Origin of the sequence: Rubripirellula reticaptiva (assembly GCF_007860175.1) — a bacterium.
GTDB lineage: Bacteria > Planctomycetota > Planctomycetia > Pirellulales > Pirellulaceae > Rubripirellula > Rubripirellula reticaptiva.
The window spans coordinates 1,499,457-1,730,142 of record NZ_SJPX01000001.1; the positions used below are offsets into that span (position 1 = coordinate 1,499,457).

Below are 230,686 nucleotides of genomic sequence, written 5' to 3' on the forward strand. Positions count from 1 at the left end.
GGGGCTGGCGAGCCACATCGTCAGGAAGGCTGCCGCGAACACGTGAACTGCGACGCTTTTTCGATTGAACTTCATCTTTATTTCCGCCTGGTTGCATGACTGAAAAAACACTCCGAGCAACCTATCGTATTCTGGACGCGTCGTCGAATCGAGCCTTAGAAGGTTTGCGGACGATGGAAGAGTGGGCTCGGTTCGCCAATGACGACCACGAGATGTCGGCCGAGCTAAAGTCGATTCGCCACTGCGTTGCCAATGCGGTCGGTCGGTTACCACGTTCAACGATGTTGGCCGCTCGTGATACGCCGGGTGACGTAGGAACCGAAATCACTGTACCGACCGAAATGATGAGGTCATCGGTGGCATCAGTCGTTGCCGCCGCGGCCGCTCGAACGGCACAGTCACTGCGAGTGATCGAAGAGTACGGCAAAACCATTGATGGGCAGTTGGCGTCCGAGATCGAACGAGCGAGGTACCGGACCTACACCGTCGCGGCGCTGTTAGAGTTGTCGTTGCCTGCTGACGATCGGCAACGACGGTTGGCAGCGTCGTCGCTGTATGTGTTGGTAGATGCGGGTGTCGACGAGGCCGCGTTTTCAGAGTCGGTACGAGGCCTGTACCAGAGCGGCGTGGACGTGTTGCAACTCAGAGATCGCAGCGCCAGCGATCGAACGTTGTTGCAACGCTCGGCAGTCGCAGCTTTAATCGCTCGCCAGTGCGGTGGCTTGTTCATTGTCAACGATCGGGCGGATTTGGCGTTTGCGTCGGATGCTGATGGCGTGCACGTCGGGCAAGAAGAGTTGCCGGTGGCGGACGCAAGGCGAATCTTGGGGCCGGACAAGCTAATTGGCCTATCGACTCATTCGATCGATCAGGCTCGCGACGCGGTCGCCGACGGAGCCGACTACATCGGTTGCGGTCCGGTGTTTGCGGGACGGACGAAGACGTTTGATCGTTACGTTGGGCCAGCGTTTCTGCAGCAAGTTTCGGCGGAAATCGAGTTGCCCGCGTTTGCAATTGGAGGCATCGATTTGACGAACTTGGACCAGGTCACTGGCGCGGGCATTCACCGTGTGGCGGTGACCGGGGCGGTGAGGGACGCGGATGATCCGGCCGAAGCGGTGGCAGAGTTGAAACGCCGGCTGGGGAAACCGGTGACGAAATGACTGCGGCTTTTCGTCGGTCTCTGCGAATCTTAAGGTAGTGCAGGTCTTAAAGCAGGCCAGGTTTGTCGGGGTTGTGATCTGATACTTTGTTGGGACGATTCCTAGCTGGCAAAACTTTGGCTTCCAAAACTCTGAACGACGACCCATGCATCCAAACTCTGATGACAATTGGCCTCGCCGAGTCGCAATTCTTGGCGTCGGGTTATTGGGTGGCAGCGTTGCCATGTCGATTCGGCGTTCGCGTCCCGAGACTGTCTTTGTCGGATACTCGCGCAGCACGGATCGTTTAGCAGACGCCATTCGTCGCGGCATCATTGACGAAGCCACCGACTCGATTGGTGATGCCTGTCGCGATTGTGATGCCGTCGTCGTGGCGACGCCCGTCGACCGCATCGCTGCGATGGTGATCGAAGCGGCTGGGCATTGCCCGGATGATTGTTTGATCACGGACGTGGGCAGCACGAAAAGCGGGATCGTAGCCGCGGTTGAGAAAGACGCCTGCGCCGCCGCGAAATTTGTCGCTGCTCACCCGATCGCCGGTAGCGAGAAATCGGGCAGCCAGTATGCGGTCGCAAACTTGTTCGATCACAAAGTCGTGGTGGTGACGCCCGGCAAGGCCGCCGATTCGGCAATGGTCCAGCGGACGGATCGGTTTTGGAAAATGACGGGCGGCAAAACGGTCACAATGTCGGTTGCCGATCATGATGATTACTTGGCCGCCATCAGCCACGTGCCACATTTGATGTCGGCGCTGGTCGCTCGGATGACGCCACCGGTTGCCCGGTCGCTGGTCGGTACGGGCTGGAAAGATATCACGCGGGTCGCGTCGGGCGATCCGGAAATGTGGACAGCGATCTGCCGCGAGAACAGGCCGGCCATCGTCACCGAATTGGCCCGGTTGGCTGAGGAGCTGAACCAATTGCGATCAATCGTCGAGGATGGTCGCGACGACGAAATGGCAAGTTGGCTGGCCGAGGCTAAGCGGATCAAGGATCAGGGCTGAGCCGATTTGGTCAGGGCTTCGCTTTTTCTGGACTCGGAAAACGCGAAAATCCGCAAAAACAGGCGTCTCGACTTCGGAGGTCGGCTCTCGGCGATTCAGGTCTTGTCAGGTACCATTTGTGGCTAACGCGGCTAACACGCGTGGCCTGCCGGTGCCTGCGGCAGGGCGTTAAATGATCGAACATCCTTGAAGGTCCTTCCCATGCCGCTTTGGCAAATCGATATTTATCCGGCCGAAAACCAAGTCGACCGCGAAGCCATCCGTACCACCGAAGAAATCGCAGAGCTTGGTCTCGGAAAGAACGTTTCGGTGGCTTTCGCTCGCGGCTTTCTGGTCCAAGGCAACTTTGGCGCCGAAGAAGCGGCCCGGTTGGCGGGCACCTTATTGTCCGATTCGATCACCGAGCATTCGGTGGTGGCGATCGCTGGGCAAGACATTTTGAACGAGCCGCCGGGGACGCAAACGGTTCAGGTCAACGTTTTGCCAAAGCCAGGCGTGATGGATCCGGTGGCATACAGCACGCTGGGTGCCGCTCGCGATGCCGGGTTTGCGGTCGACGCGGTTCGCACGATGCGTAAGTACTGGATCGGTGGCGTCGATGACGCTTCGCTGGACAGCATTTGTCGTCGCGCACTTTCGAACGACGCAATCGAACAAGTCGTTGTTGGTCCGTTAGAGATGGATCAGTTGGACGTTGGTTCGCCGAGCGATTTTAAGTTGGTGACGATTCCAATTCGCGAGTTGGATGACGAGGGACTGACCAAGTTATCCAAAGACGGCCAGTTGTATTTGACACTGGTCGAGATGCAGACGATCCGCGCGCACTTCGCCAAAATCGGCCGTGACCCCACTGACATCGAACTCGAATCGGTCGCACAAACTTGGTCAGAACACTGCAGCCACAAGACACTAGCCGGACGGATTGCTTATCAGGGGCCCGGTTACGAAGGACACGGCGCCGACGGTGCGCCGATGGCGGACAAACGTCAGTATGAAAACATGCTGAAGGAAACCATCTTTGCGGCTACCCAGCAGATTCGTAAAACGCTTGGTGACGATGACTGGTGCGTCAGCGTATTCAAAGATAACGCGGGCATCGTCACGTTTGATGACGAGTACCACGTGTGCTTCAAAGTCGAAACGCACAATCACCCGTCAGCGCTGGAACCTTACGGCGGTGCCAATACGGGCATCGGCGGTGTGATCCGTGACCCGATGGGAACCGGCATGGGGGCCAAACCGATTTGCAATACTGATGTGTTTTGCTTTGCGCCGCCCGATACGGCGGTCGATTCATTGCCGCCCGGCATCTTGCATCCTCGTCGCGTGATGAAGGGAGTCGTTTCCGGTGTCCGTGATTACGGCAACCGCATGGGTATCCCCACGGTCAACGGCGCGGTTTATTTTGACAAGCGTTATCTGGGCAACCCGTTGGTGTATTGCGGAAACGCTGGGCTGATTCCGGTCGGGATGGAAGAGAAGGAAGTCAAGGCGGACGACTTGATCGTCGCCATCGGCGGACGTACAGGGCGCGATGGGATTCATGGTGCAACGTTCAGTTCAGCCGAACTGACCAGCGAATCGGAATCGTTGTCCGGTGGTGCAGTTCAGATTGGCAACGCGATCACTGAAAAGATGGTCTTGGACGTTTTGATTCAAGCTCGTGACCGTGGATTGTTCAACGCCGTCACGGACTGTGGTGCCGGTGGGTTCAGCAGTGCGGTCGGTGAGATGGGCGAGCACTTGGGTGCCGAGGTTTGGCTGGACAAGGCGCCGCTGAAGTACGACGGTTTAACGTACACCGAAATCTGGATCTCGGAAGCTCAAGAACGCATGGTGTTTGCGGTTCCGCAAGACAAGTGGGACGAACTGCGCCAGCTTTGCGAGAGCGAAGGCGTCGAGGCGGCTGCGATCGGACGTTTCGTGCCGACCGGACGGTTGTTGTTGACCTATCAAGGTCACACCGTTGGCGATGTCGCGATGCAATTTTTGCACGATGGTCGTCCGCCAATCATTCGCGATGCCGTCTACACGCCGCCCGAAACTCAGCCGCTGGATCTGCCTGCGATGAGCGCCGACGACCACCGTACTGCGTTGCTTGCGATCATGGGCAGCTTGAACGTGGCCAGCAAGCAATGGGTGATTCGCCAATACGATCACGAGGTCCAAGGTGGCAGCGTCGTGAAACCGCTGGTCGGTCCGCTTTGCGACGGACCTGGCGATGCGGCAGTGGTGCGGCCGCGAATGCAGTCGCGTCGCGGTTTGGTTTTATCGTGCGGAATGAATCCTCACTACGGCGACTTTGACACGTATCACATGGCTACTTCGGCGATCGACGAAGCGATGCGAAATGCGGTCGCTGTGGGTGCTGATCCGTCGAAGATTGCGATCTTAGACAACTTTTGCTGGGGCTACACTGACCGCGCCGAAACGCTCGGTTCGTTGGTCCGTGCGGCGATCGCGTGCCAGGACATGGCGGTGACGTTGGGGACTCCGTTCATCAGCGGCAAGGACTCGCTCAACAACGAGTTCAGTTACTTTGAAAGCGATGGCACCAAGCAAACGATTTCGATTCCACCGAGTCTGTTGATCAGCGCGATGGGCCAAATCGATGACATCGGCAAGGCTGTCACGATGGACGCCAAAGAAGTCGGTAATGTCGTGTACTTGGTTGGCGAAACGAAGTCGGAACTAGGCGGTTCGCACCTTTCGTTGGTGCAAGATTTGGCCGGCGGCCAAGTGCCAACGGTTGACGCAAACGTGGCCAAGGCAACGTTCGCGGCGATGCACGCGGCGATCATGTCGGGCCAAGTCCGTGCGTGTCACGACCTCAGTGAAGGTGGTCTGGCGGTTTCCGCAACCGAGATGGCGATGGCGGGAACGTTGGGCATGCAGATCGACATTGCCGCCGTTTGTGACAGTGGTTTGTCGTCGTCGGAAGTTCTGTTTAGCGAGTCAAATACGCGTTTCTTGGTCGAAGTTTCGGCTGATGCGGCAGACGAATTTGAAAAGTCGTTGAGCAATCATTCGGTTCCGGTTGCTCGGCTAGGTACAATCGAGGCCGACGAGCGGATGATCGTCATGCAGGGCGACGATGTCGTTTTGGATGTGACCACCGCCGATGCCAAGGAAGCCTGGCAAAAACCACTGGCTTGGTAGCCGATTGTTTGTGCAAGCCGGAGGAAGTGGTAGCCGAGTGTTCAACGAAAAGACAGCTTTATGATTTCCGCCATCCCGACTACCACGTTTACTGTCGTCATTTCGCGAGGCCAATCGCGGAACCCGGAAAAGCGTGGAATCGAACAAGCAATCGCCGACACCATCGGTGCGATCGATGGCGTTGATGTGTTGGTGATCCCCCACCTGTATGACTTGCCCAAATCGAGCGAGTCGTACAAGAAGTTGTCGGCGGTCGAAGGCGACATTGTGGTGGCTTCGTGGATTTACGGTCGTGCGGCGCACTGGGTGCTCGATCGCAACGGCATCGGTGGCCAGTTTGGCGAAGTTCAATTGGGGCAATCGGCGGACGAAGACGAGCCATCGGATGTACCTGAATCGATCAGCGAAGAGGCGGCGCCGGTCGACCGAGTGACGGATCTGAATCCTCGACCAGATCGCAACATCCACTGCATTGACTTGAAGATCTCGACGGACGTCAGTGCTTTTATCGCTGAGATTCGTCGGATCGTCGGTGCAGAAACCAACCCGCGTGAAACATCGCTGCCGATTATTGGTGGCAAGATCGTGCAGGTCGACGAAACAACGTCGCGGCGCTGGTATCCGGTCATCGACTTCAGCCGTTGTACGAATTGCATGGAGTGCGTCGATTTCTGTTTGTTTGGTGTCTATGGCGTCGACTACGGCGAGAACATTCTTGTCGAACAGCCCGACAATTGTCGCAAGGGATGCCCGGCGTGCAGTCGGGTGTGTCCCGAAAACGCCATCATCTTTCCTCAGCACAAAGCACCTGCGATTGCCGGCGCCGAAGTCGAAGGCGACGAGGGTTTCAAGATCGACCTATCCGTTTTGTTTGGGGCTCCCGCTAGCGGTGACGATCCGATCGCGACAGCAGCCCGCGAACGCGACGAACAGTTGTTGTTGGCTGGCCGCGATGTGGTCGGGATCGATGATCAATTGGCCAAGCGTCAGATGGACGCGAAATCACAACCCAAAGACGGGCTAGATCGATTAATCGATTCGCTTGATGATTTCGATCTTTAGTCTTTCTTGATCGAATCACCAAGAAACGATTCGGCGAATGCTGGGGAATCGAATTGAAGTGATTTTCTAGGTCAACTTCTCCGTGCAATCGGACCGATACAACGGCTAGGTATCGCCCGAACTCGGAGCACATTGTGCAGCAACGAAGTCAAACATTATCAGCTAAACGTCGCTACCTTAGCGCCATTCTTGCCACCGGACTTTCGTTGGGGGGGGCTGCGTCATGTGGCTTTGCACAAGATGGGCGCCTGTTGGTGCCGTCGTCTGTTTCGTTGTTGACCGAGGCGACAGCAAAGGCAAACGCAGAACCGATTCGCCAGCCAGAAGCTCGGATTGCTGCCTTGCCAACTTCGCCCAGCGACATTACACCGGTTCCTGCGGCACAAGTTCCTGCTGCAGACGGCGAGATGGTTTTGCAAGCGCCGGGCAATTCGACGCTTGAACTGCGAGTCGCACGCCGGCCTTGGTTGTTGGACAAGTTGATGAACCCGGGTGGTTCGGATGCCGAGAAGATGGATCCGCCGTCACCACCGGCCGAATTGCCCGACCCGCCATCACTAGGCCGGTTGCCAGCGAGGCCCAGCTATTCCAACGAATCAATCGACGTCGGTGTTGACCCCAACGATGGGTGGCGAACGAGAGGTCAGATCAGTGTGCCGCGGTTGAACGCCGTTGATCAACAACCGACGCTTCGCGCGGTCGAGCCAACGCAAGAAGCGTCGATGCGTGCGGCGACGAACGGCGTACCGCTACTGGCTGCTCCGCAAACAACTTCACCGCAAGCAACTTCACCGCGAGTTGCGCCCTCGCAGGCACCGCTGCGGTCCGTTGCGCCGAGTCCAGCGGATGGGCCGATTCCTTTGACGGATCCGCCAGCGATGAAGACGCGAAACTCACGTCCGGCCTCACCGAAGGTTGTTGAGCCAACGACGCCCGCGGAATCGCCTGCCCAATCGGCGGAGCCTAAGGCATCCCAGCGTGTCAGCGATTTGCCGTCAAAGAAAGGGATCTATATCGGCGATGATTCCGACAACGAGCCGCCCCGCCAGTCGCCTAACGAGTCGTCAGGTGTGGTTGTTCGCAAACTGCGAATCGGTCGCGATGGCATGCCGCTGGGTAATTCCGATTCGCTGGCTCCGTTTGACCACGAAATGGAGGACGCTTTACCGATCGGTGCCGCTAACGACGCGAAGATAGATCCACCGTCGTATGTAAAACCGATCGAGAAGCCAACCGAGAAACCCGTCGCCTCGCCGCCAACGAAACAGAAGCCGTTGCAAACGGTTGAGCCGGAGATTCTTGGTGCGGATTCAGATCGCGGGAAACGCGATCTGGATCGTGACGAAAATCGCGAAGCCGATGTCGGTCGGTCTGATACGACGGCTCGCGTTCAACCATCGATTCCGCTGGATTATGCCGGCTATCCACTTGCCGATGTTCCGGTCGGCAGTACCGTGGCTCGTATGCAAAACCTGATGCGGGCGTGCTTGAGCCATTACTACGCTGATGCTGAGGTTGCTAACGAGCGAAGCAATTGGGGCATGATGCATGCGATCATGGTTTATGGAATCGACACCAAGGTGATTGTCGACCGAAAATCGTATAGCACGATTGCTTGGATTGCCGGGAACAATGCTTGTCGTGGACAACGATTGTTGGCATCCGAGAACGGTCGCATCGTGGTCAAGAGCGGCGTGGGGCTGCAAGGTCACCAGGCTCAGATGTTGGCGGTATTCTCGTTGTGCGACGTGCCGGAGGACTATCCGCTCTATGCCGGCGGTGAAAAGTACTCGATGCGGGATGTGATCCGTGAGGAGCAGTTGGCGTGCAAGACTGGGGAAGAATTGACATTCACGTTGATTGGTTTGTCGCACTACATGGACACAGATTCGTCGTGGAAAAGTGAGGACGGCGAAACTTGGGACTTCGAACGACTGATTCGCGAGGAACTGTCGCAGCCAATCGTGGGCGCGGCTTGTGGCGGAACGCACCGATTGATGGGGTTTGCTCATGCTCTGCGTAAACGCCGAGCCGAAGGCAAGCCGATCGATGGACAGTGGAAGCGGGCCGAAAAATTCACCGAGGACTTTGTTGACTACAGCTATCGGTTGCAAAACCGAGATGGGTCGATGAGCACGGATTGGTTTGAAGGCCGCGAAGACAATGACGACACTGATCGCAAGGTCCAGACCACCGGCCACATGGTCGAATGGCTATTGACTCTAACACCGGATTCTCAGTTGCAGAATCCTCGATTGGTGGCGGCGGTTCGGTACCTGTTAACCACGATGTACAAGGATCGAGATCACGACTGGAGCATCGGCCCCAAGGGGCACGCGCTGCGTTCGCTGGCGATGTACTACGAACGAGTCTACCGTGCTGATGCCCCGCCTTGGCGAACCCCGATGACAGCCCGGTCGCCGTCGCGATCGACCGGAAACTCGCGGCGATAGGGCTGCGAAAGGCTGTTTTGCGGCGTCACGACCTGTGCGAAGCTGGGCCGGTCGGCTAAAACAGAGGGTCTACGAGATTGATGATACTCTTGCATTGAAATGGCTCCGCACGTGGCGACGCAACGACTGACCAAACATAACGCAGCCATGGTCGAGGCGGCGATCGCACTTCTAAAAGCGAGAAACGCCGACGCGTTGCTTGTGTTGTTGGATGGTTCGACGGACTGGAAGCGGATCGCCGACATGGCCGCCGGAACCGACAAGCCGGTGATCGTAGCAGTCGACAGTGCTGATGATTTGGAAGGCGCAGCCGAAGCAGGACTGAAGCCGCTCGCTCTCAATAAAGAAAAAGCACCACTGCTAGAACGGCTGCAGCACGCGATCTTGGAATCGGCTGCGGACGAGTTCATTCGCACCAATGGCGAAGTTGTTGCTGTCTACAGCGGGTTTCACCAGGGCCGTCTCGATTCGATCAGTCATCTGCAACTGGACGAGCGGATGCGACGGTTGACGACGCGTGACTTGCAGATGCTAGAGAGTCGCGTTCCCTTGCCGACGATCAAAGCGGTCATCGACTTGGCCGCACAGATCGGCCGCGAGGGACGCGAAGGCAAGCCGGTGGGGACCTTGTTTGTCGTTGGCGATACTCGCAAGGTCTTGGAACATTCCAATGATTCAGGCGTCGATCCGTTTCGTGGTTACAACCGGTCGTTTCGCAACCTTTTGGATGCAAAAGTTCAAGACGACGCGAAAGAAATCGCTCAGCTTGACGGGGCATTCGTCGTAGGTAGCGATGGCGTGATTGAACGAAGTCGTCAAATGCTTGAGGTTTCGCATGAAGACCTGACGATGACCAAGGGGCTTGGTGCTCGGCACTGGGCCGCCGCTGCGGTGACTCGAAAAACGAAAGCGATTTCAGTGGTCGTAAGCCAGTCGACTGGCACGGTGCGTTTGTATCAAGACGGCAATCTTGTGATGCGGATCGAGCCGATGGAAAAGGCTGTGACGTGGCAAGAGTTCGCTTTTGAGCCGCCGTCATCATCCAACCAATCTGATACGTAAACGGCGCCACGTGAAAAACGAAACGGGACACATCGGAGTCCTATCGGCAACCACGCTGGTCGCGGCCAGCATGATTGGCGTTGGCGTTTACACGACAAGTGGCTTCACACTGGCTGCACTGCAGACGCCCGAGCGGGTGATCATGGCCTGGGTGGTCGGAGGCATCATTGCGATCTGCGGGGCGATTGGTTACGCCAGCCTCGCGTCTCGTTTCACCGAATCGGGTGGCGAGTATTTGTTTCTGTCACGGACATTGCATCCTGTTGCCGGTGTGATGGCAGGATGGGTTTCAATGCTAGCCGGATTCACCGGGGCGATCGCCGTGGCGGCGCTCGGACTGGAAGAATATTTGGTGCCGATGCTAGGTGAGGGAGTCGCTTCGTTACCCGGTGGAACGATCGCCATCGCGTCGGTCGTCCTAGCTGCCATCATGCACGCGATCGGTGTTCGCGGTGCGTCGCAAATTCAAGACGCGGTAGTGATCGTCAAGTTGATTCTGATCGCGGTGTTTGTGGTCTTTGCGGCCCGTTTGATTCTGCCCAATTCCGATGGTTTAAGCGCCGATGGTTTAAGTGCCGGTCCGCTTTCGGACACCGCGGCTCCGATGCATTGGCTTGATTTCGCCGGCCAGTTGGTTTGGATCTCGTTCAGCTATGCTGGTTTCAATGCGGCGGTTTACATCGCCGGTGAAGTGCGGTCTCCGAACCGTAATGTGCCGCGTGCCCTGGTCGGCGGAACTGTTTTGGTGACGGTTGTGTATGTGCTGCTAAATGCAATTTTTGTGCACTCGGCACCAATTGGAGTGATCACCGCGGGTGAAAATATTTCTCAGGTTGCTGCCACGGCCGCCACGTCACTTGGCGGTCAGCGTTTCGCTTTGCTGGTTCGCGGAGTGATCGTGATTTCGCTGCTAACCAGCGTATCCGCGATGGTGATGACGGGGCCTCGGGTTTACGCCAAGATGGCGGACGATGGTTTCTTGCCCAGCTTTCTTCGGTTCACCGGGCGCGTGCCTGTCGCTGCGATCGCGTTTCAAGCAGTGCTGGCGATCATTGTGATTTCGGTTTCTACGCTGACCCAATTGCTTGGCTATCTCGGTTTGACGTTGTCGGTTTCGTCGGCACTGACGGTCGCGATGTTGTTGGTGTTGCGATTTCGCGGTGAGATTGAGCGGTTGCCGCTGTATGGGATTCCACCAGTGATTTATGTGATAGCAACCCTGGGCATTGCCGTGATGTACGCGATTAGCAAACCCGAACAAGCGATCGCTGCCGCAGCCACATTAGTGATCGGCGGGATGTTTTTTGTCACGAAGCGCAAAGCGAAAAAAGTGACCACGAACTCGTAAAACCATCACCGGTTTGGCGATGGCGGCAGGATTGTGAAGATTTCGTGATGAAGAATTGCGAAAATCTAGGGCCAGATATAATTCGCCCATTCTTCATTCCGTAGCCCCCACGAGTCAAAGCGTCGATGACACAACCCAAGTCCACACGGCGTCAGTTTTTGAGTGACAATTTCGCAGCGGCAACGTCGTTCGCCGCCGGTGCGGCGATCGGATCGCTGGGCCAACGTCTGGCGATGGGCGAATCGATTTCACGTCGCCGATTGATTGACGTCAACGATGAAGTCACAGGGTTGCCCTTGTTGCGGTTGCCAGAGGGGTTCCGGTATCGAACGTTCGGTTGGACGGGCGACTTGATGGATGACGGGTTTGTGACGCCCGGTTTCCATGATGGCATGGGTGTCGTCTCGGCTGATGGAACTCTCTTGACCTTGTGCCGCAATCACGAAGTCAGTGACGACGGCGTCTGTATGCCGATCAGCGGCGGTGTTCCGTACGACGTGCGTGCGATGGGGGGATGCACGTCGCTCGTATTTGATTGCGAAGTCGGCGACTGGGTTGCTAGTCGGACGGTCATGTCTGGCACCAGCCGAAACTGTGCGGGCGGAGTCACGCCTTGGAATACATGGCTGACCGCCGAAGAAACCGTATTAGGGGCAGGCGATCGGGACCCCTACAAGGGCGACGCGGTGCGATCGTTCAAGAAAGATCACGGTTGGATTTTCGAAGTCGCGATGGACGGTAAGTCAAATCCACAGCCGATCAAAGCGATGGGGCGATTTGTCCACGAAGCCGTCGCGGTCGATCGCAGGACCGGCATCGTTTACGAAACCGAAGATCGTGGAACGTCGGGATTTTATCGGTTTATTCCCAATCGGCCTGGGAATCTGCATGCCGGCGGAGTTCTCGAGATGGCCGAGGTTGTCGGTGCACCCGATCTGCGCGGCGGTGTGGCAAACGGCGCCGAGTTCGACGTTCGTTGGCATCGAATCGACAACCCGACTTTGGACGATGCTCCGGCCGACCAGCCGTGTGACGACTTGGGCGTCTTCAAACAAGGCAAGGCCAAGGGAGGATCGACATTCTCGCGTTTGGAAGGATGTTGGTTCGGCAACGGAAAGGTTGTGTTTGATGCGACCGATGGTGGTGCAGCCGCAGCCGGCCAGATTTGGGAATTTGATCCGGAAACGCAGCGACTCAAACTGCTGTTCGAATCGCCTAGCAAGCCGACCCTGAACATGCCCGACAATCTGTGCGTCAGTCCTCGCGGCGGCATCGTGCTTTGTGAAGATAACGACTATGGCGCGAACGAGTATCCGCAGCGGATGTTTGGTCTGTCTCAGGACGGAAATTTGGCGTTGCTTGCCGAGAATAACATCCGGTTGCATGGCGAAAAGAACGGGATCATAGGCGATTTTCGTACCAAAGAATGGGCCGGCGCGACGTTCAGTCCGGACGGAAAGTGGTTGTTCGTCAACGCTCAAACGCCGGGAATCACATTCGCGATCACGGGACCGTGGGAATCAACGCTGGTTTAGTTTGCACCAGCTTGGTTGGTGCGGCCTGGCTGCCGCACACTTGCGCCAGAGCAGGCATTGCGCTAACATTGGCACGTCTCAAACGTACCAATTCGCAAGAACTTCAGCCATGCTTTCGACCAATCAGATTCACCAGGGCAGCTGCATCGACGGGATGTCCCAGATCGAAGACGGCAAAGTCGATTTGGTTTTTGCGGATCCCCCTTTCAACATCGGTTACACGTACGACGTCTACGATGACCAACGCGAAGCCGACGAGTACCTGCAGTTTTGTGAGTCCTGGATTGGACAGGCTCACCGGATCTTAAAACCGGACGGCTCGTTCTGGTTGGCGATCGGCGATGAATATGCGGCGGAACTCAAGCTGTTGTCTCAGCGGCTTGGTTTTCATTGTCGCAGTTGGGTGATCTGGTACTACACGTTTGGTGTTAATTGCGTTCGCGGATTTAGTCGTTCGCACACCCACCTGTTTCACTTTGTCAAAGACCGTGAACACTTTACGTTCAATGGTGACAATCCTCTGGTGCGAGTCGCGTCGGCGCGACAGTTGGTGTACGCCGATAAGCGAGCCAACAGCAAAGGCCGGCTACCCGACAACACTTGGATTCTGCGTCCCCAGGATTCGCCACCGGGTGGTTTCTCGATGTCGCACGACACGTGGTTTTATTCGCGAGTCGCAGGCACATTCAAAGAACGCGAAGGGTTTCACGGTTGCCAAATGCCCGAGCAAATCTTGGGACGGATTCTGCGGATCAGTAGCAATCCGGGCGACGTGGTGGTGGATCCGTTTGGCGGCAGTGGGACGACGCTGGCAGTCGCCAAGAAGCTTGGGCGACAGTGGATGGGATTCGAATTGTCACCCGAGTACGCCCAGCACATCGCCACTCGATTGGCGGACTGTCAGCCCGGTGATCCGCTTGATGGTGTCGAAGATCCGCTGACCAGCGCGCCCAAGACTTCACAGGGCAAGAAACGCACGGAGTTCAAGAATGGTCGCCCCGTGTTGCCGCTTGATGAAGACACGAAAGCCGCAATCATTGATGCGTTCCAGCAGACCAGCCAAGGATACTCGTCGGACTATCTGCTGTGCGATCCCGAATTGTCGGCGGCATTCTTGAAAGCTTGCCGCGCGGCAAAGATCGGCGGCGATGCCAGGGTCTGGAATTCGTTTTTGCTTCGGCTGCGCAAAGCGGGCCGGTTGCCGGCCGCAACTCAGAAATCCAAGCAAGCGTCCTGGGCTCAGATGGAACCTTACCGCGAAGCTGCCGAAGTCGCGGTCAGGCTGGTCGAGTTGGATTATTCGATGACGCTCGACGAGATGCTTTGCTGTCCGGCGGCGGTGGCCGAGTTTGATCGGCTGGCAGCTTCTTTTTCGCCCGGTTATTCGCCGTTTCAGTATCGGTGGTCGGCGATGGGGTTGCGGAAACGGGCTCGGACGAAGCGTTTTCAGTCCGTAGCCAGCGATCAGGCGGAAAAGTGGAAAAAGACGCGTCTGCCAGCGTCGAAGGCGATCGAGGGTTGTATGGCGAAGTCGTTCGTCTGTCCCGGAGTGTTGGAGATTTCGAACGAAAATGAGCTGATTTTCGTCAGCGAGACGACCAATATTCGTGACCGGATCGCACAGATTCTCGACAGCGACGCGTGGCAGAGGTTCTCGCCATCGCAGGTTCGGGTATGGAAGGTGGACGGCGAATTGGACCAGTTTGCTCTACGGGCGCATCGGTCAGAGGCCGGGAATTCGCTTTTGAACTGCGGCTTTGTTCGGTTGGGGGGACGCGAGGATCATTAGACGGGCTTTTTTGGGCTTCAAGCGTACAATAAGCACCCGCTTGCGTTTACAATCTCATCCATTGCAACGTGAAACGGCCTAGCCGATCAATTTAAACTCTCCTGCCCCTCCCAAGGAATTTCCATCCATGCAAACTCCACCCGATCGTCGTTCATTCTTGAAAACAACGACTGCGGCTGCTGCCGGTGCAGCACTGACCAGCACGATCGCCCGCTCGGCCAATGCGGCTGGTAGCGACGAAATCCGCTTCGTTTTAGTCGGCTGTGGTGGTCGTGGTACCGGTGCGGCGGCTCAGATTTTTAATACCAAAGGCAACGTCAAATTGGTGGCTGTTGCGGACGCATTCGCGGCCAACGCAGAACGCGCGCTCAAGTCACTGAGCCGTGGCGAGAACGAGTCGAAAGTTGACGTTCCGCCGGAACAAGTCTTCGCCGGTTTGGACGCTTACAAGGCTGCGATCGACGTCGATGCTGACTTGGTCATCATCGCCACACCGCCTGGTTACAAGCCACAGCAGTTCGAATATGCGGTCAACAAAGGCCGGCACATCTTCATGGAAAAGCCGGTTGCCACCGACGCAGCCGGCGTTCGCCGCGTCTTGGCAAGCGTCGAAGAATCCAAGAAGAAGGAATTGATGGTTGCAATCGGTTTGCAACGCCGTCACGAGCCTACCTACATGGAAACGATCGCACGAATCCATGACGGTGCGATCGGCGACGTGATCTCGCAACAAGTTTATTGGAACGGTGGCGGCATTTGGTACCGAAACCGTACTGCCGACCAAACGGAAATGGCATTCCAAACCAACAACTGGTACCACTTCAATTGGGTCTGCGGCGATCAAATTTGTGAACAGCACATTCACAACCTTGACGTCGGTTGCTGGGTCAAGGGAATGTACCCGGTTGAGTGCAACGGGATGGGTGGTCGAGAACAACGGATGGGCGGTGATGCGTCGAAGTCTCAGATTTTTGACCACACGTTCTGTGAGTACACGTTCCCCGACGGCACCAAGATGTTCAGCCAAGGACGTCACCTGGCCGGCGGTTGGAATCATGTTGGCGAACATGTCCAAGGCACCAAGGGCACCGCGAATCCAGGCGGCTGGATCAAGGGTGAAAAGGACTGGGAGTTCAGCGGCAAGAAGGTCAATGGTCACCAACAAGAGCAGCACGACTTGATCGAAGCTCTGATGCGTGGCGAGATTTATAATGAAGGTGAGTACGGTGCTCACTCGACATTTACGGCGATCTTGGGTCGCGAAGCCTGTTACAGCGGTAAGGTTGTTAAGTGGGATGAGTTGCTGGAAACCGGTACCGAATTGGCACCTGGCATCGACGACTTTACGATCGATAGCGAAGTTCCAGTTTCAGCTCGCCCAGATGAAAACGGTCTGTATCCGGTTCCTGTGCCGGGCAAGCACAACCCGTTTGCTTAATCTCAAATCGTAAGCACTAAAAACAGAAAGCCTCGTTAGGATCAATCCCGGCGAGGCTTTTTTTGTTTTTGGGTAAGACGTGGATCACGGATGTTTTCGCTAACTGAAAACTCTGTCGCGGCCGGCCGCTAGCGTCGTTTGGCGGGGGGATGGTCGGTGGGTAGATGGGCTTTCAAGGGCGTCTTTCGTTTGGTGGCATCTTGGCGATCAATCCTAGAGTGTCCGTCGAGAGTGTTGGTTGAAAAATTGGCTTTGGGATCTTGTCCCATTTCGTCGGTATCACGGATCGGTTCGGATGGTTCCGAGCGCACGGGTTGGCCATTGGCATCAAGGCGTGGCTTAAAGAACTTGCCAAGCGGCCCCGCCAAAAGTGCTGGCAGCATCACGAGGTCACCAATCAACGCCGCGCCTAGCATCACCAGCATCAGGGTTCCGAAACGCTGAGTCGGCGTGAAAGTTGAAAGCGCGAACACGAACAACCCGAGTCCACCGACGAACGTGGTTTGCGTCATCGCAGGTCCAACGCGTCGGTAGGTTTCGATGATCGCTTCGACTCGCGACATGCCGCGGTCTAAGTTGTCCCGGAACCATGACAGGAAGTGAATGGTGTCGTCGACGGCGACACCCATCGCAACGGAGGCGGTCATCATCGTGCCGATATCAATTTCGATGTCGAAGTGGCACATCAGTCCAAACACCGTCAACACCGGAAACACGTTCGGGATCATCGCAACGATTGCCGCCATCATTCCGTTGCCTAGATTGCGGCCTTTGAACCATCCGTACGGCGGTCGTCCGGGATTTAGCAGCATGGCCATCACGATCCAGATCAACACGAACGCCATCGCGATCGAGTCGGCAAGGCTGACCAGCAACGTTCGCTGGGCCTTGTAGACCACCGGAATAACACCGGTGTAAATCACTTGGATCGGTCCCGATCCATCGATGTCCGGAATTTGGCCGGGGCCAAGGGTGGCGAATACGTTCTTCTGTTCGATCTCTGCTGCATTGATGAAATTCTTGGCACCCGCGAAATCTTCGGCGGTAAAGCCAGCACCGCCTAGCCAAACGATGGTGTCGTATTTGGCCAGCGTCTTCGCCCAGCGATCACTCGCGAGTAATTCTTGGGCGCTTGCAGGCGTGAAGTCATACCACTTGGGCGATTTGATTTTTTCACCGCCCAGCAGTTCGCCAAGCGTGGCCACGAACGTGTTGTGCGTCAGGATTTGAGACCCGTCTTCGGTAACAAGCTCGGTGGCTTCCAGCGATTTCGGCTGGGTTGCTCCGATGATCAAGACCGGCGAACTGTTCTTGGAATCATTGCCGCTGGATTGCGCCAGCTTTCGCATCAACTCGTCGCGAGTGTCGTAGGCTCGCAGCACCGGTTCTACTGCCGTGCGAAGCGTTGAAACAAAGTCGCCATAGTCGACATCCGAAAGCGCAGCGACTCGCAAACTAATCCGCCATAGCTCGCTGCCGGCGTAATTGCCTTTCTTTTCGATCTTTAAATAGTCATTGTCGCGAAGTTCGTCGCCGGCGGCGAGCAATCGCTTTTTCATCAGGCTACGTTGGCTGCCGTAGCCATTGCCCGGTTCGGGCAGAGGCGGCAGGAGCGTGTCCGAACTGGTGGCTTGCCCGACAATGCCTCGGCCCGGTTCCCCGAGCGTTCGGTGAACCACGTGACGAATGCGCGAGACGGCTTCGACTCGTTGCAGCAGATCGAGTGGTTCGGTGGTTTGACCCGTTTTGACTGATGTCGAGGTTGGGTTTTCAGCTTGCACCGACGGCGGCATGCGAACCACCAACTCCATCGGCACGAGTTTGCCAAAGTTTTCTTCTAGCCAGGCATAGTCATGAATGATTCGCGAGTCGGGATCGAACAGCTTTAGCAATTGAACCGACGTCTTGATGTGCCGCATTCCGGCTGCGCAGCCAATTAGCAAGAACAAGCAACCGAACGCAACGATGGCGTGATGGCCTGTGATCCAGCGTCCAAAGCTAGCCCACCACTCGCTCAGTTGGCTTTCGGCAGCCAAGTCGTCGGAATCGTTCTGCTTGGCGTCCGACACCTCGGGTGCAAACGTTTGCAGTGCGGCGGGAAGGTACGAAAACAAAATCCCAATCGTCGCCATGACACCGATGGCGGCGTACAGACCAAAGTTACTGATCGGCGCCAGATTGCTGGTCACGAGCGACACCAACCCGATCGCGGTCGTTAATGACGCGAGCGTGCACGGGATGATAGCGTGGCGAAGCGCGCGACCGGCCGCTCCCTTGGCGCCGCGTGATCGGACTTCGTCGCGATAGTAATTGACGACGTGGATCGCGCCGGAAAGCCCGAGCACATAGACCAGCGAGGGCATGCTAAGCAGGATTGCGTCGACCTTGCCGCCGGTCCACCACACCATCGCCATGCTTAGCATCGCCGCACTGCCGCCAACGATGAAGATCATCACTGTGATCTTGATGCTGCGGAAACAGAAGTACGACAGCAGGATGCCGACGAGGACACTGTATCCGACTAATCGAACCAGCGTCACGCTGCCCTCTTCGTCGATCGCCATGTTGTCGACTGGTGGGCCACCCATCCGCAGTGCCGGAGCGCCGCCAACCGACTCGGGCGGCGCCCGGTTAAAAGGCGGCGGCGCCAATGATGGTGGCAACGCCGGAGTTAGCCCTGAATCGGCGGCCAACTGCAATAGTCGCCCACGCGGTTGACCCAAGACGCCTCGTCCAATTGCATAAACGAGGTTGTCTTTCGCCAAGTCTGTTAGTGTCACCAGCACGCAGGTCAGTCGGTGCGGTGGTTCGACGTCGGCTGCGTCCCAAACCGCGTACCAAGCTTTGGTTTGGTCGTCTTCGGGTGCCTGGGTCAGTTCGCCGATCGAGCCATCATGAAAACTGTCCAGATGAGCCTGCAGCGTTGCAGCGACGATCACGTCAAATTCATCGGTCAGTTCATCTCGACGTTTTTCCGGCAACGCATCGCGGAACGCTTGCGGTGTCCAGTCAAATTGCGGTGGGACGGCGGGCGCAAACAGCGTGCCGGTCAACCGCTGGGTCGCTAGCCGCTTGGCAACTTTGCTGCGGTTTTCTTTGTCGGTCAGGTCGATCGGCCACAGCGGACCGCCTTCGCTTGCCAGTTCGGCGACAATCGAATCGCCGGTCTGAACGGAATGAAATAGCGACGCCGTCAACAGCGACATGTCGCTGTAGAAAGGGTTGGCAATGCGTTGCCCCGGAGCATCCCCGGGTTCTTTGCCGAATGCGGTCACGAAGGTTCCATCAAGCTCGTATACGCCCCGCGCGCGTCGAATCGATCGTACCAGCGAGGCTGGCCCGTTCATCGATTCTTCCCATCGGTAAAGGCTGCCGTCGGGCGTGACGTAGTACCATTCGCCGGCTGGTGTGGTGAGCCATTTTTCGTTTTGGCCGCCCCAGTTCAAATGGTCGCTTCCGGCTTGCAAAAGGCCTAATTCGTTGCCGACCTTTTTGGCTCGGCGATAGGTTTCGGCCAGTTCGGCGGGGTAGTCAGCCGACGGGTCGTAATTGTCGGCTTCATGCTTCAGTTTGCTGGCAAGCAAGGTCAGTCGCTGGTCGTCAACATTGCAGCCTTCCCAAGTCGCCAAGACAAAGCTCTCGCCAGCAAAGTGGTCGGCGAACCATTCCAGTTCGGCAGTCTCGGTGAAATCGCTCGGCAACCAATCTTTGACGTTGTTTTCTTTTTCGTTCAGACTCAATCTGGCCGCGCGAAACGATGCTGGCAGACAGAAAAAGAACGCCAATAGAATCAGCAGCGCATAAGGAATCCCCAGCGGTCCACGTCGCTCTAGTAGGGAAGGCTTGTTCATAGGGGGATCTATCAAGTCGGCTTGTGATACACGTCGGCCAAGCGAATGGGGCCAGTGGTTGGGTGGACGGCGATGGTCGATTCAATTGCCGGTCGCCTAAATTACCGGTCGCTACGTCAGTGGTCTACTTCAATCGGGCTTAATCCGGTCATTGGTGACGATCCGATCGCGTCCGATGTACCAATTGTTCCGGTAGCGTTCAGTTTGAGTGTTGCGTCAGGTGCGGTGTCGGTAAAAACGATTGCTCAGGATCTGTTCCAGCAAAAAAACGATCAATGCCAGCAGCATCGCTGGGGATTGCAGCGATACCCGAGCATTTGCCGCATTGCCGGATAATTCGATTCTCTTCGGTTGGGTGGTGATCTTGTAGCCCTGTGGGCCGAAAATGGTGTCGAGGCGGGATTCGTCGATTCGCCCATCGGTGATCGCCTCGGCCGGCAAATTGGCCGAGAATCCTAGTCCTATTTCCGCTCCACGCAGCCAATACGTTCCCGCGCGGGGCGTTTCGCTGACGACGACCTGCGATGCGAGCGGCGAGACTTCGATTGGAATCGGCGAGGCTCCGCTGGGCGGAAATAGCTGTAACCGAGTTGAATCGTCTGCTGCGACTGTTGCTGACCGCGACGCATCGCTCGCCGCATTATCGGTGGTTCTCGTTTCGTGCCATCGAATCGTTGTTGGGCGGCCGACCAAGCTGGTTGCGTTCCAGTCGCTGCGGTCGGACAAATACTCGACGCACTGCCGAACCAGCAACCAGGCTGGCCACGGGTCGGACGCAAACAGATCGTTCCAGGACCGAGTCGTTTTGACCAGTGCTGGAATTGGCGTCGTCATCACCAGGACTCGGCCCTTGGATTTCGTTGCGGCCGCATCGTCAGGTTGAATCGTTCGTTCAAATAACGCCGGGTGGTCGGTATTGGAATACTGGATCAAGGTTTGATCGTTCGGCAATAAATCGACCTGCCAGTATTGTCGTATTCGAAAATCGCTCCACGGCGTGTCGGTGGCAACCACGTCGGTGACGGTGCTGGACGCCGAGGTCACTTGCATGAACGCGCCTGGATCTGGTACCCGCCAGCGACGGACCAAGTTGCCAGCGATGGCTGATGCTGTTGCGTCGTTGCCAGCGCCTGGACCGAGTGCCACTAGCACTCCGCCACCACCACGGGCATAGTCGATGATCACATTGCTGGTCAGCACGTTGGCAACCGGATCGAGCACGACGACCACGTCGTATTCGCTTAGATCAGCGGCTTCCAAATCGGGTGATCCGATCCGTTCGATTTGAAACTTGTCACTGTTCTCGCTCGCGATCACACGTCCAATCGCTTCGGCTTCGTCGACGTCATCGCTAATGATCAAGACTCGTGATGGCGGCAAGACCGACAATGAAAAGTAGCGGACGTCATCCAGCGGCATCGCATCGTCGCCAGACAAGCGAATTCGCCCGTGATGCGTGCCGATGGGCAGGCTGGGAATCGTCATTAGCAAATCGCTGGAACCACCCGGCTCAATCGTCGCGCTGGTGCGGTCGACGCTGCGCACCGCCGGATAGACAACGACGCCGTCGCGAATGACCGGCAACGACGGATCGGATTCGAACATTTCTAGGTCGACAGCAACTGATCGCGGCGTGCTTGCCGATTTCGAATCGTCGGTTCTGTTGTTGGCTTCTGTTTCGACTCCGTAAATCGAATAGCTCAAAGTCGTTGAGATCGGCGTCGGCACGCCGCTCGCAGGCGTCGCGTCGGCCAAGCGGGGAATCGACAGCGAGCGATTGGATCCTTTCATTGGCCCCAAGTCAAAGATCGACAATCCGATGGGTGAGTCTTGCCCAAGCACGTCGATCAGCCCCGATTCGGACAGCGATTCATCCCAAGTCGCGTCGGAAAGATCGGTGATCAACAGGATTTGGCGGCTCTCGAGATCGCTCGTTCGCAGCAGCCGAGCCGCCGCATCGATTCGCGACGCCAACGGTCCGACGACTTGCCGCGGTTCAACTTGTTCGATTTGTGAAATCGCACCACCGATGTCCATCGAGAACGCTGCGGGGGCCATCGATCGATCGATCACCGCGATTCGGCTGGTTGGCGGCAACCGCGACGCGATCTCTACCGCGATCCCCCGCATCCGCTCGATCCGCGGGCCTTCGGCGTCACGCCACGCGGACGTCGGCGAGTTGTCCATCACGATGGCAAAGGCAAGTGGCTCGTTCGATTCAACTGAAACCGCGGGGCCAGACGCGTACGTGTACGCACCCCAGATTCCGGCCACGACGATTGCTGCCAACGCTCCGCCGGCCAATCCCATCGACACATTTTTGGATTGGCCATTTACGATCGCGACTGATGCCATCGCTAATAACGCCACGCCCAACGCAACGACCAAGGCGATGGTTAGCCAAGTCAATGACATCGATTGGTGGATTGCCGGCCGAGCCAACGCGACCGCGAGCGCGGCGATCGCTGCGATTCGCATGGCCAGTAACCACCACCGCCTGACTTTCAACTTGCTGCGGTTGGTTTCCAGTCGCTTGGTCAGAAACGCGATCGATGGAAAAACGACCTTGCGAGGTTCACGACGCGCGATCAGGTGCAGCACGATCGGAATGATCGCGGCCAGCGTGCCGAAAACTAAGGTGGCGTTGAGGAACGTCAAGACGGATTCGCGGGAAACGGTGAATAGGCGGAAGCACGGATGGCCCGCGTCGAGCCATATTCTACCCGATGTCGGTATTTGCCGAATCGGCGGTTAAGCAAATCGCCCGAGGTCAGGTTCGTTCTGGCGACGTCCTTCTCGACAATCAAAGGATGTTAAGATGGACAGTTCACGCCTCCAAACCATTTCACCGGAGTTCTCTGATGTCACGTCCGATCAGCAAAGTGGCACCTGGGTGGTGGGACTACACGACCCTCGACGAATCGTTGCTTGCCGATGCCGCCAAGTTGACCGCCGAAGACGTGGCCCAACTTTCGCGGCCTGGGTTCTCGGTTCGCGTCATCGACACGGCCGAAGAGTTCTATCTTGCCGAGGCGCTCGAATACATAAACGCTTGGCGACGTTCAACCGCCGATCGGCCGACCGGAATTTGCGGCCCGATCGGTCCCACCGAGCAGTTGCCGTTGGTGGCTCGTTTGGTCAACGAACTTGAAATCGACATTCGCGACGCTCATTTTTGGGGCATGGATGAATGGGTCGACGAGATTGGCAAACCGGTCCCGGCGGAACACCCGCTTAGCTTTGCAAAAGCGGATATGCAAATGTGTTTCGACAAAATTCATCCTCGCCTGTGTATGCCAAAATCGCACCTGCATTTTCCGACGGGTGATTTGGACGCCTATTCAAAAAGCTTTGACCAGATTGATTGTTTGGTGATGCAGGGCGGTCAAGGCGAAGTCAAACACTGGGCGTTCAACGATCCGCCGAAACGTGAAGGCGATTTCGTCGATGCGCCTCCATCCGCCGCTGAGTATCGTGAACTTGCCGCTCGCGTCACCGACCTGCACCCGATGACGATCATTCAGAATGCAAGAACCAGTGGCGGTGGCCAGGTCGCGCTGGTGCCGACCCAGGCGGCGACGGTGGGACCTGTCGAAACGTGGAAATCAAAACGCGTTTCAATCTGGCACGGTGGTCAGCACGACAACCCGTTTGGCATCCGTTTAACGTCGCTGATGATTTCCAAAGGGATCGCCGATTCATCCGTGCCGATGTCGTTGCTGGCCGATCATGGGGATGTCCAGTTCACGTTTTTGCGATCCGGTATCGGTGTTTGCGAAACCGAGATGCATTGATCCGGCGCCCGCAATGTGGGCGGTTTGGATTTGGCTGGACCCGTTCCGCGTGATTTCGTTACGCGTGTCGTCCGGTGTAGCGAAGTGCCCGTTTGATCGCCGCCTGGGCTTCATCGGCGTCGACTTCGATCGCGACTTCCATGTTCATCGGCCACTCGGGGCGAAGTCGTTGGTCAAAGACGGTTACGCCTCGAGTCAATTCGCCCTTCGTTTCGACTCGGCCGGCCATGCCTTCCCATTGGAATAAGTCCGGTTCGACGATGCTCAATAGAGTCGTCGCGTCATAGAGCGGGATCAGTTCGCGGCCGAGTTTTTGGTGGGCCGTGCGGAACGCGAATGGCAGCAGTTTGTGCAGTAACTGGCCCGCTTTGGTCGACTTGTCGGGCAAATGTTCCAGCAGGTCGACACCAAACAAGACTTCTTCGGTCACGTCGAGCGGCACTAAACTTTTCGTGGTCGCCGATGCAAAGACTTCCTCGGCACTGCCTGGATCGAAAAACATATTTCGTTCGGCCACCGGTGTCGCGTTGCCCGGATAGCCCACCGATCCGCCGCTGATGACGACGTTATTGATCATGGGGATGACCGACGGATCGCGGCGGCACAGACGAGCCAAGTTGGTCAGCGGCCCCAGGCAGACCAGCGTCACTTCGTCGGGATATTGGTTTACCAGTTCGCAGATGATCTTCTCGCTCGGCGTCGGGTTTTGGCGGCTCGGGACGTCGAATCGACAATCCCCCAGCCCGTCCGGCCCGTTCAGGTGGCTATCGTCCGAGACCGGAGCATCCGACGGCGGCGTCGCCATCCCAATCCTAGGGTAGCGAGCGGGGTCGAGTTGGTTGACGATGGAAGTGACGTTGCGGGTGGCCTGTTCGGCGTCGACCGTGCCGGCGGTCGCCGTGATCGCCAAGACGTCCAAACGCGGGTCAAATAGGGCGATGGCGATCGCAATGGCGTCGTCAATTCCTGGGTCACAATCGATGATAATCTTGCGGTTCATTTGCAAAGTTTAGAATTATCGAGTTGTTTGAGCGACCCCGAATCTTTTTGACGCAAAAAACTAATTCGAAAAGCCTGCTGCGGTCTTTTGTCTTCCCTTCCTTTCGCCCCAGTGTTCGCCGATGCCTTCTCGTTCAATTCCTGCATTTCAGGCCGCCATCCGACAAGCCACCAGCGGTCAGGATTTGTCCATTGACCAGACCAGCGAGTTGATTGACGCGATGTTGCGGGGCGAAGCCAGTGAAGATGTCGTTGGCGAGTTGCTGTTGGCGCTGCGGGCAAAGGGGGAATCGGTTACCGAATTGGTCGGTGCCGCCCAAGCAATGCGGCGTCACATGACCAGGATTCCTCACCATCACGAGCTCCTGCTGGATACCTGCGGTACCGGCGGCAGCGGCAGCGGAACGTTCAATATCAGCACGGCGGTCGCGATCGTCGCATCGGCCTGTGGCGTAGCGGTCGCCAAGCACGGCAATCGCAAAGCAACCAGTCTGAGCGGTTCGGCGGATGTGCTGGAACAGCTAGGCGTTCGCATCGAATCCGATGCCCAAGGCGTTGCCGAGCGACTCGATTCGATCGGCATCTGTTTTTGCTTCGCCGCCAAATTGCATCCGGCGATGAAGCATGTCGTTGGTGTGCGCCGAAAGCTGGGCGTCAAAACGCTGTTCAACTTGTTGGGACCGCTTTGCAATCCCGCCGGTGCAACGCACCAATTGCTGGGCACTTCATCGACCGACGCGCAAGCGAAGGTCGCCGCTGCGATTGAACAGCTGGGAACGACACGCTCGTTCGTGATCCATGCGTCGGACGGTCAGGACGAAGTTTCCCTCGACGGAAATACGACCGCGATTGAAGTGACGCCCGCGGGACAGTCCACATTACAGTGGTCACCTGCCGATTTTGGGCTATCGCCGGCGACCGCAGCTTCGCTCTCTGCCGCTGATCCTGTCGAAAGCGCGGCAATCATCCAACACATCTTCGCTGGAAAGCCTGGTGCGCCTCGCGACACGGTGCTGGCCGGAACAGCGGCGGCGCTGTTGTTGGTCGGCAAGGTTTCAAACATCGGCCAAGGAGTCACGCAAGCGGCCGAAGCGATCGACGCCGGCTTGGCAAAAACGAAGCTAGCGGAACTTCGTGGCTAAAGGTTTAGCAATCACGGATTGTTCCCGCCCTTTGATTCCGGCCCTTTGATTGCGGCACTCTAAAAAAGTGGCGTCGCGATTCCGTTGCTATCGACTTGCCATGGCGTCCACAGGATCCATGGATCGGTAATCTTCAGGTCGCTCTTTCTTGGCGGAATCACCAGTGTTTCCAGTTCCCAATCTTCGACGCGATATTGTTTGCCAAGTGCTTCGAGTTCTTCATTGAGTTCGGCATCGAGGTCGTGCATGTCCATCGCCAGTTGCTTCAACGTTTCTTCGGCGCGGACGACATCGCTGCGTTGTTGAGCCGCTCGGCTGGCACCTCGAGCGGCCGTCGACACCTTCGACACATTCGTGCGGCTGGCCACTTTGTTGCCCAAGAACGCACCCAGGATCGAGGCGCCGACCGAGATGATCGACGACATCTTTGCCTGGTTGTATTGTTCGGATTCGCGGTCCACACGTTCTTGTGCTGATTGGATTTTCGTGTCGATCGACTTCATCTTTGCCGCGTACTTGTCACGCAGTTTTTCCGTTGCCAAATCCAGGGCTTCGCGAGCCGCCTGTTTGAAGTGGTTGCGAGCTTCCACCTCATTTGATCCAGCCGGCGCATACTCCTTGATTAGCGGGCCCTTGTACAACGTCATCGTGTGGTGACGGTACAGGTAATCTTTGAATTGCTTTTCCAACGATTTGAAGTTCGATGCGCTGAGCAGTTCCGTTGGCAGGTCGCTGAACTTGTAGTCCGATTCCGGTTCATCTGCGAAGTCCGCATCGGCGGGCAATGGCTTGCTTGCTTCCCAGAAATCATCTGGCACGCCGGCGGCGCAGGACACCATTCGTTTCTCGTCGATCCACGTGTCCACGTCGGCGCTGCTGCGGACGAAGTGCAGTGATCCTTCGGCGACCACAGCGGGGCGATAGACGATCACTGAATCCGACGCGGAAACCATGTTCGGGTTTAGAAATTGTTCCGAAACGCCTTGGGGAGCGACCGGGCGAGTTGGTTTGGCGGCTTGGCCGGCGACCGATTCGCCACTGGATGTTTTGGCCGCCGCCATCGTCGCTTTTCGGTCAGCCATTAATCGGCTGATTTGGTCCCGCGCTAGCGGGCCGGCTAGGAACGACATTGCCCAGCGAGTTTGAAAGACGCTCGGTCCGTCGTCGTGAACGTTGTTCATCAAAAACACTCGGTTGCCAAGCGACGCCAGCATTTGTTCCATCTTGTTGCGGTCGAACGGTTGACCTGATTGAACGGACGCCCCTTCGAGCCCCTCAAGCACCCGAGCTTTGTCGCGTTCGGTTTGCAGTCGGCCCAGGAACCAGGTGCCGATGTTAGACAGTCCCTTGTAGTCCAAGTCGACCGGGTTTTGCGTCGCTAGCGTGATGCCCAGCCCGAACGCGCGTGCCTGTTTCAGAAGCGTCAGCATCGGTGGTTTGGTCGGCGGGTTTTTGACCGGCGGAAAATAGCCCGCGACTTCGTCCATGTAGAACATCGCGCGCAGTGAACTGGTGCCGCTTTGCGTTCGCATCCACGCCAGCAACTCGTTCAGCAGGATCGTCACAAAGAACATCCGCTCGGTATCGCTGAGGTGAGCGATCGACAGGATTGACAGTCGCGGTTTACCTTCCGCCGTGTACAATAGTCGCTGGATCGAAAGTCGTTCGCCTTCGAGCCATGTCGAAAAGGCTGGCGACGCCAACAAGTTGTTCAGCGTCATCGCTAGTTTCGATCGATCAGTCGACGACATGAACGAATCCAGATCTAACACACCGACACGAGTGATCGGAGGCGACTGGATCAATCCGATCAAATCACCGATCGAAACGTCGCGTCCTTCTCGCCAGCAGTGATCGAAGATCGATGAAATCAAAATGTGTTCGCGAGACAAAAGCGGGTCGGCTTCGATCCCCAATAGCGTCAACAGACCGGATGCCGCACCGGTGACGCGTTCACGCATCGCATCGCTGTCGCCCAACACTTCTTTGGGCGGCGCATCAAAACTCTTCAGCACCGTCAGCGGCAAACCCGTGTTGCTGCCCGGTGTGTAGACGGCGATGTCAACCGAGTCTTTGAACCGCTGGACTCGCTCAGGCGTTTGTCCCCAGGCCGCAAGTCCCTTTTTCCACATGGCGGCAGTGTCAGTCGCCAATTCGTCCAGCGTTTTTCCTTTGCGGACGGCGTCGGATGGTTCCAGCCACGGCCGGAAATCTTCCGGCCGCATTTCAGGAAACGCAAGCAGCAGGTTCGCCAAGTCCCCTTTCGGATCGACGCAGATCGCTGGAATGCCATCGAGGGCGGCTTCTTCGAGCAACGACAAGCAAAGACCGGTCTTGCCGCTGCCCGTCATGCCGACGCACATCGCGTGAGTGCAAAGATCCTTGGCGTCGTACATCAGCAAATCGTCTTGCAATTTGCCGCCGCTGAGGTCGTAGTGTTTGCCAAGGTAGAACGAGGCAAGTTTTTCGAAGACTTCGGGTGATGGTGCAGCCATGTCAGACAGATCAGTGAAGAAGAAAAGCGAAAGTCGGCGAACTTACAGCTCGATCGTATCGAGCACGTGATACGTTGGGCCGGTCTTGTCCAAGAAGCTGCCGATCATCAGGACTTGCTCGACACCCATGGTGCCTAATTCAAACGCGTCGGCTGCTTGAACTCGCTCGACGACTTCGGCGCTCGCCTTGCGGCTGCCGCCACGGGTTCGTCCCAGCGTCAGCCGAGGAACATAGTCGCGGGGTTCTCGTTTGAACCCCAGTTCGGCCAGATCCAGTTCCAGGTTCTCGACCATTTTGACCAGCGATCCGCTGGGGTCATCGATGCCGGCGGATAATTCGCGAGCCTTGTCGGGCGACGGCAAAGCACGGGTTCCCCCAAAGTGCAAATCAAAGCTCTCGAATTCCTCGACGACACCACGGACCACGCTGCTGATCTTGGGGATATCGTTGGTCTCGATATCGCCCAGAAACTTTAGCGTTAGGTGTAAGTTGTCGGTCGGAACCCATTTGATTCCATCGCCGGATTCCTTCAAGCGATTGATCAAGTGAACCGCGCCTTTGGTGATCTCGCGGCTCAGCGGTATGGCGATAAATGAACGTGTGGTAGACATGACCGAGATGTTACACCGAAACCCTGATTCTTTTCAGCCGCCACCGTTCGTTCCGCACCCGATTTTCCGCGGCGGTCATCTGCAAACGATCACCCCCGTCGGAGGCCGGTCGCAGGAATCATTGCTGAAGTCGCTGGCGCCGACGGCAATTCCCGTGAAAGTCTCCGACGGCGACTCGATCGTGCTGCACGAAGATCTTCCCTGTGTTTCAGATGCCATTGTTTCAGATAACCGAAACTTGGCGGATCCCGAAATGGCCGGCGCCAGCGTTTTGCTAGTTCACGGTCTGACCGGATGCCACGCTGCCGACTACATGGTTCGGTTGGCCGACCGCTTTACTCGTCGCGGTTTGCGGGTTTTCCGGATGGACATGCGAGGATTTGGTGCGGCGACTGATTTGACGCGCAATCTTTCGCACGCCGGACGCAGCGACGATTGTTTGGCGGCCTTGAGGGCGATTGCGGAACGTTGCCCAAGTGGGCCAATTTTCGCCATCGGCATTTCGCTCGGCGCTGGCCAATTGCTGCGAGCGATGGGGCGAGTCGGCGCGGGTCTGGACGCCACGCCAACATGGATCGATCGATTTTCCGGTTTGGCAGCCGTTTGCCCGCCGCTGGATTTGACCCGTTGCAGCGACAACATGCAGCGACTGCGATTGCGGCCGTACAACCGATACTTCATTCGGTCGCTATTGTCGCGAATTCCGCCGGGCGTGCGAGACCGCCACGATTTCGCCGCCTGCGTGGCGGGATCGCGTCCCCGGACGCTTCGCGAACTGGATGATCGGTTCACGGCGCCGCTGAGCGGTTTTGCCAGCGCCGCCGACTACTACGATGCTTCGTCATCCTGTCATGTGGTCGGCTCGATCAGTGTGCCCACGTTGGTTTTGACCGCGGTGGACGACCCGATTGTTCCTGTTGACTGTTTTCGTGGCGATCAGCCGTGGTCCGATTCGACCCGGTTGATGGTTTTGCCCACCGGTGGTCATGTCGGTTTCATTGACCGACGCCGGCGGTCGTGGATGGACGACGTGCTTGAAAAGTGGGTCATGGGTTAGACGGATGTTTTGATGTTGCGTGTCTCCTTTACCCTCCCATTTTTTGGGAGGGTCGGACGCCGTAGCGGCCGGGGAGGGCAATGTTTGAAAACCAATGGAAACATGAGATCCGAGGAAGGCGGTTTGGCCCTCTCCGGCCGCTACCGCGTCCGACTCTCCCGAAGAGAGAGTGAACTACGAATCAAGACTTTTCTCTCGTTCATTACGGATCGAAACGCGAACCACAAACGGTTTCGCGCAACATCGAAAGGCGTATGCACACCTTGGTTCGCACGACACATTCTTTCCCCGTGCGCCGGTCTACTTTTTCATCCAAACCGGTTCGGGTTCGATGCTGTCCGCACAGGCGGACCCTTGGTCTTTGCGGCCGCTGCCTTCGAGGCGGCTGATGATTTCGACGGTCATGTCCGTCTCGCAGACGATCTGGCAACTCAATCGAACGCCAGCTTCGGTGATTTCTCGGACCTTCAAGACTTCTTTTTCGGACTCCGTCATCTTGTTCGGTTCACCTTCGACGAACTTGACTCGGCACGATGTGCAGCGAGACTGGCCTCCACATGCGTGCAGTTGATCCGTGCCAGCGTCTTCGGTCAGGGCTTTGACGAGTCGTTTTCCGGCCGGAATTTCGAAAGTTCCGACACCTTGTACCGTTAATTTTGGCATGAATGGTTTCCTGTGGATTGGGATTAAGGGCAAGATACGCCGTTTCTAATCCTAGCGAAGAATTGAAAACGACAAAGTGCCATCGAGAGAAGTCCCGGGCGGTGGTAGACTTGCGGATTGGCCTCGAGACGCTGTTGCCAAAAAGTGGGCCCGATTGGGTGAATCAGCGTCCTTGAAACGGTGAATCGCGGCCAAACATGACAATACGCAACTTGAATTCTCTCTCGCGGTGGAACTTGACGGTATGGATTTGATGTCCGACGACGCAATCAGTGCCTTCGGTCTGTTGGTGTCCGAAGCGATCGAGACTTTGGTCGACTCGCACGATGGTGGCCTTGATAAACGTGCGGCGATGCTTTCGATCGATTCGCCGACGTTTAGCAAAGAAGGCGGACAAATGGTGTTCGCATTCAAGGTCAGCGGTAATCGCCAAACGGCAGTCGCGGCGTCGATCGAAATTTCGCGTCAGGGTGCCGAGCCCGATGATGAGGACTACGATTTCTCGCCGCTTGGCACGGCACTCGATGCGATCCCGAAATGCCAGTGCGATCCGTTCGCGGCCGACAAGCGGTGCCCGCACACGTTAGCGATGGCGTGGTGGTTACAAGAACAAATGGCGCGGCGTAGTGTCGCAGAAGTCTTTGAGTTCTTGGGCGAATTGGAAGTCGACAACGAAGCGGCCGGTCGCGAATTGGTCGGCGAGTTGATGAAGATCGCTCGTGAGTCGGCAATCGTCGAAACACCGGCCGAAACAACGCGAATTCAGTGGCGGATCGGGCTGCCGCAGTCCCGATATTACTGTCCCATCTCGATCACGCCCTACGAACAACGGCCGCGGAAAAACGGCAAGGGTTGGACTAAGGGCAAAGAGACTCGCAGCTACGACTTGCTGCGCCGCGATTTCAGTAGCGACCCAATCGATGGACGAGTCGCCGCACTGGTCGCCAAACCTAGCTATTCATTCGAAGAAGACCATTTCGGCGAATTTCGCGCCCTGCAAACATTGGTCGGTCACAACAGCGTCGCCTGGGACGATGTCGATGCGGCCACCGTTACCGTGTTGCCCGCCGAGTTGACGCTAACGCTCGAGCCGGTCGAGATCGAAGAGGGCGGCGAAGACGATGAAGTCCACGAAAAGACGACCAAGTTTCGGCCAAAATTGGTTGTTTCGGGCATCAAAGTCAACACCGACGATTGCCAAATCGTGCTTGGTCATGCCAGCCCCGTCGATCCGATCGTCGTGCTGGCAGACCAGAAACACAATCGCTTGGTGATTTGCTCGCTTCGTGACCCGCGGGCCACCCGGTTGATCCAGTTTTTGTTGCGAGCCGATTTTACGGAAACACTTTTGGATGCGGCCGAAGCTGCCAAATTTTCGGTCGGATCAACGGTGGTTGATTCGCTGATCCGAGTCGATTTGCCGCCGCAATTGGCCGGTCCAATCGTTCCGGTGACGGCCGAATTGGTGATGGAATTGCGCCCCCGTCCGGGCGCTGGCGTGTGCTTGGCGCTCGCCATGCACGAACCCCGCTTTCGCGAACTGGCGATTCCTGGCAACCCGCCGGGAATCCTGTCGTGCCTGACCGAAGAAGGTCCGGTGCGATTGGAACGCGATTTGGCTGCTGAAAAACTTTCGGCCGATGCGGTGGTGGCACAGTTTGAACTCAATTCGTTGTCCAGCGATGGGAATTACCGCTGGGTCGCGACGTCGGACGAAGCGGCGCTCGATTTGTTGGCGTCGTTGTATCAGGGCGGCGAATTGACGCCGCGATTGATTTGGCCCGAAGGCGAGTCAATCCGCGTGCGCGGCGAGATCACTCCGTCGGCACTGCGAGTCCAAATCGACGACCGACGCGATTGGTTCGGTTTCTCAGGATCCGTTACCGTCGATGGTCGCGATGTTCCGCTGGCTGATTTGTTGGCGGCGGTTCGCGATAATCGCTCGCTGGTCCAAGTCGGTGACCGCGAGTTTGCCAAGATCAGTGATGCGTTTCGAAAACGACTGCAACAGCTTGGCGATACCGTCGTCGCCGAGCGTGGTGTGATGAAAGTTGCCGATGCCGCTGTGCCAATCATCCAGGAATTGATCGGGCACGATGTGCCGATCGAAGCCACGGCCCGCTGGCATGATTCGATCCGTCGTCTCGAAGCTCTTTCGGATTGGACACCTGAAAAACCGGCCGGCCTCGACGCAACGCTGCGTGATTACCAACTCGAAGGTTACCAGTGGCTTGCTCGATTGGCGTCGTGGGGCGTCGGTGGCGTGCTAGCCGACGACATGGGTTTGGGAAAAACCGTTCAAACGTTGGGCGTCTTGCTCGATCGCGGCCCGGGCGGACCAGCACTGGTCGTCGCGCCGACCAGCGTCGGTGATAACTGGGTTCGTGAAACCGAACGTTTCTCGCCTGCGCTAACCGCGCATCTGTATCGCGATAGTGACCGAGACAAGTTGATCGCCGCAGCGACTCAAAACGATCTGATCGTGGTCAGTTACCAACTGTTGCAACGCGACGCGAAACGATTTGCGACTCGCCAGTGGCACACGTTGGTGCTGGACGAAGCTCAGTTCATCAAGAACTCGCAAACCAAGACATCGCAAGCGGTCCGCATGATCGAAGCAGATTGGCGAATCGGGCTATCGGGTACTCCGCTCGAAAATCACCTGGGCGAATTGTGGAGTCTGTTCAGGACGCTCAGCCCTGGGTTGCTTGGGTCCTGGGATCGATTCCGAAACCGCTTCGCAGATCCAATCGAACGACACAAAGACGATGAACGACGCTTGTCGTTGTCGCGTTTGGTGCGTCCGTTCATTTTGCGCCGGACCAAGAACACGGTGCTAACCGAGTTGCCGCCGCGAACCGAAATCACGCTGCAAGCTGAGCTCAGCAAAGCCGAGCGGCGACTCTATGAAGACGCTCGAGTGGCCGCGCTGGCGGAACTCAGTAGCACTCGCGAAGACGGACAAGCGGGGCAACAACGCATCCGAACGCTTGCCTGGTTGACACGACTGCGCCAGTTGTCGTGTCACCCGCGATTGGTCGAAAAGTCTTGGACAAAGACGTCTGCCAAGTTGGATCTATTCACGGGCTTGGTCGACGAACTGCGCGAAGGCGACCACCGCGCGCTCGTGTTCAGCCAATTCGTCAAGCACCTGGGACTGGTCCGCGAAGCACTCGATGAACGAGGCATCACGTACCAGTATCTTGACGGTGCAACGCCAGCGAAAGAACGACAACGCCGCGTCGATGCGTTCCAAGCTGGTGAAGGTGACTTGTTCTTGATCTCGCTAAAAGCCGGTGGTACCGGTTTGAATCTGACCGCGGCCGACTATGTGATTCACTTGGATCCATGGTGGAATCCCGCTGTCGAGGATCAAGCAACCGACCGCGCCCACCGCATCGGTCAAGAGCGACCTGTCACCGTTTATCGCTTGGTCGCCGAAGGCACGATCGAAGAACAAATCTTGGAACTGCACGCCGACAAACGTGAACTGGTCGCCGGAGTCTTGGATGGCACCGACCACGCAGCCCGCATGGACACCAAGGAATTGATCGAACTGATCCGCGAAGGCGTCACAAGTTAGTTTCGCAGCGAAGATGTTCATTGAGAAATTGATGGATTTTTCTACTTCATTTTTTTCCAATCGCACCCACCTCGGTAACCAGATGGGCTACTCTATCGGGTTCCCATACACTTCCCATTTCGGAGACTCCTGATGAAAAAAGCGTCATTTGCACTTTTGCTGATCTTTGTTGCATTGCCACTGTCGATGACCACCGGTTGCACGAGCGACGAACCTGTTGTGATCGAAGCTCCGGAAATGACCCCAGATGAAGATGCCGCCTATGAAAAAGCGAGCATGTCGTCCGTCGATGACGAAAGCCAAAACTAAGAATCTCTCAACGAAATTCGATTGTGAACGACGACACCTCGCACGAAAGTGCGGGGTTTTTTTGTGTTTGTTGGCTGTACTGCTCGGATGTGGATTCACGGGCGCCGCCTAATCGCCTCAATTCGCCAAAAAAACACAGTCATATTGAGTTGCTTTTGCGTTGCATTTTTTTTGTTGTCTTTTCCGAGTTTGTGTGAAATTTTCCTTGATTATGAGATTCTCGTCCCTTACGTAACGCTAACCGTCCTTGCGCTGGCCCGAGTGCCCGTTTCTTTTGCGCAATGAGTTGCGTCAACTTGTGACAAACTCCGGTGTTTCTTTTGGTGTTTTTCTACCGGGTGAAAATATCACCCCACTTTCCTCGGAGTTTGAAATGAAGAGATTGAGTCTGCGTAGGTCAGGGTTCACGCTCGTTGAACTATTGGTCGTGATCGCAATCATTGGAGTTCTGGTGGGCCTTCTGTTGCCCGCCGTCCAAGCTGCTCGCGAAGCAGCTCGACGAATGAGTTGCAGCAACAACTTCAAGCAAATTGGCTTGGCGCTGCACAATTACCATTCCGCTTTCAAGGCGCTGCCTACGCAGTCCGGCGGAACGTACCTTCTGTCCTCGAATGGGGGACTCAACAACGACGCTGGCGATAACAACCGGTTTCGTCAAAGTTGGTTGATCGGGATTACCCCGTTCATCGAACAGCAAGCGTTGTGGGAACAGATTTCGAACCCACGAGACTATCAAGGCAGTTTTGTTTTCCAGGCGATGGGACCACGTCCTTGGGATGGTCGCTACACGCCTTGGGTGACCGAAGTTCCTGCACTTCGTTGTCCGAGTGATCCCGGTGTTGGTTTGCCCGCAATGGCACGGACCAACTATGCCGCCAACATTGGTGATTCAACCGACTGGGTGAACTGGGGATATTGGCGATGGGAAAGCAATACCTGGAACCAAGGTCACATCACCCAAGCCAATGCTTCCAACCGTGGTTTCTTTTACAACCGCAAGCAAATGAAGTTCCGCGACATCCTGGATGGATTGTCAAATACGATCGCGTGCGGCGAAATCGCGACGGATCTAGGCGATGGCGACAAGCGGACTCAGCCCTACTTCGGCATTGGTTGGGGCACAATCCACGCCAATCCGAGCGCTTGTGCTGACGATGCCACTCCGTTGGTTGACCCACTGCGTCCGACGTTTTGGAACAACCCGCCTGTGACTGGCACCAGTAATCCAGGTGGTGTAAGCACAGGCTGGCGTCGTGGTTTCCGTTGGTCCGATTCGGTGCCAACGTACACCAGCATCACAACGATGTTGCCGCCGAACCGTGAAGTCTGCATCGGTGGTGGGGGTGACTTTGACACCGGCGTTCTGCCACCAAGTAGCCGCCACCAAGGTGGTTGCCACGTGTTGATGGGTGACGGAGCGATCAAGTTCATCACCGACTCAATCGAAGCAGGTAATTCTCGTCAGGCTGTTGTGAAAACGGGTACACCGGGTACACCACCTGGTTCGAAGAGCCCTTACGGTTTGTGGGGGGCGCTTGGAACACGTGCTAGCAAAGAAACGATCAGCGAAGAGTTCTAGTCTTTAAGGCGTTCTTTGTAACTAAATCGCCTCGCCGTCCCTTGATTGGGGCGGCGAGGTTTTTTTTGCCCAGCGAAGCTGGCAAACCCCGTCGGAGCTTGTCACCGGCCAAACCCCGTTCATGGGGAATTGAATCCGTTTCGCAAAGGTTCCGCAGGTGACCGCACGACGCCTCGCACGAAAGTGCGGGGTTTTTTTGTGTATTTCGCGTGCTTCCTTAGCTCGAACTAGGGTGCACGTGAACACCCCGCAAGTTTCAATGCGTAAGATTAAACACAGCTGAATTGAGTTTTTTAGGTGTTGTAATTTATAAGTTTGTGTACTTTTGCCTTGATTTAGCGTTCGCCATCCCTTAGGCTGGCTTTTCTTCCTTATGAGGGTCTTACGGCCCGTTTTGTAGGTGTAGAGGAAGACGTTAAGTTTCGGCGTTTTCCGATGTTTTTCTGTAAGGGTGAAGATAGCGCCCTCTTTTCTAGGAGTTTGAAATGAAGAGACTGAGACAGAGTAAGCCAGGGTTCACACTCGTTGAACTACTGGTCGTGATCGCAATCATTGGAGTTCTGGTGGGCCTATTGTTGCCCGCTGTTCAAGCTGCTCGCGAAGCAGCACGACGAATGAGTTGCAGCAACAACTTCAAGCAAATCGGCTTGGCGCTGCACAACTACCATTCCGCTTTCAAAGCGCTGCCCAAGCAGTCCGGCGGAACGTATCTTCTGTCCTCGAATGGGGGACTCAACAACGACGCTGGCGATAACAACCGGTTTCGTCAAAGTTGGTTGATCGGGATTACCCCGTTCATCGAACAGCAAGCCTTGTGGGAACAGATTTCGAACCCACGAGACTATCAAGGCAGTTTTGTTTTCCAGGCGATGGGACCACGCCCTTGGGATGGTCGCTACACGCCTTGGGTGACCGAAGTTCCTGCACTTCGTTGTCCGAGTGATCCCGGTGTTGGTTTGCCCGCAATGGCACGTACCAACTATGCTGCCAACATTGGTGACTCATCGGACTGGGTGAACTGGGGTTATTGGCGTTGGCAGAACAACACCTGGAACCAAGGCCATATCGCCGCCGCCAATGCAGCCAATCGTGGTTTCTTTTACAACCGCAAGCAAACCAAGTTCCGCGACATTCTTGATGGACTATCAAACACGATCGCATGCGGTGAAATCGCAACGGATCTCGGCGATGGCGACAAGCGAACTCAGCCGTACTACGGCATTGGTTGGGGCACGATCCATGCCAATCCGAGCGCTTGTGCTGACGACACGACTCCGTTGATTGATCCACTGCGTCCGCAGTTTTGGAACAACCCGCCTGTGACCGCCACCAGCAATCCAGGTGGTCGCAGCAATGGTTGGCGTCGTGGTTTCCGTTGGTCCGATTCGGTGCCAACGTACACCAGCATCACAACGATGTTGCCGCCAAACCGCGAGGTCTGCATCGGTGGCGGTGGTGACTTTGACACCGGCGTTCTTCCACCAAGTAGCCGTCACCAAGGCGGTTGTCACGTGCTAATGGGTGACGGAGCTATCAAGTTCATCACCGATTCGATCGAAGCTGGTAACCTGCGTCAGGCCGTTGTGAAAACGGGGTCACCGGGAACACCACCTGGATCGAAGAGCCCTTACGGTTTGTGGGGTGCGCTCGGTACGCGTGCGAGCAGTGAAACGATCAGCGAAGAGTTCTAGTCTCAGAGTTCTATTCTCTAGGACACTCTTTTGCGACTAAATCGCCTCGCCGTCTCTTAATTGGGGCGGCGAGGTTTTTTTATGGCCGTTGATGATCGGAGACGAAATCGAGTCGCGTGTTCCGGTCGTGTTCCACGATGAAAAATGCGGTCAAATGATGGTCTGTGTTGATTCCACTCGTCGTTGGTCTTTTCTATCCTTGAGCTTTTGACATTGTCTATTTTCTGTCGTCGTCAGGTTGTCTCGCTTCTCGTCGCACTGCTAGTTTCCGTCATGGTGACCGGCTGTTCTCGCGAAGTTGAAACAGCGGTTGTTGAGATCAGCAACAGTGAACTGCCCGAGTCGCCGCTCGAGGAAGCGTCCATAGCACTCCAAACAAATCAGTTGGATCGTGCCGAGTCGATTCTGCAGGCTCAATTGATTCGGCAGCCCGATGATTTGTCTGCCGGGGTCTTGATGTCGCATCTGTTGGTGCGTCGCCAGCAGTTCTCGGCTGCGATCGAGCTATTGGATCGCTTGGCGGCGACGAACCCTGATCAAAGTGACGCTTGCGAAGCCGAGGCAGCGGAGGTCGCCGTTTTAGCCGGTGATTCGAAAGACGCAATCAATCGCTTCAAGGCGATCGTCCGGCGGAAGCCAGGGTTTGTTTCGGCGCGGCGGCGTCTTGCCGAGATCTTCAATTCACAGGGGTTTCGGTTCGATGCCAACGAGGTGATGCGTGGTGTCGCCGCAGAACAACCGCTGAGCATGCGCGACTTGATTTCGCTGATCAATCCGATGCGTCCGTTTTCTACTTTTACTGAAAAACCAGACATCGATAATGCCGACCATCTGAGTCGTTACGGAGTCTTAGGTGTGGTCAGCGCGCTGCGCTCCCGCAGCGATTTCGGCGAAGCGATTGAGTGCTTGTCGGAAAGTGAACTGTTGGCGTCTGGCGATCCAGCGGCGACGGCCATGATGGGGTTGCTGTGGGCCGAAACGAACCAGTTCGATTCGCTGCGCCGCTGGGCCAGCGGAACTTCAATCAGGTCCGACGAACTTCGTCGCTATCCCGCTTACTGGTTGGCAATGGGAGCACTGGCGATGCACGATCGAGATGACTCCGCAGCGGCTTGTTTCGTCGAAGCATGTCGGCGTGAACCAGGCTGTGTCGAGGCATGGACTGGTTTGATCGCGGCTCTTCAGCTGAAAGGCAATCAGTCCGCGGCCGATAAGGCTCGCAAGACATCCAGGTTGGTTGAAGAGTCGGCGTGGTTGTCGCAGCACTTAGCGACCGATCAAGCAGGCAACGTGGAAATGCTGCAGCGGCTTGTCGAGGTGCTCAATGAACTGGGGCGATGGGTCGAGTCGGTCGCATGGCAAGAAATGTGGGTCGCGAATTCTGCGCCCGGTTCGATTCAGTTGAAGACGTTGTCCGAATACAAACAAAAACTTCTTCAGCAATATCCGAGTGGACGAAACGACTCTGCGGTCATCGGCGGATTGGTTCCACAGGACTTTGGTTCGGCGGAACCCTGGTTCGTCAAAGTTGCATCGTGGGATCGCAAAGAACTGGATTCACTGCAAGGCTCGGCGTCGGATCATGAATCGTCAGCGCCGTCCGGATTTGAGCATCCCGTATTCGTTGGCGTAGCCCAGTCGTTAGGGCTCGATTTTCTTCACCGCAATGCCACGGTGCCGGTGCAACGCGAGTTTCGGTTGTTTCAGCCGCTTGGCGGAGGTGTGGCCTGTTTGGACTTTGACTTGGACGGGCAAGTGGACTTTTACTTTTGCCAGGCCGCAACTGATCCGCCTGGTGGGGTCAGTCAGCACTCGAATCGAATCTTTCGACAAGTCGATGGTCGTTTTCTCGATCAAACAATTGCATCGGAGACAACCGACAACCACTACTCAATGGGCGTGACCGCGGGCGATGTCAACCAGGACGGGTTTGCTGATTTGGTGGTTGGAAATATCGGGGTCAATGTGTGTCTGGTCAATCAAGGCGATGGGACGTTTCGACCTGTTCCGGTGCAAGACGACACTTGGCAGCATCCCATGTTGTCGATGTCCGTCGCGATCGCTGATTTGACAGGCGATGGTTTGCCTGAAATTGCGGAAGTCAATTACGTCGACGATCCACGTGTCTTTGATCCGATCCAGCGTGATGCGCAAGGCAAGGCAATGAGGCTGCCAGGACCACTTCATTTTGATCCCGCGCCTCAGCGTGTCTTTGTCTCGCAGGGCAACGGCCAATACCGTGGGCATTCGATGCCGTCCGATGAAAATGCCCAGCTGAGCACTGGGATGGGCGTGTTGGTTGCGGATCTTGATTCGGATGGACGAAACGAGCTGTTCATCGGTTGCGACCAGAAAGCGAACCAGGTTTGGAAGTTCGATTCCTCGGCACCCGACGATCGGGCGGCATGGTCGGATGCGGCCGTCGCGATGGGTTTGGCTTACGGTCCCGGTGGGAAGCCCAAGGCATGCATGGGAATCGCGGCCGCGGATTTCGATCACAACGGACGTCTCGATTTGCACATCACAAACTTTTACGACGAATGGTCCAACCAGTACATGCAAAATGCGTCAGGCGTATTCGTCGATGCGGCTGTTGCGATGGGAATCGACGACGTTTCGGCTAGGATGCTTGGATTCGGAGTCCAGGCATTCGATTTCGACAACAACAGCACTTGGGATCTCGCGATCGGAAACGGACATATCGAAGATTTCCGGAACAAGCGTCAGAAATTCAAGATGCGGACACAGGTCTTGACGATGGTCAATCAGAAGTACGTCGCGATTGTCCCCAAGGGTGACGACGACTACTGGAATACCGACCGTCTTGGACGAGCCGTTGCGAAGTGCGATTGGAATCGAGATGGACGAACCGACTTGGTCACCACCGAGGTCAACGGACCGGCCGAGTTGTTGGAAAATCGTACGACAACTCAAAACCACTTTTTGCAAATCGAGTTGGTCGGAACACACGCCGAACGCGATGCGATTGGCGCGATCGTCACCGTCGTTGCGGGCGATCGGACTTGGACGCAATTTTGCCAAGCCGGAGACGGTTATCTGTGCAAGAATGAGCCGCTGATGAGCTTTGGGGTCGGATCAATCAACCGACTCGATCGGATTGATGTTTCGTGGCCCAGCGGAAAAAGTCAGACATTCCCTGATCCGCCCGTCGACACACGCGTCCTCTTGATCGAGGGCAGTGGCCAAATCTGGAATCACGAGTCCAGTGCTGCCAGACAACCCAAAATTCAAGATCAATAGAAATAGGGTTCGAAGGAATTGGGGTTCCGGCTGAACGCACAGTGTTTTCTAGTGTCAGTCGTGATGAGGGTGCACTGCTGGTTCCCGTTTGCCCAATTCCGGCGGATCTCACCTACACATCCCGAAGCGGTGATTGGGCTGTGGAATAGGTCCTCTTTAAGCCGTCAACGAGCACTGTTTTCCGACCGTGCCATGAACCTAGTTTCGCTTTTCCAAGAACTTACCCTTCCGTCGTGATGCAACGGCTGGCTCGGCGCCTTCTGGATGTGTACGCGATCGCGCCCGTCGCAATGGTCATCAAAGCAAGGCAAGATGGTTCGGGGACTGCCACAACATCGATGTGGCCAAAGTTCCCTCCGGTCGGGACAAAGGCCCCCAATGCATCTTTGACGGAACCCGACACACTAATGAAGTAGCTCAGCTCCTCGCCATCGGGATTGTTGTGGCTTAATTCAAGCTGCGCAAGTAATCGGCTTTCGCCGCTATTGAGCGTGATATTCATTTCATCGGCGGTTGAGTCGACAAAGAACAAACGATCGATTCCGTATCCATTTTCATTCGATTCGGTGATCGGAGATCCGGTCCCCGTCGCATCACTGTTCAAATAGAACACATACGATGGATCATTCGCGAACGATTCAGAATCCGTCATTGCGAAACCCGCTTCGACATAGGGGTTGGCCGGGAATTCGGGACCGATATAGAACTCAACGTCAATCGATTGAAACGAGACAGAGCCAACGTCAGAACTAACAAACACGTCGATGGTGGCGTTGCCCGCCGGCGCAATCGTCGTCGATCCAATGCTGAAAACCAGGGCGGCGTTGGCGGCGGGGCCAACGGCGGCAACCGACAATAGCAATAAGAGGAATCGAAAAAACATTGCGGAGCTCCGAAAGGACTCGTGATTGCGAGAGGCCTATCGTAGTGACAACCGCTACCCGGTTCAAGAAAAGGTGACTCTCTGCAGTTCGTTCCGACGCACTCGCCCGATAGCTGAACGTGGGTATTGGATCCCGTTCCTCGTTCACGCCGCCGCCTCCGATTAGGTGAGACGCAAACACTGCGATCTAAGAATCGGTGTGAGTTTTCCTGTGAACGGGGTGGCATCGTTGCGGGGGGCACTATCCGATGACGCTTCACTGACACGATTGTTTCGTCGCAGCGCCACGACCAACACATCGATGGTGCTCGGCTAGCGGGGCCTTACTGTTGGCTAAGTCCAAGGTGTGATTGGTCTGGGCATGCACAAACATTGCTGCCGGGGTTGGACACTGCGGTGCCCGTGGCGATGAAGCAATATGCGATGGCAATCCACGAGTCGTTTTGCTGGCGTCGGACCCTACCTTCGAAACGGCGACCCGAATAAGCAAACCTCGCCAGCCTGATGATGGAGGTTCCCGTGGTGTTTCCATTCAGGGTATATCTGGCGTTATCTGTGGAACCACCGGGGCAGTTTCACCCCGTGAATCACGGGAATACCTCGTAAAAGACGGGGTGGGAAACTACTATCTAATAGGGCTGGAAGGACTTGAACCTTCGGCCAAACGATTATGAGTCGTGTGCTCTAACCAACTGAGCTACAGCCCCCTAGGATGTGGCATTTTAGACGGAAGTCGGCTGCTTTCCCACTCCCTTGAATCCAGTCGCATCGGTCGGATCCGCACTTGTTGCTGATCGGTGGGGGGCGAGGTGTGGGCGGAATAGTGGAGTTGGTGGTTGACCGCTGCGGATGCTCGGATTTCTTAACCTACGATCGGTTTGATTTTGAATATTCTGTTGACCAATGACGACGGTATCGACGCAGAAGGTCTGGCTGCGCTCTACAAATCGGTGACTGCTGTATTGCCGAATACGGCAACGGTTTCGGTGGTCGCGCCCGATCGTGGCCGCAGTGAATGCGGGCATAGTGTCACCACGGGGCGCCCGCTGGTCATTCGCCAGCATCAACCGGGTTGGTACTCGGTCGATGGAACGCCAGTTGATTGCGTTCGTGCAGCCATTTCGACGTTGGTACCTAAAGTTGATGCGGTTATCTCTGGCATCAACGCAGGTGCGAACTTGGGAATCGATCTTCTGATCAGTGGAACCTTCGCCGCGGCACGCGAAGCGGCCCTGCAGCGGATTCCGGCGCTGGCAGCATCGCACTATCGACATCCGGATGTTCCGAAAACATGGGATCACGCACCCGACTGGCTGGGCGAGACACTTGCCGAATTCTTCCACTCCGTTTGCGAGGATGCGTTCAAAGATGACGCCCTACTTTGGAATGTAAACCTTCCCGCCGTTGATCCACGGGGGACAAAGCCCAGTCGAATTGAATGCGGAGTCGATTCACATCCGATGGTTCGAACTGGGCAATTGTCACCGAGTGAACGGGAGTTGACGCAAAAGCTGGCGATGACGTCAGAATTTCATGGACGCCCGCGGAACGCCGGTTCTGACGTTGACCGATGCTTTGCCGGTCAGATCACGCTGTCGCGGATGAAGCCTCAGGTGGCTTAGTCAAGGCTGCGAGCTCTTCGAACCTGTGACGAGAGTTCAGTGATGAGGCTTGCTTGCAACGGCAACGTTCGCGTCGTCCATGGACATCGCAACCGGTGCCGAACCTGGCGCGGCGACATCGTGGCGTTCCAGTTCACCGCGAACGATTCGAACTTCGCGAGGAGCTTCGATGCCAATCGCAACTCGATTGCCCGACAATCGGTTGATTGTCAAAACAATGTTGTCGCCAATTAGTAGTTGTTCACCTTCTTTGCGGCTGAGTACCAACATGATTTACTTCCCTGAAAACGATTTGTGATGTGATTTTCCTAACGATTGGTACAAACGTTGTGCCAATCTGTGGTCACCAGAGCTTTCGCAACGAACTTTTTTGGTTTCTTGAGCAAAAATCAGCGTTTGAGCAGATTTTTGGTCACTTTTTTTCAACGTCGCTAATTGCTGTCATTTTTTTGGTGATCCCCCGCAATGGCTCTTTAACCACCACTGGAGCGCGATTTGAACCAGTCGTCTCGATTTGAGATCGACTGGGTTCCTCCTCGCGACAAAAGAACTATCGCATCGACCGGTGACACGTCTGGTCACGGCCGCAAAATTGCTTTCGATCTTGTCTGGCACTCTGCCTCTGAGGTTTACCTCAGGTGCTCGGTGAGCTTTGCCGGGTTGGGGGCGGTGACCACGCCTCGCTCGGTAATGATGGCCGTGATCAGTTCGGCCGGCGTGACATCAAACGCCGGGTTCATGACGTTTGCCGCGTCGGGGACCACGCAGGTTCCATGCGGGTTGCTGACTTCGGTCCGGGACCGCTGTTCGATTGGAATCAGGTCGCCGGTCGGCAAAGCCATGTCAAAGGTGCTTGACGGGGCCGCAACGTAGAACGGCACGTTATGGTATCTGGCCAGCACTGCCAGCGGATACGTGCCGATTTTGTTTGCTGCGTCACCATTGGCAGCGATGCGATCGGCGCCGACGATGACAGCATCGATCTTGCCGGATTTCAACAGGCTGCCGGCCATCGAATCGGTCAACACGGTGACCGGCACGCCGGCCTGGCTCAGTTCCCAAGCGGTCAATCTTGCACCCTGTAGCAGCGGCCGGGTTTCATCGGCGAAAACTTCGATCGGGTGGCCGGCTTGGTGCAGGTGATAGATCGGCGCCAGCGCGGTTCCCCACATCGAGGTCGCTAATCCGCCGGCGTTGCAATGCGTCAGCACGGCCCGACAGTCGCCCAGCAGGCTCGCTCCGTGACGTCCGATGTCTCGACACATTTGGCGATCTTGGTCGTGGATCGTGATCGCCTCACTAAGCAGTAACTCGGCAAGATCGTCGTCCGCGGTGGTTCGCTGGATCACATCCTTCATGCGATCGAGCGCCCAAAACAAGTTCACCGCCGTTGGGCGACTGGTGGCCAGTCGCTCGATCGCGGCGAGATAGCCTTCGTGATTGGCCGGGCTCGCTAAACAAACGCCATAGGCGGCCGCGATTCCGATGGCCGGAGCTCCGCGGACAACGAGGCGACTGATCGCGTCGTGCGTCTGTTCCACGTTTTCACATACCAGCGTTACCAACTCGCCAGGCAATCGTGTTTGATCGATCAGCACCAATTTCCCATCGGTAAAGGCGAGAGTCTCGGGAGTCGTGTTGGCGTTCATGGAGGCACTTCCAAGCCATAAAGACGAGTTAAGAATCAGTTCAACGGTCTTCACCAAGACGATGCGAAGCCGAAGGACTAAACTAACCGCTGACATTCATCCTGCCGAGACAGCCATGACGCCTTCTTCACATTCACGCTATCGAACCAAACGCCGCCGTTTCGAGTCTTTGGAAACTCGTCGACTGTTGACCACCGTGTTGACGACATGGGGTTCGGGGATCTCTGCCGAGGGCGAATCGACAGCGAATGCCCAGCCTAGCTTTGTGATTGCCAATCCGGTGACAGTGGATGAAGACCTGCCGTTGCAGACGATTGCAGATTTTGCGACCGACTTCGATCCAGGACCGGGCGAGGGAGATGAGTCAACGGCGTCACAAGTGATCCACGATGAAGGCGCAGGTGGTACCGTCAATCCGATGTCGGCCGACAACACCACGCCAACCAATCTGGGAACGCTCGCGATCGGTTCCAACATTGTTCGCGGAACGGTCGAGTCGGCAAAGTCGGTTGGCAACGTTGATGTGTTCACGTTTCAAATCGAACCTGGTTTCCAGCTCGATGGGTTATTCGTGCTGGAGTATTCGTACGACGAACCGCCTGCGAATTCGAACGAGCGGAATGCTTTCTTGGCAATCAATGATACCGATTCGTTTCCCTACGACGCATTCGATTTGGATTTCAACATCAATCCATTCTTGGATGAAACAGCGTTCATTGGCGGAACGGTGTTCGGTCTGGATGATTTACCCGACGTCGGCGGTGCCAGCATTCTGCGCCGAGCGGGCGTCGTGACTGGCAGTCGTTTCACGCCTCCGTTGGCCGCCGGAACCTACACGTTCTATATCCAGCAGACTGGCCCGCTGAATCACTACGCACTCGACCTTCGTGTTACCGAAATCACGAAGCAATCGGTATTGGCCTATCACGTGACCAATGTCAGTGATCCGTCGCTGTTTACGACCCAGCCAACAATCGACGTTGACGGAACGCTGCGCTTTCGATCGGCAGCCAATGCAAACGGTGTTGCGACGTTTGATGTCTCGGTCCAGGACAACGGTGGCACCGAAAATGGTGGCGACGACACATCAATGATTAGCGTTGGCACGATCACCATCAACGCGGTCAATGATCCACCGACGTTCAACGCCGTGAATCCGCCATCAGTTTTGCAAAATGCAGGGCCGCAAACCGTAGCGAATTTCGCGACCGACTTTGTGCCCGGTCCCGATAACGAATCGGATCAGACCATTGTTCGCTATTCGATTTCAAACTTTGACGACCCAACGTTTTTCGATGCTGATCCGGCAATCGATGCCAGTGGTACGCTGACATACGCCGCTCGTACTGATCTGGTCGGCAGCGTGTCGTTTGATGTGACGGTGACTGATTCCGGGGGCGGTAACGACACGTCGGCGCCAAAACGCATCACAATCACCGTCGATTCACCGCCGATCCTGTACGATCGGGGTGACGCACCGGAGACGTATCCTGTCATGATTACCGATGACGGCGCGCGCCACGAGATCGGCGACTTGTTCCTAGGTGCAGGTGTTTCGGCGGATGCCGACGGTCAACCCAGCCAGGCAGCCGACACAGACGATTTAGATGATGGAATTCGCTTTATCACGGATATTGTTGCGTTTGGCGACGGCACCTACACCGGCGGGGTGCTGGTGACGGCGTCGGCCGCTGGCGTCCTGGATGCTTGGATCGACTTCAATCGCGATGGTGACTGGGATGACCTGGGCGAAAAATTTGCCACGTCAGTCAGCGTTCTCGCTGGATCAACGACAGTCCCCGTTCCCGTGCCGTCGATTGCCGAAGTCGGTGAAACTTTTGCTCGGTTCCGGCTCAGCAGCGCTGGCGGTTTGGCAGTGACCGGATCCGCGACGGATGGCGAGGTCGAAGATTACCGGATCACTATTTTGGATGGTGCCTCGGCACCCGAAATCCACGTGAATCTGAACGCCTCGGACGACGTGGTCCAAGTCCGTGATGGTGTGGTTGTGGTGGAGTCGGGTTCGGCGACGATCTTGTCGTCGCTAGTCGCATCGGTTGGCTCCGTTGTTATCAATGACATCGACGGTAACGCAGTGCTTTTGGTCGACGCTCAAGCACCGGTCGTGATTTCATCGACGAGTCCGTCGGCTGTGAAGATGGGGGCGGGGCAGCAAATCGATGGTCGGTTCGTGCGAACAATCGTAGACAAAAATGGCACGTCGCTTGTGTCTGTCGAAACGCAACAGCCATGGCAAAACCTGGTTCTTGTCAGTGACGTCAACAACAGCGGTGACGTCTCGGCCAGTGACGCACTGCGGATCATCAACGAACTTGGACGGCGTGAGTTTTCAGATGGCGTGACCCAAGATCTGGATGATCCAAGCACCGTATTGGTTTGGCCGGATACCTATTTCGATCAGAACGGTGACGGACGAGTGACGGCGCTCGATGCCCTGCGCGTGATCAATGAACTTGCCCGTATCCGGATCAGTTCCGAGCCTGAGATTCTGTGGATCGATCACCTGATGGCAACGTCGAACTGGGCGTTTGATGATGACCTGGGCGACGACGATGTCGTTTTAAGCAGCATCTTTTAAACTTCTCGCCGCTGCCACAGGGGCAGTTGTCGTTGCGACCAATTCTTCGTTTTCGTTGGCCAATGGGATGGCTGACGTTGGCGAGTAACTTTTTCGGATCTTGGCGATAGATCTTTTCGAGCATTTCGTACAGATGCGGATCTTTTTTTGCCAACATCGCAGGCGTGTCAAAGAAGTACTCGGACAAGACCGCCAAGTACTCGGCCTCGTTCGTGTAAGCATAGTCATCGATGTGTTCGTCGTGACCAGGTTGACGACGCAGTTCTTCGGCGACCCATCGAATCCACGGCACGGTGACATCGGTGGCAGCGACGTCGACCGCAGCATCCCCAGTACTAGTCGCAATCACGCCGTCGATCGATCCGTCTTGTTTGTCGACGAGGTGCGAGAACTCATGGATACCGACGTTGCGTTTGTCCGTTTGGTTGGTGAAGCCGGCGATCAAATCCGGTTTCGAAAGGATCATCACTCCGCTCAGATGATAGGCGCCAATCATTCCCAAAGTGCGCCGGTCGCTGCCGGCATCGGTTTTGTATCCTTCGCCGTAGGCATTGGGGTAAATCAAGACTTCGCCAAGCCCCGAGTATTCCCAATCATCGAATCCAAAGATCGGGATCACCGCGCTGGCAGCCACCAATGCGACGGTCCGTTCATCAACGTCGGTTCGTATGCCCGTGATCGCGACTTCGTCGACGAAGACTTGCATCAGTTTGCGAAAACGGTCTCGTTGGTCGGTGTCGAGCGCGACAAAATAAGCCACGTCCGCTAACAACGTTTGTTCCCACGCCACTGGAAACGGAGCATTCATAACCTCCAAACGTCGCTTCGTTTTGTGACGTGACCACCCAAAAACAAGGGGTGCTCCCAACGCCGCCAACAACCACCAAGGCGACGCGAACGCAAGCGTGATGCCGATTGACGTCACGGCGATGGCAAGCCCAAGCGAAACGTTGAAGTTGTGGCGATTCGATTGTGGCGTTACGAGCATTTTGATGTGGTAGGCGTTTCAAACGGCGGCAAATCGGTGCGCAGCTTACCGTGCTGAAAGCGGGGCGCGGAAGCGGTGTTTGCCCTGTTTCGCCGCCTTATGAGTCTCACGAGTGTCTTGCTCGACGCCCGGGTCGGCTTGCGATTTCAACCAACGATCAAGCTCGCTAGAAAGTTCATCGTGAATCTCAGCCGTGCCTGCCGAGTCTGTCGCCAGTAAGTCTTGCATCTCGTAAGGATCGGATGCGGTGTGGTAAAGCGTCTCGGCGGGACGTCGCTGGTAACGTTCGACCAGCCGATAGGTTTCATCGGATGCTGCCGAGTCCCAGACCCAGGTCTGCCAATACGTTCGCGAAACTTGAGTGCTGTTTTGGTGGGCCATGACGTGTTTTTCGATGTACAGATCGTCGGGACTAAGGTTGCGGATGTATCGGTACTTGCCGTTGCTGACTGTGCGAACCGGATACGGTGGCCCTTCGGGCACGTTGTTGTGAACGCCGTAGACATATTTGCGATGGGTATCTGAGTCGCCTTTTAACACTGATGCGAAACTAGTTCCATCAAACGCGGTGTCGTCTACCTTTCCGCCGACTGCATCGATGATCGTTGGCAAAACGTCGGCGTATTGAACAAGCGCATCAGTGCGAGCGCCAGCCTCAATCACGCCCGGCCATCGTGCGACCAGTGCCGTGTGGACTCCGGTGTCCCAGTTTGTCCATTTGTTACCTGGGAACTGCGAGCCCTGTTCGGACGTGAACAAAACCAGCGTATCGTCGGTGTGCCCTGTCTCGCTGAGCATCGCAAGGATTTCGCCAACTTGTCCGTCCATGTAAGTGATCTCGGCGAGGTAACGCGAGAAAGCTTCGCGTGTGATTTTGGTGTCGGCAATGTTGGGCGGCAGGACGACGTTCTTGGGCGGATAGGCTGACGCGTCACCCATCACCCACGGCACGTGGGGATCGACCAATGCGATGACCAAGCAAAATGGTTCTTTCTCCGAGCCGGAATCCGATTCACGCGTGACAAACGAGCGAACGCCCGATAGGTCATGAGTCTGCGTCGGTTCGCGAACACACGACTTGTCAAAGCCCGGTACGTTTTCGAACGGAAACGCTTTTTGAGGCAGCACGTGAACCTTGCCTGCAATTCCGACGCGATAACCAAGTTTTCCCATGTGTTGCGGCATGCTGATCGTTTCGGGCAGGCTGGACGAATGGTTCCATGCACAACCGTTTCGCATCGGATACTGGCCCGTGTAGAGTTCAGCTCGACAGGGTTGGCACATCGCTTCGGCAAGGTAGGCGTGATTGAAAACCAGTCCCTCGGCTGCCAGCTTGTCCAAGTTGGGCGTGTTGGCGTTCAAACCGCCGTACAACGGCAAATCGTTGTACGTGCAATCGTCGGCCATGATGACCAAAACGTTCGGGCGATCGGCCGCATTCATCGGGCCGATCATCAGCAGATAGGCAACCGCGGCAAACGTAATTCGTAGCATGGGAGGGAGAATCCACAATCAGGGGAAGGAAACAAGGTGGCGGGGAGGCAATCAAGCAGCATTCTAGCTGAAACTTTCGCGTGAACCCGGCCTTGTGGCGGTGATTGGATGACGACGCGATTGCGAAGTTTCGCGAGGGAAAAATACTTGACCATGCTATAACTGTACCGCCGGTCTCTGGCTGTTTCGAATTTCCTGTCGTTTCCCAAATCGGCTCTGCCGCTGTCATAATGCCGACGATGCACACACCACTGATTCCTGCCGATCCCGCTTACGTCCGAAAAGCCCCTGAACTACTGGCTCCGGCCGGCGACTGGCAGTGTGTGAAGGCCGCGATTGAAAACGGCGCCGATGCGATCTATTTCGGGCTCGACTGCGGATTCAACGCCCGTTACCGAGCACAGAACTTCGGAATCTCGGATCTGCCGGAACTCAGCAAGACGCTTCGCGGACGCGGAGTCAAAGGCTACGTGACACTGAACACTCTCGTGTTTCCGTCGGAGATGTTGGCGCTGGCGAAAGTGGTCGAGAGCATCGCATTGGCCGGCATTGATGCGGTCCTGGTCCAGGATTTTGGTGTCGCACGTTTGGTTCGCCAAATCTGTCCCGAGCTCGAAATTCACGCTTCGACTCAGATGAGTTTGACCAGTGCCGAAACGATCGCGGTCGCGGCAGATCTTGGACTGTCCCGAGTTGTCGTAGCGCGTGAGTTGTCGATCGAAGAAATTCGCAAGATCACATCTGCGACGGAAATGCCGATCGAAATTTTCATTCACGGTGCGCTGTGCGTTGCCTATTCAGGACAGTGTTTGACCAGCGAGTCTTTGGGCGGCCGAAGTGCTAACCGTGGTCAGTGTGCCCAGGCTTGTCGATTGCCGTACGAGTTGGTCGTTGACGGCGATGATCACCACTTGGGCGACGTGAAGTATTTGCTTAGCCCGCAAGATTTGGCCGGCTACGCTGCGATCCCGGATGTCATCGACGCAGGTGTCGCTTCGATCAAAATCGAAGGCCGTTTGAAGACGCCCGAGTACGTCGCCAACATCGCTGGCCACTACCGGCGGGCGATTGACGAAGCAATGGTAAGCGGTCGGGTTAGCGTCGACGAAGAAGCGCAGCGAGAAATGGAGTTGTCGTTCTCGCGTGGCTTTTCGCCAGGTTGGTTGTCGGGCAACGATCATAAGCGGCTCGTGCCTGGATTGACGTCGTCAAAGAAGGGCGTGCGAATCGGCGAAGTGCTAAGCACCTCGCAAGGCGAACTAGAAGTTCGTCTTGAAGCCCCCGTCTCTCTTGGCGACGGACTGGCGATCGCGGGCTCGGGCGGACAAGACCAGCAAGGCAGCCGAATTTACTCGATCGCCGATCAGTCGGGCGAATCGTTGAAGTCAGCAGACTCCGGTTCGTTGGTTCGTATTGGACTTGGTCATGGCGAAATTGACTGGTCCGAAATCCAGCTCGACGCGGTCGTTTACAAAAACGATGATCCGAAATTAAACCGCCGGTTGCGCATGACTTTTTCCGGCGAAGATCCCAACGGTCGCCAGACACTAGATATGAAGGTTGTCGCGGTGGCTGGTCAGCCGTTGGCTGTTGAAGCTCGTTTGGCGGGTGGGCGAACGTTTTCGGCGGTCGGTGACACACCGCTGGACGTTGCCCACAATCGCCCGGCCGATAAAACGGTACTGCGAGAAAAGCTGGGGCGACTAGGCGGAACCCCGTTTGTGCTGGGCGACCTTGCCGTCAAAATCGAAGGCCAACCGATGGTCCCGATGGCGATGTTAAACCAAATACGGCGAAGCTTGGTCGAGACGATCCAAGCGGGGCTAGCAATACCACCGATTCGAATCACGTCGGTCGATTCCGCTCGCACTTGGGTGGCGCCGATCGTTTGCGATGTTGATGCACCCGCTTCGCCAAAGTTGTCGGTGCTGTGTCGCACGATGGAACAGTTGGAATCAGCGTGTCGCGTGGGCGTGGACATGGTTTACGCCGACTTCCATGATGTGCGAATTTATCGCAGCGCGGTCGATTTGGCCAAAGACCTTGGTACACCAATCGGTATCGCCACGGTACGAATGCAGAAGCCGGCCGAGATGGGACTGCTTCGAGTATTGACTCGGCTTGCGCCCGATGTGATCTTGGCTCGCAATTTAGCAGCCATTGATTTCGCCCGCCAAAACTTTGAACACGTCATTGCAGACTTCTCGTTGAATGTCACCAATCATCGCTCCGCTGAATGGCTTCGCGATCAAGGGGCGGCACGTGTCACGGCATCGTACGATTTGAATCGCGAACAACTGATCGATTTGGTCGATTCGCTTCCATCCAATTGGCTAGAAGTGGTGATGCACCAACACATGCCGATGTTTCATATGGAGCACTGTGTGTTTTGCGCTGTGATTTCGCCAGGGACCAATAAAACGAATTGTGGGCGTCCCTGTGACCGTCATATCGTTCAACTTCGTGATCGTGTCGGTGCCGAGCATCCGCTGCAAGCCGACGTTGCCTGTCGGAACACGCTTTACAACGCGACGCCGCAAAGCGGTGCCGAGGTTGTCGGTGACCTGATACACCGCGGCGTCGAGTGGTTCCGAGTCGAGATGCTCGAAGAAGACGCTGCGACGACCAAAACAACGCTGGGGGTCTACAAGAAATTGTTGTCGGGCCAAGTTACCGGCCGAGAGGTCTGGCAAACGTTGAACGCGTCAAACCGATTGGGTGTGACCCGGGGAACCCTTGAAACTCAACGCAATCCGTTGGCGATCTTGTAGCTGTCGATGGTTATACTGACGTTTCGTTGGTCAGCATCCGATTGAATGGTTGGCTGAAAATCACGGGAGCCGCAAGCTGCTGTCGCAGTGAACGAATTCCTTCGCATTGCATCGGGTTTGCGAGCAGTTCGAACAGTTGAGTTTCAGTTAGCGGCGCTGAGAAATAGTAGCCTTGTACCGCGTCACATCCCCATTCTCGCAGCGCATCGAGTTGCTGTTTCGATTCGACACCTTCGGCAACAATTTTGGCGCCCAGGTTGTGCGACAGTTGGACAATCGCCTGAGTGATTGCGGCATGACCACGATCGGTGGCAATCGATGCAGTGAAGCTGCGGTCAATCTTGACCGTTTCAATCGGGTAACTTTGGAAGCATGTCAGCGACGACTGCCCCTTGCCAAAGTCGTCGATATGGATACCGACACCGGACTGATGAAGGTTCAACAGTGTCTGCAACGCTAGTTCGCGGTGTCGCGGATCGTAGGACTCGTTGACCTCTAGTTTTAGGCGTTGGCGACAGAATTGCGTTCGTGCCAAAATCTGATTGAGTCGTTCAAGGAAGAATGGATCGTTGAGCTGTCGCCGTGACGTATTGACGCTCATGTAAAGGTCGTCATGGGATCCAGCGGGAAGCTGCGAAATCACTTTGGTGAATGCGATCATCGAGTGTTCAAGGACCCACTCGCCAACCTTGCCGATCAATCCGATTTCTTCGGTCATCGGAATGAAATCGCATGGCGAAATGTAGACGCCTTGTTCATTTTTCCACCGCATCAACACTTCGATACCTTGGATCCGCGCATCACTCAAGCGAACAATCGGTTGGTAGTTCAGTTCGAATGCTTCTAAGTCGACGGCGCGGCGAAGCTGGTTTTCGAGCTCCATTCGAGCGACCACATCGGCGTGCATGGAACGATCGAAGACCGCGATTCGTCCCTTTCCCGAATTCTTGGCCCGATACATCGCGGTGTCTGCGTTGCGAAGGACAATGTGCGCATCGGTGGTTTGACCGCAGGTGTAGGCAATTCCGACGCTCGTTCCCACAGTAACTAGGCGGCCGCAGAGGTGAAACGGTTCTGAGATCTTTTCGACGATCCGATTGGCGATCATGATCGCATCCCGATCATCGGCAAGCTTTTCAAGCAGCACCACAAATTCGTCACCACCAAGTCGAATCGTTTCCTCGTCAGAATATCGGCCGGTTGTATCGCAGTCTCGAACGCACTCCTTCAGACGCGTTGCGACTTGGTTGAGTAGGTCGTCGCCCGCGTTGTGGCCGAGGCTATCGTTGATGATCTTGAAGTTATCGAGATCCAAGAACAGCACTGCGTTGTCAACGCAATCACCAACCGATCTCTGTTGGATGATTTCGTCAAGCTTTTTCAAAAGGTACGGACGGTTGGGAAGCTGCGTTAACGCATCGCGATGCGCCATTGCCCGCATTTCTCGTTCTGCACTGCGGCGTTTGACCACTTCGTGTTCAAGTTTTTCGAGTTCGCGTCGCTGAATTTTTTCTAGCCGACTCTTCTCGCTCAGTGCCAACGCAAGCTGTCTCGCCTCGTCCGTTTCAAATGGTTTTCGAAGCAGCAAAAGTCGATCGTTTCGCCCCAATCGATCGAGTACGTGGTCCCACGAATGATCGCTGTAGGCAGTGCATACAACGACTTGCAAATTGGCATCAATCTCCCAGATTGCTTCGATTGTTTGTAGTCCATCCATGCCCGCCGGCATGCGCATATCGACAAACGCAACGCTGAACCGATTGTCTTGCGCTATTGATGCGGTGACCAAGGCGATGCCCTCATCGCCACTATGAGCGTGTGTCAGTTGGTAGCCGACTGGATTTGGACTCTCGGCACAGTTGGGCTTGGCATCGCTGGAATCAATGCTCGGCTTTAGAAATCTTGATTCAAAATCCGACAGCGCGTCATCCACCTGCTCCTTTGGGGAAAAGAGTCGTTTGAAGGTGTCGTGAATTTGCTGTTGATCATCGACGATCAGAATGCGACGAGTTTCGTTGTAGGTCATGATGGCACTCTGTGGTGTGTTGTTGCGGCCGTATCGCTTGGATGGGGCGAGTTGGTCTTTGGCCGAGCCAGTTGGATGACGAATTTCGAACCTTGATTCATTCCGTCGCTAGTCGCATGGATCGAACCGCCCAATTGCTTGATCGTGTTCGCACAGAAGTGCAGTCCAAGGCCCGTTCCACCTTCACGCAGGGTGAAGTGTGCATCGAAGACGCGGGCGAGAGTCTCGGGTGTCATGCCGCAACCGGAATCGCTAATCGCGATGTGAAGATCGTCTGAATTTTGAGTCAACTTGATCGTCAGTGTTCGCGAATCGGGCTGCGAATGGGTCATTGCCTGCGTCGCATTGCTGATAATGTTAATGATCGTTTGCAGCAAAAGTGACGCGTCGCCGATAGCGGTCATATTGGGGTCGCCGATGATTGCGACGCGTACTAAGTTTTCGTTTAGTCTTGCTTCGCAGCACGCGATTGCGTCACTAAGAACCGAGGCGATGTCGACCGTCCGATATTCGATCTTGTGATCGGCGTATTTTTGCTGATCACGAATGACGTCATGAATGTGTTTGACGTTGTCATTCAGCGTCGCCAGTATTTCAGCCAACGAGTCTTTGTCGGACTTCCATTTTATCGCGAGCCCTTCAAGGTACTTTGGGGTCGCTTGCATCAGTTCAGGCGATCCGTCTGGTTCCTGCAATTGGCACGCGAGCATTTGCAATGGTTCGACACGCAGCGTTCCAACTCGATTGGTTGCCGTGTCAATCAGGCTGTTCACATTGGTCAGCACGTTGCCGACGTTGTGGATCACGGTTGCGGCAACTTCACTGCGGCCGGACGCTTGGGAGGCATCGGAAAGCTGTTGCTGAGTCTCATTAAGCCGCTTGATCATCGCATCGAACGCTCGCGAAAGATCGCCGATTTCATCGTCGCAGTCGAGTGCCAATGGTGATGGAGTGGCCCCGTCGACGCCCACGCTGTTAAAGTGATCGCGAACGCAATTCAGTGGACTGACCACGAGGAATTGTAGGATCAGCAACAACGATAGAATTGCCGAGACGCTACCAAGGATGAACAAGTTTCGTGCCAGAGAAAAAGTATGATCGGCACGAGAAACAATTTGGTGAGGCAGACGAATGAAGATGTTTGCCGAACTTGGCTGTGGTGCCGCTTCTGACGCATCGGATGTGCTAGAAGCAGCCGTCGATATGTCGGCTATTGGCACGCAAGGCAAGGGGAACTCTACCATCAATGCGTCTGCTGTTTCCCAAAGGACCATCGAGTCGGAAGAGTTTGGTTGTTTGGGTGGTTGTATTGAAAAGTTGACTTGGGTTTGTTCGCGAATCCGGGCCAGGAAGTTAGCTGTGAACTTACGTCCGACCATCAATTGACGCGAGGCTGGTGAAGTGGATAGCGAGTCTGGATTTGCGATGGGGATCGGTGATGCGGAAAAGAATGCCAAGCAACTGTTTTCAGTCCTTAGAATGCCACTTGGATCGTTGCTGTTGTCGTTGCTCTGCTTGTTCGAAGTCGACGTTGCGACGAGTTGCAAAAGCTTGGCAATGGTGGGGTCTGAATCAAATTCTTGACCGTGCAACCACAGAGTTGTTCCGTCACTGTCCACGATGCAGGCCCAAAGCAGATTGGTGTTATTCCAATCTGCCGAATTCGCGCTTGCCAGACTCGTCGCCCAGTGTTGGTTGAGATCCTTGAAGTGTTCGAGTTCGCCTTCGATTGCGGCCCGGACTCGGTGGGCATCGCGAATCGCAGACGACCTTTCGAGCACCATGAATTCGGGACTGATCACAACGTGCCCAACGATTTCGTTCACCGTTAGTATCGCCAAAAACATGGCAGCCAATGCAAGGACCAACTTGCTTCGTAGCGAGCCTCGGTTGGTTCGCAGCATTCGAGCCTTCGGTTGGGCCGCGCTGGTACTCAATTCGCGAACCGCGGCTGCGTTGAAGAGCGACGTCAGTCGTGGAAGGCTCGGAAACATTGCGGCAGGAACGTGTTGAGAGTCAAGAGGGTCGGCTCCCAAACCTAGGTTCGTGCTAGCGAATGTCGCTCGCGATCTTGAAGTTGACCGGCATCATCTCATCGTGTCATGACGATTAAATCGGACTGTGACGATTGCAACGATCATGTTGGGCAATGGCTATTGTGAAAGGTTGGGAACCGCTTCTCGATAGTACTTTCGCGCGGCCGGGTGGAAAGCGAGTCCCTGCCATTCGGCTGCCCGGCGGCGGGGTATCAGGCCGATGCAAGGCGCGGGATTTTCATACAAGGCTTCCAGCATCGCGGTAACCAGTTCACCGGGCGTGTCATCGCGAGCGGCCAGGAACGCGGTTGTTCCGACCGTCGGAATTCCACCAGGTGGCAATTCAATCCCCGGATGATCGGCGGCGTCGATCGACATCGGTCGTAACGTCGGGTGTTGGAGCGCGATTTGGACACCCTCGGTCACGGGCACCAATCGCCACTTTCCGCCGGCCAGCAAGCCCGTCACGATTGGACTGCCACGACCGATACAGATCATTGCGACATCGGCGCTCGCGTCGGTGTTTTTCTCAGTCGTGGCAAGGTCATTCCAAGCGAGGACTTCACGTCGAACGGCTTGATCGTCAAGTTCAAGTGAGTCGAAAACCAAGTCTGCGGTTGTTCGGGATCCACTGCCTTCGGGTCCCACCGCGATGCGGTGTCCGGCCAAATCGGCCATTGTGGCAACATTCGAGTCTCGCCTCGCCAGCACATAAAGCACTTCGTAAAAAAGCGGCGCTACCACGCAAAGGTCGTCGCCATTGATGACTGACGCTTGCATCGGAGCGAGGTCGATTTGGTAATTCATCAGCCGGCGCCGATTGTCCAAAGATCCGTTGCTTGTCACCACTTCGGTGAAAGTGCCGTATTGGCGATCAATACGGGCACCCAGTGCCGATGATAGGGTGCTGTAGATACCGCCTTCGAGACCGCCGGCGATGCGTACGTTCTTGGGAATCTTGTCCTTGTGCTGGTACCACATCGTGGCGAATCCCGCAGCCGTAATTGGTGCCAACAAGAGCACCAATAACATCGCTGCTTGAAAACGTCGGTGTTGATCGGAGGAATGCAGCACTCGGCGTCCGGTCAGAGCACCAACCAGCGGGACACCTTCGAGCCAATGCCAAGCCTTGATTGCCGCAGAACGCGGGCGTGCCTGGATGGGACGTCCGTCCAGGTGCGCGTCGAGTTCGTCGGCCAATTCACCAGCGGTTGCGTAGCGTTTTGCTTGCTGTTTTTCCAAGCATTTGGCGACGATCGTTTCCAAGTCGACCGGCGCATCGGGGCGCAGCGATCGCACCGGCGGAGCGGGGTCGTGGATCACTTTTACCAGTGCTTGCATGACTGTGTCGGCGACAATTGGCGGACGTCCGGTCAGGGCTGCAAACAGAATCGCACCAAGCGCATAAACGTCGCTCTGGGGACCAGCCGTATCGCTTTGCCCGCCGGCCTGTTCGGGCGACATGTAGTGAGGAGTCCCGATCGCGTCGCCACTGCCCGTAATACTGCTTTCGTTATCGATGTGTTTAGCCAGCCCAAAGTCGGTGACTAGCACTTCGTCGTTTTCGTTGATTAGAACGTTGGCAGGTTTCAGGTCGCGGTGTAGGACGCCTTTTTCATGCGCGTGTTGGATGGCGCGGGCAACATCGCGAACGTATCGGGCTGCCTCGCGGACGGACAGGGTTTCACCGTTGATCTTTTTTTGCAAGTCGGTGCCGCGGACAAATTCCATCGAAAAGAAATGGTGACCGGCGCGGCGGCCAAACTGGTGGACTGAGACAATGCCGGGGTGATGCAGTCGCGCCGCGGCTTGAGCTTCGGTATAGAAACGTTTTACTTCTGCTTCACCCGCCAACATCCCACTGCGAATCATCTTTACCGCGACCAAACGATCCAGTTCGGTTTGCTTGGCCAAGTAGACGACGCCCATGCCGCCTCGGCCGATCACTTCCAACAGCAAATAGTCGCCCAGATCAAAAGGCAGGGTTGGGCCGGGGTCGCCTTCGGCACGATAGGCCATCGGCAACGTGGCTGCCGGATCTTCGCCGGATTCGCCAGCATTGGGGGCGTGCAACGCAATTGTTTCGGCGCCGCCATCGGTGATGGCGGGCGTTGAATCCGACGGGCCGAGTTTCGGTGGTCCGGCCGACGTCATGCTTCCGATCATGTCTGCGGCATCGATCAGTTCTTGTAACTGGCTCGAAAGTTCCGGGTACTTTGCTAAGAATTCTTCACGGCTCTCGATACCGCCCTCGTCGCAACTTCGCAGGTAAGCGGCGAAAGCTTGATCGAGCGGATCGGCGGGTTGCGGTTCAGTCTTTTCCGAATCGTCCGGCATTCAAAAGCTTCGCTACAAAGGTGGGGCAGTTCAAATACAGAGGCTGGAAAAATGGTTGGCCGAGGCGCGCGGGTTCTGCAAACTAATTTTTGCAAACCCAGGTTCTGCAATGACTAAAACCATGGGCAATCGTCCGCGGATAGGATCGTTCTTAACTTTTGCAGTCCTCTCTTTAGCAGTCCGGCCACGGCGGTGTCTGACTTTCCCATACGTTCGACAATTTCAGCAAGCGCCAGTCCCTCCATATAACGCAATCGGATGGCTTCGGCTTGCGATTCGGGAAGTTGGTGAAGGGCCTCGACAAGGGCTAACACGGATTCGCTGCGAATCGCAACGCCGCTCGGGCTAGTGGTGCTGCCGGGAAGTTGCCCCAACCATCCGGCGCCCGAGTCTTGATTGGGCGAAGCCGGCGCAAGATTGACTTCGCGTTTGACTGACCGTTTCTTGGTCGTGATGTGACGCGTCACAGCAGTCGCGACGTTGTTTTTTAGCATCCCTCGAAGCCACCCGGCGAATTCTGCCGGAGTTTCGCCGCGGAATGCATGCAGATCCCGTTTGGCTTCCAAAAAAGTTAGCTGAACAATGTCGGCCGGATCGACGCGGCGACGCAGTTGTTCGGACAAGTAACGGTGTGACAGCATCAACAGGTAACCGCGATACTGTTCCAGCAGGCGACCAAAGGCTTCGTTGTCACCCTGTTTGGATGCGACGACGAGCTGAGTCGTTGACATGTCGAGTTCCAGGATGCGAGGAAATTGGCTGACGAAGAGCGTTTTTGGGAGATTGTGGCTGGCCGTTCGAGTGGAAACTTCTATACGCGACCGCCAGACCTCCTACAATCTAATCGATCCTGCTGCCCACGCTCACCCAAAAGGAAACTCGATGCTGCCCCGCCGATCGAAAAGATCTGAACCCACTCCACTGACAAGTTGGATTTTCGCCGCAAACGCAGCCTGTGTGTTGGGGCTGGCCGCTGTGTCTGGTTGCGGCAGTTCGGATTCGGCCACTTCGTCCACCGTTCCACCGGAATCAGAATTAGCTTTGGAAACGGCAGGTGCAGGCCAGGCCAATTCAGCCGCTGCGGCGGCGGTAGATGCCAGCGTTGACGCACCTGGCGTTATGGAATTGCCAGCGGACTTGGTGCCATCCACGTCTGAACCGGCACCGAAATCGAGCGGCGGTTTCGAAATGCCCGACAACGCTACGGTGCCTCAAGCGAAAACGAAGTCATCAGATGCTTTTGATGCGGCGGTAAACTACGCCAGTTGGGACGAGATCCGAAGCCAGGCCTCATCGACTGGAAAAATTACCGTCGTCGACCTCTGGTCGTTGTCGTGCGAACCGTGCCTGAAAGAGTTTCCAGAACTGGTCAAGCTGGCCAAATCCAGTGGCGGTTCGGTTCAGTGCATTGCTGTGAATCTGGACTTTGACGGTCGCAAGAGCCGCCCGCCAGAGCACTATGCAGACCAAGTGTCCACATTCTTGTCGTCCGTCGGCGCCGACGGTTTTCCGACGTACATCTGCACTACCCCAAGCGACGATGTTTATGCTGCAGCCGATATCGATTCGATCCCCACGGTCATGATCTTCGGCGCCGATGGCAATCCGGTCAAGGTTTTCGTTGATGCCGGAGAAACAATCGGTTTCACGTATGAAAAAGATGTGCTGCCACTGCTGGCGAAATTAGCTGGCTAAACGTCCTTCGTGGATGGCACCGCTAGCCATTTCAATTTGCTTGCACGGCTTGCTGCAACAACGCTTCGATCCGCTGGGCGGTCGTTGCCATGTTGTGACGCGTTTGAATCATCCGTGATGCCGCGACGACACGCTGCTTGGCTGATGATGGATCCGCCGCAAATTCGAGGATGGCATCTGCCAGCGAGTCTGGCGAATGAGGGTCGGCCCACAGAATTGTCGGTTCGTCGTGTTCCAATTCGATGGTGCCGCCGGCGCGAGTCGCAATCACTGGTGTGCCCAATGACATCGCTTCCAAAACGACGTTGGGCATGCCCTCAAAGAGTGACGGCAGTACCAGTGCATCGGCGGCGGCGATCCACTTGGCTGGTTGATCAATCCGGCCCATGAATTCGATGACGTTGGTTCGAGGCGACGCATTCCAGCGCATTTCCAAGTCGTGTCGGAGCGGCCCGTCGCCGATCAGCCGCAGCCAGATCTTGGGAAGTTGGCGGGTTGTTTTATCCAGCATGATCATCGCGTCGATTAAATCACGGTGACCTTTTTCTGCGGTCATTCGTCCGACGCAAACGAGTGACAAGTTGTCGTTGTGGTCGTCGATCGCAGGCTCCGCGGAGATCGATTCCTGAAGCGAATAGGGATCGACCGGATTTGGAATCACTTCGATGATTTGCTTGGTAAGTCCATAGTACCGGTGCGCCGATTCGGCGGCTTGTCGGCTAACCGCGACGACGCGGAACGAGTCTCGGTAGGCTTTGGCGAGTCTACGGCGTTTGAGTTCAACAAAACGTGATTCGACCAATGGCAAGGCGTGTTCGGGTGGGCTGACAATTGTCGAAACGCGTGGCACCCCGATCGCTTTTGCCGCCGGTCCCGCGATCATGGTCATGTGGAAAGTGCGATCATAGATCACGTCGATCGACTGTGATTTCAGTATCGATCGAAGATGCCGAACTTGGCGACGAAGTTCGCGGCCGGGGAAGTACATTCCGGTCCGCGGCGGCGCATCTTCAAAAGAATGGACGTTCACGTCCGCGGGAATTCGCGACATCAGATCACCGTCTCGGTGCAGGACATACAGATGCGGAGTGAATCGTTTTCGATCCAGGTGACGCAGCAGCAAGAGGGTTTGTTGTTCACTGCCGCCGCCCCGCATCGAGCTGATCATCAACAGCACATGTATCGGTGCACCCTTGGCGTCATTCACTGGGCAGCTCGACTTCCGCCCAAACCAATCGGTGATCGCTGGCCGAAATCCATTTCGATTCCGGGTTGCCCTTAGCTGGCCAGAAGACTTCGGCTTGCTTCACGGCTAGCCCAATGCTGGGAAGGACATAGTCGATACGCATGTTTCCACTGCGACCAAATTCAGCCGTGTCGAGTAACGGATCGCCTTTGAGTTTTTCGCCTTGATAGCCACCACCCGCTTCGGCTCCACCGCGGCTGCTGGGTTTAGGATCGGACAACAATGGATTTCTAAGCAACGTTTCGATGGCGTCGAAACGACTGTCGCCGTCTTGAGGGTCACTGTTCAAGTCGCCCGCAATGAAGAATAACGCATCGGTTGCAAGTCCACCTGGACGCGATTGATCGTCGATCAAAAAGGCCGCGGTTGGGTTCTGCGTGTACTCATTCCAGAAACGTATCTCGTCGTGGTTGCGGCAGCCATTGCGATCTTCGGGGCCATCAAAAACTGGTGGCGTAGGATGACTTGCCAGCACATGGATCACATGGTCGCCAACGCGGACCGAAACGTCGATGTGGTTTTTGCTGGACAGTCGTAGTGAGTTCCAGGTCGCCTCGTCGTAATAAGATTCGTTCGATTTCGGATCGGTCGGCCGCAACGCGCCCGGCATACTTTTCCAAAGCAGTTTTTGAAAGGTTCGAATATCATCGGTGTCGATTGGAAAACGGCTCAGCACAGCCATCGAATATTGGCCTGGATAGATACCGAATCCGAAAGCATCGGCGGGGCCGCCGGTTGATCCATCACTATCCAAGTCCATCCCCGTTGGAATGCCTGTGTTGCTGGGTGCGGAATAGATAAACGGGTAGTCGATCGGCTGCAGATTGCCCTGTCCAACTGCCAGATATTTTTCCGCCAGCAGAGTTACTGTTTCGCCGCCCGCATCGTGATCAATCTCGTTTAGCAACAAAATGTCGGGACGAACCGTTTGAATGATCGATGCGATTTTTTCGGCTTGGCGAAAAGTGCCGGTGGCTAGTCGGTCGCGAACTTCGCCAGCTTTCTTTCCGTACAGCGAAGTGTTGTAAGTTGCGATGCGAATTGTCTTGGGAAACTCTTCGGCGGTTGCGCCCAGGGATCCGGCGCCGGACATGATCGTCATGGCTGTAAGTGCGAGAGTCGCGATTGATCGAGTGAGGTTCATCGTGGATGTTATGACGTGAGTCGGCGAAATGACGGCTTGCCGAAGTGGGCTCGCCGGTCAAAGTTAGGTGCTTAGCTTAACCCTTTTTCTCCGGCAACGGATCTGCACCTGATGAATGCTGTCGACATGGATCCCGCTTCAATCGCGCCAACGGAACTTCACCGAATCTTGGGCGGACGCCCACTGTCCGGCGATCGGGCGAGCTTTTGTGTTTGGTCGCCGACTTCCGATCGGGTCGACGTTCACTTGGTGGGTTCCAAGCGAACTGTGCCCCTGGCGAAAACCGATGGTGGTTATCACGCCTGTGTGATCGACGGTGTCAAAGCCGGCGATGGCTATTTTTACCGGTTTGACGGCGGCCCCGATCGGCCCGATCCGGCTTCGCGTTATCAACCCAATGGAGTCCATCAGGCCAGTGTTGTCGTTTGCGACTCGTTCGATTGGACAGACAAAGAATGGCGAATCCCGCCTCGTGAAGATTGGGTGATTTACGAACTGCACGTCGGGGCGTTCACCGGCGCTGGTACATTTGTCAGTGCGATCGATCGATTGGACGAATTGGTCCAGTTGGGTGTGAACGTGATCGAGCTGATGCCGGTGGCGGATTCAGCCGGTCGATGGAATTGGGGGTACGACGGAGTCTGCCTATTTGCGCCCAATCGCAACTACGGTTCGCCCGACGATTTTCGCCGGCTAGTGGACGCTGCGCACATGAAAGGCTTGGCTGTTGTTTTGGATGTGGTTTACAACCACTTGGGGCCCGAAGGAAACTACTTGGGCGAATCGGGACCGTATCTTTCGGCAAAGCATCACACCGTTTGGGGATCGGCGCCTAACTTTGATGATCCGGTCCATGGCGAGCAATTGCGTCGGTTCTTCATCGCCAACGTAATTTATTGGTTCGATGAGTTTCATTTAGACGGGCTTCGCGTCGATGCGATTCACTGTATGACCGATACCAGCGATCGTCACATTGTTCGCGACATGTCCGACGCGGTCGCCGAGTGGTCATCGCAGACGGGACGCGCGGGCGTGTTGATCGCTGAATCGAACGTTCATGATGACCAGATGTTAGTGCCAACGGCCGATGGCGGATGCGGATTCGACGCGCAGTGGAGCGACGATTTTTTGCACAGCCTGTTTGCCGTCGTTCGTCCTGGCGAGCAACTTTCGTCGCGATCTTACGAACCGGGTATGGACCTGGATCAAGTGTTACGTATGGGATACGTGTACGCCGGAACGCTGGTCGATCAACGTGGTCGCCGACCGCTTGGTGATCGAGTCGACACGTCGGGTTTAATCTACAACATTCAAAACCACGACTTCATCGGCAACCATCCGCTGGGCCAACGGCTGCATCAATTAACGTCATTGGAAACGCAAGCGGCCGCGGCAACGTTGCTCATGCTTTCGCCCGGTATTCCTATGATTTTCATGGGCGAGGAATTCGCATGTGAACAGCCATTCGGTTTCTTTGTCGATTTTGGTGACGAAGCGACTCGTCAAGCTGTGGTTGAAGGTCGCAAACGCGAGTATCCACAGCATGATTGGTCGGGTGGAGCATCGCCGATCGACGCCGCCGCTTTCTTTCAATCCAAGATTGGGCCTGCCGCAGCGGGAACGGCAACGATGCGACAGTGGTATCAAACGCTAATCGCAACTCGACGAGATTGGTGTGGCCGAGGTTTGATCAGTGGTGACAACGTCGAAATTCAAACCAATGTCGACGCAGGTCTATTCTTAATGCGTTACCGTTACCAAGGAAACGTCGGAACCGTCGCGGTTCGATTGTCAGACGAGCGATCCAAAAGCGACAAGATCGAATTTGAATGGGAGGGAAAACTGATTTTGGATTCGCGAGAAGAGTCCGGTGTTAACGAAAACGAACTGTTGCGAAATCACGCGAAAGTCTTCTGGACTTGATCGAGTCCTCCAGCCGTTCGTAATTGACACAGCGCGCGGCGGTGCTGGTCGCCAATCGAATGTTGGTTGTTCAAATAGGCTTTTGCGAGTCAAATTTCTAGCGGCCGTCGAAATCGAGCCAGGTTTGGGTTTCTCTAAGAATTTCTGTTTATGCAAATTGTTGTGATCGGCGCTGGTGCCGCTGGGTTGTTGGCGGCTGCGGAAGCGGCTCGTCGTGGCGCCCAGGTCATCCTGTTAGAAAAGAATACAAAAACGGGTGTCAAAATTTTGATGTCCGGTGGAACTCGCTGCAATTTGACTCACAACACCGACGCTCGAGGAATCTGCGAAGCGTTCGGACACGCCAAGCGATTTTTGCAGCCCAGCGTCGGCGCGTTTCCGCCCGTTGACGTGGTCGCAATGTTTGCCGAGGCCGGTGTGGCTACCAAAGTCGAGTCGACGGGGAAGATTTTTCCGGAAAGTAATCGGGCGATCCAGGTTCGTGATGCGCTGCACCAAATGGCAGTCGACGCCGGTGTCCAGATCCGGCTGCAATCGGGTGTCCAGGATGTACATCGGACCGAAACAGGCTGGAGCGTAAAGACCGAAGCAGAATCGATTGCGGCCGACCGGGTCATTGTCACTGCTGGCGGAAGAAGTTGGCCTGGATGCGGGACAACGGGCGATGCTTACCGATGGCTTAGTGAACTTGGGCACACGATTGTGACTCCTCGGCCGGCTCTGGTTCCCTTGGTTGGTGGCAACCAGTGGATGCATGATTTATCGGGCGTCACGCTTGAGGACTGTGTCGCCACCGTTCGGAATCGCGAAGCGAAACGGAAGCAGGCTGCGATGGTGCGGCGTTCGTCGTGGTTGTTTACACACTTTGGCTTTTCGGGGCCTGCCGCAATGGATGTCAGCGGCGTGATGACGGCGGCTTCGTCGATGAAAGAAGTTCGTTTGGAGTTAGATCTTGTGCCGGAATGGGATGACGCCAAACTTGAATCTACCTTGTCGGATCGGAAAACGGATGGCGGCCGTCGCCGCGTCGCCGCCGTGATGAGTCAGTGGATGCCGAACCGCTTGGCTGATGCGGTGACCCAGTTTGCTGATGCCGATCACACGATCGCCGAACTTCCAGCGGCAAATCGTCGTCGCTTGATTGACGCGATCAAGCGGCTGCCCATTCCCGTTTCAGGCACGCGGGGGTTCGACAAGGCGGAAGTCACCGCGGGTGGCGTCACACTCAAGGAAGTCGACTCGCGAACGATGGAAAGCCGTATCTGCAAAGGCTTGTACATTGCCGGCGAAGTCCTGGACGTCGACGGTTGGATCGGCGGTTATAACTTTCAAGCAGCCTTCGCGACTGGACGAGCCGCAGCGATTGCGGCAGCAACTTGAACCAAGTCTGTTTACCTTCCCTGATATCCGCAGCCCATTATCCCATTCGCCATGCCTGATTTGATTGCTCAAGGGCCAAACGCCAAGGACCGTTGGCGGCGTGAACTGCCGGCGCCGACATCGCGGGTTGATATCGTTGTCGGACGCGCAGAATCCGATTGGAACGTGCCTTGGGACGGTGCGATTTCACGTAGCCATGTGCGAATTCGGTCACTGGCCGGTGATCGTATCGAAGTCCACAAGATCAAGGGTTCTCGTAACCCCGTCTATCATCAGGGCCAGCAAAGTGAATCCTTCACCGTTGTTGCGGGGGACCATTTTGTGATCGGTCAAACGACGTTCACGTTGGTCAATCGCCCCGGCACGGCCGGCGCATCGGCCGCGTCAGGTTCGTCAGGGAAGCCTGGTGATGTGACCGAGCACGCGTTCGATCATCAAATGCTAAGCCGTCGACACTTTCGCGATTCAGCTTCGCGGATCGAGATGCTAAGCCGATTGCCCGATCTGATTTTGGGCAGCCACAGTGACGAGGAATTGTTGGTGCGTGTCACCGGCGTCTTGTTGCAGGCGACGCCGTCCGCGTCGGCCGTTGCGATCGTGGCAGTCGACGCAGACTCTGACAACGTCAATATTCTGCACTACGACAATCGTTCGCTCGGTCGCGTCGAAACGCCGGTGAGCGAGCGGTTGGTGCATTCGGCGACCCACAAACGTGAAAGCGTTTTGCATTTGTGGTCCGCGGGCGCCGCCGAGATGGCTGCATTCACGGCTGCCGACGAAGTCGATTGGGCGTTCTGTGTTCCCCTGCGTAGTGAAGCGTGTCCAGGTTGGGCGATTTATGTGACCGGCCAATTGGTGTCTGAATCAGGATTGGACATTGGTCAATCCATGCAAGAGGCGCCGGATGACTTGGAAGACGACGTCAAGTTTGCTGAGCTCGTCGGTACCACGATTGCAAACCTGCGACAAAGTCGACGACTGCAACGTCGCCAAACCGAACTGCGTCACTTCTTTGCACCGGTCGTCATGGAAGCGATGGCGGGACGCGATCCGGACGAGGTGCTGAAGCCTCGCGAGGCCGATTTGTCGGTGATGTTTTGCGACTTGCGAGGTTTCTCGCGAGCGAGTGAACGCGACTCGAGTGATCTGTTGGATTTGTTGGCGAGAGTCAGCGATGCGTTGGGCGTGATGACTCGGCGGATCCTGGATTCTGGTGGAGTCATTGGTGACTTTCACGGTGATGCGGCGATGGGGTTTTGGGGTTGGCCTCTAAACCAAGATGACAGCGCCATTCGCGCGGCCACGGCGGCATCGTTGATTCGATCAGACTATCGACGCCAAGCGGACGCCGGTGGATTCCGCTGTGGAATCGGCATCGCGACAGGCCGCGCCGTCGCTGGACGTATCGGCACCGTAGATCAAGTCAAAGTCACTGCATTCGGACCGGTCGTGAATTTGTCTTCAAGATTAGAAGGTATCACCAAAGCATTCGGCGCCGAAATTGTGATCGACCAAGCGACCGCAGACGCTATCGCTGCCTCGAGTGAAAAACGATTTCGCGTTCGCAGGTTGGCAACCGTACGTCCGGCTGGATTTCAAAACTCAGTCCAAGTTTGCGAACTCTTGAACGTGGACGAAGCCAACTCGCCATTGTTGTCGGACGAACAAATCGCAATTTACGAGTCAAGCTTGGATGCACTGATTGAAGGCAACTGGGATCAGGCGTACGAGATGCTGCATGGTTTGCCGGTTTGGGATCGTCCCAAAGATGCGTTATTGTCGACGATTTTGAAACATAACCGTACGGCGCCACAGGGTTGGGACGGTATCATCGACATGCCCAAGCTTTGAATGGAACGATGAACCGACCACCTGTAAGCGAACCGATGCCCGATGAACCTGCGATTGCTGGACGTGATCGATTGGATCTGTCGCCCGCTGTTTGGGTCGCAATCGCAGTGGTGGCTTTCTTGGGATTGCGTTCGGCGTTGGTGAACTCTTCGTCCAACGCGGTTTTGAATTATCGAGGTCGCGGCGAGTGGATCCCGATTCGTAGTAGTGATTCACCGCAGGTGTTTACGTCGCTGGGTGTTCAAGTCAATTTGCCGATCGGGTGGACGTATTTGGCTCAAACAGATAACGACCGGGCCGTCCGACCTACGTTCGTCAACGAATCACGCCGCTGCATCGTGAAGCTGTTTCCGGCTCCCGGGCGTGACCTGTTTGAATCGGTCGCGGTAGTCCCGGACTTGCGAGCAGACCAGGCGAACGCTGAAAAAATGTTGGAGTCGAAGAATAAAGGAGCGAACCAATCGGCCACGATCTCCGATCCGCGATTTGCCGTATCAAGTGCTCGAGTTCGTTGGGCACAAGTTCGGCAAACGATTCGGATCGAAGTCTCCGACGGCAACGGTGGTAAATTGCCGTTGGCCTGGAATCAGATTGATCCGCGAAAGATCGGCCAATGGAGTGACGGGATCAGCCAAATCGGTTTGGTCGCGATCGCCGACCCCACGGATAATCGGTCATCTCAAGCGATCGATGAATTTTGTGCCAGAATCGAGGTTTTATTGCAAAATAGCGGTTCGAATATTCCGCTGGCGCCCACTCTGCGAATTCAGCAAGAAGACTAGAATGGCGTCGAGCTTGCCTATTCGCTCTGACCCGGTTCTTTTGTCCTGTTTACGCATTTCTTGGATCTCCATGTATCGCGTTCGCCCGCTTTTCGCCCGATTGCTGTTCGCATCAATGGCGTTTATCACAGTTTTCTCAAGCACCACTCGGGCCCAGTGGTCCAGTGGTGACCGCCAGCGGCTGGCGTCTGAGTTGGAATTGGCGGCTAAAAATCTGGATCCGAGCCAATTTCCGGCTGTCGCTGAATCGTCAGCCGCGGTGGTTTCGTCGATCAACGCGGCGGAGCTGTTTTTTGCTCAGCAAACCGACCCGGCGAACGGTGCAGCGTGGTTGGAGTATTTGGATTTGAACCCGTTGCGCGAGTTGATTGCGTCAGAGGCTTCGGCAACGGACATCGCTCGCGAAGCGATCAGTTTGCGTTTTCGACTCGTCGGCACGACGCCAGGATTGGAACTGTCAAAGTTGATGTTGCTTCGCCGCGACCTAGAACGACTGATTGAAGCAGTTCGTTTGCGCGACGCCGACCGAGCCGAAAAAGCGGTCGCCAAGCAAATGGAATCGCTCGCCGAAAAAATCCGCGAAATGGATGACAGCCCTTCCGCAGACGATGTCTCTACGATTGGCGCGGTGATCGGATTGTTGCATTCGTCGGGTCAAGCGTCTGGTTTAGTTGAGTCGTTTCGAAATCAATTCAGTCGTCCCAACATGGCCATCTTGATCGATGAATCGATGGTTCAGTCGGCGATCAATCGCGGCGTCAACCAATCGCGTCCGGTACGCGACTGCATTTTGGGAACTCGCATTGTTGGCAATGCTTCGCTCAATGGTGTGATCACCGCCGACCTGTTGCCGTCGATCGGCGAAGTCCGTGTCCAAGTGGCGCTAGCGGGATGTGTGTCGAGTCAGAACACGGGCTACAACGGGCCGGTACGGTTGCAAACTTCGGGAACTGGGACGGTCAACGTGTCTCGTTTGTTGCACATCAGTGAAGCAGGAATTTCGGCAGACAACGCGTTTGTTCAAGCAACGCTGAACACAAACATCGACGCGATCGAGCATCGTTTGCGATTGGTCCGCCGGATCGCTCGCAAGAAAGCCGCCGAACAGAAACCGAACGCCGATCGAATCGCGGTCGAGAAATTGCGCAGCCAAGTTGGTGCCCAGTTTGTCGAGCAGACCGATTCTGCAACCGCAGTTTCGCCACCGGATGTGCTGGGCAACGTTCGCCCTGTCTTGAAGCGTTTGTCGCTTGACGAACCGGCCCGTTTGTGGGGATCAACCGACCAAGAAATCTTCATCGACTCGACTTTCCGCCGGCATGACCAACTCGGATCCGTCGTCACCCGTCCGGCAATCTTCGCTGCCTACGACGCCGCGGTTCAGCTTCACGAGTCAGTGGTTGATAACGCCATGACACCGCTGTTGGCTGGCCGAACGATGCGAGAAGGCGACTTCGAAGGATTGATCGCCGAAACCGGTCTGCCAATCGAGACGCAGGCAGGTGTAGCCGAGAGTGGTTCGTCGGTTCTGGCCGACGAGAACACGGATAGCGAAGATGGCGACGAAGACCAGGATCCATTCGAGATTGACTTCGCAAATCTGCGGCCGATCATCTTCGAAGCCCGCGATCAAACGGTTCGTGTCGGCGTACGGGGAACTCGTTTCGCGCAAGGCAAACGCGAGCTCAAACAAGCGATGGAAATCACCGCGGTTTACGAGTCAGCGCGTGCCGAAGACGGACGCGTGTTGTTGCTGAGAAAGGGTGACGTGGACGTGTCGTTCCCCGGACCGGGAAAACGGCTGAGCGTGAGCCAAGCCGGTTTGAAACGCACGATCCAAAAGAAGTTTGACGACGTCTTTCCAGCGGTCCTGTTGGACAAGTCGATGACTGTTCCGATGACGTCAAAGTTGGAATCGCTTCGCGGCCGTGTCTTCCGTCCCGAGCTGGTTGAGGCCAATGACGGTTGGTTGACCGTCGGCGTCGGCCAAATCGACTAAAGCTCTGTTGGATAGGACGCCGTCGATCTGCTTCGATCGGTATCCGATTTCGCCACAAACTCTCGCCCTCGCCCACGTTTTGTGGCCTAGGTTTTGATCAGGCGGTCGCTGCGCGGCCACTTTGGTAACCCAGAGTTTGTTTGTATCGATAATCCGGATTGCGTCGGCGTCTGATGAGTTCAACTTCCACTTTGCCCGATTACTTGATGCGTTGGGATCATCACCAAACGCCGGAATTGATGCGCGATGTGGTTCAAACTTCGCACCGCCTGACCGAAATTTCGCTATTTACAGATGAAGGTTTGGCGGCGCTGATCGATTGCTATCCGCATTCGATGGTCGAAGTCACGACGATGGGAAACAATCCCGTCTACCCCAGCCAACTGCGTCGCGGTGAATTAGGACCCATCGGTGGGCAATCACTGCTGGACTTGGTCCGTGGTGGACGCTTTCGTATCGTCCTGAAGAACACAAATCAAATGAGTTCGTTTTTGCAGTTGATTACAGATCGATTGATTGGCGAATTGGCCGAGAGTCAGAACATCGATCAGACCCATTCGCATCAAAGCGACCTCGTGATCGAGTCACCCGGCGCGATGACCTATTTGGATTGCGACGGAATCCCAACGGTCCGTTGGCAGATCCGCGGTTCTCATCGCATTCTGAAATATCCTGTGTCGCCGTCGGACACGCCAGGATCCGGCGCTCCGTTATCTGGCGTGTCGGCCGCCGCGATCGAGGATCGCGTGTGTGGCAGTTTTCGGCATCGCACGTCGCTCTACTACGAACCATTGTTGGAAGATCAAGCGACCGAAATCGAAGTCGTCGCCGGAACCATGGTTTGCATGCCTGCTTTCGCACCGCATCGCGGAATCGCTAATGGTGCCGAAGGAATGGGCCCGTTAAGCGTCTCGTTGCTGACTCGGTTTTTTGACGACCGATCACGCGGCCGATATGAAACGGTCGTCGGCAATCAAACTTTCCGCAGACTCGGTGGTTCTTCGTTGGTGTTTGACGCCAACGGATTGCTGGCAGGATTCGACGCTTTGGGATCATTGAAACGATTCGTAGCTCGCCGATTTCACCAATCAACACTTGGCAGATCCGCTTTGCCAACCGCTGCCGATCTGCTTGATCCGACGTTTCAAGTGAATCCCGCCGCTGATCCGTTCGACCGAGAACTCACGCAATCCTCATCCGACATGCCGGCGAGTTCTGTCGCGCAGGCAAACACTTCGACGGCTCTTTTTCCGAGCTTGTCCTTTCCAAACGCTACCTCCCTGTTCACTTAATACGAGACATAAGCGATGTCGAACCGAAATATCACAACTGTTTCCGCCGTCACCTTTACATTGGCGTCATTGGTTCTCAATTGCCCAGTGACGCTGGCGGTAACGACGCTTGATTCATCGCATCCTGTGTCGAGTGCTGCTGCGCCACTTGATCCCATCACCGTGATGGGCAACGAAAGTTGTGTGAAGTGCCACGCGGCCGAGATTCAGGTTTGGAAAACCACGCCACACAATCGGACGTTCGAAGAATTGCATCGCCGACCCGAAGCGAAAGCGATTGCCACAAAACTGGGACTGCAATCGATCAAGAACGAAGGACGCTGCGTCGCATGTCACTATACCGAGCAATCCCAAGCCGGCGGTGATCCTCATGTGATCGCTGGCGTGTCGTGCGAGTCATGCCACGGCGGCGCAAAGAATTGGCTTGACCTGCACCAGGACTATGGCGGCGAAGGGATCACTCGACTGAGCGAATCACCGGAACACCGCCAAGCTCGAATCTTGAAAAGCGTTGCTGCTGGAATGCGAAATCCTGCCAACGTGTACTCGGTCGCACAAAGTTGCTTGCGTTGTCATACGACGGCCGACGAGCAACTGGTCAATGTCGGCGGGCATTCTGCGGGCAGCTTGGAATTCGAATTCGTCTCGTGGAGTCAGGGAACGATTCGTCACAACTTCGTCCGCTCGGATGGAAAAACGAATGACGTTAGCGATACCGATCGCCTCCGCGTGATGTTTGTTGCTGGCATGATCGCGGAACTCGAATCAAGTCTGCGGGCAACGGCGGTTGCCACTGAAAAGGCGACGTACGGAGTCACGGTTGCCAAGCGAGGTGCTCGGGCTGGCGCTCGACTGAAGAGCGTCGCCGCGAAGGTCGAATCGCCGAAGCTCGATGAAATTCTCGCCGTGTTTGGTTCGGTCACATTGAAACTGAACAATCGTGACGATCTGATCCAGGCAGCCGACAAGATTTCCGTTCTTGGTTATCAGTTTGCTGAGACCGTCGATGGATCCACGTTTGGATCGCTCGATTCATTCATCCCATCAAGTGACCGCTACAAGTAACCGCGGTACGCGAAGGGGCGTTCAAAATCACCCAAAGGGCGGGAACTTGGTCTGCCCAAGTTCTCCAAGGGTACTTTGGCTGCCGAAACACGTGAAAATCGCGTAGTTTGTGTTTGGGGCCGCGGCAATTCATACTTAGTGTCTGATTTGTCTCGCCGCCCCTCTGCAGCCGAGTGTTTCCATTGATCTTGCCCATTCCAATTCGCATTCTTTTCCCGGTCGTCGCGATCTTTGTCGCGGTCTCGGGATCGACCTTTTCGCGATTGTTCGGCGACGAAGTCACCGTGACCGGACCGGACGGAACGACAAGAACGATCCAGGTTCCTGCTGGCGTGAAGGTGCCGGGTGGGCGGCCTAGTAGCAAGCCAAGCAAACCCAGCGAATCGGGTGATGAAGGCGACGACAAATCAGGCGATGACAAGTCAGACGACGAAAAGAAGAAAGACGATAAGGACGCCGGTCCCAAAGTCATTCGCCGTGACGCCACGCTCGACGAGAAGGCCGACGCCAGCGAATTTGGTGTGATGGTCGGCGACGATGGCAAAGTCGCCTTTGAGTTTCGCAATCAACCGTGGGTCGACTTGGTCGAATGGTTGGCCGACATTTCTGAATTGCCATTGGATTGGTTGGAACTGCCAGGCGATCGAGTCAACATGCGGTCGCCAGGACGTTATACCGTGATCGAGACACGGGATCTGTTCAATCGGTATCTGCTGGCGCGAGGTTACACACTGCTTGAAATCGACGGAGGGCTAACCGTCGCCAAAACGGAAAGCATCAATCCAGCGATCGTGCCACGCGTTGAACCCGATTCGCTGGGCACGCTTCCGATGCATTCATTTGTTCGCACGTCTTTGGACGTCGGTTGGTTGTCCGCCGAGAAGTTGACCGAAGAACTGAAGCCGATGATCAGCAGCAACGGTCGATTGACGGCGCTGACAACAACCAATCGCATCGAAGCGATGGACGCGGCGGTGAACTTGCGTCAAGTCGCCGAACTGCTTGCTCGCGAACTCAACAGTGATTCACGCGAGTCGCTTGCGCCTGAGTTCAAGCTGCGGTACCTGCCGGCCGAAGAGGCCAAGGAAATGCTGGAGCAGTTCTTGGGGGTTGAAAAGAAGAAGGCAACACCGCTGACGCCACAGCAAATCCAAATGATGCAGCAGCAACGCGGCCAAAACCAGGGAGCGCCGCCAGCAGAGAAGAAAGAGGAAATCTCGATCGTCGCCAATACGCGACAGAACTCGGTCATCATCCGTGCGCCGGCCGACCGCATCGCGATCGCGACGGAGTTCCTGCGGCGAATCGACGTGCAACGCGAGGACATGATGTCGCTAGCCGATGTGCAGACGCGGGTTCAGGTGTTTCGGTTGTCGTCGCTTGACCCCGAAAAATTGATCGAGATCGTTAGCGAGATGAATGTCTTGGAACCAACCACGCGAGTTCGTGTGGACGATGACAACAATGCGTTGATCGTATCCGGTTCGGCGGCTGATCGATTCATCATCTCGTCGCTATTAGAGCGACTGGACGGAACCGGACGTAAATTCGAAGTCTTGCCTTTGCGGCGTCTTGATCCCGCCGAAGTCGCCGAGTCGATCGCGTTCTTGATGGGCCAAAAAGACGAGGACGAAAAACAGAGTAGCCGTCGCTCGTCGTACTACTACGGTTACTATGGCGGCGGCAACGATGAGGAAAAAAAGGAGAAAGACGAGTTCCGCGTGTCGGCAAACATCCGTTACCGCCAGATTTTGCTTTGGGCCAACGAACGCGAAATGGAAGAAGTGCGATCGCTGTTGGTCAAGCTTGGCGAGTTGCCGCCGCCGGGCGGAAATTCGCAGACTGTACGGATCATGGAAGCGTCGGCCACGCCGGAAACGTATGAGTACTTGCAGCGTTTGCGGCAACAGTGGAGTCGCATTTCATCGAACCCGCTTGAACTACCCGATGAAGACAGTTTCGTTGATCCGAATGAACGAGCCGATGTTCAGGACGACGAAGAAAGTGAATTGGAATCCGGCGTGTCGGATTCTGAAGACGACGACGAGATGGATGCCGATAAAACGGATAACAAAAAACAGTTTGACGAAGATGATTCGGTCGCGTGGGATGACGTAGAGGCTCGACAGGGTTTGTCTGGGCAACAACAGTTGGCTGTTTTTCATCAAGAAGGTGACGATGAAGCAACTGCCGAGCCGACGGAACAACAGTCGGATGTGATTCGATCATCGAAGGACTTTGATCGTTTGTTTGGTGAAAAGAAGTCGGCACCGACTGCGGCCAAAAAGAAGCCGGCATCGGAACTGGCAGCCATTCGTATCGAGCTGGACGCAAACGGAAATTTGGTGTTGGTCAGCCCCGATACCGAAGCGCTCGACAAGCTCGAAAACTTGATGTTGCAGGTCGCGCCACCGAAACGCCCGTACCGCGTCTTCCATATCGTTCACGCTTCGGCGTACTGGATGCGGTTGAATCTGGAAGACTATTTCAAGGACCTGGAAGAGGAAGATGATTCGGACGCCGACCAGTTCTATCGATACTTTTGGGGCAGCAATGACGATAAGAAAGACAAAGGTCCGTCTGGTTTAGGGAAAGGCAACAAGCTTCGTTTTATCGACGACATTGATACCAACACGCTCGTTGTCAGTAGCGCCAGCAGCGAGCAACTGCAAACGATCACCGAACTGATTGAATTGTGGGACATTGCCGAGCCGGTCAGTAAAAAGAAGGCTCGCTTCACAAGTTTGGTTCAGATCCAGTTTGGCAAAGCGGACAAGATCGCTGAAACCGTCAAAGAGGCGTACCGCGATTTGCTTAGCAGTAATGACAAGACGTTCGCGGGTGGCAAGGGCGGAAACGCGGGTGGTGGTGGCGGTGGCGGAAAAGAAGAAGTCACGAAAAGCCGCGAAGGTTCCGGCAGCGAACTGCAGAACTCCGAGAGCGGCCGTGATGGCGGCGGTGCTGATTTTTCGTTCAAGGGAAAGTTGTCGCTGGGTGTCGACACGATCGGAAATACGATCTTGGTTAGCGCCGAAGGTGAGCCGTTGTTAGAGTTGGTGACCGAAATGATTGATCAGCTTGATGAAGCCGCGAAACCGCAGGGGGAGGTCCAAATCGTCGAACTCTCGGGTGGTATCAACGGTGAACGATTGCAGGCTGCGTTGAAAGCGCTTGGTGCCGAAACTACCCAAACTGCGGGACAAGGCCGGAATCGCAATCGTGAGTCAGCGAAAGGCGATGGCGAACCGTCTCGATGATCAATCGCCGTTGCCGAACACACTCGCTAGTGTGCTAAACTGGAGACTCACCTGCCTTTCCTTTCCAACCCTTCGTGACACCCACCTTCGATGCATCGCTCACTTTCGCATCGTTGGGCCGACAGCGTTACCAAACACTGGTGGTTAATTTTGATCGTGTGGGTGGTGGTAGCAGTCTCGCTGCGGATGGTTGCGCCACGTTGGAACGACGTTGCCTACGACGGCGACTTTGAATACTTGCCGCCCACGATGAGCAGCGTTGCGGGTGGCCGGTTGCTGGACCGTGCATTCCCTGGCGAACGGGCGCGAAGCGAGGTCGTATTGGTGATGGGACGCCGTGATCAACCGCTGATCAAAAGTGACGAGATCGTCGGTCTGGATCTACTGCGGCGGCTCTATCACCGGCTTGGCGAAGTCAGTTGGCAACGTGCGGTCCAGTATGGATACACCGGCGGGATGCCATCAGAAGACGATCCGGCAGCGGTCTGGATTCAATTGGCCGAAGAGGCCTTTGGTAAATCGATCGATGCCGACAAAAAATTCTACGAGCTGATCGCCGACTCGGTCCCCGACGATGCTCCGACGCTGACTCAGCCCCGGATGGCCATCTCTTATTGGGATCGCGGCAAACTTCTAGAACTGATCGGTGGATCCGAAGAAGCGGTTGGCAAGGATTTCGAAGCTGCGTTGATCTTGATGCCCGACCTGCCAACGGTCGCGGTTGCGATTGGTGATCGGGACTTGGTGGGTTGGAAGCCGATGTTGGACATTCTGTCATGGGATGACCGCGTTTTGGGATCGCGTTTGCGAAAAGAAAGTGCGCGGCTAGTCGTACTGCATCTTTCTAGCGAACTTGCGGCGACGGGAAACATCGCCACGGTCGAAGCGATCGAGACGTTGATCGGCAACGTGCTGCGGTACAGCCGAGGTTACACCGATCCAGGGCTCGAACTGTTGATGACGGGATCGGCGGCGATTGGTGGCGAAACTTTGATGGCAGCGCGGGACGCGATTCGCTATACCGAATGGATCACCGTTGTGATGATTTTGGTGATCTTGGCGTTGGTGTATCGAGCTCCCTTGTTGGTCGCCATTCCGATGGTGTCGATCGGTTTTGCGGTGCTGGTGTCGACGTCGCTTGTGGCGTTGCTGACGGGATTATCGATTGATCGAGTCATTCCGCGATTGGACATGCGGATATTTACAACCAGCCGAATCTTTGTTGTTGTCATTTTGTTTGGCGCGGGAACGGACTACTGCCTGTTTTTGATTTCGCGCCTGCGCGAAGAAGCGTCCAAGGCGCCATGGCCAGTTGCCTGTCGAAATGCATTGTCCGGCGTGATGGGAGCCTTGTTTGGCAGCGCGATGACGACTGTGGTTGGGCTGGGGATGTTGTGGATCGCAAGCTTTGGCAAGTTCCATTACACCGGTCCGATTATCGCGATCTGTCTGTTGGTCGGCTTGTTGGTGTGTACGACATTGACTCCGTCGTTGTTGCGCGCGATTGGCCCCGTCGCGTTTTGGCCTTCTCGCGTCACAACGGAAACGCCTAAAAACTTGTCATTATTTGGTGATCCCAGAGGTGAGGCATCGTCGGGCGGAATCTGGAGTCTGATTGCGTTGTGGTTGACGCGTCGTCCGATGACCACCTTGATCGTCGGTTTGGTCGTGTTGATGATTCCGGCGGTCTACGGTTTTAAGCACGAAGACGCAGTAACGTACGACTACAGCAGCCAACTGAACCATTCGGCTAACAGTCGCCAAGGATTGCGACTGTTATCCGAGTCCTTTGATATCGGCGAGATCAATCCGGTCACGGTCTTGATCGTTAACAAAGAAGACACGCCGCGGAAAGAATTCGAAAAGCAAATTCGTGCGATCGCAAAGGATTTGTACTCGCTAGACGGTGTTCTCGCAGTCCGGACTGCGGATGATCCGTTGGGTGACTTTCCGCCCGATCGCGACATGGGGTTATTGACCAGTGCAGCCTGGAAGCGTCGTGCGCTTCGCAATCACCAAGTTGCTAAGCGGCATTTTTTCTCATCGCTTCCCGAGCTTGAAAACCGCCTGGCGCGGTTCGATATCGTTGTGGATGGCGACCCATTTTCAATCGAGACCGCTAAACGCGTCAGTGGTCTCGGCAAGTCGCTGCAGGCACTGTCAAAGCAGCCTGATTCGGTCATCAAGGACTCGCACATCCTATTGGCCGGAACCACACCATCGATCATCGACTTGCGAAGCGTGACGTTAAAAGACAATCGGCGAATCAAGATCGCCGTCGTCATCGCTGTATTTTTAGTTTTGGTGTTGGTGATCCGGAGATTGGGTTTGTGTGTGTACTTGATCGCAACGGTATTGATCAGTTACTACGCGACGCTCGGGCTGACGCTGGTGTTCTTTAAGATCGCGTACGGCAACGACTTTGTTGGGCTCGATTGGAAGTTGCCGTTGTTTCTGTTTGTCATTTTGGTTGCCGTGGGGCAGGACTACAACGTTTACTTGGTTACCCGGATTGTCGAAGAACAGCGAAAGCTCGGTTGGCTTGCTGCACTACGCCGAGCGGTGTCACGCACCGGTGGCATCATTACCGCGTGCGGGTTAGTAATGGCGGCGACATTCTTCAGCATGACAGCATCGGCATGGTTTCCGGCCGTCGTCAATGCACTTGGATTTCAAACGTCGACTAGCGGTACGTCGCTGCGAGGGATCGTCGAACTTGGCTTTGCGTTGGGACTAGGCGTATTGATCGATACGTTTTACGTCCGCACGATCTTAGTACCAAGTTTCGTTGCCGCGATTGGTAAACGCGGTAACACCTAGCAGTTGTTGAATTGGAACATGCCGTTTTTCGGCCGAAGCGACGATTGGACACATCAATGAACCGATGGTTGATCAGATTTGCCGTGGCGATCAATCACCGTTGCCAAGGTCGTCGCCAAACGATTCTAGGATCAGATTGACCTCCGCTTCTTCGTGCTGTTCCAAGGTGTGACGAAACTGCTTGAGTCTGGTTAGAAACGTCGAGACTTTTTCAATTTGGTCCGGCGAGATTTCTGACGCTTTGTCGGCCAGTTCGCGAATGCTCTCGAAAAGGCCTGTGTGTTCGCCACGCAGTTGCTCGGCCGTAATACTCATCTGCGGTGCAACCTCGATAGCCTCTTCGAAATATCCGAATGCTTCTTCGAGCGAAAAATGGAGCGCCAGTTGGTCGCGAAAGTCACCCAACAGAGCAGTGATCTCGGGCCAATGATTGGCCGCTGTTTGAGCGTGTTCTGCGAGCGGATCAAGTTTGTCGATTAAACATTTCAACTCTCGGTTGTCGTCTTTGATGTCCTTCAAAAACGCTGCGTTAACAGATAGCCGTCGCTTCGTATCCGAAATCGTTCGGCCAACGATCGGGCTGATGGAACGTTCCATAATTCGGTCCTTGATAAGAGTAGATGCCGCATTGTATCCAATCCGGCGGACCAAAGCCAAACCCACCTCGAATCAGGCTCGATCGATCGGTAATGGAATCACAGGGTCTAAGGAGGAAACGCCTGAACGAATCATCAGCAGTCGGTCAACCCCCATGGCCACACCTGCGCAGGCGGGCAGGCCCGATCGCATGGCCTCGACCAGGGAGGATTCGACAGTCAATGGACGGCGGCCACTTGAAACGCGAATTTGGTTGCTCTGTTGGGCGCGATTGACCAAAACATTTGCGTCAAGCAATTCGTCATATCCATTGGCTAGTTCAACGCCACGCACGATCAATTCGAACCTCGCAGCACACTTCGGATCGTCCGCCGCCGGCCGAGCTAGCGCAGCTTGGGTGATCGGATAGTTCTTGATGATCACAGGGTGTTCCATGCCCAGGGTTGGCTGGATGTGATGCGACAAAATCACATCCAGCATCAAGTCGCGATCGTCGGCGATCGATTGGGCAAGCTGCACGTCCACTTTCTGGGCCATCGACACGAGCGTCTCGATCGGTTCGTCGATCGGATCGAATCCAAGTGTCGAGCGAAAGACGTCGCGATAGTTGACGACTTCGTAGCTGTCGAAGTTCAGAATCGTGGTTGCGAGATCACCCAGCAGCGAGATTTCGGAGTTGATATCAGCATCGACTTCGTACCATTCTAACATCGTAAATTCAATGTTGTGATGGTCGCCCGACTCGCCGCTGCGAAATACAGGGCCGATGCTATAGATCGACGGCGCGCCCGCCGCCAACATTCGTTTCATCGCCAATTCGGGGGAAGTTTGTAGGTATAGAAACTCGGGCAGGTCACTGGCAATTTTTAATTGTCTTGATTCGACGCAAATCGGGTCGATGTATGCGTCGATGACGCAGTCTCGCGATAAACAGGGTGGCTGGACCTCAAGGAAGTTTCGCTGATCAAAGAACGAACGCAATTCTCGCAGCAACTCTGCTCGCTGGCGGATCAGTTCGATGTTGGGAAGCTGTGAGAATTTATTCATCGATGTGGGAAAATCATTGGTTGTAAACTACAGTTGGCTCGTTCAATGAGCATCGCTAGGCGCGTTTGTTGACTTGGGTATTCTTGCCCATGACAACATGGGCTTCATTTCGCGTTTTGCCCATCCCCTTTGCCATCTCGATTGATTGTCGCCTGGAATGTCGGATTCTGCTGAAGATCGCTACGCCCGTCAAATACAGTTTGCCCCGATTGGCAGCGATGGAAATCGTCTGATCGCAGCGTCATCCGTTGCTGTGCTGGGCTGTGGCGCATTGGGCACCGTCGCAGCGGAAGTTCTGGCGCGAGCCGGCGTTGGCAAGTTGACGTTGATCGATCGCGACGTGGTTGAATGGACCAACTTGCAGCGACAATCTCTGTTCGACGAAGCAGATGCTCGCGAAGGTCGTTCGAAGGCCGCCGCCGCTTGCGAGCGAATTTCACAAATCAACAGTAGCATCAGGGTCGTGCCAATTGTCGCTGATGTCGGTGCCGGGAACATTCGCGACTTACTGGGCGAGGTCGATTTGGTGATCGACGCTGCAGATAATTTCTCGTTGCGTTTCTTGTTGAACGACTGGTCTTTGGCAACCAAGACCGCTTGGGTCCATGGTGGATGCGTCGGTGCGTCGGGGCAGGTTCGATTGTTCACCGGCCAAGGTCGACCATGTTTTCGATGTGTCGTTCCCGAACCACCGCCGGCGTCGGCGGTCCAGACTTGCGATACGGCGGGCGTTGTTGGCTCGGTCACTCATGTGATCGCCAGCCTGCAGGCGACCGAAGCGATCAAGTGGTTGTCGGGCAATCAAGCGGCCGTTCATCAAACCATGTTGTCGATTGATCTGTGGAATAATCGCTTTCGCGAAATCGAGATTCCTTCGACACTATCGGCGGGCTGCGTCGCCTGTGACAACGGCGAACTGCAGTTCTTGGACGGGGCCCGCGGAATCGTGGATCAGTCGGCCGCCGTGCTGTGTGGTCGAAACGCAGTTCAAATCAATCGCAGTCAAAACGGCGCGGTCGATTTAACGATGATGGCCGATCGGTGGAAAGGGATTGGGCGAGTGCAAGCTAACGCGTTCTTTATTCGACTGCATCCCAGTGATACTCACACGGTCACCCTGTTTCGGGATGGCCGCGTGGTGGTTACCGGTACCGATCAAGTTAGCGAGGCTCGCAGTTTGTTTGATCGGTACGTGGGCGGCTGAGGTCACTTTTTCTTTACAGGGCTATCCAGTGGAATCAACGGAAATTCGGTGGACGGCGCTCGAACATCGGCCATCATTTTTTCCAGTTCTTTGACGATCATTGGGTGATCGCTAGCGACATTCTTCGTTTCGCCAATGTCAGTCGCGATGTTGTACAGTTCGGTTTCAAGCTTGCCTTTCTGCATGTTTTGGCGGACGGCTTTCCAGTCACCCACGCGGATGGTTTGCTGGCCTCCATAACCTGTAAATTCGCGGTACAAGTAAGGTCGTTCGGGCTGCGCGTTGCCAAGCAGTGTCGGCAGTAGTGAAATGCCGTCGATATTCTTGGGCACATTTTCCGCTTGCCCAATCGCATCTAGTAGCGTTGGCATCCAATCTTCGAATCCGCTGATACGGTCGCTCGTCGAACCGGGCGCTACATGCCCTGGCCAACGAACAATCGTTGGCACGCGGACACCGCCCTCGTAGAGAGAACCTTTCAAGCCTCGCAGTTCGCCGACACTTGAAAAGAAAGTGTAGTCAACTTCCTCGCCCAGGTGAGTCGTCCCGTTGTCGCTGGTGAAGACGACGATGGTGTTTTCGGCCAAGCCGAGTTCATCGAGCAACGACAACAGATTGCCGACGTAACGATCCAGTCGTGAAATCATCGCTGCATAAGCGGCACGCGGTGTGAAGTGGGGCGTGTACCCATTGCGCTCGCGAGTGAAGGGTGGGTCGTTCCAACCAAGATCGGTGTACGGTTTTAGTTCCTCGTCGGGTACATGCAGAGCAACGTGCGGGATCATGCTGGGATAGTACAGAAAGAATGGCTGCTGGCGGTTTGTCTTAACGAACTCCATCGCTGCCGCATTGATTCGATCCGGTGCATAGTCTTGTCCTTTAAAGACGTCATAGCTGTGTGGATCGGCGGGATCCGCACCGTCGGCAAGTCCAGCGTGTCCAGGTACAGCGGGCGAATTGTTTAAGTCGATACGTTTCCCATCATTCCACAGATAGGGCGGGTAATAGCTGTGCGCGTGCGCTTGACACAAGTAGCCCGTGAAATGATCCAGTCCTTGGCGAAGTGGTTCACCGGTTGAGTCCGGTCCTCCCAGCCCCCACTTTCCGAAAGCTCCAGTCGCATATCCGTGACGCTTCATCAACTCGGGCAATGTTACCTCGTCATCGGGAATCGGTAGCTGTCCTTCCGGCGGAGTCGAGCGATTGTCACGGACGAAGGCGTGCCCTGGATGCTTGCCCGTCAGCAGTACGCAACGCGACGGTGCGCAGACCGCGTTGCCGCTGTAATGCTGGGTCAGACGCATTCCTTCAGCAGCCAATTTGTCCAAGTTTGGCGTCTTGATCTTGGTTTGCCCGAATGACCCGAGTTCTCGAAAGCCTAAGTCATCCGCCAGGATGAAGACAACGTTGGGAGGTCCGTTCGAATCGGCGCTGACCGGCGTTGTGAGTAGGGTCAGTACAAAAAGTGCTGCAGATGTCGCGACGATAAACGTAGCTGTTTTGCGTCGGAATTGATGTGGGAATGACCGGTGGAAAGCGGCCCGGATCTTGGCACGAATTTGACTCATATTGATTCCCATTCGAAGGACTGAGGGTGTGATGCGTTCGTTTTGGTCGGGTATCGGGCCGCTTGGTCACTTGAATCTACGATCAAGAAACAAGGGTGAACAACTAGGAACCACGGACGATGATTCCTGAGTTGATCACCCGGGCAGCGAGAAACCGACCTCGGCAGCATGCACAGCATCTTCGTTCCCGCATCACAAGTCAAATCTTTGGCTCGTGGCTGCCTGGCGATTCAAGAAATGGAACGTTTGCCGCTTCATTTCTCTCGAAAACATGAAATTTGCCTGTGATCGTTAAGAACCTTTTGGACGACGAATCGACGATAGGACTGTCGGTCGATCTTGCTCTCGCAATTATACTGCTGGCGATCATCGTGACGCTGGTAAGCGAGTTTGTGCCACGCACTCTTCATTACTGCAACTATAGTTGGCTCATGGCTTCATCCGACGAGATAACGACGTTTAATCCGCTGGGCAACTACGAGTGGCCGGTACGTCCGGCCGAAGAGAGTCTGCGGCGGATGGCAGGGGATTTGTGGCGAACGTTCAGACGCAAGAATGAGCCCGATCCGTTCATTTCGGATGAGTCGTTGCGGTGGACGAATCGTTCCCGGCTGAATGAAATTGCTGCTCCGCCAGCGTGCGGGCCGGTGCTGTCAGAGTTGCAAGCGACGTTCGCCGAATGGATCGCAGATCAAGAACCGTCGCACTGGTTGCAATTGGTGGTTCTTCCGCCTTGCGACCAGAATGACATCGTGCGGTCATGGGCCTTGGTCAACGACCATGTGATCCTCGAGCCACCCGCAAGGGATTCGATTTTAGATCCCGAATCGGAATTTGAGTTGCCAGAAATTCGTGGCGATGGCGTGATCGTCGTACCTCGTCTCGAGCACTGGTTCTTGCGGCATCACAACGGTTTGCGGGAAGTTCGGACTTTGTTGCATCAGTTGTCACGGCTGCAGAGGCACTGCGTGATCGGTTGCAATAGTTGGGCGTGGGGATTTCTCTCGAAGGTCGCAAACGCTGATTCGGTCTTTCCGTGCGGACTGACATTCGAAGCATTTCATGCGGCGCGTTTGCGTCGTTGGTTTAGCGAACTCGCGTCGGAGGGCGAAGACCGTGGGAGGACCTTTCGTTCGTCAATCGATGGCAAGGATGTGTTCGCCGCGTCGGATCAAAAGGAAACGCCGAGCGACTTCTTTTTTCAATTGGCGGCGCGCAGTTTCGGGATTCCATGGGTCGCTTGGCATTTGTGGCGGCGAAGTATTCGCTTGGGGCCTGATCAAGACCAAGGTGCCGAGCCAATGTTCGCCGATGAGGAAACTCTTTGGATTGCCGCACTAGAAGATTTCAAAATGCCTAAGCAGGACGTTGATTCGGCGTTGTTGCTTCTGCAGGCGTTGCTGATTCACGATACGCTCACCGCTGAACAGATTGATTTGGTCGTGCCGCTCGGTGGCGTCGGCGTGCTAGCGTCGCTTGTGCGTGCGGGCTTTGTATTGCGTCAGGATCAGCAATACGCCTGCGCTCCGGCCGCCTATCACGTCATCCGCACTCAGTTAGATGCCGCCGGTTTCCCTATGGACCAACTCTGATGCCGCAAGAAATCAATGTCAAACCGACGGAAGCAGCCGAGTCTGTGCAGGGTTCAGTCGCAGCAAAAGACAATGCAGTCCAGTTGATCAACGATCTGCAAGACATCAGCTTTGGTGAAATTGCGGTGGTGATTGTAGCAACGTGGGTTGCAATCGTTTTGGCAAGACGTGTGCTACCGTTCCTGGCTGAACGCGGTCCAAATCAAGTGAGACTGTATCTCTTGGGTGCGGTGCCGATTATTCGGTTGCTGTTGATGACAGTAGCAATCTTGTGGATATTTCCGATCATCTTCAACGTCACGTTTCAGAACTTCTTGGTGATTGCTGGTGGTGCCAGCGTCGCAATCGGCTTTGCATTTAAGGATTATGTCAGCAGTTTGATTGCTGGCATCGTTGCGATTTTCGAGCGACCATATCGGCCAGGCGATTGGGTCGAAATTGATGACGACTACGGAGAAGTACAAACGGTGGGGCTGAGAGCAATTCGTTTGCGGACCGCTTCGGATGACATTGTCACGGTTCCCCACGTGCGAATGTGGGACAGTAATATCAGCAATTCCAATGACGGAGCGCGAACGTTGATGTGCGTCGCGGACTTCTACGTTGCGCCGGACCATGACGCGGCAAACCTGCGAGAAAAACTGCGTGACGTGGCACTAACGAGCGCTTACTTAGAGTTTGACAAGCCGGTGCTGGTCATGTTGTCAGAGAAGCCGTGGGGAACGCATTACAAAGTAAAAGCCTATCCGTTTGACATGCGGGATCAGTTCGCGTTCGTCAGTGACCTAACCATTCGAGGCAAGCAAGCGATCAACGAGTGCAGTGCCAGAGAAGTCACAGCACACTACGCAGTCTCAAGCGATGATTCGGGGTAAGCAACGGTTTTGTGGCTAGAAATCCGCCAGAGACATGGCCGTAGCTAGCCGATTCTCTTCAATGCCTCATCAAAACGTCGATCGAATTCTGCGAACAGATCCAGTGTTTCGGGACGGTCGAGCACTTGCTGGATGTTGGCAGCCCCCGCGTCAATTTTCGGTTCTGGTTCGATCGCTTCGTCGGCGCCTGTGCCCGAGTCGGCGAGTCCTCGTGCCGTCGCGATGGCGGCAGATTTCCAACCTTTGACACTTGTAAGTGCGTCGGTCATTGCAGCACGTACGACGCGAAAATCGATCCTTGCAAACGACTCTTCGAAAGCTAGTCGCATTCGAGCAGACTGGGTTGGATCGATCGTTGCTGACTCATCACGAAGGTGCCGATCGAGAGTCCGCCCGAGCAGCACCATTCGCATGATCTCAAGGGGAACCCCTCGGATCGAAGTCACGATTGCGACGAATTTGCGAACCGGGAACAGCAATAACTTCAGCGGTGCCTTCACGGCGGTCGCGACGCAGCCGTTTAGGCAACCGCCGCTCGAATCGAAAAACGGTTTCAAATCGTCCAGAAGGTCAGTGCGTTGATGAGCCGCAAGTGTCCTTGAGACAACGAACTGTCGGCATCGACTGCGGATGACGTCATCGACGAACGGAATCGGGATGAACCGTGCAGCCGAGGATACAATTCCCGCAACGACCCATTGATGAGTCAGCCAGGTTGATCCGTCTGGATTCAATTTGTCTGGAGTCGTTTCAGGCATCGCGATTGCTTCTATCCACGCTTCGTCGGTTTTCTATGGTTGATCGGCATCACGACAGTGAAACCAAATTAATTCGCCTTGTCGAATCGGCTCCACCAGAGCGCCGTAGAAATTGACGTCTCGGCGATGGCTCATTGGCTAGCTCAGTCAGCGGCAATCGCGGCGACCAACTCGTCGAGTTCTGCTCTGTGTTGATTGAACTTCCTCTCTGCCTCGGCGACGTCTGGATGCCGAGCCATGCTGAGAATGTCTTGCAGTTCGACTGTTGCTCCATCGGTTTGGAACGTACTGAGCAAGCTTTTCAGTTTCATGCTGCGCCGAGTCAGCAGCAGCGCCGTTGCCGTCCTCGAGAGCATGTAGCGATTTTTGGTTGGCGCCGGGGAGGTCGGTTGAGGTGATGGCTGCCACCTCACGCAGAAGAATCTCGTCTCCTCCAAGTCGTCGGATTGCTTCTGCGAAGTGATACGCGTGTTCGACTGAAACGGTCACTGGCCTCTCTCTATAGGGCATCTACGTTTCGATCAACAACGCGCTGGGCGGTTACCAAGGTTTGATTTTCCAACCTACGATCAAGCCCAGACCGAATGCCCAAACCGCCGCGACTTCCGGTTTGTCTTTTGCATAAGCTTTCGCGAGACTCAGCAAATCTTTCGCTGGCTCCGCCATATAATGATCTTTAAACTCGCGTGCGCCGACCGCGAGACTGTCGGTCGCGTCATTAACAAATTCACGGGCAACACCTTTGACGTGTTCGGTGGATCGGGTTGTTTCTGACATTAGAGATTCCTAAGTTAGTGATGGAGTTAGTTGTGTCGACCTTAAATTGACGACATGCCTTGGTCGCTTTATCGCTGCATCGTCTCTATCGCGGAGTTGGTGGAAACGTCTCGCGTCGAAATTGGTTGCGGGCTGATTGACGGGGCTTCACAACCACTGCTTTGATCCAACGCATGTTTTCGGCAAACTCCCGTTTCACCTCGATCAGTGAATCGTTCGCTTTTCCGATCATTTTGGCTCCCGTTAACGCTGCAATCATGGCGACAAACATGGCGATACTGCTGACGATCAGCAACGCTTCGCCCGCGGTAAGATCAAACTGTTCGTGTAGAACGAATCCGAGCCCGATCATCGCGGTCATCGCCGCAGTCAGCGTGATGATCGCCGCTAAAGCTAAAAAAATGACCGCCTTGATGCCGCGGCGCTTGGCTTCCCGAGAATCTACCGATAGCAATTGGAATTGCAATTCGCAGAGGTCAACGATGTCGCCGATCACGCGCCCGAATCCGCCCTGGTTTCGTTCTTCGCTCATGAGCGGACTCCACGCTTGATAATCCAAGCAGCGGCAGCACCTACTGCTGTCGCTATCGCTAACGCAGCAACCGGGTGGTTGCCAATTGTATCACGGACGATTTGTAGGGTTTGATCGCCAACGCCGTTGCCTTGCTCTTCATCTGCGGATTGTCGCCTCGCTGTTCGGTCTCGATCGTAGTATCGACCGACTCGGTTCTGCTCAATTGGTGCAATCATGATGTGATGTCCTCATTGTGGTTGCGGCGCGGCGCACCGACCCCGTGCGAGTCCAAAAAGACACTACTTGCTTTGCGAATTGCAATGTTGGTGCCGGTGCGGAAAGCCATGGATGCAATTGCGCCGACGACACCACCTAACAAGCTCGACTTCGCGGCGATCGTCTCGCCTTCCGTGTCCAGACGTGTTTGCCTAACCGATGGTTTTGGCGACGGAACGGCCAGAAAACCAACGGCGGCAGCACACGCTACCGAAGCGATCGGCATTCTGCGGACATAGAATTTCCAGTCCGATAACTGCTGAATCTGCTCGCGTGCATCTTCCATGTCGTAGGGAAGTTCGCTTCGGATGGATCGCATCCGCGCACGAATTTCTTCGGAACGCATTTCTGCAGCAGTGCTCATCAGTGTTTCTCGGCTTTTGGGTTGCGTTGATTGTTGTCGTCTACGCTGTTCTTAGCGACGACGTCCGAGGAAAAGCAACGCTCCGGCCGCGACACCGACGCCGAACGCAATCGCAAGCGATTCCATCGGCCGTGAACGCACCGAGTGAACTACCTGACGCGACATTTGCTCTGATGCCGCACTTGCCCGTGCATACTGTTCGCGTGCCATCGCGGTGGCTTCGTCGACATACCGCGACGCCGACTCAGTCGCTTGATTCAAGGTCGAACGTCCATTTGCCATAGCTTGGTCCAGGAACTCTTCGACTTCGCGTTTCGTCGCACCCGTCTTTTGTTGCACGACCCCGACCAGTCGGTCGGCCGAGCCCTCGACCCGAAGCAAGTCATCGTCGGTCAATTGGCCCCAGTGTTCTTGCAGGCGTCCCTTTACTTCATTCCACTGCCCACGCAGTTCTTCTCGCGTAATCATTGAATCTCTCCTCATTATCAAGTGGGTGGTAGTCGATGTTTTGGTCAGACTCAACAAGGTGCAAAGTCCATGCCAAATCCTGAAATGCGACTTGTCGCACGGATTTCGCGGCAGCAAGTTCAACTGGCTGGTTGGTTTCCAGTCATCGTGATCGGGCAGCGTTCGGTTCGTTGTCGTAATGACGAAGTTTGACGGCGTGAATGTGGTCATTTGCAAGCTAGAAGACAACGCGGTGTTAGCTTTCGATGTGGAAGTAGATTCGCTGGTACGATCTTTGCGTAACTGCATCCGCGACGAACATTTCGCAACACGAAAGGATCTGAAAATGGTTACGAAGCAAGAGCTGAGCGGTAAATGGGAATCGATCGTTGGATCGGTCAAGAAGAAGTACGGTCAAATTTCAGATAACGAACTGAAGCAGGTCGAAGGTGACTTGAACAAGTTGTCTGGATTGATTCAGCAGAAGGCGGGTCAGAGTCGTGAGCAGGTTGAAGCATTCTTGGATGAGTGCTGTGGTGGCTCGTTCTTGGATCAAGTGAACAGCATGGCTGAGAACGCAGGCGAAACGCTGCGCGAGGGTTATGAGCATGTCGCAGACGCCGCCCGAGAGGGTTACGACTACTCCGTCAAAACGGTGTCTCGGCGCCCGCTCGAGTCCCTCGTGGCCGCGGCCGGCGTTGGGATGATGCTGGGCGTCATGATTGGCGTTTCAATCGGAGCCCGCCGCGAACGCGAGCTTTCATGGCGTGATCGCTGGAGCCGCTAGAGAGAATCCACCGGACGTGACGCGAGATTTTAGATCCCCGCACGTTGCCACCATCACTTCCGCTACCGCGTTCCCGTTGTCTATCGTGAAAAGCCCCATTCTTTTTCGTCTGCTGGTTCTGCTGCTGTTATTTGCATCAGTCTCGAGTCTTGCCTATTCGCAAGACACTCCTCCAGCTGAAGTTGAGATCGCCAATGAACCGGCGGCGACGGTGGCGGTGGATGACGTGGCTGACGATTCGGCGATCGCGGGCCGGTTGCGGCGAATTTTTGAGTCGTCCGGTTGGTATGGCGATCTGAACGTTTCGTCCGACAACGGCATCGTGACCTTGGAAGGCATCGCCACTTCAGCTGACCACCGCGAATGGGCAGGCAACACGGCGCGAAAAACGAAGGACGTAATCGCCGTCATCAACAAACTCGATGTTGACGCGATTGTCGATCTGACTTCCAGCAAGGAAGTGGTCACCCAAAGTCTCGATACGCTTTGGCAGGATTTTCTTGTTAGGTCACCTCTGCTGTTTGCTGCACTAGTTGCCTTGATGCTCACAGCGGTTTTGGCAAGGTTGGCCAGTTGGTTGCTGTTCAAGATTCTCGGCAACCGTGGAATGCGCTCGAGCCTAAAAGATTTGATCTATCAACTCGGGTCGTTGACCGTCTGGATCGCAGGTTTTTTGACAGCAACGATCGTCGCATTTCCTGGCATGACACCAGCGAAAGCACTAACGGTTCTGGGGCTCGGGTCTGTCGCAATCGGCTTTGCGTTCAAGGACATTTTCGAGAACTTTTTTGCCGGCGTTTTGATTCTTTGGGGTTATCCGTTCGATCGAGGGGACTTCATCACTTGTGATGGAATCACTGGAAAGGTTGAACAGATTACGATTCGCAACACGTTGATTCGGCAGCTTGACGGTGAACTTACTGTGATGCCTAACGCAACTCTGTTTAAAAATAATGTCGATGTGTTGACCAGTCAGCCACAACGCCGAGTCAGACTGATCTGCGGCGTCGCCTATGATGAAGATGTCGATCAATCCCGCGATGTCATTCGCCAGGCCGTCCAGAGCTGTGATTCGATTGAGGGAATTCGTACGGTTGAGGTTTTTGCGCAGGAGTTTGCAAGTTCAAGTGTTAATTTTGAAGTCGCCTGGTGGACTGGGTCGAAGCCAACCGAAATTCGACGCAGTCGAGATCAAGTCGTCGGTGCGATCAAACGGGCCCTTGACGAGGCGGGAATCGAAATTCCATTTCCCTACCGAACGCTGACGTTCAAAGATTCTGCTGTCGAGTCAGCAATGAAGAACTTAGTCGATGGTGATGTTCCGGCGTAAGCAATGCACGTACGCAAGCTTTTCTAGAACGGCTGTGTGCAGCTTTTCGGGTAGTAATGGAGCTAGACCAAGGTCAAAGTTGTATTCACTCACTTCGACCACGATCTCCAGGACGCCTGCAACCAGTTGGCTCGGATCGGCAGTGGGCGACAAGTCGAGAGAACGCCCGCCGATTTCATTCGCGGTGGTGGCGATTGCCATGATGTCAAGATACACATTGACGGTCTCTGCAAAGTCTTCCCACGGATGCATGGTCGCGTAAGCACTGACGTGGCGGGTGGACCAGTCTGCCGGCGGGCCTTGTTCGTAGTGGCGGCACATCGCTTGACCATAGTCAACTGAATTTGGCTCGCCGAACAACCGTTGGTATTCATCCCTAGCAATCCGACTGGCCCAAGCCCAGTCGATGTAATGGCCCACTTCGTGCCGCATGTGACCGATCAGCGTTCGCTGTGGTTCACCCAATTGGACTCGCAAACGCTCGCGATGCACGCTGTCGGCTTCGGCCAGATTAATTGTGACGAGACCGCTTTCGTGACCGGTAGTGACCTTCTGTTGTTGACCGTTCATGTCCACCGAATCCTCGCGAAACTCGAACGCCAGCGGATGCGTTTCGATCAACTTGTCGATAAACGGAGGTAAACCGAGTTGGTCCAGCTGGACGAGAAGTCGGCGTTTCGCGGACTCCATTGCTGCCCATCGAGCGACACTGTTCGGTCGGTTTAGTGACGGAATGACCTTGGTGAACTTGCACCACCGGCAAAGTTCATTGGGCGCTGTAATGAATGAATGGCAAACACGATAACGTTGGTTTCGACAGGGGAACGCGGCGGTGCCGCATGCATCGCAAGCCGAGGAATCGTTTCGGGCAGTAAAACTTGTCAACGCTCCGCAGGGAACGCATCGGCCGACCGTTGCTCTGCACGAAAGGCAGAGGGTGTTGTTGAAGAAGATGCGATTGCCACAACGGCAGCTTCCGGTTTTCATTCTGGCGACCTACGCAGAGCTAACGGCGGTTTGAACGTTCTCGGGGTCGAGCAAGTGGTCACCACTTTGCTGCTCATTCGCCCAAACTTTCATCCCCGTGCATTCCGCGTCGCCTCGCATGGTTGCAAATGCAACATCCGCGGCATCGCGGCCCGTTCCGATACGAACGAATCCGCCAACCGGCGCCAATCGTGTGGCGTCAAACAAAAACCATCGGCCATCAAAGTACGCTTCAAAGAAACCGTGAAAGTCTGGTGGCTGAAGATTAACGGCGTAGCCTGAAACATATCTTGCTGGGATCCCCATCGCTCGACAAAGGCTGATTGAGACGTGAGCATAGTCTCGGCAGACACCGGTTCGCTGCAGCAGGACGTCGCAGGCCGTTGTTGTCGGTCCCGTACTGCCTGGTGTGTAGGTCAACTGGTCGAAGGTCCAATTGCAAATTGCCGTCGCTCTTGAATAGCCCGGCACAAGATGACCAAATTCTTCGCTCGCGAACCGAAACAACTTATCTGATTCGCAGTATCGGCTCGGGTTCAAGTAGGTCAGTACGTCTGCGGGAAGTTTTTCGTAGCTTACTTCGCCTAAGTTTGTTGAATCGACTTCCTCAGCATGAAGCTCAACTGTCGCTTGGTAAGCGATCGTCAGTTCACCTGGCAGGGCATTGAGACGCAACAAGCGGTTACCTGATTGCCCGACGGCACATTCATCGACGGTCTGGAACGGTGATATTTCGATCGACTCGTTGCTAGTCGCTTGATGCTCGTTCTGTGCGACAGATAAGTTCAGCAGGAAGACAGTGGGTTCTTTGACAAGATAGTGCAGTCGGCTACCGACGAGAATTTGGTTCATTTGATTTGTTCGTTTTGTGTGAAGAACTAAGAGGAAATTTGCACATCGCCGCTATCACCAATTAGGTCGTTGATCTGTCGAAATAGCTTTTCAAAATCAACGGGCTTCGGGTGAAGTGCGTCACAGCCGGCGGCGATTGCGCGGGTCTCGTCATCAGGTAAAGCGTAAGCGGTCAATGCGATCACCGGAATGCGTTTCTCGGCATCGGCGGCTCGGATTTGCATGGTTGCTTCTAAACCATCCAGTTCCGGCATGTTAATGTCCATCAGAATTAGCGAAGGCACGGACTGCGCGGTGGCTAAGACGGCCTCGAGTCCGTTGACCGCCGTGACCACTGCGAAGCCGCGCTGCTGCAGTTTTAGCGTCATCATTTCGCGAATGTCTTCGTGATCGTCAACAATAAGTATGGTGGTCATGGTTCGTGCCTTTACAAAACGGTCGGGACGCAGGCTTGCAGACGCTTCGGCGAGATTAGCCGAAGGCTGGAAGTCTACGCTGCGGCAACAGGATCGCGTCGTTTAAGGATGGATTCGATTTTGGACCGTGTTTGCGAGTGAGACGTTGTCATGCTTGTTGCTCCCACTTTGCGAAACTTAACAAATAGTTTGTCAAAGTTCTTAAACTTGCCGAGACATGAAATGATGACCGGTCCCGTATAGCCTTCCCCACGAATAGATCTGCACAGGTACCGAGCTTGAGCAAATCCGCCTCTCGGCAATACGACAATCACGACAGCTGCCGGGTTGCGTCGCAGTATCTCTCGGCCGACTTCTTCCGGCAGGGTGTCGTCGTCAACCGTGTCAAGCTGAAAGTGGTCCGCACCGCTCAGCCGCAACAGGTTCAGAACGAGCGACTCGCTAAAGTGGTGCGATACACAGCCAATGACGGTCGCAGTGTCTTTGCTCTCGCATAGTAGTTCCGATTCTGCGCCGGCTTGCTCGTTGGTTGGATCGGTGTGTTCCTTGAGCTTCGAAATCAAACCACCAACCAACGCGAATAGGCGATTTGTGTCGGCGTCCGTTAAATGTTCTTCGTCATGATCGAGCCGAATTCGCTTGAGTGACGGGATCAAGATTTCGTCGCAAGCAGAGTCCAGGTCGTTTTCGTCAACGTGTTCCAACAGCATCTCCCTGGCACGATGCTCGTCATTGGCAAGCAGGCGTTGATAAAATCGCATCGATGCCTTGATCTCGACCTGTTCGCCAAGCAGCGTCGACAGTACTTTGAACCGAGGCACGTAGCGACCCAGCACGACCAAGCAAACGGTAAGTGGTGTCGAGAGCAACAAACCGACTGGGCCCCATAGCCAACCCCAGAAAACTGCTGCCAAAATTACCGCGACGGCCGAAATTCCTGTGCTTGCGCCATACAACCACGGTTCAAGCACGTTGTTGCTGACAAGTTCCATCGTGATGATGAGGGCGAAAACAGCGACCGCGATGCTGTAGCCGGGAAAGACCGACAAGGCGATTGCTAATGGGAATATTGCTGCAGCGGTTGGTCCAATGTAGGGAACAAAACGCAAACACGTCGCCAGCACTCCCCAAAGAATTGCGTTAGGAAAACTGCCACTTTCGGTCATGGTACCACCGATGACGGTTAGCCCGACGGTAAGTACGAATCCGTACGATGTGTTGACGATTGTTTGGGCGATTAGGTAACGACTGATCCGGCCTGCCGCTTCGTCGAGTGCCTCGGTCGTCGTGACGTAGTTGCCATTGCTCACCACCGCGATAATTCGGTCTCGCAGATCTTCGCGGTGAATCAGCATGAACAACGCAAACACGCTGACCAAACCGGCCGTTGCTAGCGGACTCAGAACTGTACCAGCGGTGGTGGCCCACGATGCGAGCGGAAGATCGTCCTGCACCTGTTGTACGTACAGCGGTGATTTGGCCGAAGTGCCATCGTGTGGGACCTCTTTCCCTTCGCTTCCCATTTTGGGCAGCATCTTATTCCAAAACGTAGGCTCGACGGTTGCCTCTTTCTGCGGCTCCGCGCTCTCCTCGATTGCTTCAGAAACTTCGTCAGCGAGTTCCCCAAGCGAACCGCCCACGCCCGTCGTCATCCCACCAAGGCTTCGCGCCTTGGCAACCAGTTCGCCTTTGTGTTTTGGCAGATCTCCAACCAAGGTAGTTAGCTCACGACCGATCAGCGTGAAGCCGCCCGCAAGCAGTACGAACGCTAATGCCGCAGTGGCAACAACCGCCATCACGTTCGGCACGCCGAGGCGTTGCAGGCGATTGACAATCGGGCTGAGTAAAAACGACAACAACAGCCCTAACGACAGCGGAATGAACACATCGCGCGCGAAATACATTGCCGTGACGGCCAAAATAACGGCCAGCAATTGCGCGACCGCTGCGATGGTCGCCAGATCAGATTTGGGCTGTTTCATTCAACGGTAGGGTTTGCTTGTGACAGGGATCGGGAAGTCGTGCCAGCACACTGTTCACTCTTGCAGTTTTGTGCGATGCAAGCATTGCAGTGATGCAAACGTTGTACCGTCATGCTATTCACCCACGGTGACGGTAACCTCACCTGTCTCAGTTGACCGTTCGACCTCTACGCCGCCGTTGGGCGTGTTGACATCGACGATTTTTTCTTTCCGGTCACAACCGGTCAGTAGCAAGGAAGCCACCAACAGGGTTGCGAGCAATAAAAGTTGCGTGGTGCGCTGAACTGATTTCATGGTTTGCCGGATTGTTGGGCACACAACCCCCAGCCTGCGATCAATTAAGGACAGGCTGATGGTGGGCGATAAGTTGAAAGACGCCATTCCTTAGTTGTTTTTGTACGCGTCGCGCAGATCACGAACCTTGTCGTGGCCGGCTTTTACTTTAACGTACTGCGCGGTTAACACATCGTTCATAGCACTGCCCGCGGTTTCCTTCAGGACCTCCTCATAAGCTTCCTTGATGTGATCCTCACCACGTTCGGCTTCGATCAAGATCACATAGGGATCGCCTCCGTTAATTTTCGCGCGAATGTTGATCCAAATTCGATGCGTTTTCGCCGCAACACTTCCGTCATCCTCGGCCTCTTTGCCGTTGAACTCGACGAATTTCTGCAGTTCCGAGGCCATCGCTGAACGCTCGTCTCCGAGTTGCTTGAATAAAGCGGTCAGCTTTGAATCGTCAATTTCTTCGGCCGACTCATGGAAGCCATTGTATGAATCAATATTGGCTCGAATTAGCTCTTGCAGTTTATTGACGGTAGTTTCGTTGAGATTGGTTTTGGTTTCCAAAGACATGGCTATTTCCTACTTTCTAATTTTCGTTTACTGCACACGCGACGTCGCAGTGCTGCAAAGCTGAAGACGCAAACACCATGCCGTATGCCAGTTCCAGATCTGGAGTTCGCGAAACGCCGGTCTTTCGAGCAAGTGCTGGTCGTTCGTCGACCACCCTGGTCTTGCCGCGATCACTTTCGGGTGGGCTGATCTGCATTCCGTTGGTGACTGAAATACCTTCGCGATTACGGCCTCTTCGCTTAGAATCCCTAGGAGACTCACTCATCGTTCACCGTGAACGCGGCACAGCAAGTCATTGCGGCGACCCTGGTCGTTTGTTTCAACCGAAAAGACATCTATGAGCAAAGAATTTCCTTCGTCGTCGCCACTGATTGTCGGCGTGGGAGCTTCCGCTGGTGGGTTGGAACCATTTACGGATCTCATAAGCTGTTTGGGGGATACGCCTGGCATGGCGGTGGTTTTTGTTCAGCATCTCGACGCAAGGACGACATCGTCGCTTTCCGAATTGCTGTTAGGCAGTACGGCAATGGCTGTTGTCGAAGTTACTGGGCGAACGAGAGTCGAAGCAAACACCGTTTACTTCTGCCCACCAAAGAAGTTGCTGGCCCTTCGCAACGGATCGCTGATCGCAACGGATGATCCCAGCACGCAACTGCAACCAACGTCGATTGATCACTTCTTTCATTCAGTAGCCGAAGATCAGGGCGAACACGGGTTGGGCGTGGTGCTGTCTGGTGCCGGCAGTGATGGAACATTGGGTTTGAAGGCGATCAGCGACTGCGGTGGTATGACGTTCGCGCAAGAAGCCAATTCGGCGAAATATGATTCGATGCCCCGCAATGCGGCAACCACGGGCGTTGCCGATCATGTGCTGCCCCCGGCCGAAATCGCAGCTGAGCTGTTGAAGTATCGAGACTACTTGTCAAAAAACGCTGTGGCTCTAAAGGGTGAATCACTCGTCGAAAACATCGAAAAAGTGATCCCCGATATTGCCGAGCAATTGTTGCAGGCGACCGGACATAATTTTCGACATTATAAAACCAGTACGCTGGGGCGTCGAATTCAACGCCGCATGCAAGTCTTGAAAGTCCTTCACGTCGCTGACTACTTAGCAGTACTTCAGAAAGAGAAGGATGAAACTCAGAACCTGTTTCGTGAGTTGTTGATCGGAGTCACGGCCTACTTTCGTGATCTGGAATCATTTGAGCGATTAGCTAAGGTCGTCATCCCGAAACTGTTTCATAATCGACAATCCGATGATCCGGTACGCATTTGGATACCGGGCTGTGCTACGGGCGAAGAGGCCTACACGATTGCGATTCTATGTCGCGAGCACATGGAATCTCTCGACAGGCCGACGAGTGTTCAGATCTTTGCCAGCGATATTGACGAACGAGCGCTCTCGATTGCTCGTCAAGGTGCGTATCCCGTTGGAATTACCGAGAACGTCAGCGAGGAGCGACTGCAAAAGTTCTTCGTCAAGAAAGGCAAACGCTATCACGTCCGAAAAGACATTCGCGAGACCGTGCTGTTTTCGCCGCACAACTTGATTAGCGATCCGCCATTTTCTCGCCAGGACTTGATTTCGTGCCGTAACTTGTTGATCTATCTCGGTCCGCACTTGCAAAAGAAACTCATTCCGCTGTTTCACTACGCGCTTCGGCCCAATGGATTCCTCTTTCTTGGACCAAGCGAAACCATTTCGTCACACGGCGAACTGTTTCGCAGTGTTGATGGAAAGCACCGCATCAGTCAACGCAAGGGCACCGCGATCGGCCGCAGCGCGCCCTTAGCGATGCGAACCGATAACGGTGGTCTGGTACGTCCACCGGGAAGTTCGCCGCTGGACGATGACAAAACAGACGTCGTTCAAATCATGCAGCGAATCATTCTTGATGAGTTCGCACCGAAGTCAGTAGTGGTCGACGAAAACGGCCAAGTGATTTGTTCATCCGGCGAAACCAACAAGTACTTGTCGACGGGTGAAGGGGCTTACCAAAACAACATTGTCAAAATGGCTCGGCGTGGATTGCGAATTGGTCTGCGCGCCGCGCTGATGGAAGCAAAATCGAAACGCCGACGAGTGACCCATGAAAACGTGTCGGTTCAAACCGAAGATGGGAAGCAACGAGTCATGTTGACGGTTCAGCCCATGATGCGACTGGGCGAAGAAACGGGCCTGTTCATTGTTGTGTTTCATGACGTGGGATTGCCATTGGGCCTAAGTGTCAATGCGCCTGGTGTGGAAGATGAATTGATTGCTCGCGGCACGATCGACCGTCAAGCGGACGTGATGATCGAGCAACTCGAACGTGAGCTGACAACGACGCGGGACGATCTTGACCAGACTTTGCAGGAGATGGAAACGGCAAACGAGGAGTTGAAATCGTCCAACGAAGAACTGCTGTCGATGAACGAGGAACTGCAATCCGCCAACGAAGAGTTGGAAACATCGAAGGAAGAAATTCGTGCCGGCAGCGATGCGATTTCGCGAGCCAATAACGATCTCAAGAATCTCTTGCGCAGCACACGCATTGCGACGATTTTTCTTGATGATGATTTGACCATTCGTAGCTACACACCTGCTGCAACAGAAATTTATGGTCTGATCTCAACCGATGTGGGACGACCGTTGACCCAGATTGTGCCTGACGTCAAAGAAATGCCGCCGCTACCAAAGCCAGAGTCGCTTAGCCGTGACGCGCCGATGGAACACACTATCGCCGCCAATAACGGCAAATCGTACATCCGACGCGTGTTGCCTTACCAGTCGCGGCGGGGCGTTCAGGAAGGAATGGTTGTCACGTTCAGCGACGTCACGGAACTGAAGCGATCCGAAGAAGAACTCTTTGATGCAAAGACTCGTCTTGATCTTTCGCTTAGCGTTGCTGATGTGGCCCCGTGGAACTGGGATATGCAAGAGAACGGACCGATTTCAAGCCCGATGCTCAATCGTGTCTTTGGTTTTCCTGAGGACGCGACGCCGACATTGTCGGAATTCATCGAACGAATGGACGAGCCGGATCGCGATCGGGTGGCGGCGGCAATCGAGCATTCCATCGAAACGGGTGAGACCTATGACATGGAATATCCCATTCGCCGGCCCAACGGCGAGCAACGGTACGTTCGTGCTCGTGGTGATGTTCGGATGTCGGAATCCGGTCAAGCGAAAGACTTCTTCGGTGTTGTGGCAGATGTAACGGATCGAAAACTTCGTGAACTCGAGCTTGTCGAACGAGAAGCCGACTTGCGCCGGGTGATTGACCATCAGCTTGGACTTGTCAGCGTACTCGATTTAGATGGAACGCTGTTGGAAGCCAACGCAACTGCGCTTGATGCCGCAGGAGTTGGTCGTGATGACGTGATAGGAAAGAAGTTCTGGGAGTGTTATTGGTGGAGCTATGACGAAGTTGTCGCCGCGAATTTGAAAGAGGCTTTTCAACGAACGATGGCAGGCGAAGACGTTCGGTACGACGCTGTCATTCGCGTCGCCAACGACGAACGAATCACGGTCGACTTTATGATTCGTCCGGTCCGGGATCGCAACGGCAACATCACTCACGTGATTCCGTCGGCTGTTGACATTAGCGAACGAAAACGAGCCGAGGAAGCCGTTTATCAGCGTGAACAGCGTCTGCAACTTGCGCTAGATTCCGGCGGAATGGGGTTGTGGGAATGGGACATTCCGTCGGATCGCATCACTTGGTCCGATCAAATGTACGCGATGTTTGGGTACATGCCTGATGAATTTCGTCCGAGTAAGGCGGGCTTTCTGGAGGTCGTTCATCCCGACGATCGACCCATGTTACAGAAAATGATCAAATCCGCTTTTGCAGGAAACTGTCAATCACATGAGGTCGAGTTTCGTGTCATCCGCGGCTCCGACAAGTCGACGGTGTGGACGCTCAGTCGCGGTACCATCCATCGTGATTCCGACGGCAACCCGTTGTCCATTGTTAGCGTCGCAGTCGACGTGACGGATCGGAAGATGCGGGAAACAGAATTGGCGGATCGCGAGGCGCATCTTCGCCGAGTCATCAACAACCAACTGGGACTTGTCGGTGTCATCGACCTCAACGGTAACCTGTTGGAGGTTGATGAACGTTCGCTCGCGATTGCACAAACCCGCCGCGATGAAGTCATCGGTAAGCACTTTGCCGATGCGCCATGGTGGAATTATGACTCAGCGGTGTCGCAGCAGATGCGAGACGCAATGCAACGTGCGTTTGAGGGGGAAGTGATGCGATTCGATGTGTCACTGTTTGCTCATGGAAGTCGTGGTGTGATGATCGATTTCATGATGGCACCGGTCTTTGATGCAGACGGGAAAGTCGAATACCTGATCCCCTCAGGCGTCGACATTCGCGAGCGGGTTAGGATCGAGAAAGAACAACGGTCGGTGACCCGCCGCATGCGAATGGCATTACGAGCTGGTGGGATGGCTGCTTGGGAATGGATGCCGACCAAGAGTATCTGGACACCGGAACTGTATGCGTTGCTAGGTATTGATGCAGGTCGAGAGGCGAGTCCGGACCTGTTCTTTTCGTTAGTTCATCCTGACGATCTCGAGTCGATGAAAAAATCATGGCAAAAAGCGGTCGACGGTTCTGATTCTTACGACAGTGAATTCCGAATCATTCGGCCCGATGGCCAAGTTCGCTGGTTGAATGGGCTCGGTGAAGTGGTCCGTGACAAAGCCGGCCATGTGGTTCGCATGTACGGCGTCAATTGGGATTCGACTTTCGACCACTTGCAGTCCGAGGCGCTGAAAGAAAGTGAACGCCGTGCGCACGAAGCAAGTGCCTCGAAAAGCGAATTCCTGGCAAACATGTCTCACGAGATTCGCACGCCAATGACTGCGATTCTTGGATACACGGATTTGGTTGCCGACATGATTGATCATCCCGAGGCCGCATCGCACCTGCATACGATCCGTCGTAACGGTGACTTTCTTCTCGACATCATCAATGACATCTTGGACCTGTCGAAAATTGAAGCTGGCAAGTTAGATGTCAGTGAAGAGCGTTTTTCACCGCAGCGATTGGTCGAAGATGTGCGCAGCATCATGGAGGTCCGTGCGTCGGAAGAGAATTTGAACCTCAGTGTCGAGTACCACGGTGCAATTCCAACAGTCATTCAAAGCGACGCGAAAAGATTAAAACAAATCCTGATCAACTTGGTGGGCAATGCAATCAAGTTTACCAAACAGGGCAGCGTTAAAATCATCGTTCAGTGTAAAACTGCGCAGCGAAAGATGCGATTCTCGATCGTTGATACCGGAATTGGCATCAGTGACGAGCAGCAAGCAAAGTTGTTTTTACCCTTTGCCCAGGGCGATGGGAACGTCAACCGCGAGTTCGGCGGAACGGGGCTTGGGCTGGCAATCAGTAAGCGATTGACTGAGATGCTTGGCGGTGAAATTGAACTCGATAGCAAGCTTGGCGTTGGTAGCACATTCGTGGTTACGGTTGCAACTGGCGATCTGGCTCACGTCGACATGATCGAACCATTAGCGGTCGCCGGTAACGAAACCATTGGTGTAGCGACAGAAGAGATTCGCTTAGACTGCCACGTTCTGATTGTTGACGATCGACGCGATATTCGTTTTCTCAGTAAGCGATTTCTGACGAAAGCTGGCGCGACCGTTCACGAAGCCGAAGACGGTGAGGTTGCAGTTGCAACTGTAACTCAAGCGATCGACTCTGGCGTTGTCTACGACCTGATCTTGCTCGACATGCAAATGCCGAAGCTTGATGGCTACGCCACCGCACAGGCGCTTAGGCGTCTTGGTTTCGCCGGTCCAATCATCGCACTGACCGCCGATGCGATGCAGGGCGACATGAACCGATGCATTGAATCTGGTTGCAACGACTATCTCAGCAAGCCAATTGACAAAGCAATCTTGCTGAGGAAAGTTAAGAGCTACGTGAAGTGAGCGTTGAGAAGCCGCAGCGTACACGCCTCGCCGCTGAATTACGAAAGACCGGCGAAGTCCGGCGGCATTCCTTCGAGCGGCCACCGGCTTCGTGCCCAACACACGCTGTCACGGATCGCAGTTATGCAATGGGGCCGCGACGGCCCATTACCAACCCGATGATGAACAACACAATGAAGACAACGAACAGCACTTTTGCGATCCAGGCTGCGGTGCCAGCGACGACGCCGAAGCCGAGCACACCAGCGATCAAAGCAAAAATTAAGAAAGTCATAGCCCAGCCTAACATGGCATTCTCCAAAAGTTGAGTAGTTTTTATCGCTGCGGTGAACATCACCGCTAAGCGATTGCAACCTAAACAATGCGATTGCTGTGCCAAAGCCTGTGATCGCACTGTGCAGGCGAAGACGTTTATTGCTTAGCGAGGATTCAGGCCTTTCGTTCGCCACGGTTCTTGGGCGATCATCTAAACGTTGGCTTGTTTTGGGTCACCTTGGTTTCGGACCGCTCATGCCGCCGGTGCATCTAGCCAAGCTGATCACGTTTTCGATTGTTTAGCAGGAATGAAACGCATTCATTGCCAAGAACTGGACCTTGAAGTATCAAGTCCGTGGTGAGTTGTTTAGCGAACTCGCGGCCGGTCAATCCGAGATCACCGTAGCCAGCTTCCTTCACAACCGCTTGCGTCGCACCGAACGCAATGAAGCGGATTCCCGCAAGTGCCGCAGTCGAAAGGCACATCGGACATGGTTCGGCGGTTGCAAGTAGCCAGCAGTCTGAGAGCTTCGTTTTACCCAAAGACTGGCATGCCTGTGTGATCGCATTCACCTCTGCGTGCGCCGCCGGATTGTTGGTCGAGAAAACTGTATTGCAAGTCACCGCGACTTCTTCTCCGGTCAATCGGTAGATTGCTGCTCCGAACGGACGTTCGCCGCGTTGCACACCTTGCTTGCCCTTCTGCAAAGCCACCTTCATCCAGTGCGATAAAGTGGAACTGCGGACCGAGGCAAGATTGGTAGAAGTGTGCATGTTGCTCTACAGTTTTTCGTTTTGGTCGAAATTGCGTCGAGGTAGATCAGATCGACTATTGATTGTCGACTTCTTCCAACGCGTCGGCTTTTGCCTCGCCAGCGTCCTCGATTGCGTCCGCCTTTTTCTCGCCGACCACTTCCTTTTTGTCTGCTTTCATTTCGCCAATGTCTTCGATGGAATCAGCTTTTGCTTCAGCAGCGTCCTGAACAGCGTCGGATGCGTCGTCCGTTCGTTCACGTAGATTCTCAGCAGCGTTCTGTGATGCATCGCGAGTTGCTTCGGCAGACGACTGAGAAGCATCGCGGACGTCGTCTGCTTGTTGTTGGGTGGTGTCGCGAATGGCGTCCGCTTCTTGATCGAGTGCTGACTCATCACAGCCAACCATCGCGAACGTACAAAGGGTCAATACACAGGTAGCTAGCATCTTCATCGTCTTATTCCTTGAATGGGAGAAGTTTGCCCGCTTGAAACCACGAGCGTCGCGGTCCAAGTGGATGCAATCGATGTGCCAATATCCATTCCGTTGCTGAGTCCAGCACGGCGTCGGCATAGTTGCGGAGTACTAGAAGCCGGCCTGGGACGGCAGAAAACTGTTGGTGGGAGGCTGTGATGGTGAACATCAGGTCAGGTCAAAGGCGTCGCGAAATCAACGCCGGGTCGGGTGGCACGGCAGTTGCGACACCAGGCTGATCGACAATCGACCTTGCTTGCCCGTAAACTTGACTTGCTCAAATAACCTCATGAATTCCAACGCTGCAGCCGACGCCACTTCCGCCGTCCCTCATGCCACACCAAAATCGAAATGGTCTAAGCCAATGCCGAGTGTCCTGGTTATCGACGACGACCGATCCATCCTTGCCCTTGCCCAAAAAACGCTATCTGCGATTGCCGATGTAGAGACCGCTGCGACAGCCGCGGAAGGACTTGACAAGCTTCGTGGTGGCGATTTTGACACGGTTCTATTGGACATTCAGCTTCCTGACCAAAATGGGCTGGCTGTCTACTGTGAGATCCGTGAGTTTGATCGACGCATCCCAGTTGTTTTTATGACCATCGAAGCAGCCAGCAGCACGGCGATCGAAGCGATGCAGCTTGGCGCGTTCGACTACATCGGAAAACCGCTTTCGGTCGAGCCGCTACGCGACTTGATCGAGAAGGCGATCGAACAGAGGCAAATCAGCAGCGTTCCGGTCGCGATTAGCGCCGACGACCAGTCTGCGGATACGGCGGGTGAGCTGTTCATTGGTCGCGCACCTGCCATGCTGGACGTTTTTAAGGCAATTGGAAAAGTCAGCAAACAGGACGTTCCGATTTTGATCCGTGGCGAAAGCGGCACAGGCAAAGAACTTGTTGCTCGCGCACTTTATCAGTACAGCCATCGCGGTGACGAAACCTTCCTGGCCGTCAACTGTGCTGCGTTGCCGGACAGCTTGTTGGAAAGTGAACTGTTTGGCCATGAGAAGGGATCATTTACAGGAGCCGAGTCTCGACGCATCGGTAAGTTCGAGCAGTGCAACGGAGGGACATTGTTCTTGGATGAAATCGGCGATATGGCCGCGACGGTTCAAGCCAAGGTACTGCGGGTCTTGCAAGAGCAGCGATTCGAGCGAGTCGGTGGCAACAAGGAACTGACGACAGATTGCCGAATCATCGCGGCAACGAATCGGCCGCTCGAACAAATGGTCGAGGACGGTGAATATCGAGAAGACCTTTTGTATCGGCTCAACGGAGTCACAATCGAATTGCCGCCGTTGCGCGAACGGCTCAGCGATGTGCCAGCGCTAATTCAGTTTTTTATGTCGCAAGCCAAAAAGGAATTCAACAAGCCAGACTTAGAAGGATTGTCGCCCGAGGCAGTCGAACTATTCAAAGCATATGACTGGCCCGGTAACGTACGACAACTTCGAGCCGTCATTCGGCGATGTGTTCTCGATACGGTGATGCCCGTCATCACGCCCGATGGTCTGCCAGTCGAAGTAACCAAGGGCAGGTCTAGTGCCGTCCCGGTGGTCCGAGAAAATTCCGCAGGCGCTGGACTACCCGAACTCGTCAAACGTTTGCTCGAAGAAAACTCAACCGACGTCTACGCACAAGCGAACGAGTATATGGAGAAGTACGTGATCACCGAGGTGTTGAAGTCTACCGATGGTAACCAGAGTCAAGCCGCCGAAATCTTGGGCATCACCCGAGGGAAGCTGCGCGATCGTATCTCGACGTACAGCATTTCGCTGACCAGCAACGTGCAAGTCGGTTAACCCAGTCGAAGACCACGGCGTTGAAATTGTGAACGCCGATACGACCTCGCTAGGCGGCAACGAGTTCTTTTGTGCAAGCCTTGGACCCGGTTGACAGTATTTTCTACGACCAGGGACATCAACAGTGTTGGTGTGATCACTGCGTCCGACGCTCTGCGGTCGACCAAGGGCCGGCGGACGACTCGTTCTTGTCCGGCATTCTGTGAGCGAGCGTGCGGACGGGTTGGCGTTTTTATCTTCACTGGCCCAACAAACGACTACGATCCAGCCTGGACCACAGGCTGGGTGTGTCGATCGCTGCAAAGGACGACTAGCAGATTCGAAACCAGCGTTGCCCGTTGGTCGTCGGTGAGTTCGACAATGTTGTCGCGTTTGAGGTGGGCAAGGGCCATATCAACCATGCCGACCGCACCATCAACGATCTTTGTCCGAGCTGCAACGACGGCACCGGCTTGTTGGCGCTGCAACATCGCGGATGCGATTTCGGCAGCGTAGGCAAGGTGGCTGATTCGGGCTTCGATGACCTGGACACCAGCCGTTTCAAGCCGTTCTTGGATGTCGTCACGGAGCATCGTGCAGATCGCGTCGGTGCTGCCGCGAAGCGACTCTTCGTGGTCTTCGCTGTCGTAGGGGTAGCGAGTTGCCAAGTTCCGCAGTGCTGCTTCGCTTTGAACTTCGACGAAGTGAACGTAGTCGTCAACTTCGAACAGAGCTTCGGCTGTGTCGGTGACTCGCCACACGACGACCGCCGAAATTTCAATAGGATTGCCGTCTTTGTCATTCACTTTTGACGGCCGGCTGGCTGATCGTGACTTCGCTTGCACGACGGTTCCTGCAGCGTCTTTTGTTTCAGGCGTCGAGGTCGTTCCCGTTTCAAAATTGCGAATCCGCAGGCTGACACGTTTTTTAGAAAGGAATGGGTTGACCCAGAAGAAACCGGACTCTTTTACAGTGCCGCGGTACTCGCCGAACAGCAGTAGGACGCGAGAATCATTCGGAGCGATCGCCATCAACCCGAATAGGCTGACGAAACCGATTGGGATCATCGCGATGCCCAAGACCGCAATGAATCCGTTTTCCAAAACGACTCCAGAAATCAACAACAACAAGCCTAGCAACATCAGACCGAGAGCAACCACCAGTCCAGGCCAACCCGAACTCGGAACGACCAAACGTTCCGGGTGAACCAAGGCGGCGTTTTTTGTGTTCGACGGAGAAGATTGAGGAGAGGATTGATTGGACATCGCAGGAGACCTTGAGAGAGAGAGTTCTGGAGCAGGCGGTCGGTGTTCGACCGCATAGCAGTTAGCTGGGCTCAATAGGGGTGCGTTCGGGGCGCAGATGATTTTCCAATAAAGACGTTTTAGCGAAAGCCTTCGTCGCTAGAGGGTCCGTCGGTGCACAACTCAAACCTAGGATGGCAAGAGGTTCCTGCGCCAATGCGTCAAGCGATCGAATTCGACAACGAATCCAAATTTTTTTCGGATGAATTCGTTCTTCACGCGGAAAGCCTGCTCGTAAATCAAGGTTGCCGTTTTGTGCGTCGCCAGGTGACCAAGTGTGGTCATCGGAAGTTCGTGGCAACTTTGCAAAGTACGGTGGTTGAGGGGCCATTTCTCCAGCAGCGAATGTTGTCTTGGCGACGACACATGCGGTCGGATTGACTCGGTGCTCGTCCGAGTAGCGGGTGCGCTCGTTTCGGCTGGTAAAAATTCATCAGCGAATCGCGCAAACGATCGGTCTGAACGCTTTAGTATCGGAAAACTCGTGTCCGAAGACTTTGAACGGATTCGCACGACTGAACGGTTGTTTCGTTTTTCGGTTTCACGTGTTGAAATTCGCTGCTTGCGATCATCAATTGAATGAACGTCCGATCACTGATTCGAACGGGATAGAGTTCCCAACATCCTTTTAGGTCGGCGGGTTGAATCACTTTGGTGATCAGTATGATTCGCTGGTCTCGGCGGACTTCTGCGTTTGCGAAGCCTTGTCGTTTGCACGGTGTTGATGTGTTGACGATGGGGATGTTGGCGACGACCAATCGCGTCACTGTGGCGCTCGATCCTGGTTGCGATAGAAGGATTGGATCACGACGGACGCCAGTAAATTTGATTGACTTGCTGTTTAGGAGTCGATAGCTTCAAAGCAACATGTGGATTCAGTGGCAGCGAGTAATCCAACAAGTTTTTACGACTAGCGAATGTCGTTGGGCAAGAGGCGGGGTAATTCATGCGTTGCATCTTTTCTTTCATTTTGGTTCTCTCGTTGTTCGCCGTGACATCGGCGAAATTTGTCGTCGGGCAAGACCCGGACGCTCCCAGCCCTGATGCTGAAAATGTTGAATCCGGGGAGTGGCGAGATCCGTTCCAGCCGATTTCAGTTGTCGAAGCTGACAATGTGTTGGTTCTGTTGTTGGTCACCAATGATGAACCACGTGCGTCGAGTGACGCAGGCAATCACGACGCCAATAATGACGCCGGCCACAAAACGAAACGTGACCAACGCGGTCAAGTCGCGGGGATTGGCGGTTGGTGCACGGACGTCTTCGCCGATGCGTACCGTGATGTTCGCCGCAATCGTCCCGATTTGAAAAATCAAATCTTGTTGCAATGGTTGCCGGCGGGACTACCGCGCGAGCTGACCGGCGGACAGCCCGCCAATGTGCCCGCACGCGCAATGTTGTTGGTCTGTGATGGCAACTATCGACTGCTCAGTTTTTTAGTAGGCGTACCTGATGCCGCCGACCTGCAGACGCTGATCGAAGACGCGCAAGAGTTTCAGTTGTTGAGCGGATTAGAAAACGAATCGTCTGGATCCTTGGTGATCAAGCTTGCCCAGCGATCGAGTCAGCGTGTGCCGCGGACGTGGCGTGCTGTTTTGGAAGAGACCGTTCTGATGATGGACGAAGAACTTACCAAGGATCCTGTCGATCAAATCCGCTGGCTGAGTGATCGGTTCACTGATTTTTACTTGGCTGACGTTCGATTGAGGTTTGGTTTGAGCGATGCAGCAGACAAGGATCGATTGACTGTACTGGAACAGCACATTCAGACTCGTAAGCCGTGGAGTGAAACGCTGATCCCGTTTCTAGCGGGAATTGACGTAGAAAAAACGTGGCCAGCCTTGGTCGAATCCGTCTGGGGACACCAACCGGTCCGAGCAGACATTGCCGTCAGCGATTTGGCCGACGAGATCAAAACAAATCCGAACGAGGAAACGTTTGTGCTGTCCATTCAGCCACCACTGTCGATCAGTCGCGTGCCATGGCCACCGGAATCCGATTCAACGGTGCCTTCGATCGAAGTTTGGCAAGAGGTCCACGCGATGGCTAAGCAGTTGAGCTTTCACGATGCCGATTTGCAGCAACTTTCATCTGTCATGAGGTCGGCCGAGATGATGCCGATTGATATCCGCGGTACGTCTTTGGTTCGCTACGTTGTCTTTCCACCCAACAAAAAAAAGCCGTTGCTTGTTTTCCAAGGTGACCCGCCCGGTCGTGTGCTCGGATTGATGAAACGTTTTACGAACAAGTTGTCTAGGTAGCTTCTCTTCTCTCTACAGGTCGTATCATGAAATCGTCTTATTGTCGCTCCTTTCAAAGTAGAACCTTGCAACGTCGCTATTCGATACTAGCGGGGACGGTCTGGACGCTCTCGATGGCGTTATTACCCGTCTGCGATGCGGCTTCGCCGATCAGTATCGAGCAAGGACGCCAGTTGTTTCAGAAGAGTTGGTCGCCGGGCAATCCCGCGATCAGCAGTGATGGACTGGGCCCCTTGTTCAATGGGCAATCATGCGTGGCCTGTCACAATCAAGGCGGTGTGGGTGGCGGTGGCGAGGCTGAATTCAACGCTCACACAATCGGTATCGAAGAATTGAGCATTGTTGGTGGGCCGGTTGATGATGATGTTGTCAAAAGGATGGTCAGCACGTTTCATCCTGGATTCGTGCTTGGTGACGGCACAGTCATCAATACTCTAGCGATGTCGCACCACGGTGGTTCGTCAGCATTTTCTCAAGGTCGTGCTGATTTTCTGAAACAGTTGCCAGCGGAGTTTAGTAGTCACGGTGGTCCGGTCAGTGCATCCGAAACTCGTTTTGCAACGGCGACGCCTGTGTTGTTCCACAAGGAAGTCGGCAACTATCAGATGTCCCTTCGCGCTCGCCTTTATCAACGCAACACGACGGCGCTGTATGGAGCCGGTTTGATCAATCAGGTTCCCGAATCGGCGATCCGACTGGCCGCAAAGAAACAGGAGGGCCATCCAGAAATCAGTGGTCGGCCGGCGACGCTTCGCAGTGGAAAGATCGGGCGTTTTGGTTGGCGTGCCAATGTGGCGTCGCTGGTCGAGTTCACGGATCAAGCATGTGCAAACGAAGTTGGACTTGAAACCAAACGCAAGCCACAACCGGCTGACCCGATGATGCCGGGTTATCGAAACTCGGGAATCGATATTTCTGACGAACAGATCGAGGCAATGAGAGATTTTATGGCAGCGCTGCCGGCGCCGACGCGAGCCATCCCGAGCGAATCGAAAAAGCGGATCGAAGCTGAGCGAGGCGAGCAACTATTTGCATCGGTGGGCTGTGCGGTGTGTCACTTGCCATCGATTGGGCCGGCCAACCAGATCTACAGCGACTTGTTGCTGCATGACATGGGCTATGAACTGATCGACTTGAATCACGCCGAACCCTATATCGTTCGAACGACTCCCCAATCACGTATCTCGCTTTCTAGCAATGAGCGAGTTACTGGCACACAAATGGTGGGTGGCTATTATGGACCGGCAAGCCAGATCAGTGTCGACGATGTCTTTTCGACTTCGAAAACCGGAGATTTCTCGAGAAGCAATCGAATCCGAATCGGGCGGCCCTTAAAGAGGGGATTTAATTTTGTCGCGCCGAACGTGCCCGAAGCTCGAATGCAGTTGGTTGATCTCGATTCTAAGGACACTCTTACTAGCAATACGTTCAAGCAGGAAGCTTATGACTCGAATCGAGGGCGCGTGGACAACGCCACGGTCACGCGAGAGCAATTGATCCGTGAAACGCTGTACGTGCGAGTCCATTTCGAGCCGACGAATTTTAACCAAGAATGGCGTACCCCACCGCTTTGGGGTGTTCGCGATTCGGCGCCTTACATGCACGATGGTCGGGCCGAAACGTTGCTCGAGTCGATCTCCATGCACGGTGGCGAATCGGCTGGCACTCGAGACCGTTTCTTGCAGCTTTCTCTGTCCGATCGGCATGCGATCATTGCGTTTCTCAACACGCTGGTTGCTCCGCCGAACGCGCCTCAGATGGCGATGTAGTTCCCCGGTCTCAGCCAAGGATGGGGCCACCGCAAGGTTGGATCGACGGTAAGTCCCGTTGCCCCAGCCTTGTGGGGAAGCGCATGATGAGTTGCCATGGCTATTGCCGGATGTCTTCGGGACTGGTTCGGCAGGCCGTTGTTTCTCGCCAAGCGTTGCTGAAAACTTATGCCGGATTTGGAAACTTTGCCGCCACTTCGCAGTGTTCATACGTCGAATGTGCCGGAGATCCTTGATCATTTTGGGATCTCGGTAATGGTCACGACCTATCAGGCTGGTCGGCTTGTGATGTTGAGATCTCAAAACGGTTTGTTGAACACGCACTTTCGATCGTTTGATAAGCCGATGGGGCTGGCGGTCGGCGAACACCGACTGGCAGTTGGTGCGGCAACCAGTATTTGGGAATTCCATGACCTGCCGGCCGTCAGTGAAAAGCTGGATGCAAAGGCAAACGCGGGTGCCGAGCATCCCGTACAGCATGATGCGTGCTTTTTGCCTCGGGCTACACACTGGACCGGCGATATCCAGATCCACGAAATGGCTTGGGTTGGACATGGAGCCGATGCTGACCTTTGGGCCGTCAATACTCGGTTCAGTTGCCTGTGCCGGCGAAGTGATCGATATAGTTTCGAACCGATTTGGCGACCTCGTTTTATCGACCAGTACATCCCAGCGGACTGTTGCCATTTGAATGGCTTGGCGATGCGAGATGGCGAGGTTCGCTACGTCACCGCGCTTGGCGAAACCAGTGATGCCGGTGGTTGGCGCACCAACAAACGCGATGGGGGCATTTTGATCGATATGCGTGCCGACGAAGTGATCGCGCGAGGGCTCTCGATGCCGCATTCGCCGCGATGGTATCGCGATCGATTGTGGGTGCTGCAGTCGGGACTGGGCGAGATCGGGTACGTTGATGCGGCATCTGGTGGATACGAATCGGTTGCGTCGCTTCCGGGGTTCACCCGGGGCTTATCGTTTGTCGGGCCGTTGGCGTTCATCGGGTTGTCGCAAATCCGAGAGTCGGCTGTGTTTGGCGGCATCCCGATTGCCGATCGCGAGCTTGCCGACCGAGTCTGCGGCGTTTGGGTCGTCAATATTGAAAGCGGCGAGACGGTGGGCTTTGTGAAATTCGAAGACGCGGTGCAGGAGATCTTTGCGGTCGAAGTTTTGCCGGCGCGTTACCCCGAACTAGTTAACGATGACAAAGATCTGATTGCGGGTTCATTCGAGTTGCCCGACGCAATGCTTGCCGACGTACCACCGGATCTTCACAGCGAATGAAGCTCGATTGAACGATTCGCTCTTGAGTCATTTCAAAAAAATCCTCGCTCTCGGACACTGGGCCCGAGAGCGAGGCAGGTTCGATTCAATCAATCGTGGCAAACAGCTTTGCGGAAACGCACCGGACTACTTTGCACTGGCGGTTTTCTTCAATTCATAGTCGATCGGTTTCTTGCCCGGGATGAATTTGCTGAAACCGAAGGGCGTTGGTTTGTAATCGCCAACGATCGAGACATCAAAGTCTGGCTTGATTGCGTCTTCCATGCCCAGGCACCAGAAGGCCGCGTTGACCAACATGCGGCGAACGCCTTCGCTTGGCAAATCGTCGGCTGATCCCATGGTCGTGGCGAACACTCGTCCGCCTTTGTAGGTGCGAGTCCATGCAACTGGCATCATGGGATCGTTTCGCTTGTCAGCAACCGCATCGTCGTTTGCGTTCATGCCCTTTAAAATCTGTCCTTTGATGATCACGTGCCCATCGCCCGATAGCGGCAACGTGACTGCGTAAACGTCCGTCGGTCCCCAGATGTCGCCCGCAGCGATACCACGTGCGATTGGGTGTTTGGCGTCCGCGACGATTCCTCGCGTCGATTCGACACCGTGATTGCCATGGTGTGCGACCCAAGTTTCACCGAAGACTTGTTTGCCAAAACCGCCTGTGAAGTTGTCGGTCTTGTTGTTCCACGAATGCTTGGCGTACTTGCGATCCGCCGGTACATCGAACGCATGAGTCGATGTTCGCATTCCGATCAGCGGTCGGCCGGCTTCGACATAGTCGTCGATCATCTTCATCTGGTCATCGGGCAGGTTGCGAAATCGCAATCCCATGATCACGAGGTCCGCCGATGCGAGTGATTCAAGTCCAGGAATGTTGGAAACATGGTCCGGGTTGATCTCGCCCGTCGCCGGGTCGATCGCAAACAGAACCGTGCACTTGAATCCCAAGTGTTGGGACAAGATTTTCCCCAGCTGAGGTAACGCTTCTTCGCTTCGATACTCATGATCGCCCGACACCAAAACAATGTGCTTTCCGGCACCGGGGCCTTCACCGCCAGCAAACGTTAGCCATTGCTTGTCAGGGTTCTTTTTGCCGCCATTGGCTGCAGCGACCGACTGATAGACGGGATGGTCCGCCCGTCCGCCGGCACGCAGGTAGGCAATCAGGTCAACAATTTCTTCTTCGGTGAATGTGTCCAGCAATCCGGATGGCATCATACTGGTGGTTGCCGGTCGAGTTTCCTCGACCGAATCACGCATAACCTTGGTTTGTGCGGATGGATCCAGCATGTTGGTCATCACGGCTAATTCCTTGCCTCGCATGTTGACGACCCGGCCAACGATCACTCGACCATCATCAGTCAAGAACTGAGTCGCTCCGTATTGGTCGCTAATCACCTTGCTGGGTTCGATCATTGAAACCAGCAAGTCACGAGTGTTGAAACGTCCACCGGCCGCTGTCAGGTCAGGCCCCAGGATTCCGCCTTGAACGCCCATTCGGTGACATTTGTAGCACTGTGCTTCGCCAAAAATCTCTTTGCCTCGCTCGAAATTTGGAATGTGTGATTCGTCGCTTGCTGCGGCAAGCAGGTCGTCCACCTTCCATTGTTTGACCAAATCACGCGGCGCCTTTGCGGCTTCCTTTTCTGTTGTAGCTGGTGGATCAATGACCGACGCAAACGCGACTTTCTGTTTTTCGGAAAGTCCTTGGACAGCTTCTTTTTTGATGTTGTCGATGAAGCCGCCGAACGACATGCCACCGCGTGCTGACTGAATGTTGCTGAACCAAGTGAAGTACTGGCGACGCAGATCTGGGTTCCAGCCTTTCTTCATATTGCGAAGTGCCATCGCATAATAAATCTGATTTTCTTGGCTGGGCGATGCCTTCATTTCCGAAACGATTTTTGCGGTCGAATCTGGTGCACCAAGATAGATCAATACCTGCGACAGTTCGCGATCAAGTTCGTTTTCGCCGGTTGGGAATTGGTTTCCAATCTTTGCCAAAACTGGTTTTGCTTCGTCGGGCGTGATTCCACCCAATCGAATCGCGACCAGGCCGAATGCGCGAAGCCAGTCAACTTTTTGACTTGTTGGCAGCGAAGACCAATCCAGTTCCGATAGCGCAGCCAAAGCAGCGGGCTTGTCAGAATCTTTTCCATTGCGAGTCAGAGCGATGACGCCAAGAATTCGAGCTTCAGCGTTTTCGAGCGACGTTACTTTGTCACGCCACTGTTCGATCGGTTGGTGTTCCAACGCGATTCTTGCCGCACAGCGAATAGCTCGATCTGAATGAGCAAGGTGTTCCAGAATCATCGGCAACTTATCGGTTGCCGGCGGGCCGACGTGCAACGATTCGAGTGAGTGTCGGACACCACGCAAACGGGCTGCTTTGGCGTCAACGGAATCCGCCGGTTCATCGTCAAGTTCACCGGTGTACTTGATTCGATAAAGACCGCTCTGCGTTTGTCGGCCGCCAATTGTGAAGTACATCGATCCGTCCACGGGATGGATCAAAATGTCGGTGACGGGCAAGGGAGCAGCGGTCGTGAACGTCTTGTACGATCCTGTGTATGAGCTGCCGTCAGGAGTCAGTTCGACCGCGTGGATGTTTCCATAGCTCCAATCGCAAATGAAGAGGCTGTTTTGGTACTTCTTTGGAAATTTGGCGCCGTAGCCAAAGCAGATGCCAGTGGGCGATCCAGGGCCAATATCAACGGCGGCACCAAACGAATCCGGGTAATAAGAAGGCCATTTTCCCGTGCCGTTTCGCCATCCGAAGTCCACGCCGCTGATGACATGGTTGATGCGAGTCGGTCGGTACCAGGGCGTGCCGACGTCCCATTCCATGTCCGCGTCGTACGCGAAAAGTTCGCCTTGTTTGTTCAACGCGATGTCGTATTCGTTTCGGAAACCAGTCGCCATCAGTTCAATGTCGCTGGCGTCTGGATTAAACGACAGGATGAATCCGCCGGGCGCCATCCGGTCGGCGTTGTGTCCTCGTGCATCGGGCATTCGACCGAGCAAGTGATCTTCGTCCCAGTTCTTCGGTGCGCGGCTACGGGCGATGTTGTCGGGAAGCGTTGTGTTGTTGCCGGCACACATGATGATCCGCTCGCCATCCGGCGTCAGGATCATCGCATGCGGCCCGTGCTCCGATCCACCATTGAGCGGCAAGATATGCTCTTTCTTGTCGTATTGGTCATCACCGTTGGTGTCCGTCAATCGCCAAACACCTGACGGAAAGTTCCGGGAGTTGACGTTCGCGTAGAGCGAACCGAACGCACACAACAAACCTTGAGCGCCTTCGAATTCGATCGTTAGCTTTTCGACTTTTGGTTGGTCGCCGCTAACGTCGATCCGGTACAAGCCGCCGTCTTGGTCGCAAGCGATCAAACGGCCTTTAGGGTCAACAGTCAGACTGACCCACGAACCTTCTGTTTCGCCGGGGACTTCGTAGACTAAGTCGACTTCAAATCCTTCGGGCAAGCTAAACTGGTCAGCCGGCGTGACACCTAGGCCGCCAGCAACGCCGGTTGGCGTCATCAAGACCAATGTGGTGATGCAAAAGAAGAATAGCGATAGGGATCGCATGAGGAACGAACCTTTTTTTCGAGGAGGGAGGGTTGGGTATCGGAGGCGAGGTCTCCGATGATAACGACCTAGGGGCGGATCTTCCAACGCAGGGGAAGTGGATTTCGTTTCGGCGAAGTCATCACAGACGCGGCGGATTGCCAATTTGCTATGCTATCGGCTTCTAAAACGACCGTTTTTGATGCGTCTCAGGGAGTTACACGCCATGCCATTTCAAAACCAAAATTCCGCGATATTACAACGAAGCGTTGGGTGGGACGCCGAACTGTCGGCCAGCACTTCCGAACGGGAACGTTTGCACAGCTATATCGCGTTTCAAATGGCGTCTGCTGGACTGTCGCCGCCTGATGATGATCCCGAATCGGATTCAATGGCAGCGTTTTCAGCCGGCATTTTGGATTCGCTTAAAGAAAAGAACCGCTTGTTGGCTGAACACCGGGCGCCAGTCGATGGTCGAATCGAATCGTTTTTGCAGGACTATTTTCGCGACGAAGTTGGCGATTCAGCGCTGCGATTGCCAAGCCGTTCGTTGACGCTCGATCGTCACGGCATGGCTCGCGAACTGAGTTTGCCGATTGGCGGCGACCATTACAAGAACGAGTTGGTCGAAACGCACCGCTGTCTCAACGGGGTTCTGAATAATCCCAGACACGATCGTCGCACGACGGCGGGCACGTTCCACGTCGCTGAAGGTGGGTTGCCGATCCCCGGTGACAAGCGAGCGGTGCCGAAGAATGTGTTCGTGAATTTGTTTCGAGCCGCAATGAATCCGCCCGAATCACTGATGGAGTTGCCTTATTCGTCCGATTCAGCAACGCCGGCTCACACTTGGGTTTCGCTGTTGCTGCGCCCGATGGTTTGCCCGGCCGTCCCCGGATACTGCGAATCGAAGTCGCTTGAAGTCCGGTTCTTTGCGCCGGGAACGCTGGTCAGCAATTTGGATTTTGTTGAATCTATCTTTGGTAACGCTGGCGATCCGTTGATTTCCGCCAATGACGCCAGCTTGGACGTGCACGGTTGGAGCGGGCATACCGGTTGCGTGATCCTGGCGACGCACTTGACATCGTTGACGAAAAAAGAACTCGGTTTGCCGTCTTATGAAGAGGCCACGGACCGTCAACGACGCGATTCGATGTGCTGGAAGGACGAGAACGAGAAGTACAACGATGGCGGCGCGTTCAAGCTAACCTGCCGTGACGCGTCGGGCGTGATGGTGACGTTGATCGCGGATAACTATTACGGTTACTGCAAGAAAGAAGTGAAGACGCAGATTAGCTTTGCTACCAACTTGATGGGCAATACCGAAGAGGAGCACGCCGGTGGTGCACTTGCGTTTGCTTCATATTCACTTGGGGAAGAATTCCAAGTCAACAGTCGCCGATACAACGGTCGGGCGTTTGACGACGTCGCAGCCCAGTACCGTTCGTTCATTGATGTTCAACCTGAAGGTTACGGCATCGATCGATCGGATCCTTCGGTCATCTACATTCCAGAATCGGGACGAGCGACGTTATCCGAAAAGTGCATCAAGTGGACCAAGGACGGCGTCGAGCAACGGATTCCGCTGTTGCCGCGGAATGTCTACATCGCACCGAGTGGATACAAAATTCAGCTTGAAAAGCACCCTGCCGCTCCGTCATGGCGATTGATAGGAACGGTTGGCGAAGGCATTTTCTGCCACAAACCTTGCACGGTCAGTGGCGGTGGCAAGAGTGAGATCAGCAAGAGTCTTCGTGACTACATGTTGTACGGTCCGATTTTTGTCGCGGATCATGAAAAAGATTTTGCCAAGTTGGACGAAATCTTTGACCGCAACTACCAAGATCGCTGGGACCCCAATACCGACGACAAGCCCGTTTACTCGGATCGTCCAAGTCGCAGCGTGCTAGACCCAAGTCGCAGCCTTGGCAGCATGATTCAGTTGTTGACGCCTCAGCCGAACTTTAGTGCCGAATACAACGAATGGCTTGCTGGAATTCCGGATCACGTTTATGCGTTAGCTTTGATCATCAAGCGATTCATCAAGCCAGGCATGGAAGAAGACTGGAAGAGCCACTTTGGTGTCGACATCGTCAATGGATCGGCCGGGCACGAGCTTAAGATCGGCGATCGGTCGCTGGTGGGGACGTACCTGCGGATCGGATTGGACGAACAGCGTTGGCGAACATTCAAGCTGCGCCAGGACTTCATTGCGGCCGCCAAAGTCCAGCGCGAAGACGACATTAGTTGCAGCGTCGTCGTGCCGGCTGGTGCTGTTGGCCAAGTTGGTGCGGGTGTCCCGGTCGCCGGCAGTTATAAGTTTGTTGAGAACTGCGAATACCGATTGTTCCAGCGACCCGATGACGCGATTCACCGTGGATTGGATAAGCAGACAGAGATCGATCTGTCGAAGCCTGGCAGCTTCATCAGTAACTTCCAAGCGTTGCCGGTCGAGATGGCTCGAGAATTGGTCGAAGACGCGATCGAGTTTGATAAATACAGTCAACCGATCAAGGACATGCTGTTGCAAGCGGCCAAGCGTGAAGATGGCTTCGTCGTTAGCACCGCCCACCCGCGAGTGCTAGCGGATGGTTCGCGAACAACGAATCCACGCTACCTGCAGAATCGGCCTGACATGGTCAACTCGCGTGATACCTATGTCGCGATGCGAGGCATGCAGTTGCACCGTGGATTGCCCGATGGTGCGACCGCGCACGCGCCGGTCGGTTCGGTGCTGAGCGGTCGTCGTAACAATCCACCTGAGCAAGAAAAAGGGATTCGGTCGTTGGCGGTCTATTCGCCACTGCACTACCAAGAGTTGCCCGAATTGGTGATGGATTACGTTTGCTCGTTGACTGGAAAAAGCCCTAGCACAACGGGTGCGGGCAGTGAAGGCGCGCTAACCAAGGGGCCCTTCAATGCGTTGATGCCATCAATCGATCTGAACTCGATGGTCGTATCGATGATCCTGACGGAATTAGCTGGTTTTAGTACTCCGGCCGGACACATTGGTCCTAAGTTCGCGATCGGACACGACATTTCGTTGTTGATCCCCGAAGTCTGGTGCCGCATGGGACCAGAGGAGCGTGATCCGATCGCGTTGATCAAAGCGAAGATGTTGGAAAAGGTTGACGACTTTGAAGTCGGTGGCGTAACGATCCCAGCCAGTCGCCTGGGCTATCGGATCACTCGCAAGTTTGTACGCACCTACTTGGGGCGAATCTTTGATAACCCCGGCAAGGTGTTCCCCGATGAACTGCTGAAACCCGAACTGCAAGATAGCGAGTCGTTTGCTGACGGTGTTCTGCACATCGCCGAAGCTCAGAAGCGAGTCGCCCTGCAGTACATGTCCGATGGTGGCTACGAGCTAGCGTGTCCGCCGTTGCAAGCCGTGCTGAGCATCATGGCGTACGGCGAGTACGAAGGTAAATCCATCGCGGATCCCGAAGTTCGAAACCTTTTCAATCGCGATGCGATGCTGGAAAGTGATTGGTACAAGCGACGGTTGACGACCAAACGCAATCGTGACTTGGATCACTGGAAGTCGTTCGAGACTCGGTTGAAAGCGGTCATCGAGGAGCTATCGCAAGGTGAAATGTCGATGGCTGAAAAGGCCGAAACCGAGCAAATGAACAAGCGCCTGCAGTTTGTTCGTGACCAGATCAACGAAGTCTCGTCGCCAAATTACGAGCACTCGTTGATCGGAACGCTTGGGGCTGACCCGATGCAGCCGTCATTGACAGACAAGGCGATGATCAACAAGTTGGCCGGCGTCTGATTTGCCGTTTATGTCTTCGGCGTCAGGCCGGACCCAGCGGCCTGGTCCACCACGAATATGACATTCGGGTGGGATTGCAATAGCGACGCGGGGCAGTCGATGGTCATCGGGCCTTCGATTGCCTCGGCGACCGCTTTTGCTTTGCCAGCGCCGGTCGCGATCAACACGATTTGTTTGGCTTCCAGGATGGTTCCGATGCCCATCGTGATCGCGGTCGTCGGGACGTCGGCGATTGATGGGAAGAATCGCGAATTGGATTCAATGGTTTGCCGAGTTAGCGAGACTTCGCGTGTGCGGCTGTCGGCGGCTGATCCGGGTTCGTTGAATGCGATGTGTCCGTTGGTGCCAATGCCAAGCAATTGGATTTCGATTCCACCCGCTTCGGTAATTTTTAGTTCGTAGTTGGCGACGTGTTTGGCAACGTCCGGGCATTTGCCGTCCGGCACGAACGTATTTGATGGGCGGATATCGATCAGGTCGAATAATTGTGACTGCATGAAGTGGCGAAAGCTCTGCGGGTGGTCCGCGTCGAGCCCGATGTATTCGTCCAAGTTGAACGAAGTGGCTTGGGCAAAGCTAAATTCGCCACCGCGTGATCGTTCAACCAGTCGCTGATAGCAGCCAATCGGGCTGCTGCCGGTGGCAAGTCCGAGCACGATCTTGGGGTTTGACTTGATTGCGGCTGCGAAAACATCGGCCGTGTACTCGGCGACATCCGCGGCGGTTTTGACAGTTACGATCTTTGGTGAGTTTTTCATGCTATTTCGTCTTCAAGCGTGTTGATTGTTGTCATCACCAAGTCAGTCAGTTGCGGTAGGCTCAGTTTCGCAGCGATCGTATCGCGCACTTCGTCTCGCAAGAATACTCGCACTCGCTTGACGTGATTGTCGAACTGGCGATGGGCAAGTGCTGCGGTCACCGGCGAGACGTCGCCCAGCGGTCGAGCGGTTCCGTCGCGTGCAACCACGTCGATATTGATGTCGACTTCTAGTTTCACTGGCGGCGCGTCCACGAGGACATCGACCGCATGCACGACGGTCGAACAGGTGCTTGAAAGTTGCCCGGCTAACCGTTCGGCCAGAGCGACCAGCCACCAGTAAGGTTTGCGAGCGAGTCGCGAGTGAACTTCATCGCCGTCGATCACGTTGAACTCAGCAGCTCGCTTGTAAAGTCGACGACGAGCACCAAAAAGGCCGTCTGCCAGTGGTTCGGCGACGCTGCCTTCAGCGGCCCGTCGCAGGTTGGCGGTCCACGCCGCGTCGTCCATCCTTAGCGTCGATTCGAGGTCCAAGCGGTGTTGCAGCAAGAACACGCACCGCTGCAGCATCGCGGTGGCCGATCGCACGGTGTGATGCCAGTACACTTCGCTGAACATGATGTAACGCGAAAATACCATCATTTCTGCCGCGGTTCGGCCTTTGTCACTGATCGCAAGCTTTCCCGTTTGGGGATGGATGCTCATCGATGCAATCAAGCGGCCGGAATCAAAGTTGCGGCCATACGGAACGCCGGCGTGCAGGCTGTCGCGTTCCAAATAATCCAGTTTGTCGACATCGATGGGGCCGCTCAGGCAACTTGCTAGGAAACGATGCCCAGGGAGGTGCAATCCGGGGCTTTGTGATGCCGAAGCTTCCTTTTTAGGACAAAGTAAACCTAGCAGGTCAGCAACGTCACAGTTCCAGTCTTGTTCGATACACTCCGTTAATTCGGATCGCTGGATCCAGTCACCGATGCGAGTTTCGTGTTCGCCCAAGCCGCTCAATCTCATGTCTTCGATTGGGTGGCAAAACGGCCAGTGGCCAACGTCATGCAGCAAGGCGGCTAGCACGAATGATTCTGCCATTGGGACGTCGACCATCGCATTGAAGTTGGCATCGCCAGCAAATCGCGTCAGAACTCGCAGCGCGTTGTCGTAAACGCCAAGTGAATGCTCGAGTCGCGAATGAGTGGCGCCGGGATAGACCAATGCGACCATGCCGAGCTGGCTGATCGATGCTAGTCGTCGCACCGGAGCGGTGTCCAGGATGCGGCGGACACGTGCCGACATGGGCACGTCTTGAGCCGGCGGGATTCGAACAAGCGAACCGGTTTGGAACAGCGAGGTCAGTTCAGGAAGCATGCGATCGAGGCTAAGTCCGAAAGGTGGCAGTAGCTGCGTTTGGCAGCCGAAAGCAGGCCTGCGCAAACCGGCCGCGTAATTGTGGCGACGCTGGTTACGGGACCGGGGTACCGGTCGCCAGTACGGCGCCGCTTAGTAAGGCCAGCAAAAGTGTGGCGATCAAATACAAGCCGACATGAGCTAAGCCGCTGGCGAATTCTAGTTCGAATGTTCCCACTGAAATCAGAGCTCCGATGATCAGCATGGCCGAGAATATGATGCCGAACCACATGAAGGACATGTCGGACGGCGATTCGAAGTCAGCGACGTAAGCGGGCACAAACGCGTACAGCAACCACAGGGCTGAAAACAAAACGGATCCGATCAGGACTCGGTTACGAAGTTCGGCACCGACGTAGGGGGCAAGTTCAGAATCGCGGACGAACGTGTACCCGGCCCACACCAGCGGCGGTGCGACTGCCAAAGCACCAATGGCAAGAATGACCACCGAAACGCCGCCGGTGACTCTCAATCCAATCGCGATCCCAATCGCCGCCAAGATAGCGCCGGCCGTGATCAGCAATCCTTTGCGGGTGACATCGGTTTCGCTGCGTTTGAGTGGCTTGAGGACACTTTCGCCGCTGCGAGTTTTAGGGGCACCGTCGTCAGGTGCGTGAATGACGACTTGTTCGTCCAGCTCGGGCACCCGAATCTGGTTCTTACAGGCCGGGCAGGGGCCGGTCTTGCCAGCGAACTTGTCACTGACCTGGAACCGCTTCAAACACTTCGGACAGGTGACTTGGATCGGCATGGTAGAGAATGAGTCGGTTGCAGGCGGCGAGTTACAGGTGTCAGAAATTTCGGGCGTCAGAGATCAAAATCTTTGTGATCAAAATCTCCGTGAGATAATACCAGACATCGGATTTGTTATTGTAGGTGCTCTCAGAAACATCACGCTTGCCATGGCAGTGCCGAATTTCTGATGTCGAATGACCTTTTGTTTCCAGTCCTCCAAGCCCTTTTTCTTGATGCCTACCGCTCACGTTGTTCTTTACCAGCCCGAAATTCCGGGGAATACTGGCAACATTGGTCGCACCTGCGTCGCTGCGGATGCAAAGCTTTGGATCGTTCGGCCCGCCGCGTTTCAGTTTGACGATGCACGCGTCCGCCGGGCTGGGCTGGATTACTGGCAGCACCTCGACCTTGGTGACGCCGATAATTGGGAACATTTGGTTGAGCAACTCGCACCGCGACGGTTTTTCTTTCTATCGCGTTTCGCCAAGCGGACTGTTTGGGACGCCGATTTTCAGCCCGACGACGTGCTGGTGTTTGGGTGCGAGACATCGGGGTTGCCCGACACGATTTTGGATCCTGATGACCCGCAGGCGCTAAGTTTGCCGACATCGCGTCACGTCCGCAGTCTAAATTTGGCGACCACGGTTGGCATTGTTGTGTACGAACACCAACGCCAGATTCGGCTGGGACAATCATGAACACACAGCCAATAATCCGACGTCGCCCGCCCCAGATCAGCCTCGGTTTCATGATGCTGATGATGGTGGTTTTTGCCGTGATGTCGGCTGGCTTGCTGTACGCCGCGCGCGTTCCGGCCGTTCAGGATGAACTGAGTGTTCTGATGACGGGTAAGTCACCCGCCGCTGGGCATGGAGTAAGCAGGATGCCGCACATCGTATTTATCATGTTCACCTTCACATCGCCCCTGCTGCTCGCTGGCGTCTTGTCGACTGCCATGGGGGTGATGCGTTGGTTGGATCGTCGCAAATCCAAGCCGACCGTTACAACGACACGAACCGTCATGCTGGACAACGTCACCGAAGATTGATCACTTCGAGATTTTTGCTTTCCCGATTGGTTCTTTGTTCGTTTGGTGCCGTCAAAATCGCTGTTCTCGAAGCAGGCTGCGACTTAGTTCGAAATAAAATATCTGGTTTCGCTGAAAGTCCTTTTCCCGTTTTTTGAAGGCAACTACTGATGTTCTTGAGTTCTCGATTTCGGATTCGTTTTTCGAGTTCGGACGGTAAAGTATTGCCGCTGATGATGTTAGTTGTATTACTGGCGACGGCTTGTTCGTCGGGCTGTTCCAAGGCTGAAATGAAGCAGGCGTTGGAAGAAGCCAAAGTAAAAACACAGGACCTAGCCGCTTCGACTCAAAAGGCGGTCGAAAAGCACTTGCCGTCTTCGGGCGAAATCACGCTGCGCACGACGCCGGCAACCAAGACGACTGGTCGGGCAACGTTGGAAGTGATTGCTATCGGAAATGGGCGGCCCAATGTTGTGCAAGTGACTAGCTATGACCCGGCTAATTCGTCCAAAGACTATCCGGCGATTTTGTTGCATGGCACCACCGACGCGTCCAGCGTGTCGGCGCTAGCGGGCAAGACTGTGTCATGTGATGTTTACTTGCATGCGTCGCGAACATCGGCGGTTGCGATGACGGGACCGGGCCAATCGGCACAGTTGACGTTTACGTCCATCAATTCGGACGATCAAACGATCAAGGCGACGATTGGGGCGGTGCAGTTGGTCACATCGGACGGAAAGGCGGTGTCGGTCCAAGGCGGCGACTTGCTTGCGGTTGTTCGTGAAGGAGGAAACTGAGATGGGGATCAATATTTCGAGTTTTGCAGCAGCGTCGGCGATTGTTCTGTTCTCCGTTTTGGGGATGTCGCTTTCTTGGGCGAGTCCAACGGATAAGAAGGCAGATGGTGGTCTCGACACGCATGGGACGATCAATGGTGCGAGCGAGTTGGCGGCTCGTGCGTATGCGGTCTGTGAAAAGGCTGATGCGCTGGTTAGCCAGCTTGACTCGATGAAGGACAACCCCGACAAGTGGTCTGGGAAGGCAATCAGCGACATGTCGGGGCAGTTGTTTCAGGCCGATCGCGACGCCAAGCATTTGACTTTGATGGGCGAGCCTGCCGGGGCTGACCTAGCGATTCAAGTTAGTTTGTTGACGAAGTATCTGCATGATTTTGCCGTCGCGATTCGTAGCACTCGACAGGGTCAGAAACTTCGTCAGGAATTCGACGTTAAGCTGACTCGTGCGAAGCCGAAGTTGCAGAAATTCATTGAAAAGGCGCAAGGGTTTTTTCAGGCCGAAAATTATGAGACCTTCAACAAGGGTATGGAAGCCAAGGGAGTCGAGTTGACGTCGCAGTTGGCGTTCTTTACTTCCAAGGAAGCCGAGCGGTACGTTCTGAATTACTACTCGGTTCTGTCGCAAGGAACCACGAAAGTGTCCGATGTGCGACGCGATCAATACGTAGCCCAAGCAAAGAAAGCGGCTAGTGTTCAAGCGGTGCCGGCTAGCGAGTTTGCCAGTCAAGCCAGACGCGTCGTCAGCGAAATTGGCACATCGGCAAAGGCTGCGTTAGCCGATGGTGCAATCGGCGACGCCAGTGAAGCAATGGCTTACTTGGTGTCCAAGTGGGAGTCCGCTTCGGCGGGACTGATTCGCGCATCCGCGATCGATTTCGCGTTTCGGCTTAGCGATGGAAGTCAGATCGACGGCGAAATGAGCCAGTTGAAGTCCGACGCACAGCAAGCGATCGTGCAATTGATCGACGCAGCCGCATCGTCGGCGCAGGCGAGTAGCGTTCGGACGCTGCACGCCAAAATGATCGACCAAATCAGTGTGGTTCACCGGCGAATGGGAAACGGCAGTGGCCAATGGGTCGCCGAATGTGACGCGGCATTGATCAAGTTGGCGTCGAAGGAAGCCGGCTTTGCCGAACAGGTAGCTGCGTATCGCCGTGCCACTGCGGAACCGCTCAGTTGGCGACAATTGTTTTCGGCCCAGCAATCCAAGCAGGTGCAAGCAACAGTTAAAACGGCCACCGGATTGATGGCTGAGAAAACCGAAGTCCAATCGTCGCTGCGCCCCAGTTACCATCGTAGCGTCCCAGGTCCGAAAACAATCGCGCCGACTCGATTAGCCGAGCCCAGTTCGTGGATCATGGACGAAGCCGGGGCGCGGTTGATGGGGCAGCGAGTTTTCGAACCGATGGCGCGGCGATTGTCGCCGACCAGCAAAGTCGGCATGGTCCCGTATGCGGGCAACCACTACGCCGCGGTCGCGTTGCCGGTTGCTGCCGATGAACAAGCCAGTGATTTGAAAGCGTCGCTAGCGATTGCCGGTTCGCAACCGCCGCTAACGATCGAAGCTGCAGACGCGATTTCGCGATCGGTTCTGGGCGACTATGAAGGTTTTGTTGCTGAAGTCAAAGGCGTCACGATGGAGTCGCCGATCACGCGATTCATCACGTTACCGGATCTGGCTTACTTGCTGGTGCCGCTAGGTGAGTTGCCTGATCTAGAGAATCAGAGTCAGGCGATGCAGGAAATTTGTTGGCGGCTGGACCTGCAGCCACTGTGGGCCGATGCCAAGAACTTCACTGTCAAGTCGCAGTAGTTCAATTGTTTTTGTCATCGAATCAGGTTCGCTACGATCATGTCGTTCAATCATGAACGCCTGTCAATGAAATCGATTTTTATTCTTGCTGTCGTCGTTCTGGGAACGGCGAGGCCAGCGTGTGCCACCATTCAAGCCAATGACAGTGTCGTTATTGGAGGCAACACTTGTGGAGTCTTTCAGCTACCCATGTCGGAACTGTGGTATTACCCCGATGAAGAACCCGCGGGACGCAAGCCGATCCCGAAATTCGAAATGCGTGATACTGCGAACTCGCGAGGCTACCGGGCAAAGTTTGCCATCTCTCGAGGTAGGCTTTTCTTGAACTCCATCGAAGGAACGATCGACGGCAGAGAGGTTTTAAATGACGAGATTATTCCGAAACGATTTCCGATTCACGATCGTTAGTACACAGGCTCCATCTTCATTTCGGTCGGTAACTTTGACAAAGTCTCCCATGAGTTTGAACACGTCATTGAGTTTGTGATCGAAAAAGGAAGAGTTGTTCCCTCTCGGAACTTGCCGTCCACCAAAATACCCATGACACTGAATGGTTTGGCGCCCACCGAGACGGCCACCAAAGAACGCGAAGCCCTCGACTCTGATGCAGGCCGCTAAACGAAGCTGTTGAGTTGCCTATTTGCAGTTTTTTTAACCCAAGCAATTCGCATGGAATACACACGAAGCTGGATTCGAGATTTAAGTGTTTCCGTTTTTGCATTGTTTTTCGTCACATTGATCTGTGCCCTTCTCGCCTATTCGGCGATCTCGATCGAATCGCTAGTGACGCGGCGGATTGCCTTGATCATTGTTTTTGTACTCTTTGCCGCGAATGCGTTTGTCTGGCTTTGGGGGATCTTTTGGATCGCTGTTCGGCGTCAATCGTTTCGTTGTCGTGTCACGTCCAACTTTGTTGAGTGCGTTTGCCCGATACCGACTCGCGGTTCGTCATTCAAGCTGCCACTGAACGAACTGGCGAGCGTTAGCCTGTCCGCGAGGGAAGGTGAAGGCGAGCGTTGCACGTTGACCTCGCACGACGGCGTAAAATACGATTTGACTTATTGGTACGGCAATCCAGTATGGCGAGTGGTTGACGCCATTGCTGAGCAAGATCCAGAGATCACGGTGCTCGATTTTGGTGCACGACGTTTACCATTGGATCCAACGGTGAATGCATCACAAAATGCGTCGTCAAGTCGCTGCAATCGCTATCTGTTTCGTTCTTGGGTTAGCCGCCGCGGCTGACGAACCCGTTCGGGACTGGTCACCGGTTCCCGGTGAACTGCGAGGGCGATGGTTTGTCACAGGCTGTCAGCGCGGAGCCAAGCCGTACAGATCAACGCTCGTTGCTGATGGCGCTACCGTCGACGAATATTACTTCTGGCCTTCGAGCATGATGCGGCAAACGCCGGTTCTCTGCCACCGGCAAAGCACTTGTTGATTCTGCCACCCGGTCACAGGTGTGTATGACTGTTCTTCCATGACGGAATTCCGGCTGCGGTTATCACACGGGCCGACGATTCGAGTTCGGCTCTGCTCAGATATCCCGATTGCACGAAAGAATGTTTACCGGACACGCTGTCTCTTCCCGACGCAGATTCGCTGATCGGGGTACGTTGGGCAATAGACGGACAGATAATGGCGGCAACGGAGGATGCAGAGACGGCACGGGTTTATCATCGCGAGAACGGTTCTTGGGAACGTCTGACGAGTGCCAAAGAGGAGTCGGACGCGTTGCTTTTTAATACCTCCTTTACGATCATTCGTGATGAGACCCCAGTCGTTACGTGGGAATGTTTCCGTCCACACTGAGGCCTGGTTTAGGTGCAAAGATATGAAGCCGCTGCAGATGATTCGAGTCATGATTCCGGTGCTTGGCATCTGTATGCTGATTGGGTCCGCGATCTTTGCGATTGAAATTTGTTCGTTCATTTACCATGCGAAGTCGACCATCGGCACGATCACCACTTCGGAACAGAGGACAACAGACGAAAAGCAAACGCAATATCGTCCCACATTCACTTTCGAGGTCGCCGGACACCGTCACACGACAACGTCAACTGCGTTTGTTTCACCCTCGCCGGGTGGCGTCGGTGACCAAGTTCGGATTTTGTATGACGAACGAAATCCACTGCGAGCGCGGATCGATACGTTTGCCTATACGTGGGCGGTTCCATCCATCTTGTTCTGTTTGGCCATGATCTTCGGATTTGCTCATGTTACGGTAAGCTGGATTTTGCGAAAAAATATGCCCCAGCGCGAGGAGTCCCGTTAGCTTCGGTCTGTTTTTAAACAAGCTAGGTTTGACCCAATGGTCAGCAATTCCACTTCGCTTTTCTGTGCATTGATCAGCGAGTTCTGATCAGCACGTTCTTTCTTGTCGGATGCTCGACACCAGCCTCTGACGCCTCACCCGAATCGGTACGTGATCCTTTAGGAATCGAGCGCTCGGTCGATGATTGCTATGCGCCAAATCGCGACCAAGAAGTGGCGGTCAAAGAACCTGATGCCGATGTCTCGGGCGCGAACAGCGATAGCAGATGAGCCAGTTCGCGTTCCTTCAGACTACCAGGGGCTGCGGCGATTGCCACTGCTGCTGCTGCTGCCGCCCCATGAACTGTCTAGCGAACCACCGCGGTAACGGTCTCGACTGCTGTGCCGACGGCCGGCGCGGCGGGCGTGTTCTTGCAATGCTCCGCCGGCGGCGTGAGCCATCGCGTTGATCAGGATTTGGGTCATCGGATGTGTGGCCACCGCGGTGATTTGTTCCATCGCCGTCGGTCCCCAACGTTGGGCGCTGCGGACTTCGTTCCACAGCGTGTCAGCGCTGCCAGCATCAATGGCGCGGTTCAAGTGCATCGGAATGTCGAGCGACCCGACGAACTGAGAGCGAGCCGAATCGAATCCTGCCGAACGGAACTGTTGGATCAAGCGACCGAGGTCTTCCAAGAACGATTGGATCCGCCGCACTTCGTCCTCGTGTTGCTGAGCGGCTTCGGAAAATGATCCCGCCTTGGCTTCGACATTCATCAACTGGGCCACGATTTGGTCATCGGTAAGGTCAACGGTCGAGCTCGCTCGGCGTTTAAGATCACGTGAATCGATCTGTTGCAACATCCCACGAAACAGCTCGATCGCTTCGCGATAATAGGTGCCGCGACTATCATCCGCCGCGGTTAGGTGTGACTGAGTCTTATCGGTTTGCTGCTGAAGGTTTTCGAGAATCGTGATATGCGAATCGCGATATTTCTGTAGCTCGGTGAACTGCGAGAGCTTCTCGGGCAACCCCAGTTCGTCGGCAACCGTATCGCGGCGTCGTTGCAGTTCGCCCATCACGGTATCCAGCGCGCTGCGGTCACCGGCGATGATTGTACGCATCTGCTCAGGCGTCTTGCGTAGAAAGTCATAGCCCTGTTTCGACGTATTGAAATCGACCATCTTGGCGACCCATCGATCCATCCGCCGCGTGAATCCACGGTGGCCATACGCTTGCGTGCCGTAGCCGCGATCACGCAGGTAGGTGAATAGCTTGCTGTTTTCGTATGCCGGCAATTTGCGAGCTGCGTCTTGTTCGATTTCCGCTAAGTTCGCCTCGGCGCGTTCCAACGCGGCTTCGGCAACGGCAGCTCGGTCGGCAAGGCTGACGAACTGCGAGTCCTGTTGCAATCGTGCTTCGACCTCGGATCCGATTTGCGTTTGAACGTCTAACAGGTCATCAAGTTGGCGGTTGATTTCCAGCAGCTTTGCATCTTCGGTTTGACGCTTGACGGTCAACGACGAGAGTTCGCTTTGCAGGCGATCACATTCTTGTTGCTTGCGGCGAAAGACTTGTGACATCGCCGGTTGGATTTCGACCCAAGTTGATCGAATTGCTTCGGGTGTTAGTTCGGGCAGGTAAAATTCCGCCAACTTGACCAGCGACTCGCCTCGGTTTTTGTCCCATTGGTCGCGCTGCTGGTTAGCTTTGCCGATTTGCAATCGGACGGATTCCAGGCGAGCTTGCGTTTGGGTGTATGCGTCCATCAGTTGTTGATGAACGACGGGACCAGAGATCGGCATCGGGTAACGTGACCGGAAGAAGAAAGTGAAACTTGAGTGACAGCGAAACTAGATGGGCAGCGAACTTTACGACGAGCGAATTAGGTGAACAGGAACCAGTAGGCGCCAATGACCGTCGCTGTCGCAGCAGCGCCGGCCATGATTCGGTTTCGCCAGATCCAACAATGGGCCATGAACCGATTCAGTCCAGGTTCGGGCTCCTGGAACACATGCAAGGTGTCCATGTACTGGCGGATCGCTGCATCGATTTCTGCTTCGGTTACTGAGTCGCCGGAAAGCTTGGCGGTGCGAAGCAGTTTCTCGCGTAGTCCCGCGCGAAGATCGTCGCGGCGGAACATTTCTTCGGCCGATTCACGGCGGTCCCGCATCTCGCGCGCGACATCCATCACTCGCAGCGTTTCTTGTAGCGAAAGATTCTCTAGCGGTGACTGAAAATCCTGTGAATCGTTCATCAATGACGAACCAGCAGTCGCGGGAGTGTTTGCAGTCGCTTGGGCGTTGGCAGAGGCCGGAGGCATGGCGGCAGAGGCTTCGGTGGATGAGTTTGGGCGAATGAACCGTAATCGTCGGGCTGCATGAAAGTTTAACCCGCTGAGCCCATTCTATTAAATCGGCCGCGTTTGCGGAGATTGGGTTGCCAATTTGAGGGGGCGAATGTGGTTCTCGACCAAGCGGCCGGTGATTGCAGTCCGGCCTGTCAGGCGCTAATCTTACGGGTGAACGATTGATAAGCAGTTTTCGCCGAAAACGCACGCCTCTTTCTCGGAGACTTCCTCGGCTATGTCAGACCAAGCACAAGCTTCAGCCCCCGATCCGTCCCAATCCAGCTCGGCCATCCAGTCGCCCGCTGAAGCTCGCGACATGAAGTCGATGAAAGAGTACTTGGACCGGGCCGTGACGGTGCTGAAGAAATTTGGCGTCGATAGTAAGAACACCGCTCCCCAAGAATTGATCGGTTTGCTCGAAGAGGTCAAGCACTTGGACGAAGCCAAAGTACTGGCGATCGCCGAAGTGATCCAGCACATGAGTTCGTTTAATCAACTGGTGCGAGAAAACGTCGAGAGCATCAAGATCGGTAACCGCTACATGGACATCACGCAGATGTTCGATTCGGTCCGTGAAGACAGCAAGCGGCTGATCATGCAATTGGACGACGGCAAAATCAGTGGCACCGAAAAAGTGTCGAACTGGTGGATGAAGATTCGTCGCGGCACGCCAAATGATCGCTTTGAACAGATCGTTGAAACCTACAGCGAGGTGGCCAAGGACACCAAGCAGGCGCTCAAGAGCGAAGAAGCGATCATGGAAGGTTACATCGACTTCCGATTCGCACTGAAGGAAGCGGAAGTCTTGGCTCGTGAAATCCTGGACAAGCAAATGCCGATCCTCGATCAATCCAAAGACGATTTGGCGTCCACCCAAGCGGCGCTCGACAATTACACGGGCACCGACGAGGGCGGCAAGAGCCAATTGGAGCTTAGGCGTGACGAAGCTCGCTACAAGTTCGAAAAGGAAGATGAGACTTATCAGTTGCTGAAGGATATCGCCGAGAACTTAGAAATCGGCTACGACGTCGGCGAAACCCTGATTAGCAAGCTGAAGCAGACTCACGACGTGAAAGAACGCGTCTATCGTCGCGCAGTGACGTTCTTCACGACGAACGAGCACGTCTTCACGATTCTGGGAACGGTCTACACCAGCCAGCACGGTTTGCACGAAGTTACTCAAGCAACCGAAGCGATGAAGGAAGGCGTCAATAAGGGACTCGAAGACGTTGCCACGCTTGGACGTGAACTCGAACGTGCCGCCCTTCGCGCCGGATACGGAAGCACGATCAATCCCGAGTCGGTCCAGAAGTTGGTCGACGCGATCAGCGGCTTCCAAATCGAATCGCTGGAAATGATCGCCGTGTTGCGGAAAGAATCAGAGGAAAGTACCAAGGCGATTCGGAAGTCGGTCGAAGAAGGCAAGAAGAAGTATCAGGAGACTCTTGCGAAGCACGCCCGCGGCGAAAAGCTTAGCTAAGTCAACATTCTGGTTGCCGGTTCATTACATTGTGCGTTGCCTCGGAAGGTTATTCCGAGGCAACGTTTTTTATGCACCGATTTTCAACATCGCCAGGAGACGTCAAGTGACTTCACGCCTACATCGACTCGTCGGATTGATTCTGTGGTTGCTCGTTGTCGCGGCGACTAGCCTCACGGTTCTCGCTCTCACTGCGCCCGCTCATGCAGCCGATCCGCCCAATGTGTTGTTTCTGATTTGCGATGATTTGAACTGTGATATCGGCTGTTACGGCCACGATCTGGTGAAGACGCCGAACATTGATCGGCTTGCCGCCAGTGGTGTGAAGTTCGATCGTGCGTATTGCCAGTATCCGCTTTGCGGTCCCAGTCGCGCTTCGTTCATGACGGGGCTGTATCCAGCGCAGAATTTGGTCACTGGCAATGCGATCTACATTCGCGAGCGAGTTCCAAACGTCAAGACGATGGCGCAGATGTTTCGTGACGCGGGATACACGTCGACGCGAATTGGAAAGATTTTTCACTACAACGTCCCCATGCACATTGGCACCTCGGGGCATGATGATCCCGAGTCGTGGGATTACACGATCAATCCACGCGGGCGTGATCGAAATCAACATGACAAAATCTTTACATTGAAACCGGGCCAATTCGGTGGCACTCTCAGTTGGCTGGCGGACGAGGGCGATGATGCTGAGCAAACCGACGGGATTGCGGCAACCGAATCTGTACAAATGTTACGTAAGTATGCTGCCGACAAGACGCCGTTCTTTTTAGCCGTTGGGATGTATCGTCCGCACACGCCATACGTCGCGCCGAAAAAGTACTTTGACATGTACCCGGTCGATAAGATCGAAATTCCTCAGGTGCCGGAGGACTATTTCGATACGTTGCCGGAACCGGCTAGAAACACGTTGACGCGAAAGAAAGATCAACTGAACCTGGATCCGGTGTTAGCACGCCAGGCAATTCAAGCTTACTACGCGTCAATTACTTTTGCCGATGCGCAGATCGGACGCGTGCTCGACGCGCTCGACGAAACTGGTCTGGATCGCAACACCATCGTCGTGTTTACGTCGGACCATGGCTATCACATGGGGCAGCACGGTTACTATCAAAAGCTGACGCTGTTCGAAGACGCGACTCATGTTCCACTGGTGATGGCCGGTCCTGGCATCGCCAAAGGACAGTCATCGAAGTCGATGGCAGAAATGGTCGACTTCTATCCAACACTGGCCGAATTGACGGGACTAAAACCGCCAGCCGCGATCTCGGGAATCAGTTTGGCCGACACGTTGGCTGATCCAACCAAAGTCTCACGAGCATCGGCGCTAACGCATCTGCAAAATGGTTACTCGCTTCGCACGGCCGATTTTCGGTATACCGAATGGGGGCAAGACGGTGCTGAAGGCAACGAACTTTACGACCACCGAAACGATTCGGCGGAAATGCACAACTTGGCTCAGGATCCCAATCAAATCGAAACGGTGTCGGCATTATCAAAACAATTGCGCGAGCGAATTGAAACCGCAACGGTACCACCGGTCGGAATCAAGCAAGTCACGCCGGGAAACAGAATGCCAGTGAAGGTTTCGGCTAAGAAATCAGTGAAGAAGCCAGCAAACGTACCAGCAAAAGTGGATGCCAAATGAATTCTGATGTTGCATCTCGCCAACGTTTTTGGCTCGTGTTTTTGTTGTTCCTGCATACGGTCAACACTTACATGGACCGAGTTTGTATCTCCGCCGCGAAGGGCGCGATGCAGAAGGACATTTCTGGTCTCGACGACCAGATGATGGGGTATGTGTTTGGCATCTTTGCGATCGGCTACGCCCTGTTTCAAATTCCGGCTGGTTGGTTTAGCGACCGCGCGGGGCCCCGGATGGCGTTGACGATCGTCGTCATCATCTGGAGCATTTTTACGGCGATGACTGGCGCCGTCTTTACGGCGATTAGCTTGCTGGCGGTGCGGTTTCTTTTTGGTATGGGCGAGGCCGGTGCGTATCCGGGGGCAACGCGAGCACTTTACAGTTGGTTGCCTGCCAAAGAGCGCGGGCTCGGCCAAGGTATCTTTCATTCTGGTGCTCGCATCGGTGCCGCTGCGTCCTTGGTGGTGATGCCATGGTTGGTGGGACTGATCGGTTGGCGAATGACGTTTGTCGCCAATGCGGCAATCGGGTTGGTGTGGGGGGCAGTGTGGTGGTTCTGGTATCGAGACGATCCGTCCAAGCATTCCGGTGTGAACCAGCAAGAAGTCGAGTTGATCCGAGCTGGTATTGCTGAAGAAGCGGCAACGGAATCGAAGTTGCCCTACATTCAAGTTGTGACTTCGGCCAACGTGCTGTTGGCGATGTTTCAGTATGCCGCAAGCAACATCACGTTCTTCATTAGCATCACCTGGTTGCGTCCCTATTTGGTGAAGACGTGGGGCGAAGAATACGGATATTTGTCGGCACTGCCGCTATTGTGCGGGGCGGTCGCGCTGTGGGTTTCAGGTTATGCGGTGACTCACTTGCACCGTCGAGGGATGCCTGTGATGTCGCGTCGATTGCCAGCAACGATTGGGTATGCGATGGGTGCGATCGGGTTGATCCTTTGCACACAAACAGCCGATTCGAATTCGGTCTGGATCTTTATCGCCAGCTTTTCGTTGGCGACATTCGGGGTTGAAATGACGCTTAGCCCAAGTTGGGCGTTTTGCATGGACATCGGCGGCTCGCGATCCGGTGCGGTTTCGGCGGCCATGAATATGGTCGGTAATCTGGGGGCGGCGGTCAGTGCGGTAGCGTTCCCTTACTTCGTTGCCAACGTGACGATTCCGATGGTCGCGGAGACGCCGGGAACAGCAAACTCGTTCTTTGTCTTTGCCGCGGTCATGAATGTTTTGGCTTTGATCGCATGGCAGTTCATGAATCCTCGGCGAGAACTGAAGGAAGTGTCGCCGGCCGCAATGAAGACGAGATTGGCTTTCTTCGTGGCGCTGATTGCTTTGGTGATCACGGTGTTGGTTTACGTTAACTTTTTGATGCCCAAAGGGTAAACGCATTGATGCGAGTGATTGATCTAAGTTTGCCAGTTGATAACCATTTAGCAGGTGTCAACATTGCGACTGCGAAACGACTAGAAGTCGATGGCTGGAATGCGACGACGCTTTCGTTGTATTCGCATTGCGGGACACATATGGATGCCCCCTGCCATTTCTTACCAGGTGGCGCGACTCTGGACCAACAGGACTTGAGTGTCTGTGTCGGTTCGGCGTTGGTCGTGAACGTAGCCCCCGCGGCACCTAAGCAGTTGATTCAGATCGCTGATTTGGGCGACCTAGAGCAGGCAATCAAGCCGGGGGCGCGGTTGCTGTTTCGTACTGATTGGTACAAGCGTTTTGGTACGGACGAGTATCGGAATTCGTTGCCGCGGATCTCGACCGAATTGGCGCGGTGGCTTGTTGAACATCAGGTCGCAATGATCGGTGTCGAGCCCCCATCGGTTGCCGATGTGAATTCGATCGACGAAGTGACCGAAGTTCATGAGATCCTGTTTCAAGGCAATGTGTTGATCGTAGAAGGCTTGGCGAATCTTGATCAGATTCAGTCAACGGTTGTCGATTTCATTGCCCTGCCGATGAAGATCACCGGTGGCGATGGTTCGCCAGTTCGCGCCATTGCTATTGAAAGGTCCAGCGATGATTGAATCGAAAAAGCTGAACACTCGGACGCCATTTTTAGGTTGCATCGCAGACGATGTGACGGGCGCCACTGATTTGGCAATCAACTTGGTCCAAGGGGGCATGCGAGTCGTTCAGATGCTAGGCGTGCCATCGGGAGAGGCAGCGGACCAGTTTCGCGACGTCGATGCGATTGTCGTCGCGCTGAAAACACGATCGATTCCGAAGGAGAACGCGATTGACCAGTCCATTAAATCAGCTCGTTGGTTGCAACGAGTTGGTGTTGATCGATTCTTCTTCAAATATTGCTCAACCTTTGATTCAACCAACCATGGCAACATTGGCCCGGTCGCAGAAGCATTGATGGAAGAATTGAACGTAAGTCAAACGATCTTTTGTCCTGCGTTCCCACGTGCGGGGCGTACTGTTTATCGCGGGCACCTGTTCGTTGGCGATCAGTTGCTGAACGAATCTGGGATGCAAAACCATCCGCTCAACCCGATGACGGATCCAAACCTTGTGCGTTTCTTGACCAAGCAGTCGACTAAAAATGTTGGTTTGTTGTCAGCCGATACAATTCGAACTTCGTCCGATGCTTGTAGCGATCGATTGGCGAATCTGTCGTGTGACGGCGTGTCGTTGGTCATCGCGGATGCGGGTAATGACTCGGATTTGGCGACGGTTGCTGACGCGGTAGCACCAATGCGTCTGGTGACCGGCGGTTCGGGGTTGGCCCGATTCTTGCCGCAAGCCTATCGAACAGCAGGAGATTTGAAGTCATCCGAATCGACGGCCGAGATGCCAAAGGTCAGTGGACGAAGTTTGATTCTGGCGGGTAGCTGTTCGATCGCCACGAATGCTCAGGTTCAAGCGATGCAGCCGAACTGTTCGACGTGGTTCATTGACGTTCCAGCGATTGTTGCGGATTCACAGAGTGAACTGGATCGATTGAAAGCGTGGGCAATGGCGACCGAACGTGATGCAACCTTGATGGTGGCGTCCACTTCGACGCCGGATGTCGTGGCCAAGTTGCAAAAACAGTTTGGTGCCGAATCGGTTGCGACGAAGATCGAAAGTTTCCTGGGTGCTGTCGCTAAGATGTTGGTCGCCCAGATGAATGTTCGGCAATTGGTGTTGGCAGGTGGCGAAACCTCCGGTGCAATTGTCGGTGCGCTTGGTGTGCATTCGCTGCGGATCGGACCTGAAATTTGCGTGGGGGTGCCTTGGACCGAAACGATTGGGCATGAACCTGCATTGGCCTTGGCGTTAAAGTCGGGCAACTTTGGCAGTGAAAATTTCTTTTTGCTCGCGCTGGAGATGTTGTCATGAATGAACGTGAACTTCGCGACCGTATCGCCCTGCACGGCAAGTCGATTTTCGATCGTGGGCTGACGGCTGGCAGTTCGGGGAACATTAGCGTCTTGGTTTCTGACGGAATGCTGATCACGCCGACCAATTCTTGCCTGGGCCGACTTGATCCCGACCGGATCACCAAACTAGATCGTAGTGGCGACCGGGTGTCGGGGGACGCCCCATCGAAGGAAGCGTTTTTGCACCATTCGATGTATCAGTCGCGGCCGAACGAACGAGCGATCGTTCATTTGCACTCGATCCATTCGGTCGCCGTGTCTTGTTTAGCCGGAATTGACGAAGCGAATGTGTTGCCGCCGATCACGGCGTACTACGTGATGCGAGTGGGGACGTTGCCACTGGTGCCCTATTTTGCACCAGGCGATGAAAAACTGGCGGCTGCGGTCCAGCGAGCGGCAGTGGCCGCGCACGCTGTTTTATTGTCAAATCACGGTCCCGTTGTGTCAGGCAAAGATCTTGATTCGGCGGTAAATGCCACGGAAGAGCTTGAGGAAACGGCCAAGTTGTTTCTGATGCTTCGTGGCGAAGCGACTCGATATTTAACGCCCGACCAAGTCGGCGAACTGAATCAACGTTTTGGGAAGAAATAGTGACGGCCTATCAAATTGCTCTTCTGCCGGGTGACGGAATCGGACCAGAATGCATGGAAGCAACGCGTATCGTGTTGGACCGAATGGTTCGTGACATCGACGGGCTCGACTTGGCGTTCACGTCGCATCGGGCTGGCGCGGAACTGTACCGCGAAACAGGCGAGACATTGCCTGCGGCCGTGCTGGACGATTGTTTGGCGGCCGACGCGGTGTTGTTGTCGGCAATTGGACTGCCCGATGTTCGTTCGCCCGATGGGACCGAAGTTCAGCCGACCATGATGGTGGGGCTGCGGCGTGCATTGCAAGTTCATTCGGCTGTGCGCCCGGTCAAGCTGTACCCTGGTGCCCCGTGCGCGCTCAAGGACACAGGGCCCGGCATCGACTTCATTGTCATTCGCGAAAACCTGGAAGGCCTTTTTGCGTCGTTTGGTGGTGGGGCGAAGGTTGGCGATGAAGTGGCGACCGATACCATGGTGATCACTCGCAAGGGAACGTCGCAAGTTTCGGACTTTGCGTTCCGTCTGGCTCAGCGACGCAACGGTCGCGCTAGCGATGGCAAGAAGATGGTCACGTGCGTGGACAAGGCGAATGTGTTTCGCAGCATGGCGTTTTTCCGCGAAGTTTTCTTCGATGTCGCCAAGAACTATTCGGATATCGAGGCGGGAGCCGTCTATGTCGATGCAATGAGTCTGTATATGGTGCAAAACCCGTGGGACTTCGATGTTCTGGTGATGGAGAACCAGTTTGGTGACATCCTATCGGACTTGGGTGCCGGCTTGGTGGGTGGATTGGGGTTGGGGCCGTCGGCCGAAATTGGCGAGACGCACGGGTTGTTTCAACCATCACACGGGACCGCACCCCAATTGGCCGGAAAGAACGTAGCAAACCCAATGGCGACGATCCTGTCGGCGGCCATGATGCTGGATTGGCTGGGCGACAAGCACGGCGATGACGTTTGCTTGGCTGCCGCCGTTTTGTTGGAAGAAGCCGTCGCGATGGTTCTGGCTGATGGAACGGTGCGGACGCCGGATATCGGTGGCAAGTCGTCAACGACCGAAGTGGCTCACGCGATCGCCGCTGCGATCTCGAGCAAGGTCGCGAAGGTTTAGCTTTTGCAGGATCGGCTGCATCGCATCCAGCTCGGTATAGTACATCGCGCTTGGATCGATGCCTTTGGATTCGAGCCAGTCGATCCGTTCGCTGACCGCGGCACGCCGCCCGATCCACGGTAAAACGGCCAACCAAATGATTGCGATGACTAGCAAACAGCTTGCCAATTTGATCGCAGGCTTCATGCTCATCGCCGCCTTAATATTCGTTGCTTTGACGGTCATGGCAGGTACTGATCGATTTGGTCTCGGAAGACAACCCGAAACATCAGATAGGCCATTGCCAGGGTCAAGACCAGGTTCAGTGTCTGACCACAAGCGTAAAGAATTAGCGGTTTGCCGCCCTTCAAGTGCGGGGCCAGTTCGCGGAAGTTTGTTTGCAGGCCGATGCTGACGAACGCCAAACAGAACAGCCAGCCGCGAATCGTTTTGGTCGAGCCACCGATCATGGCGTCGACTAATTCGGGGCCACCGGCAAGCTTGCTGTACAGCAGCGAGAAAATGACAGATGCAGCGACGAAGCCGAGAACAAATTTGGGGAATCGGTACCAAATTTCCATCGCGTTTGGGCGAGCGCCGGAGGGGTCTTTTTCGACGCAAGTCACCCAGTAGATTGCCACGCCGAATGCGGTCACCCCGATCAAAATGTTCTGGATCATCTTGACCGTCGCGGCGACTTCGAGAGCTCGATCCCCTAGCACCGCACCGGCTGCCGCAACCGCGCCGGTCGCGTCGATTGTTCCACCCAGCCAGGCGCCACCGAGGACTTCGTCCATGCCGACCGCTTTGATGAAGGCGGGCATCACGATCATCATGATGACGGTGAAGGACAGCGACATTCCGATCGCGAGTGACAGTTCTTCTTTTTTTGCTTTGCAGGCGGCCGCGGTTGCGATCGCAGCCGATACACCACATACCGACATGTCGGCCGAGATGACCATGTTGAGTGACGGCGATTGAATCTTTAGCACCTTCTGTCCAAAGATAAACGTGCTGATCAACACGATTGGCGTGACGACCCAGGCGACAAAGATTCCCGGCAAACCAAGCACCAACAAGCGGCTCATCAGGACTTCGGCACCCAACAACACCAAGCCCGTCTTGATGTAGAACTCAGTCAGAATCGCTGGATTCAGTATCTTGGGCGTCCCGATGGTGTTGCTGATGACCAATCCGACCAGCAACGCCCACAGTGCGTATTCAAGGTTGTAGGCCTTGACCACGCTTTGACTCGACAGAACGTACGCAAATGCGGCGAGCAAGAAGATTGCTGGAAAGGCCAACAAGAACTTGAAGGCTGCCTTTTGACGGATCCCAGCGGCGATCGCGAAAAGGCCGCCGATCAATACGAAGGACCCTAAGATGCCGATTATTTTTTGTGGGCCATCTTTATAGATCGCATCGATCGGGTTGTCTTTCCATGATCCCGGTTTGTCGATCCACTGAGCGATCGGGTTGAATATTTCAATGGTCTGTTCCGCTTCGGCTATCGTTTCCAAGTTAACAGGCCGCCCCATCCAAACGGCGCCAAACGAAACGAGTAGGATCAAACCTCCGCACCAAATGGCCCACCAATCTTCGGCTGTTTTCATCTCCGACAGAGTGCTTCGACTTGGCGGAACGGGTAGGTGTTCGTCTTGAGACATCAGTCGGCTCGGTCCAATGGAGGTGGGAGGGGGCGTAGCAGAGGGAGCAGGATTCAGCGGCGGAAATCTGGATAGCCAAGACGGCTATTCCACGTCAAAAAGAAACGGCTCGCATTCGACGGGTTTTGGCGTGTCCGAAAACTCTTCGACGATCAAGAACTGGCCCGTCGCGACATCACGAAACGTTTGATGAGAACCCGAGGCCGGCCAATCGATTTCGATCGTGTCGATCACAGTGGCTTTGCCGACGCCAATTTCCTGTCGCAGCGGATTGCCACCGAAACTGCTTCCGGTGTTGACCCACCGATGGATGTGGCGAGTTTCGCCATCGTCTTTGAACGTCAGATGAATGTGGGCACCGACGGCTGAACGCGTGGATTGTTTGCCGACCAAACGCAACTTGATCCATTCGTTGCCAAAGCCCGGATTCATGAACAGTGCGTTTCGAAATGCATCCCCGGAATACGCACCACCTAATTCAGTGAACACATCTTGATCACCGTCGTGATCGAAGTCGGCAAACGCAATCGCGTGACCTTTTTGTAGGTGCGAAAAACCACCAGGAATCGAAACGTCGGTAAACCGTTTTCCACCACGATTGTGATACATCACGTTGGGCATCAATCCTTCGAAGCCAGGAAAGCCGGTCGCCAAATAGAAGTCCAAGAAACCGTCGTTGTCCAAGTCGCCGTAATTAGATCCCATCGTAACAGTGATGTTCCCTAACCCAACCTCTTGCGTCACATCGGTGAATCGGCCCGCGCCATCGCCTTGGTAAAGTGCGTCCGGCGGCGCGTCATTCGGCAAGGCGAAGTAGTCCAACGCAACAAACTCAATGCTCTCTTGGTAATGAGGTGCGAATAGGTCTAGCTTTCCGTCGTTGTTGAAGTCCCAAAACCATGTCGAGAAGCTCGGCAGTGGCCCCGCCACACCGGCCGACTCGGTCACATCCGTGAATCGACCGTCGCCGTCGTTGTGATACAGCACGTTGGGTTGGGTGGCGTTGGACACGTACAAATCGGGAAGCCCGTCCGCGTCGTAGTCGCCCCACGCAACGCCTTTGGTGAAGCTGCGATTATCGATACCGGCCACGTTGGCGATGTCGACGAAGTGTCCGTCGCCGTCGTTTTGAAAAAGTTGGTTGGCGTGCATTTCGTTTCCGATGCAAACGTCAAGATCGCCGTCGTTATCAAAGTCGCTCCACGCAGCCGTTTGCGTCGGAAAGTTTTCGTCGGCCAAACCGGCTTCGACGGTCACATCTTCGAATCGGCCTGTGCCGTCATTGCGAAGCAGCGAATTGGGATGTCGCCCCGATTCCCGAAGCCATGCGCCACGCAGCACAAGGATGTCGATGTCACCGTCGCCGTCGTAATCTGCTTGGGCAATGTTCAACCCGCCGAAGATACCCACCAGATTTGCTAGCTCGGTCGTTTCCTTGAATTTCCCGTTGCCCATGTTTTGAAACATACGAAGCTGGCCGTCGGTGTTCCAACATGAAACGACGATGTCCAACCAATGGTCGCCGTTGAAGTCTTCGACCGCGACACCGCCGGCAAGCGAAAGAGTGTCGACCCCCACGGCCGTGGCGATGTTCCGGAAACGAGGAAAATTGGGTTCGTCCGAAACCAACCGACTCGGTGGAATCCGAAACCGCTCTGGCACACCATCGGGATAAGTCCCCAACGTCATGTGTGCCACGCACAATAGCCATCGACACGCGACATCGTCGGGAGCGATTTCCAAAGCAGCGTTCAAGTTTTCGATCGCTATCGTCGCGCCTTCGGTTTGCAAGTGAACGCCCTTTCCACGAATCGGAAACAAGCATCCTTCGCCGTCTTGGCAAAACACACAGTTCTCGTTCTCTGCTTTTCGCATCGCTGCTAAAGCCTTGGCGAAATAGATTGTCGTTTGCAGGTCCTCTGGTACACCCGATGGTGACTTCTCGGCAAACTCGATCAACATCGGATCGGTTAGCGCCAATGTTGCCAGCGCTGCGTCGGCTTCCCCGGCTAACGTTTGTTCGGACCCCAGTTCGAACAGGCTTTGCAGTCGTCCAAAGAAATTGCCTTCCTTGGTCGAAGCTGCCACACGTTTCGCTGCTGCGCGTTTGGCGCTGTCGCCGAAGTATTCCAAATCAGCCACATTTTCGTGCAACTGAGCCAACCGTTTCACCATCGCCGCGTGCCCCGGTTCGGGGCCGGCGGTGTTCTTGGGCGGCGTGATGATCGGCGCCGGCTTGGGTTTGCGATTTGCGTTCGATTCACTCGTTCTTGCCGCATCGTTGTCGTCGCGCGTCGAACAGCTGACGATGGACGCGATCAACCAGATAAACGCGACGATGCGAATCGCTTCGACCGCAGACGTGTGACGACGAAAGAGATGAATTTGCATGGAAAGGACCGTTTGATCTGATTCAACTTGAGGGACATGGGTCAACCGACCAGATGCATCGCCTTGAACTGTCTCTTGGGTCGAGTCTTTGCGAGCTAGTGCTTCAACCGCGTTATAACTTGGGTTTAACAATCGTCGCCGGACTCGCCAGAGTTCGGTTTTTCGTCAGACACACTAAATTCTAGCAAATCCAGATACACCGCAAATTTTGCGGACACATCCTACTAATATCGAGGAACTCCTGTATCGATTTGCAAACTCCAATCATCGATGCCACCGGCTAAGTTTTGGACTCGGCCGAAGCCTTCAGCCTGCAACACCTTCGTGACATGTAGGCTGCGGCCGCCGTGATGGCAGTGGACGACAATGTGATCGTTTCGATGCATGTCGAGCTCGTCAAGCCGTGACGGCAACTCGCTCATTGGCAGCAGTAGGCTACCGTCGATTTTGGCGAAATCGTATTCGTCTTGTTCGCGAACGTCTAACAGAACGAACGTTTCGCCACGCTCTTTCATCGCTGCCAAAGTGGCGACGTCGATTTCGAGAGGTAGGTCGTTTGAATCAGCCATGAAGTCTTTTTCGGGTTGGGCGTTTACAAACGGCAGTTCAGAATCGGTGTTTCAATGATCGCAGACGCGCCAGCGGATTCTAGGCTTTCCATCGTGTCAATGATGTCCTTTCGCCGAACCATCACACGGACGCTGCACCAAGCTGGATCTTCCAGCGAGTTGACCGTGGGCGAATCGTAGCCCGGTGTGATCAGTTCCGCGCCGGCAAGTTTGTCGCGGGGAATGTTGTATTCCAGCGACGAGTAATCGCGAGCGATGACAACTCCTTCGAGGCGACGGACGACGCGGTCGGCGGTCTCGCTGTCGTAGACCCGGTTGTTTTGAATCAGAACCGTTTCGTAGGATCCGATGTCTTCCAAGACTCGCAATCGATTGGCCGCTAACGTGCTTCCGGTTTCGACCAAGTCGACGATCGCATCGGCAACACCAAGTTGGATCATGACTTCGACGGAACCCGATAGCGATACTAGATGTGCTTCGGCGCTGTGCGCGGCCAGATACGTTCTTGTCACGTTGGGAAAGCTTGTGGCAATGCGCTTTTTGTCCAAATCGGTGGCAGATTTGAAGTCAGCGTCGTCTGGAACGCAGATCGCCAGGCGACACCGCCCAACGCCTAGCTTCATCCGTACTTTGACGTCCACCGCAGCTTCTTCGACTAAGTCACTGCCCGTGATTCCCATGTCGATTGCACCTTCGGCGCAAAGCGTCGGGATGTCGTCGGTGCGCAGAAAGATGATATCGATCGGCAGGCCGCTGACACGTGCGAATAGGCCGCGATATTGACGACGGAAATTCAGGCCAGCTTGGTCAAGCAATTCGCCGGCGATTTCGCTCAGCCGACCTTTGCTAGGTATGCCGATTCGCAGGTTTCGATCAGGTTCCATGGATATGTTGCTTCGGAAGGTTGGGTGATTCAGAGGTGTTGAATTAGGTCGGGGTTCCGGTTCGATTGCCGCACTACTCGCCTATTCGGCAGATTTGGGGCCGCGACTGGCTTTTTCAACCAATCCCGAGGTGCCTTCGCGGCGAGCAAGTTCAGCGGCCACTTCGGCAATGTCGACGCCACGCCATGCCATCAAAACCATGGCATGGTAGATCAAGTCGCCTGCTTCGTAGACAAAATGCTCGCGTCCCTCGTCGCCGGCTTCGTCGGACGCTTCGATCATTTCGTCCGCTTCTTCGCGAATTTTTCCGCCAATTTTCGCAGGGCCGCCGTCAAGAAGTTTGGTGGTATACGAACCAGCGGGTCGCTCGGATGCTCGCGTCGCGAGCGTGTCCATCAATCGCGACAACGGCTCCAGCGGGTGGGGCGGGTCGAGGGGACGAGGTGGCGAAGATAACGGCATCGGGTTTCCTGCGGTACGATCGGCGGGCAAGCAGCCACGATGGTAAACCGCCGGTGTGCTGTTGCCAACGGACGGAGGCGTGAATGTCGGTCTGTCCGACTCCCGATCGGCCAGCGAAAGCCCCTGTTTCGCCAAATTAACTCGTTCGGTGAGCAGCCTTCGCCGCGGTGGGACTGAAGCGAAACCATACCAATTCTGTCTTGTGTCAGCCCCCTAAAAATGCAACCGTGCTGGCTGTACCACTTCATTTTCATTCAGCTGTACCACTTCCATTCACTTGTACCACGTTAATCAACGGGGCAAGTGTTCAAATGGCTGACGACGGTGATCCTACCGTGACTTGATCGGTCGCTGCCTCCAGCGAGAACCTCTACTGATGACGTTACCACGTTTCGCCATTGTGACCCCGTCGTTCAATCAGGCCAATTTCCTTGAACAGACGATTCGCAGCGTCATCGATCAAGAGGGACGCGGAGTAAGCTTCGAGATCGACTATGCCGTCATCGATGGCGGCAGCACTGACCATTCTGCCGACGTGATACAGAAGTACGAATCCGAGCTGGCGTTTTGGTGCAGTGAAAAAGATCGCGGACAAACGCACGCGATCAACAAGGGGTTCGAGCGAGTCAGCGGCACCATTCACGCCTACATCAACAGCGACGACTATTACCTTCCCGGGGCGTTCGCCAAAGTCGCCAAGGCGTTTGCCAGTGATGATCAGGCCGATCTTGTTCACGGCATTTGTCAAAAAGTGGATGCGGCAGGCAGTGTGTTCAAGGAACAAATCTCGAACATCACCTCGCTCAGCGAAATGGTCAACCTTTGGGACTTCTGGCTGCGTCCCAAAGAGAACTGGAACTTCATTCAGCCCGAAGTGTTTTGGGCAGACCGACTGGCCAAGCGGCTGGGCAAGTTCGACGAGTCGCTGCACTTCACGATGGATTTCAATTACTGGCTGCGCGGCTTCGATGCAGGCATGAAAGTGCGACCACTGAATGCACCACTGGCTGCTTTTCGTGTCCACGAAGCCCAGAAAACGTCGCAGCGTGACGCCAGCATTCGGGAGTTGCTGCGAGGCATCGAGCCGTATCTGCTTGCCGACGACGATCGGATCCCAGCAGACCTGCGAACTCGATTGAATCAGTTGGCAGCCCTGAGTCATTGCCAGATCGAACACGCCCAAGCGACACCGACTAAACAGGTTGCCCAGTTGCTTCGTTTGGCCACCATGAACCCGAGCCTTTGCCAGTCAAAGCACTTTTGGAAGCAGTTCCGCCGCAGCAGCCGACGTGCACTGGTGCCGAGTCGTTACCGAGCTGCCTGACCCAAGGTGACCCTGACCTAAGTCGAGCACAGTCGCTGATACAGATCGATGTGCTGTTGCGTGATTTGTTTAGGCGAGTGCTGGGCGATCGCGAGTTCGCGTCCGGCTGCCCCCATCGCTTCCCTAGCATGGGCATCGTCGTGCAACCGTATGATGGCATCACAAAGAAGCCCTGGTGATCGAGGAGGCGTCAGCAGTCCTGTTTGGCCGTCGATCACCATCTCGGGAATGCCGCCCACAGCGGTGCCCACGACCGGAGTCTGGCAGGCCATCGATTCGAGTGCCGTTTGTCCAAACGCTTCTTCGATCGAGGGAAACACGAACACATCCATCGCTGAATAGATCGGCGATTGCTCGGCGCCACCATTCAGTTGCCCTTGATGCAACCACTGAATCGGGATCCTTTGCTGCAGTGTCTTGGAGGGTGGATGCCCAAAGCTAATTAGCGTTGTTTTCTTCTGAATCGATTCCGGTAACAACGTCATCGCATGCAGCAGGTCGGCAAGTCCTTTTCGTCGATTGCCCATCGCAGCACACGCAAAACCGATCACGAAGCGGTCGGCGGGAATGCCAATCGCAATTTTCGATTTATGTTTGTCCAGCGGCGAATAGTTTTCGATCGGCAACGGCAAGTAGATCGTTTCTTTGATTGCTGTCTTAGGAAGCACATCGGTCGACGCCGACTGTTGCAGATTCCAACGACTGTTGCCAACAACGGCCAGCTTTAAATTGCTGATTGCATCTCGCTTGATCTGCCGGCACTCGTATTCCAGATCCAACATTCCCGTCGCGGCATCGACATCACCTTGGTAGTGAAATCCACCCAGGTACGGATTCTGGTCGTGCAGCGTCCAAACAACCGGTATATCGATTTGGCCGAAGAACGTACGATAGTCGACCACGTCGCCCGTCCAATGAACGTGCAACACGTCGGCGCTAGCGAGCACCGGGCTTAGGTCGACGTTGACGAGGGCAGCGGGAGGCGAAAACGCTTCGTAATCTGCGTTCCCTTTTGACGCTGTTTTGATTCTGGCCTGCCAGCCGTTTTCAGTTGCGATGTGCAGCCGTGAGGCCCATTTTGATTTTCGACGGTCCCATTTGCTAGGTCTTGGAACCGGTAAGTGAATGATCGCCTGGGACGGCGAGCTTTCGCCATCGCAGACCGCAAACACGTGGCTGTCAATGTCGGCCTGACGCAGCCCCCCATGGATCCGCTGCAGCGCGCTTGCCCCGCCGTGCATGAACGCGGTTAAGTGAGCGATACGCATCGACTAAGCTGCTTTTCGCCGAGTGGCAAAAATCCATTTTTGCTCGGCCATCCGGCCTTCGGACACCAACGCCTCTTGTACATACGCACTGCAACGGTCTCGGACGGACGCTGGCAGCAGCGATTGTTTAGTAACCAAGTCGCGGTCGGTTACGACCTCTTCAATCTCATGAGTTTTTTGGAAAGCGAGTTTAAGTCGATCGGTGGTCCCTTCGACCAAATGGTCATGAGACTCAATCAGCCAATCCGCCTTGGATAATTCGTCTTCCGATAAACTATCGACGACTTGGTTTTCAAAACCTTCGCAGTCGACAACGACCAGTGAGTCCGACTGCAACTCATTTCGAAATGCGTCTGCATCGAAACCGCCAAACAGTTTCAAACGGTCTTCATCAATTCCGTTCGCCGTAGCATTGGCCTGGCAAAGTTTCTTGGCCTCGTCCTCGGTATCAAACCCAACCAGTTGCGCCTCGGGAAAATGTCGACCTAAGCCAACCAGATAAAAACCTTCGGCGAAACCGACATCGACAACCTGTCGGTAGCTTGTGTTTTGCTTGATCGCTTCAAAGCACGGTCGCAATTCCGATTCGTACGTCCCAAGCAACTTCGGCCACAACGAACTTCCTACGGCGGCTTCGCGCGCGTAACGCAGGCCCGCAAATGGTCCGGCGATCACAGTTCGGTCATTCAACAGATCAGCGCACTGCGCCCGCGCTCTTTTATGAATCACCGGATAACGTTGGCGATGGAAGAAATCGTGATTGGGCAGCCGCTGCGCCATGCTCCACAACAAGTCGCTCTTCATCATCACGCGGGTCGATCGGCAAGCAATCTTTCGGAATACGTTCTTCATTTAGAAACTTTCTTGACCATACACTTACATTGGAAATTGAATCAGCTTGTCAGTGAGACAGTGCTCAAGCAGCCGTTCGTTTTCCAAATAGAGTCTTCCGTGAAAACAGACGGCGACGTTTGGTCCGGCTTCGTTGCCAGGGACCGCTGTAAAGGATCTCGTCGGTATAACGGTCCGCTTCGGCGTGCCGAAATACTTCGTCGCTGTGATTGAGTTCGCCGAGCGGAGAGGTGGGAAGATGTGCGTAGGCTGTGTTGACGCTGGTGTGCGTCGCATCTCGATCGAAACCGATGTTGCTGACCAAGTTCTGGTTTGGCAACACCGTCAATCCATTTTGCAGCCAGCAAGCCAGTGTCCATGGGAACGCCCACGAATCGACGCTGCCGTCTTGCACTGCGTCGAACATGTGTTGCCAATACGCAATCTGTTGTTCACCCTCGCAGAAATGACTCAGTTGATTGGATTCTCGGATCTCGGGCCAGCGAGTCATTTTGAGGTCGAAGTGCTGCCAAGCACGCCGCCATGTCGCCCATCCCCAGCAATGTGGGTAACGCGAGAAGTAGTAGCTGTGGTTGGTGCGAGAATTTCCGTTTTGAAAGTTGTCGCCACTGATCGCCATGATCCGTTGATCGTGCCGATAACGGTCCAATAGCGTTTCGCAGTAAGGGAAAAATGTCGGCTCGACAATGCAGTCGTCTTCCAGCGTGATCAGGGTTTCGTGATCTTTCAAAACCTCGGTGATTGCCGAACTGATGCGGCGACCACAGCCCATGTTTTCGTCGGCGTACAACCGATGAACCTTGCAGGGCCAGTCGATATCTTCGGTAATCGCTCTCGCCTGCAATGTTCGTTCGGCTTCACCTTCGTGCCCTTGCCGAGGCGCATCGGCAGCAACATACAGAACCGAAGGTGCAAGCGCACGTATCTGTTCAAAAGACCGCTGCGTATGATCAGGACGGTTGAAGATGATGTACAGAATCGGCGACATGCTTGATCACGCAGCGGAAGTGAATTGACAGATGATCTGTTTCAGCAACGAATTCTCAGAAGCGAGGTAGGCCCAAAACCGATCACAGTGACTGGCGATACCAAAGAAGCGAAAAACGATCAACGCCAACCAGGCGATATTGACTGCGGTGATCTGAATTTCCTATTGAAAGCAGGAACCTTGACATGCTGCCGCGAAGATTCGCGTTGGCGCGAGTGTTCTGAACGAAAATGGACCCCCAGCGGCTTTAGGAAACTACGCCATGATCATCGATCTTCGACGCGAATTACGCCGATACGGAATCAAGCCGGACCACGTGCTGCACGTTGGCGCTCACGAAGGCCAAGAAGATGGCATCTATCGTAAAATGAAGGCAACGCCGGTTTACGTCGAAGCGAATCCAGAAGTGTTTTCTCGCTTGCGTGAGAATCTGCCAGATCGCGAGTGTCACATGGTTGCAATTTCGGATCACGAAGGCACGGCTGAGTTTCACGTCACTTCAGCTGACCAAAGTAGCTCGCTGCTTTCGTTGGCCAAACACTCGGAAATTTATCCAGACATTGTTGAAACGAAGACTTTTCAAGTTCAGTGCACAACCATCGACAAACTGCTGGAAGGCCGGGCGGAATCCTTCGACGTGCTAAGTCTCGATATTCAGGGAGCAGAATTACTGGCGTTGAAGGGAGCCAGCGAACTTTTGCAAACGGTGTCTGCGATCATGACCGAGGTCAATCGCGAGGAAATGTACCACGGTTGTGTTCAGATCGAAGAACTTGACAACTACTTAGATCAGTTTGGCTTCACCCGCGTGAAAGTCACTTTTCCCTACCATGAGTCGTGGGGAGACGCACTCTATCTTAAAAACGCAATTGCAAGTCGTTCAGGGATCACAAAACTGATGCGACGTTTCTTTCCAGTTTCTCGTGCTGCGTAGCTGTCGTTCGGAGAATGAATGCTTGTCGCGCGGCTCGGCTTTTCAAAGTTATCGATTAGAGAGAATCGAACTGAGCCTATGCAGATTCTGCTACGCAGCCTTCACACACGCTGCAACCCGCGTGTCTTTGAAAAAGACGGTATGACGAGTACGACTGCACGGCTGATAATCGTTGGCCATCATCAGTTTGGCCGAGTCCGATTGCAAAACACTCTCGAAATACTCGCCGTAAATCTCCACCAACACGAAAGTTGGTCGAAATCGATCCCAGTCGTTGGATTGAATCACTTCGAAGTCAAAACCCTCAACATCAATCGATACGAAATCAATTGCTTGTCGCGAATCAATGTGGCGTTCGAGAATATCGTCGAGGCGGCAAACACTTACTTGGCGTTGGTCGATGATGTTGTAGGTCGTGTTGGCATCGCGGTCGTTGGATAGGGTCTCGTCAAAGCCGTTCAACGCCGGTTCGTCAAACATGTAGTAGGTTAGGCTGCCAGGCGTCTGCGCAATCGCGGCTTCGACTGCAACATCATCAGGACGAACCGAAAGAAACTGGGCTGCAAATCCAGGCCTTGGATCGATACTGATACCCCGCCACCCAAGGTCATAAAACAACCGCGTGTTAGAGAATCGGGATGGATGGTGTGCACCGACATCGACGTAGAACCCCTCTCGGTTTACAGCATCATCAATCAGCCGCAGCAAGACGAGATCTTCGCCCTCTTGAGCATATGATTTTTGCCAGTAGCAAGAATCTTTTTCACTTTTCCAAGGTAAACGCTTTTTGATTGATCGAGCTAGTTTTTTCACCATGGGTACCTTGTTCAGTGGGAACGTTTCATTTGACGGTGGCTAACGCAGCAGAACCCTACAGATTTTCTGTACCAAGCCAATGGTCTCTGCGTCAAGTTTGAACACGTCCCCACACTGGGTGCCTGGTTGCTGAGTGGTTGGTCGTAAACACTGGTCGAAAGCTGTGGCATGTAGTTTGGCTAAGCCGAATTTGTTCGGCGAATCCGTTAACCGGAAATGAAGAATCAAGAAGGGAATCGATTCCTTGGCTTCCTCCACAACTGGCTTTCGCCAATCATCGCGAAAAATCATTGCAAACGTCACAACAACGCGAGAATTCGTGAGAACCAGTGCTGGGAAATTTGCTCTAGGGGGTTTCTGAACTACACTGTCGAGCAAGATTTCCCTCTCATTCCGCATGGTTTGCTCTCATGTTTCGCCGCTCAAAGTCGTCTGCCTCTCACCCCTCTTTTCGCTCGCGTAAGTGGCTGGTGAACGAGCTGGAGCCCCGCCTGATGTTGGCTGCCGACGCAGCCGTGGCTGTTTGTCACGCAGGGGCCGGCGAAGTCGCCGCGCCAAGCCTGGCGGGCGGACAGACTCAGGCATCCAGCAGCCAGCACTTGGTCATCGTTGACTCGGGAGTTCAGGACGTGGCTGCATTGTTGGAAGCCGTTCCTGCGGATGCTTCGATCGTGATGATCAGTCAAGCGGAAAGTGGAGTCGACCAAATCACGGCGGCCATTGCATCGCATCAAGGTTTGAAATCAATCCACCTATTGAGCCACGGAAGCGAAGGAAAGCTACAGCTCGGAAACGAAACACTGTCGTCCGCAAACTTGGGTCAGTATCAGAATCAAATCAAATCCTGGCGGAACTCAATCGTTGCTGGCGGTGACTTAGTGATCTACGGCTGTGATGTTGCCAGCGGATCGCAAGGCGTCTCATTCTTGGCTCAGCTTGCATCGATGTCAGGTGCCGACGTTGCCGCGTCGAACGATCGCACGGGTGCAGCCACATCAGACCATTTCGCCGATTGGGATTTGGAATACCAACTCGGAAGTATTGAAACGGCCGGTCTGTTGATCTCGAACCGCTTGGGTGGGTTTACAGGTCAATTGGCGATTGAGATTTTTGCCGCTGGTTCGACCGGTGACGAGCTGATGGAACTGGAAATCAACGGCCAGGTCGTTGACACATGGTTCGTCCAAGGCACCGATGCAGAGAACGGGCAGTTCTACTCCTATGTTTCCGATGTCGATGGAGTCGACATCAATGATGTCCGCATCAATTACGTCAACGATCTTTACGACCCGGCCAATGGCATTGACCGTAACCTTCGTGTTGACCGCGTGGTAGTCGACGGTTTTAACTACGAAGCCGAGGCCCCGTCGGTGTTTGCCACAGGTGTTTGGGATGGAAGCCAAATCACTTCCGGCAACTTGCAAACTGAGTACCTTCGCGCGAACGGGTACTTCCAATTTTCGGGTGATGCACCGACCGGCGGAAACGGATCGGTGATCGAAGTGTCGCTTCGCGGGCTGTCCGGTGGCGAGTCGGCGCAGCTGTTGGTGGACGGTTCAGTCTTGCAAACTTTCAGCGGCCTATCCACCAACACCCAAGTGTTTTCAGCTCAAGCCGATGGAACGGTGACCGCCGATCGCGTGCGTGTTGCGTTCATCAATGACCAATACACGCCGGGCGGAATCGATCTGAATCTTGAAGTCGACTTCATTCGCGTCGATGGACAAGTTTTCCAGACCGAAGCCGCGACGACCTATTCGACGGGCACATGGTTGCAAGAAGACGGAATCCAGCCTGGTTTCCGTCAAAGCGAAGTGCTTCACACAAATGGTTATTTCCAGTATCTGGCGTCGAGTGGTCCAGTCGGCAACGCAGGTAGCTTCTCGTTGGTGACTAGTGAGATTGTGACTGTTGAAGGTCAGAGTTCGATCACGTTGGAAGTCCTCCGTCTCGGTGGCAGCGATGGTACCGCGTCGGTTGATTACTTGACCGCAGCAGATAGTGCGACCGCGGGTGAGGATTTCCAAGCCACCAGCGGACGATTATTCTTTGCCGATGGTGAAACCGTAAAGCAATTCACGGTGAACATCCTCGACGATGGCATTGCCGAATCGACTGAATCATTCAGCGTGCGAATCGATAATCCAATTGGCGCCGACTTGCTTGCTCCGAGAACTTCGATCGTCACGATCTTGGATGATGATTCGGGTCTTCCCCGATTCGAGTCGTTCACCTCAGCAACCGATTTGGCTCTAAACGGTTCGGCTTCGATTAATGGAACTCAGCTTCAGCTAACCAGCACGGGGACCCGGCAAGCCGGAACCGCCTTTTATAATTCGCCAATCTCGGTGAGTGGCAACACATCGTTTCAGTCCAGCTTTACATTCCAAATGGGCGGCGGTGCGGGTATCAACGGTGCGGATGGAATGACCTTTTTGTTGCAAAACTCGGCTGCCGGACTGAATTCTCTTGGGCGTGCCGGTGGATATCTGGGTTATGACACGATCGGTCAAAGCGTTGCCATTGAGTTCGACAACTACAACAACGGTGGCGACATTGCGGCCAATACGGTCGCCGTCGTGATCAACGGAGACACGCGGAATGCGTTCGCGGAAGTTGTCTCGCCATTTGATCTCAATAACAACACGCTTTATCACGCTTGGGTCGAATACAACGGCGAGACAAACACGCTTGCCGTTTTTGTTTCACCCACGGAAGACAAGCCAGTCTTCGCCGTGTTGAAGACCAATATCGAACTAGATTCCATTGTTGGGAACCAAGCCTACGTTGGTTTTTCCGCAGGCAACTACGATCTGACGAACTACCACCGAGTTGGTTCTTGGAATTTCTCGCTTGATAAGCCGCAGGGCGACCCGCCGGTAAACCCAACTGGCAACGTCGTGGAGCAAGACTTGATCACGGGGCTGGATCAACCTCTCGCCCTCGATTGGTCGCCAGATGGACGTAACATTTACATCGCCGAAAAGGCAGGTGTCATTAAGGTTGCACGTGATGGATCCAGCAGTGCAAGTGTGGTCTTAGACATTTCTGCCAAAGTGAATGATGTTCAGGATCGCGGTTTGATCGATTTTACGTTGGATCCGAACTTTCAATCCAACGGATTTGTCTACCTGCTTTATACGTATGATCCACCTGAAGTGTTTGACAATGTAGGCGACGCGAATGCAGGGCCTGATGGGCGTGGTAACCGCGCGGGCCGATTGTCTCGGTTCACACTTGACGCTTCCACTGGATTCACGTCGGTGGTTTCGGGTAGTGAATTGGTACTGCTCGGAACAAACAGCACCTGGGATAACTTCAATGGCTTTGTGGACAGCACTGTAAGTCTGAACGAGCCGCAGGGTGGTCGTGAAAACGGCCAGTACATTGAAGACTTTATCGTCAGCGACAGTCGTTCTCACACGGTCGGTAGCCTTCAGTTCGCTAGTGACGGAAATCTGTTTGTGTCGCTTGGCGACGGAGCGAGTTTCAACCAAACGGACCCTCGTGCTTTGCGAGTTCAAAGTCTGTCGAGTCTGGCTGGAAAGGTGCTTCGGATTGATCCCTCCACCGGCCAAGGTGTTTCCGACAACCCGTTCTACGATGGCAACCCGAATTCGAATCAGTCTCGCATTTACCAACTTGGACTCCGCAATCCATGGCGATTGACGTTGGACGAGCGGACAGACCAATTGTTCATTGGCGAGACCGGGCTGGGCAATTATGAAGAAATCAACACCGGTGTCGCCGGCACCAACTTTGGCTGGCCTTACTATGAAGGCGCGCAAGGTACCAACAGTCGTACCCCTGGTTACAGTAGCTTGCCGCAGGCGCAGGATTTCTATCAAAATGGAACCGCTAAGCCTGCCTCGATCGCGCTGGCTCACCAAGCCGGTTCAAATGTCATCGTCCTTGGCGACATTGTTTACAACTCGGATCTTGGGCTGCAGTACGAAGGCGATTTGTTCTACAACGACATGTACCGCGGTATCGTTCGACATGCCAATGTGGGGCCCGATGGCCAACTAAGCGGCGTCGAGGTGTTCACCACGGGAGCCGAATTCATTGTGGACATTCAGCAGGGAGCGGATGGTTCGCTTTACTATGCCAACCTGGTTGAAGGCACCGTCGGCAAGTGGCAGATTGTTTAATGTTGATTTGATCATGTAACGCTATACTGCGTCGCATGACTCAAAAAGACATTCAGCAAATCTTGGAGGCCGCCGTCTCCGGTAGCCTCGGCACGCTTACTGACGACGCAACTCCGTTTGTTTCCTTGGTGACAGTCGCTGTCACCGGGCCTCGTTCGGTGGCAATGTTGTTGTCAGGATTGGCCGTTCATACCAAGAACTTGATGCGAAACCAAGCAGCGTCGCTGTTGCTGGTTTCGCTAGGTGGCGAATCAGGTGATCCGCTGGCGGGTGCGCGTGTGACGTTGACGGGAACGGTTCGAAAACTGTCACGCGAGGAAGATGGTGAAGTTCGCGGCGTATTCCTGGCGAAACATCCCGAAGCGGCCATGTATGCGGATTTTGGTGACTTTTCATTTTTTGTTTTGGATATTGATCAAGCTCACCTTGTCGCTGGCTTTGGAAAAATTGTTACTGTAAGTGGCGTCGAACTGAATTGAATTTCATTCCTGTTGAGGTCACTTGATGAATCGGTCCAAAGAAAACGAGTCCAGCGATTTGCCAGAACTTCCCGATGACGAGCCTGCCGCTGCGCCAATCGACGAGCCAATCGTTGAGCCGGGGCAAGCCGATTCCAATCGAACAAATCAAATCACCAACGAAGTCGATCGCGACAAGATCGCTCAGTTTGTCACCACCATTCGAAACGCCGAAGAACAGGTCGGTCAACACATCATCGCCGCGTTACAGCATGACAATACCGTGGCTGTGATCACAACCGTTGCGGTCGGCCCTGATGGAAATCAGCGTGTGATCTCGGCGGCTCTGAATCCGGATCGATTGAAGCAAGTGCAAGAAATCCTGATGCAAGCCGAAGAAGAACGCGAGGATGAAGAACCGTGCGTCGGTTTCCACTGTTTGGTGAAACCTAAGTTGTCCTAAGGGACGCGACCTAAGGCCGGATCACGATCAACTTATCCGCGACCGTCTCGCTTAGCACGGTCGTGTTCTTGTCGATTTCAACTGTCGTCGTTGCGGCGAGCGGGGCGTGTTCGACAACGCAGCCGACGGCGGAAAGTTCCAGGCCGGATGCGGTCAAGAATCGCAGGAATTCACTTGATTGGTCGACCACTCTGACCAATCGAAAGGGCTCGCCCGCCGGCCACTGGGTTAGAGTTTGCCCAGCATCGGATTGAAGCGTGCCGTCGCTGCGTGGGATGGGGTCGCCGTGCGGATCGGCGCCCGGATATCCCAAGTGTGCATCGATTCGATCGACCAAGCGATCACTGACCGCATGTTCCATGTGCTCGGCTTCTTCGTGGACTTCGTCCCATGGCATGCTAAGCGTTTGCGACAAGAACAACTCGATCAAACGATGGCGTCGAACCACACGTAGCGCCAACTGCGTTCCGCTGAGCGTCAACCGAACGCCTTCATACGGCGCGTACTCGACCAAGTTTGCATCGCGCAGCGTTTTCAACATCGCTGTGACACTTCCTGGCGATACCGATAATTGACTGGCAATCGCTCCGGTCGCAACTGATTCTTTATCAGGTTGTCCGCCAAGCTGGTAAATCGCTTTGATGTAGTTTTCAGTTGTCAGGCTTGGCATTGATGGAACTTCCTCACGAAGCGAATCCGGACAATTCGGCCGACTGACGAACGCGTGTGATTCCAATGATGTAAGCCGCCGTTCGCAATGACACTTTGCGTTCCTGCGCGGTCTGCCATACGTTTTCGAAGGCTTGGTTCATGGTGTGGTCTAGTTCTTGGCGAACACGATCGAGTGTCCAGCGATAGTGTTGGCGGTTCTGGACCCATTCAAAGTAACTCACCGTAACGCCGCCCGCGTTGGCCAGGATATCGGGCAGGATCGTAACGCCGCGTTCGGCTAAGATTTTGTCGGCGTCAGGGTACACCGGGCCATTTGCCGCTTCAATGATCACAGTTGCTTTGATCTTGTTAACATTGTCTTTTGTGATCACGCCACCTAGGGCGGCTGGGATTAGCACGTGGACATCGTCCAGTTCCAGCAGCGCGTTGACGGGTAAGCACTGGCATTGCTGGTAGCCTTCAAGCAAGCCGCGAGGATGCCCGATTTTGTGATGCAGCAGGCTTTGGATGTCCAGCCCATTGGGGTCGTAGTAGGTTCCCGAAACATCGCTGACCGCGACGATTGGAAACTGGGCATCGCATAGAAATTTGGAAGCATGCGAGCCAACGTTTCCGAAACCTTGGATCGCAATGTTGGTGCGCTCAGCCTTTTGTCCAAGACGCTTGCACAGCTTAACGGTCAGAGCGCCAACTCCGCGGCCGGTTGCTTCTTCGCGTCCTTTGGCACCGTACTCTTCGACAGGTTTGCCGGTGATGACTGCCGGATTAAATCCGTGGTATTTTTCCCATTGATTTCGGAACCACGCCATCACGCGGTGGTCGGTGCCCATGTCGGGTGCGGGGATGTCTTTGTCGGGGCCGACGATGTCGTGAATCTGGTCAACAAAGGCTCGAGTTAAACGTTCCAATTCTCGCGGCGACAATTCCGAAGGGTCGACGCCAATGCCGCCTTTCGCACCGCCATATGGCAAGTTTACGACAGCGGTTTTCCAAGTCATCAAACTGGCTAGAGCGCGAGTTTCGTCCAGGTCCACGTCGGGGTGGTAGCGGAGTCCACCTTTCATCGGACCGCGGTGGTTGTCATGTTGAACCCGAAATCCAACGTAGTTAGCAAGACGCCCGTTGTCTCGCTCGATCGTGACGCGCACTTGCACTTCGCGTCGAGGCGTTAGCAACGTTTCTCGCATTTCTGCGCTGATGTTGAGGTGTTCCGCGGCGACGTCAAAGAAATGCTGGGTCGCCTTAAAAGCTCGCATTGGTTCGCGTTCCAGATTAGAGATGGCGGTGACCCAATCGATAGGCCAAGAGGTTTAGCGGCGAAGGGCCAGCGGCAGTGATTTAGCAGCAACGAGCGCCGCTTCGCAAGCTTACCCAGAATATCCGATTTAGGCAGCGCTGCGTGCTGACGAAATTGCTTCCGCCGAGTCGGCGATCCAGCGGCGAACATCAGATAGTTTTGGCGCGTCGGCGCCGCGTAGATATCGGCGGCCGCTAGAGGTCATCGCAAACTGGGCGACTTCTTGATGAAGCTCGCCTGCTTTGCAAACCGCGACGGCACTGGCCGAATTGTACTGAGCACCGGCAAGCATTTGGCATTCACGTGCCAGCAGTTCTGGGATCTCGCACATTAGTTTGGCTTGCCACTGCCACTGAGTCACGGTTTCGGTCGTGATCCAGTAGGTCAACATTTCGGCCGCCATCTTGGCTGCTGATTCATCTAAGAATTCGCCGACTGTGTGGATGCCAACCGACGCAAAACGCTGAGCCGTTTTGGGACCGATCGACGGAGCGTTGACGAGTGGATCTTGCCTCGATAGTCGGCATCGATCATTTACCGGCTGGTGTGTGACTGGTGTATCGACGCTGCGTGGTACGAATGGAATGGTCGCGGGATAATCTTGGTGCGAAGGTTCCAAGTCTGCTTCGCTGGTCGTTGCGACGACAATCTCGTTGGTTTCGTTGGCGGCTTGTATAGCAGCGGCCTGAATTTTTTTGGCAGCCAGGCGACGTGCACGTCGGCTTTCTCGGGAAGCCATTTCGGTTCGGTAGACATCTATCACTCGGTGAACAATGTCCACATCGGCGGGCAAGTTCTTTTGCAACGTGCCGGTTCGGCGAAACTCGCTGATCAGGCGTCCGACGGCGTCTTGTTCGATTCGGTTCTCAATTCGCTTGAGCCAAGCTCGCGCCGGAGTGCGAATGACCGCGAGTGCGGTGCTTGCCGATAGAGATGCTTTGGCGATTGGTTGTCCCATTGCTGACTCGGCATCACGCGCGGCGCGTTCAAGCACTCTTGCCCAGCCGGTGATGGCCAAACCAAAGAGTTCCGAAAGTGCGCGCTGAGCAACCAGCCCAAGTCCGTCGGGCGGATGAGCTCGGCCGCGTTCAAGATCGTACGTATCCAGCAACGGAAAGTAACTTCGGTTGGCAAATTTGGCGCCGTGCAAAATTGCCTCGCCGAGCCAGCCGATATTGTTCGATAAGTTGAAGACCGTTCGAGCTGGGTCGTCTCGCCACACGGTCAGAATTGATTCATACGATCGCGTGACGCTCCATTCAATCGGTCGATGCAGGACCTTTTCACGTTCGCATTGCTGCGTGTGCAGGGGCATCATCGGATCGGTGAAGTAGTGGCTCAGTACGCCAGCCGCGTGGGCTGCGTCACTGTAGCGGCCCGCACGTAAGTGATTCTGAAGTTTGTCATACCACAGGTGGGCAACGCGCGGCGCACCACCCCAGTAACCGTCGGTGACATGGACCACATGGTTTTGAAAGTCACGAAACCGCGTGTCCGGATCCTTTGCGCCTCGCAGGTATCGATCGTGGTGTCGAAGCAGCACGCGTGCGAGTCGTTGGCCAGCGTCAGTTTGCACCAACGGTAGCGCATCGATTGCAAAAAAGTGATGGGTGCTGCGACAATGGGCGGCGCGTAGGATCAAAAACAACGGGTTCATGACACCACCCTCGTTAGGCGGCTTGGGATTGGCTCGAAATCGCAGCATCCACATCGACGCGATAGGCCGCGGCTTGTCGAGACAATCTCGCCCGCAGCGACTCGTCGCCTCTTAGTACCGACGACGCGGTCGTCATCCGTTGTTGGAAGACGTCAAACGTCAGCGGCCGAAAGGTGGCGTGACCTGTTGGCGGCGCGGCCGCACCATAGGCAGCCGTTCGGCGCCACTTCCAGTCCGCGCGAGCGATTCCTAGGTACACCGCGTAGAGTTGCGTTACGCTTAATTTCGAAAGATCTTGTAGTCCGGTCATCACCACGGTTGCATCCCCACAGCACAAACGAATTAGGGTTTGCGACGGACGCAACCATCGCGGCCGTCTGCGTGGCAAGTGTGCCGATCCGCGGGCGTCGGTGGCAAGAGAGATTTTTTAATGCTAGGTGAGCCAAACGTGTCGGTATTAACGCGGCTTCGAGCGAACGATCTCTCGAGTCCGTGACACGAGCGAGAAAGTTTCTTCGGGGCGTGGATCCGGCGCGACGCTGGTGAAGTAGTCTTGGTCGATGCCCAAAATCTTGCGACGTTTCTGAGAAACGCCAGGGTCCGAGTCCAGGAAGCTTTCCGCCATTTCAAAATCGCGGTCCCACAAGATCGCAATCGACAGAAGGTCGACGACATCTTCGAAAGCCGTCAAGTCGATTGAGTCGCGACCTGGCAAATCGACCGATACCGATTCTGGCATTGATTGATAGGCGGCCAAAGTGAGCGATCGCCATTCCGTTTGCGGCGGAACCGAATCGCCGAACAAGTCAATCTCGATCGCAATCTGGTCACGCACTTCAACAAAAATAGCCGCCACGGTGGCTTCGGCTAAAGCCGACAGTTGCATTGGCGAATCGGTTTCGGTCAACAAATGCTCAGCCACTTCGTGTAGCAAACCGATTCGCTGACAGACCGTCAATTGATCAAACACATCGATTCCCGAATCGCAATCCGGGATCACTTCGTCAACGCAGTCAACGTCAACATGAACCAGCAACGCATCGATCATCGTGTCGATTGCGGCGCCGACCAACGCGCTTTCAGCGCCTCGCAAGGTTCGATCACCTCGGCTGGTATGCCACATAAAATTCCCTTTTCCCCGAACATGCAGTTCGCGTCGAAAATATCGACGCGTCCACAATAATGCCTGCAACCCTTTAGAGGCCGACATCATAATCGAGGAATCGCGACGTGGTACGCCGCGGCGAAAATTTCATTTTTTTCAGTCGTAAGTCGTTCGCTAGAAACAACTACGCAGCGCGTGTGATCGGATTCGCGGTGCCCGAATCGTGCAATTCGCGGCGTGCCGGACGAACGCGAGGCCGGGTTACGGATTCTTCTTCGTTGCGGCTGATATGGACATCCAACTGTGGGAACGGAATTGAAATGCCGGCGCCGTCAAGTTGACGCTTGACTTGCGCTGTGAGCGTTTCGTGAATTGGCCAGTAATTCTTTGAAGCAACCCAGGCACGCACTTTCCAGTTGACACTGCTAGCACCAAGATCGCTGAGGATGACTTGCGCGCCACGCCCTTCGCCTTGAACAACGGCTTCGGAAATTTGTGAGACAGCGGCTTCCAATGCGGCGCGAGTTTGGTCGAGGTCGGCGTTGTAATCGACGCCCACTAGTACTTCGACTCGGCGATGTTGGTGATACGAAATGTTTTCGATCGTGCCGCCTGAAATCGAACTATTCGGAACGATGATGCGGCGGTTGTCGGGCGTATCAAGCGTCGTGGTGAACAAGTCGATCTCGTTGACCTTTCCCATCACGCCGCCAGCATTGACGACGTCGCCAACTTTGAACGGGCGAAACACCAACATCAAGACACCACAAGCAAAGTTGCTAAGGGTTCCCTGAAATGCCAAGCCTACGGCAAAGCCGGCGGCGGCCAACATCGCGGCCAATCCGCCAAGCGGTGCACCCAGTTTTGACAGTACCGCACCAGTAACGCCAAACATGACGCAATAGAAAACCATCTTGCCGATGAATCGGCCAAGTGTTTCGTCGACGCGGCGGCAAACGGGACGGCTTACCAAACCCGAAATGTATTTTGCAGCGAGGTAGCCAAGAAAAATCACCCCTAATCCGATGGCGGCCCAACCGAGGGCGGGTGCCAGGTGGGTCGCGGCGTAATCCGTCGCCCCTGCGACATCGCCACTACTTAGCTTGTTCCACGCTTCTTCCGTTGCGGTCAAGATCTCGGGATTCCGGGCAGGCATTTCGGTTGTTTCAGCCACTTCAAAGTCCTTCTTGAATGGGCAAAATCGATAATCAGCATCATGCTGCGTTGAGTTCGTGTGACCCCTGTATAGAAAAACAGTATCCGAGTTAGCAAGGCAGATCCGGCTGCGGGAATCAGAGTGTCAATGACGGAAAATGGATGCGGCGGTGGAATGGCGTTACGATAAGGCTTGATTTCCTGTTTACCTGGAATCGCCTGCTTCGGTGCCGACTTTGATTTGGTGCACCTGGGGGTTGTTTTCTTGCGGAGCCTTGTCCGGATCTTGGTACTTTGCGACATCAAAGTGCTTGGCGTAGGTGCCAAAATCGTTGAACGCATATTTTTTGGCCCATCGGTACACGAAGCTGCGTTCGCGAATCTCGTCGCCTTGCTGGTACTGGCTTCGCCGTGGCGTCACCTTGTTGAGTTCCGCGATCACGGATTTGCGGGCCGTCGTGTCACGCGCGCCGTGCTTTTCGGCTAGCTGAACCAGCAAGTCAGGACGTTCCATGATCACACAGCCGCGGGTGTGCTGGGCGGTCAGTTCGCGAAAGTCTTTCAAGAACTCGGACTTGTTCATCGTTTCAGCAAGCGGGCGGTCATCGTGAATCGATTCGGTGGCAAGTTGGATCACGGGACACGGTTCGATATCGCCCCACGGTCCAATGTGGTGAGTGAATCCGGTGACGGCTGGACACAGTGCGTTGCCAGCGTCGTCGTGGTAAGCATCGATCACGACGATCGGTTTGGTCGCGCGAGTGTCGACGACGAACTGTCGAACTCGGCGCTGCTCGTCACTCGATAACGCCAAGTCTTGATTGGGTTCCGGTCCGACGGGGCGATAGATGTGGTACCAACAGTACATCACACCCATTTCAATCAGCCGATCGACCCATTCGTTGCGTACCAGGTCATCGATGTTCGACTTGCAAACACTCGTACAGACGCCGACTAACAGCTTGTGCCGCAGAGCGGTTTCCAAACCTTTCATCGTTTTGTTTAACACGCCGTCGCTGCCGCGGCGAGTGTCGCTGATGATTTCGCTGCCTTCGACACTGATCAGTGGTGTTACGTTGCCGAGCCGGCGCAGTTCAGCGGCGACTTCATCGGTGATAAAGTGGCCGTTGGTGAAAACTTGGAAGTAGACGTCAGGATTGGCGGCAAAGATTTTTAACAAGTCTTTGTGCATGAACGGCTCACCGCCCAGGATGCCAAAGAATCGATTGCCCATCGCCTTGGCTTCGGCGATCGTTTTGTTAGCGGCTTCGAGTTCGATCTTATGCTGCTTGGACGCCACGTCGACCCAGCATCCCTGGCAACGAAGATTGCAGCTATTGATCACCGACAGGTACAAAAACGGCGGAAAGAACTCGCCTCGTTTGAGTCGTCGCTTGTGCTTATGCACGCTCATCAGTCCGCCCAGACCCAGGGTCCAGACAGCTTTCATCAGCAGCCGTTTGTCGGTTTCGACCAGAAATCGGCGAGCCAGTTTGAGATACATTGGCGGGTGGGGTGTAGAAGTGGTGGCGAATGAGACCGAAACAGTCTCTTCAAGCCTAACCGGGTTGCCTAGTCAAGGGAAACCACCGCCGATGTCCGAGACGCAATGTCGGTGATCGACGGTCTTGACAGTGCCACGACGGGGGCCTTTGGCGGGGGCCCTGGCCAGGTACGGCTTGCAAGCCGAAACGGGCAGGAAAGTCCTGCGAGAAAGGAAGCTTTCGCGTTCGGTCCGCTTCGGTTTGCCGTGTCTAGGGGACCATTCCCGGGGTGGGGATCGCTTTCTGGATCGCCCTGGTGGCTTGTTCCAAGAATCCCGGTTGGTCGACCAACTCCATCACGGCCGGGTGATTGAGTAGCTTCATTGCCATCGATGGTGTCATCGATTGACCGGAGTCGATGATTTCGCGGACTTCTGGGTCCGAATTCAGTTGGTTGACCAATTTTCGAACTTCCGGTTTTTGACGCAGTTCTTGGATCTCCGGTGTATCGAGCAGTTCTTGCATTTTGGCTGGGTTGCCAAGCACGGTGGCGGTGCGGCCGAATTCCTCGACTTTGTTGAGTTGAGGAATCATCGCCAGCGGGTTGTAATTGACCAAGTATGGGCCGATTACGCTTTGCCGAGTGGCTTCGGCAGTCGATAAAATGACTTTGGATGCGATCTGTCCGCGAGTGTCGGCGGGGTCGCGAATTCCGGCTCGTTTCAACTCGATCGGTTCCATCACCAGAATCCCGCCGATGAAACAAGCCAAGCCGACGACACCTTGCGCGATGCCAAGCATGAAACCGAACCGACGATTCCAGCGGTCCAGTGCCCGGCGGCGGCGTACCATTGATCCTAGAATGAACCACAGGCAGAACATCACGAACAAGCCGATCGCTAGACCGACGACGCCGATACTGAGGAAACGATTGGCCAAACCGCTCAGTCCAAACCACTGAGAAAAACGGTAGGCGTTTTCCATTCCTATCGCGGGTGCAAACGCAACCGCGGCAGCGACGGCCACCATCGATGCGAAGATCGAAAAGACACCAGTGCGGTATCCGGCAAACGCGCTGAATCCGGCAATTGCCGTCATGGCTGCAGCGATGTAGTCACCTTGGAATCCGAAATAGGTGGCTGGTCCAAAAAATACCGCCGTCCAAAACAAACGTGCTCGCCAGGAAAGATTGCTGGTTTCTGGCAGAACGTCGTCGGGGTCGGGAAAGTACTGGATGGTTTGCATCAAATAGGGCTCGGCTTTGCGGGGCTGGGCGTTGTTTGGCGCAGCGCTGAACTGGTAGGCGGTTCGCATCAACGCTACCCCGCTGGTTGGTGCGAGGTCACCGTAGGCGTCGCAGTGAACGGGGCTTTGGTAACGAATGGCAGTGCCCGTGCCGGTTGTGCGGGTTGTCGCGTCAGTGCGGGTTTTTCGACATCATTCGATCCGGCTTCGTATTGCCAGTCAAAACGGTCGAAGCAATCAATGGACACGATGCACCCATGGATGGATGAATCTGAACGATGAAGATCTCAAACGTAAACTTTTTCAACTCGGCTTGGTCGAGTCCCTTTTCCACGCCGCCCGTTCGATGGGCTGCATCGTTGTTGGTGATGGCCGCGATGGCGTCAACGGCTCCCGCGGCTGAAAAAGATGTCGCGGAGAAAGATGGCGATAAAAAGACGTCCAACTCGACCAAGCAAATCGACGACGACCTGGGCTTTGCGGCCGAACGGGACGCGCTGCCCAAAGTTGTCAATGGCCGGTTCGTGATTCCGCCATTGGCGGCTCGGTCGACAGACTTTGCTGATGTCGGCAATGGCAAAACACCCGACGGCTTTCGCGCGGCAGAGGATCGGCCGCTTCAGTTGTTGCCTGAGTCGGGTGCCGATCGCGGAGGAGACTGGGCTTGGTCGTTAGCCGACTGGGCGGCACCGAATACGTACTCTTATCCTCGGTATTTCGAGGATCGGATGCTAGAACGACATGGCCACGAGCGATTCGGGTACGCCCAGCCGCTTGCCAGTGGAGTGCGATTCTTCGCCACGATGCCAATGTTGCCGTATTTGATGGCGATCCAGCATCCCTGCGATTGCGAGTACACCCTGGGCTATTATCGCCCCGGATCGTGTGCCCCGCGGACTCTGCAGCGTCCACCCTGGGATCGCAGAGCGGTTATTGCCGAAACGGCCGCTGTCGCGGTGGGCATCATCGCGATCCCTTAAGACAGGACTTTCGTCCCCATGGCGGCTCGGCTAAAGTGACGTGTTCGCTGTCGACATTGAATTGTCGATTCCCGTCTCAACGAAATCCAACGCCGCCATGATGTTTTACGCTCTGACCTTGATTGTCGCTGCCAGCCGCTTTTTGCCACACCCACCAAACGTGGCGTGTGTCGGGGCGTTGGGACTATTTGCGGGCTGCTATTTGGCTGGGCGGCGAGCATTTTTGGTGCCCGCGGTCGTGCTGTTGATCAGCGACATCGTCGGTCATGCACTGCAGATCCCGGGCATGGGTTTCTACTCGCCCGTCGCCATGTTGGGCGTCTACGGCGGTGCAACTTTGGGCGTGATGGTGGGGCGTTGGGTGTCCCGTGCGAATCAGGCGTCTGATCAGTCGGGCTTGGGTGCCAAGATTGCTCGGATTTGTGGTGGCTCGCTCGCTGCGTCGACGCTCTTCTTCGTGACCAGCAACCTGGGTGTCTGGATGGCCGGATGGTACACGATGACCATCGGTGGTTTGTTCGCTTGTTACGCCGCTGCCATCCCGTTCTTCGGTTACACGATTGCGGGTGACTTGGTTTTCACCGCTGTCTTGTTCGGTGCCTATCAGTTCTCGGTGAATTCAGTGACCGTTCGCCAGCAATTGGTTCCTGTCAAAGTTCGCTAGTCGAGCCGTTGTGCTGCGAACCACTTTCGATTCGGAAACACAGATCACTTCATGGGTGTCTTAACCGCACCCATCGTGAACCAATCGGACAGTGAGATTCGCAAGTCGTCGCGTTTCTTGCCAATCGATTTGTTGAGCTTGGCAACCAGCTTTTCGTCCTGTTTTTGGACGAAGCGTTCGACCAAAACTTCTTGCATGATTTCGCCCCATGCTTCGGCCGCATCGCCGCCGATGTGGCTAACACGGTCCACCTCGAACGATTCAAGCTTCAAATTTGCTTGCTCGATCACTGGATCAATGACCAAGTCGGGCGGTATCTTTCGATAGTCGGGATAGAAGCCGATCGTGGCCGAAGAAGTCATGCGGACCTTCATCTTCCCCGTCACCGTGACGCTGAATAACTGGATGCCTAGATTGTGACGCTGGACGCGTGCGCTGAAATGCACCGGAGCAACGATGGTGGAGTCGATCTTCCATCGTTCTTGCCCCGATACCGGGTCGATGACGGGGGTCACCGCGTCGATCGTGACGTCAACGTTTCGCGCTGCGCCGGGCTTCGGCATCGTGACTTCGTACCGGATCCATCGCCCATGGTCGACATCGCGAAATTTGCGGTGCGTTTTTAGTTTCAGGCCGTCCATCTTCATCGACACGCCTGCCCAAACTCGTTTGGTGTCGCCCCATCCTTTGTCGCCATCAAAGGTCCGCGGCAATTCTACTAGCGCTTTGTCGACGAGCCACTGGACCGACGCTTTCGCGCTCGCAGTATCGATCGGCATCGAGACTGACGCGGCGCTGACCGTTTGCCCAGCAACCGGGTCGTCCGCGACACCCGAGGCCGCTTGTGCCGCGCATAAAAACGCGGCAGTAGCCCACGCCAGGGCACTGCCGCGTCGAATTTGAATCACTGCGATCGGGATTAGCGATAGACGACCGCGAAGTACACGCCGTCGCGTCCGGTTGCCATGGCGGCTCCGGCGTACTGCATTCTGGTATCGCTGGTGAAGCATGCCGACACTCCCGACGGCGAATACGAACTGGACCAACCCACACCCTCGTAGGTTCCGGGCGAAAACGATCCCGGCGGATGGCTCTTCAAGCCCATCGAGGCCATTTCTTGTGCTCGCCGTTCGGCAACAGCTTGCAACGACCTATCGTATCGCAGGGCACCGACGCCCTGTCGAGATCGCTGTGCGTTCAAGGCCGCCAAAACATTGCTGACGCCGCCTCTTGCTCGCATCGCCGACGACGAAGCCATCGGTGCGGGCGAGTTGGACGAGGTCGGCTGGACCATCGACGGAGTTTGACCGCCAGCGGTAACCGCAGAATTCGCAGTCGGGGCTTGGCCAGCGTGCATTTTGCCACACTTGGCGCAGAAGTAGCTGGCGCCTGACGAAACAGGCATCGACATGGCGGGTGACGAAACGATCGGGTACTGAGCCGAGGCGATGTTGCCGCTGGCAACTATCATCCCAATCGACAAAACAGCTGCAATACAAGCAAACTTACGCATTGAGTCTCTCCGACGAACTAACAGACAAGGAATCGCCACAAGCAAACGGATGCCAGAGCGAATGTTGGTCGCAAGGATGAAGAAGTTGCGGATTAGGTAAAGGGGGTTTACCTGGAAGTTTGCGAAGAAGATTTGGGCGATGCCGTTTGGCACAGTCGATAACCAAGACGGCACCAAGACTTACGAGCGGCTTGGATGAAATTCCCAAGAAGCAGAAAACTTTGCCAGAACAAAAGCTTGGGTAGCCTGGGTTGTTTGGCGTGTTTCTGTTTAGGTGGCGTCGAGTTGGTAGGTCCAACGGACTGTTGACGCATTGGGGCCAGAATTTTTCGGGTCGGGAGCGTTCGAGTCGGCTGCTGCTCGGACGATTCCGGGCTCAATCGCTTCAAAATCGCCGTTACTGACAGACAAACCGAAGCTGTTGGACGTTTGGTAGGTGCTGCCGAGCGAGCCGGCTTGGCCGCGACATTGGCACGCCAAATCAAACTTAAGCGATGAATCACCAGCTTTTTCCACGCTGATGCTCCAGTGACCCTGACCAGCGGCACCAACGCCCAGGATTACGGCTGACCCGCCGATTTCTTCCAGCGAGAGTTGCTGGATCGGTGGCGATGGTGGCCAATCTGTCTCGCCGTCTCCATCGACGCTGTCGCCAGCGTGAATGCCATCGACAAAAACGCTTTGGACAAAACGGTCGGCCCGCCATTGAAACACAACGTTCAACCGCCCGTCGGCGGATGAAAGAGAGACATCAGCCGGCACGCCCGATTTTTCTTTCACGCTCATCAAACGCTTGCCTCGGCATTCATGGTCATCCCGTTAAACGACGCCAGCAGTTTCAGTCCGTTGTCCTGGCTTTTTTCAGGGTGAAACTGAGTCGCAATCACGTTTCCGCGGCGAATTGCGGCACAGAACGGCCCGCCGTAATCGCATGTTAACGCGACCACCGATGGATCCGTCGGCCGAACGTAATACGAGTGAACAAAGTAGAAGTGGCTGTCGTTCTCAATGCCTTCGGTCAGAGGGTTTGCGTCTCCGGTCGGAGCTTTCTTGGTAACCGTGTTCCAGCCCATGTGCGGGACTTTGAAGTTGCTCGGCAAGTCGAAACGAACCACATCACCAGCCAGAATGCCCAGCCCTTCGTGCTCGCCATGCTCAAGGCCACGTTCAAACAGCAACTGCAGTCCCAAGCAGATCCCCAGAAATGGTCGACCGGAGTCGACAAAGTCGATGATCGGCGAGGCGAGGTCGCGCCGCCGAATCTCGGCCATGGCGTCACCAAACGCGCCGACACCGGGCAAAACAAGCTTTTCGGCACTGGCAATTTCTGCTGGGTCCGAGCTGATCTTCGCCTCGCCACCCACTTTCTCGATGGCTTTTTGGACACTTCGCAGATTGCCCATCTGGTAGTCAACGATCGTAATCATGGCGTGGCAGAAACGAATGCAAGTGGAATGGAATTAAGGCTGGCTTTGCAGTCACGGCGAGGTCACAGGAGTGACACGTCAACTTACCCGAAAGTAATCACAAAATAACCCCGTTTTGGATTGCTCCCTTCAGCCGACGCGGTTGGCGATCGCGTAGGGGATACGGTTCAATCATTCAGGGACTTTGGTGCTGGCAATGATCGAATCCGGATCCGATTGAAAATGGTCTAAGCATCCGTTGCTGCACAGTTTCGCCTGATAGCCATGAACTTCGGCCGTGAATTCGTCTTTGCCGTCCATGCCAAGATTGCAGACATAGCATTTGCCAATGACGTGATCTTCGGTGCCGTCAAGCCGATCGGCGGCGGCTAGCGAAGCGAGGGTTGCTTGGTCCGGTGCTAGAGTTTCGGCCGTTGGTTCGTTCTTGCTGCCACAACCGGCCGCGCTGATTAGTACGGCCATCAGGGTGAGGATAGTGAATCGTTGCATTGTTTTCTCGAGTGTTAAAAATTCGGGTGGGAATGATTTGAAAATGAAGCAGAGCTCGTCGGCAGTTGCTGGCCGCTGGTCAGTTGTTGATCAGTCGCTTGGAATTGGCGACCTGCACAGTAATTGTAGACGAGTAGCTGGTAAATTCGTACTCGTCCGATTTCTCGTCCTCGGCTGTGTGATGAGCAACGATCAAGTAGCGGTTTCCCGATTGAGGAACAAAGCTGACTTTGCCATCGCTGTCGCTATGAGTTTCGTATTCGGCATCGAACTCGCCGGACAATTCGATACCCTCGGGTATGAAGCTGACCACGACGTCGGCCAGCGGTTTGCCCTGATGTAAAACGCAAGCAGTGATCGGATTCCCTACTGCTGCGTCATTGATCGGGCATGATTCAAGCACCAGTTCGAACGGCAATCCTAAAGGTTCGTCGTGAGTGTGTTCATCGGCAGCGGCGGAGTCCAAGGAATCGGAAACCAGGAAATAAGTCTTGGCGGTGCGAATTCCACGAACCGATTTGCCATGGTTCATTACTCGGTCAAGCGACTCGACAACGCAATGAACGCCCGGCTGCGTGGCGTCGATCCGGGTTCTCCAGCAGCCTTCCTTTTCGGCGGACGCGGTCGTGTACAGTTGGCTGCGAATGTCGGTCTTCGTTCCATCCGGTGCGATGTGGTCGACCGAGACCCAGTCCAGGTCGATACGCCCGGCTAACTTAAAATCACGATGATGGTTGCCGTGATTGCCAAGGCACGCATCAATATTGATGTATTCGCCAGTGCGCACCACGGGGGTGTTGGTTTGTAGCCAAAGGTCGTGCGCGGATGCTGTTGTACACACAGTTACCAGCACAAGCAGTGACATGAATTCAGCGCGGTAAAGCATCGAGATCTCTTTCAGTTGAAATGGGAAATTCGAAATGGTGAAATGGTTGATTGTTGAAACGCGATTCAATGTTCATTGATGACTTCATGTCCGTTTCGCGTTCCCAGGGAACGCCAGACTTCTAAGTCGATGCTTTCGTTGACGAAGTTGACGCTACCGTCACAGCGGGCCATGTGGACGCCGCCGGGATGATTGCTTCGTGCACCAAACACTCCCCAACCACAACTTTGCATGTCGGGGATTCCGCTTTGCGGTGGGTGATAGTGGGTGTACCCGGTCCAGTATTCGCGGCCATTGATCCAGCCTGCACCGCGTTGCCCGGACCATCCGCGATGCAGACTGCTGGCACGTGTGTAGGCTTCCATTTGATTAGGATCGGCGGGCAAAATGTACCCGGTCATTCCTGGTACTGCCGGCGGCATTGATCGGCTGATGAATGCACAGGTGACGTTGAACATCGTTCGTCGCCGCAGCATGTCATTGGCCGGTTCGGTTGGCGACTGTTCCAAGACGCCTAACAGGTGTTCCGAGAACGCGGCTGTGTTGCTAAGCCCGTCCGTGATGGCTTCAAATCCGACTTTGGAATTGATCCACAAGACGCCATCGGTGGGCACTCGCGTGTCATACAAAGTGCCGACGCCTGTGCCGGTGTTCATGGCATAGTTGGTGCCGGAATAGGGCTGCGTCGGACCGTTGCCTGAGAGCGATGTGACGAAGAATGTTCGATCCTGTGATTCGCTGGGGCACGACAGCGTGGGAATGGCCGTCGCCGCCGCCGTGTCGTGTGGCGACACCAACGTTCCCGGACAGCAGCCGACATTTAGCGGCCGATCAAAATGGATCATGTCCAGGACGTTGCCCTCTTCATAAAAAGGAGCCATCTGAGCAAAGATCGAAAAGTTTCCGGACGTACCTGAGCCGATTGTGTAGTTCGCGGGCAGTTTGCGATGCGTGCTTTCGTAGTTGTGCATCGCCAAAGTGATTTGCTTCAGGTTGTTGCTGCACTGCATTCGCCGAGCAGCTTCGCGAGCTGACTGAACAGCGGGCAACAACAGTCCAACAAGAATGCCGATGATGGCGATCACGACCAACAGTTCAACCAGGGTGAAGCCATGCCGTTGATGGAAAGTTCTAATAGAGGCGGGAATTGAGAGGTTCATTCGGTTTGTTTGTGCTAAGGAAGTTGGTTCAGTGCGCACCGATATCCAGGTCGCGGCAATCTTCTGCAGCGAACGGTGCAAGGTGCTTTGCGAAATGAAAGAGACATTGCGGTTGCGAGATGCCGGTCGCCGCCGCGCCAGCGATGAAGGCCACACTGGTGTGAGGAGCGAGCCTTCATGCACTAACGCGGTAGCGGTGATTTCTGCGCAAGCACGGCTCGACCTAAATGGCAGCACCGATGCGCGCAGCAACGATCCGTATCGCAAACAGTTCAATCAATAAGAGACCTCGCCCGACTGACAACACTTTGCATCAAGTGCATCGAATCAGTGTGCGAGGTGCATCAAGCCGACTACGGAATCGGCGGATCAGGGCAGGTGCTATTCGGCAAAGGTTGATCGTTGTGGATTAGTAAGCAATACAGCAAGATCGGTTCGATCGCGGCTGTAACAGCAGCGCGTGATTCAAGGTTCACGCAGGAATAGATTGTCCACAGTAGATCGAAACCGCGGCAAAGGGCGGCGTCTTCAAGACGGACCAAACGCATCGATGAGGACGCGTCGGTTCGGGCATGGTCAGTTGATCGTTTTGTCGGGACCGCATGGCACGTTGCCGAAGTTGATGAAGAGGCAGACACACATCCGCAGCAAGATTTCGCGGTTTTTTCGGAGTTCGCAGCGGCCGGCACCATGCCGAGAAGGCTCGTTTCGCTGGCGCGTGCGACAAGGAAGTCGGGCGGCTGGACGTGGTTTGCCGCGGCCCACTTCAGCTTCTCGGTGTCGCTGTGGCAGCAGCATTTATCCCAACAAAAATCTGCGGTCGAGCAGCCGCAGGCACAGTCTTCGCATGGAAAACGGCCGTGCTTCGGCGTCGGCGGAGACGCGATCGGCAGTCCAAACAATCCGCACGTCAACACAACCAACAGCAGTGTGCTGATGGCTCGTCGCGGGACGACCGGTCGTGCTTGACGAAGTAAAAACAAAGTGGCTAACTAGCCCATTGGCGTGCCGTCGAAGGCTCGCTCCTCACGCCTCCAATTCTAGGTGGTGTTGGTGCTCGCGTAAATCGGCAATCGAATAGGTGCGACTTGGTGCCGCAATTGCAATCACCGTTTCAGTCGGTCAGTTTGACTCGTTCAATTTCAAGCGTTCAGTGGTGGTAAGTTCGGGGCTGCCACCTCGGTTGCCGCTTCCCGATGCGGTGTAGAGGCTGTCGCCGATCACAACCAGTCCCGTGCCATGTCGGCCTCGGCCGAGTGGCGGATACGTCGACCAGGAATCCGACGCTGGGTCGAAGACTTCGATCTCGTCATGTGCCTTTTTTTCGTTGCCGCTCTCTCCGCCGCCGACGACCAGCTTGCCGCCGATTGCGACGACGCTGTTTCCGGCTCGCGGCGTCGGCAGCTTCGGTGTCTGATCCGCTGGCAGCCACGATTCAGTCTTGAAGTCGAACACATCGATGATCGGCTGAGTGCGTGAGAAGACTTCACCAGTAGCTTGCGATGTGTCGCGTCCACCTGCGGCGTACAGTCGATCACCAATCACTGCGGCTTGAAAGTGATCGCGGGTGTGGGGACTGTCGGGCAAGATTTCCCAGTGACCTGTTTTCGGATCGTATCGGTCGAGCCAATTGCGGCAACCATCGATGTGTCCGTTTGTGATGCCGCCAATCAGATAGATCATGCCATCGTGATAGACCGCACCGGCGCCACCCCGGCGTCGCGACTCGGGGATCGAATGGACAAAGTCAAATCGATCTTCCTTCGGAAAGTAGACGACGATCTTTTCGAGCGGTGTTTCTTTCGGATAGGGCCCCGTCATCGCGCCCATCAAGTAGATGCGGTCATCGACCACGACGCCCTGAAAATGGTGCAGCTCCATCGGGGTCGGCGACTTTGCCGTCCATGTATTCGTTGCTGGATCAAACACGTCCACCGGATTGATGCGACGTCCGCCCAGCAAGAACAACTTGCCATCAAATCCCACCAGCGCCGCTTCGTGACGTGCGGTCGGTTGGCCATTGGTGGAAATGGTTTCCCAGCTTGGTGCAGGACTGGGCTCAGCGCCGCGGGCGATCGTCGTCAAGCAAAGCAGCACGGTGGGCAAGAAAATGAAACGCATGGGATGGTGAGGACTCTGTTGAAAGTGGTGTTACGGGTCTTGGTTCATCGCCTTGTCCAATACCGACAATCATGTCGATAGTACTAGCATCGCGTGGGCCGCCAAGCTTGGACGTCGACGGGCGCGGCGAACAACAAGTGTGGTTCGGCTTGAAAGTCAAAATTGGTTGCGTTCCCCATTGTGTTCTGCCGGAGTTGCCAGCTTGCGTTCCGTAATTGCCAAGGTGGATGAAAGATCTCGCCACGATAGATCGCATCACGCTTGTTGGCGCTGTACAGGCAATACCGCGCCGTCAGCCAGTGCTCGAGTGTCCCCGGTTCTGCATGGAACACGTCACCGAGAGGCCGATACGTTGCGTCGAAAATTGCGGCTGGTTCGCGTCGGTGAGTTCGGTCTGAACGATACGTGATTTCACCGTTGCTCGCTTTTGTCGCAATCGACATGTTGGCGTCCATGTAAGGCAGATTGAACGTTTTCCTTGCAATGCGAACCGCGACCGGATTGGCGGCATCGAGGGAATAGAACCAGACTCCTGGTTTGCCGTCTTTGATCACATAGGTTCGGACATTCAGTTCAAGAAAGCGACTCAGCCACGGGACTGCGGGACATCCTCGTGGCGCGACATCGGACATCTGAAACGGTACCACTCCCACCCACGCTTGCCCGCCGAAAGTGTCGACTTCTAATCCCGCCGGCAACTTGCTCGCAATCAGATCAGCATCGATCGGCCAGTGGGCGAACAGCAACTCGGACCACTGCATGCGCATGATCCACGGCGACGACGGCAGTGGCCAAGTTCGGTCATCGTTCATTAAACACAAACCGGATGGAGTTCAGGAATACGGCGTATCAGTTTGCTGATTGAATTGGAATGCAGGCACTCGGCCCGCCGTACTAACCGTAATTTCCGTTCTTTCGATCACCGGTTGGCAACTGGCGCCCAGTACCATCGCGCTGCCGCTTTGGTGTGTCTGCCCACGTCGGCTCCGATCAGAACCACGCAAGGCACCATGTACAAGGTGATCACCGTTGCAAACAGGACTCCAAAGGCAAGCGATACCGCCATCGGGATCAAGAATTGGGCTTGGATCGACTCGTCCATCATCAAGGGCAGCAGACCCATGAATGTTGTGATCGAGGTTAAGAAGATGGGACGAAACCGTTTGCCGCCTGCTTCGAGTGCCGCATCATGCAGCGACACACCACTTGCTTGGCGTCGATTGATGTAGTCGACCATAACGAGCGTGTCGTTGACTGCGATGCCAGCGAGCGCCAGCATGCCAAAAATCGAAAGGTACGATGGCGTCAGGTCCAGCAGGATGTGGCCTACCAGTGCGCCGATGATTGCGAAGGGAACCGCCAGCAAGACATAGATAGGCTGTACCAATGACTTTAACGCAATCGCCAGCAATCCGTAAAGCGTCAACATCAGCAGCGTCGCGCCGACGATCGTTTGCCGTTTCGTCTTCTCGGCTTCGGCGACGTAGCCAAGGAACTGGTACGAGAGGCCATTTTTTAGGCACATCGCATCGAGTTTGGGAGCTAGTTCCTTTGAAATGCCGACCACGTCAACGGTCTCGTCGACTGGTTGAGCGCCCAATCGAATGATTTCTGCGCGCTCGTTACGCTCGACGTGCGATGGCGCTTTCACAAGATTGATCTCAGCGATCGTTTCCAGTGGTACCTCGGCGCCGCGCGGTGTCCGAATTCTCATGCGATCAAGCGTGTGTAGCGATTGCCTCGCCTCAAGCGGCAATCGTACCATCACGCGAACGTCGTCGACTCCGCGTTGCAGTCGCTGAGCTTCCTCGCCAAAGAATGCTTGGCGAATTTGGCTAGCCAATGCGGACTGTGTCAGACCAAGTTCGGCGGCTCGCGGTTTAAGACGGATTTCCAGTTCGTCCTGTCGTTCGTTGATGTTGGCCCATTGATCTTTCAAGTCACCGTAGCCATCGAGCAGCGATCGAATGTCGCGTGCAACTTGTGACTTTTCGGGCGACGATGGTCCGCGCAGCTCGATGTTTAGATCTTCGTCGTCGTACTCACTATCTCGGACGAGCGACGATTCGGATCGCGTTTCAAATCGTCTCGCCTCGGGCATCTCGCCCACCAATTCGCTCCATCGTGTCGCCATATCGCTGTTCTTCGGGCCGGGCGCGGTCCGTTCTTCCGGCGGCATCACCTCAAAAGCCAAGTATCCTTTCGACTTGTCGAAATCCGATCCCGGCCGACGTGCACCGGTCAATCGAACGATATTCTGAACCAGCGATTTGCCAGTGCCGGGATCAACGAACTCTGTTTTCAGTTGGTCAAGTGCATCGGAAATTCGATCCACATATCGCTCGGTAACTTCGAGTGGCGTATCGCTAGGAAGTTCAAGCTTGGCGCTGATCCGTGTGCTGTCGACTGAAGGAAAGGCGACGAAGCCCAATCGTCCGCCGACACAGTAGCCCATCATTAACATCGCCATCGCGACAAATCCGGCAACCACAGCCAAGCGGTTTCGGACCGCTAATCGCAAAGTTGGTTGATAAATGGACACAATAAACCGTTCCAGTCCCGATGCGATCGCAGCCTGGAATCGTGCGAATAGGCCTCGCCCAGTATCGCGGCGCAGGTGTTTCAAGTGAGCCGGTAAAATCAACTTGGATTCGATCAGCGAAAACAGTAGCACCGGTGCTACTACGGGCGGAACTTGCCTTGCATAGTCGCCCCACGTGCCGTCAAAAAACATCAGCGGCAAAAAGGCAACGACTGTCGTAAGAGCACCAAAGGTGACCGGCGTTGCAACTTCCCGAGTGCCTTCAATGGCAGCTTCAAGCGGGTCGATGCCTTCCATGATTTTGGAATACACGTTTTCGCCCGTCACGATTGCATCATCGACGACGATGCCCGTCACGATAATGAATCCAAACAGGCTCATCACGTTCGCGGTCAGGTCGAACCACGGCATGAAAAGGGCGGCGCCGGCGAAGCTAACCGGAATGCCAATCACGATCCAGAATGCCAAAGACGGCCGAATGAACATGCCCAGGATCAATAGCACGAACAAACCGCCCTGCAGCAAAGACCACGCCAGCGTGCTAAGCCGATGCCGAATCGCCAGCGACTCATCGTCCCAAACCTCCAGTTCGATACCCTCGGGAAATCGAGTTCGCGCCGTTCGAACGTACTCACGAACTTCGTTTGAAATCCCCAGTGCGCTTTCGCTGCCAACTCGCATCACTGGGACGAACAACGCCGGCTTGCCGTTGAAGAACATTTTTTGATCCCCTTCGACAAAGCCGTCGCGAATCGTCGCAACTTCGCCGAGTCGTACTTCGGCGCCGGCGGTCGAGCGGATCGGAATGTCGTTGAACTCGTCTTCGGAATACGCTTGCCCGCGAGTTCGGACGATGAACGTACCACTGTTGCTGTCGATCGCTCCGGCGGGCAGGTCGATCGAGAATCCGCGAATCGCGTCCGCCAAATCTTGAAAGGTCAGGTTGTAGGCGAGTAGTTTTTCGACGTTGGCTTCAATCGAGACTTCGGATTCTTTGTCACCGCGAATATCGACGCGGCTAATGCCCGGCATCTCCAGTAAGTCTCGTTGGACCTGTCGCGAAACGCGGCGCATGTCATGGGGCGACAAATTGCCCATTACGGCAATTTGCAGAATGTCAAAGTAGTTGGCTGATTCGGGGATCAGCACCCGCGGTGGTTCCGTCTCGGCGGGGAATGTCGTGATCGTGTCGATCCGAGCCTTCACGTCGTCCATTAAGTTTCGCAAATCCTTACCGCGAGTCGCACGCAGAAAGAACTTGGCGCCGCCACGAAAACCGTCCGCGTTAAGCGAGTCGATTCCGTCGACGCCTTCGAGCGCCGCCTCGATCGGGATCAGGATGGCCTGTTCGACATCTTTTGCCGTCGCACCGCGGTACTGCATCTCGATCATCACCGTGTTCCAGCTCAGCGCCGGCGTCACCTCGAGCGGTACATGATTGATCGCGACGTAGCTGCCGGCGACGATGATCGCCAGCATCAAGAAATTCGCCGCGATACCATTAATCGTGAACCACCGGATCACGGTGTTGCTTCCATTTCAGCCGGCTCGCCCGCTAGCGAAGTGATCGAGTCGTCGTCAGGGATAATTCGCACCGAGCTTCCCTCGGGTGCATATACCAGCATCGACGTGGCAAGTAGATCGTTTTGATGAAATGAATGATTGGGGACGATGACATGTTTGGCATCCGACCAAAGCGGATCAATCGTCAGCGATCGCAGCGTTAGCTTATCGGAGTCAATCAGGTACACCTGGTCCAATCGGCGAACGGCATCACGAGGAATCGCAATCACGTCGCTGAGTGTCTCGCCGGTAACGGTCGCAGTAACGGGCTGGCCGATTCGCAAAATCGCATGGTCGGAGTGCAGTGCGAACGGATCGTTAATTCTGGCGATTGCGAAAAGTTCCAAAGAGTCCGGGTCAAGGCTGCCTTCGGTGCGAACGATCTTGGCTTTCCAGACGGATCCAGATGATGCGTCGATGGCATCATGCAATTCGACTTCGACGGGCTCGTCGCCTTCCATTTCGGGCAACGTCAAGTGTTTCAGGTCTCTGCCGGCGATCGGCAATCGAACCTCCGCAAAGTCAACGGCGAATACGTCGCCCAGCGCGGTGCCGGGACTGACCAGTTGTCCAACGCCGATCAACTTGGCGGCAACACGACCATCAAACGGTGCGTAAATTTTTGTTCGCTGTAAGTTTCGTTCTGCCTGATCGATGGCCGACGCTGTGATTTCAACCTGTGACTGGGCCTGTACGAGTGAGGCAAAGTCAGCGTCGACTTCGGACGTCGAAGCACTATTGCGCTGTGCAAGCGTCTGGACTCGGTCGTGCGCGGCTTCGGCTAGTTTTAACGTCGCCTTGGCTAGCTTGTTTTGTTCTCGAGCGATCTTCAGTGCGGTCTGATAGTCACGGTCATCCATGTCTAACAACAGGTCGCCGGTCTTGAAGAACGAACCGACTTCAAAGGCAAGCTGCGTTGACCGGATGGTTCCGGTGACTTCAGCACTCAAGGTCACCCGGTTGTGTGCCCCGACGACACCATTGGTTTCGATCTGAACGGCATAGTTGCTCGAAACAAGTGGCAGCACGCGACTGTGAATGACCTGTTCTTCCCCAGGTTCCGATTTCTCTTGTTCGGTTTCGACAGACAAGACCGAAAACCCATATCCGCCGGCGGCAAGGATACCAATCGGCAGCAGGAGACGGATCACAGCGGTAGCCAAGAACTTCATGTCGGAACATCGCCAAGGGGGTGGCGGGCTGAGGTGGGAAAGGAGGCGGGCGGCGAGAGCCTATTATTGTGATCAATCAATCCCCAGCGTCGAGGGTGAACGCCGGACAACTTTGTCCGTCACGCTGTGGAGATGCCGCAAATTCTTCAGCGATTGCTTCGCTGTGCTCCAGCAAAAGCCTGCGATAAGCAGGCAAAAAAGACATTTCCGCACTCGGGGGACGCGGTCTGTGTGACCTTTTTGCTGCATCTGGTCCGAGGCGAATCTTTTTTATGGATTGGTTGCATTATCTTGTCCTGGAAAGCGACTGAGGCTCGCCTCCTTCCCGAATGCGTTTAGCCAAGGTGCCCGCGTTCGTCGTGTTCGGCTAAGTCCAGACCAAGAATTTTGCCTCGGGATTCAATGTGAAGTCCGATCGTTTGCTTGATCACTCTCCATACGACGCACAAGATCGTGCCGTCAACACAGCCTACCTTCTATCATTCACGTTGCCGCTAAGTCCGAGATTCGAAGCGTCCTGGTCCGGCGATTTCGCGACTGTAATCAGGCTTGGCGGCCATCGCGGGGTTGATGCGTCGGTTGCGATGCAATTTGGCCCTTTGTTTTTTGTACTCTCGCCCACAGCAGAGCTGCGGCAATTGCTTACTGGTCGAGCATTCTCTTTTGGCGTTCACGCTCCTCTTCATACGCATCGTCGATGATGCGCAGCACCGATGCGACGTCGGCTTTCTTGGTTGAAAATGTAAACTCGCCCGTTAGTTTTAGGTCGGGTTTTAGTTCGCCTTTTTCATGCAGTTCCCAAATCTCTTCGGCATAGTGGGAATCTGTTAGTTCGGGGGCATACTGTGCATAGTAGGTGGTGATGTTGTCGACATCACGCTGTAGCATACGTTTGGCGTGGTTGTTGCCTGCGGCGTTGACGACTTGCGGCAAGTCAATGATGACTGGCCCGTCTTCGTTTTGGAGGACATTGAATTCTGAAAGGTCACCGTGAATCAATCCGACGCAGAGCATGCGCAAAACATAATTCATCACCTTGGCGTGATCCTTTACCGCTTGTTCTGGTGACAGGGTGATGTCGTTCAGGCGAGGTGCGACTTCGCCGTCGGGGCCCGTGATCAGCTCCATCAGCAACACGCCATCAAAAAGGCCATAGGCCTTTGGGACTCGCACGCCTGCTTTGGCAAGCAGGTGCAACGCATCAACTTCGGCGTTTTGCCAAACCACCTCTTGTTCATCACGACCAAACTTAGATCGCTTTTCCATCGCGCGCTGGCGACGGCTGTTGCGAGTTTGTCGTCCTTCTTGATACTGTACCGATTTCTTGAAGCTGCGTGCAGTAACGTCTTTGTATACCTTGGCGCAGCGAATCTCTTGGCCGCAACGCACAAGAAAAACTTGCGCCTCTTTGCCGCTCATCAAGGATCGAAGGACTTCGTCAACCAGACCGTCTTCGATTAAAGGTTCAATGCGCTTGGGTGCTTTCAACGGGGGCTTTCAGATTTTAAGTGCTTTCGAAACTTCGCTGCTTTACGAAATTCTACTACTTTGCGGGCACGAAGACTTTCAGATAGAACGGTGACAGCCACCTAACGCCCTGAACTTAGCAGGAAGGTTCCTGCGAGGCCACTCGGCCAAGCATGCTCGTTGCGGTGCCAGTAAATCTGGATATCGCCATCAGTATTGCCACGAGGTCGCAAGGAGATGCCGTCGTAACCTTAGGAGGCTGGAGCATCTTTGGGGAACGGCCTTAGGCCGAGCAACATCTCTGCTCGCTCGGTGAGCGGTTTGGCCGCGAACGAGATCTCGGTGTATTCCGCTAGGTGGCTGCTGACTAGGTCGTAGACGGTCTGGCGGTCTTGGCTGGTGTCGATCTCAACGCACCGATTCTTGCCCCTAAAGAACTCGACCGTTGGCAGTGTTTCTGCCTTGAAAGTGTCAAACCTTAGCTTCAGGCTGTCGGTGTTGTCGTCACTTCGGCCGGTGTATTTGGCACGACTCAAAATGCGGTTTTCAAGCACAGGATAAGGACACTCGAAAAATAGCATTTTCGGAAGTTCCATTTGCTTTCCCATGGCTTGGTTCCATCCATCCAGGTTGGCAAGCGATCGTGGAAATCCGTCAAGCAGGAAGTTGTACTTTCCCGTCGTTCGCGTCAAAAGCTCCATTGTGTTCTTTAGCAATGTTACCGCGATTTCGTTGGTGACTAGCTTTCCAGCAATTGCGAACTCTTCGATCACTGCCGCCGTCGGACCGCCGGCCTGTCGCTCGGCGCGCAGCAGGTCTCCCATCGATAAATGAGTCCAGCCGAGTTGAGACTCGGCAAGTTCGCACATCGTTCCTTTTCCGGCACCGGGGCCACCGAGGACAAAGACGACATTGGGTTGGGGGCATGGCTTTCTTGGGTCGAAGTGATGGACCAGGACCCGAGGCGCAGGCGAGACCCCCTTTTTATAGACATGCCATTCTCGGTCTGTTGGCGGCATCGCGTCATCGGACGTAATGTCATAGGCAAGGTGGCCGTCGAGACGCGAGATCCGCCAGGACTGGTAGCTGTTGGAATAGGAAATCGCAGGGCTTCGAGCTGCTTTTCCATCAGCACGGTCCCACGCCATTTTGCCGTTCCAATAGCCCGGGCTTGATACCGTTCCCGATTCTGATTCGACGGGTGGCGCAGTAGAAGGTACGAACAGTCCATCGACTTCGGGCAGGCCAGATCCGGAGACTTCAACATAGAAAGTGTTCGGTTTTGGCTCATTGATCTCGGTCATGACGTCTTTCGCGAATAGCGGACTAGATTGGAAGCGTTAACGGTTTAACGTTGGTTCGGGTCGCGGATAGGTGTGATTCGAGTTCGTTACGATGTGTTGTCCGCTGCGTCGTCAGGTCGAGTTGAACGTCATGAGCGTTTGTGCGTCAATAGCCGTTCCTGCAAGCGAAAATTTAGTTCCGGTACTGAGTAAACCACGGGAATCATCGTCAAGGCTGGAAATAGTTTCGCTTGAACGATGACTGTATCATGCTAAGGTCTAGCCCCACCCTGCCGACCTTTCTGTTCGGCATGAACGATCTCCTTACGTTCTGCGGATACTGTCATGTCTGACTCAGTCTCAGTTCTCCTTTCTCGGGCCACGTTAGCCGTGATGCTGGCGTTGAACGCCCTCGGCATTGGACAGGGCCAAGACGCACCCGTTGGTGCTACGACTGCTCCGTCGAAGCCATCCGTGTCAGAGCCCGGTACCACACCGAAGATCAGCTATAGCCGCGACATTCGCCCGCTTTTGTCGGATCGATGTTTTCTCTGCCATGGACCGGATGAAAAAACTCGTGGCGCCGAACTCCGGCTTGACTCGTTCGATGATGCGATCGACGGTGGGGCGATCGAGCCCGGTGATGCCGATGCCAGTGAACTGATCCAACGGATCATCAGCGGTGACAAAGGCTACGAGATGCCGCCGGCCAGTTCACACAAGGCGAAACTGAAACCCGATGAAATCGCGATCATAAAACAGTGGATCAATGAAGGAGCGAACTACGAAAAACACTGGGCTTTCGAGTCGCCACGACGACCGACTTTGCCCGTTAGCGATCTTCCAGCCTGGAACATCAGTCCGATCGATCGTTTGGTCATCGCCCGGCTAGCCGGCCGAGGCTTACAGCCAGCACCGCCCGCGGACCGGCGCACGCTGTTGCGGCGAGCGTCATTTGATCTGGTCGGATTGCCACCAACACCGACTCAGATCGAAATGTTCTTGGCTGACAAGTCGGTCGATGCTTGGTCTAACGCTTTGGATCGGTTACTCGCATCGCCAGCGTACGGTGAACATCAGGCGCGACACTGGCTAGACGTTTCACGGTACGCCGATAGCAACGGTTACCAATACGATTTCAGTCGCGACCAATGGGCGTGGCGAGATTGGGTGATTGACTCATTCAACCGAAATCAGCCTTTCGATCAGTTCACGATCGAACAACTGGCCGGCGACTTGATTCCCGGTTCGACACCTCAGCAACGTTTGGCCACGGGGTTCAATCGCAACCACCCGATCACGGTCGAAGGCGGTGTGATCGATGAAGAGTATCGCACCGAATACGTGCTGGACCGTACCACCACTGCCGGCACCGCTTGGCTAGGTTTGACGGTTGGGTGTGCTCGTTGCCACACTCACAAGTACGATCCAATCACGCAAACCGAGTTCTACGAACTGTCCGCGTTCTTCAACCAGATTCCCGAAAAGGGCATGAAAGGTTTTTTTCCGGACGAGCAGATTCCGTCGCCGTTTCAAGTCGAAGCGATCGACAACGCAAAACGAAAAGTTGATGCGGCAGAATCTCAATTTGCCGAATCGTTCGATCGATGGGGGCCCGACTTGGCCGAATTCGAGGCCGAGGCGTCGCTTGGTTGGGAAGAAGGCTGGGAAGTGATTCGTCCCACGATAGTAACATCGGATGGAAAAGCCACGATGAACGTGCTCGGCGATGGCAGTGTTCAAGTTTCCGGCGCAAACCCAAGTCGTGATAACTACACAATGTGGTTTGATGCGGACGGCCAGCCGATTTACGCGATCCGTCTAACAGCGATGCCCAGTGGTCCGGATGATAAACCACTGCTCGGACGCAGTTCCAATGGCAACTTTGTTCTTTCGGAAATCGAAACCAAGGTGTCATCGAAACGCCAGCCAAAGAAATTTGAATCCGTAAAGCTAACCGCCGCGTTTGCCGACTTCTCGCAATCGGGGTACGACGTCGCCTTTGCCATCGACAGTGCGCTTGACTCGAAAGGCTGGGCAGTTCTTGGCGACCAGGGTGCCAGTCAGTCTCGCACTGCCATCGTTGTTCCGGCGACAGACTTGGCGCCTGCGTCTGGCGGCAAGTTGCAGGTGACTTTGAAATTCCAAAGCGGTTTTTCGCAGCACCAAATGGGGCGTTTTCAAATCGCGTTCGCTCGGAAACCCAAATCCGCTTTGTTGCCTGCTGCGTTGCCCGTTTTGAATAAGCCCGCCGACCAACGAACCGCCGCCGATGAACTTGCGATCCGCCAGTGGATCACGCAGATCAAAGGATCGGTCGACGTCAAAGCGGCAATGAACGCCGTTTCCGAAGCTCGAAAAAAGCAAGCGGAATTGCTGGCCGAAGTGCCCAAAACAATGGTCATGAAAGAAATGGACACGCCCCGGAAAACGTACGTGCTTGATCGCGGCGAATACGACAAGTATCTAGATGCGGTGCTGCCAGGGACGCCTGCCTTTTTGCCGCCGATGCCAGCAGGGGTGCCGAATAATCGACTCGGGCTCGCGCATTGGTTGACCATGCCCAGCCATCCGCTGACGTCGCGAGTCGCGGTGAATCGACTCTGGAGTCAGCTATTCGGAATTGGCTTGCTCGATACACCCGAGGATTTTGGTTTGCAAAGTTCATTGCCAAAGTTCCCCGAACTATTGGATTGGTTGGCGGTTGAGTTCGTTGAATCCGGCTGGGATGTCAAAGCGATTTTCAAGACCGTCATGATGTCGCAGGTCTACCAGCAATCGTCGGTCACGACGCAGGACTCCTTCGCAAATGATCCCGAAAACCGCTGGCTGGCGCGGGGGCCACGCTTACGGCTTGATGCTGAATCGATTCGGGATTCTGCGTTGGCTGTCAGTGGTTTGCTGAACCCGAAAATCGGCGGGCCAAGTGTGTTTCCGTATCATCCTGCGGGACTTTGGATGGAAGTCAACAATCGACCTGGCTATTCGAGTGCGTACAAGCAGGATACCGGTGACAAGGTGTTTCGCCGTGGTGTCTATACCTTCTGGAAGCGGACGGTGCCACCACCGTCGATGGCTGTCTTCGACGCTCCGTCGCGTGAGTATTGCCAGGTTCGTCGGTCACGAACCAATACGCCGCTGCAAGCATTTGTAATGTTGCATGATCCCCAGTACGTCGAAGCCGCTCGCGTTTTAGCCGAAAAGATGATGGCCGCAGCAAGCCAAAACTTGCGTGGTCAACTTGCGTTTGGTTTCGAGACGGCCATCGGGCGGTCGCCATCCGAGCAAGAATTGGAACTGCTTCAAGTGACGTATCAAGAGCGAATCGAATTGTACGAGGCCGATGCTGCGAAGGCAGAGAAGTTGCTTTCCATTGGCAATTCATCTCGCAACAGCGAATTGCCGATTATTCAGCACGCCGCCATGACAACGGTGGCGCGAGTAATTTTGAACCTCAGCGAATTCATCACCAAGGGTTAATGTTGATGCCTCAGTCAATCGAAGAACATTACTTGCGAATCAATCGCCGTCACTTTTTTGGCGGCGGTCTTTCCGCTGCTGGCTTGGCGGCGCTAGGCACGCTGATGCCAGAAGCCATGGCGATCGAGGCGGCCAGCAAAACGATTTCGGCATCATTAGCGACGGGCAATGGGCCGGGGTATGGTCCCGGATCGATCGGGCCAACGCACTTTCCCGCTACTGCAAAACGCATCATCTATCTTTGCCAGTCGGGTGCACCTAGCCAGATTGACACCTTTGACTACAAGCCCGAGCTGGAACGGCTCGATGGTACCGAGCTTCCTGATTCAGTTCGAGGCGGCCAGAGGTTAACTGGGATGACGGCAGGCCAAAAAGCGTTTCCCGTTGCCAAGTCGATTGCCAAGTTCAATCGGCATGGTAAGTCGGGTCAATGGATCAGTGATTTGTTGCCCCACCATCACAAGATCGCCGACGATATCTGCGTGATCAAGTCGATGTACACGGAGGCGATCAACCACGATCCCGCCATTACGTTTTTCCAAACCGGGCACCAGCAACCTGGGCGACCCAGTCTAGGCGCATGGGCAAGCTACGGCTTGGGAAGTGAATCGACCGACTTTCCGGGCTTTGTGGTTTTGCTAGACAAGAACACCGATCTGCAGGCTCAGCCGTTGTACTCGCGGTTGTGGGGCAGTGGTTTTCTGCCGTCCAATCATCAGGGGGTAAAGCTTCGTTCCAGTGGCGATCCGGTTCTTTATCTTCAAGACCCCACCGGCGACTCGTTGCAGGACAAACGCGTCCTGCTAGACCGTTTGGCGGAAATGAATTCCATTCAGCACGGCGTGGTAGGTGACCCGGAAATCAACACGCGGATCGCGGCGTACGAAATGGCGTATCGGATGCAGACGTCTACACCGGAGCTGACTGACTTCGCGGACGAGCCACAGTCAACCTTTGATCTGTATGGACCGGACGCGAAGAGTCCCGGTACGCATGCCGCAAATTGTTTGCTGGCGCGTCGGTTGGCAGAACGTGGCGTGCGTTTTATCCAGATCTACCATCGAGGTTGGGATCATCACAACAACTTGCCCACCAAGCATCTAAGTCTCGCGAAAGAAGTCGATCAAGGATCGGCGGCCTTGGTGCAAGACTTAAAGCAACGTGGAATGCTCGACGATACGCTTGTCGTCTGGGGTGGCGAGTTTGGCCGAACCGTCTACAAACAAGGGAATTCCGAGCGTTTCGGTCGTGATCATCACCCGCGATGCTTCTCGATTTGGATGGCTGGTGGCGGAGTCAAGCCTGGGATCAGTCACGGCGAAACGGATGAGTTCTGTTACAACATCGCCGATAAAGCGGTCCATGTTCACGATCTCAACGCTACGATTCTGCACCTGCTTGGGTTGAATCACGAGCGTTTAACGTACCGGTTTCAGGGACGAGATTTCCGAATTACCGATGTCCACGGAAATGTCGTGAAGGACATTCTGGCGTAGCAGTTCAGGCGCCTCGCCCGCTCACTCGTGCGATCGGTCATCCTTTCCTTCGATGATGCGGATATGGTTTTTGCTGTGCGTCGTAAACCATGTCTTCCCTTCGCCCCACTCGGGTTCTGGAAGTTCACTTTTCCATTGGTTCAGCTCTTCCGTCATCGCGGCGACGCGTCCCGGTTCGCTCGCAGCTAGGTTGTGTCGTTCGCTCAGGTCGTCATCAAGATTGTAGAGTGCATAGCCATAGTCTTGGACGTAGATCAGTTTCCAGGGGCCATCACGCATCGCGGAAAACCAAAGCTTGTGCCAAAAGAGTTTTTGGTGAGGAACAGAGCCTGTTTCGTTGGTCAAAAATGGCAACAGATTGACTCCGTCAAGCGGGTGAGCATCGCTTGCGTCGGATGACTCGTCGGGTGTTTCGCTAGACGCCAAGTCTCTGTTTGCGGCCGCCACGCACGTCGGAAGAATATCCAGGGAACTGACCATGGGAGCGAACGTTTGCCCGCCGGAAAAACGATTTTTCCAGTACAAGACAAACGGGACGCGAATACCGCCTTCGAACTTGATTCCCTTGTGCCCCGCTAAAGGCAAGTTGCTGGAAGCGTTTCCGGTTGCCCCACCGTTGTCGCTTAAGAACCAAATCATCGTGTTGTCTGCGATGCGTTGTGCGTCAAGTTTCGCCAGTACCTTGCCGATGGCCCGGTCCATCGCCCAAATCATTGCCGCGTAAGTTCGGCGTTTTTTGTTTTCGATGTGGCTGAATCGCTCGAGGTCTTCTTTCGTCGCCTCCAACGGGCCGTGAGGCGCCGTGAACGATAGATACAAGAAGAACGGTTTGTCTGATTCTTCGCCAATGAACTTGGTCGCCTGGTCGCCAAGTTCGTCGGTCAAGTATCCGTCAAACCGAACCTGTTTCCCATTTTCTTCGATGGCATGATGGTTGCCAGGCTTGTCGTCTTTCTTGTCGTTATAAAAGTAGCTGCGGCTTCCTTCCCTGAGTCCATAGAAATAATCAAATCCGCGTGACGTGGGGTACTGAGCTTCGGTCGCGCCGAGATGCCATTTTCCGACCAGCCCGGTACGGTAGCCCGCGGTTTGCAGTTTCTGGGCTAGCGTGACTTCGTCGATATTCATGCCGTGCGGGTAAGGCGGCGAATTGGCTTCATGTCCGAATCGTTGTTGGTACCGGCCTGTCAAAAGTCCAGCACGCGAAGGGCTGCAAACCGATGCGGAAACATGTCCGTCGGAAAATTGGATTCCCCCGGCCGCCAGCCGATCAAGGTTCGGTGACTTGATGTCCGCTGATTTTTGAAACCCCAAGTCTTCGTAGCCTAGGTCATCAGCCAAGATCAATAAGATGTTGGGTTTTTCGTTCGCCTGGGCTGGTTGATGGTGCATTTTCAAGCATGCGATCGCACAGCAAGCTAAAACTAGTCGGATAGCAAATGGCATAACAGGTTGCTCGTTAAGGTTTGTCGATTCAATTCAGTTTAGACCGTTCGTCAGCCGAACAAGCCGCAGTGGTGATTCTTTACGGATTCAAGTGTTCGACGAAGAACTCACGCATGCGACGTTGCCCGTACTTTCCGCCGTTGCTGTGCCCGACGCCCGGCATCATTAACAGATCAAAATTTTTGTCCGCTTTGATCAGCGCGTCGGCAAACCGAAACGTCGATTCGGGCGGCACGTTGCTGTCGAGTTCGCCGACCATCAACATCAAGTGGCCGCCAAGCGCGTGCGCATTCTCGATGTTACTGCACTCTGCATAGTGTGGTCCAACAGGGTATCCCATCCATTGTTCGTTCCACGAAGCTTTGTCCATTCGGTTATCGTGGCATCCGCAGGCAGCGTATGCTGCTCGGTAGAAATCTGAGTGAAGCAATACGGCAGCAGCAGCATTCTGGCCACCAGCCGATGTGCCGAAGATTCCAACACGCGAAACGTCCATCGACGAATCCTTTTGGGCGGCTGCTTTGATCCAAGCAATGCGGTCGGGAAAGCCACCGTCTTTGATGTTCTTCCAGCAGACGTCATGAAATGCCTTTGAACGATTGGCCGTTCCCATGCCGTCGATCTTTACAACGATAAAGCCCAGATCGTTGAGCTCTTGATAGCGATTGGAAACACTGAACGACTTGGGCACAAATGAATCATGCGGTCCAGCATAGATGTCTTCAATGATCGGATAACGCTTGTTTGGATCGTGGTCCGATGGGCGCCAGATAATGCCCCAAATGTCGGTCTTGCCGTCGCGTCCCTTCGCAACAAAAACTTCCGGAGTCACCGTGTTAAGACTTGATACGTCCGCTGTTTCTAGCCGGCAAACGAGCGACCCGTCATCTTCGCGTCGTAGTTCGTGAACCGGCGCTGCATCGACGCGGGAATAGCTGTCGATTAGAAACCGACGACCAGGGGAATAGGCAACGACGTGGTTTCCGTCTGCTTCCGTCAAAGCCACCAGGTTCTCGCCATCGAAGTCGACACGGTAGTGATGAATCAGATAAGGGTCTTGGTTCGCATTGCGCCCGCTAGCTTGGAACCAAATTTGCCGAGTTGCTTCGTCGATGCAATCGACCTTGCGGACGACGAAGTCTCCCTTTGTAATTTGATTTTTCGTTTCACCGGTTTCCGCGTCAATCAAATACAAGTGCCGCCACCCATCACGTTCGGACACGTAGACAATTTCATTGGTTTGTTCCATCCACGATACCAGCGGTACGCCGATGTTGGGGCCGTGTGCCGTCCAGATGAAAGTGTCGGATCGCTCGTCAATGATCGCTCGGGATTCGCCTGAATCAAGGTCGACTTCGATGACGCGAAAACGCTGATGGCCGCGGTCAATTTTATTAAACGTTAGGCACCGTTTGTCGTTTCGAAATCGTACTTGCGGGCGTCCAAAGTCGACGACTGGCACCGTGGGCTTGATCTGTTTTGCCGTCGCAATGTCAAACAGATTCAATTCGTATTTATCAAACGGGTCGCCGGGTAATGCATAGCCACTGGATTGCAGTTTTGCGCGGCCGCCTCCGCGCGGGGATGATTCGATTCGATAAACCTCTTTTGCTGGGAACGGTTGGACGCGAAAAGCAATCAATGTCTTGGAATCGGGTGACCAACGCAGTAGGTCATATTGGTGCCTCGGTTCCCCGTCGTCGCTAAGCTGATGTTGACCATTGCCATCGACCTCGCGGATGAACACGTTGTGGTTTTCGATCGCTGCCTGCCAGCGACCGTCCGGTGAAAGGTTGCTTGTGTTTCGAGGCCTTGCCTCTTTGTTGCGGGATCGGCGGGGCGGTTGCTGGTCTCGAATGATGACGTTCTTTGACAGTGGTTCGGCCACGGCGCCAATCAAGTCGTGGCCTTCTGCATCGACAGCCATCCAGACGTGTCCGGAGAAGGTGTGTTGATAACGCTGCTTGCCCGGCGAGACTGTTCCATAGCTCTGGCGTTCGCCATCGGGCCGGACCCACTGGATTTCAACCGGATGGTCAGTCTGGTTGTTGAAACAGATTTCGGTTTCTGGTCCTGTGTTCCTACTTCGCGATGGAAGATCTCGTGGATGCACTCCGACACTGGCGGTGTCGTCCGCGACTGATTCGTCGGTGATGCAGGTGACTTGGTAGGTCGAACGATCACATTCCCACCGAGACTGATCGATCGTAAAGCAAAATGTGTTGGTTGGGGTATCGAACTCGATTGCCCTGACTTGCAGTTTCTTGCCGTCGGCGTCGACGCCTTTTGCTTGTAACGCCTTTGCCAATCGGTTGTGGTCAAACGCAGGCTGGCGAGTGCCTGAGACCGCGTCGACGAGAATGTATTCAGACTCGACCTTGGGTAGCTCATTGCGATACCAAAACCGATCTCCGCCATCGAACCAGTGCGGTACGACACGGTCTTTGAAAATGCGGCCGGGCGTTTTCTCTTGGCCGTAGGTCAGATGCGGTGCGAAAAATACGGCAAGAACAATCGCAAGTGAAAGCGAGTTCGAAAGGGTGGGACGGCGAGTGATCAAAAGTGAGCAACTCCTGCGAGACTAGCGGGCGAACGAAGGTAATATCCTAGTCCAGTTTGCCGACTCAATCTTATCCGAAATCGCAGCGTTGTCCGGCATCTACGCACATCGCCTGGGTTGGGAATGACTCAATCGTCGCAGTTGCGCAGCCTGCATGCCGTCAGGCGTGCTCGTCTTCGGCCGCGATGTTCTCTCGATTGTCACGGTAGGCTTGTGGCGTTAGCCCGACCGACTGTCGAAACCGCCGAGTAAAGGAACTTTGGTCGGAATAGCCGCAGGCCAAGGCAATCTGAGATATCGATTTTGCGGTGTGCGTGAGACTGTGTCGTGCGACATCGATCCGCGTGCGGGTGATGTACTGTTTGGTCGAAACGCCAAATAGGTCGCGAATTCGGCGGTCTAACTGAAACGCCGAGAACCCCGATATTTTTTCCAGTTCATCCACCGTAATCGTTTCGGCGTAACGATCGCGAATAACGTCAAGGACTTTCGATACGGGTTCGATGTCGTCGCGATGGTTCATGCTGCTTGGATTCAAGTCGCGTGAAATTCCGCACAATCCAACGATGGTGCCTTGGGCATCGGATAGCGGTTCTTTCCATGTCAGGCACCATCCTTCTTGACCGGTTGGGTAGAGATGCAGTTCGAGCTGTTCATGGATAGGTTGCCCGGTTCGAATGACCTCAATGTCTTGTGCACTAAAGACTTCTCCTAAATCTGGTGGAAAGATGTCTCTGGCCATGCGTCCCACAAGTTCGTGTTTGTGATGGAGTCCACATCGCTTGACCAGCGGCATGTTGACGGCCACGTAACGACCCTGGCAGTCTTTGATGAAGAAAACTGTGTCTGGGATAGCGTCGAATACTTCGTCGCCGACGAACGGCCGGCCAATCAGTTCGAAGAACGACTCGGATGTGCTTGTCATTGGTGACGGAGTGAGGGCGACGGGGCTTAGAGGCTGCGACGGGTTCAGCGGATGGTCAGTGCAGACTGGGTGCTCGCACTGGCCTGTAATTTGCAGCGATCTAGCATAGCGAGAATCGCTTTTGGGTGCTTCATCGCTCCGGACGCGGCCGACGCCATTGACCAATTTGTGATCGGAAACTTGTTTTTCAGTCAAGACATTGCAAGTCTCGCTCGACTATGTTTGATCAGATGAATCCCATGCAAATCATCCGAGTCGTCGACTCGCATACCGAAGGAGAGCCGACACGTGTCGTTGTCGATGGCGCCCCCTCCCTACGTGGTGACGACGTTCGCCAGAAACGTGATTGGCTTAAAGCAAACCATGATTGGCTGCGAACGGCTTGTTTGAATGAACCGCGAGGCAACGAGGCGATGGTCGGGGCGTTGCTTTGTGACTCGAATCTCGATGATTGTGTTGCTGGCGTAATCTTCTTCAATAATGTCGGCTATTTGAACAGTTGCATTCACGGCACAATTGGACTCGCCCAGACGCTTGCTCATTTGGGAAAAATCGGTGTCGGTGACCACGGCATTGAAACTCCGGTCGGACGCGTGACGGCAACCGTTCATGGCGATGGCACGATTTCAGTTCGTAACGTTCGCAGCTATCGATTTGCTACCGACATCAATGTCGTCGTTCCGGGCTTTGGTCACGTGCATGGCGACGTTGCTTGGGGGGGGAACTGGTTCTTCTTGGTGCGAAGTTCGGTGCCGTTTCCGGTTCAAATCGAAAACATAGCCCAACTATCAGCATTTACTTTAGCGATCCGTACGGCTCTAACCGCTCAGGCAATTCGAGGCGAAGACGACGGCGAGATTGACCACATTGAAATTGCGGACGACGCAGCCGGCCTGGCTCACGCCGACAGCAAGAACTTCGTCCTTTGTCCTGGAAACGCCTACGACCGATCGCCTTGCGGGACAGGAACCAGCGCGAAATTGGCTTGCTTGTTCGCCGATGGGAAACTGAGTCCTGGTCAAACGTGGCGTCAAGCCGGCATCCTAGAAACGGTCTTCCTTGGTACCATCGAAACCGCATCCCTGGGTGGTGTTGTTCCAACGATTGCAGGCCGCGCTTTCATCAACGGCGAAACGAATCTAATTATTGATCCACTCGATCCCTTTCGTTTTGGCATCCCCTCTCACTCAACAGTAAATTCGAGTTCGATCAAATGTTAAATCCATCGAGTGTGTTTTCGGGGTGCATCCCTGCTTTGATGACACCATGCAGCGAAGACGGAACGCCAAATTTTGACGCGCTCGTGGCCAAAGCTACTGAGCTTGTAGGGCTTGGCATGCGTGCCGTTGTGTACTGTGGCTCGATGGGCGACTGGCCATTGTTGACAGACGAAAAGCGTCAGGAAGGGGTGCGGTGTCTGGTCGACGCTGACGTGCCAGTGATCGTCGGAACGGGAGCCCAGAACTCTAAGATCGCGGCACAGCACGCAAAGCACGCCAATGATGTCGGTGCCGCTGGCCTGATGGTCATTCCTCGTGTGCTCTCGCGAGGTTCGTCTCCCACAGCACAGCACGCTCATTTCGCGGGTATCTTAGAATCGGCAGGCGAACTTCCCTCGGTAATCTACAACAGTCCCTATTACGGATTTGAAACCAAGGCCGACTTGTTTTTTCAGCTGCATCGCGAATATCCCCACTTGGTTGGCTTTAAGGAATTCGGCGGCGCAGATTCGTTGACATATGCCGCCGAACATATCACAAGCGGGTCACCTGATTTGACCCTGATGGTCGGTGTCGACACGCAGGTGTACCACGGTATTGTCAATTGCGGTGCCGTCGGTAGCATCACCGGAGTCGGAAATGCTTTGCCGACGCAGGTGCTAGCGCTCGTTAAACTGTGCCAGAAAGCTGCGGCCGGTGATGCTGACGCTCGTCAGTTGGCGCGCGAACTCAACGATGCTCTTCACGTCTTGTCGGTTTTTGATGAAGGCCCGGACCTTGTGCTGTATTACAAGTATCTGATGGTGCTTGAAGGAAACGCCGAATACGAGCACCAAATTTATGGCTCCGACAAGTTGAGCGACAGTCAAAGGGCCTTCGTCCGCGACCAGTGGCAATTGTTTCGCGACTGGTGGTCCACGTGGTCGGGAGTGGGTTCGATTGACAGTCCCGCTCAAAAGACCATCAAGGTGTGAATGGCAATGTCAACTAAACACAATTCAACAGGTTCGCTTGCATCACCTCGCACCGTTGTGGTTGTCGGTTCCGGCATTGTCGGTCTTGCGTGCGCCCATTACTTGACTGAGGCTGGCGTCAGCGTAACCGTCGTTGATAAGGGATCGATTGCGAACGGCTGTTCGCACGCAAATTGCGGCTACGTCAGCCCCAGCCATGTGTTGCCGTTGACGGAACCCAGTGCGATTGGTCTGGCAATCAAGTCGTTGTTCAATCCAAGCTCGCCATTTCGCGTTAAACCAAGTCTGAGTCTTGCGCAGTGGAAGTGGTTCTGGCAGTTCGCGCGGCGCTGTACGGATCGGCAAATGCTAAAGGCGGGCGCGCAACTAAAATCGATTCTTGATTCATCAATGAGTGAATACATCAAGTTGATGGACCAGGAAAAGTTCGAGTGTGAGTGGAAAACGAATGGATTGCTTTTTGTTCTGCAAAGCGAAAGAGGAATGGAAAGCTTCGCCGAGAGCGATGATTTTCTAACGAAGCATTTCGGAGTCACCGCACGACGAATCGAAGGCCATGAACTGCCCGCGTTTGATGCTGCGCTAAAGTCCGGGTTAGGGGGCGCGTTCTACTATGAAGACGACGCATCCGTGCGACCTGATCTGTTGAATCAGCAATGGGCCGAAAGATTGCGGGATCGAGGCGTTCAGTTCAGAGAGCAATGTGAAGTCAAAGAAATCCAACGAGACGGTGATCGGATTGCTTGTTTGAAGACAGATGATTTTGACCTAGAAGCAGAACGATATGTGTTTGCGACCGGAGCCTGGAGCCCAATGCTTAGCAAAGGTCTGAGGTGTCACATTCCGATTCAGCCTGGCAAGGGATATTCGGTCACGATGTCAAAGCCAGACCCTTGTCCCCAATATCCGATGCTGTTTCCAGAACACAAAGTCGGCGTGTCGCCGTTCGAGCAAGGGTACCGACTGGGGTCGATGATGGAGTTCTGCGGGTACGACGATTCCATTCCAAGCTGGCGAATCGATCAACTCAAACGTTCGGCTGAACCCTACTTGGTCGCGCCTCATACCGACGGACCGCAGCAAGAGTGGTTTGGATGGCGTCCTATGACTTGGGATAGCTTGCCAATCATTGGTCAGGTCCCCAGCACACCAAACGCCTATTTAGCCGCCGGACACAACATGCTTGGGCTTAGCCTAGCGGCAGCGACAGGAAAGCTGATTGCCGAAATGATCCAAGGCCGTCCCACGCATATCGACGCAGAATCGTTCTCACCTAGCCGTTTTTAGGCTGCTGTTTTTCTGGGTTGACTGTTTTTGCTACGGGTATTTGTTTTGCGACTATTTCTTCAGCAGTCGTCCTGCCTTCCCGACCAATTTCAGATAGTGGTCACTCGGCAATCCTTCGTACGTTAGAAACGCAGCGCCGTCACCCACGGGCGGTTCGTTGGTGCATTTGAAGATTGCGGTTCCTTCGTCGACTTCATCGAACATCGCAACGTACAGCATCTCGCACCCGGCACGTTTCGCGGCTGTGATCTGCGACCACAGAAAATCGCCTTTCAAGCGAGGGATCGCGTCAAGTTTCTCGCCGGTCAGGTTGTGCCAACTGAATCCCGGAAACACGACGGGCATGTAATCGAGTTTCCGATCGCCGCACCACTGGATGTCCGGCTTCCAGAGTCTTTCTGCATGTCGATTGACTTCGTTGATGTTTCGATAACGTCCGATTGTCCAAGGGCTAAGAATGTCGGCTAACTGAAGGACCTCGTGCAATTCCGGATCGGCAACGGAATCGCGATCTAAGGCACGCCAACCCGTCGGGACTCCCAGCATCACCGCGCAGCCGTCATTCTTCAGGAATTCGATTAACCGGCGGCATTCGCCGAGTGAATACTCGCGAGGCTTGTTTCCGTCATTGAAACCGATGCCCCAAACGGCAACGACCGGTTTGCCGTTGTGAAATTGATACGAGGAATCTTTGGTGATCTTCTGTTCCCGGCGAAGTTGGCTCCAATCGTCTTGAACGATCTTGGTGCCTCCGGCCGGCAGCCCCGACAAGTCGTACATCACGACATAGCTACGTCCTGAAATCGTCGCACCTTCTCGCACGTGGCTGAGCACTGAGTCCTTGTGGCGTTTGACCAGATTGTCTTTTAGTCCGTTCGCGAATCGTTGCAGGAACGCACCGTCAATTCCGTATTCACGCATCCACTGAAAGTGCCGCAGAACTGTCTTTCGGTTGCCGCTGCTGAACACTTCCGCCGGGCTGCCGTCGGCGAGTTTGAATCCTGTCACGAAACGTTCGTCGTCGTCGAGTTCCGAAACATCGGGCCACAGGTCGACAGTCACGTTGCCTGGCGCAAAATCCTTTCGTCGGTTCTTTGACCAGTGCGTCCATCCGAGATCGGCGCCGTCAGCCTCGCAATTGAACCATCCCTGGTAGCCCACCATGACTTTGCCAGTCAGCGTAGTTCGGTCGACATTCGCGGCAGCTTCTCGGCCTCGCTCGTCGTCGGCCACAGGCAGGGCAACGGCTTTTGGCTCAGTAGCGCTGGCGGTCTGCGAGCCAACAACGGCGGTTATTGCGACCAGTATCAGGAGTAGATGTTTCATTAAGATTTGTTTGGACTGAACGTCGTTAATGTCGCGGGTTTAAGACCATTGTTCACGGTCCGAGAGGCGAGACAAAACTTTGCGTTGCCTGATCGTCGCCGTCCGATAGTCTAAGTGAAACTGGCTTAGCAGAATGGTCGACCAAGGATTTTTGATCGTGTTCTTGTCAAGTCTTTCGTTGGGGGTCGATAACTATCGAAACAGCAACTTCATTGAAAGGAAGTGGACGAAGATCAGTTAGAATGCGATCACTATTCGGACAATCCGGCCCGCAATTCAGGATTGGCGAAATTGAGGTTTTGATCGCCGTTGTCGCGTTCACTCACCGATTCGTAGAGTGCTTTCCAAAAGTTCAGAAAATTGGCTGCCATGTTTCAGTGTCGTTTGCAATGGTTGATGCTTTTCCGATTCCTGTTTTGTTGCCTCGTTTCGATGGCGTCCGATGCAGATGCTCAAACGCTGCGACATCCATTGGCGATGGAAGAACAGTTGAAGCATGCGGGAGTCGATTATCTTGCCGGTCAAGCAAGGTTGCGGGGTGATCCCAAACGCGGTGCGTTGGTTTTCTATAAGTCCGCGGCTGCCTGCGCAACGTGTCACCTGGAAAGCGGAAAGTCGTCACCTTTGGGGCCAAACTTGGCGACCTTGGGCGAAGTGACGGACCAGTATGTGATCGAATCGTTGCTCTATCCGTCAAAGGCGATTCGCAAAGGTTTCGAAAACCATTCGGTGATAACAGTCGATGGTCAAGTTTTGGTTGGCATGATCACCGCTCGCGATGATGACTCGTTAACAATGCGAATCGCTTCGGAACTGAATCGCGACAAAGTTATCCCGATGGACGACGTCGAAGCGATGAAGAAGAGTGATCATTCAATCATGCCGGATGGATTGATCGCATCATTGATCACGCAACGTGACTTTTTAGATTTGGCCCGCTACGTCATGGAGGTGGCTGCGGGTGGTCCTGAGAAATCGGACAACCTAAAGCCGAGCGCCGAACAGCTTGCCGTTCAAGACGACACTAAGAATCTGGATCACGCAGGTATCATCAAGAAACTCGGCAAGCGTGATTTTGACGAAGGCGCGTCGATCTATCACGGTTACTGTTTCAATTGCCACGGCAGTGACGGGAATACGCCTTCGCTGCCAACTGCTCGAGCGTTCGGAACTCAGAAGCTGCGTTTTGGTGCCGACCCTTATCGAATGTTTCTGACGCTTTCGCATGGAAACGGATTGATGGCACCAATGTCACATTTGACGCCAAAGGAACGTTATCAAGTTGTGCACTATTTGCGAGAACAGTTCATGAAGTCGTCCAATTCTGAATACTTTCAGGTCGATAACGATTACTTGGCTGGACTACCCAAAGGCACCGAGAACGGAACCAAAGTCGCCGACGTTCCGCGTGATTTCGGGCCGGCGTTGAGATCGCAACTTCGCCGCGAAATTAGCAGTGCAATGACGATACCGCTGGGCGGAGTGACGATTTCTTACGACTTGCACTCGATGGACCAAGCTGGTATCTGGAGCGGCGGTTTTCTGGATTTGACTCAAACCCAGCATGTTCGTGATCGGGGCGAAGGGACCGCCAGTCCAAAAGGTGACGAGATTGCGGCTGCCGCTCGATGGCAATGGGGCCACGATGGAACCCTGGACTATCCCACCGATGATCTTTTGCTTCGCGGTCCAATGCCGTCGCGATGGATGGAATATCATGGTCACTACCAATCGGGCGAAGCCGTCGTTCTGAGTTATTCGATCGACGGTCGTCGTATTCTGGAACTGCCGCGATCGGCCAGCACCACCCGCGTCACGCACTCGCTGCACCTCTCACCGGGCCGATCGCTGATCTTGTGGGTTGCTGATGATTTTGAACAGGTCCAGCAATCACAGCACGATGCGTTGTCGGTCGTCGGAAACCAGATTGCATTGACGCTGCGTGGCGATACCGAGGGTGCGGGTTGGTCAGTCGATGGTCAGGGCCGTCTGACGTTGAACATTCCCGCCGATCAACAGCCTCGCAATTTGGATATTGTGCGAGCGTGGGGGAAGTCATCGCAGCAGTTGGCCGAAATCGTTAGCACGCACTCGCAGGAGCTGCAGACTCCGTTGCCACAATCCATGACCAATGGCGGCCGCGTTGTTTGGCCCGAAGAGGTTAAAACTGTCGGGACACTTGGTTTAGAGAAAGGCGGCTACGTTTTGGACACTCTGACTTTGCCAGATGCCACGATGTCGAATACCTGGTTTCGTACCTCCGCGCTTGACTTTTTTTCCGACGGCCGGATGGTCGTTGCCACCTACGGCGGCGACGTTTGGATTGTTTCGGGCGTCGACGAGAGCCTGTTGGATTTGCGATGGAAAAGGTTCGCCGCCGGTTTGTATGAACCCTTCGGACTGAAAGTAGTCGATGGTGAAATCTACGTGACTTGCAAAGACATGATCACCAAACTGCACGATCAGGACGAGAATGGCGAGGCCGATTTCTATGAGTGCTTTAGCGCCGACACCGATGTATCGGTCAACTTTCACGCCTTTAATTTTGATTTGCAAACCGACGAGGAAGGAAACTTCTACTACTCCAAGAGTGGTCACGGGGCGGATTCGGATTTACCGGGCGTTGTTTTCAAGATTTCGCCTGACGGTAAACATCGCGAGGTCTTCAGTACTGGCTTCCGGACTCCTAACGGAATGGGAGCGATTCCAGGCGATGACTCAAATGGATTTCGGATCACTAACAGCGACAACCAAGGGCAATGGACGCCGGCATCAAAAATCAATGTGCTAAAGAAAGGCGGTTTTTATGGTTGGGTGCCAACCTATTCGATTCCCGGTATGTGGGAACCAGGCGGTGGAACGATCGACATCACGAAAGTGAAATCGCCTGACCGGTTTGATCCTCCCTTGGTTTGGATGCCACAGGAGTTCGACAACTCGTCGGGCGGACAACTGTGGGTCGATGATCCGCGTTTCGGGCCGTTGTCGGATCACTTGCTGCACACCAGCTTTGGCAAAGGATGGATGTCGTATTTGATGATCCAGGACGTGGGGCAAACATCGCAGGCGGCGATTATTAAATTGCCATTGAACTTTTCGACCGGCATCATGCGTGCTCGGGTCAATCCGGTCGACGGTCAAGTCTATGCAACGGGATTGCAGGGCTGGAACGGTGGCGGCCGAGTCGGCTTGGCCGACGGTGGAATTCAACGAGTCCGCTATAAAGGAACGCCAACACCGATGGTGATCGACGCTCGTGTTGTTTCCGGCGGATTGGAATTGGATTTCAATTTTGAACTCGATCCCGACTCGGCGACGAATGTCGGCAACTACGTCACAAGCCAGTGGGACTACCTTTGGAGCCGCAACTACGGATCGGACCAATACGTTCCTGGTACGGATCGTGTTGGCACCGAAGTTTTAAAAATTGAATCGGCAACGGTCCAGCCAATCAAAGGTGATTCCGGTGGATGGCGAGTTCGCTTGTCGACACCGAGCATTGGCCCCGTCGACCAATTGCACCTCGTGCTGCATTTGAAAGACATCAACGGCGATGCATTTGACGAAGAAATCTATTGGACGATCAATGCCATACCATCAACCGAATGATCGTCACGAAGTCGCCGAAACGCTCCGCCGGTTCGGTGTTGAAGATTCCGTCCGACGGAGCGGTCTGGCGACTAAAAATCACGAAACGGGCCTCGAGGCTCGGCCGCTTCCATTTCATTGAGCCAGTCTGCGTAGTGTGCTTTCACCATTTCGAGAATCTTGGGACGCGACTCTGACAAATCATTTTGTTCTTTGATGTCGGTTTCCAGATCAAACAAGCCGCCTGCGTCACCCATTTTTACCCACTTCCACTTGCCGATCCTCGCCCCCAGCTGATCTCGCCGCTTCCAAAACATTTCCTTTCGTGGCGATGTTGTCTCGCCGCGAAGTGTCGGCCACCAATCGAAACCATCCAGCGCGATGTCGGTGGGCAACTCGGCGCCGGCTGCCGATGCAAGACTGGGCATCAATTCCAGACTCGACAGAAACGCATTATTAATCGCTCCTGCCCTCACTCCTCCGTTGGGCCAGCGAACGATGCAGGGCACGCGAATGCCGCCTTCCCAAGTTTGCCCTTTGTGACCTCTCAGTGGCGAGTTGTCCGCTCCCCCGCTGCCGCCATTATCGGAAAAGAAGATGACGATCGTATCGTCAAGAATCTGTTTTTGATCAAGCATGTTCAGCATCTCGGTGATCGCCGCGTCCATGCAGGTTACCGCTGCACGATAGTCGCGGCGTCTTGCATCCGCCGTCGCCAACGTGGCCGGCGTTCCGTACCGATACTTGGTGGCAATTTTGGTTTCCGCGTCCACCGGCGGGTACATCTCTTTGAACTTATCCGGAGCCTGCACCGACGAGCGGGTCGTTGGATCGAGTGCCGACGAGTTGTGCGGTGCATTGAACGGAACATAAAGGAAGAACGGTTTTTTGTTGGCATGCTCACCGAGAAATCGAACCGCTTCCCGTTGAAAGAGATAAGTGCAGTAGGTTCCCTTGTCTGTATCGGTTGGCGACAAATTGCGAACCATGCACGGCACGCCGTACCGCTGGTGAGTGAAGTAGTCGATTCCCGTGTTGACGAAGCCATAGAAATCATCGAAACCGCGCGACGTCGGCAAGAATCGCTTCAACGCCCCAAGGTCCCACTTTCCATAAATACCACTCTTGTAGCCGACCGGTTTTAAGACCGCTGGAATGATGACTTCGCGCTCGTCCATGCCGCCAATGCGTTCAAACGTGACGGCGTACTCATCCGGCGAATACTTGTGACCGTAGTCAGGCGCTTCGTTGCGAATCATGTCGTAGATGCCGTTACGCTGCGGATATCGTCCCGTCAACAGGCTGGCCCGCGATGGCGTACACGCTGGCCATGACACATAGAAATTGGTGAGCCGTGTCCCTTCTCGTGACAGTCGGTCAAGCGCAGGCGTGATGATGCCGTTGCCAAGTTCGCCAAGGTCGTTGTACCCCTGATCGTCCGAGACGATCAGCAGGATGTTGGGACGCTCGGCAGCTTGAATTGCCGTTGCCACCGCCATCAAAACATAGGCAATCAACAGAGGCTTCATTTTCATGGAGTCGCTTCCCTGGTTCATCGTTTCCACCTCGATACGCCGGAGTTCGATCGTTTTATCTTAACCATTCGTCCAGATGCTCTTGCACAAACGAATCGTCGTTGAGATGCGGATACGCCATTGTGACGCGGGTGATCTCTTCGGCTTGTCCGGGTGATAGGACTTCACTCGGTTCAATGCACCACGTCCCGGTTAGTAAACCTTGACGGCGTAACACTTCGTGGATGCCTGGGATGCAACCAGCGAACTGATTCGCAGCATCGAAGAACGCGGCATTGCAGTCGGTGATCTCAATCCCTCGAACAAGTAACTCGGCAGGAACGTCGCCACCTCGATCAAGCGCCGCGTGAATCTCGTTGAGAAGCTCAGCGGCTGATCGAGTCCAGACGCTCCAGTGGCCGAGCAAACCACCGCGGATGCGAACTCGCTTGGCTGCGTCAGCAGTCACGATCCGATACTCGGTAACGAGATCCGCGACAATATTGTCGTCATTGCCGGTGTACAGCGTGATGGTGTTTTCTCGCCCGGCATCACACACGGCGCGAACAACGTCGAGTGTTTGGTAGCGATTGAATGGAGCCATCTTGATTGCGATGACGTTGTCGATTTCCGCGAACTCGCGCCAAAAGCGATACGGTAACGGGCACCCACCCACCGCGGGTTGTAAATAGAATCCGATCACCGGCATAACGCTGGCGACTTCGCGACAGTGGGTGAGCAATGCGTCGTGGTTGTCTGACGCCATCGCAGCGAGACTCAGTAGACAAGCGTGGTAACCGTTCGACTGGGAAAATGTCGCTTCACGGATCGCTTGATCGGTTCGCCCACACACGCCGGCGACTTTGAATATTTCTCGGTCCGTCGATGCCGAGTAATCGTCGATCACCTGCGACGCCAAGCTTAGTACCGGTTCGTACAATTCAAAACGTGGTTCGCGAATCGCAAACTGAGTCGTGTGAACGCCTACCGCGATCCCTCCGGCACCGGCGTCGATATAGTACCGTGTCAAGGCAGTTTGATACCTGGGATCAAACCTTCGGTTGGAATCCAGCGCCAACGGTTGTGCTGGGATAACCATTCCGCGGCGCACGTTGGCAACGATTTCGGCAGGTAGGTCGCTGATTTTCATATCGATGAGTGTGGTGTTGATTGGTAGTCGCTGATCCGCTCCGCCGGTTCGGCAAGGAAGACTCCGATTGCCGGAACTTTCGGTCGACGACTGATCGCCACTAATACGTCCCGTCGTTGACTTCAAAGTGAGTTGGTTTGCCCAGCGATCGACCACCGATCTTGGTCCAATGGGCCTGCCAGCGGATGAGCTGCTGGGCGGATACCGAAGGACGACCAAATAGTTCGGTTGCCTTCGTGCTGTTGCTTAGATACGAACGTTCGCTCGGTGTTGAGCTGAATCGAACAGGCTTGCCAAGCAACTCGCCCAGTTCATTAGCGACCTCTTCAGTGCTTAGCGTCTCTGGACCTGTCACATTGATTACGCGGGCGGGCGACGAACAATGGCCAAGGCATTGCAGTGCTTGCTGGTTGGCGTCGCCTTGCCAGATCATGTTGAACGCACCCGAACCGTTGTCGACGGGCTCGCCTCGCCAAATCCTATCTGCAATATCGTGCAAGACGCCGTATCGAAGGTCGATGGCGTAGTTCAAACGGTAAAGACAAACCGCAGTTCCCCAGGCCTTGCTGGCGTACTCGAACACTCGTTCACGCCCCAAGCAGGATTGAGCGTATTCGCCGACGGGGGCGGGAGCAGCGTTCTCGCTCGGCGCTTCACCCACCCGGGCCAACGGATAAACACATCCTGTTGAGAACGCGACGATGTTGGAATCACGAAAATGATCGGCGACGTTGGCGGGAACTATCGTATTCATTGCCCAAGTCAACGACTCGTCACCGGCCGTTCCGAACTTGCGTCCTGCCATGAACAGCACGTTCCGAACTTTGGGAAGCGCCGAAACGGATTCGCGGTCCAGTAGATCACAGCGAATCGTCTTGACACCGCTTGTTTCGAGTTGTTCACGGGCGGCAGGGTTGGAAAACCTCGCCACACCGATGATTTGCTTCGTCACGCCAGCTGCCCCGATTGCGGAAACCGCAAGTTGCCCCAAGCTGACTCCCATTTTTCCAGCAATCCCGAGAATCATGAGATCGCCATCGAGACCCCGCATGAACTCGACCAACGCATCCGAGGGTCTGCAGAGCAATGCATCGAGCTGCGTTTCGGCGTCGATCAACGAAGGAAGTGGGCTGTCAGTCATGGGGTGTCTCACGGGGCGACTTGCTGCTGATCTGAGTTGCTCGATCTGAGCTAACGCTTAAACGGCGCGGAAGAAATATAACGTGCCGGTGATCGCGCGTATTCGAAAATTGTTTGTGCTTGTTCGTCCGGTTCACTATTCTCGTTGGCTGCATCCCTCGTGCGGCACACAAGTTCACTCACTTTATGAAAACAACTTCATGACCGATACCGCATCAGCCAACGCACCGCTCGCACGACCTTGGTATCGGCGAGTTGGCCCGGGGCTGATCACTGCCTGCGTCGTGATTGGCCCCGGCAGTATCATGACCAGTTCCACGGTCGGTGCGAACAAAGGTTACTCGATGTTGTGGGTGGTGGTTGTGTCGGTCACCTTCATGCTTGTCTACATGACGATGGCAGCGAAACTGGGGGCAGTGAGCAGCCTTTCGCCGGGCGATCTGATTCGCCAAAAAGCCGGTCGCCCGCTGGCAATTTCTGTGGGCCTGATTGTGTTCTTCATTGCTGCCGCGTTTCAGTCGGGTAACAACATTGGCGTCGCCGCAGCGTTTGAAACTTTCGTCGACTCGAAAGCAATCGTTGCTGGACTGGTCGTTGCCTTCAACGCGATCGCGATTACTTTTCTGTTCGCGTTCAAGAACCTGTACAAGGTTATGGAACGCTTGATGATGGTGTTCGTTGCCATCATGCTGGTCAGTTTTGCTGTAAACTTGTTGACGCTTGAACCGGACCCTGTCGCACTCGTTCAAGGCTTTGTTCCGTCGACCGGCACGATCGATATCGCCTTGCTCGGGTTGATCGGAACAACGTTCGTGATCTCCGGTGCTTTCTATCAAGCGTACTTGGTTCAGCAAAAAGGCTGGAGCGAGGCTGAGGTGCAAAGCGGAATCATCGATGCTCGAGTCGGTGCCGTCATCATGGCTCTTATCACGACCATGTTGATGTCGACTGCCGCAGCGGGTTTGTACACTGGATTGCCCGTGACACTGTCTGATCCCGTTGCGGTGGCTGAGGCACTGGAGCCGACGTTCGGCAAGACTGGCAAGTTTATTTTTTGCCTCGGACTTTTTTCGGCGGCTTACTCGTCGTTTCTGATCAACTCGATGACCGGCGGTTTCATCTGTTCCGATGGCCTCGGGCTCGGTAGCGGCGTTCAAGATCGTTGGCCGCGGATCATCACAACACTCGGTTTATTGGCGGGAATGGTCGTTGGACTCGCGACGCTGTTGTTCGACTTTGATCGCACGCCGACAATTATCGCCGCCCAAGCCGTGACGGTCGTTGGCGCGCCTTTGGTAGCGGGAGTCCTGTTGTGGTTGGCCTGCAGCGCCGATGTGATGGGGGAATTTGTTGCCGGCTCGTTCACCAAAATTGTCGCCGGGATTGGCTTGGTTATCTTGCTGGCGATGGCGGCGAACACCGCCTTTGTGACACTGCCGAACAAGGTGAAGCAGTATCGCGAAAAACAAGCCACTGTTGAATTGGAACCGACGATGCGAACCACGCAGCGTTTAGAACACGAGTCAACTTAAGCTGAGAATTGTCGTAAACAATCGTTTTCTTGGTCAAGGAACCGAAGCCGATTCTTAATCTAACAATCGTTGGGATCACGGTGCTTGCATCAGGTAACCGATCAAGTCGGCCATCGCTTGTCGATCGATCGAGTTCTCAAACCCTTCGGGCATGATCGACAGCCCCGTGCTTTTCATCTGATCGATCTCGATCCGCAGCACACTCTCAGTCACATTCTCGGCACGGCGCAGCGTCACGCTGGTCGCCCCCTCATCGACAATCGTCCCACTCAGCACTCGGCCATCGGTGGTGACGATAACGTGGTTGATGTACTGCGGATTGACTTCGCGGTTGGGATCAAGCACCGACGTCAGCACGGTTTCGGCGCCACGCGATTTGATCGTTGCCAGATTCGGTCCTATTTCAAAGCCGATCCCATCGACACGGTGACAGCCGCTGCAGTGTTTCTTGAATTGCTCGCTTCCTCTTTCCAAATCCACGGGCAGTGTCAGCACGCCGTCGTACCTTGCCAGAACTGCTTGTCGCTGTGCCTTCGTTTCGGCCGACCGATTCACAACGGGCTGTGGTTTGGGGTGAGTGTCTCCGCCGGATCTTGAGTCCGTGACTCGGCTACGGATCGAGATCTGCTCGTCAAGTCGTTTGGTTAGCTCTGGCAGTTCACCAGCGAGCGATGTCTTGAGCTGTCGTGCTTCGCTGCCGACTGCATTCAGGACCGCTGCGGTGATCCAGCGGTTTGACGGGTTTTGCTTAGCAATGCGTGCGAGAGCCTCCACTTTCCTGTCACGCGGCCATGCCCCAAGTGTGAATGCAAGCTGGTATCGAACTTCGATCGACGTGTCATCGGCTAATCGTAATAATGCATCGGTCAGTTCATCAGTTACGGCAATCGTGTCGATTAGACGCACAGCGTGTCGACGCACTTGCGGATCCGTATCTCGCAGCGCTCGCAGTAAGCTGGCTTCATCAAGCGCAGCGAGTCCCGACAAGGCATACAACGCATGCATTCGACCCAGCGGTGATGCACTTTCACCAGCCAGTTGGCGAAGTGGTTTGGCAGCGGCCTGATCTTGCCGCTCGTATAGTAATCGTGCCGCAGTCTCGCGGTGCCACGCGTTATCATGCTTCAAGGTTTGCACCAGTTCGGATATCGACATCGCTTGAAGACTTGCCGGAGGTCGCGGTGCCCGGTCTTTTGCAGCCAGCCGGTAGATGCGGCCACGGTCGCGTCCCGACGTCAGATCCAAGTGCTTCTTGATTTCTTCGGGCAAGGACAGCGGATGCTCAATGACTTCGCGGTACACATCGACCACGTGTAAGGTTCCGTCGGGGGCGTTGGCGAATTGCGCGGGACGAAACCAAATATCCGTGGAAGTGACGAACTCGCTTTGCTGGTCGATTCGCTGCGCAATGAATTCCAGACCGTCTTGTTGAAGCTGTTTGCGGTGAATCAGATTGCTGCCGACGTCGCCGACGATCGCGGTGCCCTTCCATTGCTCGGGCCACGCATCACCACGATAAATTGTGACCCCCGTGGCGCCTGTAAAGTATCCTGCCGCGCGTCCACCACCTTCGATCGGTCCCTTGGCTTGTCCCGACACACGCAGTCGAGTTCGCAGAATCCGCCATGGTTCAACGGGGCTGGTGCGAAATACTTCCGCCTGCGGTCCATCCGAAGCAATCGAAATCCGCGACGGCGGCGGGATCACATACGGATTGCGAGCGATGTAACGATCCTCGAACATGACTTGTTGGATGTGGTCGCTGTTGGAGGACACAAACTTACGTCCCCAGTCATCAAAGCCCATGCCATGTTGGGCCGCGCCGCTGGTAGGTTCGAAAACATAGGTTCTCGGGTCAAGTGCGATATCTCGGCCACGGATGTTGATGCTCGGCGAGTCGTTGGTCGCATGCCCGGTGCGAATGTCACCACCGACACTGCTACACGCAATATGAATGCGATTGTCGAGTCCCCAGCGAAACGAATTCATCAGCCCCTGAACATTCGAAGTTCCAAATCCTGTCAGCACTCGCTGCTTCACATCGCTGACGCCATCGCCATCGGTGTCTTTCAAGTACCACAGATCGGGAGCATCACCAACAAACAAGCCGCCGTCGAACGGAAACAAGCCGGTCGGCCAATTCAAGCCATCGGCATACGTCGTTCGCGAATCATACACACCGTCTCCGTCATTATCCGTGAGCTTTGCGATTCGCGAGATCCCATCATCGCGGTTTTCGCTGTAGCCTCGCATTTCGCAAACAAACATCGCACCGCTGGCGTCCCACTCGATCGCCACCGGACTGGCTACTAAGGGTTCGGCCGCCACAAGTTGGATCTCGAATCCATCGGCGACGGCAAATGAGGCGAGTGCCGCGGTAGGTTCCCTTGGTGAGACTCGTGGCAATTCAGATCCGTAGTCAACGTCAACCGCCCGCGACAACGAGTTGCCGCCAATCACCAACAGAAACGTGAACAAAACCCATGCACTTCGCATCATTCCTTCTCCGCAACGTCCAGAAGACTTCGCATCGCATCCATCAAGATTGGTTCCGTGTCAGGCCCGACATTCGAAGCCGGTTGGCTCGTTTCATAGCCACCCTGTCCGTAAGCCTCGGCCGTGCCGATGTACCCGGGCCCATAGTCGCCGTAGGCTGCCATTGTAATTTTCAAATCGGGACGCATCGCCTTCGCGGCAAGTTGGTATTCAACAAACAGCTCGCCTGGTAAATACAGCGCTCGCACATCGCCAACTGATAGACATCCGACGTCAATTTTGTGTCCGGCTTCACATCGCAGCAGCCAAGCCAGTTTGTCGGGACTGCCCCAGTACGTGACGCCATCCCACTGAGCAAGCGATGCGGTGAGTTCATCGCGTTCAAGGTGCTTCGCGGGCGGCAATGCGACGGCTTCGACATTCCAGTGGATGTCGTCGGCTGTCACGTCAAACTTTTCGGTAGCATCGAGCGCCTGCTGCATGGCCGTGGCAACTCTCGTCGCCAGTATCAAGCGATTCTGGGGCGATCCATCGTTGAACTTGCCCGCACCGATGTTTCCGCCGGCGCCATTGAAATGCACGTACATTGGTCCCGGCGAATTTTGGCTTTGCATGAACCGAGCAATGCCGGGGAAATCGGGACTCGGGATTCCTGTGCGATAGTAGCTTTGCGGATGGCAAGCATAGTAGCTGATCACAGCAATCGGTTTGTCGTCATTCCAAAACGAAAGTGAGCTTAAAACAGGATCGATCGTGCCCTCGGGAAACGCACGAATCGACGCGTCTCGAGTCGCCGTATAGCGTGTGGCAATGACTTGGCCTGATTTATCCTGGATTCGCCGGTTCGACGCTACCTGTTCGACATTGGCGACTCCGAAACCGGCTTGCGTCACGGGCTGAGCGACCTCGATGGCACGAGAAATTTCGTCGCAGAGTCGATCAATCACTTGGCGGGCAAACCTGCCATCGTGCGCACCCAAGTCCGATGCACCGGCTTGTTGCAGCAATGACTCAGCGCCAAAGTCGCTGCGAGGAGCGTCGTGTTGATGCAGCGTATGCACGGCAACTCGTGAGGGCGTCGTCTCGACTGCGGCTGCGATTCGTTCACGAAAAATGTCATGACTCTGATTGCCAATCCCAATCCAGTCCATCGCACACAGCACGATCGGTTCGCCCGACCCCAGCAGTACAATCCCTCGACAACGCAGCCCTAATTCATCAAGACGTCGAACTCGATCATACGCCATCATCGACCCGATCGGTGGCGTTGAGTCGATGTCAAAAGTGGCCACAGTAAGCTGTGAGTCACTCGCACTGTCTTCGGCGGGCAAACGGTTCTGAGGGAGCGCGATCGCAATCGCCAGAAAACCGAGCGTGAATTTACACAGACGGGAATTCAACAAATTCATGATGGGCTTTCGATGTGAGAACGATTTAGTCCTGCATATTGATTCGCGCCAGATAGACGGAGGTTTTGAAATCCGAGTTGCCAATTTCGTGCGACGAATAGTAACTGACCCACAATTGTTCGTCGTGCCAGACCAGTCCGGCGTAACTGCAGTCACCACCGGACGGCAGGGTCAGGAACTCGGTCAGCTTGCCCGTATCCTGATTCAGCCAACACAGCGACGTGCGGACGCGATGGTCGTACAGACGCACCGCTGCAACGATCCGGCCATCGGGCAATTGGATCAGTTGAGGGCCACCGACCCGTGTCTCGGTATCGATCCAATTCCAGTCATCGTAGGGTGGCAACGCCTTACCGAGCTGAGCCGTTTTACTGGCCGCGTCACGTCGCAAAAGTGCAATCGCTTGCTCGCCTTCACCAAACAAGATCGATGACTCGTTGGGATACCCGTCGACTAACAGGCGATCGACCCAGCTTTGAAAACTGCGGCCATCGTCTTGGCTGCGAAATAAACTGACATGCTTATCCGCTGGGTCACCCGTGTGATATCCAATCGAGTATCCGTCTGGACCGTGCCAGGTTGTCCGCCATAGCCAATAGTTGGGCGGTCCGATGTTGATGACATCGGACCATTGCTGGCCATCTTTCGAAAACCAAGCCATCGATTGATGCCGAATGTCCGACCCGGGTGGGAAAGCGCCCGCGCCGGAAAGCATCAGTTCACCGCTGGGCGTCACGGTTAGCTTGGCATCGCGAAGATCGGCTTGCGGATGAGCGATCTGCGCCGCCGAAGTCCACTCCTCGCCATCATCCGAGACCAAGACTTGCAGCGCTCCGTCGTCCGACACATGAGCCGTCCCGGATCGATAGACACAATAAAACTTGTCCTGAAAACGAAGCAAGTCGGTGAACGCATTGTGCTTGGACTGATCGCCGATCCGCCTGACGCTGACAATTTTGCTGCGATGCAGTTGAGTATAGATCTGTGACAGTGGCAGCTTGCGAATCACCGACGTGGAAAGCTGCTGCCCCGGCTGCTGACGACCGTCAACGTGTGCGATTAGCAGGGAGTCATCGACCCACTCGATGGCCGTGTAGCAATACCAACCTTCGGGATCCGCAGCGATTGGAATCGAATCGGACCAAGTGACACCGTCGTCGCTGGATACCGCCAGCGATAAAGGAGTACGATCGCGCGACACGGACTCTCGGTATCCGTGGTCATTCCAAATCGCCAAGAGGTCGCCTGTTGCCGGCACACGCTCGATTGAAGCGGGCGATCGTGGCGATGTGAGTGGAAATGGTTTCAGCGGAGTCCATGTTGATCCTTGATCGTGCGACAGACTTTGGTACTGCGTCGGCTGATCGGTCCGCACCCACATCAGCAAACTTCCATCACGCCGCTGGACCACTCCGGGTTCCTGGGCCATGATCCGCTGACCGTCTGCATTGGTCCCGGGGAACAGCGCCCGCGAACGATGCCAACTGATTCCCCCGTCGTCCGAAAAATAACAACCCACTTTGCCGTGCCAGTCCGCCTCGTCTTGATCCGGTGTCCGATGCAGTGCCACCGGCGCGATTAGTCGTCCGCTGATTAGCTGGATGACTCGGTCGTTATTAAGAACGTAGTACCCTATCTCGTCGTCTGGGATTATTTCAGTCGGTTCGCTCCAAGTTTGCGCTTCGTCTGACGAGAATCGAACCACGGGCCGGCAATCGGTTTCCGAGTTCTTGCGAAGGTAAAACAGAGCGATGCGGTCTTTGGCCAGCCGTAATAAGGATACGGACATGACATTCATTTCGCCCTCATTAGCGACAACCGTAATGTCGTCCTCGCTCCAACTCGCACCACCATCGTCGCTAATTCGACTGGTCAACGTAGCCGATGCGTGATCGCCGGAACCCGATTCGAACCGTGAATAGACGTACAGAATGCGGCCATCGGCCAGTCGCACAAAATCTCCTTCACTGTTTCGTGGATTGCCTTTGCCGGGCGCGAACGTGTGTCGCGGGATCAGCGATTCGATCCACTGCATCGCCGCCGCGTACCGAAATCCGAATTCACGCAGCGAAGGTGAATCGAAATGCGTCGAATCGCCCTTGTCGGTCAAACCATCCGAGGCGACCATCGCCGTCCGCGCGACGTGTCTGGTCGTCCGCTGCTGTGCCGCGTCGACCGCGCGCCGTCCGTCGGTCCAGGGACGCTCGGCGAATTGACCGAGTTGTCCGATCAAAAATGGAAGCTGTGGGTCGCCAACGACTTCTCGAAAACGATAAATCAAATCGGTCAAACGAGATTCGTATTCTTCTGATGCCGGCGAGTTCGAGTCGCTTTCCCCTTGATGCCACAGCACTCCCTTGACAGTGCCCTGTCCATCGACCTGCTTAATGCGGGCCTGCATGTCATCCCAAGGATGCGATTTGGTTTGTGTGTGAAAACCACCAGGCTGCCAGGTGTCGATCGCGGAACCGCCGACTGCGCAGGGAATCAAACCGACTGTGACCCCCGGATGGTGCTTGGCATACTCGGCTGCAAAAGAGCGACCAATCCCGACACCGACCATTCGGGGTTTGTCGAAATGCAGCGGGTCCGCGGCCACGCGCCAGTTCCCTTCTTGATCCAATGAAAGTACCCGCGCGACTGGTTTCTTATCAGCATCCGAAACCTTGCCGCGGCCAGCCATATTGGATTGGCCTGCTAAGATAAACAGATGAAAGTTGTCGGGATCGCTGAGGACAACGATGTCCGGCGCTGCAGCGCCGGAATCGTCGCTGTGAACGATCGGCAACGAATTCAAGATGCCGGCAAACAGAATGCCCAGCGCGATCCAAAATCGCGGGACGAATGAAATCCGAAACATGGCGGGGTCAGATATAAGAGGTAGGATATAGGCGGGATTCCCACTATAGCAGCCAGCGTGAGCGTGCGTGCATGAAAAGATGCGGCGCCGGGGAGGTCACGGTGTTTGCGGACATCAAGTTTTTCATTCTTCAAAGTAGGCATCAAACACATCGCAAAGTTGACGCCCATACAGCATCCAATTCTCGGCCGACGGACGTTCCTGTAGGCCCTCGATCCAATTGGCGTTCAATTCATGCACCGCCGCGTCGATACCAAATCGTGACCACCATCCCTGGCCCAAGGTCGCCGGGCTGTTATGGAAAGCACCAGTGGTGCCTTCGCGAAACCACGACTTCGCTCGCAGTATTTCTTCGAGTCGTAACATGCGGACTAAGTAGTCGGAATTGTCGGCGTCCTTGGTGTCACTCAAATGCAGCTTGCCGCTGGAATCGTTGTGCATTTCCAAAGCGAGATGAGGCCGTTTGCCTGTGTCCAGCATCGTCGTCAACCATTCCTCAAGCGCCGCATTCTCCGGACACAGTTGGGGATTCGCCGGCGCATCCCAGTCTCGATTGAGATCCTTGCCGAGCATGTTGAATCGACTGCGTCCCATCGCAACGCCGTCCTTGTTCGCCATCGGCATGACGTAGACGCAGAAGTGGTCGAGGTAGGCTTTGTCTTTATCGTCAGCCGTCGCAATCAGATGTCGAATCAATCCTTCGACAACCCAGTTGCCACCCGATTCCCACGGGTGAGCGCGTGCTCTGATGAACACTCGGTGTGGTGCATCCTCTCGCCCCACACGCACAATTTCTAGCGGACGGCCCTGCACCGTTTTTCCAATCGTTGTGATTTTAACCTGCGGATGTTCACGAATTTCATCGAACAGACGATTGAGTTCACTGATGCGATACGGCGGCAGGCGTGCGACATGTACACTGCCCGATGCAGGAACGTGAAGCGTGAATTTCAGTTGGCTCGACTCCGCTAAGAAATCAGTCTCGATCGGCTGCCAGTCCCTACCATCTAGGCTGATGAATGTGATCGTTTCGTCATCAGCCGCCAGACCGATACGCCCGTTGTAGACATTGTGAAAGTTGTTCAGTATCAACGAGAGTTCACAACCGGGCTCGGCGTCGACTCGAAAGTGCCAGTGCAAAGCAGCCCGATTGGGTGACTGTCGCTCGTGGTCATACAGCAGGTCCACTCGTACGGTTCCGTCGTCCAAGAGTTCCCAGTCGAGCGAAGACCCGTTTTCGATGCTGGTGTCAATGAAATGTAGCTTGTCTGCACTTTGGGCGGTCCCAACGCTTAAAACAATCATTGTCGTTACGAATAAAGCACAGCAAATGATTCGTCGCATGGCGTGGTCTCGTGGTTCAAAGGATCGTCTGGAAAGACCATCATAGCGCCTCGGTCCGGACGACACTCTGGTTTGCTCCGTTCCTTCGAAGGTTCTTCAAGAAACTTGTGCAGTGCGGGTGGCTAAATGTCGTTTGATTTCAGACCACAGTTGCAGTTCTCGCGGAGGTAATCGATGCTCTTGAGGAACTCGGCTCGCTGGTGCTGTTGGTCGAACTCTTTCTTGTTAACGCCAGACGCGGGTTCGTCGACTTCGATGGCGTGCCCGCGACGGCATAGTTTCAGGAAGTCTTTGATATCGGCTGCTTTCAAGTCGGGATAGCCCTTCCAGTGCTCGTCGGTCAGGAAAGGGATCGGTCGCGCTGAATTGGAAATCGATTCAACGAAGATCGGCATTCCAGGTTTCGACTTCGCAAGCGTCTGCACGTAGGTCGGCACATCCATCAACCCGTCACCGACCGCGGTCCACTGAAAAGTTGCTCCTTCGTCGGATTCCCAAACCGTGTAATCTCGCAGGCTGTTACAGACAACATGAGGTGCGAGTGATTGCAGGTGAATCATGGGGTCTTCCATCGCCCACAGTCCGTTGCCGGGGTCAAGCATCACGCCGCATACATCGGTTCCCACGGCTTCAACCAGTTCAAGTAATTCTTTGCTGCGAAGATCGGCCGCATGATTTTCGAAGCCAAATTTGATGCCAGCATCCTTTGCGAGTTTGCTGGATGCTTTCAATACTCGAACGGCTTCATCAATTCGCGGCTGAATTCCGCCGGGTAGGAAGCGGTCGTCGATGCTGCCGATGCGAACATTCACCACAGGCGAATCGACAGTGGTCGCTACTCGAATCGCCGTTGCCAGCAGGGTCTGCGCATCGCCCCACTGGTCAGAAAACTTTGCCGCGTTTTTGCAGACGGCACCTGCACCGATGTAGATCTTCAAATCATGTTGGTCGGCCAAATCCTTGATTTGCAGAAGGTGCGATTCTTCGAGGCTTTCGAAATAGTGGAAGCCATTGAGTAGTACCGCATCGAGGCGTTGCTCGGCGGCAAATTCAATCAATCGTTTTGCTTTCCACTTCATCCCTCGTAGCGAATGCCCGTCGAGTCCGAGCGGGATGCGGGCTGGATTGCCTACGTCAGTTGCAGCAAGGTTCGTGTCGAGCCCCGCTGCAGCAATCGTGGTGGCCGTGCCAACGAGAAAATCGCGGCGCCCGAGTGATTGGGGGGAAGAGTCATTGGAACGTTCGTCGAATGAGTGTTGCGTGTTGGGAATCGGCGGTCGTTGACCTTGTCATTCTTTGCTTGACGTTTTTTGACCAGTCGAAGTGTAGGGGCGGTACTTTGGCTCTGGCTTGTAGTTTCCTTTGCCCTTTTCCCAGCGGAAGGTGTCGCCTTCAATCACAAGGTCTTTTCGCAAATTGAACTTTGCTTCCGGAGTTGCAAATGTCTGTGGAGCGAACTTCCTTAGTTTGGCCTTCACGTCTGCATATTTGTCGTCAGAAGCAAGGTTGTTCCACTCGTTGGGATCTTGGCGCAGGTTGTAGAGTTCTTCGCCGTCGTCGCCGTAACGGATGTAACGCCAGTCACGATTGATGATGGCGTATTCGCCTGGAGTCATGTACGGCAAATAGACATTGCGATCGTTTGCTGACGCAGGATCGCCCAGCGTCTGCGCCAACGACTCGCCCTCGAGTGGTTGATGAGGCTTCGGCAGATCGCACATCTCGACCAGCGTTGGGTACGTGTCAATCAAACTGACCGTGACGTCCGTCTTGGCGCCGTCGGTGACTCCGGGGCCAGCCCAGATGAACGGTACATTCGAGGTGCGTTCCCAGAGCGTGTGTTTGCCCCATTGACCTTTTTCGCCATGATGAAAGCCGTGGTCACTCCACAACACCACGATGGTATTGTCGGCGTAAGGGCTCGAATCCAATGCGTCGAGGATGCGGCCAAGCATCGCATCGGCATAACTGATGCAGGCAAGGTACCCATGGATTGCATCATCCATCGCTCCCATTTTGACGAGATTCTCGTGATGGAAGCGTTTTCGAATCTCAGTCCGCTTGCGCATCTTGGGCGGTAGGTCTTCCAAGTCGTCTTCTTTCATCGGAGGCATCGCGATCTCGGCCGGATCGTACAGATCGAAGTACTTCTGTGGGCAATAGTTCGGGTCGTGTGGCGAATAGAGGCCACAGGCAAGAAAGAACGGTTTGTCGTGTATCCGTTGTAGTTGTTTGGCGGCCCAATTGGCCCGAATCGTGTCGGCCATCTCTTCTTCTTTGTCGTTCGGGATGGCGGCCCATTCAAGGAAAAGTCCGGCTTTGAACTTCTTGCCTTGGTTGTAAACACTTGCCGGAAACGGTTGAGGGACAGGTGTTTCGCTACTCCAAGATTCGAGCGGCCAACCGCTTTCACGCTGGCTTTGGTTGCGGAGGAAAAATTCGGTCCAGCCTCGCTGGTCAATTGCACCCTCGGGGTGATGAAACAGTTTGCCGGCGCCAAGGGTCGTGTAGCCGGCCTTAATGAAGCTCATTTGAAGGGCTTCGATTTCGGGATGATGCACGAAGTAGGTGGGAGTCTCGTAACAGCCCGTTGTTGACGCGTACTGACCTGAAAAGATGGCCGCGCGACTGGGGGCACAGAACACGCCTGCCGTATGTGCGTTTGTAAAGTTGACACCGCGCGCTGCAAGTCGATCGATGTTCGGCGTGATGGCCTGCGGTGTCGTCTCAAGGCACCCAATCCAGTCGTTCATGTCATCGACGGCCAGGAACAACACGTTGGGTTGCGAGTCGGCGGCGTCCAGCGGCGCGATGCCCAAAATAAGAGCTGGAACTAAACCAAGCAAAGTCCTTGGGAAGCAGTTCTTCATGGAATATCGATCTCGATTTTGAAGGGGCTGGGACGGGCGAAACGTGTTTCGCGAAATCACAAAGCGGCAGGGCAAGAGACCGATTGCGACTTTCATTCTCGCTTTACTTTCGTTTCAAGATCACCTGATGCGGGCCTTGGGTTTTTCCGTCGAAATTCACTTCAACATCCAGCCTGACCTTCCCCGCAGGAATCTTCAGTTGCGCGATGTTGCCAAGTTGCTTGCCGGCAGGAATATCAAGCTGTGTCGTGGCTTTGCCTGCGGTGATCGTCGCGGTTCCCATCGGCGGCGGCGACGCAAACAAGACCTCTACTTCGTAAGCGGCGTCGTCCAACGCTTCCAACAACCAGAAGCCCGCCGAATCTTGTGCCCACGGTCTTCCGCGAAGATGTCGCCAGTCTTGACGTGTCAGAACGGTCGTTAGCTCATCTTCGGTTCCGATCACAATTCGCGGCGGGGCATAATTGTCGGGCCGCGTCGAGCTGACATCCTTGAACCAAGCCTCGTATCCTGCAGAGAGTCGCTGCACAACGTCAGGCTGTTGATCGGCTAAGTCGTTGTTTTGGCGAGGGTCTTTGCTCAGGTCATAGAGCTGCAGCTTTGGCTGGCCCTTGAGTTTTTCGTTGCCGAAGCCACTCGGATGCACTAGTTTCCACGGTTCCTCATGAATCGCGAAGTGATTGAATAGCTGCGGCTGGTCGCCGCGGTGAGATTGGAATACGACTTGTCTTGTTGGCCAGTCTGAATCTTCGCCCGTTAACATCGGCAAGAAACTTCGCCCGTCCAGATGTTGTTCTGCTGGAACGGTGACATCACACGCATCAAGGATGGTGGGTGCGACATCGATGTGCGCGCACAGCTTGGTCACGGTCTTGTTGGCCGAAACCTTTGCAGGCCAATGAAACAGAAGCGGCGAGCGAATGCCGCCATCGTCGACGCCGGTCTTCATGCCGCGCATGTTGCCGACATACCGCATCGTGTTCGGGCCGTTGTCGTTCAGATAGATCACGATGGTGTTTTCAAGGATGTCAAGCTCGACGAGCTTGTCAAACAGTCGACCGACATTCTGGTCAATGTTCGTAACCATCGCCGCGATCCGAGCCAGTTTGTCGGATTCCTGCTTGAGTCGATCTGGACGAAAGTTGCCGATCATGATCGGGGAGAAATCGACTTTGCGATATTCCTCGTATAGTTGTTGGGGCACGTCGTCGAAGGGCCCGTGGGGCGCGTTGGTTGCAATGTAAGTAAAGAAGTTGTCGCCCGACTCAACGCTGTCGCCAATGAATTCCATGGCGGCGTCAAAGAAGATGTCCGTACAATATCCTTGCTTTTTGACCTCGTCGCCGTTCTTAAAAAGCGTCGGATCGGTGTACTTTCCTTCGGCGCCGATGGGATCCGACGGTTGGCCGATCCCACCACCACGATGCACAAGACTGTCCTGAAAACCCTGGTCCATTGCCCGCAGCGGATAGTTGTCACCGAGGTGCCACTTTCCGTAGATGCCGGTCCGGTAACCAGCCTGCTGAAGCGACTCTGCAAGCGTCACTTCATCAGGGTCCATCATCGACCGGCCAACGTACGTGTCGATGCAACGAGTCCGGTAGTTGTACCGGCCAGTCATCAGGCTGGCCCGAGTCGGCGCACAGACTGGACTGACATAGAAGTTGCTCAGAAAACCGCTGCGTGAATGCATCGCGTCAATGTTCGGAGTTCGGATCAACTCGTTGCCCTGAAAACCATAGTCGCCCGTCCCCTGATCGTCGCTCATGATCAGAATCACGTTGGGCCGAGACACGTCTGGTGCGGCGCACGTAAATTCAGTGGCAGTGCAAACCAGAAGCAATGGCAGGACGTAAAGCAGGTGTTGTGATTTCAGTAGCATGGATTGTCAGCCAGTTGAATAGTCGGTAGGGGAATGCAGGAATCAAATAGTCGGAAACTGCTCGTGCATTACGCAACCACCTGATCCTAGCACGACTCGCCAGCGAGTGTTCCTTTGCGTAACACTTGCCGGTCGGTTGTTAATCGATTTCTGGTCGTGTTTTAGTCTGCGAAAGAGCGAACCGTAGACACGATTTGGCAGAGCGAAATAGGACCGATCTACTGCGTTGGATTACTTGTTGGCGAGTGGTGCTTGTATCGGAATCCTTCATCAGTTCGGAACTCCCAACTCATACAAGTTCGTAATCTCGTCGCCGGACAACGGTTCTTGATAGATCAAAAACTCATCGACTCGTCCGTTCAGGTTTCTAACTGGAAACGACTCGCCTTCAATCGGCAAACCCCAGTTTCCAATCTCACATGCACCGAACGTCACTTGGCGTCCATCCTGATGATGTTCGCTGAACTCACGACTAACTTCCTTGCCATCGAAGTACTGCACTGCTTCGCCAGTCGTTGCATCGAAAGTAACCGCAATGTGATGCCAACGCCGACCGGCGGCGTTGAAGATCGGCGGCGTATAGTAAATCTGGTTCTGACGATTCGGTTTGCGCTTCTGTTTTGCATCGTTTGGGGACCGCAGGTAGTTAACGGAGAACATCAGGCGGCCCGATTGGTCAATTTGCCAGTGCGGTTCTCCATCTTCGTATCCGTCGGATAACAGCAATGCGTTGTACTTGCGGTCCAGTCCGTCGACTCGAAGCCACGCGGCCATCGTTAAACCTTCATATTCATCTTTCCCCAAATTGATGCGGACACGGTCGCCGGGGCTCTTGAACTCTAACGCAGGTTTGCTGGGCCAACGTCCGTCAACCCAGCGGGCGCCGACGGCGGAACCGTGACTATACGGACGTTTCGGAATCGCAAAGTTGTTGACAAGTCGATCCCACTTCTCATCTTCCCAACGCCAGAATTGATAGCAGCCAATGATGCGTTCATCTGAACGCACTTCATTCATCGCCGTACGCCATTGTTTTGTTTTTGTTTGATAGTACTCTTCCTTGCGTCGTTCAAACTCCTCCACGCTCGGAAAGTCCGCTGGATTGGAGACGCCCGCCACGACAGGAAGGTCGGTAGCTTTTTTGAGACTGCTGCCTTCACGGATGATTTGCATTTGGGAGCCCGGTACATGAGCTTCGACTTCGCCATCGAAAACATGTAGAGATGATTCGGCCCCATCGACCTGGACAGCGAACTCGGTTCCAAGATCGACGACTTTCATGCCCGGAAGTGTCAGGCGGAAACCGATCGCAGGTGGAGGCACGTGCATCGTGACTTTGCCTTGCGCACACTCTGCTTCCCAGGAACTGATCAACTGCACTTCTGCCGCTTCGTCGATCAGCATGGTCGCACCGCTGAAGAAGTCGATTTGCACCGCACCGGAAAGCAACTTGAGCTGTCCCGGTTGCAAGGAGTCACCTTCTTGATACTGCACTTCTCCGGCAAATTTTGCGTCCACCACACGCGACAGCACCGCGCAGCCTGCTTCGACGACTTCGTCCGAGTCATTGGAGGCAACTTCTGAGGCGGCAATTTGTGGTTCCGCATCACGATTGCGGTCGAGTCCGATTCCGTAGCCGATCGCGAGTAACAATACGGCGGCGACAGCGGCGAGAATGACGACCCGAGCACTCACGCCTTTCGCTTTCGTCGATTCTCGTAACGAATCAGCACTAACAGGCGTTTCGATCACGACTTCACTCATCAGCCGCAAATCTGCGTCCAAGCCACAGACGTCCACAAATTCGCTGCGTCGATCTGCGGAGCTTTCCAGCACAGTTTGAAGTTCCGCAGATTCGGTCTCAGTGAGCGAACCGTCGAGCCAGTTGGAGACAAGTTCCATGAATCGTAAGTCGTTCATGACAATCCCTGATCTGCAAGCGTTTGTTTCACACACATCAAAAGTTTTTGCCGAAGTCGATGAACGGCCTTATAGATCGCCTGTTCGGGACGAGAATTCTGTTGAGCGTACCCGCGAATGGTGACGCCCGGCTGATGCACCTTGAGGATCAATTCTCGTTTGGCCTGGTCGAGCTTTTGTAAGCATCCTTCCAGAGCTTGCTGTCGATCTGCGTTGCCAGCAACAATGTTGCCTACTGAATCAGCTAACTGTTCGGCGAGTTTGTCCGAAAACACCAACGGGCTTCGGGCAATTGAACGTCGATACTTGAGCGACTCAAATCGAGCGATCGTCATCACCCAACCACCAAAACGATTGATGTCGTCAAGCTCGTCGAACTTCTTCCATGCAATCAAACTGGTTTGTTGAACGACCTCCTCCACATCGTGCCACGTTGGAACGAGCCGGCGCACGTAGGCCTTCACGGCTGACTCTTCCTCAATCAGCAGTCGCACGAATGTTTCGTAGCTTGATGAATTCTCGTTCATTCCTCAGTGCCATCCGTGCTGGCGGTTTGGTTCTTTAGCGTTCGATCGAAAAAGGGAACGGCCGCGTCCATCATCTGATCGAACCAGACCTGCTTGACCGTAAACGGATGCGGGGCGTCTTTGATGATGGTCAGTCCGTTCTCAATGCCAAAGTCGTCCATCTTCTGACGCAGTGAATCGGCGCGAGTGCTTGAGTCATCTTTCTCGCCGGTGATGAGCCAAACCGGTGGATCGTTCTTGTCGAGGTGGGCCAGTGGTGAAGCGAGTCGGTAGGTCTCGGGGACTTCCTCTTGCGAACCTCCGAGAAACTGTTGCCAGATAGCTGCACTCGCTGATTTTTCACGGTTTCGCTGCGACATGAAGTCCGTCTGGCCGCCCATCGGAACCACCGCTTGGATCGCGCTGCTGAATTCGGCGTTGCCACCGTCACCGTCGAGTTCCGCAACTCCTGCCGACGTTGCCAGCAGCGCTGCCAGATGACCACCCGCGGAGTGGCCGATTGCGCCGATGTGGTCAGCGTCGATGCCGAACTCGTTCGCATTGGCACGCAGGAACCGGACGGCCGCTTTGCAGTCGTGAATATGAGCCGGGAACTTTGCTTCCCCGCTCAAGCGATAGTCAATCGACGCCGTCACGTAGCCTTCCGCTGCGAGGGCTTGAGCGACATTGCGATGATGAATCTTTGCTCCTTTTCCCCAGCCGCCACCGTGAATGCAGACGATCGCCGGCAACATTCCCTGCGCATTCTTCGGACGATAGAGGTCCATCTGCAACGTTCGGTCCCCGTACTTTGCGAACGTCACGTCAAGTCGTTCGTCCAACCGTTCCAAGGTGGCCTTTGGAATGACCGTCTTTCCGTCAGCACCAGGGGGGTTGTCATCAGCAACGCCAGACAGTCCAGAAGCTGTGCAAAGTAAGCCCAGCAAAACAGCACGGGCAATGGGCAGATGGGGAATCGTAGTCATAGTGCGTTTCAGTTTGGAAAGTGGTTAGTTATCAATAAACACTTCGCTAGTGACGATCAGTTCAACCAAATTGTGCAAACCATCACCTTTTGCGGTAAGCTTGCCAACGATCGATTCGATCACTGGCCGGTCTTGGAAACCAACTTCTCGCCCTAGTGCGTAGGTGAGCATCTTTTCGGTCAGACAATGAGCGAACTGATCCTTTTGTTTTAAAAGCAATTGCTTGAGCTGGGCGATATCAGTAAACGATTCTCCCGTCGGCAAAGTTCCGGTGGTGTCCACCGCGCCAATGGGCTTTCCCTTGCTGTCATAATACTCGCGACGAAGCGAACCGATGGGATCGAAGCTTTCTAGAGCGAATCCGATCGGATCAATTTTGCGATGGCACTCGGCGCACGTGGCGACATTACGATGCTTGGCAAGCTGTTGACGAATGGTGGTGGCGCCTCGGATATCCGGTTCCAGCGGCTCGACATCCGGCGGCGGTGGCGGAGGTGGTGAACCGAGAATATTTTCCAGCACCCAGATGCCGCGAGTGACCGGCGAGGATTCGACTCCATTGGAAGTTGCTGTCAGCACACTCGCGTGACCGAGCAGCCCTCCGCGAAGCGAATTTTTCGGCAGTGAAATTCGCCTAAACTCGTCTCCCTCGATCGTGGGCAGACCGTAATGTGCGGCCAGATAGCGATTGGCGAACGTAAAGTCCGAATCAATGAAATGTTCAATGCTCAGGTTTTTATGCAGAACCTCTGCGAAGAACAGCTGGGTTTCCCGTCGCATCAACGGCTCAAGCTGTCGATCATAGTAGGAAGTAAACTTTTGCGTGTCCGGCGGCATTGATCCGAGTTCATTCAGGTGCAGCCAACTGTTTGTGAAATTCACGATGAACGCTTCCGCTCGCGGGTCTTGCAACATGCGTCGCGTTTGAGCGAGCAGCGTCTCGGGTTCACGGAGCTTTCCGCTGGCAGCGGCGCGGAACAACTGGTCATCCGGCATCGAACTCCACAGAAAGTACGACAGGCGCGACGCGAGTCGGAACGCTTGATCGCCGCTTTCACCGGCATCAGGTGGAGTTTCCACGTACAGAAAATTCGGCGAACAGAGGATCGCTTTGCAAGTTGTCAGAAATGCGGTCTCTTCGGATTCGCCAGCGCCCATTCGTGACTGGCAGAAAGTCTGATACCGAGCGACTTCCGATTCCAACGGTGGACGACGGAAAGCACCATATAGAAATGGTTCGAGTGACCGCTGGTGCTTGTCCGCCAATAAATCTGTCGTCGATTCGTCGCGTTGCTCCGGCCCGGCGATTTCCATTTGATGGATTCGCATGCGAGGCCCTTCGTAGGCGTCGGACATCCAGACGTCGAGAATCTCGGAAGGCTCCGTCGAGAAGACATCTTTCCAGTTGTTCGTCAACGTTTCGGGATGGTACTTTTGCACCAACTTCACCAAGGAAGTTCTGAAGTTCAGCGGCCCGTTGGCGTAGCGAATGACGGGCACAAATCCTTTGTCCAGCCAAACTCGGAACTCGTACACCTTCGTCTGGTGATCGAGCAGCGGAACGGTAGCCACGACGCGGTCGGAAGAATTTTGCCCCGCCGCCGGACGAGCGACTTTGGGGTTGGTCGCAATGACTTGCATCTTGATCGGCTCGGTACGATCGACTTGCAAAGAATTGGGCGCGTAAGGATGCTCGCGGTTGATCCCTTCTGCCTTGACGCGAATGGTGTAATGCCCGTCTGCCGGAACACCTTTGAATCGAGTGGCGTGGACCCGCGGTAGACTAGGATCGCTGTGGCCGACGTCGACATAGTCGCCTGTTGGATTGACCTCAAAATAAACAAACGGACGGAATTGGTATTTGCGTTGGCACATATCCTGGGCTCGCAACAATTCGTTAATGGGGGCGACGACTGCTTGAGCCTGAACGGCTTTGTCGATGCTCTGCGAAGCCGCGTCTAGATAGCACTGCAACAGGTAGTCTGACAGAACCAAACTTTCGCCGATGTTGTCGAAACCGTCGACTCGATCGTCCGCTGGGAATGACGTGGTCGGATCGAACGAGTCCATGTTGACTCCAAGAAGATCGCGAATCGTTTTGCGGTACTCGTAGCGATTGAGCCTCCGGAATTGTTCATGACCACCCGATGCAAGGGCGTCGCGAGCCAGTTCGAGCTGACGTGAAACGGTGGCGACAAATCGCTTGGTCTCATCGGCCGAAGGTTGCGGCTCGTCCTCGGGAGGCATCTCGCCAAGATTGACGACGTCAAGAATTTCCTGCCACTGTTCCGCGATTTGATAGTCCGAAAGCTCAGCTTGCAACGTGTCGAATCGTCGATCCGCGTTCTGTTCCTCCACGCCGTGGCAGCGAATGCAGTGGTTTCGCAGGTAGGCCTTGGTGTCAAAGTCGTTATCGGCGGACAGGCACGTCGATGGGAAGAGCAACAGGATTATGAGGAAGATATTTTTCATTAGTTATTTGATATTAGTCATTTGTCATTGGGCGAGTACTTGTCGGGGCGATGGTGATTACGTTTGCTTGGCTGTCTTGATCGATGCGTTCAGGATTCGGCAGAGTTGTTGGTTTTCGTCAATCAGGTCGTTAAGCAATTTTGACGGCATGAGTTCGGCGCGAACGACCATTTTCAGCCAGACACAGCTTTCGTTGAGTTCCTTGAGCGCGATCCTCAGCTTGTGAATAAAATCCGCGTTGCTTTCGGCTCCACGTGCTTCCGCGTAATTCGGTGCTGGTGAAGTGCCTGATCTCAATAACTGATTTGCAATGTGCTTTCCTGCGGGTGACTTCGGCAACGCGTCAGCGACTCGAATCACTCGGACAGCAAAATCAATCAGCCGCTCTTCAATCTCATTCGCCTTCGCCGCATCCCCCATCGCCCCAGCCTCCCAAATGACAAATAACTAATCCCAAATAACAAATGAAAAATCTGTTTTTTTAGCGAAGCCCCGCAAGCGTACCGGTGCTGGTTCCGAAGCGATCGGATTCCACACCAAAACGCTGTAACATCGACAGGTACAAATTGCAGGCTGGCGTCTGCGGGCCTCCAGTTGCCGGGTACGCCTTGTGCTGGCCGTGCTCGAAGCCACCACCAGCCAGCAGCAAAGGTAGCTTGCGATTGGAATGAGAACTCGCGTTGCCAAGACCACTTCCGAACAACACCATCGTTCGGTCCAGCAGCGATGCATCCTCGGCAACCTGCGAACGCTTCAGGCCATCCAAAAACCTCGCGAGCTGCGAGGTGTGGAACTGTTCAATGACGCCGAGCTGCTGCAGCTTGGATTCATCGCGACCGTGGTGCGAAAGGTCGTGATAACCCTTCGTGACACCCGAAAGCCCCGAGTCGCCTGTCCATCCGTGAATAGCCAGGGAAATCACGCGAGTCGAATCGGTTTGCAATGCCAACTTCATCAGGTCGTAGAACAGCGCAACTTCTTCGGTGAAACTGGTCGGCAATTGTTTCGGCAACGTGTAGTTCGATGTTGGCTTCGGTTTGTTCAACCATACCTCCGATTGTTCCAATCGCTTTTCGACTTCGCGTATCGAAGTAAAGTACTCATCAAGTTTTGTCGAGTCACCGAGACTGATTCGCTTTTCGAGCGCCGCCGCATCCTCACCAACGACATCCAGGATGCTGCGGTTGACGGCGAATGCACCAGCCTGTCGTTTCCGCTTTGATTGAGGTGTTTCCAAGAACAACGCATCGAACATGGTTTGCAGTCGCGTGATCGTTGGAATCTCGACACCGTTCCGCGTCCACGAAACGCCGCCACCGCCCAGCCCCACTTGGATGGATTGATATCGCGTCTGGGCACCGGCAAACTCAGCCGCCCGTTGATCGACGCTAACGTTGCCTTCGGGATATTGTTTCGCTTGATCCGATCGAATGCCTGACAGAAACGTGTGCGTCGACTGATGCCCGCCCGTGACTCCTGGATGATCCAAGTCAGAGAAGACGGTGAAGTCGTTTTTTAACGCCGCCAACGGAGACAACAAGCGAGGCAACTCGTAGTCGCGACCGGTTTGCTTCGGAAAAAAGTCGTTCGGATAGAGCCCGTATTCAAGGCCGACGCAAACCATCCGCATCGGTGATCCTGCCGCGCCTTCTGCGGCCTCCGCGTATTTCGGTACCGCCAGGGACTCCAAGAACGGCAGAGCAACGACGGCTCCAGTTCCACGCAGCAATTGTCGTCGGTCGAGTCGATTCATCTTTCCATTCCCTGTGAATTGGTCATCCTGCGATTTTGTCGTCGTTGGGTGAGGATGCGAGCTATCCTCTCTCTCCCGGACCCTCGAAAGTTGGACAACCAACTTTGTGATTCTCGAAAAAGATTGAAATTTCACTTCTCGGGGTCGGTTGCGGAGTCAGGGCACAAGGGTTGTCACAATCGCTGCTCACCAATTCCCAACCGCACTACCAAATACAAGTGCATTTGCATGGCTCAATCGATCCACTGCAGTTTCCGAATGTTTGGGTTAAGTTAACGTTGCTCGGTGAGAATCGACGGAGTACGGCAGCTGCGACCAAACATACGTACTCGCGAAAACTGGTGCATGTTGTCCGCGTTGAGAAATCTTCAGGGAATTTTGTCCCCAAACGTCCGTTTCGCGACAGTAAGGGTGTTGGAAATTTTTCAAATCCCATTTGGACGTTGTTTTGGACAAAAAGGCGCGAACAGCATTTGAGATTCTGGCCCGCGAAAATTCGCGGATGCTGATGGTGTATTTGCGTAGTCTGGTCCGAGACGAGTCGGCGGTGGACGACCTGTTTCAGGAAGCAATGGTTGTTGCGTGGCGGCGGCTGGATGAATGTAATCTGGATCAGCCGTTTGGGCCGTGGCTCAGAGGCATTGCTTCTCGGTTGGTGCTGGCTCACTACCGCAAACAAAAGACCGCTCCGGTGATGCTGCATGAATCGGTGCTGCAGGTCGTAGACCGTCACTTTGAGAACATCAACCTGTTGGCGGGCGACACGTGGGACGACAAAGTGGCTGCTCTGCGTGAATGCATTGATGCGTTGCCCGAGCGGCAGAAGTCGGTGATCGGTGGCAGGTACTTCGATAATCTGTCCGCTGCTGAAGTGGCTGAGCAATTTGAGTTGTCGCTGGAAGCTTGCAAAAAGCGGCTTCAGCGTGGTCGCACGATGCTGGCTGAGTGCCTGAAAACGAAAGGCGTCTTTTCAGTGTCGGAGGCGGCGTCATGAGTGATCAAATTCACAAAGTTCTGTCTGAGTGGTTCGATAGTGACGCTGAGATTCCGGAAAGCGACAGTGATGTTTCTGCCAGTGAAGCAAGCGAGATCGTTGCTGATTCGATACTGATTCACGGGCTGCTGTCCGACATTGGAAGCCGCGAGAACGATGCTGATCGGATTCACGCTGTAATGCAGCGGATTGATGCTGAGTCTGAATCATCTCTTGTGACCAATGTAGCCCCCGATGAGCCACAACGACGGCGTTGGTTCGCGATGCTGACCTCCGCTTTGACGATCGCGGCCGCCTTGATGGTGATGTTCTTTGTTTTCGGTCCGCATCAAAGCGTTTCCGCAGCGATGGCTTCGCTTGAGAAAGTGGTTGAAGCTGCAGCCAAGCCATTTGATCGCACTTACAGCGTTCGTGTGATTGACGAATACTCCCGCGACAAGCGTCCGCGAAACATGCCGCAGGAAGATTGGGATCGCGAAACAGAAGAGCAAATCGACGGGTCGACGTTGTATGTTCGCGGAGCCAATCAGTACGTGATGACGGTGATGCTGAACTCGGGAGAGAAACGGACTTCTGGTTTCGATGGAAAACAAAGCTGGGCGTTCCGTCAGAACGGCCCCGTCCGCGTCAGCACCGATCCCAATCGGTTTCGTGGCGGAGTACCGGGCGGGCAGCAAGACATTCCGTTTCTAAACATTCACGCAAACCTATCGCAGTTGCGGACTGGTTACGACATTGAACTGGGCGACGAGCATGAGAACGCGGGCAACGGAGCGGCCCTTTCAAAGTTGATTGGCGTTCGTAAGTCGCGAGATGTGCGAGGCCCCAAGCAAGTTGAAATCTGGTTCGATGTGGACAACGGCACCGTTCACAAAATGTTGCTCGATGGACTCCCGCGTGGCGGAGGTGGTCCCAAAAGCTTGACGCTGGAATTGATTGACCAATCTGAATTGGACTCCCAGTTCTTCTTTCACGAATCACATCACGAATTGGGACGGAGAGTCATCAGTGAATAGTTTTTCTAGGTTCCTTCTCCTTTTCGTCATTGCCATTGCGATGTCGATGCTTGCGTCAGGAAACGCAATCGCGCAAGACGGGAAGCAACGCGGTGGTGGAAGCCGACTTGGCGGCTACACAGAACCGCCTCCGGTGAACAACGTCCCAAATCATCCCTTCAACATTCTTTTGGGAAGATTGACGGACACCAGTGGAACCGTTCGAGTGCTATGTCACTGCGATGTGAATGCGTATCTGAGCTATGGCGATCAGTCTGAAAAGCACACAAACAAGACCGAGGTCCGTCAGCTTCACGCTGGTGAGCCATTCGATTTCGTGATTGGCTCGCTCAACAAAAACTCGCGATACTACTACCGGCTTGTCTACGAATCAGACGGCAAGACGGTGGAAAGTGACGAGTACACCTTCCACACACAGCGAGCTTCTGACAGTCCGTTTGTCTTCACCGTGCAGGCGGATTCGCATCTGGATGAGAACACTAGCGGCGAAGTCTACTTGCGAACTCTTGGCAATGCGTTGGCTGATCAGCCCGACTTTCACTTCGCTCTCGGCGACACGTTCATGACGGGCAAGTACGTGAAGCCCGACCTGTCACTGCCTCAGTATCAGGCTCAGCGTTACTACCTCGGTCACTTGTGTCATTCTGCATCGTTGTATTTTGCGTTGGGAAACCACGATGGCGAGTCAGGTGATCGCGGCTCGAATGTTTGGGCCACGACCACTCGCAAACGCTACCTCCCGAATCCGTTTCCGAATGACTTTTTTACCGGCAATGAACATCGTGAGGCAGAAGTCGGCTTGCCGGAAAATTACTACCAATTCGAGTGGGGTGACAGTAAATTCATCGTGCTTGATCCGTTTCGTCACACGACCGTTCGCAATCGTGGCGGGGAAAGCGACAACTGGAACTGGACACTCGGCGAACATCAGTATCAATGGTTGAAGCAGTCACTGGAACAAAGCGATGCCAAGTTGCGATTCGTATTCCTGCATCATTTGGTCGGTGGCAGCGATCGAAACAACCGGGGTGGAGCGGAAGCTGCACCCTTTTGGGAATGGGGGGGCAAAAACGAATCAGGAGAAGATGAGTTCGCAGCGAAACGACCAAACTGGTCGAAACCAATTCACCAATTGTTGGTTGAACATGACGTCGACATTGTCTTCCACGGACACGACCACATGTTCATCAAGCAAGACCTCGACGGCATTGTCTATCAACTCGTTCCGCAGCCGGGACATCCGCGTAGCGGCACGAAGAGTGCTGTCGAATATGGCTATCTCAGCGGCGATATCCAAGGCAGCAGTGGGCATGTCCGAGTCCGCGTTGATGGCGATTCGGCTCGCGTCGATTACGTCCGAGCTTATTTGCCGGCGGCTGAAGGCGGGAGCCAGCGGAACGGCGATGTGAGCTATTCGTACATGTTGGACCGAAGAGATTCACGCAAAGGCGCGAAGACGCCAAGGCAGGAAGAAATAGAATGACCTCGATAAAGAAACTTTGCGTCCTTGCATCTTTGCGTGAGACATTTTTTCTACTTTGTATCACGTTGCTCTTATCGGCAGCCTCACGTGCCGCTGATCGTCCGAACATCGTGTTCATGATGTCCGACGATCAGGCGTGGAATGGACTTTCTGTACCCATGCACCCCGATCTGGATTGGTCGAAGAGTTCCATCGTCGACACTCCCAATCTCGAAAAGCTAGCCGCACAAGGCATGCGGTTTTCAGCGGCGTATGCGCCGGCATCGGTCTGTTCGCCAACTCGAATCAGTCTGCAAACAGGAAAGAGTCCTGCTGCCATGCACTGGA

173 protein-coding genes and 1 tRNA gene (2 of these 174 only partly in view) are annotated in these 230,686 nt (G+C 54.9%); 77 read left to right on the forward strand and 97 right to left on the reverse strand.

All coding sequences use genetic code 11. The annotated features are described in order from the left end of the window. A protein-coding gene (locus tag Poly59_RS05325) for an SGNH/GDSL hydrolase family protein (RefSeq protein ID WP_146532969.1) crosses the window boundary here: on the reverse strand, positions 1 to 75 show its beginning. It extends 672 nt beyond the left edge of the window; the window shows 75 of its 747 coding nt (coding positions 1–75); the start codon lies at positions 73 to 75; its stop codon lies beyond the left edge, outside the window. A 20-nt stretch (positions 76 to 95) separates the two neighbouring features. On the opposite strand from Poly59_RS05325, the gene Poly59_RS05330 reads away from it, so the two are divergent. From Poly59_RS05330 to Poly59_RS05375, 10 genes are all read left to right on the forward strand, one after another. After that, a complete protein-coding gene (locus Poly59_RS05330) occupies positions 96 to 1,163 on the forward strand; it encodes a thiamine phosphate synthase (RefSeq protein WP_146532970.1) in 1,068 nt (355 codons plus the stop codon). A gap of 145 nt (positions 1,164 to 1,308) precedes the next feature. Then, positions 1,309 to 2,166: a prephenate dehydrogenase gene (locus Poly59_RS05335; protein ID WP_146532971.1), complete on the forward strand. Its 858-nt coding sequence runs from the start codon at positions 1,309 to 1,311 to the stop codon at positions 2,164 to 2,166. Between the two features lie 201 nt (positions 2,167 to 2,367). After that, positions 2,368 to 5,325 carry a phosphoribosylformylglycinamidine synthase subunit PurL gene (purL, locus tag Poly59_RS05340; RefSeq protein WP_146532972.1) on the forward strand — a complete coding sequence of 986 codons (2,958 nt, stop codon included), beginning with the start codon at positions 2,368 to 2,370 and terminating at the stop codon, positions 5,323 to 5,325. A 60-nt stretch (positions 5,326 to 5,385) separates the two neighbouring features. Beyond that, positions 5,386 to 6,387, forward strand: coding sequence for an ATP-binding protein (locus Poly59_RS05345; protein WP_146532973.1), 1,002 nt, complete (start codon positions 5,386 to 5,388; stop codon positions 6,385 to 6,387). Between the two features lie 254 nt (positions 6,388 to 6,641). Further along, positions 6,642 to 8,840: a hypothetical protein gene (locus Poly59_RS05350; RefSeq protein WP_146532974.1), complete on the forward strand. Its 2,199-nt coding sequence runs from the start codon at positions 6,642 to 6,644 to the stop codon at positions 8,838 to 8,840. A 147-nt stretch (positions 8,841 to 8,987) separates the two neighbouring features. Then, positions 8,988 to 9,902 carry a DNA integrity scanning protein DisA nucleotide-binding domain protein gene (locus tag Poly59_RS05355; protein ID WP_246151437.1) on the forward strand — a complete coding sequence of 305 codons (915 nt, stop codon included), beginning with the start codon at positions 8,988 to 8,990 and terminating at the stop codon, positions 9,900 to 9,902. Positions 9,903 to 9,912: 10 nt separating this feature from the next. Beyond that, positions 9,913 to 11,250 carry an APC family permease gene (locus Poly59_RS05360; protein WP_146532976.1) on the forward strand — a complete coding sequence of 446 codons (1,338 nt, stop codon included), beginning with the start codon at positions 9,913 to 9,915 and terminating at the stop codon, positions 11,248 to 11,250. Between the two features lie 125 nt (positions 11,251 to 11,375). Continuing rightward, a complete protein-coding gene (locus tag Poly59_RS05365) occupies positions 11,376 to 12,785 on the forward strand; it encodes an alkaline phosphatase PhoX (RefSeq protein ID WP_146532977.1) in 1,410 nt (469 codons plus the stop codon). A 109-nt stretch (positions 12,786 to 12,894) separates the two neighbouring features. Then, positions 12,895 to 14,574, forward strand: a complete 1,680-nt coding sequence (locus Poly59_RS05370) for a DNA-methyltransferase (RefSeq protein WP_146532978.1) — start codon at positions 12,895 to 12,897, stop codon at positions 14,572 to 14,574. A 127-nt stretch (positions 14,575 to 14,701) separates the two neighbouring features. Continuing rightward, positions 14,702 to 16,012, forward strand: a complete 1,311-nt coding sequence (locus tag Poly59_RS05375) for a Gfo/Idh/MocA family protein (protein ID WP_146532979.1) — start codon at positions 14,702 to 14,704, stop codon at positions 16,010 to 16,012. 128 nt (positions 16,013 to 16,140) lie between these two features. Here the strand turns inward: Poly59_RS05375 and Poly59_RS05380 are convergent, their stop codons facing one another. Then, on the reverse strand, positions 16,141 to 19,863 hold the full coding sequence (locus tag Poly59_RS05380) for an efflux RND transporter permease subunit (RefSeq protein WP_146532980.1): 3,723 nt from the start codon (positions 19,861 to 19,863) through the stop codon (positions 16,141 to 16,143). A gap of 216 nt (positions 19,864 to 20,079) precedes the next feature. After that, positions 20,080 to 22,521 carry a BatA domain-containing protein gene (locus Poly59_RS05385; RefSeq protein ID WP_186776029.1) on the reverse strand — a complete coding sequence of 814 codons (2,442 nt, stop codon included), beginning with the start codon at positions 22,519 to 22,521 and terminating at the stop codon, positions 20,080 to 20,082. 203 nt (positions 22,522 to 22,724) lie between these two features. Here Poly59_RS05385 and Poly59_RS05390 point away from each other — a divergent pair, with 203 nt between their 5' ends. After that, positions 22,725 to 23,657, forward strand: coding sequence for a sugar phosphate isomerase family (locus Poly59_RS05390; protein WP_146532982.1), 933 nt, complete (start codon positions 22,725 to 22,727; stop codon positions 23,655 to 23,657). A 58-nt stretch (positions 23,658 to 23,715) separates the two neighbouring features. On the opposite strand, the gene Poly59_RS05395 is transcribed toward Poly59_RS05390, so the two are convergent. Continuing rightward, a complete protein-coding gene (locus Poly59_RS05395; protein WP_146532983.1) occupies positions 23,716 to 24,657 on the reverse strand; it encodes a nucleoside hydrolase in 942 nt (313 codons plus the stop codon). Positions 24,658 to 24,778: 121 nt separating this feature from the next. On the opposite strand from Poly59_RS05395, the gene trpD reads away from it, so the two are divergent. Beyond that, complete coding sequence (gene trpD, locus Poly59_RS05400; RefSeq protein WP_146532984.1) at positions 24,779 to 25,798, forward strand: anthranilate phosphoribosyltransferase; 1,020 nt, start codon at positions 24,779 to 24,781, stop codon at positions 25,796 to 25,798. A gap of 59 nt (positions 25,799 to 25,857) precedes the next feature. Here trpD and Poly59_RS05405 read toward each other — a convergent pair whose 3' ends face one another. Then, complete coding sequence (locus tag Poly59_RS05405; RefSeq protein WP_146532985.1) at positions 25,858 to 28,293, reverse strand: ATP-binding protein; 2,436 nt, start codon at positions 28,291 to 28,293, stop codon at positions 25,858 to 25,860. A gap of 42 nt (positions 28,294 to 28,335) precedes the next feature. Continuing rightward, positions 28,336 to 28,905: an RNA 2',3'-cyclic phosphodiesterase gene (gene thpR, locus Poly59_RS05410; RefSeq protein WP_146532986.1), complete on the reverse strand. Its 570-nt coding sequence runs from the start codon at positions 28,903 to 28,905 to the stop codon at positions 28,336 to 28,338. On the opposite strand from thpR, the gene Poly59_RS05415 reads away from it, so the two are divergent. Beyond that, positions 28,904 to 29,962, forward strand: coding sequence for a YheT family hydrolase (locus Poly59_RS05415; protein WP_186776030.1), 1,059 nt, complete (start codon positions 28,904 to 28,906; stop codon positions 29,960 to 29,962). The two genes, thpR and Poly59_RS05415, sit on opposite strands and share 2 nt — an antisense overlap. Positions 29,963 to 30,262: 300 nt before the next feature. Here Poly59_RS05415 and Poly59_RS05420 read toward each other — a convergent pair whose 3' ends face one another. Further along, on the reverse strand, positions 30,263 to 30,625 hold the full coding sequence (locus tag Poly59_RS05420) for a 2Fe-2S iron-sulfur cluster-binding protein (RefSeq protein ID WP_146532988.1): 363 nt from the start codon (positions 30,623 to 30,625) through the stop codon (positions 30,263 to 30,265). A gap of 253 nt (positions 30,626 to 30,878) precedes the next feature. Between Poly59_RS05420 and Poly59_RS05425 the strand changes: the two genes are divergently transcribed. From Poly59_RS05425 to Poly59_RS05440, 5 genes are all read left to right on the forward strand, one after another. Further along, positions 30,879 to 34,208, forward strand: coding sequence for a DEAD/DEAH box helicase (locus Poly59_RS05425; protein ID WP_246151397.1), 3,330 nt, complete (start codon positions 30,879 to 30,881; stop codon positions 34,206 to 34,208). Positions 34,209 to 34,340: 132 nt separating this feature from the next. Continuing rightward, positions 34,341 to 34,517 (forward strand): hypothetical protein, encoded by a 177-nt coding sequence (locus Poly59_RS29255; protein ID WP_186776031.1) that lies wholly within the window; start codon positions 34,341 to 34,343, stop codon positions 34,515 to 34,517. Positions 34,518 to 34,890: 373 nt separating this feature from the next. Then, positions 34,891 to 36,096, forward strand: a complete 1,206-nt coding sequence (locus Poly59_RS05430; RefSeq protein WP_146532990.1) for a DUF1559 domain-containing protein — start codon at positions 34,891 to 34,893, stop codon at positions 36,094 to 36,096. Positions 36,097 to 36,581: 485 nt separating this feature from the next. After that, positions 36,582 to 37,787, forward strand: coding sequence for a DUF1559 domain-containing protein (locus Poly59_RS05435; protein ID WP_146532991.1), 1,206 nt, complete (start codon positions 36,582 to 36,584; stop codon positions 37,785 to 37,787). 207 nt (positions 37,788 to 37,994) lie between these two features. After that, complete coding sequence (locus Poly59_RS05440; RefSeq protein ID WP_186776032.1) at positions 37,995 to 41,048, forward strand: FG-GAP-like repeat-containing protein; 3,054 nt, start codon at positions 37,995 to 37,997, stop codon at positions 41,046 to 41,048. Between the two features lie 220 nt (positions 41,049 to 41,268). Here the strand turns inward: Poly59_RS05440 and Poly59_RS05445 are convergent, their stop codons facing one another. After that, the gene (locus Poly59_RS05445; RefSeq protein WP_146532993.1) at positions 41,269 to 41,931 is read right to left on the reverse strand and encodes a PEP-CTERM sorting domain-containing protein; all 663 of its coding nucleotides are present in this window, start codon (positions 41,929 to 41,931) and stop codon (positions 41,269 to 41,271) included. A 633-nt stretch (positions 41,932 to 42,564) separates the two neighbouring features. Then, a tRNA-Ile gene (locus Poly59_RS05450) sits at positions 42,565 to 42,638 on the reverse strand. Positions 42,639 to 42,809: 171 nt separating this feature from the next. Here Poly59_RS05450 and surE point away from each other — a divergent pair. Continuing rightward, entirely contained in the window at positions 42,810 to 43,553 is a 744-nt protein-coding gene (gene surE / locus Poly59_RS05455) for a 5'/3'-nucleotidase SurE (protein WP_246151398.1), read from the forward strand. A gap of 36 nt (positions 43,554 to 43,589) precedes the next feature. Here the strand turns inward: surE and Poly59_RS05460 are convergent, their stop codons facing one another. Then, complete coding sequence (locus Poly59_RS05460; protein ID WP_146532995.1) at positions 43,590 to 43,823, reverse strand: carbon storage regulator; 234 nt, start codon at positions 43,821 to 43,823, stop codon at positions 43,590 to 43,592. Positions 43,824 to 44,182: 359 nt separating this feature from the next. After that, positions 44,183 to 45,202 carry an S-methyl-5-thioribose-1-phosphate isomerase gene (gene mtnA, locus Poly59_RS05465; RefSeq protein ID WP_146532996.1) on the reverse strand — a complete coding sequence of 340 codons (1,020 nt, stop codon included), beginning with the start codon at positions 45,200 to 45,202 and terminating at the stop codon, positions 44,183 to 44,185. 115 nt (positions 45,203 to 45,317) lie between these two features. On the opposite strand from mtnA, the gene Poly59_RS05470 reads away from it, so the two are divergent. Next, positions 45,318 to 47,801, forward strand: coding sequence for a GEVED domain-containing protein (locus Poly59_RS05470; protein ID WP_186776033.1), 2,484 nt, complete (start codon positions 45,318 to 45,320; stop codon positions 47,799 to 47,801). On the opposite strand, the gene Poly59_RS05475 is transcribed toward Poly59_RS05470, so the two are convergent. Then, entirely contained in the window at positions 47,692 to 48,789 is a 1,098-nt protein-coding gene (locus Poly59_RS05475; RefSeq protein ID WP_146532998.1) for a zinc-dependent peptidase, read from the reverse strand. The genes Poly59_RS05470 and Poly59_RS05475 overlap by 110 nt on opposite strands. A gap of 45 nt (positions 48,790 to 48,834) precedes the next feature. Then, positions 48,835 to 50,283: a sulfatase family protein gene (locus Poly59_RS05480; RefSeq protein WP_146532999.1), complete on the reverse strand. Its 1,449-nt coding sequence runs from the start codon at positions 50,281 to 50,283 to the stop codon at positions 48,835 to 48,837. 239 nt (positions 50,284 to 50,522) lie between these two features. On the opposite strand from Poly59_RS05480, the gene Poly59_RS05485 reads away from it, so the two are divergent. Further along, positions 50,523 to 53,054, forward strand: a complete 2,532-nt coding sequence (locus tag Poly59_RS05485) for a U32 family peptidase (protein ID WP_146533000.1) — start codon at positions 50,523 to 50,525, stop codon at positions 53,052 to 53,054. Between the two features lie 10 nt (positions 53,055 to 53,064). Here Poly59_RS05485 and Poly59_RS05490 read toward each other — a convergent pair whose 3' ends face one another. The 4 genes from Poly59_RS05490 to Poly59_RS05505 all read right to left on the reverse strand — a co-directional run bounded on the left by Poly59_RS05490 (position 53,065) and on the right by Poly59_RS05505 (position 60,184). Further along, complete coding sequence (locus Poly59_RS05490; RefSeq protein ID WP_146533001.1) at positions 53,065 to 55,080, reverse strand: EAL domain-containing protein; 2,016 nt, start codon at positions 55,078 to 55,080, stop codon at positions 53,065 to 53,067. Then, on the reverse strand, positions 55,077 to 57,074 hold the full coding sequence (locus Poly59_RS05495) for an ATP-binding protein (protein ID WP_146533002.1): 1,998 nt from the start codon (positions 57,072 to 57,074) through the stop codon (positions 55,077 to 55,079). Before Poly59_RS05495 ends, Poly59_RS05490 begins: the two co-directional genes overlap by 4 nt. A gap of 159 nt (positions 57,075 to 57,233) precedes the next feature. Beyond that, a complete protein-coding gene (locus tag Poly59_RS05500) occupies positions 57,234 to 59,453 on the reverse strand; it encodes a serine/threonine-protein kinase (RefSeq protein ID WP_146533003.1) in 2,220 nt (739 codons plus the stop codon). 113 nt (positions 59,454 to 59,566) lie between these two features. Further along, positions 59,567 to 60,184, reverse strand: coding sequence for a sigma-70 family RNA polymerase sigma factor (locus Poly59_RS05505; protein ID WP_146533004.1), 618 nt, complete (start codon positions 60,182 to 60,184; stop codon positions 59,567 to 59,569). 151 nt (positions 60,185 to 60,335) lie between these two features. On the opposite strand from Poly59_RS05505, the gene Poly59_RS05510 reads away from it, so the two are divergent. Then, positions 60,336 to 61,148, forward strand: coding sequence for a TlpA family protein disulfide reductase (locus tag Poly59_RS05510; protein ID WP_146533005.1), 813 nt, complete (start codon positions 60,336 to 60,338; stop codon positions 61,146 to 61,148). Between the two features lie 31 nt (positions 61,149 to 61,179). Here Poly59_RS05510 and Poly59_RS05515 read toward each other — a convergent pair whose 3' ends face one another. Both Poly59_RS05515 and Poly59_RS05520 read right to left on the reverse strand, forming a co-directional pair. Continuing rightward, positions 61,180 to 62,355 carry a glycosyltransferase gene (locus tag Poly59_RS05515; RefSeq protein ID WP_246151399.1) on the reverse strand — a complete coding sequence of 392 codons (1,176 nt, stop codon included), beginning with the start codon at positions 62,353 to 62,355 and terminating at the stop codon, positions 61,180 to 61,182. After that, positions 62,348 to 63,538: an endonuclease/exonuclease/phosphatase family protein gene (locus Poly59_RS05520; RefSeq protein WP_146533006.1), complete on the reverse strand. Its 1,191-nt coding sequence runs from the start codon at positions 63,536 to 63,538 to the stop codon at positions 62,348 to 62,350. Before Poly59_RS05520 ends, Poly59_RS05515 begins: the two co-directional genes overlap by 8 nt. A 111-nt stretch (positions 63,539 to 63,649) precedes the next feature. On the opposite strand from Poly59_RS05520, the gene treZ reads away from it, so the two are divergent. The 9 genes from treZ to Poly59_RS05565 all read left to right on the forward strand — a co-directional run bounded on the left by treZ (position 63,650) and on the right by Poly59_RS05565 (position 79,907). After that, positions 63,650 to 65,461 carry a malto-oligosyltrehalose trehalohydrolase gene (gene treZ, locus Poly59_RS05525; RefSeq protein ID WP_146533007.1) on the forward strand — a complete coding sequence of 604 codons (1,812 nt, stop codon included), beginning with the start codon at positions 63,650 to 63,652 and terminating at the stop codon, positions 65,459 to 65,461. Positions 65,462 to 65,611: 150 nt separating this feature from the next. Next, positions 65,612 to 66,841 carry a BaiN/RdsA family NAD(P)/FAD-dependent oxidoreductase gene (locus Poly59_RS05530; RefSeq protein WP_146533008.1) on the forward strand — a complete coding sequence of 410 codons (1,230 nt, stop codon included), beginning with the start codon at positions 65,612 to 65,614 and terminating at the stop codon, positions 66,839 to 66,841. Positions 66,842 to 66,892: 51 nt separating this feature from the next. After that, complete coding sequence (locus tag Poly59_RS05535) at positions 66,893 to 68,692, forward strand: adenylate/guanylate cyclase domain-containing protein (protein ID WP_146533009.1); 1,800 nt, start codon at positions 66,893 to 66,895, stop codon at positions 68,690 to 68,692. A gap of 8 nt (positions 68,693 to 68,700) precedes the next feature. After that, the gene (locus Poly59_RS05540) at positions 68,701 to 69,474 is read left to right on the forward strand and encodes a hypothetical protein (RefSeq protein ID WP_146533010.1); all 774 of its coding nucleotides are present in this window, start codon (positions 68,701 to 68,703) and stop codon (positions 69,472 to 69,474) included. Between the two features lie 70 nt (positions 69,475 to 69,544). Continuing rightward, positions 69,545 to 71,473, forward strand: a complete 1,929-nt coding sequence (locus Poly59_RS05545) for a hypothetical protein (protein WP_146533011.1) — start codon at positions 69,545 to 69,547, stop codon at positions 71,471 to 71,473. Positions 71,474 to 71,646: 173 nt separating this feature from the next. Then, a complete protein-coding gene (locus tag Poly59_RS05550) occupies positions 71,647 to 72,765 on the forward strand; it encodes a hypothetical protein (RefSeq protein WP_146533012.1) in 1,119 nt (372 codons plus the stop codon). Positions 72,766 to 72,780: 15 nt separating this feature from the next. Continuing rightward, positions 72,781 to 73,830, forward strand: a complete 1,050-nt coding sequence (locus tag Poly59_RS05555; protein WP_146533013.1) for a cytochrome c family protein — start codon at positions 72,781 to 72,783, stop codon at positions 73,828 to 73,830. A gap of 173 nt (positions 73,831 to 74,003) precedes the next feature. Continuing rightward, entirely contained in the window at positions 74,004 to 77,087 is a 3,084-nt protein-coding gene (locus tag Poly59_RS05560) for a secretin N-terminal domain-containing protein (RefSeq protein WP_246151400.1), read from the forward strand. Between the two features lie 90 nt (positions 77,088 to 77,177). Next, positions 77,178 to 79,907 (forward strand): MMPL family transporter, encoded by a 2,730-nt coding sequence (locus tag Poly59_RS05565; protein WP_146533014.1) that lies wholly within the window; start codon positions 77,178 to 77,180, stop codon positions 79,905 to 79,907. A 90-nt stretch (positions 79,908 to 79,997) separates the two neighbouring features. On the opposite strand, the gene Poly59_RS05570 is transcribed toward Poly59_RS05565, so the two are convergent. Continuing rightward, positions 79,998 to 80,504 carry a hemerythrin domain-containing protein gene (locus Poly59_RS05570; RefSeq protein ID WP_146533015.1) on the reverse strand — a complete coding sequence of 169 codons (507 nt, stop codon included), beginning with the start codon at positions 80,502 to 80,504 and terminating at the stop codon, positions 79,998 to 80,000. 72 nt (positions 80,505 to 80,576) lie between these two features. Continuing rightward, entirely contained in the window at positions 80,577 to 81,551 is a 975-nt protein-coding gene (epmA, locus tag Poly59_RS05575) for an EF-P lysine aminoacylase EpmA (protein WP_146533016.1), read from the reverse strand. 157 nt (positions 81,552 to 81,708) lie between these two features. Between epmA and Poly59_RS05580 the strand changes: the two genes are divergently transcribed. Next, positions 81,709 to 82,755, forward strand: a complete 1,047-nt coding sequence (locus tag Poly59_RS05580; protein ID WP_146533017.1) for a ThiF family adenylyltransferase — start codon at positions 81,709 to 81,711, stop codon at positions 82,753 to 82,755. Positions 82,756 to 82,757: 2 nt separating this feature from the next. Here the strand turns inward: Poly59_RS05580 and Poly59_RS05585 are convergent, their stop codons facing one another. Next, positions 82,758 to 84,323 (reverse strand): arylsulfatase, encoded by a 1,566-nt coding sequence (locus tag Poly59_RS05585; protein WP_146533018.1) that lies wholly within the window; start codon positions 84,321 to 84,323, stop codon positions 82,758 to 82,760. A 431-nt stretch (positions 84,324 to 84,754) separates the two neighbouring features. On the opposite strand from Poly59_RS05585, the gene Poly59_RS05590 reads away from it, so the two are divergent. Next, positions 84,755 to 85,915, forward strand: coding sequence for a hypothetical protein (locus tag Poly59_RS05590; RefSeq protein WP_146533274.1), 1,161 nt, complete (start codon positions 84,755 to 84,757; stop codon positions 85,913 to 85,915). Next, positions 85,915 to 86,790 (forward strand): mechanosensitive ion channel family protein, encoded by an 876-nt coding sequence (locus Poly59_RS05595; RefSeq protein ID WP_146533019.1) that lies wholly within the window; start codon positions 85,915 to 85,917, stop codon positions 86,788 to 86,790. The genes Poly59_RS05590 and Poly59_RS05595 overlap by 1 nt, the downstream gene beginning before the upstream one ends. 44 nt (positions 86,791 to 86,834) lie before the next feature. On the opposite strand, the gene Poly59_RS05600 is transcribed toward Poly59_RS05595, so the two are convergent. The 7 genes from Poly59_RS05600 to Poly59_RS05630 all read right to left on the reverse strand — a co-directional run bounded on the left by Poly59_RS05600 (position 86,835) and on the right by Poly59_RS05630 (position 89,947). Then, complete coding sequence (locus Poly59_RS05600) at positions 86,835 to 87,548, reverse strand: hypothetical protein (RefSeq protein WP_146533020.1); 714 nt, start codon at positions 87,546 to 87,548, stop codon at positions 86,835 to 86,837. Positions 87,549 to 87,691: 143 nt separating this feature from the next. Further along, complete coding sequence (locus Poly59_RS05605) at positions 87,692 to 87,904, reverse strand: hypothetical protein (protein WP_146533021.1); 213 nt, start codon at positions 87,902 to 87,904, stop codon at positions 87,692 to 87,694. A gap of 184 nt (positions 87,905 to 88,088) precedes the next feature. Further along, complete coding sequence (locus Poly59_RS05610) at positions 88,089 to 88,325, reverse strand: hypothetical protein (protein ID WP_146533022.1); 237 nt, start codon at positions 88,323 to 88,325, stop codon at positions 88,089 to 88,091. A gap of 85 nt (positions 88,326 to 88,410) precedes the next feature. After that, the gene (locus Poly59_RS05615; protein WP_146533023.1) at positions 88,411 to 88,857 is read right to left on the reverse strand and encodes a phage holin family protein; all 447 of its coding nucleotides are present in this window, start codon (positions 88,855 to 88,857) and stop codon (positions 88,411 to 88,413) included. Continuing rightward, a complete protein-coding gene (locus tag Poly59_RS05620; RefSeq protein ID WP_146533024.1) occupies positions 88,854 to 89,075 on the reverse strand; it encodes a hypothetical protein in 222 nt (73 codons plus the stop codon). The genes Poly59_RS05615 and Poly59_RS05620 overlap by 4 nt, the downstream gene beginning before the upstream one ends. Further along, complete coding sequence (locus Poly59_RS05625; protein WP_146533025.1) at positions 89,072 to 89,479, reverse strand: hypothetical protein; 408 nt, start codon at positions 89,477 to 89,479, stop codon at positions 89,072 to 89,074. The genes Poly59_RS05620 and Poly59_RS05625 overlap by 4 nt, the downstream gene beginning before the upstream one ends. Before the next feature lie 51 nt (positions 89,480 to 89,530). Next, entirely contained in the window at positions 89,531 to 89,947 is a 417-nt protein-coding gene (locus Poly59_RS05630; RefSeq protein WP_146533026.1) for a CsbD family protein, read from the reverse strand. Positions 89,948 to 90,016: 69 nt separating this feature from the next. Here Poly59_RS05630 and Poly59_RS30385 point away from each other — a divergent pair, with 69 nt between their 5' ends. The 3 genes from Poly59_RS30385 (at position 90,017) to Poly59_RS05640 (ending at position 92,043) form a co-directional block, all read left to right on the forward strand. Next, entirely contained in the window at positions 90,017 to 90,139 is a 123-nt protein-coding gene (locus tag Poly59_RS30385; protein ID WP_261343482.1) for a hypothetical protein, read from the forward strand. Beyond that, on the forward strand, positions 90,126 to 90,713 hold the full coding sequence (locus Poly59_RS05635; protein WP_146533027.1) for a CsbD family protein: 588 nt from the start codon (positions 90,126 to 90,128) through the stop codon (positions 90,711 to 90,713). The genes Poly59_RS30385 and Poly59_RS05635 overlap by 14 nt, the downstream gene beginning before the upstream one ends. 85 nt (positions 90,714 to 90,798) lie before the next feature. Then, the gene (locus Poly59_RS05640; RefSeq protein ID WP_246151401.1) at positions 90,799 to 92,043 is read left to right on the forward strand and encodes a mechanosensitive ion channel family protein; all 1,245 of its coding nucleotides are present in this window, start codon (positions 90,799 to 90,801) and stop codon (positions 92,041 to 92,043) included. On the opposite strand, the gene Poly59_RS05645 is transcribed toward Poly59_RS05640, so the two are convergent. The 6 genes from Poly59_RS05645 to Poly59_RS05670 form a co-directional block, all read right to left on the reverse strand. Next, a complete protein-coding gene (locus tag Poly59_RS05645) occupies positions 92,017 to 93,030 on the reverse strand; it encodes a putative zinc-binding metallopeptidase (RefSeq protein ID WP_146533028.1) in 1,014 nt (337 codons plus the stop codon). The genes Poly59_RS05640 and Poly59_RS05645 overlap by 27 nt on opposite strands. A 9-nt stretch (positions 93,031 to 93,039) precedes the next feature. Then, complete coding sequence (locus Poly59_RS05650) at positions 93,040 to 93,882, reverse strand: transglutaminase-like domain-containing protein (protein ID WP_146533029.1); 843 nt, start codon at positions 93,880 to 93,882, stop codon at positions 93,040 to 93,042. Between the two features lie 26 nt (positions 93,883 to 93,908). Beyond that, positions 93,909 to 94,298, reverse strand: coding sequence for a response regulator (locus Poly59_RS05655; RefSeq protein ID WP_146533030.1), 390 nt, complete (start codon positions 94,296 to 94,298; stop codon positions 93,909 to 93,911). A gap of 74 nt (positions 94,299 to 94,372) precedes the next feature. Continuing rightward, the gene (locus Poly59_RS05660; RefSeq protein WP_146533031.1) at positions 94,373 to 96,280 is read right to left on the reverse strand and encodes an AI-2E family transporter; all 1,908 of its coding nucleotides are present in this window, start codon (positions 96,278 to 96,280) and stop codon (positions 94,373 to 94,375) included. 114 nt (positions 96,281 to 96,394) lie between these two features. Continuing rightward, on the reverse strand, positions 96,395 to 96,661 hold the full coding sequence (locus tag Poly59_RS05665; protein ID WP_246151403.1) for a hypothetical protein: 267 nt from the start codon (positions 96,659 to 96,661) through the stop codon (positions 96,395 to 96,397). 3 nt (positions 96,662 to 96,664) lie between these two features. Beyond that, positions 96,665 to 97,135: a PA2169 family four-helix-bundle protein gene (locus Poly59_RS05670; RefSeq protein ID WP_146533032.1), complete on the reverse strand. Its 471-nt coding sequence runs from the start codon at positions 97,133 to 97,135 to the stop codon at positions 96,665 to 96,667. 337 nt (positions 97,136 to 97,472) lie between these two features. Here Poly59_RS05670 and Poly59_RS05675 point away from each other — a divergent pair, with 337 nt between their 5' ends. Beyond that, the gene (locus tag Poly59_RS05675) at positions 97,473 to 103,070 is read left to right on the forward strand and encodes a PAS domain S-box protein (protein ID WP_146533033.1); all 5,598 of its coding nucleotides are present in this window, start codon (positions 97,473 to 97,475) and stop codon (positions 103,068 to 103,070) included. A 121-nt stretch (positions 103,071 to 103,191) separates the two neighbouring features. Here Poly59_RS05675 and Poly59_RS05680 read toward each other — a convergent pair whose 3' ends face one another. From Poly59_RS05680 to Poly59_RS05690, 3 genes are all read right to left on the reverse strand, one after another. Continuing rightward, positions 103,192 to 103,359 (reverse strand): DUF1328 domain-containing protein, encoded by a 168-nt coding sequence (locus tag Poly59_RS05680; RefSeq protein ID WP_146533034.1) that lies wholly within the window; start codon positions 103,357 to 103,359, stop codon positions 103,192 to 103,194. Between the two features lie 236 nt (positions 103,360 to 103,595). Then, entirely contained in the window at positions 103,596 to 104,099 is a 504-nt protein-coding gene (locus Poly59_RS05685; RefSeq protein WP_146533035.1) for a nucleoside deaminase, read from the reverse strand. A 55-nt stretch (positions 104,100 to 104,154) separates the two neighbouring features. Next, entirely contained in the window at positions 104,155 to 104,532 is a 378-nt protein-coding gene (locus tag Poly59_RS05690; protein WP_146533036.1) for a hypothetical protein, read from the reverse strand. A gap of 385 nt (positions 104,533 to 104,917) precedes the next feature. Here Poly59_RS05690 and Poly59_RS05695 point away from each other — a divergent pair, with 385 nt between their 5' ends. Next, positions 104,918 to 106,357 carry a sigma-54-dependent transcriptional regulator gene (locus Poly59_RS05695; protein WP_146533277.1) on the forward strand — a complete coding sequence of 480 codons (1,440 nt, stop codon included), beginning with the start codon at positions 104,918 to 104,920 and terminating at the stop codon, positions 106,355 to 106,357. Between the two features lie 257 nt (positions 106,358 to 106,614). On the opposite strand, the gene Poly59_RS05700 is transcribed toward Poly59_RS05695, so the two are convergent. Continuing rightward, on the reverse strand, positions 106,615 to 107,601 hold the full coding sequence (locus tag Poly59_RS05700; protein ID WP_146533037.1) for an SPFH domain-containing protein: 987 nt from the start codon (positions 107,599 to 107,601) through the stop codon (positions 106,615 to 106,617). A 506-nt stretch (positions 107,602 to 108,107) separates the two neighbouring features. Then, positions 108,108 to 108,407 carry a hypothetical protein gene (locus Poly59_RS05705; RefSeq protein WP_146533038.1) on the reverse strand — a complete coding sequence of 100 codons (300 nt, stop codon included), beginning with the start codon at positions 108,405 to 108,407 and terminating at the stop codon, positions 108,108 to 108,110. Between the two features lie 179 nt (positions 108,408 to 108,586). Between Poly59_RS05705 and Poly59_RS05710 the strand changes: the two genes are divergently transcribed. The 3 genes from Poly59_RS05710 to Poly59_RS05720 all read left to right on the forward strand — a co-directional run bounded on the left by Poly59_RS05710 (position 108,587) and on the right by Poly59_RS05720 (position 112,950). Then, positions 108,587 to 109,900, forward strand: a complete 1,314-nt coding sequence (locus tag Poly59_RS05710) for a hypothetical protein (protein ID WP_146533039.1) — start codon at positions 108,587 to 108,589, stop codon at positions 109,898 to 109,900. A gap of 65 nt (positions 109,901 to 109,965) precedes the next feature. Then, positions 109,966 to 111,669: a di-heme oxidoredictase family protein gene (locus tag Poly59_RS05715; protein ID WP_246151404.1), complete on the forward strand. Its 1,704-nt coding sequence runs from the start codon at positions 109,966 to 109,968 to the stop codon at positions 111,667 to 111,669. 168 nt (positions 111,670 to 111,837) lie between these two features. After that, entirely contained in the window at positions 111,838 to 112,950 is a 1,113-nt protein-coding gene (locus tag Poly59_RS05720) for a TIGR03032 family protein (RefSeq protein WP_146533040.1), read from the forward strand. A 126-nt stretch (positions 112,951 to 113,076) separates the two neighbouring features. Here Poly59_RS05720 and Poly59_RS05725 read toward each other — a convergent pair whose 3' ends face one another. Beyond that, positions 113,077 to 116,538 carry a ThuA domain-containing protein gene (locus tag Poly59_RS05725; protein WP_146533041.1) on the reverse strand — a complete coding sequence of 1,154 codons (3,462 nt, stop codon included), beginning with the start codon at positions 116,536 to 116,538 and terminating at the stop codon, positions 113,077 to 113,079. Positions 116,539 to 116,743: 205 nt separating this feature from the next. On the opposite strand from Poly59_RS05725, the gene Poly59_RS05730 reads away from it, so the two are divergent. Further along, positions 116,744 to 120,295 carry a hypothetical protein gene (locus tag Poly59_RS05730; protein ID WP_146533042.1) on the forward strand — a complete coding sequence of 1,184 codons (3,552 nt, stop codon included), beginning with the start codon at positions 116,744 to 116,746 and terminating at the stop codon, positions 120,293 to 120,295. An 8-nt stretch (positions 120,296 to 120,303) separates the two neighbouring features. On the opposite strand, the gene nagB is transcribed toward Poly59_RS05730, so the two are convergent. The 3 genes from nagB to Poly59_RS05745 form a co-directional block, all read right to left on the reverse strand. Then, a complete protein-coding gene (gene nagB / locus Poly59_RS05735; protein WP_146533043.1) occupies positions 120,304 to 121,053 on the reverse strand; it encodes a glucosamine-6-phosphate deaminase in 750 nt (249 codons plus the stop codon). Beyond that, positions 121,050 to 122,414: an HD domain-containing protein gene (locus tag Poly59_RS05740; RefSeq protein ID WP_222436039.1), complete on the reverse strand. Its 1,365-nt coding sequence runs from the start codon at positions 122,412 to 122,414 to the stop codon at positions 121,050 to 121,052. Before Poly59_RS05740 ends, nagB begins: the two co-directional genes overlap by 4 nt. 94 nt (positions 122,415 to 122,508) lie before the next feature. Further along, positions 122,509 to 123,204 (reverse strand): hypothetical protein, encoded by a 696-nt coding sequence (locus Poly59_RS05745; RefSeq protein WP_146533044.1) that lies wholly within the window; start codon positions 123,202 to 123,204, stop codon positions 122,509 to 122,511. A 217-nt stretch (positions 123,205 to 123,421) separates the two neighbouring features. Here Poly59_RS05745 and Poly59_RS05750 point away from each other — a divergent pair, with 217 nt between their 5' ends. The 7 genes from Poly59_RS05750 to Poly59_RS05780 all read left to right on the forward strand — a co-directional run bounded on the left by Poly59_RS05750 (position 123,422) and on the right by Poly59_RS05780 (position 129,100). Continuing rightward, entirely contained in the window at positions 123,422 to 123,886 is a 465-nt protein-coding gene (locus tag Poly59_RS05750; RefSeq protein WP_246151405.1) for a tRNA (cytidine(34)-2'-O)-methyltransferase, read from the forward strand. Continuing rightward, a complete protein-coding gene (locus tag Poly59_RS05755; protein WP_146533046.1) occupies positions 123,883 to 124,236 on the forward strand; it encodes a hypothetical protein in 354 nt (117 codons plus the stop codon). The genes Poly59_RS05750 and Poly59_RS05755 overlap by 4 nt, the downstream gene beginning before the upstream one ends. A 149-nt stretch (positions 124,237 to 124,385) precedes the next feature. Then, positions 124,386 to 125,012 (forward strand): hypothetical protein, encoded by a 627-nt coding sequence (locus Poly59_RS05760; protein ID WP_146533047.1) that lies wholly within the window; start codon positions 124,386 to 124,388, stop codon positions 125,010 to 125,012. Between the two features lies 1 nt (position 125,013). Beyond that, the gene (locus Poly59_RS05765; protein ID WP_146533048.1) at positions 125,014 to 126,825 is read left to right on the forward strand and encodes a hypothetical protein; all 1,812 of its coding nucleotides are present in this window, start codon (positions 125,014 to 125,016) and stop codon (positions 126,823 to 126,825) included. Positions 126,826 to 126,891: 66 nt separating this feature from the next. Beyond that, positions 126,892 to 127,233, forward strand: a complete 342-nt coding sequence (locus tag Poly59_RS05770) for a hypothetical protein (RefSeq protein ID WP_146533049.1) — start codon at positions 126,892 to 126,894, stop codon at positions 127,231 to 127,233. Between the two features lie 261 nt (positions 127,234 to 127,494). Further along, positions 127,495 to 128,070, forward strand: coding sequence for a hypothetical protein (locus Poly59_RS05775; RefSeq protein WP_146533050.1), 576 nt, complete (start codon positions 127,495 to 127,497; stop codon positions 128,068 to 128,070). A gap of 589 nt (positions 128,071 to 128,659) precedes the next feature. Beyond that, complete coding sequence (locus tag Poly59_RS05780) at positions 128,660 to 129,100, forward strand: DUF3592 domain-containing protein (protein WP_186776034.1); 441 nt, start codon at positions 128,660 to 128,662, stop codon at positions 129,098 to 129,100. A gap of 290 nt (positions 129,101 to 129,390) precedes the next feature. Here the strand turns inward: Poly59_RS05780 and Poly59_RS05785 are convergent, their stop codons facing one another. Continuing rightward, positions 129,391 to 130,884 carry a hypothetical protein gene (locus Poly59_RS05785; RefSeq protein ID WP_146533052.1) on the reverse strand — a complete coding sequence of 498 codons (1,494 nt, stop codon included), beginning with the start codon at positions 130,882 to 130,884 and terminating at the stop codon, positions 129,391 to 129,393. An 80-nt stretch (positions 130,885 to 130,964) separates the two neighbouring features. Then, the gene (locus tag Poly59_RS05790) at positions 130,965 to 131,402 is read right to left on the reverse strand and encodes a DUF6384 family protein (protein WP_390621430.1); all 438 of its coding nucleotides are present in this window, start codon (positions 131,400 to 131,402) and stop codon (positions 130,965 to 130,967) included. A gap of 262 nt (positions 131,403 to 131,664) precedes the next feature. Between Poly59_RS05790 and Poly59_RS05795 the strand changes: the two genes are divergently transcribed. The 7 genes from Poly59_RS05795 (at position 131,665) to Poly59_RS05825 (ending at position 139,642) form a co-directional block, all read left to right on the forward strand. Then, entirely contained in the window at positions 131,665 to 132,909 is a 1,245-nt protein-coding gene (locus tag Poly59_RS05795; RefSeq protein ID WP_146533053.1) for a cell surface protein, read from the forward strand. 106 nt (positions 132,910 to 133,015) lie between these two features. Continuing rightward, entirely contained in the window at positions 133,016 to 134,560 is a 1,545-nt protein-coding gene (locus Poly59_RS05800) for a sulfatase (RefSeq protein WP_222436040.1), read from the forward strand. Then, positions 134,557 to 135,948: an MFS transporter gene (locus Poly59_RS05805; protein ID WP_246151406.1), complete on the forward strand. Its 1,392-nt coding sequence runs from the start codon at positions 134,557 to 134,559 to the stop codon at positions 135,946 to 135,948. Before Poly59_RS05800 ends, Poly59_RS05805 begins: the two co-directional genes overlap by 4 nt. A gap of 8 nt (positions 135,949 to 135,956) precedes the next feature. Beyond that, entirely contained in the window at positions 135,957 to 136,598 is a 642-nt protein-coding gene (locus tag Poly59_RS05810) for a cyclase family protein (RefSeq protein WP_146533054.1), read from the forward strand. Beyond that, positions 136,591 to 137,901 carry a 3-oxo-tetronate kinase gene (otnK, locus tag Poly59_RS05815; RefSeq protein ID WP_186776035.1) on the forward strand — a complete coding sequence of 437 codons (1,311 nt, stop codon included), beginning with the start codon at positions 136,591 to 136,593 and terminating at the stop codon, positions 137,899 to 137,901. Before Poly59_RS05810 ends, otnK begins: the two co-directional genes overlap by 8 nt. After that, entirely contained in the window at positions 137,898 to 138,533 is a 636-nt protein-coding gene (gene otnC, locus Poly59_RS05820; RefSeq protein WP_146533055.1) for a 3-oxo-tetronate 4-phosphate decarboxylase, read from the forward strand. Before otnK ends, otnC begins: the two co-directional genes overlap by 4 nt. Then, positions 138,533 to 139,642, forward strand: a complete 1,110-nt coding sequence (locus Poly59_RS05825) for an isocitrate/isopropylmalate dehydrogenase family protein (protein ID WP_146533056.1) — start codon at positions 138,533 to 138,535, stop codon at positions 139,640 to 139,642. Before otnC ends, Poly59_RS05825 begins: the two co-directional genes overlap by 1 nt. On the opposite strand, the gene Poly59_RS05830 is transcribed toward Poly59_RS05825, so the two are convergent. The 6 genes from Poly59_RS05830 to hisE all read right to left on the reverse strand — a co-directional run bounded on the left by Poly59_RS05830 (position 139,580) and on the right by hisE (position 145,594). After that, on the reverse strand, positions 139,580 to 139,867 hold the full coding sequence (locus tag Poly59_RS05830) for a hypothetical protein (protein WP_146533057.1): 288 nt from the start codon (positions 139,865 to 139,867) through the stop codon (positions 139,580 to 139,582). The two genes, Poly59_RS05825 and Poly59_RS05830, sit on opposite strands and share 63 nt — an antisense overlap. Further along, a complete protein-coding gene (locus Poly59_RS05835; RefSeq protein WP_246151407.1) occupies positions 139,864 to 141,288 on the reverse strand; it encodes a YeiH family protein in 1,425 nt (474 codons plus the stop codon). Before Poly59_RS05835 ends, Poly59_RS05830 begins: the two co-directional genes overlap by 4 nt. 84 nt (positions 141,289 to 141,372) lie before the next feature. Beyond that, complete coding sequence (locus tag Poly59_RS05840; RefSeq protein WP_146533058.1) at positions 141,373 to 143,679, reverse strand: CRTAC1 family protein; 2,307 nt, start codon at positions 143,677 to 143,679, stop codon at positions 141,373 to 141,375. Positions 143,680 to 143,903: 224 nt separating this feature from the next. Then, entirely contained in the window at positions 143,904 to 144,248 is a 345-nt protein-coding gene (locus Poly59_RS05845) for a rhodanese-like domain-containing protein (protein ID WP_146533059.1), read from the reverse strand. Between the two features lie 23 nt (positions 144,249 to 144,271). Continuing rightward, the gene (gene hisG, locus Poly59_RS05850; RefSeq protein ID WP_146533060.1) at positions 144,272 to 145,132 is read right to left on the reverse strand and encodes an ATP phosphoribosyltransferase; all 861 of its coding nucleotides are present in this window, start codon (positions 145,130 to 145,132) and stop codon (positions 144,272 to 144,274) included. An 81-nt stretch (positions 145,133 to 145,213) separates the two neighbouring features. After that, the gene (gene hisE / locus Poly59_RS05855; RefSeq protein ID WP_146533061.1) at positions 145,214 to 145,594 is read right to left on the reverse strand and encodes a phosphoribosyl-ATP diphosphatase; all 381 of its coding nucleotides are present in this window, start codon (positions 145,592 to 145,594) and stop codon (positions 145,214 to 145,216) included. A 376-nt stretch (positions 145,595 to 145,970) separates the two neighbouring features. On the opposite strand from hisE, the gene Poly59_RS05860 reads away from it, so the two are divergent. Next, positions 145,971 to 146,918, forward strand: a complete 948-nt coding sequence (locus Poly59_RS05860; protein ID WP_146533062.1) for a glycosyltransferase family 2 protein — start codon at positions 145,971 to 145,973, stop codon at positions 146,916 to 146,918. 17 nt (positions 146,919 to 146,935) lie between these two features. On the opposite strand, the gene Poly59_RS05865 is transcribed toward Poly59_RS05860, so the two are convergent. From Poly59_RS05865 to Poly59_RS05875, 3 genes are all read right to left on the reverse strand, one after another. Beyond that, the gene (locus Poly59_RS05865; protein ID WP_146533063.1) at positions 146,936 to 148,186 is read right to left on the reverse strand and encodes a glycosyltransferase; all 1,251 of its coding nucleotides are present in this window, start codon (positions 148,184 to 148,186) and stop codon (positions 146,936 to 146,938) included. Positions 148,187 to 148,189: 3 nt separating this feature from the next. Further along, entirely contained in the window at positions 148,190 to 149,038 is an 849-nt protein-coding gene (locus Poly59_RS05870) for a hypothetical protein (protein WP_146533064.1), read from the reverse strand. Between the two features lie 64 nt (positions 149,039 to 149,102). Then, positions 149,103 to 150,026 carry a glycosyltransferase family 2 protein gene (locus Poly59_RS05875; RefSeq protein WP_146533065.1) on the reverse strand — a complete coding sequence of 308 codons (924 nt, stop codon included), beginning with the start codon at positions 150,024 to 150,026 and terminating at the stop codon, positions 149,103 to 149,105. A gap of 262 nt (positions 150,027 to 150,288) precedes the next feature. Between Poly59_RS05875 and Poly59_RS05880 the strand changes: the two genes are divergently transcribed. Further along, positions 150,289 to 150,960 (forward strand): FkbM family methyltransferase, encoded by a 672-nt coding sequence (locus tag Poly59_RS05880; protein ID WP_146533066.1) that lies wholly within the window; start codon positions 150,289 to 150,291, stop codon positions 150,958 to 150,960. A 90-nt stretch (positions 150,961 to 151,050) separates the two neighbouring features. On the opposite strand, the gene Poly59_RS05885 is transcribed toward Poly59_RS05880, so the two are convergent. Continuing rightward, positions 151,051 to 151,776 carry an FkbM family methyltransferase gene (locus Poly59_RS05885; RefSeq protein ID WP_146533067.1) on the reverse strand — a complete coding sequence of 242 codons (726 nt, stop codon included), beginning with the start codon at positions 151,774 to 151,776 and terminating at the stop codon, positions 151,051 to 151,053. Positions 151,777 to 152,270: 494 nt separating this feature from the next. Between Poly59_RS05885 and Poly59_RS05890 the strand changes: the two genes are divergently transcribed. Genes Poly59_RS05890 through Poly59_RS05900 form a run of 3 tightly spaced genes read left to right on the forward strand, consistent with a single transcriptional unit; the run spans position 152,271 to position 156,848 of the window. Then, on the forward strand, positions 152,271 to 155,927 hold the full coding sequence (locus Poly59_RS05890; RefSeq protein WP_186776036.1) for a DUF4347 domain-containing protein: 3,657 nt from the start codon (positions 152,271 to 152,273) through the stop codon (positions 155,925 to 155,927). Between the two features lie 35 nt (positions 155,928 to 155,962). Further along, the gene (locus tag Poly59_RS05895) at positions 155,963 to 156,406 is read left to right on the forward strand and encodes a HugZ family pyridoxamine 5'-phosphate oxidase (protein WP_146533069.1); all 444 of its coding nucleotides are present in this window, start codon (positions 155,963 to 155,965) and stop codon (positions 156,404 to 156,406) included. Positions 156,407 to 156,431: 25 nt separating this feature from the next. After that, positions 156,432 to 156,848, forward strand: coding sequence for a hypothetical protein (locus Poly59_RS05900; protein WP_146533070.1), 417 nt, complete (start codon positions 156,432 to 156,434; stop codon positions 156,846 to 156,848). Between the two features lie 10 nt (positions 156,849 to 156,858). On the opposite strand, the gene Poly59_RS05905 is transcribed toward Poly59_RS05900, so the two are convergent. From Poly59_RS05905 to Poly59_RS05940, 8 genes are all read right to left on the reverse strand, one after another. Then, positions 156,859 to 157,518: a metal-dependent transcriptional regulator gene (locus Poly59_RS05905; protein ID WP_146533071.1), complete on the reverse strand. Its 660-nt coding sequence runs from the start codon at positions 157,516 to 157,518 to the stop codon at positions 156,859 to 156,861. A 13-nt stretch (positions 157,519 to 157,531) separates the two neighbouring features. Further along, positions 157,532 to 158,776 carry a Glu/Leu/Phe/Val family dehydrogenase gene (locus Poly59_RS05910; protein WP_146533072.1) on the reverse strand — a complete coding sequence of 415 codons (1,245 nt, stop codon included), beginning with the start codon at positions 158,774 to 158,776 and terminating at the stop codon, positions 157,532 to 157,534. Positions 158,777 to 158,905: 129 nt separating this feature from the next. Next, positions 158,906 to 160,474: a DUF4332 domain-containing protein gene (locus tag Poly59_RS05915; RefSeq protein ID WP_186776037.1), complete on the reverse strand. Its 1,569-nt coding sequence runs from the start codon at positions 160,472 to 160,474 to the stop codon at positions 158,906 to 158,908. A 13-nt stretch (positions 160,475 to 160,487) separates the two neighbouring features. Next, positions 160,488 to 160,784 carry a hypothetical protein gene (locus Poly59_RS05920; protein ID WP_146533074.1) on the reverse strand — a complete coding sequence of 99 codons (297 nt, stop codon included), beginning with the start codon at positions 160,782 to 160,784 and terminating at the stop codon, positions 160,488 to 160,490. 147 nt (positions 160,785 to 160,931) lie between these two features. Further along, positions 160,932 to 161,597 carry a hypothetical protein gene (locus Poly59_RS05925; RefSeq protein ID WP_146533075.1) on the reverse strand — a complete coding sequence of 222 codons (666 nt, stop codon included), beginning with the start codon at positions 161,595 to 161,597 and terminating at the stop codon, positions 160,932 to 160,934. Between the two features lie 166 nt (positions 161,598 to 161,763). Then, positions 161,764 to 162,735 (reverse strand): mechanosensitive ion channel family protein, encoded by a 972-nt coding sequence (locus Poly59_RS05930; protein ID WP_146533076.1) that lies wholly within the window; start codon positions 162,733 to 162,735, stop codon positions 161,764 to 161,766. A gap of 204 nt (positions 162,736 to 162,939) precedes the next feature. Continuing rightward, positions 162,940 to 164,238: a radical SAM protein gene (locus Poly59_RS05935; RefSeq protein ID WP_186776038.1), complete on the reverse strand. Its 1,299-nt coding sequence runs from the start codon at positions 164,236 to 164,238 to the stop codon at positions 162,940 to 162,942. 250 nt (positions 164,239 to 164,488) lie between these two features. After that, positions 164,489 to 165,532: a CvpA family protein gene (locus Poly59_RS05940; protein ID WP_146533077.1), complete on the reverse strand. Its 1,044-nt coding sequence runs from the start codon at positions 165,530 to 165,532 to the stop codon at positions 164,489 to 164,491. Between the two features lie 209 nt (positions 165,533 to 165,741). Between Poly59_RS05940 and Poly59_RS05945 the strand changes: the two genes are divergently transcribed. Beyond that, a complete protein-coding gene (locus Poly59_RS05945; protein WP_146533078.1) occupies positions 165,742 to 166,443 on the forward strand; it encodes a hypothetical protein in 702 nt (233 codons plus the stop codon). A 97-nt stretch (positions 166,444 to 166,540) separates the two neighbouring features. Then, the gene (locus Poly59_RS05950; RefSeq protein ID WP_146533079.1) at positions 166,541 to 167,107 is read left to right on the forward strand and encodes a DUF6580 family putative transport protein; all 567 of its coding nucleotides are present in this window, start codon (positions 166,541 to 166,543) and stop codon (positions 167,105 to 167,107) included. Positions 167,108 to 167,151: 44 nt separating this feature from the next. Here Poly59_RS05950 and Poly59_RS05955 read toward each other — a convergent pair whose 3' ends face one another. The 7 genes from Poly59_RS05955 to Poly59_RS05985 all read right to left on the reverse strand — a co-directional run bounded on the left by Poly59_RS05955 (position 167,152) and on the right by Poly59_RS05985 (position 172,582). Then, positions 167,152 to 168,015, reverse strand: a complete 864-nt coding sequence (locus Poly59_RS05955; protein ID WP_146533080.1) for a hypothetical protein — start codon at positions 168,013 to 168,015, stop codon at positions 167,152 to 167,154. 11 nt (positions 168,016 to 168,026) lie between these two features. Then, positions 168,027 to 168,620 (reverse strand): CAP domain-containing protein, encoded by a 594-nt coding sequence (locus tag Poly59_RS30065; RefSeq protein WP_246151409.1) that lies wholly within the window; start codon positions 168,618 to 168,620, stop codon positions 168,027 to 168,029. 270 nt (positions 168,621 to 168,890) lie between these two features. Beyond that, positions 168,891 to 169,406, reverse strand: a complete 516-nt coding sequence (locus Poly59_RS05965) for a hypothetical protein (RefSeq protein ID WP_146533081.1) — start codon at positions 169,404 to 169,406, stop codon at positions 168,891 to 168,893. Then, complete coding sequence (gene hisH / locus Poly59_RS05970) at positions 169,406 to 170,047, reverse strand: imidazole glycerol phosphate synthase subunit HisH (protein ID WP_146533082.1); 642 nt, start codon at positions 170,045 to 170,047, stop codon at positions 169,406 to 169,408. The genes Poly59_RS05965 and hisH overlap by 1 nt, the downstream gene beginning before the upstream one ends. 171 nt (positions 170,048 to 170,218) lie before the next feature. Further along, positions 170,219 to 170,536: a hypothetical protein gene (locus tag Poly59_RS05975; protein ID WP_146533083.1), complete on the reverse strand. Its 318-nt coding sequence runs from the start codon at positions 170,534 to 170,536 to the stop codon at positions 170,219 to 170,221. Between the two features lie 79 nt (positions 170,537 to 170,615). Next, complete coding sequence (locus Poly59_RS05980; protein ID WP_146533084.1) at positions 170,616 to 171,422, reverse strand: DUF4198 domain-containing protein; 807 nt, start codon at positions 171,420 to 171,422, stop codon at positions 170,616 to 170,618. Between the two features lie 65 nt (positions 171,423 to 171,487). After that, on the reverse strand, positions 171,488 to 172,582 hold the full coding sequence (locus Poly59_RS05985; RefSeq protein ID WP_146533085.1) for a DUF1559 domain-containing protein: 1,095 nt from the start codon (positions 172,580 to 172,582) through the stop codon (positions 171,488 to 171,490). Positions 172,583 to 172,613: 31 nt separating this feature from the next. Here Poly59_RS05985 and Poly59_RS05990 point away from each other — a divergent pair, with 31 nt between their 5' ends. Continuing rightward, complete coding sequence (locus tag Poly59_RS05990) at positions 172,614 to 172,865, forward strand: hypothetical protein (RefSeq protein WP_186776039.1); 252 nt, start codon at positions 172,614 to 172,616, stop codon at positions 172,863 to 172,865. Between the two features lie 407 nt (positions 172,866 to 173,272). After that, a complete protein-coding gene (locus Poly59_RS05995) occupies positions 173,273 to 173,551 on the forward strand; it encodes a hypothetical protein (protein WP_146533087.1) in 279 nt (92 codons plus the stop codon). Positions 173,552 to 173,704: 153 nt separating this feature from the next. Here the strand turns inward: Poly59_RS05995 and Poly59_RS06000 are convergent, their stop codons facing one another. The 6 genes from Poly59_RS06000 to Poly59_RS06025 form a co-directional block, all read right to left on the reverse strand. Then, positions 173,705 to 174,703: a Kelch repeat-containing protein gene (locus Poly59_RS06000; protein ID WP_146533088.1), complete on the reverse strand. Its 999-nt coding sequence runs from the start codon at positions 174,701 to 174,703 to the stop codon at positions 173,705 to 173,707. 83 nt (positions 174,704 to 174,786) lie between these two features. Further along, on the reverse strand, positions 174,787 to 175,515 hold the full coding sequence (locus Poly59_RS06005; protein ID WP_222436041.1) for a YqjF family protein: 729 nt from the start codon (positions 175,513 to 175,515) through the stop codon (positions 174,787 to 174,789). A 107-nt stretch (positions 175,516 to 175,622) separates the two neighbouring features. After that, a complete protein-coding gene (locus tag Poly59_RS06010; RefSeq protein WP_146533089.1) occupies positions 175,623 to 178,769 on the reverse strand; it encodes an efflux RND transporter permease subunit in 3,147 nt (1,048 codons plus the stop codon). After that, a complete protein-coding gene (locus Poly59_RS06015; RefSeq protein ID WP_146533090.1) occupies positions 178,766 to 179,980 on the reverse strand; it encodes an efflux RND transporter periplasmic adaptor subunit in 1,215 nt (404 codons plus the stop codon). Before Poly59_RS06015 ends, Poly59_RS06010 begins: the two co-directional genes overlap by 4 nt. A gap of 642 nt (positions 179,981 to 180,622) precedes the next feature. Next, on the reverse strand, positions 180,623 to 181,468 hold the full coding sequence (locus Poly59_RS06020; protein WP_146533091.1) for a PA4780 family RIO1-like protein kinase: 846 nt from the start codon (positions 181,466 to 181,468) through the stop codon (positions 180,623 to 180,625). 230 nt (positions 181,469 to 181,698) lie between these two features. Further along, on the reverse strand, positions 181,699 to 182,751 hold the full coding sequence (locus Poly59_RS06025; RefSeq protein ID WP_146533092.1) for a nucleoside monophosphate kinase: 1,053 nt from the start codon (positions 182,749 to 182,751) through the stop codon (positions 181,699 to 181,701). A gap of 324 nt (positions 182,752 to 183,075) precedes the next feature. Between Poly59_RS06025 and Poly59_RS06030 the strand changes: the two genes are divergently transcribed. Together Poly59_RS06030 and Poly59_RS06035 are read left to right on the forward strand one after the other, a co-directional pair. Next, entirely contained in the window at positions 183,076 to 186,210 is a 3,135-nt protein-coding gene (locus Poly59_RS06030) for a PSD1 and planctomycete cytochrome C domain-containing protein (protein ID WP_146533093.1), read from the forward strand. A 5-nt stretch (positions 186,211 to 186,215) separates the two neighbouring features. Continuing rightward, on the forward strand, positions 186,216 to 187,706 hold the full coding sequence (locus Poly59_RS06035) for a DUF1501 domain-containing protein (protein WP_246151410.1): 1,491 nt from the start codon (positions 186,216 to 186,218) through the stop codon (positions 187,704 to 187,706). A 21-nt stretch (positions 187,707 to 187,727) separates the two neighbouring features. Here Poly59_RS06035 and Poly59_RS06040 read toward each other — a convergent pair whose 3' ends face one another. From Poly59_RS06040 to Poly59_RS06050, 3 genes are all read right to left on the reverse strand, one after another. After that, entirely contained in the window at positions 187,728 to 189,152 is a 1,425-nt protein-coding gene (locus Poly59_RS06040; RefSeq protein WP_146533095.1) for a sulfatase-like hydrolase/transferase, read from the reverse strand. Positions 189,153 to 189,231: 79 nt separating this feature from the next. Then, on the reverse strand, positions 189,232 to 191,712 hold the full coding sequence (locus tag Poly59_RS06045) for a prolyl oligopeptidase family serine peptidase (RefSeq protein WP_146533096.1): 2,481 nt from the start codon (positions 191,710 to 191,712) through the stop codon (positions 189,232 to 189,234). A gap of 160 nt (positions 191,713 to 191,872) precedes the next feature. Next, positions 191,873 to 192,637: an AraC family transcriptional regulator gene (locus tag Poly59_RS06050; RefSeq protein ID WP_186776040.1), complete on the reverse strand. Its 765-nt coding sequence runs from the start codon at positions 192,635 to 192,637 to the stop codon at positions 191,873 to 191,875. A gap of 230 nt (positions 192,638 to 192,867) precedes the next feature. Between Poly59_RS06050 and Poly59_RS06055 the strand changes: the two genes are divergently transcribed. The 3 genes from Poly59_RS06055 to Poly59_RS06065 are packed head-to-tail and all read left to right on the forward strand — an operon-like array spanning position 192,868 to position 196,118. Continuing rightward, positions 192,868 to 193,857: a proline racemase family protein gene (locus tag Poly59_RS06055; protein ID WP_246151411.1), complete on the forward strand. Its 990-nt coding sequence runs from the start codon at positions 192,868 to 192,870 to the stop codon at positions 193,855 to 193,857. Further along, entirely contained in the window at positions 193,851 to 194,831 is a 981-nt protein-coding gene (locus Poly59_RS06060) for a dihydrodipicolinate synthase family protein (protein ID WP_146533099.1), read from the forward strand. The genes Poly59_RS06055 and Poly59_RS06060 overlap by 7 nt, the downstream gene beginning before the upstream one ends. Then, positions 194,832 to 196,118, forward strand: a complete 1,287-nt coding sequence (locus Poly59_RS06065; RefSeq protein ID WP_246151412.1) for an NAD(P)/FAD-dependent oxidoreductase — start codon at positions 194,832 to 194,834, stop codon at positions 196,116 to 196,118. Between the two features lie 51 nt (positions 196,119 to 196,169). On the opposite strand, the gene Poly59_RS06070 is transcribed toward Poly59_RS06065, so the two are convergent. After that, a complete protein-coding gene (locus Poly59_RS06070) occupies positions 196,170 to 197,444 on the reverse strand; it encodes a glycoside hydrolase family 71/99-like protein (protein ID WP_146533100.1) in 1,275 nt (424 codons plus the stop codon). A gap of 396 nt (positions 197,445 to 197,840) precedes the next feature. On the opposite strand from Poly59_RS06070, the gene Poly59_RS06075 reads away from it, so the two are divergent. Further along, positions 197,841 to 201,053 carry a DUF6797 domain-containing protein gene (locus Poly59_RS06075; RefSeq protein WP_146533101.1) on the forward strand — a complete coding sequence of 1,071 codons (3,213 nt, stop codon included), beginning with the start codon at positions 197,841 to 197,843 and terminating at the stop codon, positions 201,051 to 201,053. 71 nt (positions 201,054 to 201,124) lie between these two features. On the opposite strand, the gene Poly59_RS06080 is transcribed toward Poly59_RS06075, so the two are convergent. The 3 genes from Poly59_RS06080 to Poly59_RS06090 all read right to left on the reverse strand — a co-directional run bounded on the left by Poly59_RS06080 (position 201,125) and on the right by Poly59_RS06090 (position 204,837). Continuing rightward, positions 201,125 to 202,567 (reverse strand): sulfatase family protein, encoded by a 1,443-nt coding sequence (locus tag Poly59_RS06080; protein WP_146533102.1) that lies wholly within the window; start codon positions 202,565 to 202,567, stop codon positions 201,125 to 201,127. Between the two features lie 55 nt (positions 202,568 to 202,622). Then, positions 202,623 to 203,696 (reverse strand): dihydrodipicolinate synthase family protein, encoded by a 1,074-nt coding sequence (locus Poly59_RS06085; RefSeq protein WP_146533103.1) that lies wholly within the window; start codon positions 203,694 to 203,696, stop codon positions 202,623 to 202,625. A gap of 100 nt (positions 203,697 to 203,796) precedes the next feature. Next, on the reverse strand, positions 203,797 to 204,837 hold the full coding sequence (locus tag Poly59_RS06090; protein WP_146533104.1) for an NAD-dependent epimerase/dehydratase family protein: 1,041 nt from the start codon (positions 204,835 to 204,837) through the stop codon (positions 203,797 to 203,799). A gap of 199 nt (positions 204,838 to 205,036) precedes the next feature. Here Poly59_RS06090 and Poly59_RS06095 point away from each other — a divergent pair, with 199 nt between their 5' ends. Then, positions 205,037 to 206,368 (forward strand): Nramp family divalent metal transporter, encoded by a 1,332-nt coding sequence (locus tag Poly59_RS06095; protein WP_146533105.1) that lies wholly within the window; start codon positions 205,037 to 205,039, stop codon positions 206,366 to 206,368. Between the two features lie 75 nt (positions 206,369 to 206,443). Here Poly59_RS06095 and Poly59_RS06100 read toward each other — a convergent pair whose 3' ends face one another. From Poly59_RS06100 to Poly59_RS06160, 13 genes are all read right to left on the reverse strand, one after another. Further along, on the reverse strand, positions 206,444 to 208,867 hold the full coding sequence (locus Poly59_RS06100; protein WP_146533106.1) for a PVC-type heme-binding CxxCH protein: 2,424 nt from the start codon (positions 208,865 to 208,867) through the stop codon (positions 206,444 to 206,446). Continuing rightward, on the reverse strand, positions 208,864 to 210,273 hold the full coding sequence (locus tag Poly59_RS06105) for a hypothetical protein (protein WP_246151413.1): 1,410 nt from the start codon (positions 210,271 to 210,273) through the stop codon (positions 208,864 to 208,866). The genes Poly59_RS06100 and Poly59_RS06105 overlap by 4 nt, the downstream gene beginning before the upstream one ends. A 25-nt stretch (positions 210,274 to 210,298) precedes the next feature. Continuing rightward, complete coding sequence (locus Poly59_RS06110) at positions 210,299 to 213,133, reverse strand: sialate O-acetylesterase (RefSeq protein WP_146533107.1); 2,835 nt, start codon at positions 213,131 to 213,133, stop codon at positions 210,299 to 210,301. Positions 213,134 to 213,256: 123 nt separating this feature from the next. Further along, positions 213,257 to 214,477, reverse strand: coding sequence for a M14 family zinc carboxypeptidase (locus tag Poly59_RS06115; RefSeq protein WP_146533108.1), 1,221 nt, complete (start codon positions 214,475 to 214,477; stop codon positions 213,257 to 213,259). Positions 214,478 to 214,599: 122 nt separating this feature from the next. Continuing rightward, the gene (locus Poly59_RS06120; protein ID WP_146533109.1) at positions 214,600 to 215,556 is read right to left on the reverse strand and encodes a sugar phosphate isomerase/epimerase family protein; all 957 of its coding nucleotides are present in this window, start codon (positions 215,554 to 215,556) and stop codon (positions 214,600 to 214,602) included. A 210-nt stretch (positions 215,557 to 215,766) separates the two neighbouring features. Next, the gene (locus Poly59_RS06125; RefSeq protein WP_146533110.1) at positions 215,767 to 217,347 is read right to left on the reverse strand and encodes a sulfatase; all 1,581 of its coding nucleotides are present in this window, start codon (positions 217,345 to 217,347) and stop codon (positions 215,767 to 215,769) included. A 103-nt stretch (positions 217,348 to 217,450) separates the two neighbouring features. Continuing rightward, positions 217,451 to 219,229 carry an arylsulfatase gene (locus Poly59_RS06130; RefSeq protein WP_146533111.1) on the reverse strand — a complete coding sequence of 593 codons (1,779 nt, stop codon included), beginning with the start codon at positions 219,227 to 219,229 and terminating at the stop codon, positions 217,451 to 217,453. Between the two features lie 270 nt (positions 219,230 to 219,499). Further along, on the reverse strand, positions 219,500 to 221,149 hold the full coding sequence (locus Poly59_RS06135) for a LamG-like jellyroll fold domain-containing protein (RefSeq protein WP_146533112.1): 1,650 nt from the start codon (positions 221,147 to 221,149) through the stop codon (positions 219,500 to 219,502). Further along, on the reverse strand, positions 221,146 to 221,676 hold the full coding sequence (locus tag Poly59_RS06140) for a sigma-70 family RNA polymerase sigma factor (protein WP_146533113.1): 531 nt from the start codon (positions 221,674 to 221,676) through the stop codon (positions 221,146 to 221,148). Before Poly59_RS06140 ends, Poly59_RS06135 begins: the two co-directional genes overlap by 4 nt. Beyond that, positions 221,673 to 222,641 carry an alpha/beta hydrolase gene (locus Poly59_RS06145; RefSeq protein WP_146533114.1) on the reverse strand — a complete coding sequence of 323 codons (969 nt, stop codon included), beginning with the start codon at positions 222,639 to 222,641 and terminating at the stop codon, positions 221,673 to 221,675. The genes Poly59_RS06140 and Poly59_RS06145 overlap by 4 nt, the downstream gene beginning before the upstream one ends. Positions 222,642 to 222,665: 24 nt before the next feature. After that, positions 222,666 to 225,113, reverse strand: coding sequence for a DUF1592 domain-containing protein (locus Poly59_RS06150; RefSeq protein ID WP_146533115.1), 2,448 nt, complete (start codon positions 225,111 to 225,113; stop codon positions 222,666 to 222,668). Positions 225,114 to 225,170: 57 nt separating this feature from the next. Continuing rightward, entirely contained in the window at positions 225,171 to 225,533 is a 363-nt protein-coding gene (locus tag Poly59_RS06155) for a four helix bundle protein (RefSeq protein ID WP_146533116.1), read from the reverse strand. 61 nt (positions 225,534 to 225,594) lie between these two features. Beyond that, on the reverse strand, positions 225,595 to 226,866 hold the full coding sequence (locus tag Poly59_RS06160; RefSeq protein ID WP_186776041.1) for a DUF1552 domain-containing protein: 1,272 nt from the start codon (positions 226,864 to 226,866) through the stop codon (positions 225,595 to 225,597). Positions 226,867 to 227,314: 448 nt separating this feature from the next. Between Poly59_RS06160 and Poly59_RS06165 the strand changes: the two genes are divergently transcribed. The 4 genes in view from Poly59_RS06165 to Poly59_RS06180 are tightly spaced (at most 40 nt apart) and all read left to right on the forward strand, a layout consistent with a single transcriptional unit that may run on beyond the window. Then, positions 227,315 to 227,860: a sigma-70 family RNA polymerase sigma factor gene (locus Poly59_RS06165; RefSeq protein ID WP_246151414.1), complete on the forward strand. Its 546-nt coding sequence runs from the start codon at positions 227,315 to 227,317 to the stop codon at positions 227,858 to 227,860. Beyond that, a complete protein-coding gene (locus Poly59_RS06170; RefSeq protein ID WP_146533117.1) occupies positions 227,857 to 228,876 on the forward strand; it encodes an anti-sigma factor in 1,020 nt (339 codons plus the stop codon). Before Poly59_RS06165 ends, Poly59_RS06170 begins: the two co-directional genes overlap by 4 nt. 40 nt (positions 228,877 to 228,916) lie before the next feature. Continuing rightward, positions 228,917 to 230,359 carry a metallophosphoesterase family protein gene (locus Poly59_RS06175; RefSeq protein ID WP_146533291.1) on the forward strand — a complete coding sequence of 481 codons (1,443 nt, stop codon included), beginning with the start codon at positions 228,917 to 228,919 and terminating at the stop codon, positions 230,357 to 230,359. Further along, positions 230,356 to 230,686, forward strand: the beginning of a protein-coding gene (locus Poly59_RS06180; RefSeq protein ID WP_146533118.1) for a sulfatase-like hydrolase/transferase. The gene runs 1,154 nt beyond the window's last position; the window shows 331 of its 1,485 coding nt (coding positions 1–331); the start codon lies at positions 230,356 to 230,358; the stop codon falls past the right edge of the window. Before Poly59_RS06175 ends, Poly59_RS06180 begins: the two co-directional genes overlap by 4 nt.

Coding starts and splice junctions, on each gene's coding strand:
- Poly59_RS05330 (WP_146532970.1), top strand. CDS start 96: ATGACTGAAAAAACACTCCGAGCAACCTATCGTATTCTGGACGCGTCG.
- Poly59_RS05335 (WP_146532971.1), top strand. CDS start 1,309: ATGCATCCAAACTCTGATGACAATTGGCCTCGCCGAGTCGCAATTCTT.
- purL (WP_146532972.1), top strand. CDS start 2,368: ATGCCGCTTTGGCAAATCGATATTTATCCGGCCGAAAACCAAGTCGAC.
- Poly59_RS05345 (WP_146532973.1), top strand. CDS start 5,386: ATGATTTCCGCCATCCCGACTACCACGTTTACTGTCGTCATTTCGCGA.
- Poly59_RS05355 (WP_246151437.1), top strand. CDS start 8,988: ATGGTCGAGGCGGCGATCGCACTTCTAAAAGCGAGAAACGCCGACGCG.
- Poly59_RS05365 (WP_146532977.1), top strand. CDS start 11,376: ATGACACAACCCAAGTCCACACGGCGTCAGTTTTTGAGTGACAATTTC.
- Poly59_RS05370 (WP_146532978.1), top strand. CDS start 12,895: ATGCTTTCGACCAATCAGATTCACCAGGGCAGCTGCATCGACGGGATG.
- Poly59_RS05375 (WP_146532979.1), top strand. CDS start 14,702: ATGCAAACTCCACCCGATCGTCGTTCATTCTTGAAAACAACGACTGCG.
- Poly59_RS05380 (WP_146532980.1), bottom strand. CDS start 19,863: ATGAACAAGCCTTCCCTACTAGAGCGACGTGGACCGCTGGGGATTCCT.
- Poly59_RS05390 (WP_146532982.1), top strand. CDS start 22,725: ATGTCACGTCCGATCAGCAAAGTGGCACCTGGGTGGTGGGACTACACG.
- Poly59_RS05395 (WP_146532983.1), bottom strand. CDS start 24,657: ATGAACCGCAAGATTATCATCGATTGTGACCCAGGAATTGACGACGCC.
- trpD (WP_146532984.1), top strand. CDS start 24,779: ATGCCTTCTCGTTCAATTCCTGCATTTCAGGCCGCCATCCGACAAGCC.
- Poly59_RS05405 (WP_146532985.1), bottom strand. CDS start 28,293: ATGGCTGCACCATCACCCGAAGTCTTCGAAAAACTTGCCTCGTTCTAC.
- Poly59_RS05415 (WP_186776030.1), top strand. CDS start 28,904: ATGACCGAGATGTTACACCGAAACCCTGATTCTTTTCAGCCGCCACCG.
- thpR (WP_146532986.1), bottom strand. CDS start 28,905: ATGTCTACCACACGTTCATTTATCGCCATACCGCTGAGCCGCGAGATC.
- Poly59_RS05420 (WP_146532988.1), bottom strand. CDS start 30,625: ATGCCAAAATTAACGGTACAAGGTGTCGGAACTTTCGAAATTCCGGCC.
- Poly59_RS05425 (WP_246151397.1), top strand. CDS start 30,879: ATGTCCGACGACGCAATCAGTGCCTTCGGTCTGTTGGTGTCCGAAGCG.
- Poly59_RS29255 (WP_186776031.1), top strand. CDS start 34,341: ATGAAAAAAGCGTCATTTGCACTTTTGCTGATCTTTGTTGCATTGCCA.
- Poly59_RS05430 (WP_146532990.1), top strand. CDS start 34,891: ATGAAGAGATTGAGTCTGCGTAGGTCAGGGTTCACGCTCGTTGAACTA.
- Poly59_RS05435 (WP_146532991.1), top strand. CDS start 36,582: ATGAAGAGACTGAGACAGAGTAAGCCAGGGTTCACACTCGTTGAACTA.
- Poly59_RS05445 (WP_146532993.1), bottom strand. CDS start 41,931: ATGTTTTTTCGATTCCTCTTATTGCTATTGTCGGTTGCCGCCGTTGGC.
- Poly59_RS05460 (WP_146532995.1), bottom strand. CDS start 43,823: ATGTTGGTACTCAGCCGCAAAGAAGGTGAACAACTACTAATTGGCGAC.
- mtnA (WP_146532996.1), bottom strand. CDS start 45,202: ATGAACGCCAACACGACTCCCGAGACTCTCGCCTTTACCGATGGGAAA.
- Poly59_RS05470 (WP_186776033.1), top strand. CDS start 45,318: ATGACGCCTTCTTCACATTCACGCTATCGAACCAAACGCCGCCGTTTC.
- Poly59_RS05475 (WP_146532998.1), bottom strand. CDS start 48,789: ATGCTCGTAACGCCACAATCGAATCGCCACAACTTCAACGTTTCGCTT.
- Poly59_RS05480 (WP_146532999.1), bottom strand. CDS start 50,283: ATGCTACGAATTACGTTTGCCGCGGTTGCCTATCTGCTGATGATCGGC.
- Poly59_RS05485 (WP_146533000.1), top strand. CDS start 50,523: ATGCACACACCACTGATTCCTGCCGATCCCGCTTACGTCCGAAAAGCC.
- Poly59_RS05490 (WP_146533001.1), bottom strand. CDS start 55,080: ATGACCTACAACGAAACTCGTCGCATTCTGATCGTCGATGATCAACAG.
- Poly59_RS05495 (WP_146533002.1), bottom strand. CDS start 57,074: ATGTTTCCGAGCCTTCCACGACTGACGTCGCTCTTCAACGCAGCCGCG.
- Poly59_RS05500 (WP_146533003.1), bottom strand. CDS start 59,453: ATGCCGGACGATTCGGAAAAGACTGAACCGCAACCCGCCGATCCGCTC.
- Poly59_RS05505 (WP_146533004.1), bottom strand. CDS start 60,184: ATGTCAACGACTCAGCTCGTCGTCGCATCCAAACAGGGTGACAACGAA.
- Poly59_RS05510 (WP_146533005.1), top strand. CDS start 60,336: ATGCTGCCCCGCCGATCGAAAAGATCTGAACCCACTCCACTGACAAGT.
- Poly59_RS05520 (WP_146533006.1), bottom strand. CDS start 63,538: ATGAACCTCACTCGATCAATCGCGACTCTCGCACTTACAGCCATGACG.
- treZ (WP_146533007.1), top strand. CDS start 63,650: ATGAATGCTGTCGACATGGATCCCGCTTCAATCGCGCCAACGGAACTT.
- Poly59_RS05530 (WP_146533008.1), top strand. CDS start 65,612: ATGCAAATTGTTGTGATCGGCGCTGGTGCCGCTGGGTTGTTGGCGGCT.
- Poly59_RS05535 (WP_146533009.1), top strand. CDS start 66,893: ATGCCTGATTTGATTGCTCAAGGGCCAAACGCCAAGGACCGTTGGCGG.
- Poly59_RS05540 (WP_146533010.1), top strand. CDS start 68,701: ATGAACCGACCACCTGTAAGCGAACCGATGCCCGATGAACCTGCGATT.
- Poly59_RS05545 (WP_146533011.1), top strand. CDS start 69,545: ATGTATCGCGTTCGCCCGCTTTTCGCCCGATTGCTGTTCGCATCAATG.
- Poly59_RS05550 (WP_146533012.1), top strand. CDS start 71,647: ATGAGTTCAACTTCCACTTTGCCCGATTACTTGATGCGTTGGGATCAT.
- Poly59_RS05555 (WP_146533013.1), top strand. CDS start 72,781: ATGTCGAACCGAAATATCACAACTGTTTCCGCCGTCACCTTTACATTG.
- Poly59_RS05565 (WP_146533014.1), top strand. CDS start 77,178: ATGCATCGCTCACTTTCGCATCGTTGGGCCGACAGCGTTACCAAACAC.
- Poly59_RS05570 (WP_146533015.1), bottom strand. CDS start 80,504: ATGGAACGTTCCATCAGCCCGATCGTTGGCCGAACGATTTCGGATACG.
- epmA (WP_146533016.1), bottom strand. CDS start 81,551: ATGAATAAATTCTCACAGCTTCCCAACATCGAACTGATCCGCCAGCGA.
- Poly59_RS05580 (WP_146533017.1), top strand. CDS start 81,709: ATGTCGGATTCTGCTGAAGATCGCTACGCCCGTCAAATACAGTTTGCC.
- Poly59_RS05585 (WP_146533018.1), bottom strand. CDS start 84,323: ATGAGTCAAATTCGTGCCAAGATCCGGGCCGCTTTCCACCGGTCATTC.
- Poly59_RS05590 (WP_146533274.1), top strand. CDS start 84,755: ATGGCTTCATCCGACGAGATAACGACGTTTAATCCGCTGGGCAACTAC.
- Poly59_RS05595 (WP_146533019.1), top strand. CDS start 85,915: ATGCCGCAAGAAATCAATGTCAAACCGACGGAAGCAGCCGAGTCTGTG.
- Poly59_RS05600 (WP_146533020.1), bottom strand. CDS start 87,548: ATGCCTGAAACGACTCCAGACAAATTGAATCCAGACGGATCAACCTGG.
- Poly59_RS05605 (WP_146533021.1), bottom strand. CDS start 87,904: ATGCTCTCGAGGACGGCAACGGCGCTGCTGCTGACTCGGCGCAGCATG.
- Poly59_RS05610 (WP_146533022.1), bottom strand. CDS start 88,325: ATGTCAGAAACAACCCGATCCACCGAACACGTCAAAGGTGTTGCCCGT.
- Poly59_RS05615 (WP_146533023.1), bottom strand. CDS start 88,857: ATGAGCGAAGAACGAAACCAGGGCGGATTCGGGCGCGTGATCGGCGAC.
- Poly59_RS05620 (WP_146533024.1), bottom strand. CDS start 89,075: ATGATTGCACCAATTGAGCAGAACCGAGTCGGTCGATACTACGATCGA.
- Poly59_RS05625 (WP_146533025.1), bottom strand. CDS start 89,479: ATGAGCACTGCTGCAGAAATGCGTTCCGAAGAAATTCGTGCGCGGATG.
- Poly59_RS05630 (WP_146533026.1), bottom strand. CDS start 89,947: ATGATTACGCGAGAAGAACTGCGTGGGCAGTGGAATGAAGTAAAGGGA.
- Poly59_RS30385 (WP_261343482.1), top strand. CDS start 90,017: ATGCCAAATCCTGAAATGCGACTTGTCGCACGGATTTCGCGGCAGCAA.
- Poly59_RS05635 (WP_146533027.1), top strand. CDS start 90,126: ATGACGAAGTTTGACGGCGTGAATGTGGTCATTTGCAAGCTAGAAGAC.
- Poly59_RS05645 (WP_146533028.1), bottom strand. CDS start 93,030: ATGAAAACCGGAAGCTGCCGTTGTGGCAATCGCATCTTCTTCAACAAC.
- Poly59_RS05650 (WP_146533029.1), bottom strand. CDS start 93,882: ATGAACCAAATTCTCGTCGGTAGCCGACTGCACTATCTTGTCAAAGAA.
- Poly59_RS05655 (WP_146533030.1), bottom strand. CDS start 94,298: ATGACCACCATACTTATTGTTGACGATCACGAAGACATTCGCGAAATG.
- Poly59_RS05660 (WP_146533031.1), bottom strand. CDS start 96,280: ATGAAACAGCCCAAATCTGATCTGGCGACCATCGCAGCGGTCGCGCAA.
- Poly59_RS05665 (WP_246151403.1), bottom strand. CDS start 96,661: ATGGCGTCTTTCAACTTATCGCCCACCATCAGCCTGTCCTTAATTGAT.
- Poly59_RS05670 (WP_146533032.1), bottom strand. CDS start 97,135: ATGTCTTTGGAAACCAAAACCAATCTCAACGAAACTACCGTCAATAAA.
- Poly59_RS05675 (WP_146533033.1), top strand. CDS start 97,473: ATGAGCAAAGAATTTCCTTCGTCGTCGCCACTGATTGTCGGCGTGGGA.
- Poly59_RS05680 (WP_146533034.1), bottom strand. CDS start 103,359: ATGTTAGGCTGGGCTATGACTTTCTTAATTTTTGCTTTGATCGCTGGT.
- Poly59_RS05685 (WP_146533035.1), bottom strand. CDS start 104,099: ATGCACACTTCTACCAATCTTGCCTCGGTCCGCAGTTCCACTTTATCG.
- Poly59_RS05690 (WP_146533036.1), bottom strand. CDS start 104,532: ATGAAGATGCTAGCTACCTGTGTATTGACCCTTTGTACGTTCGCGATG.
- Poly59_RS05695 (WP_146533277.1), top strand. CDS start 104,918: ATGCCGAGTGTCCTGGTTATCGACGACGACCGATCCATCCTTGCCCTT.
- Poly59_RS05700 (WP_146533037.1), bottom strand. CDS start 107,601: ATGTCCAATCAATCCTCTCCTCAATCTTCTCCGTCGAACACAAAAAAC.
- Poly59_RS05710 (WP_146533039.1), top strand. CDS start 108,587: ATGCGTTGCATCTTTTCTTTCATTTTGGTTCTCTCGTTGTTCGCCGTG.
- Poly59_RS05720 (WP_146533040.1), top strand. CDS start 111,838: ATGCCGGATTTGGAAACTTTGCCGCCACTTCGCAGTGTTCATACGTCG.
- Poly59_RS05725 (WP_146533041.1), bottom strand. CDS start 116,538: ATGCGATCCCTATCGCTATTCTTCTTTTGCATCACCACATTGGTCTTG.
- Poly59_RS05730 (WP_146533042.1), top strand. CDS start 116,744: ATGCCATTTCAAAACCAAAATTCCGCGATATTACAACGAAGCGTTGGG.
- nagB (WP_146533043.1), bottom strand. CDS start 121,053: ATGAAAAACTCACCAAAGATCGTAACTGTCAAAACCGCCGCGGATGTC.
- Poly59_RS05740 (WP_222436039.1), bottom strand. CDS start 122,414: ATGCTTCCTGAACTGACCTCGCTGTTCCAAACCGGTTCGCTTGTTCGA.
- Poly59_RS05745 (WP_146533044.1), bottom strand. CDS start 123,204: ATGCCGATCCAAGTCACCTGTCCGAAGTGTTTGAAGCGGTTCCAGGTC.
- Poly59_RS05750 (WP_246151405.1), top strand. CDS start 123,422: ATGCCTACCGCTCACGTTGTTCTTTACCAGCCCGAAATTCCGGGGAAT.
- Poly59_RS05755 (WP_146533046.1), top strand. CDS start 123,883: ATGAACACACAGCCAATAATCCGACGTCGCCCGCCCCAGATCAGCCTC.
- Poly59_RS05760 (WP_146533047.1), top strand. CDS start 124,386: ATGTTCTTGAGTTCTCGATTTCGGATTCGTTTTTCGAGTTCGGACGGT.
- Poly59_RS05765 (WP_146533048.1), top strand. CDS start 125,014: ATGGGGATCAATATTTCGAGTTTTGCAGCAGCGTCGGCGATTGTTCTG.
- Poly59_RS05770 (WP_146533049.1), top strand. CDS start 126,892: ATGAAATCGATTTTTATTCTTGCTGTCGTCGTTCTGGGAACGGCGAGG.
- Poly59_RS05775 (WP_146533050.1), top strand. CDS start 127,495: ATGGAATACACACGAAGCTGGATTCGAGATTTAAGTGTTTCCGTTTTT.
- Poly59_RS05780 (WP_186776034.1), top strand. CDS start 128,660: ATGAAGCCGCTGCAGATGATTCGAGTCATGATTCCGGTGCTTGGCATC.
- Poly59_RS05785 (WP_146533052.1), bottom strand. CDS start 130,884: ATGCCGATCTCTGGTCCCGTCGTTCATCAACAACTGATGGACGCATAC.
- Poly59_RS05790 (WP_390621430.1), bottom strand. CDS start 131,402: ATGCCTCCGGCCTCTGCCAACGCCCAAGCGACTGCAAACACTCCCGCG.
- Poly59_RS05795 (WP_146533053.1), top strand. CDS start 131,665: ATGTCAGACCAAGCACAAGCTTCAGCCCCCGATCCGTCCCAATCCAGC.
- Poly59_RS05805 (WP_246151406.1), top strand. CDS start 134,557: ATGAATTCTGATGTTGCATCTCGCCAACGTTTTTGGCTCGTGTTTTTG.
- Poly59_RS05810 (WP_146533054.1), top strand. CDS start 135,957: ATGCGAGTGATTGATCTAAGTTTGCCAGTTGATAACCATTTAGCAGGT.
- otnK (WP_186776035.1), top strand. CDS start 136,591: ATGATTGAATCGAAAAAGCTGAACACTCGGACGCCATTTTTAGGTTGC.
- otnC (WP_146533055.1), top strand. CDS start 137,898: ATGAATGAACGTGAACTTCGCGACCGTATCGCCCTGCACGGCAAGTCG.
- Poly59_RS05830 (WP_146533057.1), bottom strand. CDS start 139,867: ATGACCGTCAAAGCAACGAATATTAAGGCGGCGATGAGCATGAAGCCT.
- Poly59_RS05835 (WP_246151407.1), bottom strand. CDS start 141,288: ATGTCTCAAGACGAACACCTACCCGTTCCGCCAAGTCGAAGCACTCTG.
- Poly59_RS05840 (WP_146533058.1), bottom strand. CDS start 143,679: ATGCAAATTCATCTCTTTCGTCGTCACACGTCTGCGGTCGAAGCGATT.
- Poly59_RS05845 (WP_146533059.1), bottom strand. CDS start 144,248: ATGGCTGATTCAAACGACCTACCTCTCGAAATCGACGTCGCCACTTTG.
- hisG (WP_146533060.1), bottom strand. CDS start 145,132: ATGGAACCTGATCGAAACCTGCGAATCGGCATACCTAGCAAAGGTCGG.
- hisE (WP_146533061.1), bottom strand. CDS start 145,594: ATGCCGTTATCTTCGCCACCTCGTCCCCTCGACCCGCCCCACCCGCTG.
- Poly59_RS05860 (WP_146533062.1), top strand. CDS start 145,971: ATGACGTTACCACGTTTCGCCATTGTGACCCCGTCGTTCAATCAGGCC.
- Poly59_RS05865 (WP_146533063.1), bottom strand. CDS start 148,186: ATGCGTATCGCTCACTTAACCGCGTTCATGCACGGCGGGGCAAGCGCG.
- Poly59_RS05870 (WP_146533064.1), bottom strand. CDS start 149,038: ATGAAGAACGTATTCCGAAAGATTGCTTGCCGATCGACCCGCGTGATG.
- Poly59_RS05875 (WP_146533065.1), bottom strand. CDS start 150,026: ATGTCGCCGATTCTGTACATCATCTTCAACCGTCCTGATCATACGCAG.
- Poly59_RS05880 (WP_146533066.1), top strand. CDS start 150,289: ATGATCATCGATCTTCGACGCGAATTACGCCGATACGGAATCAAGCCG.
- Poly59_RS05885 (WP_146533067.1), bottom strand. CDS start 151,776: ATGGTGAAAAAACTAGCTCGATCAATCAAAAAGCGTTTACCTTGGAAA.
- Poly59_RS05890 (WP_186776036.1), top strand. CDS start 152,271: ATGTTGGCTGCCGACGCAGCCGTGGCTGTTTGTCACGCAGGGGCCGGC.
- Poly59_RS05895 (WP_146533069.1), top strand. CDS start 155,963: ATGACTCAAAAAGACATTCAGCAAATCTTGGAGGCCGCCGTCTCCGGT.
- Poly59_RS05900 (WP_146533070.1), top strand. CDS start 156,432: ATGAATCGGTCCAAAGAAAACGAGTCCAGCGATTTGCCAGAACTTCCC.
- Poly59_RS05905 (WP_146533071.1), bottom strand. CDS start 157,518: ATGCCAAGCCTGACAACTGAAAACTACATCAAAGCGATTTACCAGCTT.
- Poly59_RS05910 (WP_146533072.1), bottom strand. CDS start 158,776: ATGCGAGCTTTTAAGGCGACCCAGCATTTCTTTGACGTCGCCGCGGAA.
- Poly59_RS05915 (WP_186776037.1), bottom strand. CDS start 160,474: ATGAACCCGTTGTTTTTGATCCTACGCGCCGCCCATTGTCGCAGCACC.
- Poly59_RS05920 (WP_146533074.1), bottom strand. CDS start 160,784: ATGACCGGACTACAAGATCTTTCGAAATTAAGCGTAACGCAACTCTAC.
- Poly59_RS05925 (WP_146533075.1), bottom strand. CDS start 161,597: ATGTGGCATACCAGCCGAGGTGATCGAACCTTGCGAGGCGCTGAAAGC.
- Poly59_RS05930 (WP_146533076.1), bottom strand. CDS start 162,735: ATGCCTGCCCGGAATCCCGAGATCTTGACCGCAACGGAAGAAGCGTGG.
- Poly59_RS05935 (WP_186776038.1), bottom strand. CDS start 164,238: ATGTATCTCAAACTGGCTCGCCGATTTCTGGTCGAAACCGACAAACGG.
- Poly59_RS05940 (WP_146533077.1), bottom strand. CDS start 165,532: ATGCGAACCGCCTACCAGTTCAGCGCTGCGCCAAACAACGCCCAGCCC.
- Poly59_RS05945 (WP_146533078.1), top strand. CDS start 165,742: ATGAAGATCTCAAACGTAAACTTTTTCAACTCGGCTTGGTCGAGTCCC.
- Poly59_RS05950 (WP_146533079.1), top strand. CDS start 166,541: ATGATGTTTTACGCTCTGACCTTGATTGTCGCTGCCAGCCGCTTTTTG.
- Poly59_RS30065 (WP_246151409.1), bottom strand. CDS start 168,620: ATGCGTAAGTTTGCTTGTATTGCAGCTGTTTTGTCGATTGGGATGATA.
- Poly59_RS05965 (WP_146533081.1), bottom strand. CDS start 169,406: ATGAGCGTGAAAGAAAAATCGGGCGTGCCGGCTGATGTCTCTCTTTCA.
- hisH (WP_146533082.1), bottom strand. CDS start 170,047: ATGATTACGATCGTTGACTACCAGATGGGCAATCTGCGAAGTGTCCAA.
- Poly59_RS05975 (WP_146533083.1), bottom strand. CDS start 170,536: ATGCAACGATTCACTATCCTCACCCTGATGGCCGTACTAATCAGCGCG.
- Poly59_RS05980 (WP_146533084.1), bottom strand. CDS start 171,422: ATGCTTTACCGCGCTGAATTCATGTCACTGCTTGTGCTGGTAACTGTG.
- Poly59_RS05985 (WP_146533085.1), bottom strand. CDS start 172,582: ATGAACCTCTCAATTCCCGCCTCTATTAGAACTTTCCATCAACGGCAT.
- Poly59_RS05995 (WP_146533087.1), top strand. CDS start 173,273: ATGCCGAGAAGGCTCGTTTCGCTGGCGCGTGCGACAAGGAAGTCGGGC.
- Poly59_RS06000 (WP_146533088.1), bottom strand. CDS start 174,703: ATGCGTTTCATTTTCTTGCCCACCGTGCTGCTTTGCTTGACGACGATC.
- Poly59_RS06005 (WP_222436041.1), bottom strand. CDS start 175,515: ATGAACGATGACCGAACTTGGCCACTGCCGTCGTCGCCGTGGATCATG.
- Poly59_RS06015 (WP_146533090.1), bottom strand. CDS start 179,980: ATGAAGTTCTTGGCTACCGCTGTGATCCGTCTCCTGCTGCCGATTGGT.
- Poly59_RS06025 (WP_146533092.1), bottom strand. CDS start 182,751: ATGACCGAGATCAATGAGCCAAAACCGAACACTTTCTATGTTGAAGTC.
- Poly59_RS06030 (WP_146533093.1), top strand. CDS start 183,076: ATGTCTGACTCAGTCTCAGTTCTCCTTTCTCGGGCCACGTTAGCCGTG.
- Poly59_RS06035 (WP_246151410.1), top strand. CDS start 186,216: ATGCCTCAGTCAATCGAAGAACATTACTTGCGAATCAATCGCCGTCAC.
- Poly59_RS06040 (WP_146533095.1), bottom strand. CDS start 189,152: ATGCCATTTGCTATCCGACTAGTTTTAGCTTGCTGTGCGATCGCATGC.
- Poly59_RS06050 (WP_186776040.1), bottom strand. CDS start 192,637: ATGACAAGCACATCCGAGTCGTTCTTCGAACTGATTGGCCGGCCGTTC.
- Poly59_RS06055 (WP_246151411.1), top strand. CDS start 192,868: ATGAATCCCATGCAAATCATCCGAGTCGTCGACTCGCATACCGAAGGA.
- Poly59_RS06060 (WP_146533099.1), top strand. CDS start 193,851: ATGTTAAATCCATCGAGTGTGTTTTCGGGGTGCATCCCTGCTTTGATG.
- Poly59_RS06065 (WP_246151412.1), top strand. CDS start 194,832: ATGGCAATGTCAACTAAACACAATTCAACAGGTTCGCTTGCATCACCT.
- Poly59_RS06070 (WP_146533100.1), bottom strand. CDS start 197,444: ATGAAACATCTACTCCTGATACTGGTCGCAATAACCGCCGTTGTTGGC.
- Poly59_RS06075 (WP_146533101.1), top strand. CDS start 197,841: ATGCTTTTCCGATTCCTGTTTTGTTGCCTCGTTTCGATGGCGTCCGAT.
- Poly59_RS06080 (WP_146533102.1), bottom strand. CDS start 202,567: ATGAAAATGAAGCCTCTGTTGATTGCCTATGTTTTGATGGCGGTGGCA.
- Poly59_RS06085 (WP_146533103.1), bottom strand. CDS start 203,696: ATGAAAATCAGCGACCTACCTGCCGAAATCGTTGCCAACGTGCGCCGC.
- Poly59_RS06090 (WP_146533104.1), bottom strand. CDS start 204,837: ATGACTGACAGCCCACTTCCTTCGTTGATCGACGCCGAAACGCAGCTC.
- Poly59_RS06095 (WP_146533105.1), top strand. CDS start 205,037: ATGACCGATACCGCATCAGCCAACGCACCGCTCGCACGACCTTGGTAT.
- Poly59_RS06100 (WP_146533106.1), bottom strand. CDS start 208,867: ATGATGCGAAGTGCATGGGTTTTGTTCACGTTTCTGTTGGTGATTGGC.
- Poly59_RS06105 (WP_246151413.1), bottom strand. CDS start 210,273: ATGAATTTGTTGAATTCCCGTCTGTGTAAATTCACGCTCGGTTTTCTG.
- Poly59_RS06110 (WP_146533107.1), bottom strand. CDS start 213,133: ATGTTTCGGATTTCATTCGTCCCGCGATTTTGGATCGCGCTGGGCATT.
- Poly59_RS06115 (WP_146533108.1), bottom strand. CDS start 214,477: ATGCGACGAATCATTTGCTGTGCTTTATTCGTAACGACAATGATTGTT.
- Poly59_RS06120 (WP_146533109.1), bottom strand. CDS start 215,556: ATGAAGTGGAAAGCAAAACGATTGATTGAATTTGCCGCCGAGCAACGC.
- Poly59_RS06125 (WP_146533110.1), bottom strand. CDS start 217,347: ATGAAGAACTGCTTCCCAAGGACTTTGCTTGGTTTAGTTCCAGCTCTT.
- Poly59_RS06130 (WP_146533111.1), bottom strand. CDS start 219,229: ATGCTACTGAAATCACAACACCTGCTTTACGTCCTGCCATTGCTTCTG.
- Poly59_RS06135 (WP_146533112.1), bottom strand. CDS start 221,149: ATGAACGACTTACGATTCATGGAACTTGTCTCCAACTGGCTCGACGGT.
- Poly59_RS06140 (WP_146533113.1), bottom strand. CDS start 221,676: ATGAACGAGAATTCATCAAGCTACGAAACATTCGTGCGACTGCTGATT.
- Poly59_RS06145 (WP_146533114.1), bottom strand. CDS start 222,641: ATGACTACGATTCCCCATCTGCCCATTGCCCGTGCTGTTTTGCTGGGC.
- Poly59_RS06150 (WP_146533115.1), bottom strand. CDS start 225,113: ATGAAAAATATCTTCCTCATAATCCTGTTGCTCTTCCCATCGACGTGC.
- Poly59_RS06155 (WP_146533116.1), bottom strand. CDS start 225,533: ATGGGGGATGCGGCGAAGGCGAATGAGATTGAAGAGCGGCTGATTGAT.
- Poly59_RS06160 (WP_186776041.1), bottom strand. CDS start 226,866: ATGAATCGACTCGACCGACGACAATTGCTGCGTGGAACTGGAGCCGTC.
- Poly59_RS06170 (WP_146533117.1), top strand. CDS start 227,857: ATGAGTGATCAAATTCACAAAGTTCTGTCTGAGTGGTTCGATAGTGAC.
- Poly59_RS06175 (WP_146533291.1), top strand. CDS start 228,917: ATGTCGATGCTTGCGTCAGGAAACGCAATCGCGCAAGACGGGAAGCAA.